Raw genomic sequence first — 171,244 nt, forward strand, 5'->3', positions numbered from 1 at the left:
ATCAAAATAGATTTTAATGGTTCTTTTATTTTTATAATTTAGTAAAATAAATAGTCAACTTTTTCAAGGACTAGACACAATTTTTGCTAAACAAAAGTTAACAATAAAACGTTGCTATATCAATATGTAGCCAATGCTTCTTTTATAGGGCCACGGCCCCATTAGAAATGCATCATTTGATAGAAAACGCAATACGTAAACCGAATTTGGCTAACATATCCGCAGCACTCAGTTTGACCATGGAAAAGTAAATGAATTCTGCGATTTAGATAAGCCAGATTGGGCTGCACCTAAAAAGTTGACTGGCATAGACATAAACAATCTTAGTCCGTTTGCAATTGGGCAGTAATTTCTACAATTATTGCGGGATCGGTAGTCTCACAGTGCTTTTCTGCTTGCTGATCATTTGTCTCATTTACAATGCCTTTTTTACAGCCTGCAATGATTATGAATAATAGCCACATCGTTAAAAAATTTTTCATTGTTGTTTTCATAAGACTGTAGGTTTTTGATTGTTAATATGTTATTTTACTTTAAGTTTTCCTTAGAAAGGTCCTCCAGCACTGAATGATGGCTAAATAATGGCATAAATGGCGGTTACCAGCCTGGGTTTTGAACAAGCAGTTTACTCTTCTCAAGCTCATTATAAGGAATAGGATAAAGATATTGTTTGGTTTCGAAGACACGTCTTTGAACAATTATGCGCTGAAAGAAAGTTGTAGCGTCGCCATCCATGTTCATTCCATAAAAGTCTCCACCCTGTTTATTTTTTCCATCATTACCTTCAGCAATCATCCATCTTCTCACATCAAAATAGCGTTGTCCTTCTGTGCAAAGTTCAATTCTGCTTTCTCTTTGTATGGCTTCTCTTTGTAAAGCCTGGTTACCAGCTATTGCTGCATTTAACAATTCGAGTTTTGGCAATCCTGCACGCTCTCTTACCAAATTTACATATTTCAATACATCTGGGTTATTAGCTTCTACTTCGTTTAAAGCTTCGGCATATAGCAAATAAAATTCTGCTAACCTAAAAACAATCGATGGCCTGAAAACAGATGCTACACCCGGACTGGTTTTATGCACTTTTCTATTGAATCGTTTGTAGAGTAAGTAACCACTTACAGTAGATTGTCCGCTTCTATCATTCGGCGAGCCCTTATAGAAATTAATTTCCCTATTGGTAATGTGCCATTTCCTGCCTGCAAAAAATACAGTATTATAAAACCGGGGCTCTCTATTGATCCACATATTGGAAACATTTACTCCATTATACATACTTTTACCTGCTTCGGTGTATAAGGGTGAAGCAGGCAAAAATTGAGCATTGTTAATTGGCAGCCCATCCTTCATATAAAAATCATCAACTAATTCTTGCAATACGGCCGTACTTCCGAGTCCGTTAGGCTCACTTCTTGGAGTTGATCGCCGATCTAAGGCATCGCCATCCATACCTCCCCATCCATTTTTAGAAGTAGCCCATATAATCTCCTTATTATAAACCTGAAACAAATCATAAATCGATTTTTCGGGATCTAAGACACCATTTGTAAATGCCTTATACAATTCGTAGTTGCCCTGCTCTGCAAAGCTGATCATTTCTTTAGTAGCGGCAAGCGCTTTATTCCATTTGGTTTGATCTTTTGCAGGGAACAATTTTTTCCCGTCTTTGTTAGCCAGGCTCACCGCTGGAGCATATCCTCCATTTAATAGCGGACTAGCTGCATACATCCATAGTTTTGCTTTTACAGCCAAAGCAACACCCTTAGTAGGATTGGCCAGGAAGAGTTCATCGGTAATTGCAGTTTGTGGCAGTAAGGGCATTATGGCAGTAAGTTCTTTATCGATAAAGGCGACCACTTCATCAACAGATTGCCGTGGCAGATCTAAATCGCCTGTTGGCTCTACCACTGTTGTTGCAATAGGTATAGGTCCATATTGTTCAAACAACAGATAATGATAGTATGCCCGCATAAACAGTACATTGGTTTTAAGTTGTTTGAACTCTGCATCATCCAACATATCAGCATCTGTACCGGTAGCGGGTATTGGCTTGGCCTTTTCTAAGAAGATATTGGCCTGTCTGATCAATTGGTAAAGCGATTCCCAGCGGTGAAATCCCATATTGAGCGAGTTTTTTGGCGAAATATTGTAATTAACAACATTTCCGAAACCATTGGCAATTTCATCAGACATACCAGCCCAGGGGTTTCCAAGACCATCGCCATTGATAATATTTGAGTAATCTGCTACTCCAGACATTACATTGGCATACCAGCGGCGTGTATAGGCTGGATTATCGAACACCTGATCAGTTGAAGTAAGGCCTCCCGCCAATTCGTTAGATACATCTAAATAGTTTTTCTTGCAAGACATTAAGCCCGCAAACATGAAAAACATAAGGATTGATAAACTAAATTTCATTGTTATTTATTTTAAGTTCTGTTTAAAATGTTAATTCTAACCCAAAGGTGTAAGTACTGGTAAGCGGATAGGGATTATCATTAACATTAGCACCGGTTTGTTCCGGATCGTAATATTTGATATCGTCCCAAACGGTTAAATTATAGCCCATTCCATATATTCTGGCCGATTGAATCTGAAATTTATTTAACCATCTTTTAGGCAAATTGTAACCTATCTCAACATTCTTTAATCTTAAAAAACCACCATTTCTGAGCCAGTAAGTACTGGCAACGGTATTGTTCGCATTGTTTACATTAGAACTATGTAGTCTGGGCATCAAAACATCTTTCCCCTGATTAGCTTCGGTCCACCTGTTTAATGCAAAAGTTCTATAGCTAGACTGATCTACCCCCCACGAAAAAGGATGCCAGCCTTCTGGGATTACCGAACCAAAAACTACAGATGCATTTGCGGTTCCCTGAAAGAAAGAACTTATATAGAAACCTTTATATTCTACGTTAAAGCCAAATCCATAAACAATTTCAGGATTATTGGGGTTGCCTAAGCCGCCTCTTTGGCGATCCAATGCATCAATTTTACCATCATTGTTTAAATCTTTATATTTAATATCGCCAGGACCTAATCTTCCACCCAAAGATGGTATAGGTAAGCCCGGCTTTAGTGCATAAGATTTTGTTCCATTTGTATTATCTGTTACAATAAAATCCTGATCAGAATAAAATCCATCGGCTACGTACAATGTTTGTTCACCCACGCGCGTACCAGTTATAGCCATCCATGGATGAGGCGTTTTTAATTCGTCGTACTCGGTAATTTTATTTCTTGCAAAGGTAAAAGTACCCCTTGTACTGAGTTTAAAATCGCCAAACTCTTGCCTGGCATCTAAACTCGCATCAAAACCACTGTTTCTTACTTTCCCAAAGTTCTCCCAGGGGGCTGCCCTAAAACCAGCAACTGCAGGTATTGTTCTTCTTTGCAATAAAATGCCCGTTCTTTCTGACTTGAAGTAATCGGCTACGATTTCGATTTTATTATTTAGAAAGCCGATATTTACACCGTAGTTTTGCTTATCTTCTATTTCCCACCCTAAGTAAGGCGCTTCAAAACGAGATTCAGTGATACCTGCTGCATAGGTATTTGCACCACCTGCAGTGGTTATCCCCTGACTAAAACTTGTCCCACCAAAGTTATAAACCGGCCGGTACAAAAACCTGGCGGCGCCGGTGTTATCGTTGCCAGTACGTCCGATTGATGCACGTAATTTTAAGTTAGAAACGATACTTTTTAATGCTTCGGGATAAAAAGCTTCATTAGATAGCTGATATCCTAAGCCTAAAGCAGGGAAAAAGCCAAAACGGTAATTTTTGGCGAATGCTTCACTACCGGTGTAACCAAAATTACCCTCAACAAAATAACGGTTTGCAAATGCATAAGTTAGCCTGCCAACTAAGCCTTGTTTCCTAAAAGCCAGCGCCTCGTTATATAGTTGGGTTTCCTTTTGCATGTAAAGTGCCATAGCACCTATCGTATGTTTTCCAAAAGCCCTGTTGTAATTTAAAGATGTTTCGATATACACTTTTTTAGTAGCATTATTCCCTTCAGCCGGATCACCTAGATCGGGATTGCCTGAAAAAGTTTTGGAGAAAATAAGCTTTCCGTTGGCATCTCTTCCGGTTGCATTGTACCTGCTAGGGTTATAACTTCTGGAAGAGGTGAAAGTACCATCGTAATCGTAGCTAACATTACCTCTAAATAGCAAACCGCTAGTAATAAAATCTAATTTCTGATTTAAACGTACATTTGATTGTATGCCACTTCTCCACTCTTTCGCGTAACCTGAGTTCATGAGTTGGTTATAGGGATTACGCATCTGCGAATCACGCTCTTGCCTGAATGTAGAAATGGTACCATCGCTATAAACAGCTGGAAAGGTATATGGAGGGGTAATAATCATTTGCCTGAAAATCTGGTTCGTACTTATCCCAGGATAATTTGTAAGCAGATACTGACCGCTAATATCAACACTGACCGTAGTAGATTTAGAAACATCCAAATCGATATTACTGCGCAAATTATATCTTTTCAAACCAATATTGGTATCATATTTTTTTCCTGGATCGTCTTTAAAAATACCGCTCTCACCAAAATAAGCTCCGGACACGAAATAACGAGCCTTTTCGGTTCCTCCCCTAACATTTAGCGTGTACCTGTGGTTATCGGTTCTTTTTCTGAGCATGGCATCCATCCAATCGGTATTGGGATAGAGATCGGGATCTACATTATTCCTGTATTTAGAAATGAGATCTTCGCTAAACAAGGGTGCAATTCCATCGTTAGAAAGGGCTTCGTTAAATAGCGACAAATAATCTGCAGACCCAACAAATTCTGGTATACGAGTAGGTTTTGCAATGCTATGTTCGGTTCTAAAAGAAATTACTGCTTTTTGTGTCTTACCCCTTTTAGAAGTAATGAGTATTACACCATTAGCCCCTTCTGCACCATAAACAGCTGTTGCTGCTGCATCTTTTAGTACCGAAAAAGTTTCAATTTCATCAGGTTCGATATCATTAATACTTCTTGGTACCCCATCTACTAAAACAAGTGCTGCACTTCCGCCGGCAAATGTACTAACCCCCCTTATCCAAAATTCAGAATTATCATATCCGGGCTCCCCTGAACGTTGAATCGCAATTAAACCAGAAACCTGACCTGCAATATTATTCGTTAAACTTCTCGTCGGAAACTTCAATTGCTCGCCCTTAACCGTACTAATAGAACTGACTACACTTTCTTTTTTCTGAGCTCCATAAGCCACTACAACTACTTCGTTTAGCTTATTTTCTGCACTCTTCATCACAATGTTAATATCATCGAGACCTTTGACTGCAACACGCTGTGTTTTGTATCCTATATAGGCAAATTCCAAACTATCTCTAAGCTCGGTTTCAATAGTATATTTACCTTTATTTGAAGTTTGCTCAATTATTTCTTTTCCCACTACGCGTACAGTAACACCTGGTATAGGTAGGCCAAGTTCATCTTTTACTGTGCCAGATATTTTAAAAGAAGCAATATTTTTGTTGGCAGCTGCCACTATTTTATCCTTTACGATAATCGTTTTATATTCAATAACGTAAGTTAAAGGCTGATTAAAAAAGCACTTATTTAAAACGTCTTTTATATCTGCATTTTTCGCATCTATTGTAACCAGATTGGCCTTGTCTACACTAGTGGAAACAATTATATAATTAAAGTTCGTTTGATTTTTAATTAGTCGTAACACCTTTTCCAATGAAGCGTTTTTTTCTAAAATAGTAACTTTCTGTTGCGCTTTGCTTTCTGCATTTACTTGTAATAATATACTTAGCAACAGTAAGATGGTTAGTTTCATGGTCAAAATAATTTTGTGTATCGTACCAGGATGCCGATACGAATTAAAATCGTAAATTTTCATAACTTTGAATTGTTTGGTTAAAAAATTAAGCACAAGACGGCCTGCACTTAATGTTCGGTTGAGTGTAACTGTAGTTTAATGTGATAATTGAACCCAAATTATTGGCCCAAAGGTGAAGCAACACCCTTGGGCTTTTTAGCGGGCCGTATTAAGCAGGTATAAGCTATTGCATAACAACGATCCTCCTTCCTTGCAACTTAAATTTGAATTTATCTGTTTGTTCTAAAATTTTCAGTACCTCAATGAGCGGCGTGTTACGAGATACTGAACCCAATATTTTTATATGATTTAAACTTCCGTTGTAAACAAATTCTACATCGTACCACCTGGCAATTTTTTTAAGTACACCTTCGAGATTATCATTCTCAAAAATAAAATAGCCATTTTTCCATGCGATAACATCTTCTACATCTACACTTCTTACTTTAAAGCTATTATTGCCAGATAGCAATTGTTGGCCTGGCTTTAATATTTCACTTCCTGCTACTGTTTTCACATTTATAGATCCTTCCAACAAGGTGGTTTTTGCAAAATGCTCATCCTGGTAATTATTAATATTAAAATGTGTACCCAAAACTTCTATCTCTTCTTTTAAGTTTGATGCTGTTGGAGATATTACTTTAAAAGGTTTATTCTTATCCTTTGCCACTTCAAAATAAGCTTCACCGCTTAGTTCAACTATACGTTGCTTGTGCTTTGCAAAACTTGGAGGAAATTTTAAGGATGATGAAGCATTGAGCCAAACTTTTGAGCCATCTTCCAGGATGATTTGGTATTGTCCACCTCTTGGCGTTTCGAGGGTATTGATGGCCAAATCGATATTGTTGCTTGCAGCAGAACTATCTTTTACAACTTTATAAATCAACTCACCATCTTTAGTTTTTATGATACTTACTCCTACAACGCTGGCCAGTTCTCCTGATTTAGTATTGGTAAGCGATATTTTCTTACCATTAGATAGTGTTAAAATAGCGTTGTTCCCTCCCGGCTTAATAATGTTGACTATTGGCAGTATAGTTTTTTTCTGAAAATGAGTTATATAAAAAAAACCTCCAAATAGGCTAAGAGATAGCAAAATAACCGCAGCATATCTGTAAAACATTTTGATAAAAGTAAATCCGGATACTTTAGCCTCCAATTTAAATTCCTGGCTGTTACAAATTGACAGGAACCGCTTTTTTAGTCTTGCTTTTGTTTCCTCAGCGGCTTCTCCATTTGTATTTTCTTCTAATACCGAAGAAATTAATTTTAAATAGCTTTCCTCATTTTCACTTTTGCTAATTTCCTCTAAAAAACTATCCAGATCCTTTGGCGCGCAATTGTTATGAATGATATTGAAGAATCTTGTCGAGCTATTTTTATCCATTGTCCCAAAAGTTGCTTTTTACTAATACGGTAATGCAACATAAATCGGGGGGGGTCAGTTTTCTTTTATTAGAAAAAACAATAAAACGGTCATTGTTATATCGAGGTTATTTAACAGGTATTCTTTAACAAAATGATTTGCCTTAACAAGATACTCTTTAACAGTATGTGATGATATATTCAATATTTCTGCTGCCTCTTTATAGGTGTGGCCTTCAATTTTACACAATTTATAGACACGCCTTTGTTGTGGCGATAATTTACTCAACGCCAGATCTAAAGCTTGTTCGCTTTGTTTTAAGTACAAAGCCTCCTCTATATGAGAATAATGCTGTGTAGCTACAGCCTTGAAATTATGATATAGTTTTTGATCGGACTGCAGTTTTCTGAAAAAATCGTAAACTAAATTTTGCCCAACCCGATAAAGAAAAGACTTGAAACTTGTATTTGTTAGAATGTGTTCCCGTTTCTGCCAAACTTTAATAAACAGTTCTTGCAAAATCTCCTCTGCCACGTGCTCATCCTTTACCATTTTTAGTATATTGGTATATAACTGAAAACTATAAATACTGTAAAGTTCAGAAAATGCATCCTGATCTCCTTGCTTAAGCTTCTCCAGCAAATCAGTCGTTTCTGTTTTTTTGTCTGCTGCAAAATCATCAATTATTAACATGAAACGTTTATATATTAGGATAACTGCTTTGACTTACTCGCAGAAGTAAGAGATCAAAACACTATTTCACAAAAATTTAATAGGTTCTAGTATCAACAATTATATAGATAAATTTTAATAATCGCTCGGTTAAGAGTGAAAATATTAAGGATTATTTCCAAACTTAAAATTTTATGTTGTTTTTTTTAAGTTTTACGGCTAAGTTTATGCGTGCTTTCGGTAAAGAGCTTCCCAGTTTTATTATAAAGAGTTATGCCATTGGCATTGCTCGGAATGGCACAAGTAAAGGCTTTAAATATTTTACACCTGATCAGTTCAAAACACCGTCCTTAGCCATGACCATATCTGGCTGGTTAAAACTTACGCCTATCGAAGCCCCTTTAATAAAGCTCCTTTCTACTTTACCAGCTAGTTCTGCAGCCTCTGTAATTTTGATACCAAATTTGCTGTCGGCAACAAGGTTAACGGCCCTCTATTAGATTAACCCAACGCCCTATAACGGTCTGCGTACTGTTGGTATGGTGGCCCAACATTACAGAAATGGGATACTGTTAATGCTGTACATGACACTGATTGTTGCAATGTTGCTGTCCGATGTACAAAAATGCTAATATAATCGGTTACAAGACTGCAAAAAGGCGTTTCGCTAATAGAGGTTAGAGACCTAACAATTGCCGTGATAGTTATGCAATGTGGTGGAGATCCGGGTCTATTTTATGATTTGCAATTTTAAACTTTACACCTACAAACAGGTAACTCTTGATTGATGTTGGCTTTATCCTGGAGCGGTTATTCCAGAACCAGATAAAAACTTCCTGTAAAATATCGTTAGCAGCACCACGATCGCTCAAAATAGCGTTAGCATATTTAAACAACTCATTAACATAGCGACCATAAGTTCGGCAAATGCACTATGCTCGCTCGACTGTATCAAGCTGAACAGTTCAGAATCCGATTTTTCATGATATTTTAACATTATGGCAATGGCTAATATAGAATTTAATGGAATAATACGGGTGTGGGTATCGTTTACAGACTAACCGGCACAGCAAATCATCCTAATTTAGAACTATTCAAAAAAAGTTAAAATTTACAGCAATCGTCGTCTATAAATACTAACCAATTATCAAAAAAATGTTGTAATGAGATAATATTCTGCCAATATAAAATTTGGTACATTCTAATTCTTAGCCTATTCCCTATCAACATTAGACTGGCTACTGAGAATTAATCTAAATTATTATTACTTACCCCGGACCGCTGTTTTATAGATTTTTTCTGATGTATGAAAATCCATAGCACCCCATGATTAAAAGGGCTATAAGTCCATAAGTATCCAGATCACAAAAAGCTTGTGGATTGACTGGGTCAAAATTATATTCGGTGCCTGGTTTATAATAATATCCATTGGCATCAGGCGTTGTGTTACAACCGTTATTACATTCATTAACAGCAGTGAGCTGTATAAAACAACCCGCACCTGTAGCTTGTAAACATCTGATGTCACTGAAAAGATATTGGTTTCCAGTTCGACTGTACAGTGCGTCGCCTTGATAAGTGCCAATATTTGAATAAAATATATTATAGCCATCTGCAGCAAAAGATTTGCATCCGGTTTCGGTGCCCGCAATAGAAAGGTTAAAAAAAGGGTAGATTAAAAGCGCGATAACAAGGCTTCTCCGGCCTATCCTAGGTAACTGGCACTTTAGCCAAAAAATATAGTTTGAAATTTGCATAAACCAGAATCAGGGTAGCGAAACAAATAATCAGAGGCTCGTAGAGCTGTCTGATCGGATCATAAAACTCCCTATTGATATGAGAACAAAATTGCTTCGTCTCCGAACTCCCTAATATCAAAAAAGGAATAAAACAGTTTTTGATATTAGTGAAAGTCTAAGCATCCAATGCTTCTGATCTAGGAAGGACAAAGGCCGCATCCGCAGCCTTGTCTATATGTTCACCATCCCGAGTAAACATATGCTATTATGGAATACTAACTAACGTTCGGATTTCAAGAGTCAAATTTAAATCATAACCATCCTATCTAAGATTTTAGGCTTACCCAAAACTTACCCAAATACATGGACAAGGGTATTTTGCTTACAGGTAATTGTTATCGATAAAAGTTTATTTAGGGACAGCTATCATCGGAGCATCATCACGTAACATAACACAAACGATAGATCAAGGTACATTGATGCATTGCAGTGTTGAAGGCTTGAGGAATACCAGAGCAAAAGGTAATTTTTTATGGATACAATCCATTTTATAGTTTGTCCCGTATATATTTTTCGCGCTAATGCTCGTTTTACCCCCATTATTGAACCATTTGCCCCCTGTCCGTATACCGTGTTGAGATTTATCTTTACACCCATAATCACCAGCACTGATGAGCAATCAAAAATTTTGACAGCTGCTAAGCAACGGCGCTTCTTTACCGTCATCCGAATTAAAATGATAACCTTGATAAAAACAATGTTCTTTTTGCTAAACCTATCCACGTATCCTGCTACAGTATGGCTCTTGCCACTACAGGGAATACCAACAGCCAAAAAGTTTATCCTGCCTAATTTCTATTTATAATGGATCCGAAAAAAGTATATAAAGCAATACTATCCAAGCACCTGAAGATCTGTTCGGAGCTAATATCAGCTAAACTGGGAAAGCCTGTTATGTCTAGTTGGGTAAATGCAGATTATATTAAACTCAGTGCATTGTTACTTGAAGAGACCCGAGTCAACATTAGTAAAAATACTCTAAAAAGAATGTTTGGCAAAGTTAAAACCGAAGATTCCTACACTCCCCAAAAGGCCAGCTTAGATGCATTGGCGAGTTTTGTCGGCTATTCAGATTGGGAGGACTTTTTTCTAGACCATAAATCAATAGCTGAAGATTTTGAATCTGTAACAGATCAACCAGTTCAGATATCAAAGGACAAAAAAAGTTGGCCACTCAAATTGAAAAAGTATTTATTGGGTATTGCTGTGGTCTTGTCCATGTATTTTGTTGGCAGTTTATTTTTTGCCAGGGGTATGGAATCCCGATTAAAGCGTGTAAGCCTAACCTGCGTTAATCCGGATGGAGAAGAAGTTCACTCTGCGGTTTTCAAGTTAAAAATCCCGGAGCGCTTAATGGATACCGCATCGTTTACCATCAATTTTGGCGACCAGACAATGGATATATTGAGTACCGATAAAAAACAAATCGTGCACTATTACGGAATTGCGGGAATTTATCACGCAGTGCTTAGCTATAAAGGTAAACCAATAGATACGACAACAGTATATGTAAAAACAAACCACTGGATTGCGAGGTTCACCCAGGCAACCACATCAAAGAATTCTAAAATAAAAGATATTAAAAGTGAGCAGAATCTACTGCACATTGAGGAATCAAAAATTAAAGATATAGGAATTGACACCATTCAACCGTTTTACTTGACTTTTCAGAATATAAAAAGAACAGGTATTAGCGGGGACAACTTTGAACTAAAGGCGAGGGTATTTACATCTAGAATATTTCCTGGTGTGAACTGCTCTGAAATCCTTTTCACTGTATATGGTGATTCGGCAAGACATGATCTGTTAATACTCAAACCTGGGTGCACGGCATGGGCCTATGCCTGTTTTTCTGAAACCAGGAGCGATGGAAGCAAATATGACTTGAGCAGTCTGGGTAGAGATTTGAGATCAGGAGGGGATATACGATTATTGGTCCGGCACAAAAGCGTAAAATTTTTCTTAAACGGTAAACAATTATTTACCACCGACTATAAAAAGACAATTGGAAATGTTTGTGGATTGAATTTTACATTCGGGGGCATTGGAGAATTAAGGGACATCTCATTACGAGATCTGAACACTGGTGAAACTTTTTAATTATGGGTTTTTATCGACAGAAAAATATATCGAATTGCCTGGCCCTTTTAGGGGACGGCCAAACTTTAATAGCGTTCATTCTATAGCAAAGGGAAAAATGAGAAAACTTAAAAAATCAGATTAGCCCATAAAGTAAATTCCCTAAAAAAAAGCACCGGTCTACAACCAGTGCCTCTTGTCCCAAAACAGTATATTGTTTATTTTGCGCTGTTTTTCTTTTCGGTAACCTCAGCCCTGATTTCCTGAGCCAGGTTTTTTAAATCCTGCATCGCCTTACGTACACGAGTACCAGCAGCAGCATTTCCACCATCATAAAATTTCGTCACATCAGCTTCAACTGAAGCGATCACTTCCTTTACCTGTTTGAATTTGTCCATTTTTGATTTTTTTATTGGAATCAAAAGATCCCAGTTAATACTTGTTCTATTTCCCTTATGTTAAGTCGGAGTCTAAAACTGATCATTTCTTTCAGCATATAAAGAAACCTACCTCAATTCTGATGCATCAAAATCATTTGCTACCCCAATGGCATTAGCTTTCCAAAGGATAAAGCCAAGCCTACCGCAGCATTCCGCTACAAAATATTCGATATCTGCAGGCACATCATTGACAATGCGAAAACGTATCTTATACTTAGGGTTATAGCTTATGTAAACCACAAGGTCATCTTCTGAAAAACCCCTGCCTTGCAGTGCCTGGAAATGCACATCCTGTAATTCTTTTGCAGTTCGTTTCAAACGCTCATTCATTACTTTTGCCAGGGCCTTTTCGGGCTTAAAATCTGTCTCTAAGATTGCCAGTACAGTTACGGTCATGGCGCAAAAATATACAGATCAACCATATCCGCAAACCCATAAAGTTAAAAGACTGAAAATGAGGGAAATTATCTTTATGGTCAGATTAAAAGAGTTTAGCTCTTTTAAGTCCAGTCAAATCATAGCAAAAATACCTATGATATATCAATTTTAGTTTCCGATAATTACAAATGACCAAACACCTACATAGCCTCATACAATTCCGCAAAATCATTCTTCCAAAAGACTAGTTATTGAAAGCGAAACAGGAGCGCTCAAAAACTCAGCCCTCATTAATATGCCGGTGAAGGTACTCCTCTACATTCAACAAATCATGATCCACCTGTTCTTTGGCAGTCATAGACTGGTAATGGTTCGAATCCTCATCGAACTGACTGAAAAGCGATAGCCTCAACAGGTCTTCATCTGTATCAGATCCGTTATTCTGGTTTTGGCCAACAACGGTAAATATACCTTCTACCCCATCGTGCACAAAACTGTACTTCACCTTGACCATATCCTCATCTTCAACCGGAATTTCAGCAATTTCTGTATATTCCCTTTCCAATACTGTTTCCAAACCTTGTTTAATCAGCACAATTGCCTTTTGTTTTTTTTCTTCGTTCATAAGTCTATATCTTTCTACGATAACCTAACAGCTATAGCTCAGGTAAGTTTTAAATAGATGGTAAATCCGCATTACTTTAACACTGTGTTTTTTTGCTACTTTGCAAGCCACATGAGCCCATGGCATTTCGCAATCCCCTATACCAAATCTACTTCAGGCCGAACAGAACTGCTCCAATCATTTTCATTGCATTTCTCACAGGGTGTAAACCTTGCGCCCTGCTTCATTAATAGCGTAAAGCCACAATACCGGCAACTATAATAGCCTGTTTTCTCTATCCTATCACCGCAGGTTACCGGGTGCCCATCGGGCCGGTAATCCATCGGCTGAATCCCAAGCCCTGGGACAATCTCAGTTTTTGGAAAACACCATACAGAAACCAGTCCTGAAGTCTCAAAAAAAGCCCGTTTTACCTGCCCAAGCTGCTCGACATCCTTACTTCTCAAAAACCGGAAAAGATCTTCATGGCTCAGGTTGTTCCGGTCAAGCGAACTGGTCACAATCAGTCCGTCCTCTACCAGGCAATCCGCACGGCCTTCCATAAATATTTCAAGACGCTTGTTCCTATTGATTGTCCACTCCGCCACAGTTTGCAGGACTGCTACGGTAGTAATCACCAGAATACCATGAAGGATAGGCACGTCCTTACCCATCATTGGATCTCCTACCGCAGAACCAAAACAGATGATGATGGCCAGCTCAAGGGTTGATAACTGCCCATGCTCCGCTTACCAAGAAAACGCAGCAGCAATATCGTATAGGCATACATTACCGCTGTACGGAAAATGATCTCCAGAAGGAAACCATAAGGTAGATCACCAAAAAAGATCCTGTGAAAATCGAAAGTTTTAAAGTCCTGCATCAATAAATGAATTAATATGAGCTACAAAAGCATATGAGCTGGCAACTACATGAAAAAGAACAAGCCACAATTCCATATGGTTTTGAAAGCGATTAAACTTTCCATACTACCGGGGCACTTAACGATGCCAAGCTATTGGCTGAATCCTTAAAAATCACCTACAACCTTCTCTCTTTTTATTAATTCCCCACCCAGGGACCAGAAAAAATAATACCAGAAAAAATCATTGATTAAATCAGCATTGATCGATAAATTTGTTTTAAAGCGACATGAAGGCCGCATGGAATAATTCAGATACAAATAACACCCCATTGAACTTTTAACTGATTTGCCATGATTATCGGGAGAAGACTTATATATATTTTTAGGAAAGACCAATAATTGAGTAAGAGACCTGATAAAATAATGATCAAAACAAATTAAAAGGACCGGTCAGGTGACACAGAAAAATTACTAAAGGTAAGACCTAGCGTACTATAAATACCTGACCGTTCAATATGGGGCCATAAGCGAACCAGCCTATGAATGCATTGAATAAAACAAAAAAGTATGTCTATTTCATCGGGATTGACATATCAAAAGAAACCCTGGATATTGCCGTCATGGCTCATGGAACTATTTTGTTGCACGATACCATATCTAATGATATACAATCGATCAAAGATCATTTGACGCACCTGAAAACATTATTGAAGTTTACGACCCGAAACGTTGTCGTGGGAATGGAAAATACCGGTATATACACTAACCATCTGATAAAAAAACTGCAGGCACTTAAAATCGACACCGTCGTAGACTCACCTCTTCATATTAAAAATTCCATGGGTACAGTAAGAGGTAAAACGGATAAAAAAGATGCTGAAAGAATTGCCCTCTACCTCTACAAATCCAGGGATGTATTAAGATTAAGGATACCCAGGCGGCCAATCCTCGAGCAACTGGCCGGCTTATCCACTTTGAGAAAGCGGCTACAATCCCTCCACATCGCAATGAGGGTTCCCTTAAAAGAGCATGCAGATTTTGTAAAAAAAGGATTAATTGAAGAGCGTAACAGACTTTGTTACAGGACTATCGATGCGATTAGTCTGGATATCAAAGATGTTGAAGATTCAATTGAAGCGACATGGAAATCAGATGAAGAAACAAACCGCCTGATGACCTTAATGCAATCAGTCCCCTGTGTCGGACCAGTGGTCGCCCTGGAAATCCTGATCTGCACCAATGAATTTAAAAATGTAAGAACCATTAAAGAGTTTGCATCCTATGCCGGAATAGCACCATTCCCCTATAAATCAGGAACCACGGTCAGTAAGAAAACCCGTGTATCAAAGATTGCCAATAAAAAAATGAAAGCGCTTTTACATACCTCCGCAGTTCTTGCCGGAAGGTTTGTCCCGGATATTAAAGCATATTATCACCGTAAAACGGATATAGAAGGAAAACACAAAATGTCGGTGTTGAATGCCATCCGCTTCAAAATGGCATCAAGGGTATATGCCTGCGTAAAAAACAATCGGTTATACGAGAAAAACCATGAATACAGGCCTTCTGGGGATTAACATTATGAGCTTGCATGTTAAACCAGATTTTCCTCTCCACTATTAATAGAACCGATGTTTTAGAAGCTTGATTGATTAATCCATCGTTAAAATCATGCAGGCATAAATGAATTTTAAGTCCCGACAATTTTTCTAAAAGTCAGATTGACCCTTGGTCTCATTACCTTAGTTGATTTTGCGATCCTATGGTCCCACTTAGTCTGGAGATCCCCCTTCATCAGCAGCAGCGAACCATGCTCCAATCGCACGGTATATTTTTCGCTGTGGTCAGTTTTTCTCCGGATATCAAAAGCCCTCACCTGCCCAAAAGAAACCGATGCAATAACAGGATGCGACCCCATTACCGTCTCGTTATCACTATGCCAGGCCACAGAATCCTGCCCATCCCGGTAATAATTCAGGAGCACACTGTTAAAATTAATCCCTGAAGCGCTTTCCACCAACAATTTTAGTTTCAGAAGTTCAGCTGTCCATGGCAGTGGAACTGATTTCCCCAGGGCATTATAATCTGTACCATCGGGATCACCATACCAGGCAGAAAGCCTTGGGATAATCACTTCCTTATCATACATCTTCACTTTTTTCTGTATCCATGGCGTGTCTGAAATAAAGCCTGAAAGCAAAAGGTTTGCCTCAGTTATATCAATAAATCCGGGAATATACTCCAGTACCTCCTTTGGCAGCCCTGGGGTCTGCCCCGATTCCCTGAAAAAACTCAACTGTTCCATATCCAATACAAATGTGCAAAATAATTTCAAAATACTAATATTTTTAGCATTATATTTGTCCATGTAAACACAAAAAAGGAGGTTGATCATGGAACAGGCAGCAAAAAAACAGCTCATTAAGGACTTAAGGGAACAAATCCTTTCCATGCAGGGCTTTAAATCCGCATCCGGTAACCAGCAAAACATTAGCGGTTTCGAGCTTTTTGCACCGGCTTTCCCCGGCCACATCTTTCCCTTGCAAGGCATCCATGAATTCGTCTGCGAAAGCCTTGAGCAGACAGCTGCCAGTAATGGCTTTATTAGTGGCATACTTTCCCCGCTGATGCAAGACGGCAGCCCCTGTATCTGGATCAGTGCCTCCAGGAAATTCTTTCCACCCGCAGTAAAAAGATTTTCGCTAAACGCTGCCTCCATTATCTTCATTGACCTCCAGAACGAAAAGGAACTGTTGTGGGTGACCGAAGAAGCCTTAAAATGTGAAGGACTGGCAGCCGTGGTTTCCGAAATCCCGGACTTAAATTTTGCGACATCAAGAAGATTCCAGCTGGTGATTGAAAAAAGCAAGGTAACCGCCCTATTCTTAAGGGAAAACCCCAGAACACTTTCCAATACCACCTGTCTTGCCCGCTGGAAAATCAGCCCATTGCCCAGCATATTACCCCAGGGTATGCCCGGTGTCGGCCAGCCCAGCTGGAGGGCAGAATTGCTCAAAGTGCGTAACGGGCAGGGCGGCACTTTTGAGATCTGCTGGTCAGGCAGCACATTTAAAAATCTACAAAACGAAAACACCCGGGTTTTACCACTCCATGGACTACAGGCAGTATAAAGATGGCAAAGCGGTTTTTAAGTATATGGTTTCCGTTTTTGCTAACGGATTGGATGGCTATCCGCCGCCCCGAATGGAAAACGCGGCCAATGGTCTGCGCAGGTGCCAGCCATGGCCGTATGATGGTTGTCGCCGCAAACCAGCATGCAAATACCCAGGGCATTTATAAAGGAATTCCCCTAGCCGATGCGCGGGCCATTGTGCATGAACTCGAAGTCTTTGATGAAAAGCCAGCAAGGCAGCAGAAACTGCTCGAAGGCCTGGCCAGATGGGCCATCCGCTATACCCCGCTATCCTCTACCGATACAGAGGGTATCCTGCTTGATATCACCGGATGCTGCCATTTATGGGGCGGAGAAGAAGCCTACCTAAAACACATCACCGGCAGACTCCAGTCAGCAGGTTACAATGTAAAAGCTGCGATCGCAGATACCATTGGTGCGGCCTGGGCACTGTCCCGTTATGGAAATGGCGCTGAAATCGTAGATCAATACCAGCAGCATTTTGCTTTACTACCCCTTCCTCCGGCAGCACTCAGGATCGCTGGTGAAACCACCGAAAAGCTACATAAACTGGGACTTGGTAAGATTGAGCGATTCATTAAAATGCAACGCAGCGTGCTTCGCCGCAGGTTTGGAGAGAACCTGCTACTGCGAATCTCGCAAGCCATGGGCGATGAGCCCGAGGCCTTCAGTCCGATTACTGTGATCCGGGAATATGAAGAGCGGCTGGCTTGCCTTGAACCCATCCGCACCGCCAAAGCCATCGAAATTGCCATCGAAAAACTACTGGAAAAACTTTGCCTAAGACTTAAAAATGAAGGACTGGGACTTAGAAAAGCAGAACTAAAAGGTTACCGGATAGATGGAAAAACAATTTCTACAGCTATAGGCACCAGCAGGCCCAGTGATGATCCCATCCACCTGATGAAACTTTTTGCACTAAACATTTCCGGCATTGCGCCCGGCATGGGTATCGAACTTTTCTCCCTTAGCGCCGAAAAAACCGAAAAGATGGAACGCCAGCAGGAAAAGATCTGGGCCGGACAGGCAGGTCTTGACAGCCAGCCACTGGCCGAGTTACTAGACCGCGTGGCTGGGAAAGTGGGCAACAATGCCATCCGCCGATACCTGCCAAGGGCAGACTTCTGGCCGGAAAGAGCGGCTAAACAGGCTAAAGATTTAACTGAGATGAATGAAATTAGTTTCCACAATCCATTGAACCGTCCCATACAGCTACTTTCCAGGCCTGAGCGGATCGAGGTTACTGCACCCATACCCGATTACCCCCCAATGTTATTCATCTACAATGGTGAGCGCCACAGCATTAAAAAAGCAGATGGTCCTGAAAGACTGGAACGCGCCTGGTGGCTGGAAGAAGGGGAACACCGCGATTATTATACTGTAGAAGATGAAAAAGGGAACCGCTACTGGCTCTTCCGTTCTGGCCACTATGCAGCCGAAAACTCGGCCTGGTTTATACATGGATTTTTTGCTTAGAAACTATAAGAACAATGGAATACACCGAACTTCAGGTTACAAGCAATTTCAGCTTCCTTCGCGGCGCCTCCCACCCGGAAGAACTCGTAAAAGAGGCCGCAAAAATGGGTTATAAAAAAATCGCCATCACCGATCATAACACCCTCGCTGGAATCGTGCGTGCACATGCCCAGGCCAGAAAACACAACATAGAAATTATCCCGGCCTGCAGGCTAAACCTGGTGGACGGTGCATCCCTGCTTGCCTACCCCACAGACACTGAAAGCTATGGCAGGCTGTCTGCCTTACTTAGCCTGGGTAACCTGCGCACCGAAAAAGGCAGCTGCCAACTCTATAAAAAAGATGTGTTTGAATATGCCCAAGGCATTATTTTTATTGCCATCCCACCCGAGAATCTCTCAGAAGGCTTTGATTTCCAATTGAACTTTTATGCAGACCTTCAAAGCTATCAAAATGCCTTAAAAGAAAATCTTTACCTGGCCATAAACAGGACTTATCAGGGCGAAGACCAGAAGAGAATGTTCCGCCTGGCAAAACTCTCTCAAAAAACAGGCATTCCACTGGCCGCGACCAATGATGTCTATTACCACAGCCCAAACAGACGCGAACTGCAGGATGTGCTAAGCTGCGTAAGGGAAAAATGCACCATCCATAACGCTGGCTACCTGCTTTTCCAAAACGCCGAGCGGCATTTAAAACCCGAAGCGGAAATGAAAAGGCTTTTCCGTCAATATCCGCAGGCACTTGAAAATACCGTAAAAATCTCACAAAAATGCACCTTCAGCCTGGATAGCTTAAAATACATTTACCCCGAAGAAATTACCTCAGAAGGCAGGACACCACAACAGGAACTCCAGTACCTGACCATGAAAGGCGCATATGAGCTTTTCGGCGACGAACTACCAAAAAAAGTAACTGATAACATCAGCCATGAGATGAAATTTGTGGAGGAAATGAACTACGCGTCTTATTTCCTCACCGTTTATGACATCGTGCGTTTTGCAAGGAGCCAGCACATCTTGTGCCAGGGCCGCGGCTCAGCTGCCAATTCCACCATCTGCTACTGCCTAGGCATTACCTCGGTCGATCCCACCAAATTTGATCTGCTCTTTGAGCGCTTTATTTCCTCTGCCCGTAACGAACCGCCCGATATCGATGTGGATTTCGAGCATGAACGAAGGGAAGAAGTAATTCAGTATATTTATCAGAAATACGGACGCGACCGGGCCGCCATTGTGGCCACAGTCACCCAGCAAAGACAAAAAGGGGCTATCCGTGATGTGGGCAAAGTAATGGGCTTATCGGTAGATACCATTAACCGCCTTTCAAGCTCCATATGGGAGTTTACCGATGAATGGTTTGAAGGCGGAAAACTGACCGAGCAGGGCCTCAACCCCAATGATCCGCTGCTTCGGAAAGTCCTGAGCCTCACCGCCAAGATGATGGGCTTTCCAAGACAATTGGGCCAGCATACCGGCGGCTTTGTGATCACCCGCGGAAAACTAACTGACCTTTGCCCCATCTTGAATGCCAGAATGGAAGACCGGACCAATATTGAGTGGAACAAAGATGATATCGATACACTCGGCTTCCTCAAAATCGATGTACTTGCCTTGGGCATGCTCACCTGCATCAGAAAAGGTTTTGATCTGGCCAAAGCGCATTATAACCTGGAGCTAACCATGGGCAAGATCAACGAAGTGGAAGATCCAAAGGTTTATGAAATGATCAGTCATGCAGACACCCTAGGCGTTTTCCAGATTGAAAGCCGTGCCCAGATGTCCATGCTTCCACGCCTGAGGCCAAAAAAATTTTATGACCTGGTGATCGAAGTGGCCATTGTCCGCCCCGGTCCCATTCAGGGAGACATGGTCCATCCTTACCTAAAAAGACGTAACGGTGAAGAAAAGGTAGATTACCCTTCTGAAGAACTCAAAGAGATCCTGCACCGCACGCTCGGGGTCCCGCTCTTTCAGGAACAGGCCATGAAAATTGCCATTGTTGCCGCAGGCTTTACCCCTGCTGAAGCCGATGAACTCCGCCGAAGCATGGCCACTTTTAAAGCCAAAGGCATGGTCACCAAGTTTGAGCAAAAACTCATCAGCGGAATGACCAGCAAAGGTTATAGCGAGGATTTTGCCAAACGGGTATTCAAACAGCTCGAAGGATTTGGCAGCTACGGTTTTCCCGAAAGCCATGCCGCCAGTTTCGCCCTGCTGGTCTATGTTTCCTGCTGGCTAAAATGTTATTATCCCGATGTATTTGCAACAGCCCTGCTTAACAGCATGCCTATGGGTTTTTACCAACCTGCACAGATCGTCATCGATGCCAAAAAACATGGCGTGGAAATCAGGCCTATTGACATTAATTATTCTGCCTGGGACAACCTGCTGGAAGAAAAATCCGGAAAATACCATGCCATCCGCTTAGGGTTTAGGCAGATCAAAGGCATGAAAGCTGAAGATATCGAATTACTGGACAAAGGCAGAAAAAAAGGATATGGCCACATCCACCAGCTGATGGATGCAGGCGTTAGCCTGTCTGCGCTGGAAAGGCTTGCCGATGCTGATGCTTTCGGTTCCATAGGCCTGGACAGAAGAGCTGCCCTTTGGGAAGTATCTGCCATGGCCGACCGACCCGTGGCACTCTTTGAAAACCAGCCCTCTGAAAGCAGTCTGGAAACACAGGCCACCTTACCACTAATGAGCAAAGGCGAACACGTGATACAGGACTATGCCTCCACTTCACTTTCATTAAAAGCACATCCGGTAAGCTTTGTGCGCGAGCAGCTAAGTCTTCTCCATGTCCTCCCGACTAAATCGTTGGCATCAGCAAAAGACGGCCAGAGCGTCAAAGTAGCAGGTCTGGTGCTGGTTAGGCAGCGTCCCGGAACAGCCAAAGGCGTATGTTTTATTACCATAGAAGATGAAACCGGATTTACCAACCTGGTGGTATTTGAAAACCTGTTTGAAAAGTTCCGTAAAGAAATCATCCAGTCCAGACTACTGATGGTCGAAGGCAAACTGCAGATTGAAGGCGAAGTGATCCACGTGATTGTTAAACGGTGCTTTGACCTCACCAGGCTACTTCGCTCGATCGACAGGGCTGATCAGAATGATTTTCCAGCCGTAGCTTTTTCAAGGTCAGATGAAAGAACTGCCCCTTATCCCACTGGCCAAAAGGATCGCCCGGAAAAGAACACCCAAACAACATCAGCTATTCCAGGAGGCAGGAACTTTAAGTAAGCATGAGCTAACTACAAGCAATTCAGATGATTCACGCCACAACATAGAATCAGGAAGCGAAACCATCACATTAGAAAATCTTATTTTCTCAGGCACCAGGTGGTCATGCTCCTCATGTTCTGCACCACAGTGGTCTTAATGGGCTCATGAAGCGTGCCACCAAGTTTGCGCGTCAATCTGAGTAGCATTTCCTGATTGACCAGAAAACGTTCCGAACCATCCGGCAAAATATACCGCCCGTTGCCCACAAAGTGGAGCGAAGATTCAATCCCGATATCGGAGGCCAGCCTGCAGAAAAAATAACCATCCTTTTTCAGTACCCGCCACATTGAGCTTAACATCGCCTCGAAATGATCCAGGTTTTTGGCAAAGTGCAGAACCGCGCTGCTGATGACCAGATCAAAACTACTCTCACCAAAAGGCAACTCATCCACTTCTGCCACCATAAAATGATCTGCCTGCAAACCCTGCCCAAACCCCGAGGCCAGCTGCTTAAGCGCAGCAATTGCCTGCGGATCTTTATCCACACCAAATACCTCGAAACCCTGCTTCAAGAAAAATTGAACGTTTCTTCCGCTACCGCAACCAGCATCCAAAATTCGCGCACAGCCCTTATAAGTACCTTTTAATAACTGATCAAAAAGATATATATCAATATTCCCGTAAAGTTCCTGTAGATTATCCTGACTGTTTAAACCGCTCATTCCGCAAATTTATCTTTTTTCCAATTCTCCCTTTTATTTCAGGCAAAATTATGCCCGATTTTATTCTACTTTATCAGATCCGGGTTTCTGAGCATAAGGCCAGACCGATCAAAATATCAGCAAAGCAATAAAGCCGAACATTTAAAATGAAAGAAAATTTATGATCAAAAAAAAGGGCTAACCGTTTTAAAACAGATAGCCCCTTAAGCATAATCTAAATCGTCCCGTTGATTTAATCTTACACGATGAATTTACACAAAAATTCAAATCGACCAAAATCTCTGTAAAATTGTGAATCAAATTGTAAACCAGGGATATATCATGCATTCCTAACCTAATTGAGCATAATAGTTCAATTCGAGGAACTTTTGATTGCGTTTGATCCCATCAACAGTAACCTCAACTTGTTTAAACACCCCGGCAACTTTTATTTTTTCTGTGGGTAATGTTGATTTTCCGCGATAATGGGCGATTAAGAACGCTTCAGACTGTTGATCGTCACGGATTTCATAAATATCATATTGGTCCCTGATGGGTATGGGAACAAATGTCACTGCTTTACCGGTTGAAATCGGAACCAATATCAAACCCTGAAATTCTGATTTAGATTCTTTTAGCCTCGCAACGCCTGTTATCATCGCATTCGCGCCTAGCAGGCCCAATTTTTCTGCCTCAGCAGGCATTAGTTCCTGCGCTTTATGCTTTAAGAACGCACTCCTTAGCCGATCATCCAATTTCGAAATGATCTCCACCTGATCTTTCTTGGAAAGTTTTGAAATGGAAAATTCTAAAAACAGGATCAGGCGTTGTCGTTCATTAAAAATCCCGCCAACCTTGGCTAATTCACTGACATTTATTTCTCCATCCTCCGCTTTGGTAAATAGATTGAAAAAATGTCCGCCATTGTCTAAATGATTTATTGCTTCTGAAATGTTCTGATAAGGTTTAAGTTGTTCCATATATGGGCAGCAGTGATCGGGTTATTTTATCATTGAGCACCTTTTATTGCGGTGCGATTTATAGATGATTTTTATTACCTATTGTTACAAACTCAGGAAGCCTTAAATTTCAAATGGTCAAATAAATCTGGCCCTGGATCATCCGAAAAGTTTCTGAGACCTGGTATAATAACTGGTCCTTCCACTAATTTTCTCTGAAAAAACCTCTTCTCCCTTTTTGGTCTCTTTTATCTTCGCTCCGTGCACTTCCATAAAATCCCTGAGCTCACCGCGCAGTTCATCACCATTTTCTTTCGCGATTTTGTTGATTGCCTCCTTCAAGACCGAATGTATACACTCATTTAACCGCTTCACGTCCTGTTCCGGAATTGATCCCGCAACAGAGAAAGGCGAGATCCCGGCATGGTAAAGGATTTCATCGCCATAGGAATTCCCGATACCCCGCACCTTTTTCTGGTTCATCAAAAGCGTTTTGATCAGTGTTTTTTTTCCACTCAGGATTTTCTTTAATGAACTATAATCCAGTTCAAGTGCATCGGGCACATCATTTTCAGCTGGATTGAGTGTCGGGGTTGCTTGTTTCTGCATATCTGTGACAGCGAAACCCTCACCTCCCTTAAAAGTAAAGATCAGTATCGGGAACCTTGGTGGCTTATCTTCGAGTGCCACCAGTTCCCCTCTTAGCATCAGGTGTACGCCAAGTACGCGTCCTGCTCCAAAATGAAACTGCAAAGTTTTGCCCGAGCGTTTTACAGCGCTGAGCTTATGTCCTTCCAGTTGGCCTTTTAATTCCTGAGCAGAAACATTAAGCTTACCGGCCACTTCTACATCGATATTTTTCAGTACCTTTCCAACATACCTGCGGGTAAGGATGCGCGAGAAAACTTCAAGATCAGGGAGTTCAGCCATAAGGATTAGGATTTTATGTATTTTTTAATTTCTGAAAGATCGCTGCCCATGAGTACAATGGCTGCTTTAAGTTCACCTGTACTGATCTGAAACTGTTCTGCCCAGTACGTCAACTGCTTGGGATCTGCGCTATCGATGCTTCCCTCGCTGGATGCAAAATCTACCGCTTCAAGCTCATCTCTGTCTTCTTCTATTTCATGCTGCCCATTCACTTCGCTTTCCTGACCTTGCTGAAAGTAATGCCGCGCCCTTTTAAGACCGGTTGCAATTGCCGCTCTTTCTTCCATTCCCTGCGCTAAAAGTGCATTGGCTATCTCAACAGCTTTCTCCCTTAAAGTTTCAGGTTGGTTTTTATAGGATGGCGGATAATCCCTATTGTACCATGGCATAATCTTTCGTATTTACACTTAAAACATAGCTGATTAACGGAAAGTTTGATGGCCGGAAATAAAAAAGGCGGAGGTCCTTTTGGACTTCCGCCTTGACCTTCTCAGATCATTGTTTTTCATTCTGGTAAATGTGCTATAAAGACAGATTTCCCGCTCAATTGTTTTAGAAAAAATCAAAAAGCGCAGAGAAATATTTTAAACCTTTTTCTTTTTGCTTTTGATAAGGTTTCATTTTTTTTTCGGTCGGACAATCCTCAACAATATTTCATTCTCCGCTAACACTGATCTCTTGTTAAAGAAATTGTTTCCTGACCTGTTGGAAGAGTATCCTGTACTATCGCGATTGTCACCTCTCTAACAGCGAACAGAAAACCGCCATAACATTGGATAATAAGATTATCCAGAAATAATTGCCATTCTACCCATTCAGTGCATCAGCATTAAAATCAAAGTTGCAGGTAAACTAAACACCTTTTTGAATTTTCAGGTGGATCTGCATGATTAGGAATGAATACGGATTACCACAGAATAAATACCTAAACTTATTTCTGTTGTTTTTTTTGCAATAATCCCGCTAACTTAGGATACCAGACCAGAAATGAACATGCCTAAAATCCTGATCATCGAAGATGACCTCAGCAATGCCGACGTTATCCAGCAGATGTTAGAATCGGAAGATTTTGAGGTGGAGAGCATAAACAAACCCGGGGCTGTCGATCAATCAATAAAACGCTTTTCTCCCGACCTGATCGTAATGGACATTTTACTTGCCTCCGGCGACGGAAGGCTATTTTGTAATTCCATCAAAGAAAACCCAGACACAAATCACATTCCCATATTACTCATCACCGCTATGCTTGAATCAGAAATCCCGCGCATTCCATGCTTACCGGACGCCATCATGCTCAAACCCTTCGACTATCTGAAGCTGATTAAAACAGTAAAAACGCTACTACACACTTCAGGATAACATTCTTAAGGAAAGCTGAAAGGGCGTAATGCCCTAGAGCAGCTACAGAAAAACGAAGCTTTCTCGCCAGATTAAACAAAGAAATCATTCTAAAATTAGCATCAGCTAAAACTATTCTAAAAATAAACAGTTATCTATAAACCTATAAAACCAAATATCTATGAAGACCGCAACATTCAGCAACATGGTTACCGCCCATACTGATCAACTCTACGCCCACGCCATGAATTTCACAAGGGACACTGAAGATGCGAACGACCTTGTTCAGGATACATTGATCAAGGCTTTAAGGTTTAAAGAGGGGTTTGAGCAGGGGTCCAATTTTAAAGGATGGCTATTTGTGATCATGCGGAATACCTTCATCAACGATTATCGTAAAAAAGCAAAGAAAAATTCAATCATTACCATTGAAGAAGAGCTCAGTAGCGCACAACTTGCGGGCAACGCGTCACTTAACGGAGCTGAACATAAGTTCGCCATGCAGGATATTAACAATGCACTCCACCGCTTACCCGAAGCACACCGTTTGCCATTTGTGAGATATGTTGAAGGTTATAAATACCATGAAATTGCCGATGAACTGGGAATACCACTGGGAACAGTAAAAACACATATCCACCAGGCGAGGCTTGAACTTAAAAAAACGCTAAAAATTTATCGGTAAGAATCAAGTTCAAACGATGTATTTATCTCTGCATTCAAACCACTGATCCGGTGCCACAGCACCTGCCTTTTTATTAATAAAATAATTTCCATGCCCTAATATGCAATGGACCACTTGCTGTCGTTTAACTGACCAGCAAAATTAACGCTTTAGCCAATAGCTTACCCACTAGCATCATAGCCGGACATGAAGACACAGGATATATTGATCTATCTAAGCAACTGTATCTCCGCAAGGTTTTCGGTCAGCGTGGGCATCATTTGTTCTGCCCAGTCCCTTAACCTGGGGTCTTTAGCGCCTGTTGGGGAAACTGCCCTTACATGAATCGAGATGAGTTGCTGATCCGATTCAATGGTCATCCTCACCAGTTCCTTCTTAAAATTATCCCCTGCCAATTTTCTCAATCTGATCAGTCTTTCCATGTTTTCATCGCCGATCGCCGTGGATGAGTCTTCGGCAAACACCCCGACAACCGAATTCAGCTCGGACATATATTTTTTTGACTTTTCTATCCTTTGTTTTGCTATTTCAGGAAAACGCACATGACTGGTAATTTTGGAAAGCTCCTCATTTAAAAGCTGTTGGTACTTCTGTTCAGAAACCGCCATTGCATAGAAGGCTTCAGAGCTGAGCGCGTATGCCCCAGTATCCTCCTTATGGCAGGATGTACAAAGCAACCAGCAACAGAAAAATGCCTGCATTATGCGCCAGTAGTTAAGCGAAAAAAGGTTGGCTTGAAATGAATATTGAGTATCCATAGTGGTCTGTTTTATCCGCAAAAGCATTTTATCTTCTGACTAAGATGCGTTGCTAAGAAACAGGTAAAGCGGCAGGCAAAGGCGAAGTTTAACTAAGAGGATATAAAATTTAGCCCGGCCTGTTGCCAGGCTAATTCATTAACTTAAGGTTTTAAAACAACCTTAACACAGTCCTCTTCTTTATTATCAAAAATCTTATAGCCGTGTGCAGCATCCTCGAGCGGAAGTGTGTGGGTAATGATGTCATCCAGCACCACTTTCCCCTCGTTCACCAGCCCGATAAGTTTATCAATATAATTGAGTACTGGAGCCTGTCCCTGTTTAATGGTAATGCCCTTATCAAAAATCCTGAAAAGCGGGAAATTGTCATAAGGAGAACCATAAACGCCCATAATAGATACTGTTCCCATCCTGCGCACAGCCTCAAAACACATTTCCAGCACCTTAATAGATCCTTTCTCAAAATGTACCGTCGCTTTCACCTTATCGAAAAAGCTACGTTCCGGTTCAAAGCCAACGGCATCTACGCAGAGGTCAGCTCCCCGGCCACCAGTCATTTCCCTTATAGCCTCTACTACATCGACTTTATGTGGATTGAGGATATCGACATTATTTACTGCCTTAGCTTTTTCCAACCTGTAATCCAGGGGATCAATGGCAATTACCCTGCTGGCACCATTTATCCATGCTGCCTTCTGGGCCATCAGACCGACAGGTCCTGATCCAAAAATGGCAACCACCTCTCCTCCCTTGAGCTGTGCCCAATCAATAGCCGACCAACCGGTAGGAAAAATGTCCGTTAGGAACAATGCCTGCTCATCACTCAGATGCTCCGGAACAATACGCGGACTGATGTCGGCATAAGGAACACGGACATATTGTGCCTGTCCACCTGAATAACCGCCATACAGATCAGTATAACCAAACAATGCGGCACCTTTCTGGCTCATCATATCGCCATTGGGACCGTAGTTTTTAAAATTCGAAGTTTCGCAAGCCGGAGATGCCTCATGGGTACAGAAAAAACACTTACCGCATGAGATAGGAAAAGGAACTACGACGCGGTCTCCACGCTTGAGATTGGTGATCGAAGCACCTACTTCTTCTACTATCCCCATAAATTCATGTCCCATGATCAATGGGTCTTTCTGTGGTACTGCGCCGCTCAGGATATGAAGATCCGACCCGCAGATCGCAGTTGAGGTAACTTTCAAAATTACATCCCGGGGATCCAGAATTTTCGGATCAGGTACATAGTCCACCCGGATATCTCCAGGTTTGTGAAATACTGCTGCTTTCATAGTCTTGATTTTAGATACGATTTATGATTAAGCCTTGATAATCACCTTCGGCCTTAAAGAAGCAACAATAAAAAATCAGCTATAGTTTAGTCAATTTCACATTTTAAAGAAATAGGACTGTTCGCCATAACGGCCTTTAATTTAATTACTGATAGTTGACGAGCTGAAAAGATAATCCGAACCAAAGTCTCAATTATTTGTTTTTGGGTTATATTTCAAAGTATCAACATGGAACAACGACCAACGAATATGACCAAAGAAGCTCTACAGGCGCTAAAGCAAAAGTTCGAAGATGGGATGATAGACTCTGTGTGGAGCGAAAATGGAGAATTAACTTACATCATCAAAGATGGACTGGATCTAAATGAATACGCACTGGCCGCGAAACAGATACTCGAAAGTGAAGGCGATATTGCACACGATTTCACTGGCAAAGTCACCAATGAATCGAAATCCGCGTCTGCGAAATTTGAATATCGCTCGGGCTGGTTTCTGGACGGGCTGGCAGATGGTGAAATAGAGTAGCGATAACCGCTTCAAATCATAACACCTGCTCCATCCCTACTCGTAAATGGAGCAGGTGCTGGTCTTAGAGGAACGGCGCGGAGTTCAAACATCCAACACCGTTCCTGCGATAATATCTAATGAGAAGATTATCAGCGATCACAGCCATGGCCAAGGCCCGACATTGCCGGTATGCCAGCCATAGTTAATCAAAAAGTGTCAGGTCAGGTCCAGATCGGCGGTTGTTATCTTCATCCTTATTTCTTGCATTATTGATTTTGGGATCAACCTGCCAGCCCCTTAAAAGCTCATTACTTACCGGGTGCAACGCCTTTAGACGCTCCGTTACCGGAAGTTCCCGGTCAAGCCAGATTGCGCTTTCCGCTTGTGATAGGATACAGGGCATACGGTCATGGATTTTGGCTATAAATTCATTTGCAGGTTGCATAATCATCGTACAGGATGGAATAACAATGCCTGTCTTAGGATCTTTCCAACTGTCCCAATAGCCCGCCAGCAATAATACCTCACGGTCTTCACGTTCAAAGAAATAAGGCTGTTTAACCTTACTATTGCGGTCCCATTCATAAAAGCCCTCCACCACAAAAACGCAATGCCTCCTGCCAATCAGGGTGCGGTAACTTGGAAGGGCAAACATGGTCTCAATCCTGCAGTAAGTCGTGCTGAATTTAGGTACCTCTTTCGAATCAGCTGGAATAAGTCCCCATTTTACATAATGCAGTTTTCCAGGCCTGGCATCCAGTATCACGGGCATATCTGTCCCAGGGGGGCGATTGGTATCTTTTTCTTTCGATTCACCACCCAAGATTACCCCGGCTTTTGCAGCCATTGTCATGCTCTCGCCAATCAGTGTCCTTCCACACATATCTTTCCTTTCTTTTTATTTTACTTTTATAATGTCAGCCCAGCGTGTAGTATAACCTTTTGAAAGGTACTCATGCTTTAAACGCCACTTTTTCTCATACCCTTCAGTGGCCATGCGTATAGTCCCGCGACCATAGGCAAGGTTCAGCCTGTCAAGCACCGCCGATACCGAATCTTTCTTTCCACCATCATGATCTGAAAACATATTTAGCTGAAGCTCGCTTTCAGGAACCAGGCCAGTAGCAATTACCCCAGCCTTTCTGTATTTATTGCCATATTGAAAGAGTTTTTTTGCTACAGTGACCGCAATTTTGACCAAATCTGAAGTATTATTACTAGCCACCAGCAATTTATGGGTGTGCACCGGAAAATGCTGGGGATGATCTTCCCTATTCTTATTGGTATAGAGAAAAACCTGCAGATATAGACAGCGGAGCTTTTGGGCCCGCAGCTTTTCAGCCAGGCATGAGGCATACAGCGTAACCGCCTCGGCAAGGACATCCGGCTGCTCAATATAGTTCCTGAAAGAGCGGCTGACAGTAATTCCTTTTTTAGCTTCTCTGACCTCCTCTAAAGGAATGGCCGGTTTCCCCCAGAGTTCATTCCACATCCGTTGCCCCATTACAGTCATGTGCTGCTTGAACCACATCTCGGGCATATCCCGCAGCTGGGCTACCGTTTTTATCTCTAGCTCCTCGAATTTCTTATAATACTGCCTGCCTACTCCCCAAAGTTCATGCACCGGAAAATCGGCTACTGCATGATTTATCTTCTCCTCACTGTCCAAAACCATTACACCATTGTTCTTTTTGGCCAGTTTATTGGCTAGTTTGGCCAGTGTTTTAGTTGGCGCCACCCCAATCGATACCGGGATCCCTGTATTGTGGATAACAGATTTCCTGATTTCTGGCGCATATCTTTCCAGGTCAGCCACCCCGCCAAGCCAGCCAAAAGCCTCATCTATACTATAGACATCCAGGCGTGGAAACCACCTGCCCAGATGGTTCATCACCCGCTCACTCATATCGCCGTATAAAACATAATTGCTTGAGAACACCTGGATATCAAACTTTTTGATCAGGTCCCTGACCAAAAACTCCGGATCGCCCATTTTGATGCCACATAGTTTAGCCTCCTCACTCCGGGCAATCACGCATCCATCATTATTGCTTAGCACAACAACCGGTTTACCGTTAAGTTCGGGGCGGAAAAGCCTTTCGGCCGAAGCGTAAAAGTTATTACAATCACAAAGCGCAAACATGATTGTACCTCCCTACCCTTAATGTTTTTGGTAATACATTCCTGCAGATTACCGAAACTACACCCCAGATTTGCAGCAGCCCTATTTCTGTTTCCTTAACTGAATCCAGGCCGTTAATGAGCATCGGAACATTTTCTTCGATCAGGTATAAGCGGCATGAAAAGTTTCCACTAATAAAAGCAACCACCACAGCTCCCTCAAGGGCTTTGAGTGACTTATCGATCACTAATATATCTCCATCATTTATCCCGTAGGCAGACATTGCATCACCCTGCATCTGAAAGTAAAAGGTAGAATGCGGATCAACGACTAACTTTTCTGTAATATCCAACCTGCCTTCCAGATAATCTGACGCCGGAGACTGGAATCCCGAAATTTTCTGTTCTGCTCTTTTCTCAAACGACCTGATCATAAACCCATTGCCTTAATGCATCACAAAATTATACTAAAATTTTTAGCATTTAAAATCAAGGGCTTATTTAAAACACAACCGGCAGGAATATTAAGAAGATTGCCTTTCTTTATTCCTACCACTGTAGATCATTGGTTTGCCTAAGTGTAGCAAGACATATCGAAAAGCGTAGCGGGGGAATCCAAATACTTGCAGCTCATCCATAAATTACTACTTTTGGCGCTGTCTATGTTGTCACCAATAAGTTTTGAAAATGAGCACCTTATTATCCATCCATTCCGGCCCCAGGAAATGGACAGGCTAGCTGAGCTGTCAAATGATGTTTTCGAAATCCTTTCTGATGAGCTCACGCTAAAGTTTATTCCTAAGAAACGGCTTGAAAGTATCCCCCAGGCTGAAGGCTTTTTAAAATCCAGGTTGCTAAGCCACTACAGCGGAAAGAATTTTTTTCATTTCATTACAAGAAAATCTGCACAAAAGGTCATCGGCATCATTGAACTCATCAGCCCGGATTTGGCTATGGAACACTATCAACTTAAAACTTACCCATACTTTATAGAATTTTACCTTTCTTCCTCGGCTACGGGTTGTTATATCATGACTGAGCTATTGCCCGTGGTTATCGAATGTCTTTCTGATCAGGGAATCAGTCATATCGGTGCGGTTGTTCACAGAAAAAACACAGCTGCGACAAAAGTGCTCAAAAATGCAAAATTTACCTATCAAGGCCAATTTGATATCTTTCAGGACTTTTATGAAATAAACCCTTCCGCTATGCAGCTCAATCCGCAAGATAATCAAGCTTAATGGCTGGCTTTGCCAGCGGATATCAATCTCATTTGCACGAGTTAAAATTACTATGGTTTAAATAACTGGATCAGCCTTTTTTGTCCGGGACAGTATAAATGCGGTGACTAATGCCCCTGCTAAATAATACCCGATGGTAAGCAGCTTTACTCTTGTATTCCGCGCTACAGGGCGCTCGTCAAGTCCCATTGGTGCCGGCAAAGCGATCGCCCCCAGTCCTGCAGCAAGTCCGGAAAGAATGGCTTTAGGCCAGACATATTTATTGCCCCCAGTGCCGATCAGGCTATAATATAACGCATTTCCGGCCACATCCCCTGCCAGTGTAGCTTGATAAAGTTTGTCAGGATCTTCAATACCCGAGCCAAGCCAGCCCAATCCTTTATTAAGTGCTTCTTCACCCAGCAAATCAATCCTGGGCATATTATCATCACGACCTTTCAAACCCTCATGCAGGACATTGAGCACTACAGCTCCACCTAGCCCTGCCAATAAACTTTTTAATTTTTCCATCCTTAACTTGTTTTAATCCAAAGCCTATCCTAAATCCTGCCTGTTCCTCTTTATGGTTAATCCAATTAGCCCATTTTGCAATCGAGTAGCGATTAAATAACATTATCTATTAAAGAAAGATTTAAATAAAGTGGATATTTTAAAAAGTGGCTACAAAACTATCCAGCAGCGTTCAAAATTGTCACCGGCTAAAACAAAATAGGTAGAAAGCATCACTAATGATATAACAGTGGATACAAAGCAATAGCCAATTCCCTCCCTGTAGCGCAAGGCAAACCCAGTTTGGATTATCCCCCGCTAACAGAAAACGGCAAACCTTATCCAAACTAAATGGTTGTAATAAAACGACAAATACCAACACTCATGGATAAAGCAAAAAATGCAGATAAACCAGTTAAGCTTGAAAAATGGAAATCCAGTGCAGATAAATCAACTCCTCCACCCCCTGCCCCTATACCTGAAAACCAGCGGATCGGATATGCCGTGGTTGGCCTGGGCCACCTCGCACTTGAAGAAGTGATTCCTGCCTTATCAGGCTGTAAGTTTAGCCGTCTTGCCGCGCTAGTCAGTGGTGATGATAAAAAAATGGAAAAGGTGGCGTTGCAATATGGTGTAAGCCCAGGTTCTTGCTATAGCTATGAGCGTTTCGATGAAATAAAAAACAATACGGATGTTTCGGTAATCTATATCATCCTGCCTAATAGTATGCATATGGAATTTACAGTCCGCGGCGCGCGGGCGGGAAAACATATCCTCTGTGAAAAACCGATGGCTAATTCATCTGCCGAGTGCCGCAAGATGATAGCAGCCTGCAATAAAGCAAAGGTAAAACTGATGATCGCTTACAGAATGCAGTTCCAGCCCCATACCCTAAAATTAAAAGAAATGGTCAGTAATGAACGCTTTGGCCGGGTGAGGTACATTGAAACAGTAAATGGGCAGAGCAGTGCTAATCCAGACCACTGGAGGCATAAAGCCAAACTGGCCGGTGGAGGTGTACTGCCGGATATAGGAATCTACTGTTTAAACACCACACGATTTATCCTTGGAAAGGAACCAATAGAAGTATTTGCCTATCAGTATTCCACACCAAAAGACCCCCTTTTCAAAGACACAGAGGAGCTAATCTCCTGGCAGATGAAATTTGATGAAGGATTGATTGCAAGCTGTATGGCACATTACAAAATAAGGGAGGTAAAAACCATGCGCATACACGCCGAAAGGGGCTGGATGTTCATGGACCGGGCCTTTGCATACAAAGGCCAACAGCTGAAAACCTCAAGGGCCGAAGGCGAAGAGGAAATAGAGGAAACCATTAGTGTGCCTGAGCCAAACCAGTTCGGAGCGGAAATGGACCATTTCTCGGAGTGTATTTTGAGAAAAAAAGATCCCAAAACCCCGGCTGAAGAAGGCCTACGTGATCATGTCATCATGGAAGCGATTTATAAATCCGCTAAAACAGGAAAACCAGTGAAAATAATAAAAACATAAAAAGTCAGGATAGATCAATAGCCGGGTTTTGTTTCCAGCTCGGATTCGCCCAGACGGCAGCCAAACATATAAAATACCGCTTTAAGCGTGCAAATAATGATGAATATATCATCCTCAAACATCTTTCTGCAATCAACTGTTATCATTGGTAGAATATCTTAATCTGATGAGCAGTAAAAGAATCCGGGAAGCGAAATATTTTGAATTGGGCAGACAGGCCGAAAAAGATGGCCAACTAAAAGAGGCTGTTAAGCAATACCTGCTTTTGCTAAAGCGCAACCCCGCCCACATCGAAGCGAACAATCGTCTGATCATGACTTATCGAAAACTGCACGAATATTCAAAAGAAATTTCATTGATTGAAAATGCAAGCAGCGCCCTCCAGCAGGAAATTGAAACCCGGCAACAACATTATATTGACGAAAACCCTGAAAAAGCAAGAGACACAAGGGAACTTGCAGTGAGCCTTGGATTACTCGGCAAAAAAGGACTACCAATCGTTGAAAATGAGATCATCAAAAGATGGCAAAAAAGATTGCCAGTAGTACAAAAAAAGCTTGAGCGGATTAAAAAAACTAAATAAGGTCACTAACAAATCTTCTTAGGGTTTTAAGGTTTCCATAAGCATCCCCCATAGTGTTATTAAAATAAACAAAGACCTCCTTTTTTTCTAATAGCCATTCAACAATATAACTGGCATATTCCGCCAGCACATCTTCAGTATAACTGCCCCTATAATTGCCTCCTGGTCCGTGAAACCTCAGGTAACGGAAGCTACAATCGGAGTCATCCAGTGGACTCGCAGCAGATCTCTTATCGTGAGTGACAATACCAAGGCCGTTTTCCGCCAATAACTCCATCACCTCTTCCACATAAAGTGAAGCGTGTCTGAACTCAAATGCAATCTTCCATTGATTTTCCGGATCACACTCACGGAGACTAAACATTAATCTGGAAAGTTGGGCGAAATCGGCTATCCTTATACTCGGCGGAAACTGGACAAGGACACATCCCTTCTTATCTTGGGTATTGGCAATTACTTGCATGAAGCGGACGATATCCAAAGGATCAAATGCCAATTTTGGAGAATGGGTAATGCCCTTGAAAAGTTTAAAGGTAAATCGGAAATCACCGGGAACCTCTTCACTCCACTTTTTCACGGTGGACGCCATCGGAATTTTATAAAAAGAGCTGTTGATTTCGATGCTGTTCATCAGCGAGCCGTAATAGCATAGTCTTGATCGCTCCCTGAATTCCTCAGGATAGTGCGATTTATTGGGTACCGGTAATAACAGTCCACTGGTACCCGAATAATAACCTTCTGTTTTTTTGTCCATTGTTAATGGAAACATGATAAACCGACAAATTGTTGCGTGATTACTTTTCAGCGATTCATTTTAGTAGTCATAAACTAAAATGTTCTATTTAATTAACCAGTCAGCCTCCACCATCAGTTCCTTCTAATTTGAGTAAAAACTTATTTTTTACTTATTTTCCTAATATTCTATGAATAGCTTTTTCATAAGCATTTGCATATTGCATCATCCCAATATCATTAGGGTGCGTACCATCACCTGTACTCTCATAAGTAAAGCCAATCTCTTTAGCGGCAAGCAGGTGTAAATTAGGAATTACTTTTTTTAATTTCTGATAGGTACCTGATAACACAGCACTTGTTTTATTATACGGTTTGGCTAGGGAGGTATCCAAAGTTATATCTGGCAGAGAACCACTATGTTCTGTTAGTAATATCGGGGTTTTAGGATGTTTTTGATGTAAGGTCTCGACAGCCAAAGTGATTTTTTTCGCTATTTCATTTTCATCATTTTGACTATACACGATTAGATTTGGTTGGCAATCGAGTACAAAAATCTTTGCATCAATGGTATTAATTAAATTGATAATAGGCTTTTCCAACCTGCCATTCCCAGAAAAACCCAAATTTATCATTGGCTGATCAATTCTGCGGCCCAAAATACTAAACCATGTTAACCCATGCCTGGAGGTAGAACCTCCCTGCATGATAGAGGTACCATAAAATACGATTGGTTTTTCTACAGATGCAGCCTCTACTTTAAAATCAGCATTCTTAACAACGCCTATTTCTAACCATTTAGGGAAATTGTGTAAGGGTAAATAAAGCCTGAATCTTTTTACTTTTACTTTAGGATCAATATTGTCACAAGTAAAACTAATCGTATCTTTAAAACTATGGAAGCCATTGATAAAATGCCACTTTCCTGATTCGTCCTGTACATGCATATCTAAACCATTAGTCGAGATTTTGCTCATACCGTCAAAAATCAAGTATGGATTACCACATTGATATCTAACTACAATTTTCCCGGCATTAGTATAGAAATCTATGTATTCGCCTGCTGTTTGTTTGGCCAGATTCCAAACAGCCAGCCTAACACTGTCTTTTGCATAAGATGGCAAGCGGTTATAAAAGTTAATTGTATCTTTACTTTCCCAGTATTTTCCTTTTAGCACCGGATACGGACTGGAAACAGGGTTAAACCATTTCATACCATCCGATTGCTGCGCTTTAGCAATGCTAAAGCTTAAAACGCTTAATAAGAACACTAAAATTTTTTGGTATAACTTCATTATAATTTGAGTTTAGGAAATAACAGAGATACTTTAATTAACTAATTCCTGTATTTTGTCTAGATTAATATGATCTTTTGGTTTAAATTGGGAGCCGGTCATGTATTTTTCAAGACTATATAACAACTGGCGTGCTTCAGGGCGTTTATCCTGATCGCTAAGTAAGTCAATTGATGATACAAGCAGCTTCCCTTTTTCAACGTTACATTCAAAAACCAATCCCAAAGGGCGCGCGGTAAACCAATCATCTACCACCCTAACAATAGGCTTTAAATCTTTTGATACACTATTGAGTTTTATTGCACTCGAATGGGTCATGGCATCCCACCATTGCCAGTTACTGTGGTATTGGGTAGGAAATTCTGCAAGTGCAGGATGCGTAGGATTACACAAAATACCCATTGTTGTTGGTGGCTGGCTATGTGTCCATGCAGTATTCCAAAAAATTGTCGAAAAGCCAATTTTAATATCACCTCCCATTTCAGCCTTAACTGATCCTTTTTTAAGGGTGAGCAATACCTTCCCTCCAGAATTTAAGGTCGCAACCGCATTGTCATCTAATGTTTGTGTTAAAAGTATTTCTTTAGGAGCCTCAGGTAATGTTTTTGGATACACAAATATTTCCCATTCATTGCTGTGGTTTCCTATAGTTGTTTTTAAAATAAGGCGTTGTGGTGTTTTAATCGACGTTAAGCTTTGTTTAATAGTACCTATTTTTATTCCATTACCAATACCGACAGTTTCATTTTTAAAGCTTCCGTTAAACAGTTTTTCACCCTTTTCATTCTCAATAACCCAATTGGTTGCTGCATTTTTAAGCACATTGTCACTGAAATTGGCAATTTCAATTGGCACAGCTAAATCTTCATCATTATTGTAAACCATTTTCGGCAATCTGGCTAAAAGCACTATAGGCGCACAAAACCGGCTATATTCACTTGCAGAAATATAAGGCTTCGACTCCCAAAAAGCATCCAATACACCAACTAATGCAGTTCCCTGTCCAGGAAAATCATTTAAACCCAATAACTGAAATCCGGCGAAGCCAGGCGTACGCAACGCAGCTTCAATATCAGCTTTATAACAAAGCGACTGCAGTTTTCCGCTAGCCATAAAAAAGCTATCGGCCAACATCGAAAGACCATTCTCCTGTAACCTATCTTTGAATATTTCGAAGTTCTTCGCTTTTAAAACCCCGTCGTACTTTTTAATCTCATTAAAATTTGGGTATACACACCATTGACCAATTTCATGACTAACGGTAGGTTGTTTCCATTTAGCGATCGTTTTAGTCCAATCGTAGTCTGATTTTGGGGCTTCACTGTTAATGATACTTTTTAAGCCCTGCCCCCAACCTTGTATCCTCGGTTCTGGCATATTGTTGTAATCACTAGCATCATTTTGTGGCCACCCAGCTGCAGTGGTATACATTCTTCTCGGATCTTTTGCCTTCCAATAATTCACAAAATCTACCAGGTATTTTACCTGGCCTTTTCCACTCGGCTCGTTCCCGTAGGTCATCATTACAAAAGATGGGTGGTTGCCATAAGCCTTTACCATTCTTTCGCTTTCCTGGTAGACATATTTATCCAGAGGCAAGCCATCGCCAATATAAGATCCTTTATAACTGTTTGCCCATGCATCACATTCAACCTGCAGAAAAAGGCCTAAACGGTCGGCTGCAATGAAGGCAGCCTCGGGTGGGCACCAGGAGTGAAACCTCACATGGTTTAATCCATAGGCTTTTATGGTTTTAAAGTTTTTCATCCAGCTATCAACATCAGTTGGTGGAAATCCTGTTTTAGGAAAAGCCGCACAATCCAGCGCACCTCGCAAAAACGTAAGCTCATCATTTATGGCAAACTGGGTTCCCTTGGCTTTAAATTCCCTCATGCCGAAGGTGATTTTTCTGGCATCGATTTCTCCTTGTTTTCCCATGTTTAAATTAACGCGCATTTCATATAAATCCGGATGAAATTCGTTCCATAACTGCGGTGTTGCGCCCATCGGGTAAACCATTTCAATGGTTCTTTCTTTTTCGGCAACTATTACATTTTTACTCAAAGGTTTCAGCTTGGCACCAGTTGATCTGTTCGCTGTAGCTAATAAATTTAATCCTATTGATACAGGTGCGCCAGTAGTGTTTTTAACCTGTATTTTCGCTAATACTTGTTTGTTTTTAACATCAGGATAAAGCTGCACATCGTCAATAAAAACATTCGCACGTGCGATAAGGCTTAATTCACCAACCATGCCGTTCCAGTTAGTTTGGGTATGATCGCTGATGCTGTGGGCATTTTCGCCAACTTTAAAAGATTTCGACGAATTATCAATTTTGACAGTTACACGGTGCGATCCAGGTGTTAATTTATTACCCAGATCAAATAATTGTGCTGTGGCCAGACTGTTGTTTGTACCGACTTCTACCCCGTCAACCCACACCGTTGTTTCCCAATGACTTCGCTCTATCAAAAGTTGAATCCGTTTATTTTTCCAGGCGGCAGGTATATTTACCGTTTTTTGGTACCAGGCGGCACCCACATAAGATTTTGTTGGCTGTAGCCAGAATGGGATTTTGATATTATCTGGCTGCCTATATTTGGCATATTCGTCGCTGGTAAACCAAGATTTGTCAACAATCTGACCTGTCCATTTGGTATTTACGGTGATGTCGTTGCCTTTGCCATTGGTTGTCATTGAACCAGGCAGCTTAATCTTATCATTTAATTCCTTATTAAACCATTTTTCATCTACGCCCTTATCTAAAGAATCGACCTGAAAATTCCAGATACCTGAAAGCTCAATATGAGCATTATTTTTTGACTGTGCTGCAGCTGTATGTATTAAACTTAGCAAGGCTAAGGATAGCATACCTAACCTCAAAATATTGTTTTTCATTTAATCAAGTTTTACACTGTTCATGATAACAAACAGCATAGCCCCTAGTGCAAAATCTTAAAGGGGCTATGTAATCTTTGATATCTGTCGATATCAGGATATTTTAAACTAATAACCTGGATTATTCCCTTTTATCTGCTTGTTTTGGTCTATAACATTTTGCGGGATCGGAAACAAGTAATTTTTAGATGCAAAGAATTTCCTGTCGCCGCCTACTGCTGGTACCACAGTATAGGTTACATTACTCCCGTTTGTAGTAATTTTCATCCCATGCAGAGGTTTATTGAGGTTAACTTCTGCAATTCTCCATCTGATTAAATCCCAATAACGCTTGTCTTCTAAAGCAAGTTCAATTCTTCGTTCTCTTCTTATTGCCGTTCGCATTTCAGCTTGGCTTAAACCGGCCGGTAAATTCGGCAAATTACCTGCTCTGGTTCTGATTCTACCTATAGCATTATAAACCGATGCATCAGGTCCTACTGCTTCATTTTGAGCTTCTGCATAGTTTAGCAATACTTCAGCATAGCGGAATATGTTATAATTTTGATCGCTGGTACCTACATCCCAATTGGCTGCCCCGAGTGTAATTTTATCATTCAAACGTTTACGCATATAGTAGCCTGTTTGGGTAGCATCGTTTTTATCTGCCAAATCGATGGCATTTGCAGCATTATCCCTCATCGAAAGGCTTGTGTTATACCAGTAACATCCATCAAAATTGATAGATTGATAAAATCTTTTTTCCCTACCCACATATGGTTTTTGCGGGTCGTAACCAGAGGAAGGATCAGTAATTACTTTTCCGTTGGCCATTGCATAATCATCAACCAATTCTTGTGTAGGATTAACCCCGCCCCAACTTGTTTCTGCATCATTTCCAGTGAAAGTTGGTCCACATGTACCATCAATTACCCCACCCTTAACAGTAGCGATATACTCTCTGTAAAAAATACTCTCTTTACTGGCATTACCTTTCTTCAAGAAAAAAGCTTCATAATCAGGATCTAGATCATAATTTTTAAGGTCATCAATAATTTTTTTATTACTTGCCGCGGCATCGCTCCATTTATTGGCAAATAGCTCTACCCAGCCCTTTAATACCATTGCTGTGGCTTTTCCGATTCTTCCGGAACCTGGTGCATCCGGAAGGTCTGCATATGCGTCGGCACACTCTTTAGTGATAAACTGCATGGTTTCATCAGCAGTATTGCGTGGTTTAAAAATAGCATCTCCCTGATCTTGTGATAACACATCCGTGATAATCGGCACACCGCCATAGGCCATCCAGAGTAATTGATAATAATAGGCACGTAAAACCTTTACTTCGGCCAGACTTGATTTTTTGAAGGCTTCTGGCAGGCTTGAGGCACTAACATTTTTAATGAAAAGATTACATTTTCTAATGTAGGAATAGTTTCTTGTCCATCCATAGATGTTTCCAATATCCCCCCCTGGAATAGAATTAGGATTAACAATCATCTGCTGAACAACCTGTCTAGAACCCGGCCATGGAAACCCACAGATCGAATTATCAGACCAGTTTTCAACTGGATCATACCAATTATTGCCGTCAGGAAGTCCCTGATAGATGTCGTTTAAAAATAGGTTACTAGCTCCCTGATCAGTCCAAACATTAGCCTCCGTTAACCGGTCTCTTGGAATTACATCAAGCTCACTATCCTTGCAGGCTTGCACCGTAAGCAACACACAACCTGTTGCAATCAATAAATTATATTTTGAAAATAGCTTAGTCATAATTTCGGTCTTTAGATAGTTAAAAAGTTACATTTAGCCCAAAAGTGTATACCTTCTGTTGGGGATAATAGTTGGCATTAGATGCACTGATTTCTGGATCGAAATCTTTAAGGTCCTTGGTCCAGGTAACTAAATTTTGACCTGACAGATATAACCTTATTGATTGTAATTTAATCGCCGAAACAATTCTAGCGGGGACTGTATAACCAATCGTTGCTGATTTCATCCTTAGGTAGTTTCCACTTCTAACCCAAAAATCTGATGTTTGCGTACTGTTTGATGATGGAGAAGGGAGTACTCTTGGATATGATGCGTTTGTATTTTCCGGGGTCCAGTAATCTAAAGTGGCTTTTAAGGCCGAACCGCCATTAAAAAAAGGATAAGCGGCCTGTCCGTTAATATAAGCATCTGCTTTCGCACCACCCTGGAATAAAACATTTACATCAAAGCCCTTATAGCTGAATTCTGGTGAGAAGCCATAAATAATCTGAGGGACATTGGAATTACCAATTACTTTGATATCATTATTATCGATCTTATTATCCCCATTTACATCTTCGTACTTAATGTCCCCGGGTTTAAGTGTACCGAACTGAGCTACCGGATATTCTGAAGAAGAGATTGTACCATCACCATTTTTATCATCACTTTGTTGGAATAAGCCCAGTGCATGATAGCCAAATTTAGTACCCAAAGATTTTCCTGTTATACTTCTGTTAGGATTATTTAAAGTTGAGGCATTCTCAAAAACCTGCACCAATTTGTTTTTGGCATAGGTAAAGTTGCCTGTAACTCCTATTCTCATGCCATTTTTAAAAGCATAATGACTACCAAGAGAAAGGTCGAAACCGCGGTTCTGCATGGCAGCAGCATTGGTTTGAGGCAAGCCAATTCCAAATTCAGCGGGAACGAGTGTCTGGTTCGCAATTAACATATTGCTTCTGTTTTCTCTGAAATAATTAAACTCCAGATCAAACAATCCCTTAAAAATGGAAAGGTCTAAACCGATATTTGTTTTATTCGCTGTCTCCCAGGTAATGTCCGGATTTCCTGGTGCAGTTTCTGATAATCCTTGTGTACTGCCTCCATTAAAAATAAAACTATTTCCATAGAGTGCATAAGCGCTTAGGTATTGAAATGGTGCTAATACACCCCCAATATAGGGTAATGCTCCACTTTCACCATAAGACGCCCTTATTTTTAAATTATCAATCCACTTATAGTTATCCTTGATATAATTTTCCTCCGATAACCTCCAGCCGATTGAGCCTGCAGGGAACAAATGATAACGGCTACCAGGCGCAAATACATAATTTCCATCATACCTGCCTGAAATTTCTGCCAGATACTTACCTGCATAAGCATAAGTCGCCCTAAACACCAAACCATATTGACGTCCCTCCGATGATGATCCATAATTAGATCGATCGGTTAGTTCAGAACTTCCGTTGCTCAATTCAGGAATATTGACGTTGAAATTTGACCTTCCGGCACCAAAAGTTGTCCCTTTTGTATTCCTGTATTCCGAAACAAGGGTAGCTCCAAAATCGTGTTTACCAAAAGTCCTGTTATAGTTTAAAAAACCCTGGTAGGTAAACGCCTGGCTCTGCGCAAAATCTATTGTATAAGATGGTTTTGCCGGACCATCAGACCCCGCCTGTGGGTAAGTGTAAGGCGTAGTAGAGGTATTAACCGAATAATATGGTATTGGAGTTAGCCATGTTTTTACCGTCCTACCATTAGGATCATTGTAATCATAACTAACTACCCCTTTAATGCTTAAACCTTTTACAAACGGCAATTGCTGTTCTATACTGATTTGTGTAGTTAATATCTGACGCAAATCATTGGAGTAACCGCTGTTGTAGATGTTACCATAAGCTGATCTTCCAATATATGAACCCGGCAGGCCATTACTAAAGGTAACTGGCGCGATTGGTGGCGTACGGTACAATTGATCAAATATAGAAGATGCACTTTTACCTGGGTATCGTTTATCTTCTACCCTGCCACTCAGGCTTAATGAAAATTTTGTCGTGTTGGTTACCTGCGCATCAACATTGCTTGTTAGGTTATATCTTTTAAAGCTAGTGGGTCCCCACATGCCGTTTTGGCTTAAGTAACCTAAGGAACCAAAGTATTTAACTTTCTCTGTTCCGCCAGTCACTGACAGGTTGTGTGACATCATTGGGGCATCTTTATTAATAAGTTCCCCTAACACATCATGATTAGGAAAAACATCCGGATCTGAACCTGTTCTGAATTTTTCTATATCTGAAGCACTGTAAGGTAAGGCAGTACCAGCGTTCTTAGCGGCAGCATTACGCATAGTTACATATTCAAATGCATCTACCATTTCTGGCAGGTGAGTTGGATTCTGAATACCGTAACTGCCATTATAAATAAGCTGTGGCTTTCCGGTATTTCCTCTTTTTGTGGTAACCAGAATAACGCCGTTTGCTCCAGCCACCCCGTACGGAGCCACAGCGGCAGCATCCTTTAAAAACGTAATATTTTCTACACTCTGTGGATCCAACTGCCCCAAAGTTCTCGGAACCCCGTCAACAATAACCAATGGTGCGGTCCCACCTGTGGTACCAATACCACGTATTAACAAAGAAGCGCCATCCTGTCCGGGCTCTCCGCTACCCTGCGTTACAATTAGTCCAGGTGCACGGCCACCGAAAGTATTACTTAAATTGGCCACCGGCAAATTTGCTACCTTATCGCCTTTAATAGTGGATACTGCTGCAGTTAAAGAGGTTTTCTTTTGCGTACCGTAACCCACTACCACAACCTGTTCTAACTCATTAGAAGCGGATTCCAATTTTACTAGAATTGTTGTTTTTTCTCCAACTGTAATTTCCTGCGTTTTATAGTTCACAAAAGAAAACACTAAAACCGCCGTTTTGTCCGGTACACCGATACTATAGTTCCCATTATTATCAGAAACCGCGGTGGTTGTTGTTCCTTTAACTTTAACTGTTGCGCTAGGCATGCCTATGCCTGTTTCGTCTGTTATTTTTCCTTTAACCGTTATTGTATTCTGGGCAAACGATTCCAGGGTGACAAAAACAAAAACTAAGGATAGAAAGAAATTCTGCAAGTAGACTAACTTACAGGCTTTCTGGTAAGGTTTGTGAGTTTTATTCATAACATATAGGTTTAGACTTGGTCAAACCAAACCTATTGATTAATGAAACTCAATAAAATAGACATTGTATTGTAAATCATGGATTTTCTTCTGAAAAAGGAGATCGCACCTCTTCGTCTTTAGATTTGCTATTCAGATGGCGGATCAAACAGATAATTATTCCACGAGCTGCAAGTGCCAAGGCAACAGTTAAAAAAATCAGGTCAACAAAGATCACGGTGACACTAGCAAACGTGGTTCTATTTGATCAGAAGAAAATTAATTACTGTTTAGGTCTATTTTAATTTTTTGGCGATTTCCCACCGCTAATACTGCAACATGATTAAACTTACTACTGTGCAAATATCCTAGCAAGCTATATTTAATGTGCCTTCCCACTGGTTAATTGCAATATTATGCTCGATATTCATTGTATTAAGAGCAATTGCCATCGCCAACCCTTGTTTCAATTATACTGGTCATATTTCTGTTTTTAAAAAAATTCTCAATATTTCGCAGCACAACCGAAGGCGCTGAGTGAACATAGTTATGCTCCACCTTTGCGTTTTTTTTTGTAAAAACCTCCTCATTGCCAGTCTGTGTGGTTAGCGGTCGGGAAGTTTTCAAAAGCAAATTATTTCGGATTTATCACCTGCGCCGTAGCGCCTTGTTGATTTAGGAAGTGACCAGGACTTCAAAAAACCTGTACAAATTTGCCTTAAATAGCATTAATTATTTGTTTAGCTGGGTTAAACACGGGCTAAACTCAAAGAAAACACTGCCATCACCATAATACATGATAATTATAGTAATAATAATAATAAGACCTCAGAAGAGAGCTTGCTACACCAGCGATTCCAGAAGACAGGAATTATAAATAACGATTAATATATGATGATCGAAATACTTTTTCTTCAACTTAGCGACAGGTTACTGATCGAACATGAGTGAGGCCACGGCAGCAAATAGTATTAGAACAGGTTAAAGCGTATTAGTCCGCACATCTAAAACCTGCCCATAATGCATTAAGCGCTGACCATATAGCCCCAGTGAACGGCTTGGGGGACAATTGGTAGAAAATAATGATCTTGGTACTACCCGGACATTTTTTAACATGAACCTTCACATGTAGTACCATGGGTTTCTGTGCCATATAATCGAGTATGTGAATGATCCCAGCGTAGGTTTGCAGATCACCACTTTCAGTTTTAGTGATGCCTAGTTTTGTCTGCGTTTTGAAAATGATTTCTTTTGGAATCATTCGTTTGACGACGTTTCTACCTACAAGGCCATCATAATAGGCATTAAGGTTTTTCTGAATGACCGCTACATTTTGGACAGGACAGTTGTCCAACAGCCATAAAAAAGCATAAGACCAGTAGTCAGGACTATTCTCATCACTCCAACCCTTTGTAAAACGAATATCCTCGACACCAGTATACTTGATTGATGGGGCAAAGTCTATAGGGATAAGAAAACGTTCGACTCCCCATCCATCCAATTCAAGCTTATAAGGCGGTTTCCAGGAGAGGCCATCAAATACAGTCTTATTTTGAGCAGAGGTTCCCAAGGAAAGACAGCAGAAGAACAATGCATAGAAATAGTTATCGATTTTATTCATATTTATGGTTTTACTGTCATTTGACAGAGTAAATTAGAGTATCTCCCGTTAAAAGGCCTGGACAAGGAATATTATTGCTCCACTAATGAAAAAAATAACTGGTCATATCCCGCTGATGCAAGCCCTTCTTTAATTCGTTCTGAAGTGAAATTGCTACGTGTCTTGAAAAGTCAGCTTTGTAATATAAATAGATTGTCCTATTACTAAGGTTCGTAGCCATAGAATAATTGGTTATAATATCATTCGGCTTTTTCTGCGTGGTTTTTTCCAATAGCGTTGCCACAGCTTTTAAGCGATAACTCCTATTTCCAGAAAGATATTCTATTGCAGTATCTCTTCGCCAGCATGGCTCATAATGGTTATTGTTCACCGTGTAATTGGTTAGTGCAAAATAGCTTGTCGTCCGCCGTACTATATAACTACCGTGCACTATGACATAGTCTCCACTGGGATCCCCTATAAATAACTGGGCTCTGGTTAGCCGGAGCAGATTAAATTGAGAAATATAAGTTATAGCTTCCTCCACCCTTTTGCATCTCCTCAATACGTCTGTAACCACTTCTTCACTTCTATCCTGCCTATTCGGATCTCTTGTAGCCGGAATTTCATCTATCGCGGTATAATCCATAAATAGCCCATATTCATTCATTCCACCTTGTGGATTCAGATACATCATATGATTTATGTTTTCTTTCTCAGATAACTCTGTCCACAACATGTAACCGTAATTTTCAGGGCTTGTAGGATAATACCAAAACCTATAGGTCATCGCCGGTGATTCATCTTCATTGTTTCCCACCCAAACGTGTTTTCCGTCATTTGCCATAAATATTGTACAGGTGTTTCCATCAATTGCACATCCAAAAAATGTGATCAGCAAAAAAACGAGATAAAATAGTTGTTTCATATCTTCCTTTCTAGTTATAGCTGCAAATTTACGCTCGGATATATTTTATTCTGTTCGCTTTTATCCATCGGAACATAATTTACTCCAACTTTAACTGTTTTATATAGCCGGATGGCGAGCAGCCTGCATATTTCTTGAAGGCCATATTAAAGGCTGTTTTAGAATTGAACCCTGAACCAAAAGCAATACCATTCATATTCAATTTATCCATCTTGCCCGTGCGAAGAAGTCTTTTGGCTTCCTCAACTCTCCATTGGTTGATGAAGGCATAAAAATTCTCGCCTTTTAGTGTGTTTACCAAAAATGACGTATCATGGACGCTTGCCCCAATCCGGTCTGCCAGCATAGTAAGGTTAAGCTTATTATCGAGATAAAGCTTTTCCTCTATCATCAGGTGATCAAGTTTTTGAGCATATGCATTCAGTTGTTCCATACTTAGCCTTGAAACTTTGGGTGCCTGTTGTTTAATCGGGGTTTCCATTATTTGAGAAACAGCTTCCAGATCCTTTTTTTCAAAAACAAAAACAGTTCCTTGCCTGATGGCGTAATAGCTTAAAAAAAACACCGATGCAGTATAGATTATCGGCATAGCGGTCAATAACGTAGGTTCGCCGAATATGCCATCATTAATCCAGAAAACCACCAGCACTGCAAGAATAACGAGAAAGTGTCGCAGCCAATCCAGTGTAATCCCTTTATCTGACGCGATTATCCATTTCAGGTTGATTTTATGCCTGATGAGTAAAAAATAAGAAACTATAATATAGCCTATAAACTGGAACGGTAAAAGGTCTCTAATGAAAAAAACAAAGTTACCGGCTTCGAAAAGCGTTACGGTCATCAAATCTCTTTTTGCGCTAAGTACAAATGCCTGAAGAGAGACAAATGCAATGAATGGTATAAAATGTAATATGTCTCGCTTACTAAAAACCTTTACTGGTTCAACAAAAAATAGAATACTTAAAAAAAGAAATGGTGAAAGCAGAAACTGCAGGCTGTTCATCCATCCGATAAAAACCCTTAAATGATAGATTTCAATACGATTAGAAAGCGAGATACCTAGAAACGCAGTACCCATAATAAAGATAAAACAAGCAAGCCACCGATTGGCAGCTTGGTTTTGCCTTAAAGGATGCGAGAAGAGTATAAAACTGAGCAAAAAACATTCGCCGCAGGAAATGCACATTAAAAAAAAGTTCATATTAAATTTCTTAATAGGACGCGAACACTTCCTTAAAAACAGCTATTTCTAACCAAAAGGTAAACAGTGTTATTATAAATAATCTTTCTATCTCTAAATTATTGATTTTTTCTATCTCTGGTTACAGCAATGAAAAAATATCTCCTTTAAAAAATTAGCCTGGAAACATCTAATCGCATTAATCTGATAAGCCGAGAATAGATGGCCCCTCATCCACTATTTCAGGATTTAAGGATAATGAGCATATTCAGACCAATGCAGATTTTTATCTCTTATTTAATCTCGCATTAATGACAATGTTCATATAAATATTAGACAAGCATTTTTTTTCACGAACATAAATAAATTCTAAAATTATGCTATTTTGCGCCACAAAAACCAAACTTGACAACCTATAGGAGTTATACAGACCACGAGCTGCTTGCATTACTGAAGACTAATGATGAGTCTGCTTATAAAGAAATTTACAATAGATTTTGGTTTGTACTATATGGCCATGCCAAAAGGATGCTTACAGATGACGAAGATGCCGAAGATGTTGTACAGGATGTATTTCTTACCCTTTGGACTAAATCTGAAATTATTGATCTTAAAACTTCTTTATCCAGCTATCTCTATACAGTAGTTCGGAATAAAATTTTTGATCGTTTTGACCATGCTAAGGTGAAGAGTAAATACATAGCTTCACTTGAAAAGTTTATAGAGAGGGGAAACTACGAAGCAGACTTTCTCATCCGAGAGAAACAACTTCATGAACTTATACAACAGGAGATTAATTGCCTTCCCGAAAAAATGCGTGAAATTTTTAAACTCTCTAGACATTCGAACCTATCTTACCAGGAAATTGCTGAACAATTAGGTGTAAGTGAAGGCGTAGTCCGAAATCAAGTCAGTAGGGCATTAAAGATTCTAAGGTCCAAATTTGGAATAGCAATACTGATTTATTATTACCTTAATTAGCTTGAAATCATCTTATTACTGATTTTTTAACATTTAATTAACATTTATTGAGATTCAGCGATACACTTCCCCGTCTTTATTTATATCAACCTAAAAGATATAAATCTAATGAGAAGTGATAAGGCTGAGATATTATTTAATAAATACATAAATGGCAATGCAGATGACCGTGAAAGGGCAATTGTGGAAAGTTGGTATTTACATGAGGGTGCTAAATCAACTTCAGTTAGTGCTGATATGGATTATCAAACCCTTCAAAATAAAATATGGAATAAAATTATAGCGCAACGCGATCTGCCAAAACAGAGAAAAATAAATTGGTTGCCATATGCAGCAGCGATTTTAGTGATATTCTGCATTGGTATTGCCTATTATTTGCGCAGCAAACCAGCTGAAAAGATTTACGCGGCCAATATTGTTCCTGGAAAGGTAGGTGCAACGCTTACGCTTGCCAATGGTGAAAAAATTAAGCTGGTAAGTGCAGCAAAAGGAGAGCTAGCCAACCAAGCAGGCATAAGCATCGTAAAAACCGCAGAAGGCAAAATAGTATATCAGATTAACGAGACTCAAGGCAATTTAGATCTAGTAAATACGCTTGCTACAGCCAGAGGAGAAACATACATGGTTATTTTGCCGGATAAGTCTAAAGTATGGATGAATGCTGCATCGAGTTTAACCTACACCACAAACCTGCTAAAAAATGGCATCAGATCTGTTAAATTGAATGGTGAGGCTTATTTTGAAGTTGCTAAAGATAAACTGCATCCTTTTGTAGTAGAAACCAAAAATCAACAGGTAAAAGTTCTAGGCACCCATTTCAATATCAACGCCTACGATGATGAACATGTCGTTAAAACGACTTTATTAGAAGGCTCTGTAGAAATAAATAAAAGTGTAATCCTCAAGCCCAACCAGCAGGCTATACTGCTTAATCATGAAATAAAGGTTATTCCGGTAATAGCCGATTCCTTTATTGACTGGCAGCAAGGTGTATTCATTTTCGAAAATGATGATATGCATGCTATTATGCGAAAAATTGCGCGTTGGTACGATGTACAAATTGCATATCACATAGCAGAAGACAATAAGCAAACCTTTTCTGGATACATGTCCAGATCATCTGATATACAAAAGGTTCTTCAAAACCTCTCCGAAATAAGTAACCTTAAATTCAAGATAAAAGACCGGACGATCACCGTATCGCAATAACTAATTACGATTGAAAACACACAACGCAGATAAGTTAAAATAACTAACCAAACAACTAAAATGAAAGAAAGACTACTCAAACCGAACGACCGAGACTAGGATCCTGGAGCTAAAAGACCAGAAGTGCGGCAAACACCTCTGGCATTGTTTAGGTCATCCTGCCAACAAATTCTTGAAAATCAATTACAATCTAACCCAAACTAAACAAATGTATGAAAATTTGTATTAACACCGCATGCGTGCATAGCTCGCGCATGAGAGAATTCTTGTATGCTATGAAAATTACCACATTCTTAATGTTTATCACGATTATGCACGTAAGTGCAAACAGTCTGGCTCAAAAGATTAATCTTTCCAGGCAAAATATGACATTAAAAGAATTTTTTTATCAGATAAAAAAACAAACTGGTTATAACATTTCTTACGCTAACCAAGTAATTAATGATGAAACAAAAATCGATGCAAACTTTAAAGATGTATCGCTGGAAACCGTTCTAACTCAGGTTTTGAATAGTCATGGCGTTACTTTTCGCATTAGTGAAAATAATATTACCCTAAAGCCCTTACCTCAGCACTTGATAGTAAATGATAAAGTTAAAGATGATCTTTTTTTAATCAAAGGGTTTGTTTTCAGCACTTCAGAACCTCCAGTTCCGCTCCAATCGGTTACAGTAACAGTTAAAGGCACCCAGCGCAGAACAGTAACAGAAGCTGATGGAAGTTTCCAGATTAAGGTTGCCAAAGATGAGGTATTGGTTTTTACGATAACCGGCTATAATACCAGGGAAATTCCTGTACCAGCAAACCGGAATTCGATTAACGTTTCGCTAACTGAAAATGTTAACGCACTGGAGCAGGTAGTTGTAACAGGTGTAGGTACTCAACAGGTCAAAAATATAGCCAGTTCGGTTTCGGTAGTAAACATGTCGAATATCAACAATAAACCGATTACCCAATTATCTCAGGCATTGCAGGGAGGTACCACTGGCATTAGCGTAACACAGTCGTCGGGTTTGCCTGGAGGAGATGCCGCCTCAATTAAGATTAGAGGAATTGCCTCTAGCCTAGGTTCTGCACCATTAATTCTGGTTGATGGTATACCATATGGAATTGATAAATTAGATCCGAACACCATTGAAAGTGTATCTATCTTAAAAGATGCTGCCGCAGCTGCAATTTATGGAGCAAGGGCCGGTAATGGTGTAATTGTAATTACGACCAAAAGAGGCAGGCCGGATATTATTGAGTTAGGCTACAACTCTTTCTTTGGCTTTCAACAGCCTACAATGGGGCACCCAAAATTTGTTGATGCACCTACTTACATGGAAATAGTTAATACTGCACAAAAAAATATTGGCGCTACACCTCCTTACAAACAGGGCGCAATAGACTCGACCCGTTTTGGACTCAACCCAATGTTGTACCCAAACACAAATTGGTATAAAACAGTGGTAAAAGAATGGACACCGATGCAGCAACATTCATTAAATGTATCCGGTGGTAATAGCACTGCACGTTTTGCCATAACCGCGACATACTTAAATCAGCCAAACATGCTTTCAGTAGGCGGTTTCGATAGGGCTACCATAAGAGGAAACACCAGTGTAAATCTCTCTAAAAACGTGGTGACATTTTTAGATTTTGTGGCATCAAGAGAAAATATTGAAGAAACTTACGTAAGCGGTTTTGGTATGGGTGCTATAATGAGCTATATCTACAGTGTGCCTCCAACTATCCTGCCTAAATATCCTGAGCGGGCAGATAGACCAAACTATAGCTTTTACGGGGTCTTTGGTGAAAACTTTAATCCTATAGCTCAATTAGAGAAAGGCGGTACGGTTAATACACTAAAAGATGATATTTTGCTTAACCTGCGTCCAAAATGGACCATCATTCCCGGTCTTAGTCTCAAAGGACAATTTAGCTATCGTATAATGTCGGGTTCGGTAAAAAGTTCAAGGGATCAGTATCTGTTCTTTGATTATTTTACTAATGCAAAAATAGGCCGTGATTTTGAAACGGTACGCAATGCAGGCTCAGCAGAAAGAAGAAGCTACTATTATATTGGAGGAAACTTAGATTATAATAAAACCTTTGGGAAGCACAATATAAACGCGATATTACTTTATTCACAAGAGTATGATAATACCTCGGTTTGGGATGTCAAAACTTTACTTTCTTATCTGGGTAAAGCCTACTATAGCTACAATGGCAAGTATTTGTTAGAGCTGGGCTTACGTCGTGATGGATCGTCATTATTTGCCCCAGGCAAAAGGTGGGGATACTTCCCATCGGTAGCCACTGGATGGAACATCAGCAGCGAGAATTTCCTGAAAGACCTAAAATTTTTAAGTTCTATGAAATTGAGGGCCTCTTACGGATCTTTAGGAAACAACAATATCAATCCTTATTCTTATCAAACCACCATAAACAGCAGTGGAAGTGAGGCGGTATTTGGTAATCCGGATATTACCTGGGAGAAAATGAAAATTTTCAATGTGGGTACGGATATTAGCCTTTTTAGCAATAAATTAGACTTCACTTTCGAGTGGTATAACAAAGCAACCACCGATTTGATTTTAATTCCCCCGCCAACCTTATCATCGGGACGAGGCACCACTCCAACAAATATTGGCGAACTAAACAACAGAGGGATAGAATTTAAAATTGCTTATAATACAGTAGTTAATAATAATTTAAAGTTTAGCACCACTGTAGGATATTCTTACAATAAAACAAAAATTATAAAATTAGCTACCAACCTTCCTATTATTCAAGGTAACACTCGCAAAATGGCTGGTGGTCCTTTTACCGAATTTTGGGGATATAAAACAGGTGGTTTGTTAACCGCCCAGGATATGGCGAACAAGGTACCCATCATGAGTGGACAATTAGAAGGCGATATCAAATATATCGACATAAATGGCGATGGAGTAATTAACACAAGCGATTGGACAGGCCTTGGGACTGCAGAACCTTTAAGTAATTACTTCGCGAATATTTCGGTTACCTTTAAAAATTTCGATTTCGAGGTGCAGGTAAATGGCGTGGGTAAAAACCTTAAATTTTACGGTGGCCGATATGCTTACCCGCTTGATGTGGGAGGAGTTAGTGGCCCACCGCTTGTTGAACAAACTGATTACTGGGCCCCAACAAACTTAAACGCCAAATATCCAAGGTTGCGCCCATCCGCAGGTAACAATGGTCAATTTTCTGATTATTGGGCTGTAAATGCGGCATTCACCAGAATTAGATATTTGCAATTGGGTTACACCCTCCCATCAACCATAACCAAAAAATGGGCAAAGAATCTAAGGGTATATGTAAATGCCCAAAATCCACTTACATTTTCGGATATGAAACTGCTTGATCCTGAAAGTGGCGGTAACCAATCTACCTATTCGATAATGAAAGTTTACTCGGTTGGTGTTAATGTAAACCTATAGGCATAAATCATTAATTTAAAAAAACATGAAAAATAATATATATATTATCCTGATAGCTTTTTTTTGCTTAAGCAGCGTAACTGGATGTAAAAAATACCTTGAAAGAGACAATCCTGTAGCAACTACTGATGATAAATTCTGGAAACTGGAAAGTGATCTAAGGATAAATCTTGATGGGACTTATAGTGGCTTGCCAGTTGGTGCGCTTAACTATAATTGGCATGCAGGTAGTTGGATGCCTTTGGAAGGCTTTTCTGATAACATGATTCTAAAAACAGGCTACTTAACTGATGTAACTCTTGCACCATTAGGCTTAACCACAAGTTCAAGTAGTATTTACGACTCCTATTACAGTGTTTCGTATTCTTACATCAGAAGAACATGCAGGTTTTTAGAAAATTATAGTACTGCCTACGTACAAGATCCTAAAATAAAAGAACGGTATGCAGCAGAGGCAAGATCTTTAAGAGCATTTTATCACCTAATTTTATGGCTTTATTATGGCCCTGTACCTATTGTAAACCATTCATTGAGCGCACAAGACGCCAATCAACCAAGGGCTACGCAAGAAAATATGGTCAAGTTTATTAGCGATGACCTGCTAGCTGCGATACCCAATTTGCCCGATAACTATACCGAAAATGATAACTATAGATTTAGCAAAGGTACTTGCTATTCTTTATTGTCTATTCTTTATCTAAATGCGAAAGATTATCCTAAAGCTGCACAGTATTCAAAGATGGTAATTGATAATAAAGCCGCCTTTGGGTATGATTTACATACAGCAACCAGTCCTACGGTAAACAGCTATGCAGATCTATTTTCTTACAACGGCATCACTTCTAAAGAACGAATCATTTTTAGAAAAGGTGCAAATCCTGAAGCATTCTTAAGGCAAACATCAAGAAGCATGGGTGGCCATGCGGTGACATCGCCTACTGCATCTTTTGTAAATTGTTTCGAAACTAAACAAGGCAAAACCTTAGAAGAGCTTGGCCCGGATAGTGTTGCAGTTTACACACGTGAGCCTACTTATCATAATAACAGAGATCCTCGCCTGGGTATAAGCGTTTTAATGCCTAATGAGGTTTTTCTGGGTAAACTATTTAACCCATTTGATCAGTCGGTAGCCAATGTAGATCGGATCGGTCAGGCATATGCCACCCAAACTGGCTATTTTTCAAAAAAATATGTTGATCCAAGTGATATTAGCAGGCCTTATAGTGGAGGATTAGGCTTTTATATCATCAGGTATGCTGAAATTTTGTTAAACTATGCTGAAGCTTTAATAGAAAGTGGTGATTATCAAAACCCTGATGTTTTAACATATATCAACCAGGTTCGTACACGAGCTGGCATGCCAGAAGCCACCTCTGCCCAATATAATACACAAGAAAAAATCCGCGAATTGTTAAGGCGCGAAAGACGTGTTGAGTTTGGTTTGGAAGGTAAAAGGTTATTTGATATTCGCCGCTGGAGAATTGGCGAGCAGGTATTGGATGGTCCTGTTTATGGCGCCTTCGATCCAAATATAAATAAACCATACTTATCAGAAACCAGGGTGTTTTCGGCCAAAAGAGATTATCTATGGCCAATTCCTTTAGCCGAAGTAAACGCCAACACAAACATCGTACAGAATAGCGGATGGTAATTGATTGATTTGAATGCTTAGTACTATTAATAGCCTTCTTTAGATTTAATTGGTACAGAAAATTTCAATGTAAAAATGGGGTAATTCATAAAACATGAATTGCCCCATTTTCTTTAAAATTAACTTGAATTTTAGATTTTAATCTCATCATCCCATAGCTATCGGATGCGAATTGAAGGATTTCATGCATGACTGAAGCGATCTACAGATAACTTCCAATCGGCTGATAAGAAATTGAGATACCGCTAAAAACGATGATTTTTGAATTGTTTGATTGCAGGATTTGTCAGGGTTGTGACACCCACCTATAAACTTTAATCCAACATGATCAATTGTGAGAGCGTTAAGATCTTCACGCTCTGGTCCCCGGGTAGTATGATACTGCAACCAGGTCACCTACAAACTGCCTGATTGCAATATTTTAAGATATTTAATATGATGTATTGGAAATTATTTGATTTTATCCACACTAATCCCCCAATCATCGGTTCTAAAAGGGGCTACAGGTAAGCCAGCTTTACTAAAGAGATTGCCTATACCTGCATTGCTAAATTGATAGCGCACCGCCGCAGGGATTTTTACCTTTGCATTTGAAACAAAAATCTTATTTCCTTTTACTTTAACCTTTGCCGGATAAAATAACTTATCTGCACCAGCGATAAAAATTTCCTTTGGCGTATCTCCTTTAATCGTCAATCCACTTTCTGCATTATTGAATTCGATTACGATATCGCTTTTTTCTACTGTAAAGGATTTAAAAAGTGGATTTTTATAGCCTGCTTTTTTCTGTCCATAGGTTTCGGCCAATGCTAAATTTGCCAGACGTAAGCCTACATCTTTTTTATTGGTAGGGTGAATATTCAAAGTATCGGTAACCAGATCAGAAATAACAACCATACCCGTTTTTGATGTTGACAGGTTCCTGGTTTGCGCCTCCCGCACCAATGCCCCAACATTGTATTTATCGTATTTAAAAGGGGCGATCTGCACGTAATAAAAAGGGAAATCATTGTTCCAGGCCTTGCGCCAGGCACCTAACATCGTGTTAATTAATTCGGTATAACTTGCAGGCGTATCTCTGTTACTTTCGCCCTGGTACCAAATGGTTCCTGCAATGCTGTAATTAACCATAGGGGCAATCATGGCATTGTAAGTATAACCAGGTGCTACCGGCCACCAAGCAGTAGGTGCATTTTTCGTTGCTGCGTCTTTCAATACCGCATTATTTTCAACCAGTTGCTCAGGCGTCCAGGTTTCGGCAGGAGTACCACCCCAATTGCTGTTAATCAGGCCTATGGGTATATTCAGGTCCTGGTTGAGGTGTTTACCAAAATAGTAGCCTACTGCACTAAAAGTTTTTAAGGTATTGCTGTCGCAAACGGTCCACGTGCTATTGATATCATCTTGCGGTGTTTTTGAAGTGGTTTTAGGCACATTGAATAGTTTGATATTCAGTTTGCTCAGGTGTTCGAACTCTTCTTTGATGCTTTTAATTCCGGTACTGTAATTCCATTCCATATTCGATTGCCCGCTACATACCCATACCTCTCCTATCCACACATTTTCGAGTACAATTTTGTTTCCAGCCTGAAAAGTGATGTTGTACGGACCGCCAGCCTGTGGGGTTTTCAGTTCAACCTGCCAGGCTGCATTTCCATCGGCGCTAACTTCGGTTACCTGATTATCCCAGGAGGTGGTAATTTTTATTTTCTCTGCAGGCGAAGCCCAACCCCATAGTTTGGTCGTCGATTTTTGCTGCAATACCATATTGCTGCTTAAGATACCCGGTAGGCGGATATTGGCATGAAGTGATAACGCTAAAAAGCTGATGATAATGGAAAATATTGTTTTTTTCACTTATTTCTATTGTTAAAATGATCAAAAATCAAATTATTTGTCAATGGCGTCCAAAAGCTTAATCTTTCAGAGCACTCCTGTTAATTTATAAACCTGTGTGTAAGGGAGCTTAGTTTTAGCTGGTATTTGCAAAACCAGCTGATCACTTGTTTGTGTAAATTTTATTGCTGAGGCATCGCCAAAAAGACGGATATTTTTTATTTTCCTGATCGCATTTGTACCCAAACTCGGGATTGTAATATCGCCACCAACAGGGTTAAGTACAAAAACATATAAATCGTTTCCTTTAGTAGTAAAACGGACTTCATTATGGGGATAAGCAGGGCTTGTAATGGTTCGCTCGTTAAAATCTTCACTCTCGTGCTTTTTATTGGCCTCGAGATCAGCTTCGCTGATATTTTTCTGTTGTTTACCTCCATTTAGGTTATCACCATATATTTTCCAGGGTTTACTCGCGTAAATAGCCTCACTATTGGTATTAACCCACATTCCTAATGTATCCAGAATCACCTTGTGATCTGGAGGAATGGTTCCATCAGGTTTTAATTCTACGTTAAGCAGCAGGTTACCATTTTTGCTATTCATATCAACCAGGGTTTCGATAACAGTCCGCGCATTTTGTCTGATTGGTCTATCTGTTTTGTAAAACCAACTTTCAAAAGTCATCGTTCCCTGCCAGGGATATGGTAATATTTCTGTGGCACCACCACGCTCGATGTCTTTTACTGTTGAAGGTTCATTCGAAAACTTTCCAGCCACTACAGCGGTCACTTTGCCATGTTTTTGCAAACTTTGATTAAAAAAATAGGTACACACCTCTTTTCCATACTCCTTATAAGGGAAACCATAGCCATCAAACCAAAGCAAATCAACATTATACTTACTTACCAGCTCTTCCGTACGCTTTACATAGGTTTCTTTAACACTTTTAATCCATTCTGGTGTCCGTTTTTCGGGAGGCAATCCATACAAATCAGCCGGATCCAATCCTTCCCACCATTTGCCCTTGCCATCGGCTTTGGTCATCCAACCATCGTATTTCACACCTTTTTTCGCTCCGGAAGTATCAGCACCGAAGGCGGTTTTCCACCAGTCTAAAAAGCGGTCATCGTGCGAGCTTACACCGAAAGGCATACCGTATTTCACTGCTGATTTTTGAAACATCCCAATAAGATCCTTTTTAGGGCCAACATTTACCGAATTCCATGGCTGATAAGTAGAAGCAAAATTGTCGAAATGGTCGTGGTGGTTAGCCAGGGCCACAAAATACCTGGCACCTATACTCTTAAAGTATTTCAGCAATTCATCGGTATTCAGTTTGTCGGCTTTCCATTCGTGTATGACATCTTTAAATCCTTTTTCTGATGGATGTCCATAAGTTTTTAAATGGTAGGGATAGGCATTTGCACCCCATGTTTCTCTACCTACATTCTGTTGGTACATGTGACGGGCATACCAACCTCCACCTTCTGCTGGCTGCGATTGCGCCCCCCAATGTACCCAAATACCTAAACGGGCTTCGGTATACCACTTCGGGAACTGGTAATCTTTGCGAAGTTCTTCCCAATTTTTCTGCTGGGCAAATACAGCTGCCTGAATTAACAACAGGCATAACGTTAAGTAAAATTTAATTTTTTGTTTCATTTGTTGTTTGGTTTGTCGTTAATAACTTAAAAAATAACCCTCTGGCTGATGAAACAGACATGATTCAAACATATGAGAGTGGCAATCATTCTTTCATCTTGAAGACTAAAAGCTTTCATAATTTATGCTAAACAGATCAGTATAATTTTCACAGTACCATAAAATTCCGAAAATCAAATTACAAATAAAGGGCAATAATTTCTTGCCCATTATTTGTAACTGTATTACTATTCCTTGCAACTTAATAGCCTTGGTTTTGCGGCGCAAGTGCAGGATTTTTTTCTACCTCTACGGCTGGTACAGGTAAATATTCATATTGTGCCTGATAAGAATCTGCTCGCACCTTTGATTGTATTGCTTGTGCTGCCTTTGCAGTTTTTAACCATAATCCCCATCTCACAAGGTCCAACTTCCGATGCCCTTCACCACATAATTCGATACCACGTTCTTTCATGATTGCAGCACGCAAAAGCTCTTGAGTTAAACCATTTAGTGCTGATAAACCTGCACGTGCGCGGACTTTATTTATAGCAGTAAATGCCGTCGCCTGGTCGCCAGCTTCGTTTGCCGCTTCGGCTTCCATTAACAATACATCAGCATACCTGAAAATAATTATATTAAGCCCTGAATTACGTTCACCGGCATCTAAACGCCACCATTTTGGCCCAAACCATACGCTCACGCCATTTTCGGGATCAGGTATAAAGTTTTTTCCCATGTATCCAGTTGCAATCTCTAGGTCTTTACGTTTGTCACCTGCTTCGAAGCCATCAACAAAAGAATTTAATGGCACATAACCGCCATACCATGGTTTTTCGGAAAAGGGGGAAACGCCCACTTTTTTCTGAGGTGAATAAAAGGCATGCTGATAGCTATTTAAGTTATCCTTTTGAAAATCAATTTCAAAAATTGACTCATTATTAAATTCATTTGCTTCGGTAAACACATCTTTGTACTCTGGCAACAAAACACGTCCTGTTACAGCCTGCGCAGTCGTTAACGCAGCCGTCCAATTCTTTTTCCATAAAAACACTTTGGTTAATAGCGTTTGTGCAGCAGCTTTTGTTGCTCTTCCTTTATTAGCAGCTTCATACGAATCGGGCAAAACTTTAATAGCAGCTTCCAAATCTTTAATCATAAAATCTCTGATCTTATCTGCAGGTGTGCGCGGAAGTTTGGCAGCTGTACCATTATCAAGATAATTAACTTCATCGACCAAAGGTCCATCTCTAAAAACGCCGGTAACGTAATAATAATAAAGCGCACGTAAGAAACGGGCTTCGGCTACAGCACGATCTTTTATAGGGCTGCTTCCTGATTTACTTACCCGATCAATTACCTGCGAGGAAGTTTGTATACCCCGGTACAATCCGTTCCAGATGGTGGATGCATAGCCTCCATTTATAGGAGTTAGATTTAAGGCTCCTTTATTGCCCCAGGTAAAAATTGCATCGCAATCTTCGTCAAGGTAAGACCAAAGTTCTTGTTGAAAAAGACGTTGAGGGTGAGTGCCAACCAGCCAAAAATAAGCGCCATTAACGGCCATCACAGCATCTGCATCTGTTTTGAAAAAATTTTCAGGACTAACAAATGCCTTAGGATCTTCTGTTAATTCTTTTTTGCATGATGTCCCAAACATCAATGCGATTGTCATAAAGACAGCAAATATTTTATTGGTATTCATCAGTTATAGTGTTAAATTCAAGCCTAAAATAAAGGTTCTGTTTTGAGGATAATCAGTGTAATCGAAACCACGTAACGTAGAATTTGTTCCATAGCTATTTACTTCCGGATCGTAATAAGGATACTTGGTCCATAACCAAAGATTGGTTCCTGTTACGTAAACATTCAGCTTTTGGATCCATTTCACATGCATATCACTACCTGTTAAATTAAAACCAATTGTTGCAGTGCGCAAACGCAAAAAAGAACCATCATAAACACTTCTCGAAGAATAGATATAATCTAAAGTTTTTGGCAAACGCGGAATATCGGAAGATTGGTTATTCACTGTCCACCTATCTGCAACACTAGCATACTGGTTAAAACCCGGACTGGAGCTATTATTAAAGTTATCACTGATATTCATCACCTGATTTCCATAAGAGCCCTGAAAAAAAACATTCAGACTAAACTTCTTATAGGTAAAAGTATTGCCCAGGCCTCCATAAAACTTCGGATTCGAGTTTCCAATCACATGATAATCGGCAACATCTATCTTACCATCGCCATTTAAATCCTGGTACAGCGCATCTCCAATCCGGTTGTTCCCTGGTGAAGTTGCCGTTCCTGTAGGCGGGGTATCGGTTTTCTTGGTACCCACATAAGTGGTTCCCCAAAAAGTTCCAACAGGCTGTCCAACAATTAACCTGCTTATTGTAGAGTAAGTGCCATAACCAGTACTTGCATTATCAAAGGCCTGCACTCCTCCTAAATCGAGCACCTTATTCCTGTTTGCAGCAATATTTAAAGTCGTAGACCAGCTAAATCCATCCCGTACAATATTATCTGTATTAATAGCCAGCTCTAGCCCGTGGTTATTGATCGAACCAATATTGGTAACTTTTGAAGAATAACCAGATTGGGTAGCCAATTGTTGGTTGAGCAGTAGATTACTGGTTACTTTGTTATAATAGTCTAATTCTACGTTAACCCTTTTTTTCAAAATACTAAATTCGATTCCGGCATCGAACTGTTTGGTAGTTTCCCAAGTAAGATCGGGGTTAGGTAACCTGTCTGAGGTAAAGCCAACAATATTCGTCCCCCCAATCAGATAACCTATTACCGGTCTGAGTGAAGCTAAAGATTGATAAGTATCAATCCCCTGGCTTCCGTTTGAACCATAACTTGCCCTGATTTTTAGGTTATCAAAAACATTTAAATTTTTAATAAAATCTTCATTTGAGGCGTTCCATGCAATGGCAGCCGCCGGAAAAAAGGCACGTTTATGATTTGCTGCGAAACGAGATGAGGCGTCAGAACGTCCTGTTAGCGTTAAAAGGTATTTGTTTTTATAGGTATAATTGAAGCGGGCCAGGTATGAGAAAATGGCATATTTTGTTTCGCCCGATCCAATTTTGAATGTTGCCTGGCTCCCTGCCCCCAAATTATTATACAATAAAGGATCTGCATAATATTTTTGCCCTTCGGCATTGAATCTCTCTAATGATTCTGTTTGATAAGAGGTACCAATTACTGCGTTAAAATTATGGTCAGTACCAAAATCTTTATTGTAATTTAATGTATTTTCATTTAATACCATAATGGTATTGGCGGCATCAACATTTGCCATACCTGCATTCCCTGAATTTACCCTTGATGGCAATGAACTCGGTAAGTACCTGTTGACTTTATTAAAAGTCATCTGAGAGCCAAAGGTAGATTTGAATGTTAAACCTTTAATCAGCTCCCAGTCTAAAGTTAGATTCCCTGTGAAGTAGCTGTTAATAGTACGGTTATAAGGCACAGTCCCCTGTGCTACCGGGTTATCATAATAAAGTGGATCGTTAGGCTTTTGGCTTGTAAAAGATCCATCAGGGTTATAAACAGCTGCTATTGGAGAGTAGGCTGTAGCCGAACTTTGACTTGGTCCACCGAGGCTTACGGTATTGTTTCGGGTAACTGTTCGGCCAACATTAATCATTGCGCCTACTGTGACATTATCCCGGAGTTGTTTTGATAAATTGGTGCGAAACTGGTAGCGACTGAAACCGGAATTGAGAATAATCCCTTCCTGGTTATTGTAATTACCTGAAAGGAAATAGTTAAATCCTTTACTTCCGCCAGATGCACCAAGTGTATAATTACTCATTGGTGCTGTTCTTGTAATTTCCCTCTGCCAGTTTGTACCAACGCCTAACGATTGAGGGTTGGGATATAAAATAGGCGTGCCATTTAATACTGCAGCCTCATTAGCCAGTTCGGCATATTGGGTTGCATTTAACATGGCAATCTCTTTTGGCAATTGTTGTACTCCGGTGTAGGCCTCAAAATTGATATTATCAGATCCTGCTGCGCCCTTCTTAGTTGTAATAATGACTACACCATTTGAACCTCTGGCACCATATATTGCGGTTGAAGAGGCATCTTTCAATATACTCATCGAGGCGATATCTTGAGGGTTAACTGCATTGATATCTGCCCCGATTAATCCATCAATAACATACAGTGGCTCGTTTGTACCATTTATCGAATTTCCGCCACGAATACGGATAGATGCTCCAGAGCCTGGTGCACCATTGGTAGAGGTAACCTGTACACCGGCAGCTTTACCTTGCAACATCTGATCTACACGGTTGATCGGTAGATTTTCTATCGCCTTTTTATCTATAGTAGAAACTGCGCCAGTTAAGTCCTTCTTCTTAGTTATACCATATCCTACTACCACCACATCGTTTAAGTTATCAGATTTAGGCAAGAGTTTAATAGCCATATCAGCTTTCTGGTCGGCCTTTATTTCTTGGGTAGCATACCCAATGTAAGATATAACGAGTATGGCATCTTCTGGAACATTTTTAAGTATAAATTCTCCATCGCTGCCTGAGGTGGTGCCAATGGAACCATTTTTAACCTTTATGGTCACACCAGGCAAGGTATTGCCTTTTTCGTCGAGAATCTTTCCTTTAACGTCTCCCGGGGGAACAAGCAATTCTGTTTTTAACAAAATAGGCTTTCTTCTTATAATAACAGACTTATTTTTTACCGTGAATGTTAAGGGTTGATCATCAAAAACATGATGCAAAACCTTTTCGAGTGGTTCATTTGTACAATTAATGTTGACCGTCTTCGATTCACTGAGCATTTCTTCTGTACATAAAAAAGTATAGCCCGTTTGCTTTTGAATTTCTTTAAAAAAGATACTGAGCGCCATATCAGACGCTTTGATGGTTAGTTTTTGAGCTTTTACCGAAGCACTGACCTGCATTAAAACGGTAAATAGAAAAATAACTGTGAGTTTCATAACCAGTAATATTTTCTTTTTAGGACCATGGTGGCGCCATAACATTTTAGAATGATATTTCATACATTTGGTTGTTTTGGTTTAATTAGAATCTTTGATATGGAAATAATATTTAAGAGGTAAGCCATAACATTTATCGGGGGTGCCGCAAACACTCCCGATTCTTATCAGACAAACCTTAAATGGCTTTAAGGCATCACGATAATCCTCCTTCCTTCAACTTTAAAATGAACCAGATCTGTTAGCTCGAGCATATCGAGAACTTTATTGATGTCCTCATCGCGTGAAATGGTCCCCATAAATCTTTCTTTCGAAGTTCTACCAGTATAAACCACATCTACGTTATACCAGCGGCTAATCCTTTTCATTATTGTTTCAATCCTTTCGTTATCGAATACAAACAATCCTTTTTTCCAGCCAATGGCAGCTTCGGCATCTACAGTTTTTACTTCAATGGCTGATCCCTTCACTGCGGCCTGCTGGCCCGGCTTAAGAAATAAAGAGTGATAATCCAGTGCAATCACTTTAACACTTCCTTCCAACAGGGTTGTTTTTGTTTTATTATCTTCAGGGTAGGCACTTATATTAAAGTGTGTTCCAAAAACATTGATCTCTAATTTATTTGCAGACACTTTAAACATCCTCTTCTTGTCTTTTGCAACTTCAAAATAGCCCTCACCCACCAGTTCTACCTTTCGTTCACGATCCCCAAATCTGACAGGAAACTTTAAAGAAGATGCCGCATTAAGCCAAACTTTGGAACCATCAGGCAGTTGAAGCTGATATTGCCCTCCTGGCGGAGTCTGAATGGTATTAAATGAGGCTTCACCTATTGCCGGGTTATCATTTATAACATGAGTAAATTCATAAATCAATTCGCCCTTGGCGGTTTTGGTAACCTTGATGCCCGACTGCATGGCAATTTGTCCTGTACCCACATCTGCTAATATTATTTTTTTACCATCAGCAAGTGTAAGCACTGCTGTATTAGTACCTGGCCTTATTTCATGCATTGCACTTCCACCGTTGGCATGTTTTGGATATTTTTTTGGTGTAAGGAAATAAAAATAACTACCAAAACAAACCACAATCAGAATTGCTGCAACACGGCCAAGCCAGAATTTGTCCTTCCAGTGCGTTTTTCTGTTTGCAGATAAGTTGTTCCATACCTTTTTCCTTGCAGCCTCTATTTGCTTCGCCGAAGGCATATCTTTTTCATCTGCTAAATGCAGATACCAGCTTTCTACAATGGCGCATTCTTCCTGACTGGCTTTCCCTTCAAGATATTTCTCCAAAAGTGCTTCTACCTCTGATTTCATAATAAATAGATTTATCACCTATATCATAAGACTCCCGATAGGAGGCTATAGGGTACTGTAAGAAAAAATAAATCTTAACGGTGAATGAGAAGGAGCAGATAGGCAACAATCCCAATCCGCGATCGGAGGATCCTTAATGACTTTTTCACTTGCGTGCGTACGGTATGCTCAGAAGTACCGAGTTGATCTGCAATTTCCTTGTGGCTCATTCCATCAGTCCTGCTCATTACAAATACCTTCTTCATTTGAGGAGGAAGAGCATCAATTTCTCTTTCAATTAACGCAGCTAGCTCGCGTTCCCTCACCTGGGCATCGGTAACAAATTCTCCTTTATTAATAAAATCTTTTAAAGATTCTAGGTAAATATTTTTGCGGTCTGAACGTACTTTTAAGGTAAATATTCTATTCCTGATGGCTGCAAAGAGATAGGCAGAGAGATTCGAAATTTCCAGCTCGTTTCTTTTCGTCCATAAAAATTCAAAAAGATCGTGCACAATATCAATGGCATCTTCATCCGTTCCTATTTTTTTATAGGCATGAACATAAAGTGGCCTGAAAAAGCGGCTATAAATTTGGGCAAAAGCATTCTGATCCCCATTTTTAAGGAGTATTATCAATTCGTTATCAAGAAGCGAATCATTAGCTTTCATTGTTTTACAGTCGATCTTACTCAACACCTATCTTTCTTATAACAATAATTTGCAATTCATAATTTTGTTCACTCTTTGAAATCTAAATGTAGCCTATCAACATCTTAGAACATTAAAACGTCAAATATCAAATATATCGTAATTTGTTTAGGTAAAAAATAATGTCCCTTTATAGTTATATCTAATTTATCGGGACCGTTTAAATCGTATCACACAGTTACACCGCCATCTTAGTGAGTAAAGCTTTTTAGTAAATAATACTAGATTTGGTGTCAAAGTTAGATGCTCCATGAAATTTTCACCCTTATATGCAATTATCTTATCTTAATTATGTTTAGCATATCCGCTAAAATTGGCTTCAATGCCTTTGCCCAGGCCTTGTAGCCGTCTGCCTGTAAATGAATACCATCGCTTCCATATTTCGTGGGATCTAAATCGCCATTTGGCAATAAAAACGGAGAGGCGATTGATTGGTAAGTATAATTTTTATGGGGTAATTTGGCCAGTAATAAATGAACCTTTTCATACTTCGCTCTCCTTTCATCATCTTTTTTTATCCCAACAGGCAAAGGCCCTAATAAAAGCACCTTGGTTGATGGCATATTTTTGCTGGTCCAATCGGTTACTTTGCTAATGGCTGCTACAATTTCTTCCGGGCTATCGCCTGCACTAATGTTGTTCACACCAATCATCACCACCATTACCTTTGGTTTAGCTTTTGCATAATTACCGTTTTGCAAACGCCATAATATATTTTGGCTTCTATCGCCAGAAATACCTGCGCTTTCCCATTTTAAGTTTACAAAAACACTGTCAAAAGCTTTAAAGCCGGGTTTATAGGTTACCGAAGTTCTATGTCCACCGGTGCCCTGTGTAATCGAATTGCCTAAAAAAAGAATATCGAGGTTTTTCTCTGCCAGCAACAAACTATCTATATTTTCATGCTGTGCCCACCAGTCTTTGCCAGGGGTCCAGCCTGCACCCGATCTGTATTCTGAACCTGGAGCCGCAATCGCTGCGAAATTTACCTTCTGGCCAGTGGCCCTTAAAATAAAATCGGTAATAGGTGTAGGATTTGGCAAACTATGCGGATGATGGTTAACATTTGCTTTATGGATTACGGTAATATTGCCCCCGTTTTCACGTACTATTTTTTCAAAAGGTGTGGTATTTTCGGCAATAGGTACCACATCATCCACATCTCCTACCACATGTAACATCGGGAAACCCAGTCTGGCAATTTTTGCAGCGTGATCTAAGGGGCTGTTTTTAAAATTATCGGCCTGTGTTTCTGTAAGGTTATAGTCTTTTTTAAAATCTTCCCAGGGCTCTCTTGCTCCGGCATTTCTTTTTTTGCCCGGCCAGCTTTTTAAATCGAGTACAGGCGCATCTGCATAAATACAAGCTACTTTTTCGGGATTGGCCAGGGCCCAATTATATACGTAAACCCCACCACGACTCATACCTTCTAAAGCTACTTTTTTCGAAAGACCGCATGTTTGCATCAGGTTATAAAACTTATTCCACAAGCCAACGGCTTCGGCATTGCCAAAAAGCTCTGCTACATCGCAGTAAACAATATGAAAACCACGTTCCAGTAAAGAAACATCTGTTTGTGGCTCATGTCCCCAGAAACGGGCACGCCATACCCATAGATGGCCTTTCGCTACCACTTTTGGCTTAACCACCTTACAATCACGCCCGTTAAATTTAAAGCTGGCACATTCAAAGCCATTAAATTCAGTGATATTTTTGTCTTCCTTTATTTTAGAAAAAATGTCGGAATTTTCAGTCCTGTTTTGAGTGATGGTTTCATATAACCTCGATGCAATAATGGAAGCACCAATTGATGCAGGGTGGATTTTATCCGGAAACATACTTTCCTTATCAACAAACAGCGGATGGAGATTAATGATTTCCAGTTTTTCACGATACGCTACATGCTGTATCATTGGGATAATCCGGTTCACCAGAACAGGATCTGAAATGTAAGTGGTATCGGTAGAAAATGCAGCGACAGGCGCAACTAAAATAATGCGTGGTTTAGTTGATAGTTGCCTAAAGCTGTTAATCAGTTCCTTGTACGTATTTTCAAATTCATCATATCTGTTTCTATTTTGCCCTTTACTATCGTTGGTACCTAATTTGATCAGTACGATATTAGGTTCGCTCTTTAAGGCATCGGCGTATGCTTTTGTTTTCCAATAAGGATTGACGGTATTTTTTAACATCGTAGCGCCGCTATGACCGAAGTTCATGACCTCGTATCCACTGCCCAACATATTTTGCAACTGTGCCGGGTAACTGTTTTTTTCGCGGTTGGCAATGCCCATGCCATAGGTGATACTATTGCCTACGCAGGCTATTCGGATTTTTTTCTGGGCAATTGCAGTAAAGCAAATGGTCCACATCAGGATGGTAAAAAAGATGTACTGTTTTTTCATTTTAGTTCATTTGTGGTTTATGGTTAGTGTAATGTTCAGCTTCTCCTTATAGATTAATATTTTTAGTTAAATACTTTTTTAAAAAATTGATATGCATGTTCCATAACTGTCATATTCATATAAAAAACATGACCTTTGCCTTCTTGTATTTCCAATTCTGTTAATATTCCGTTTTCCTGATAGCGTTTGTACATATCTTTTGCCTCATCAACTGAAACTAAGCTATCATCGCTTCCATGAATAAATAAAAACGGGGCATCATCGGGTGTAATGTGTTTATATGGCGAAATCTTTTCAAACCAATCGGGCAAACTTTCTGCTTGTCCCCTTGGCCAGGTTTTCCTTCCGGTCAATGTTGGGGTTGCAAAGCCCGCTGCAGCCTGTATTTTGCTCGAAAACTTTCGGTTATCGCCATCCCCTTCCAGTACAGGATCATTACCCGTGGTGGCTAAAATCCCGGCTAAATGTGCACCTGCCGAGGCACCGCAAGCACCAATTTTATTGGTATCAATATTAAATTTTAGTGCGTTTGCTTTTACCCACCTCACCGCAGCCTTTGCATCGTAAACAGATTGTAAGGGTGTAACTGCATCAATCATCCGGTAGTCGATATTAACAGCCACGTATCCTTTAGCAGCCAGATACCTGGCCTGCGCTTCAAACCAGGCCCGTTTATGCACTGCCCAACCGCCATCATGCACAAAAATTACACATGGGATTGGTTTACTGGCAGCGTTTTTTGGTAAAAACAGATCGAGTTTTTGGCTATAACCATTAGGCGTAGTATAAGCAATATTTCGAATGGCTGTTGAGGCTGGGATTGTTTCGTCCATATTCACCGGACTCTGGTCGGTAATCAGTTCAAAGCCTAGTGTACGGGCTGCCTTTGCAAATTGCCCTGAAAAATCATTTAGAAGATTTTGCGTTTTACAATAATCCAGAAATACCTTTAGCGCTTTATCAGGGCTTTGCACATGAGGGTTCTCAAAATATACATTCTCAATATAAGCCAAACGTGCCCGATAGTAAAGCGGATTTGATTTAACAACGGTCTGCTTTTCGGCTTGTAAAAAATGAGCATAAGGCTCTATTTCTTTTATTTTTTTAAGCAGCGTTTTATGGAGATAGCCAGCATCAGGAACCAATAATACATTGATGATGGGTTTATTTTCTAACTGTACCGTTTGGCTTTGGTATCCTTTAGCGGTAATTTGAAGTATGGCGTTTGAACCAACCTCTAGTTCGTACCTCCCATCGGCATCTGTAATTACTTTTTTGCCTGATTGTTTATCTTTAACCTGCACCCATTGTAATACCTCCCGATTGTCTCTTATGGTGCCTACTAACTTAATAGATTGTGCAAAAGCTGTTAAATGAACAGCAAATAGCCCGCAAGCTATTGTCGCTATAAAACAAAATCTATTCTTCAAATAGTTCTTCATTATTTAAAAATTAGGGTTGAATGCTTGTAGGCCACGCAACAGGTTGCTGATTGGATTTGTAGATTGGCATCGGGGCGTTCCAGTTTTTTAAGCGGGCGCCTAGCAACTGCACAAGCTCTTTTGCTTTTTGTGGCTGAGTGTTCGACAAATCATTGGTTTCACCGATATCATTTTTAAGGTTATATAGTTCGTATTTACTATTGCGAAGGTTATACACCAATTTCCAGTCGCCTTTGCGTATGGCGCTGAAATAATTGATACCCTCCTCTTTTAAGTTTTGCCATTTATTAGGGAAATGCCACACTAGGCTACGCTCATTATCTACGGAGGAAGGATTTTTTAACAGAGGCACGAAACTTTTTCCGTCAATTTTTTGTACGGTTTTATAATCTTTGACTCCTGCCAGTTGCAGGATAGTGGGAAAAAAATCTTCAATAATTACATACTGATTGGTAACCGTTGACGGTTTTACCAGGACTGGATATTTAACAATCATCGGCTCTCTAATGCCTCCTTCATAAACCGAACCTTTGCCTGCTTTTAAGGGCAGATTTTGGGTGTAGGCTGCACCTCCCCGTTCGCCAGCCAGGCTTAATCCACCATTATCGCTTATGAAAATGATAACCGTGTTCTTTTCTATGCCTTTTTTCTTTACGAAATCCAAAACATCACCAAGGCTTTTGTCCATACCTTCTACCAAACTGGCATAGGCAGCTTCGGTGCTGTCTAGTCCGAGTTCTATGTATTTTTGAAAATATCTTTTATCACTTTGTATGGGTGTATGTACTGCATAATGTGCAAAATTTAAATAAAATGGCTGCTTATTGCAGATGGGCGCATCCAGCGTTTTTATCGCCTCTTTGGTTAGCGCTTCGGTTAAGAAGGTTTCAGTACCATAATATTCTTCCATATCGGGTACTGCTCTCAATCCGGCTTTTCCCAACATATTGCCATAATTTTCTTGCGGAAGATAGCTCTGTGGGTTTCCGGCTGCATGGCCGGCTATATTAACCATAAAACCCATATTGTATGGGTTTGCTCCCGGTGTGCCAGTCGAGGCCCAATGTGCTTTGCCTACATGAATAGTAAAATATCCTGCGTTTTTAAGCAGTTGAGGAAAAGGTGTTGCGTATACTGTTTTTACTATACCATCAACAGGACTTAAACCGTTGTAATTCCATTTTGCAGGTTCAAATTGGTCGTCTTTTGCATCAGTATTTTGATCTTTTTGAGGGTTTGTCCAACTAGTGATGCCACTATGTGCAGGATTTAGACCTGTTAACATGGCCGTACGACTTGGTGTACAAACTGGTGCTGCGTAGGCATTGGTAAACTTCATCCCCTCCTTTGCCATACGTTCCATATTTGGCGTATGGTAACGCTGATTGAGTGGGGTTTTTTCCTTCCAAAATGGAAGTGAAGTATCTTGCCAACCCATGTCATCGACCAAAAAAATGATAATATTGGGGCGTTGATTTTGAGCAACGACGTTACCCAAATTTATTACCAGTAACGCCACGAAGGTTAATATTGATTTCATTATTCAAATTGTCGAAAGTATTTTCCAAATAAATAGTTTACAAAAAGGCAAATAAAGTTTAATATTAATAAACAAATATCGTATTTAAAAAACTCTTACTTGGGTTTATATCATTTTTATTAAAGATGGATATCGCTTTGAGTGATTGTTAAGCCAGTTATCGCTTATATCAATGGTTAAATTGACCATGGTTCATTGTTAATAATCCCTTTCCCTTGCACTCGTTAAGTTAAATCGGATTTTATAAATTATTTTCAGCTCTGTATTCCATTTTAAGATTAAACTTATCCTTACTCTGCTATTCTAATTTTCGTAGCTACAACTCCTGCTGGCTTACCACATAACCATTTGGCCTTACCACAGTTATGACCGCTTTACCTTCATAATCTTTTTCGAGTTTCATTTTAATTTCCTGGCCGGGAGTTAAAGTGGGTAGATCCTATGCTTTCTGGCTGACCCAATTGTCTGTACGGCTTGAGACGTAGATTTTATAACCCTTCACGGTATGCTGTGGCAAGCCCATGCTCCCAAAAATGGTTACCGTAAAAGGTTCTTTTTTTTCTGGAGTCAACACATTAGCCACTTGCACCTCAACCGGAGAAGATAGCTCTCTCAACACCTTCATTGAAGGTTTAGGTTTGCCATACATATCGTAAACGCCATGTACTCTTCTTTTAAATTTAGTAGTATCACTTGTACCCGGATAGTGGGTGCGGTAATCGGTTAAATCGAAGTAAATCGCACCCTGTACAAAAGGCTTGTTTTCGAAAGTGGCCATATGGTAAACCATATCCTGTATCCGGCGTTCGTCGCCACCTTTAAAATTGGGTTCGCACAAGCCGAACTCTGAAATAATTAATGTTTTATCTGGATAACTTACATGGATACTATCCAGATAATTACCTATTTTAGCTACTGGCAATTGCCACCAACTGCCTCCATATTCGTTCATCATTAAATAATCGCCCTGGCTGGCACCATCGGGTACAAAGTTTTTGTGATTGCTGAAACTGCTGGTAAGCGTGTTGCTTACATAGGCTTTCATTCTGGTTTTATCCAGTTCCCCTGTGTGTATCATTAGATCATCAATCATTTGCTTAATATCAGCATCACGTCCACGCAACTCATTACCTACTGCCCATGAGAATATACTGGTGTGGTTATAAAAGTTGCTAATCATATGCCCGAGTTGCTGTATCGCAATGGTACTCACATCCTTGCTGGCCGGGGTCTCTGGTCCCCAAAGCGGAATTTCCTGCTGAACCAGGATGCCGTTTCTGTCGCAGAAATCGTAAAACAATTCATCCTGCTGAAAGTGCATACGCGTGAATATGGTATTTACGGCCTTTAACATGCGGCAGTGTTTTATGATGATAGAATCGGGTTCTGCAAAACCATAATGAGGATCTGAACCAGCTGTCCATTCTGTACCCATTAGTTTTACGGCTTCGCCATTTAAAAAGATCTGGCCATTTTTCATCTGCAGATTTTTAAAGCCTACGCTAGTAGCAATTTCATCAATCACTCTATTGCCCAGCATTACCTTTACCTGTACCTTGTAAAGGTTCGGAAAATCAAAATGCCAGGGATTCACTTTTGCCAGATTGAGTTCGGTTATGCCCTCATTACCTTGCCAGATTGGTGTTAAAGTTTTGGCAAATACGGTGTTGTGACTGCTTTGGTTATCCTCAGTTATTTTTATTGCGTATTGCAGGTTACGATTGGGTTTGTCGAAACCCAGTTTTATCTTAAGATGTCCGTTATTGTTAGTCAAATCCAGTTTTGGCTCGGCATGGATGTAACTGGCAGCAGGTTTTCCACTTACAATCAGGGCTACTTTTCTGATAATACCACCATCGTTTGCCCAATCGAAAGAATTGCTAAAAGGTACTTTCTTTTCATTGTACGCATTATTTACTGCAACTGTTATGATATTTTCTTTTCCATAACTGATTTTATCATTGAGATTGACTTTAATCTGATTAAACCCGTCGCCAATGCTTTCTAAAACTTCCTTTCCGTTAATATAAATCTTTGAGGTGTGGTTAATGGCCCCAAACTGTATAACCACGTTTTTATTTTTCCATTCTGTCGGTACTTTTAAAGTGTAACGATACCAGCCCCAGCCATAGTGATTTTGGGTCGCCTCTTCTACATTCCAGGTGTGCGGAAGGTTTACTGATTTTAAATGGGCTAGATCTTTTATATTCCAGCTCTGTGCAATACCTTCGCCTTTTAAATCGATGGCGAATTTCCAATTAGCATTGATGGGAATGGTATCGCGTTGCGCGAAAAGTTTAAGGCTAAAACAAATAGCTGTAAATAATAAAATAAATTTAATTTTCATTTGTGTTGTCTGGTTTACATTTTTGAATAGAGCAAAATGATATAAAAATTCACTATCGGCTGCACATAATTGTTACAATAAAATTGTTTCTTTGATGCTAGCGTTCCTTCAATTCCGATCTCTGAACCTTATCTCTCATTTCAGTAATATGAAATTATAACATTACCACCTCTGGCTATATGAATTTCCATTTGGCCCGCCTCTAAATCTCCAAGTGCTGGATTTCATTCTTTGAATTGACAGCGATGTTAGTCGGGCTCTTATGCGACAAACCTCTAGTTGTCAATTTCCACCAGCCCGACGATCTGTACAACATTTTATTGTAAGAAATATAAAATCCCATTTTAACTCGTCTGGCAAGTAAAAGTTAACTGCCGTTTCAACTTTAGTCATTTTCTTAACATACTAGGGGTAGATTTTTCATAAAGATCTGTATACTGTACAATCACGATATTTTAATAACAGTAGCATCGCCAGTACTCTCATTATAAAAACAATATTACTCTCCGCGTGCATAAATAAAATCTGACGGCAGCACTGGAAAAAGGCTACCAAATGGTATTTGCTAAAGAAAATATGGAGATTAGACCTTCGTTAATAACCAGTATGATATTTGGTTGAACAATAACTTTTAATCCCGCTACATTCTACAGTTTTGTTTTTCTGGTACAAACTGAATGCTAAGAATGGCGTGTACTGCCTGGTTGTTCCATCAGTCGTTTTAGTTCCTCAAAATGCGTTTGGTACACACCCCGTGGTGTTATTTTATATCTAATGCAAACTGCTGCTGCTTTACCTACAATTTCACCCATCATGCCGCAGGTACGCATTACGCGGACAGGACCTAGGCCATCATTGCTTACGCTGATATCCCTTCCGGCCATGAATAGATTGTTGATATTCCGGCTATAGAGAATCCTATAAGGCGCCCAATACACCCCATCATACACGTAGCCCTCACCAGAAGAGGCATGCGAGATAAATTCTTGTCCTTTTAAATCTTTATCAAAATTTTCATCTGCCTTATGGATATCGATATGCCATGAACACGGAAAAACGGCATCGGCAAACGCTTTGCGTTTTAAGAAGTCATCACCGGTAAGTACCACGTCACCCATTAACCTACGCGATTCTCGTTTACCCGCTATAAATGCACACCAGCCCAAACGGTGATTGGGATATAATTTATCAACATTTTTAAGCGCATCCCATGCACCGTACATAGCCCTCAAGTTTAAGTCTCTTATTTTTTCGATATCGGTAATGGGATTTTTATCAAAACCACTCTCCCAAAACCAACCGCCAAGGTTACCCAATGGATCTTCACTACCCCACTGGCCTTTATAATTTTTACGTCCGGGAAAAGGTTTATCGCTTAAATCTATGGCCCATGGGCACCGTGGAAATGGCTGTTCGCGGTTACCGGTTTCCCAGGACAAGGTAAGTGCAGTTTTGTCTTTGCATTCGCAGTCTAACACCTGCTTTTCATCCGAAGCATCCATAACATTCCATAGGTTAGAAGACCCCATCATATTTGAGCTGGCGATCTCGTAGTCGGCGCCGGCTAAAAAACCAATGGTTGCATCGCCTGTACAATCGGCAAAAAAAGTAGCTTTAATCTTCTTTTGTAAGGCTGTCTTTGTACTTTGAATAACTATTGCTGATAACTTGCTTTTAGTATGTTCTACACTAATTGCCCTATAATTGGTAAATAGGGTAATCCGGGATTCATCGGCAACGATTTTCAGCTTACGCTCATCTCCAAAATACTGTCCTTTTATAGCATTCCGTGATCCATATACGGGTTCTGGCATACCAGGAAGCATAATTTCTTCCACAATATCGCCAATATAAACAAATGGCTTTTGCCGGGTTTTTCCTTCAGGCCATACCCTAACTTCAGAACTACCATTTCCACCTAAAACCGGTCTATCCTGGATTAATGCAACCTTTAAACCATTTCGGGCAGCTGATAAAGCCGCACATGTACCAGCTAAACCCCCACCCACAACAGCTAAATCAAAGCTTCCTCCATCTGCAGGCTGATCAGGCAGGCCAAGTAGTTTTCTTCTGAATTTTGTAAGCGCCTGAACATCATTTGTGGGCCTAAAATTTTCATCTCTGCAAAAAAGCAGCGAATCACAGCGCCCTTCAAAACCGGTTAAATCGTGTAATGCAACATGGGTCTCGGTACCCACGGTAACCATACCCCCATCGTGCCAATGCCAATCTTCTTCTTTGGTTCCAAAAATTTCTTTTACTGGTTTACCATCAATAATTACCTGAAACTTTCCTGGTGCACCCGGTACCTTCCATGGCGCTACCCAATCGCGGGTGCGTACCCATATTCGGTATTGCCCTGCCGAAGGAAATTTTACGGTAGTTTTTGCGTCTTTAACCGGAATACCTAAACCATGTGCCAGTAAATAGGGCGAGCCCATTTGGTCCATAGATTGTTGATCTAAGTCCCAACCACCTAAATCTGCAAATTGCTCTGCTTCTAAAAAAAGAAATTCACTGTTAATGGCTTGTTTTTCTATACTGGCAAATAAGTTTGCGCCGGCCAGCAAAAGTAAACTGGTACTTCCTGCCTTACCGATAAACTGTCGACGATTCATTTTCTACGCTTAAAAGTTGGATTCTCCTGGTTTAAATACTTTAAATTATCATTTTTTTAATGATATAGCAATGTTGACCGTAAATAAATTTTATGGTTAAAAATATTGGGCGGGTAGACCAAACACCCCCCAATATTTTACTATTAAAAAATTATCTCCATATAAACCATTTCTGATTATAACCACCGTCCGCACTAGACTGTACAACCTGTGCACCATCTGCCGAAGATGCATTTAAAATCTGTATCGGTTTATTACTATGCACTGCGGTGATGGTGTAAAGGCCTGAAGCATCTGGCTCTAATTTAAATTGTTGATTAGCGGCCTGGTTCGACCAAGGCCATTGTATCAATGGAGCATTATTTGCTATTGAAGCTCCGTTAACATTCATAGCTTTATTAGTATAATTATTAATGATGCCATAATTTATACCGCTAACATAATTAAATCGCCAGAGGTAACTACCCTGGCTATCCCCCATGCCTTGTACTACTGCAGCACCATCCGCATTACTTGCAGCGGCGATTTGTATAGGCTTACCACTACTGATATTGCTGAGCCGATACGTACCCGGATAAAAACAGGAAGGATTTGTCTCACAATAGTTGATAAATTTGATGATGCTCGTGGCATCATCCTTAGTATCAGACAAAACATGCCAGATCATAATACCACCAATACCTTGTTGCAGGGCAAAGGGTATTTTCTGCCTGATCACGGGATGGCCATCATAAAAAACCTTGCGTGTAGCCGTAAGTGATACCGTATTTACGCAGTGACCACTAGGCTTTGCCTGTATTACGTTACTATAACCAATTTGAGTAGTAGGCGCGTTATTATCATAAACCCATGCATAAGTCGGTACACCCATGTTTATTTTTGATGGGGAAATTTTTAATTTACAAGTATTAAAATCTGTTACAAAATCGGAAAAAGAAGAGTGTGGCTTTGCACCGGGTTGATTTGTTCCATGATCATAACTCATTACATTCAGAAAATCAAGCTTGCTGTAAGCAGCAGTTGAAAGGACACTTGCCTGATATGCGGCAAGCGCAACGGACAGTAATTTAGAATGTAAATGAAGAGAATCAGACAATTGAACCACAAAAGGACTGAAATTACTGGTTAAACCAGCTCCCTCAAAATCAAGGTCTACCCCATCGAAATTATTGATGGTAGTAAATTTACGGATTTTAGAAATAAAGTCCGCCCTGTTATTATTGATCAAATTATTTGCATTGCCATTAGCTTCGACTGTACCAGTGCCAAAATAAATACGGAGGCCCGCGTTATGTGCTTTTGTAATTGCCTGGGTGACATTTGTGGTAATGGTAAAATTACCGGAGGCATCTGGATTAAGAAATGCAATAATAATATCAGTGTATTGAGATGTAACAAAGCTATCGATATAAGTATCGAAATCCGAACCTCCAACACTATGCAGGGTAAGGTAGCCCACTTTTCGAAGGCTACCCCCTGCGGAGAGCGTCTGGCTGTTTGCCATACGTTTATTTGTTGAGAATCCTGTCGTGTCTTCATTAGGCACAGTAGCCTTTTTACACGAGGTGAACAAGATCAAGAATGCCACTATACAGCAGTAGCTTCTATTCAGGCAGAATACATTTGTTTTCATAATTTTTGGTTAGGTTTTTGGTTAAAAATATTTGTACGTGTATTTAAAATCTGTACGGATTTTATTGCACTGAGACAATGACAAAAAATATCTGGCAATCAAACATCTAATTACAATTCCACTTTTTATTCATTTCCCAATTATTCTACGGATAGCTCTTTATAAGGATTTGAATACTGCATCGTCTCAATATTATTATGACGGCTAGCATCGCTGATACTCTCATGATAAAACCAAATATTTTTCCCACGTTGAATAAATCAGCGATTCCTGATTTGTGATAACCAGCTGACCCTATTATTGTGGTTGTTTTGATTAGTCGAAGTACTTCCGCTGCCATTCTGCGATATCCAGAGCTGTACGGATTTTCAGATTAGCCGGCTCAAAAGAAAAGGGCCTACGAAATAAAATTCATAAGCCCTTTTCCAATGGGTAGTTTTTCAGCCTCAGTGTACCTTAGGGCTATTGCTTATATTGTTATTTTTCAATAATCCATTGTTGATTAAGCCCGCCACCGGAGCTCCATACATCAATATTTATTCCATCGGCAGTAGATAAACCATATGTTTCAAGCACATTGCCGCTGTTAACATTGGTGACGGTGTAATAACCCAAATAATTAGCGACAAGTTTAAATTTTTGGTTATTTCCTCCGCCCCATGACCATTGATCGATATTTACACCATTTGCAGTAGAAAGCCCAAAGGTTTCTAATACCAAGCCGCTGTTTGCATTGGTAAATTTAAACTGGCCAGCTCCCAAATGAGTGGGTATCCACTTTTGTGAATTAGAAACACTGTTATAGCTTTCTTGCTGGACATTGGCTCCATTGTTTAAAGCAGCCCCTGCTACATCCATATATTTACCACTGTTTAGATTTTTAAAACGATAAGCTACTGTCGGATCAAAACCTAGGTTGTTGGGATTATTTAAACAGTAATTAATAAATTTGATTAGTGATTTATCATCTTTCGAATCGGCCAAAACATGCCATATCATTATGCCACCCACCCCTTGTTGCTGGCAGTAAGGAACTTTCTGACGAATCATGGGAAAACCATCGTAGAACCATTTTTTAGTTGGATTAGGTGAAAAGTAATTAACGGCATGAGCCGTTGGATTTTGTTGGACAATACCTCTATACCCTATCTGATTATTGAATGTTCCGTTTATGTATTCATAAGCATAAGCAGGTATACCCATATTTATTTTTGAAGCATTGTTGTTCATCTTCGTCTTAAACGTTGTAAAATCGAGCGTAAAATTTTCATAAGAAGAATGAGGGCCTGGCGTATTAGTACCCGAACCATGATCGTAACTCATCACATTTAGATAATCAACACTGTTATAGGCTGCAGCGCTAATAGCATTAGCCTGCCAGCGGGCAATTGCTACAGACAATTTTAGCGAGTGAGCATGCAAGTCATCTGCCAATTGGGTTACAAAAGAATTAAAATTGGGGATAATGCCATTACCTTCGAAATCCAAATCCACTCCTTGCAGATTGTTTGCTATAGCAAAGTTTCTAATATTAGTGATAAAATTAGCGCGATTGTTATTTACCTGGTTACTCACATCACTATTTGGCGTATTGCTAGAAATGCCAATAAATACACGTGATACACCAGCATTATGGGCTTTGGTGATAGCTGCTGTAAGGCTGGGTGTAATGGTAAAATTACCGCTGGCATCGGGGTTAATAAACGCGAATATGAGATCCGAGTATTGCTCAACATTAGTATTATCAATCCATGTACTCCAATCCTCCGTACCAGTATTCCAAATAGTAAAATAACCTACTGTTCTTGTGCTACCACCGGGTAAAAGCCCTTGAGGGCTTGTCATACTTTTTTTAGCTGAAAATGTTGTGGTCTCTCCGTCTTGCACAACTGCTTTTTTACAGGATGCAAGTAATATGGCTAGGACTAGAATAGCCAAATAAGCTTTGATTGACTGAAATGCTTGTGTTTTCATAATATTTTAGTCAGGGTTAAAAAAATTTATCAGTGTGTTAATAAAAAATGTGCGAAGCGACAAGAACACCTATCTTATTTATTAAATTAATGTATCTTATGTAGATCAATGTTTTCTAATGATGAATTTTTGGTTATCACCATTAGCATCAGGCCACTGCACTATTTTTGCACCCACTGCTGTTGAGGCTCCATTAACTGAGGCTAATCGGTTACTGGCAACATTTACAACTTTATAGTAACCCAAAATATCGGGTACTAATTTATATCTTTGGTTACCTCCGGTATGCCAGGTATTCTGTATAAATTGTAAACCCTGACCGCTAGCAGTTTCATCCACCTCATCTAACACCTTCCCGCTGTTTTTATTGGTAATTTTGAACTCATTATTAGTGGCTGCAAGCAACCATTTTTGGTTATTTGCATTTGCAAAGGTGTTTTGTTGCACACCAGCCCCGTTGTTTAAAGAGGCACCTGTCACCTCTATGGCTAAGTTGCTGTTCTTTGCGGTAAAAGAATAGTCAGTTACAGGATTGAAGCCCGCCATTGCCGGATTTCCTGCACAATAATTCATTAATTTTAATAAAGATGATTCATCATCTTTTGGATCGTGCATCATTTGCCAGATCATCATCCCCCCAACATGTTCTTGCAGGCAGTAAGCTACTTTTTGTCTGAGTACAGGATGGCCATCATACCACCATGATTTGGTAGGGGTAGCATATTGATAATTAAGCGCGTAAGCTTTAGGAAACTGCTGTAGAATATTTTTAATTGAAACCTGTGTTACAACATTATTTCCTTCATATTCATAAGCATAACCGGGCACACCCAGATTGATCTTAGCCGAAGGCACTTTAGTTTTAAAAATACCATAGTCGTATTGGAATTGTGCCAAAGAAGAGTGCGATGCGGCATAACCTGGCCGGTAATCATAAATCATGGCGTTTAGATAATCCAGTTTGGCATAAGCAGCAGTTGTTACCTGATTAGCCTGATAACGGGCAATAGCAATAGATACCAGCTTGCCACTATTGTGGATTGCGTCGGCCAGCTGGATCACAAACGCATTATAATTGGCGGGATTGTTGCTGATTCGTGCTCCTTCAAGATCCACATCAATACCATCAAAATTATAATTATTTAAAACAGCAATCATATTCGTTATTACCTGTGTACGGTTTGCAGGCGCAACCAGGTTATCCCAATAGGCTGGACCGCCACCGCCACCGATAGAATAGTGTACTCTCACTCCTTGCAAGTGTGCCTTTGGAACTGCATCAATAATATCTTGGCTTACAGTAAAATTTCCATTTACATCAGGATTAATGAATGAGATACAAAGATCGGTTAGCTGATCAAGGTTAATGTTATCCAATTCCTGTGCATAAGAAGTTCCCCAGGTTTGCAAATAACCATACATCCTGAGGTTGGTTTGTAATCCCGCCGGATGACCAACAAAACTTTTATAAGCATTTGATTTAAAGGTAGATGTAGGATCAGCAGATTGATCAAGATCTGGCGTTTTTTTACAAGAAAGAGCGGTAATTGCCAGTAAAATAAATACAAGCAATTTGAAGTTTTTTTTGTTTTTCATACTTTTTGGTTTTAAAGGTTAGTTAATTAGTTCAGTCAATTGGTAAACTGGCTGTAATTCCTTTGGCTGAATAAGTATTAAATGAAGTGCCGCATTTGATGCTGAATAATTTGGGTAGATTGCTATTTCAAAGCATTATTGTAAGATTTTTTGAGACATAAAGCTTAAAACAGGCGGCGCTACTAAGTCCGCCTATTTCAAACCAAGCGCATAATTTAGGTTATTAGCCTACTAATAGATTTTAAAATTGTCTTAAACTTCATGTCTTGAAATGGTTATCCTACACGAATACAGCCTTATTATTTATTAAATTAAAAATTAGGCCCGCCTTTATCCCACCATACACGTGTACTTCCGTTATCAGGTCCCCCAAGCAGCGCTAAACCAGTTTTAACTCCCTCAGGGTTGCCTAACAACTCTGATTGTGCATAAGGCAATCTTCTAATTTGGGTCTCGGTATCGATAGTACCATTGCTGAAATTACGGGCAACAGGAAAAAGCTTTGGATAACCTGTACGGCGATAATCAGCCCAGGCCTCATACCCATCAGGAAAAATAGCCAGCCATTTTTGAACAATAATTCTTTCCAGTTTTTGCTCCTGGCTTGCCGCATCATCCCATTTTATGGTAATTGATGATCGTGCCGAAGTGTTGTTAACCGGATTAATAGGATCAACATAATCTTCTTGCTTAGCTGTAGCGTCACTTAAGTATCCACCGATAGATACCCCCCATTGATCCATAGAAGTTTGTATTCCCTTTTCGTAGTTGGCTTTGGCATCTCCAGCACCAGTCCAGCCTCTTAATGCAGCTTCAGCTTTTAGGAACCACATTTCGGCTGCATTCATTTCCATGTGCGGTGCAAACTGCGTATAAGTATCAGTATAATTAAAGGCCGTAAATGTTCTGTAATCACCCTTGGTTACATCGGCTCCTAAACGTATACCTGAATATTTGCCTGCAATACCAGCCTGTGTAGCAGGTAACGCCATTTTTGTTGCTCTTGGATCGTTATAACCATTTAAATAAGTTCCAAATGAGGCATTAAGCATATTATCGCGGTTATAGGCAAAAGTAACTAACCAATAATCATTCTGTTTTCCACTGGTTAAAACGGCATTATCGGTATTGGCAGCCAAAACACCTTCTGGTGCGCTTAAGGCAAGTTCGCCTTGTGTTTTTGCAGTAGCTGGATCTATTTTAGCCAAACGCATGGCCAAGCGTAACCGTAAAGAATTACCAAACTTTATCCATTTTGCCAGATCTCCTCTGTAGATAAAATCGTTATTACCAATTCTGTTTTTAACGGGTGGATTACTTGCCAAATAAGTCCGCATGTTGTTCACAGCAGTATCAATCTGTTTAAAAAATGTAGCATATATTGTTTTTTGATCATCGTATGGAATAACCCGAAAAGAAGTACCTGTTTTGGTATAAGGAATAGGGCCAAATTTATCAGTTACCCTATGCATAGCCTGTACCTGTATTAATAGTGCGACTCCCCAAACATCGGGTAGCGTAGTACGTGCGCCTGCTTCGGCTATTTTTTTTATGGGCGCCATTACCATATTATATTGATGTGTAAAAGGACCGTCGTTCCAACGGCTCACCAACGAATAGTTTAAATTATTGAAGCCTCCTTCGAAATTAGTTGGCGACATCATGTAACCGGCATAAGCGTCTGCACTTAAATTCTGACTAATCTGAAAGCCTGTAAGTAAACCCATTTCAATAGGCCCTATTGCACTAGGCACCAGGCGTAATGATTGTTCGTCACTTAAAGCTAGTGGAGGGGTATTAAAATCTTCGAATTTTTTGGTACAGCTAAACAAGGTGCTAAGCACCACAATAGTAGTTAAGATGTATCTTGTTGAATTATTTTTCATCTTGGTATCCTTAAAAAGTTACATTTAAATTAAAACCGATGTCGCGCGTAGCCGGCATATTAAAAGCATCAACACCCGATAGGCCATTACCTGTAGACATGGTTAACTCTGGGTCATATGGTGCCTTTTTATAGAAATAGAGCAGATTTCTACCGGTTAGCGATAACCTAACATTTTTAAAAGCACTGTTTTTAATAGGGAGGTTGTAACCTAAGGCGGCCTCGCGCATGCGTACTACTGTAGCACTATACATATAAGCGCCTGCCATTGCACCTCTGGCACCAATAGTAGAATAGTAGGTTTTTGGGTCTAAAGTAGTAATGGATTGTCCGGCAGTATTTACTGCATTTACGGTAACACCTCCATTATCCCTTGCCATTCCACTTTCTTTTGATACGCCCATCAAATCCATATAAGCCTGAGTAATGGACATTACTTTGCCCCCAAATTTGCCATCAACTAACAGGCTTAAGCTAAAATTTTTGTAGTTAAATGTATTGCTCCAGCCCGCCTGAAATTTAGGATTAGGATTACCCACATACACCGTTTCCGTTGATTTTAATGGGCGATAAGGTTCGGTAGTGCCGTTTCCAGACAATTTCATCCTTCCTTGGTCATCGTAAACAAAAGTTTGCGCATAAATATCACCATATGAACCTCCTTTTCTTACTATAGAGCTATAACCATAAGTATCGCCAGTTAAAGCAAACTTGGTATTATCTTCCGGATCCCTTACCTCTAAAATTTTGTTTTTGTTAGATGCCCCGTTAATGGAAGTAGTCCAGCTAAAATCATTTCCCGCCAATGCGTTATAGCCTATTATAAACTGATAACCAGCATTTTGGATCTTACCTGCATTATAATATGCTACGCCTACCAGTGATGGTGCTGGTGGTGCATAAGCAAAGTATTGATTAATAGTATTGGTTTTATAATAAGTAAAACTTAAACTTAACTTATCTTTAAAAAACCTGAATTCTGCACCTGTTTCGAAGGTTTTAGTGCGCTCAGGCTTTAAAGTAAATTCTGCACTGTTGGTATTAAAGACTAATGCTCCCTGAGCATTTTGACTATTTAAAAACCGCGTAAGATATGATGGCAATGTATTCCCTACTTCGGTATATGAGCCTCTTATTTTTGCAAAAGATATAAATTCGGGCATCTTGGTCATTTGTGATGGCACAAGTGATAAGCCGACAGAAGGATAATTGTAATATTTATTTGCTGTAAATGCGAGTGTAGAAGACCAATCCTGCCTAAAGGTTGCGGTTAAAAACGCCCAATCTTTGTAAGCTAAATCTAAGTTGGCAAAGGCAGCCTGTAGCTGTGTATGGCTGCGTGAGGCACTACCCGGATTAAGTACAGGAAGTGTGCTCGTGGCACCCGGCGCAATAGTTTGGGCTGCTTGTGCTACGATATTGCTGGCTACGAAATAATCGGGAGTTAATAAATTTCCACCCATAGACATTCCTGTAGCTGAATTATCGGTAATACTGGTACCGATTAAACCTCCGATTTTAAAATCCTGTAAGTTTAACGGTATTTTAAAATTTGCAATCGCATCTGCATACTTTTGGATCTGGGTACTGCTACCAATTGCATAACTTCCATTACCTAGTCCATTCAGGTTAAAATCGGTACCTTGAAACCTTTTGGTTTCCGAATCATCAGTGGTGCGGTCTAAATTCCCCCTAACCTGTAGATTTAACCAATCGGCAAAAGTGTACTTTACGCTACCTGTAATTAAATAACGGTTACGTTTAGTTACGTTGGGCTCGTTATTGAGAATCCACCACGGGTTTTCCTGGTGAAAATCTCCGTTTTTTGTTAACCAAAACTGACGGTTGTAACCCTGTAGTTGCGTATTATGGTAATTTTCTTTGTATGGAGTAATATCTACATTTCGTGGAAAGAGATAAAGAGATAATAAAGGACTTGGATAAACTCCAATTGGAGGTTTGTTATTAACAATCTGGTTGATGTAATTTAAACCTGCATCAACCGATAATTTCCCTTTCAAAAAATTCGCCGTTTCCCTCAGGTTTAAATTATGACGGCTTAGTTTGTTTGTCGGTGTAATACCACTGGCACTAGTATTGGCATACGAAATATATGTTTGTGCTAAATCATTACCGGCAGAAAAATTAAGTGCATTGTTGAAGTTATTTCCATTTTGGAAATATTGATCCAAATGATCGTGACTGGTAGTTGCAGCTGGTCCCCAACTTGTAATGTCGCCTGTGGTTTGTGTAGTTACCGCTCCATAATTATCTTGGAATTTTGGCCTGTAAGCGGTTTGACTTGATTGATAAGACGAGTTAAAGTTAATTTCGGCTTTACCGATTTTTCCTTTTTTAGTGGTAATTAAAATCACGCCATTTTGTGCCTGGCTACCATAAAGTGCTGAAGCAGATGCCCCTTCTAAAATAGAGATACTGGCTATATCTTCTGGATTAAGGTTAGAAATGCCATCACCGCCATCACTTACACCACTGCCATAAATATCAGTTGGCTGACTGCCCCGGGCATTTAACATCGGCACACCATCTATTACGTATAAAGGCTGGTTATTGCCATTTACAGAGCGATTGCCACGCAAGGTCACTTTAGCAGAACCACCCACACCAGAGGTGCTTGAAGAAATGGTCACCCCTGCAGCTTTACCACTTAAGGAATTGATAAAATTATTTTGTTTAACCGTAGTTAAATCTTCTGACTTTAAGGTCTGAACATTATAAGATAGTGATTTTGAAGCGCGCTCTACCCCTAAGGCAGTAACCACAACATCATCTAACTTCTGCTCAGCAGGAATTAGAGTAATTGCAGCCGACCCAATGCCTCCAGCAGTTAATTCTTTAGTCTGATAACCGATATAGCTTATGACTAAAACCGCAGCATCATCTTTTACATTAATGACAAATTCGCCGGTTCCGGTAGTAGAAGTTACATTCTTTGTGCCCTTTTCAGCTACGGTCACCCCAGGTATGGGCTGCCCCTTTTCATCTACTATTTTTCCTTTTATTGGAATTTCGATTATTTTGACTAGCTGATTTGCAGTTATAATTTCTTTCACTTTTAAAAAAACAGCATGGTCTTCAACCTTGTAGGCTATAGGTTGATTAGAAAAACAGAGTGCCAGAACTTCTTCTATGCTTGCATTTTTAACATTAATGGTTACGGGATTTGCATTTTTTAAAATTTTATTATTATATAAAAAATCGTAGCCACTTTGAGCTCTGATGGCATACATAATCTGGCGTAAGGAAGCCTGGTTTTTATTGAGTGTAATTTTTTGTGCAAATGTTGATGCGCTTACCTGCATAATTACCGTCGTGAGCAAAAAAGCAATTAATTTCATAACCCGCAAGATTTTTTGTTGGGTAGGGCGGTTGCATCCATCCCTAGATTGTAAGTATAAATTCATAAATTTGAATTGTTGGGTTTAGTTGAAAATGGTTCAAGTCATTTTTTATTCCGGATTTCCGGAAAGGGTAATCCCAGCGTAAGGTTGAAGGTGTTAGCGCACTTTCAACCATTTTTTGGCACTACCGTGTCAAGTATTAATTCGTCACGATAACCCTCCTTCCTTCTATCTTAAAGTGCACATCGCCATTATATTCAAGCATTTTTAAAATCGCAGAAATATTTCTGGATCTCGAAATTCTGCCAGAGAAAGTAAGATCACTGGATGGTTTTACCTGGTACACCACTTCAACATTATACCATCTGGCAATCTTGCTCATAATGGTTTCAAGATTTTCATTGAACTGAAAGTCGCCATTCTTCCAGGCTATGGCTTCTTCTACATCTACATAATCTGATAGGCTGATTCCATTAGAACTAGCCACAGCCTGTTGCCCGGGCTTTAATAATTGAGATTGCCTGTTATTAAAAATCTTAACAGAACCCTCCAGCAGTGTGGTTTTGATTATTTCTTCATCAGCATAGGCCATAATGTTAAAATGAGTTCCTAAAACCTCAACCACCTGCCCTCTGCTTTCTACCTTAAAAGGCATTTTTTTATTGTGTGCAACTTCAAAATAAGCCTCACCTGATATTTTTACCTTTCTCTGGTTTCCGTTAAATTTAGTTGGATAGGTAATACTCGACTGCGCATTTAGCCAAACTTTGGTTTGATCGGGCAAGATGACCTGCCATTGCCCACCTATGGGTACAGATAAGGTATTAAACGAGGAAGGGCTACCGTTGCTTGTTGTCTTCGAAAAATCGTAAACCAACTGTCCATCTGCTGTTTTGGTAATTTTAATTCCACCCTCAGCAGCTACTAGCCCATTATTTGCTTTGGTTAAACTAATTTTTTTGCCATTTGCCAAGGTTAGGGTAGCTTGATTACGACCAGGGCCAATATCTTTTGTGTAAGTACTTTTAACTTGAGTATTGCTTTGTTTGATCCAATAAAAGCCTATACCCATCGCTACAGCAAGAATCGCGGCTGTGCCGACTTTTAGCCATACAGATAATAATTTCCGTCGTTTTGGCTCATTGGCATTTTGTTGCGAAAGTTGATTGTTTAATTTTTCAAATTGTGCTTCAGCTTCTATGTTACCAATGTGATCGCGGAGAAGCAACACTGTTTTTTTTAACTCAACGATTTCATTTTTGTCGTTTGGATGATCGGAAACCCATTTCTCCCAATATTCTGTATCTGCCAAATTAGTATTCAGGCAATAGTTGATAAAGCGTTGATCTTGGATCAGATTCTGGAGATCTTGTTGCTGCATTTTCTATTTGGTTTCCACAATAGAGCAACAACCATTAATTTTTCACTACTGTTTTATAAAAAAAATGAAAAATAGTATAGAAATGGCCATTAGCGCTAAATAAATTTCATTTAAATGTTCTTTACCTATTGCTATTTTAAGCTTATCCAATGCTTTATACATGGTATTGTAAGCTGTATTTATAGAAATTTGGTTGGCAGCGGCAATTTCTTCATAACTCAGGCCCAAATAGAACTTTTGGTAGATCAGAGATTTTTGCTTGGTTGGGAGCTGGCCTATAAATTTATGTAAGATATCGCTTAAATGTTGCTGGTTACTTTTTATGATGTATTCTTCTTCAACAGAAGGCAATGATTTTAAATCAGAGAACTCGTCATAGGATAAGCATTCTGCCAGAGGAATTTCTTTTTTATAGAGTTTCCTTAAGAAAACCGTAATCAAATAATTATGATGGTTATCGATATGGCCTAATTTTTTCCGATTTTCCCAAACAGATAAAAAAAGTTCGTTTAAAACATCTTTGGTTCTGCTTGTAGAAAACCCTTTTTTTAATGCAATATAAGTTAGATAATGATAATAATGGAGATATATTTTTTTGAAAGCCGTTGTATCGCATTCGGCAATAAAAACTGTCCAATGAGGTTTTAACGCGCTCCCATGCAATGTATTTCTGTTTTGATTCATTTGGTCGATCTAATATATTGAAAAATTTCGCCAATAGACTTCCAAAAGTTAAAACCTTTTTCAATTTATGTCGTTCGCTCCTAAAAACAGGATCAATTTAAATAATGAAGCGCTAGGGCAGTAAGGTATAGCCATGATCTGAAAGCGCCTTTGTCAAACAAGATCGGGCATTGGAGCCAAAGTTTCGGATTTTTCTCAAATCCTGTAACCGGTACTTTGTTACAAAAAATGAAACGGTTATTTTATCAGAAGTTCCAAATGGTATCTTTCCGTACTTGATCTCTGCATCTAAAAATAAACTCAGGACATTAAACAGCCTGATGGAATTAACGTTTTGCAGCACATCCAGCAGCAGGGTTTCAGCCTGATCGAGAATATCAGTATCAATCGGCGTTTCAGAATCGGAAAAGTCACTTTGCAACTGTTTGCTAAAACGTAATACAATATCCAATGCATCCAGGTACTCCCTGTACTTTATTTTATCACCGGGCTTGTTCATTCGATCCATCTATATTTTTTTAAAGAACTCAGAAAATTTTAGACTGTTAGCTAGAAGCATATGCAGATCAGATAGTGTTTCGGCAAACAAATTTTTTCATGTTCTTTAGTGGTTTTCTAGTTAAGTTTTGGTTTAAAAATATTTATTAATGTGTTTAAAATCTATATGGCTTTATTGCAATGCGTGAACGGTTTAAAGACCTTGTGATCATTTTGCAATTAATCTGCTCGTTTTAAACGTGATTCGATAGCGAAGTTGCAGCGTATGAATTTATTATTTCAACCAATACGAAATGCGCTACAATTCAGCTATAAATCCAACTCAACATAAATTTCACTTCATTTCTTTCCTTAATGTTCTACAGACAACTTTTTTTTAAGCACCTATGCCCTCCATTATTCCAATATCATTATGACGGTTATGCTAACTGGTACTCTCATCATAAAATTAATATCTTTCGTAATGAACTCTTTCCCATTAGATTAAAACTTAAAGCCAAGATCAAACTTCACCCGCCCCACCATTTGACGAACACATCAATTAGGATGCTTTCGATGAGCTTGTCATTGATCTGAATTTTCCCTCAACTGCAAATGGCCTCAATAAATTGAGTAACTAAAAGCTCAAAAAATGCTCAAGATATTCGGATTTCATTCTAAAAATCAAAAGCCCTAGATAGTTCCTCTAGGGGCTTTTGACACAATTAGCGTCCATCTTTCTCTTGATGGCAGTTTAAGAAGGATAATTTATTACCGAATCATTCTTCCACGACATAACTTTATCGTTGGTGCTCTTAAAACTTCATACCTAAAAACAACTCAAATTCTCCGTTGGTATAACTAGATAATGGGGCATTGATCTGGGCATTGTGATAAAAGTTAAAAGTGTAGTTTTTCATAAAATCAGCACCCACGCCAAAACCCAGCGTTCCTGAGCTTCGATATACACCCATCAGTTTAACCTGCTTTTGTACGAAGCTGTATTGCAGGGCGGCATCCCATATATCGCTGGAATTTTTTAATCCTCTGAAGACAAATTTTGGTTCAATTTGACTTCCAGCGACCTGAAATTTGTAACTAGTAGTAATATAAAACGTATTTACACTTTCAACAGCCTTTTGCCGCTGCCAAAAGGTATTGCGCAAATTGGGAAATGCGGCTTCGAATTCGAAGTTCTTAATGGTAATTCCTGTTCCAAAATCGCTATCAAAATAGGCAGCCCTTTGATTATACATGGCAATCAGTGGGTCGCTGGCATCTCCTCTAACATCACCAGCTGATAGACGTTGAGCGACTAAACCGCTGGAAAGACCAAAATGAAGCTCGATTCCATTTCCGTTTAAAGGGATATGATAAGAATAGGTTGCCATTGCTTTAAAATTTCTCTGCAAGCCTGCCCTATCCGATATTAAATTTAAGCCAATACCTGTTTTATTACCCCGCCACTCGCCGGTAATTTGCTGTACAGTAGGCGCTCCATCAACTGATGTCCATTGAGAGCGGTGACTGAGCCCCAACATCCACCCGTTTGTTATACCCGCCATCGCCGGATTTGCCAGGTATCTATCAGTATAATATTGTGCATTAAATGTACCCGTTTGAGCCTTAAGAGTTACTGTGGCAAATAATATAACCACTATTATAGCTACAAAGTGCTTTATATATTTTAATTTTTGCTTATTCATCATTTTTAATTTTACTGTTTGTTATTTGCCAGGATGATTTCGAACAAGAGTCATGAAACCTTTTTGTTTCAGCTTTCCTTTTCCAAAGTCGATTACATAATAGTAGGTTGCTTCGGCCAGCAAATTGCCATTCGAAGTGCCAGCCCAACTGTTATCGTAATTCCTTTTTGTATATACTATTCTACCAGCACGATCGAATATGGTAACCTGATTATCCGGATAAGCGTCTATATTTTCCACTTTCCATACATCATTGTGCCCATCACCATTTGGCGTAATCAGATTTGTAGCAGACAGCGTGGCATAATCATCCACCACCTCGACAGTAAGTGATACCGATTTTGCGCAGCCAAGTGCATTAACTGCCATGACTGTGTAGGTGGTTGTTTTTAATGGCCTAACTTCAAGCATCTGTGTAGTACTCGTACTAGTGAAACCATCCGTGCCCGACCAGTTATATTTTTCTCCTCCCTTTGCTGTTAGTATTATCGATTCGCCCTTACTTATCTTTAGTTTAGATGCGTTAAGGGTAACATTGGGCAATGGATTTATTTTCAGCTCACCAGGTAGGTAAATAAAACTGTAATTATCGGCCTCAGCGTCTTTAGGTGTTAAAACATAAGTACCTGCAGGCGATGAACTGTTTGCTAGAGTTGACACGCTTGCCTTAGTTTTTATAACGTCCTGTTTATCATTCAACTTGAATCCTGAATAGCTCACCGTAAAAGCTGGCAAATGTGTATTTTCGCAAATTTGGATATTGTCTGAAGTTGCGGTTAACATCGCTTTTTCAATGCTGAGTGGGGCTGATCGATAAATGATATTATAATTTTCGCCCGCGGTTAAGTTGCCCGCTTCAATAGCATAATTACCTGTATTTTCTCCCAATGTTCTAACTAAAGTACCTGAGATAGCGTCACTACCTAACAATCCTATGCTTGAATAATTAAATTGAGGATCGGCCTCTCCATAAGTTTTGACCTTTGCATTTGCAGTTATGGTAAGGTTTGCTTTTGATATGATCAGTTTACCTGCCCGATAAGTAATTGCATAATTATTGGCTGAGTAACCCGTAGCCTCTATAAGATAGCTTCCAGCATCTTTCGCTCCCATCGCACTACCGCCATAAGTTAAGGTGCCTTGCAGGTTGTGACTATTTTCGCCGTTCACAAAACCATCATAGCTTATGCCATTACCATCCGTATAGGCTATGCCGTCATAGGTTTTATTAAAATCGTTTGCAGTTACCGTTAATGCTTTTTGATCTACCCGAACCTGAAATGAAACAGGTGCAGCGGCAGCATAATTGGCATTTCCTACGTCACCAGCAGTAATGGTAGCTGTACCTGTACCTATCAAGCTTACCTGCCCATTAACATCAACAGTGGCTACATTTGTATTGCTGCTTTGGTAAGTGGCATTTAAACCTGAACTAGATTTGGCAGATGCATCGATACGAGCATCACCATAAGTTTTAATGACTAAACCACCAGCCGTTTGTGTGTTAAAAGCCAACGTATTTGTCGTAGTTTGACTGATCAGCAATTTCCCATCAACATAGCTAATGTTGTAATTGGCCGATGAAAGCCCGCCGGGCGTAATGGCATAATTCCCTACATCGCTTGCGCCTTGCGAATTGCCTCCGTAGCTAAGCATCCCCCTTAGCACATTGGCATCTTCACCATTTGCAAAGCCATTGTAGCTTACACCATTACCACCCGTATAGGCTATGCCGTCATAAATTTTATTAAAATCGTTCGCACTTACCGTTAATGCTTTTTGATCAACCTGAACCTGAAAAGAAACAGGCGCGGCGGCAGCATAATTGGCATTCCCTGCTTCATCAGCAGTAATGGTAGCTGTACCTGCACCTATCAGGCTTACCTGTCCATTAACATCAACAGTTGCTACAGCAGTATTGCTGCTTTGATAATTGGCCTTTAAACCTGAGCTAGATTTGGCAGAAGCATCAATACCAGCATCGCCATAAGTTTTTGTAACTACACTTCCCGCTGATTGCGTATTAAAAGCTAATGTATTTGCAGTATTCTGGCTGATCAGTAATTTACCATCAACATAGTTGATATTGTAATTGGCCGACGAAAGCCCGCCAGGTGTAATGGCATAATTCCCTACATCGCTTGCCCCCTGTGAAGTACCTTCATAACTAACTATCCCTTTTAGTACTTGGGCATCTTCTCCATTTGCAAAGCCATTGTAGCTTACGCCATTACCACCCGTATAGGCTATGCCGTCATAAATTTTATTAAAATCGTTCGCACTTATCGTTAATGCTTTTTGATCAACCTGAACCTGAAAAGAAACAGGAGCCGCAGCAGCATAATTGGCATTCCCTGCTTCGTTGGCCGTAATGGTTGCTGTACCTGCACCTATCAGGCTTACCTGTCCATTAACATCAACAGTTGCCACAGCGGTATTGCTGCTTTGGTAAGTGGCGTTTAAACCAGAGCTAGATTTTGCAGAAGCATCAATACCAGCATCGCCATAAGTTTTTGTAACTACACTTCCAGCTGATTGCGTATTAAAAGCCAATGTATTTGCAGTATTCTGGCTGATCAGTAATTTACCATCAACATAGTTGATATTGTAATTGGCCGACGAAAGCCCGCCAGGTGTAATGGCATAATTCCCTACATCGCTTGCCCCCTGTGAAGTACCTTCATAACTAACTATCCCTTTTAGTACTTGGGCATCTTCTCCATTTGCAAAGCCATTGTAGCTTACGCCATTACCACCCGTATAGGCTATGCCGTCATAGGTTTTATTAAAATCGTTTGCACTCACCGTTAATGCTTTTTGATCTACCTGAACCTGAAAAGAAACAGGAGCAGCAGCAGCATAATTGGCATTTCCTGCTTCATTGGCCGTAATGATGGCTGTACCTGCACTAAGCAAGCTTACCTGCCCGTTAACATCAACAATTGCCACAGCGGTATTGCTGCTTTGGTAAGTGGCGTTTAAACCTGAAGTCGCTTTTACCGATGCGTCCAAACCTGCATCACCATAAGTTTTTGCAACTACACCGCCTGCCGTTTGTGTGTTAAAAGCCAACGTATTTGTCGTATTTTGACTGATCAGCAATTTCCCATCAACATAGTTGATATTGTAATTGGCCGACGAAAGCCCGCCGGGCGTAATGGCATAATTCCCTACAACGCTTGCGCCTTGCGAATTGCCTCCGTAGCTAAGCATCCCCCTTAGCACATTGGCATCTTCCCCATTTGCAAAGCCATTGTAGCTTACACCATTACCACCCGTATAGGCTATGCCATCATAGGTTTTATTAAAATCGTTAGCACTTACCGTTAACGCTTTTTGATCAACCTGAACCTGAAAAGAAACAGGAGCCGCAGCAGCATAATTGGCATTCCCTGCTTCGTTGGCCGTAATGGTTGCTGTACCTGCACCTATCAGGCTTACCTGTCCATTAACATCAACAGTTGCCACAGCGGTATTGCTGCTTTGGTAAGTGGCGTTTAAACCAGAGCTAGATTTTGCAGAAGCATCAATACCAGCATCGCCATAAGTTTTTGTAACTACACTTCCAGCTGATTGCGTATTAAAAGCCAATGTATTTGCAGTATTCTGGCTGATCAGTAATTTACCATCAACATAGTTGATATTGTAATTGACCGACGAAAGCCCGCCAGGTGTAATGGCATAATTCCCTACATCGCTTGCCCCCTGTGAAGTACCTTCATAACTAACTATCCCTTTTAGTACTTGGGCATCTTCTCCATTTGCAAAGCCATTGTAGCTTACGCCATTACCACCCGTATAGGCTATGCCGTCATAGGTTTTATTGAAATCGTTTGCACTTACCGTTAATGCTTTTTGATCTACCTGAACCTGAAAAGAAACAGGAGCCGCAGCAGCATAATTGGCATTCCCTGCTTCGTTGGCCGTAATGGTTGCTGTACCTGCACCTATCAGGCTTACCTGCCCGTTAACATTAACAGTTGCCACAGCAGTATTGCTGCTTTGATAAGTGGCATTCAAACCTGAACTAGATTTGGCAGAAGCATCTATACCGGCATCTCCATAAGTTTTTGTGACTACACTTCCCGCTGATTGCGTATTAAAAGCTAATGTATTTGCAGTATTCTGGCTAATCAGCAATTTACCATCAATATAGCTAATGTTATAATTGGCTGATGAAAGCCCGCCGGGCGTAATGGCATAATTCCCTACATCGCTTGCCCCCTGTGAAGTACCTCCATAACTAATTATCCCACTTAGTACTTGGGCATCTTCTCCATTAGCAAAGCCATTGTAGCTTACGCCATTACCACCCGTATAGGCTATGCCATCATAGGTTTTATTAAAATCGTTTGCACTTACCGTTAACGCTTTTTGAGCTACCTGGACCTCAAAAGAAACAGGAGCAGCAGCAGCATAATTGGCATTTCCTGCTTCATTGGCCGTAATGATGGCTGTACCTGCACCAAGCAAGCTTACCTGCCCGTTAACATCAACAGTTGCCACAGCGGTATTGCTGCTTTGGTAAGTGGCGTTTAAACCTGAAGTCGCTTTTACTGATGCGTCCAAACCTGCATCACCGTAAGTTTTTGCAACTACACCGCCTGCTGATTGCGTGTAAAAGGATAATGTATTTGTAGTGCTTTGGCTGATCAGCAATTTCCCATCAACATAGTTGATGTTGTAATTGGCTGATGAAAGTCCGCCAGGCGTAATGGCATAATTCCCTACATTGTTTGCACCTTGCGAGGTACCTCCATAAGTAAGTGTACCGGTAAGTACAGTAGCATCATCACCAATTGCAAAACCATTATAGCTTGCCCCGTTTCCTCCAGTGAAAGCCATGCCATCGTAGGCTTTACTAAAATCATTTGCGCTAATGGTTAGAGCAGCCTTTTTAATAATAGCACGTGAACTGATAAGATCGCTATTATTTGCAATCTTGTAATTGTTGGCATGTGCGCCAGCAAGCTGTATATTCGAAATAGACAATGTAGCCGTTTTATCCGTACCCACATCTTTACTATCATATTCAATTTCATTACTGCTTAATGCTAATTGAACATCGTCACTGTTAATCAGATCCCCATTTGCGAGTGTTAAATCTGTATTTTGAATGCTGCCTTTTGTATTTCCATCGTAAATTTTTGTTAAAACAGCATCAGGCTTCAAATCAACATTTACGGACTTTTTGTTAATGCTAAGTTTGAAAATAACATCAGTTGCGAGTAAGTATGCAGCGTTTCCTGACTGACTGGCTGTAACATTGACAATCCCTGCCTTTTTAATTTCTATTTTCCATTTATTGCCATCTGCAACATCCTGAAATGCTTCTGCAATGGTATTATCTGACGAAGCATAACTGATTGCTAAGCCAGAACTTGCGCTTGCGATTGGTATAAATGGTGCCTCACCATAGGTTTTGTCCTGATCGTTGGCGGTAATGCTTTGTGTCTGCTTTTTGAATTCATAAGCACCTAAATCAATTGTTGTTTCTTCTATACGGGCATTTTCATTCAGGTCTTTGGAATCGGAATTAGAATTTTGATACAAAGTGTTATCCCCTGCATTTACAGCCAAACTGCCGGGTTGTAATGTCAAATCATCATCTTCTGTTCCTGCTGTATTATCTACACCGTCTGCATCGGTAAACGTAGGGTCTTGGTTTTGCAAGTTTGTGCTAACATCATCTAAAGTAGCATTGGCAGCTAGTGGAGCCGTATATTGGAGAATAGCGTTTTTAAAACTTACTCTTTGTTTAGGGCTTAAGTCAAATAAATTATTACCATTATTGAACGCAATAGAGTTGACAACATTAATCTGATAGTCGAACTCAAATAAGCCACCAAAACTACTTGATCCGGCTAAAAAAGAACCAGTTGATGCTTGATTGTTGGTAAAGCTGCAATTAATGAAGTTAGAAAGACGTTCTCCGTTTACAAATACGCCTGACAAATAGGCTACTCCACCTTTACCGGCTGATGAATTACCAGAAAAAATACTATTAGTAACGCTTACTTTCGTGGATATTATCGCTCCGCCTACATCTGCAGCATTATTACCTATAAATTTACAATTGTTAATGGTTTGATCACCTACCCTGGCAAGAATTGCGCCTCCTGAGCTATTTTTTGCACTATTACCAATAAAATTACATCTTGTGAAAAGTATATCTCCCGTTTCGTTTAAGTATGCCCCACCACCAGAAGCCAGGTTATTTTTAAATAACACATTATACATTTCTGTATTGCTCCCAAAGTTATAAATAGCACCACCAAGTTCTGCCTGGTTGGCTTGAAAATTCATATTTCTTATTTTGGGTGCTCCCTTTAAAAGATACAGCCCGCTACCATAGCTCAGGTTTACCTCTTTAGCGTTGATAGCTATTTTAGTGTTTAGATTAGCATTTCCACCAGTAACTGTAAAACCATCTATAATACCAGTACCAGCATCATCTACTGAAATGATTACATTGTAGGCGTTTTCACCATTATTGGCAATACTGAGGTTTTTCCCTGTGCCACTCAACACGTCATCGTCACTAAAGTCGCCTGTTAATGTACTTTTATTGGCTAAAATGCTTAAATTACGCTCGGCGAGTGTAGCTTCAGTTCCGGCAAAGCCTCCGTACAACTTTACATCCTTAACCAGCAAAAAACTGTTATTTCTACCTGATGGAATACCGGCAGTATTATCTGTAGGACCATAAAGAGGTTTGTACAGCCCTCCCGCTACCCAAATTTCTTTTATGGTACCAGGCGCAACAGCATTTTGGTATTTTGCAGCATATAACGCGTCGGCCACCTCGGGAGTAGCATTTGCCCAACTGCTACCATTCATATTACCTGTGCCATTTTGCTTCACATATGCAATTCCATTGGCATCAGGAATGATTAATTTTGGTTGTTTTTGCGTTTCATAGGCACCCAAATCAATACTGCTTTCCATGATACGGTTCTTTCCTGCAAGATCCGTAGATGGCCAGTTGGCATTCTGATACAAAGCAGTGTTACCTGCATTAGAAGCTGGGCTAAGGGGTTTTAATGATAAATCATCATCTTCAGTTCCTGCAACATTGTCTGCTCCATCAGCGTCTGTAAAGGCTGGGTCCTGATTGAGCATGGCCGTAGTTGCTGCATCAAAAGTAAAATTAGATGGTTTTGCACCAGGCTGTCGCAGCATGCAAAACTGGAAATTACCAAGTCGCTGTATGCCCAGATTAACATCATCGCGAATAATGCTATTGATAAAATCTACCTTATATCTATAACTGCGAACTAAGCTTTGACTCCAGCTAACTGCGGCACCTAATGGTGATTCATTATTGTTAAAGCCGCAATTTATAAATGTAGAGGTAATGTCCTTTTGTTCAAATCTCATAGACAAATACACTGCCCCACCTTCTACTGTGCCGGTATTCCCCGTAAAAATACTACCTATGGCATATGCTGTTTCAACACCGAGTGCTCCTCCGTAGTTTGCGGAGTTACCTGCAAATGTGCAGTTTTGCATATATTGCGTACCAACTAAAGAACCAATTGCGCCACCGTTACCACCTAAAGCATTATTACCTATAAATTTACAATTGGTAAATATATTTACAGTTGCTTTATTATAAAATGCCCCACCACTTGCTGCCAGATTGTTTTTAAATAATATTTTATCACTTGTTAAACGACCTACACAATGTATTGCTCCACCAGTCGATGAGGCACTATTACCATAGAACACAATATTACTAAGTGCTATACCATTAGCACCTGAACTATAATAGAGCCCCCCACCAAGATTTTGAAAAAGTTGAATCCTCGTTACGTAGATTTGGGCACTTCCGTTGGCATTTCCACCCGTAACATGAAAACCATCCATGACCGCAGTGCTTGCAGCGTTTAGATAGGTAAGTACGTGGTAGGCATTTTCTCCACTATTGGTTATACTTAGATTATCACCAGATCCACTTACCACATCATCACCATTAATATCTCCCGATAAAATGGTTTTATGAGCCATATTGCTCAAATCTCTTTGGGCAAGTGCTGATTCTGTACCCGCAAAGCTTCCGAATAGTTTTACATCTTTTAGCAGAAAAAAACTGTTATTTCTACCATCGGGGTTACCAAAATTATTATCTGCAGGGCTATACAAGGGCTTATAAGTTCCGCCAGCCACCCAAACTTCCTTAACCGTGCCAGGCGCAACAAGATTAAGATTTCTTGCTGCCACCAATGCATCCGCAAGTTCCTTCGCGGCATTAGGCCAACTGCTCCCACTGAAATCGCCGGCTGCATTTTGGTTTACATAGATGATGCCAGATGCATCTGGCGTAATTACAATGGCTTTAGCCTTAATGGCAGGCTTTACAAAAACCTGTTTCTTTTTATTTTGGGAATTAATTGCCGGTACGCTTCCGGGAAATATGCTGGCACTCAATATTGCAGGCATTATGAGCAGCAATATCCAGCCTAATTTCCTCCAGTGCCAGCCAAAATGTTTACTGGGTAACTTTTTTTTCATGTGCAGTTAATTTAAATATTTGCGAAAGTGTTATCATTCCCCTAGGCACTAAGCACCACCGCTAAAAGCGATGGCGCAGCGAATAAAACGGAACGAGATCGTATTTTTAGATCGCTGCAAATTTTATAACTCGGCTTAAGCTGCACAAGCTTTCCGGTAGGACAAAACTCGGACATCCATATATTGGTTGCCGATATAGCTTCTCAAAGCGGTGGACAAATAGCGGACAACCTGAATTCTTCAGGTTTTTTGATTAAATAAGGTTAAGTTTTTCTCAACAATCTGCAAAAAGGTGATGAAGAGGAACAAAGGAATTTAAGATGAGAACTAAAGACACATCATTATTTCGGACGAAGTATAACCTAATACCGATTTTCCATCGATTACGAAGTTTTAGATTTGGTTAAGAGAACAGATATAGTTTTCGAATGCGATTCCTTCTGGGATAGTGATCCGGTTCTTTAATCTCCTTTTGCTGCGTAGTACACTGTCTTTACTATTACCCAACATATCAGCTATCTGCTGGTTGCTAAGTTGAAGGCAAATTAAACTCGCTAAGCGTTCTTCTGCAGGGGTAATTTTGGGAATAACTTCTTTCAATCGGTAGTAAAATAGCGGATAGGCTTTGGTAAAGTCCTCTTTAAATTTAATCCATTCTTTGTCTGTGATCAATACGTAGTTACACAAACTCATTCCTAAGTCCGGAACACCGTTTTCATTAATTGCCTTTTGCATGTCCCTAATCAATTGTTCTTTTTCATGCATACTAACTGCGAAGGCGCTTATTTTGTCTTTTGCTTCTTTAATCTCCAGTTCCTTCACTATTCTATCGCGGTTCAAAAGCTCTTTTTCATATTTATTCTTAAGCCTTTGCCTGTTATAAAGCAGTCCGCTAATTACAGTTACCATGAGAATAGCAGCCAGAGTAAAATTCAATATGGTTTTCTTATGTTGCAGTTTCATCCCTGTATCTTCGAGGTTATCCTGTATATTGTCGAATTCAATTTTGGCCTTGAGCAGGCATAGTGTTTTTGCATTGACATCTGTAAGCCGCTCGTTGTTTATTTTGTGATAAAGTTCATTGTATTTATAAGCACTGTCTAACTCATTGAGCTTCTGGAAGCTTTTTTGAATGCCCTGTAGGGCCAATAGCTTCTGGTCTGTTAAATAAAAGCCATCTTTGCACGACCAGTAGTAAACGTTCTTCCACTTTTCGAGTGCTATTTTATAACTCCTGTGCTTAAAATATATCCCAGCCAAGATATTTTCGGCCATCGCCATATTATTGTAGGCCTTAAATTGTTTACTCACATTTAACTGAAACTCCACCATCGGGATGCCCTGTTGCTCCGACCCCTGCAGAATAAGGCAATGGCCGATGTTCCCTTTGGCTATGCCCATCCACAACATTTTATCGGGGTAGTGCCTAGAAACTTTCTGAATTAGGGTATCTATAATAAGTTGGTAATAATATTTTGCACTGTCATAACGCCCAAGCTTAAGGTAAGCTGCGCCAACAATATCAAGTTGAAAAACGTAGGTTCGTGGGTTCCATAGTTTTTTCTTCAACCTGGTAAAGGCCAGGCATTGCAAGCCATAGTTGATACTTTGTTTATAGCTATTACTTCTGTATAGGCCTATGCTTGCTCCAAAAAAGATATTATGTACATAATTGAAATGAGTAATACCTACTTTGCGCATCATTTCAATAGCCTTAATATTGTATAGTACATAATCTGGTGTACCTTTACCTGCGCTTGCATACAGGCCGTAAAGTTCAGCCATTAATTGATCGTCTTTAAGTTTATGTGCAATACCGATGCAGTTAAAAAGCCTTATGGAATCCTGCCCCGTAATTTTCACGCCATATTCTAGCTTGGCCAGAAAATCGTACATAAAAGCCCTGATTTCTAAACGGTTATCAGGATGCCGTTTAAGATATTGGTTTAAAGTATGCATCAACTCCTGGTGTTCGGGGAGAAATTCCGGCGATCTATGGGTTTTGAGCCAATCATAGCTGTCTTCTGCCCTGTGTGTCTGGCTGGTATCGTTTGTTTTCCAGGCATCGATATAGGTATTCACTATTGATTGGCCACGAACAGCATCGCACAAGACCATGATAAAGAGTGTTATTAAAAATAATAACCGTTGTAGTAGAGATGTTAACATTAGACGATGTCAGAACAAAAATGTTGACCAATTTATTCCGTAACAACAAAAATCTTCATCAATTTAATCCTTGACTTATTTTACATTCCTGGCTAGCAATGATTGGCCGCAATTAAACAATGCGAACCTGACTACAATTATTGCTACGTCCAGATCATAAACCAGAATCCATTTTAGTATTTTTACAAATACTAAACTTAAATTCTAATATTTGGTTACAGACAAATACGGTTCTATTTTAGAAAAACTTTAATTATCCTTTTTTTTACACAAAATAAGAATGAAATTTCAACTATTCAAATTATTTAGAGCGGACAAATAGCGGACAAACAAGTAACCTATATCTTAAAACCTAGTTATAAAAGAAAAAATAAAATTCCATAAAAGTCTATTAATGAATAACTAAGGTTTACAACCAAAAGAAAACAGCTCACTCATCATTAACTTTTCAAATTCAAAACACAATTCACATCTCAAATAATTAATGACAGTTAATAATCTAATACAAACTCTATATTTTGATCAAGAAAAAGTTTAGCTTAACTAAACAAAAAAAAAAAAAAAAAAAAAACGACATAAACGGTCCTTAGTATTATCTAGGGTTTAAAAGCTTACCTAATTAGATGCTGTATACACAAGATTTTAATTATTTGCCAAAAAAAACACTAATCATAAATTGAATCGATCGAAATCACTGATGCTTTCATCACCTCAATGGAATCATACCAAATGTCTTTATGGGTAAAATGACAGATACCACCAGTGATTTCAGTTATTACTGCCCCTAACAGTGTCGCGTGATACTTTTCAAAGACATCTCCATGATGATACTTTATAGAAAAAACTTTATGGCAATGTTGAAGCTGAACTTCCACTGCTGAACTAAGCTCTAAAAGTTTCGTGAATTTCTTTTTTTTCTTTCCGAACATTCCCCTTATCCGTAAAGAGTAGCTATTATTAACAATTTTATCTTTCAATATCTTCTGCTTAAATTCCTTTAGTTCAAACGATTTTATTGATATTTTAAACGTCCGGTTCAGCGTTACCCCATTGAATATGGATAAGCCCTCTTTGTCCCATACAAAAGTAATTGACAAGGTAGTAGCGGATGGCCTTAATGAAAAAACAGGCTCAATTGTTAGTTTTTTTTCATGCTCATTCAAACGCTTTAAAATTTCAGGAATAAGATCGTCTGTAATAGAATCTGCATAAACATTTATATAAGCACTCATATTTAAATTATTACAGGTTATCCAAGATAGATTCCAATAGTTGCATTTGTATCTTATAAAGACTCAATACATCAACAAGATGTGACTAAGATGATGGCTTGAAGCAACGGCATCCAATCTTCGAAAACTGTTAATATTTGTTTTTTATCGGGATAACATCATCCACGTCTGCGCAAATTTTGAAAGGATCCAAGGCTTAAGCAAGCTTTCGAGGCGGACAAAAAACGGACATTAAAAACAAAGCTGTCTACGAATGGACAAAGCAGTGCTAACCTCAGTCACTGGAGCCAGATGGCCAAATGCGCATGCCTAAAAACACTGCCAGATATAAGAGTATACCGTCTAACCACCATGTGCTTTACTTAATGAAAGAAGTCAACAGGATGTATTGCTATAAGTATTTACCCGAAGGATTCCTTTAAAGGCTGTAGGAGAGGTTATTATTAAGGGGTAATAGCTATGATTTTTTTAAGAGTGTTAATGATAAGATTTAAAAACATGATTTATATTTCCAAATTTTCTTAACTTTAACCTAAGAATTTGCAATCAAAAAATAGAGGTGAGTTTTAGCTGATTCAAAGCAGTCAAAAAAACACAAAATACTGATTAAAAGACATTTATAGCTATAGGTTCGACTCCCTTCGGCTCCACTGAAATCAGTATCAAAAATCACTGAAAAACATTAAAAGCCTGCAAATCGACCATTTGCAGGCTTTTGTTTTTTAGGCAATAGTGGCTTTTAAGACCAAATAACGCATGTAAGGCAGCTCATCAATTTACATGGTAATCGCTGTCTGCACTACGACTGCAAAACAAGGGAATTTATCCGTTTTTGACCCTTATCTCTTTCCTCCTTCCATCGGATGTTCTTTCAATAATTGTTCTGTTGTATAGAAATCTTTTTTCCCCTGGGTGGCTTTCCTCACGGCTTTAACTTTTTCCGGAGAAATAGCTGCCCCGTTATTTCCGAATGAGTTTCGAAGATAGGTTAGTACCGCCGCTACTTCTTGGTCTTTCAATAACTCGCCAAACGGCGTCATAGGAACCTGGCCGGTGTATTTTTTGCCATTTACTTCTATCGGTCCCATAAGGCCTTTCAGCACCAGTTTGATTAGCCTTTCGTCACTCCCGTTTACCCATTTACTGGCTGCAAGCGGTGGAAAACCGGAAGCTGTGAGCCCTTTACCGTCAGCCTGATGGCAGGTTTTACAATATCCTTCTTTATTGTAAATAATCCTCCCCTGGTTAAACAAGGCCAGTGTAGGGCCTTTAAGTTCTGTTTTTTCCTTTTTCTCATTTTCTTCTGCCAGATTTTTTCCATTTAAATGTGCCACAGCAGTTTTATAGGCAGGTACCATCCAACTATCCATAGGCAGTTTATTGGCCTCTGCTAAAACAGGAAGACCCTTTTCCTTACCGATCCATGAAGCCGCTACGATAGCCATCAATCTTACCCGGCTATTTTTATCCCTGGAGGCTTCCATCAATAAGTTGGCCTGGTCTGGCAGCTGGTGTCCGGTATACCGTACTACCTGCACTGCGGCAGCTCTTGCACGATAATCTTTCGCTTTTAATAGCTGTTTTAAAAGTCGCTGATCTACTTTGTTCATTCCCCAGCTCACCCAAAGGCCTTCAAGTAAATGATGTTCATAACGGATGTCGCTGGTATCCAGTTTCGCTATCCAGGTGGTGAGTTTAGCCAGTACCTGAGCAGCATTACGTCCCCTCAGTTCTCGGCGGGTACGGTAACGGGTTCGGTACTCGGGCAGTTTGAGGTTATCCAGGAGTTGTTCTATACTGGCACCAGCTATTTTAGCCGGTTTTACTAAAGGCCTTGAAGGATAAGTAATCCGGTAAATTCTTCCATGCGAATGATCGCGCAGGGGATCCCTAGCATTGTGCTGCATATGCCCAATAAGAATATTATGCCAATCGATCACGAATAATGAACCATCAGGTGCAAACTCCAAATCTACAGGACGGAAATTAGGATCATTGCTCACCAGCAAATCCTGACGGAAACGGCTTTTATAACCTGTGCCGTCATCTTCCAGGGTGTGTTCTTTCGTCCCCAGGAAACCAATGGTATTGTTGATCAGGAAGTCTCCCTGGATTTGATCAGGAAAATGGCGGCTGGATACAATTTCAATACCTGATGTTGGCCGTACCAGATGCGCCTGTTCGATCAGTTGTTTTGATTTGTGTGTGGCCTGCCCATATCTTGGTAATATTGTTCCGGGGAGCATCCAGCGAAAATCAGGGCTGGATGTTTCTGCAAAAAAAGGCTGTCCCCAATCATCGAATGTAATACCCCATGGATTTGGAATGGCCATTTGCGCCGTGCGCTCGAGTTTCCGGCGTATAGGATCGTATCTGTAAAAGCCGCCGTTGGTTGCATAAACAGGTCCATAAGAAGTTTCTACATTGGTACGGAGGAACACACCTTCGCCCGAATAAATGGCCCCTGAAGGATCTGTTGTGAAGGCATGACTGCTGTGGTGCGAGTCGTGGTCATCAAAACCGCTTAACAAAATTTCTTTCTTATCGGCTTTATCATCGCCATCGGTATCGGTCAATAAGATTAGATTAGGCCCCTGTGCTACATATACGCCTTCTGCGGCAATCTCAAAACCGAGCGGTAAATGGAGCCCGTCTGCGAAAACAATTTGTTTATCTGCCTTTCCATCCTGGTTGGTATCTTCAAGAATAATGATCTTGTCGTTGGGCTTAGCATCTCCTACTTTATATTGCGGATAGCTGGGCATAACCGCAACCCACAGCCGTCCTTTATTATCGAAGGATAACTGTACAGGTTTGGCCAGGAAATTAAACTCCGTTTCTGAAGCAAATAATTCCACCTTGTATCCCGGTGGTACCTTCAGGCTGTTAACAGCCTCTTGCCCGATGAGATATTTAAGGTTACCGTTTTTTTTGCTGGGTGTATAGTTGGTTTTAACCTCAGGCAAAATGCTGGTGTGTTTATCAGCCGCTTCCAGGTCCATTTTCTCCCCTTTAGCCGCCAGCCAGATCGCCGTGTCCCTAACTGCTGTCATCTCCCGGATTTTCTTTATTTCAGCAGGAAAATTGTCTGGTCCATAGGGTTTATACCTGCGGCCATAAACGTGTACTCCATTTGGAATTTTGAAATCGTTCAGCCACATCCAGTTCTTTTCCATCACGGCATCGTGCACCAGCTTTCTGTTGTTTTCTGCAGAGGAAGAACTTTCTCCAAAAATCTGGTCGGCCAACAATTTCCCAAGTTTTTTATAACCTTCTTCATTAAGCTGGGAACCATCGATGGTTAAAGGCGCCGCAGTATCCTGATACCATTTTAATGAAGGGTTGAATACATCTACAAAGCGTACCTGATTTTGCGAAGCAATCTCTTTCATTGCAATCGCATACAGCTGGATATTTTCATTTTCCTTTCGACCATCCGGCAGATCGTAGCTGCTTTTGCGGCTAAGGTCTTCAAAAGCGATAGGCGAAACAATCACAAGCTGTGGCGCTGAAGTACCATTGTATTTTTGCTTCAGGGTCCATTTAATAAAAGCATCAAGTTCTGCTTTATAGTTATCAAGTCCGGCTTTTCCAGCGAAAGATTCATTAAAGCCAAAAAAGGAAATAATCACATCTGTTTTGAGCCTGCTGAGCCATTGATCGGGTGTCTCAAAAAAACCTTCACCCGGGTCCTCCATCTCTAATGTTCCTCCGGCATCTTTGCTTTTTACCAGGTTTGCCCTTTCGATCTGAAACTTTTCTGCACCCGGGAAAGCCCATGGAGAATTCCTGCCGGCATGCGGCCGGAAACCAGGCGTTTCACCTTCGTCGCACATGTTGCGGATGAATAATTCATGCGCTGGAAAACGAAGCTGCAGTTCTGTTTCAAAATTATCATAATTGATCATCCTCGCCCCCAAATTGTTGCCGATGATTGCAATACGTGTGCCCTTAGCAATGGACAGTGGCGTATCTTTATATTTAAAGGCATTCATAATTACCGCTGCAGGTACAATTACGAACAGGCATAATATGCTAATCTTTATTAGTCTCATGATCGCTGACAGGTTTATTTAGCTACACGGTAAGGTACCTGGATATCCATCTTACCCTTCCATTTCTTTGGTACTTTCAGGCCCAGTTCGTCGTGAATGGCATTGATCACAAGCCGCTGAAAAGATTCTATCCTGAAATCCTCAGGATGGCCAAGTGTGGTCATAAAAATCTTTCCACCGAAAGAATTGGTACCCGTCCAGGCAACAGGATTGTCAACCGCTGTTCCCTGCGGATTTACGGCTTTGCCCATTAGCAATGAAGTAGAGCCTTTTAGCGGATAGTCTGGCACAACATGGTACAACCAGGAACGAACATGAAAATCTTTTGCAACGCCAGTGAGTATAGGATTACCAGACGCTGTAGGAATGATGCTCACATCGGTGCTGCTATTGTGCCCATAGTGGGTATGTTTGGCTTTTCCGCCCCAACCCGGAGGAGCGTTCAATGCAAATTCTCCGAAGGCATTCCATTTTTCGCTAACATGCCCTTTGGGAAAATTGAACGCATGTGTAGTCGTGCGGAAGCCCATCACTGGTTTTCCTGACTTCAGATAGGATTCAATATGGGCAAGCTGTTCAGCAGGGAGTCTTCGCCAACGCAAATAGAACACAACCAGGTCTGCATCTTTTAATACTTCCAGCCCTGGAATATTTTCTTCACTGTTGTGGTCTGGAGATGATTTGAGTACAATAGTCCTCATGCCATAGTTTTTTTCCAGTTCTGCTGCAATAATGGGAAGGGTTTCTTCACCGCTATATTCATGGTCTCCACACACAAAAACAACAAGCGGCTTTTTAGTCTTTTGAGAAGATGGTGTAGAGAATAATATGGTACTCAGGGTTAACAATAAACCCACACAAAAAGTATTCATCTTTATAAGAATTTAGTGATTATCATATAAATGCGTTTCGATTATATATACTATTTAATTCTGGTTGCTGACCTGCAAGTACTGACAATACATTCCTTACGGTAAGCAGGCACATCTGCTTGTATGTAGATGCAGTAAGACTGGCAGCGTGTGGCGTAACAAGTGCATTTGGGTGTTGTACAACGGCCAGGCTCTGCAAGGGTGGTTCATCTGGCAATACATCTGCAGCAAAACCAGCAATAGTCCCGGCGTTCAAAGCGTCAAGAAGTGCTGCATGATCTATCAGTGCCCCCCTTGCCGTATTGATCAGAAATGCCTTTGGTTTCATTAATGCCAGTTGGGATGCGCCGATGATCTCATTGGTTTCATTGCTTAAAGGCAGGTGAAGGCTTACTACATCCGATTGCTGTAATACTTCGTCCAAAGGCAGGTCCTGTACCGACCTACTCCAGCACAACACTTTCATGCCAAAGGCATCTCCCAGTTTGGCTACCCGTTTTCCGATATTCCCCAATCCCAGTATGCCAAGGGTTTTGCCATTCAGCTCATCACCAGCATATTGATTGCGCCAGTTCCAGTTATTCTGTTTAACATGATTTACTGACCTGTGCATATCGCGCATTAACATCAACATTAAAGCGAGCGTATGCTCTGCAATGGTGGCCGCATTACTACCCGGGGCATTGATCACCCTGATCTTTCTGGCGCTTGCTTCGTCCACATCCACATTGTCCAGGCCAACACCACATCTGGCTGCTACTTCTAAATGCGGACAGGCGTCCATCAAGGTCTTATCTATGTGTTTTTTTCCCCTCGTAATAATCGCATGTACTTCCACATTGTTCAGCGTATCTTTTAATCCGGCTTCATCATATCCTGTGAATACATTCACATTTTCCTGCAAGAGGGCTAATGCTTCTTCTGCGATAGTTTCCAATAGCAATACGTTTTTCCTCATGGCTTGTTATGGTATAAGGTCGCGTCGTCAGATTTGAATCCTCTGAAATCATTCCTTTTTGAAATATACAAGCCTTCTTCATACAGTTCATCTTTAAAGATACGGTCATCCACATCGGCTCCTGGTATAGAAGAAATTTCTACCAGGTTACCAGCAGGATCACGCACAAACATCTGCATGGCACCATCGGGTAACTTTCTTACTTTTCCCCAGGGATTTATATCAATAGCGTTCAGTTCTTTCATGCGAAAAAAGATGCTGCTGAAATCGTCTACCTGTACACAGATATGCCCGCGAAATGAAGTTCGGTCTTCCCATTCCGAAATATGCAACTGCTGTTCATCGTTAAATTTGAAAAACATCACCGGATAATCGAACCGAAAAGCGGCGAGTGGTTCAAGACCGAGTTCCTTTGTGTAAAATTCGCCTGCTTTTTCCAGGTTATCTACTATGAGTGTAACATGGTTAATTTTTAATGCTTTTGCCATACGTAATGATCTAAACCGATTGCTTAAACTGTTTCACAAAATCCCAATTAGGGGTCAGGCCTAATCCAGGGGCGGTGGGTGCGCTGATCTCACCATTTACAACAGCGATCTGTTCGTTCACCAGATCGTACATCATAGGGTTTCCACCCAGGGAGAACTCAATAATGGTTGCGGAAGCCGAAGCAAATGCAACGGTTAGCCCTGCCATAAAAGAAAAGGCAGAACCCCAGCAATGGGGCGCCAGCTCCACCTGATGCACGCTGGCCAGATGGCTTACGCGCATGGCCTCCGAAATGCCCCCAATAATGGCTGCATCTGGTTGTACCACATCTATCGCCCTTATCTGTAAGAGATCATGGATATCAAAACTGGTAAACTCACTTTCACCTGCAGCGATGGGTATATCGGTAGCAGCTCTTACCTCTGCTGTCCCTTTCCGGTTATCAGGACTGATGGGCTCTTCAAACCAATACACATTACAGTCTTCCACACCTCTGCAAAATTGCTTTGCTTCAGGCACACTGAAGGTTCCATGTGCATCTACCATCAATTTGATATCCGGCCCTAGTGCAGCCCTTGCAGCCTTTACCCTGTTTATACTTTTCTGCACGGTATCATCCATCACCCCAACACGCATCTTCACCCCTTTAAATCCCTTATTCACGTAGCCCATCAGCTGTTCGCCTATATTTTGCTCATCCGCCCAGCCTCCACTCGCATAAGCGGGCATTTTCGTTCTGCAGGCGCCACCCAGGAGATCGGCTACAGGGACATTCAGCATTTTCCCCTTCAGGTCCCATAATGCGGTATCAATGCCGCTCATTGCGGATATGGTAAGTCCCCTCCTGCCAAGGATTGGAAATTTTCTTCCCCTTGATAAGGCGTAATGGTCTCTTGTCCCGTTGTACATTTCTTCCCAAAGGCGGGTGATATTTTTCACAGATTTGCCAAGCAACATGGGCTTCAGCTCATTTTCAATACAATTTACAATGGAAGCGCATATTCCGCATGAGCCTACTGCGGCTTTAGCTTCACCAAATCCCTGTAATCCTGAATCTGTGGTGATGACTACAAGGGTCATGTCAAAGCTGGTGAGCAATCCATAGTCTGAAACATGTTGTTTTGCTTCAGGAATTGGACAACGCAACCAAAATGCTTCTACATTCGTTATTTTCATTAGGATATCTTTTATCGGTTATTAATCTCTCGTAGGCCTATTTTTCACTCGTATTTATTTGATCCTTGTGTTTAGATAAGCTTTGATAAAGTATGATAGGATGCTTTGGTAAGCATGGTATAAAATGCATCTGTAACAGAAGAACTGCCATGATCTATCAGGAACTTTTCCTGTTCAGGGCTAAGATTTTCAGGTTTTTCATCAATTGAGCCAGGGTAAGGATTTGCGGGTGTACGATCTAACGGCGAACAGAACTCTACAGAAAGTGCACCCTTATAATTTACTTCATGCAAGGTGTCAACAATCTTTTGCCAGTCGAGATTTCCCATGCCGGGGGCCATTCTGTTATTATCGGCTACATGAAAACCTACCAATCTATCTTTTGCCATTTTAATCGCTTCAAACATATCCCTTTCTTCGATATTCATATGAAAGGTATCAAGGCAAACGCCACAATTTGGGCCAACTTCTGCCGCCAGGGCCAGTGCCTGCTCTGCACGGTTAATGAAATAGGTTTCAAATCTGTTAATAGGCTCTATGCCCAAGGAGATGCCAGCAGATTCGCTGTACTCATATATTTCCTTCATCGAATTCACTGCCCAGGCCCATTCTTCTTCAGGCCGTCCATCTGGCACAATCTTTCCTACTGTACCCGGAACCACTGAAACCATATAGCCGTCAAGCTCTTTCACCATATTCACTACATCTTTTACATACTGCACAGAAGCTGCACGTTGCGCCTCATTACGTGCCAGCAGGTTACGCTCCCCTAACATCAACGTTACTGAACCCCAACAGGATAGCCCATGTTCTTTCATTAATTTTTGCAGGTCTTTGGTGTTGTACTGATCCGGGGTCCCCGCGATTTCAAGTCGGGTATATCCGATAGCAGAAACTCTTCTTACTGTTGTTTCTATAGTTTCAGCACGCATCCAATTGTGTATCGCGAGTTCCATAACGAGTGATATAAAATTTGGTCAGGTTTATTACAGGCCATGCTTAGTAAAGCCTACATAACAAACATATCCAGATTTGGGTTGAAATAAAAATACTTCATTTGCTAATTTGTGATACTATATTTACCTTAATTCAAAATTTCCGCTCTCAAAACTAATTAATGGTACTAAAATACAGCATATGAAAGCTTCTTACCGACACATATCTACACCTGAGGATGCCAGTTTTGCCATTAAGGAATACCGTCAGCCACGCTTCACCAATACTTTTCATTTTCATCACGGATATGAAATTATTCTGATTGTGAAAAGTTCAGGGCATGTGTATGTGGGTAACAAAGTGATGAACTATAACGAAGGAGAGATTTTTATGTTCGGACAGGGACTGGTGCATTGTTTTTCCAATGATAAATTACCTAAGGATACACCTGAAGAAGTGCATGCCATAATCGTGCAATTTACTGCAGATTTTATGGGAAAGGATTTCTTTGAACGACTGGAGCTAAGAAAGATAAAAGAGTTGTTAGAACAATCGGCTTATGGTATCAAATTCAGTAACGGGGCACCTTCTCTTAACGCACTGTTCTTCCAATTCCAACCCGACCAGCAAATGCGGAACCTGATTCTGTTGCTTCAGGTACTGGAAGAATTATGTCTGCGCAGTAGCGAAGAAGCTTTATTGCTCACTGACGATGTCAGAAAAATAAGGTACAAGGAAAGTGATTCGAACAAACTCGCTTCCATTTTCAACTATGTATTTGAGCACCATCACCATCATATTGATATCAGTTCGGCGGCTTCCATGGCCTGTATGAGCAAAGCAGCTTTTTGCCGTTACTTTAAAAGAAGCACCCACAAAACCTTCTCGCAGTTTGTAAATGAGATCAGAATCAGCCATGCCGCCAAGTTATTGATGGGGAAAGAATATAACATAACAGATATATGTTACGCCTGTGGCTTTGATAATGTTTCTTATTTTAACAGGCAATTTAAAATTCATCAGGGTATATCGCCCAGCGCATACCGGAAAGTATTTATGGAAAGAAACGCCAACAATCCTTTTTTACGACTTACCCATTGAATTGCGATTACTATTTACTTGAACCAGATGTTTATTATAATATGAGGGAACATCTTGCTTATTACATTCCCCGCATTTGCAATTAAAACAAACCGATAATGTTATTTGTTGATTTCATAAAAGACTGAAGGATAAGCGATTGGTTAATATTAAAAATAACCAATTTGCCAACGGAAGGTTAAAAATGATGGTGATATGGTCATAAGAAAGGCTTCGGTAAAAGATCAGGTCCATGTTTCAGGAGTATTGACGCTGGCATTCAGCACCGACCCGATGGCCAGGTGGTCGCTCCCTGATTCTGCAAAATATTTGGAAGTTTTCGCTTCAATCACGATGGCTTTCGGAGGAAAGGCATTGAGCAGGGAACGGCTTATGTAGCCGATGGTTTCACAGGCGCCGCGCTATGGTTGCCACCGGGTGTTGAATCCGATCAAGAAACCTTATCCAGGTTGTTCGATGAGCACACTGACGACAGGATAAAAGAAGATATGTCCAGCATTATTGAACAAATGGAAAAATTTCACCCGACTGAACCGCACTGGTACTTACCAATGATAGGTGTCGATCCCGCACATCAGGGTGCAGGTACAGGCGCTGCATTGATGACTGAAGCACTCAGGAATGTCGACAGTAGTGGATTAATTGCCTATCTTGAATCTTCCAATCCCAGAAATATTCCACTATACCAGCGTCATGGTTTCGAAGTTATCGGAGAAATTCAATCTGGCAGTTCCCCTGTTTTACGGCCCATGTTGAGAAAAGCGAGATGAGTCAATGCCAGTAATTTGTCTCATACGGCCAGTGAAAAGGGTCGGTGAATAGTTATTTATTCTTATTATCAACGCTGGATAGTTACCTGTACTTTTTCCGTCATTTTGATGCTGATCACCAGGTCTATTTGCCTCACCCCTGATCATGCATCCCATGATATATTTCTTTGTAAGCGCTGCAGTTGTTACATAAAATACTTTTCAGTGGGTTATTTTCTATCAGTCATAAAGCATATATCCGATAAGTCACCATCAATTACAGGTAGCAACAGGTAAAAATACGGCGTTTGCGAAATGTACTTACTACACCATAATCCGATGCAAAGGCAGAATTCATGTGGTATAGCTTTTGTAATTTATAGTTACACGCTAAAACAAAGACTTATGACACAGAAAGAATTCAGCGAGACCATCAGCTTTCATGCATCTTCCCTCAGATCGCATGCGCTTAATTTCACCAGGGATCCCGAAGATGCGAACGACCTGCTACAGGAAACCCTGCTCAAGGCGACACGTTTTGTCTCTAAGTTTGAAGACGGTACGAACATCAAAGGATGGCTTTTCGTGATTATGAAGAACACCTTCATCAACAATTACAAAAAAAGCCTAAAAAACCGCGACCGCACCGTTCAGGAAGAAGAGATTACTTCGGCCAATCTTTATTATAGCGCGACCACAAATGGTTCGGTTGGCAGTTTTGCCATGCAGGATATCAATCTGGCCTTATCCATGCTGCCCGAAAAATATGCTGCGCCATTTATCCGCTACTTTGAAGGTTACAAGTACCATGAAATTGCAGATGAGATGCAACTGCCATTGGGAACTGTTAAAACCTATATCCATGAGGCCCGGATACTGCTTAAAAAATACCTCAAACAATACCAGTCATAAACCAAAAAACTGGAAAGTAGCCGATACAACTTCTTTCCAGTTTTTTATACACCTGGTCAAAATAACAAGTTCCAATTACCTTGAGCCAGTGCGGAAAATACGCGTTTTATAAATAATAATACCTAAATATAATCCATTAGATCTTTTCAATAAAATATCTAATCTCTTCGGCCTGGTGAACAGCAATACATCAGTTAAGGATACCCTTGCTATAGGCAAACCGCATGAGTACAGCTGTATTTTTAGCACCAGTTTTATCGATCAGACTCTGACGGTGCCCCTCCACAGTCCTTCGGGAAATAAAAAGTTTATCTGCCATTTCCGAATTGGTCAGCCCCTGCCCGATCAGTTGAAGAATTTCAATTTCCCTTGAAGAAAATTCTGATCCTTGTATGTCAAGAGATGCCGGAAGTGATTTTTCGATCATCTTATCGAGCAAATTAATCGAAAGGCATGAGCAGATATAGCGCTCACCTGTAAAAATCTTCCAGATTGCAAAAAACAGTTCTTTTGAAGTGACGGATTTTGTAAGGAAGCCCATTGCACCTGCACCCATTGCCTGGTAAAGATGTGATTCATCATCAAGCATGGAAATAATTAAAACAGGAATGTTCAAACCCTTATCCTTAAGAACCTTAACCATGGTTATACCATCCATTACAGGCATTCCGATGTCGGAGACAATCACATCTGCCTGGCAGCCCTGATCAAGGGCATCAATTACCTCCTGACCATTTCCTGCGGTAAAAACAATCTGGTATTCGTTGGTTGATTCCAGAAGCATTTTAAGTCCGTCCCTGATGACTTTGTGATCTTCGGCTAAAATTATTTTTTTCATTATGAATTGACGCAATCGGGACAAAGCTGCGCTGGATTGTCGGAATAGTCATATGCTAAACAACACGCTACATTCCATAAAGTTTTAGATCGCGCCATTCAATTTCCAGAAATTTATAAGTCTTTACGATTTGAGCTCCCCATTAAGCGAATAAAATAGTTAAGCAGTGGATAACTTAAGACAATATTCCTGAAACCAGGAGATGCCATTGGGTAAAGGACAGGCCAATGGCGCTTCCACCATTTACCACCAGATTCCTGGCCTGATCGAGCAGTCCCAAACCTTCCGTGTTGGGTACCTCATTACGCCCATGTACCTCGGCGCTCAGCACATTGCCACTGCGGAAAACAATAAAGGTAGAAGTTGCCCGGTCAGAAAAAAAGTGGGCAGTTTTATTTTCTTCAAGACCAGGAACCCTGCTGGGCCTTGCCACGAAAAGCGTAAAATCAATATCCAGATTGGCATCGGTATACTGTTCCATGTGTTCGATACAAACCCAGTCATAACCAATGCCTACCGATGTTCCCAAACCGGGGATATCGATACGGATGTAATCTTTTTCCCGGGCCGCTCTATCGAGTTCATTTCCGAAACTGTCGATCAGTTTAAAACGGCTCGCTTCAATAGTGGAGATATGGTGCCATTCGTTGATATCAAGGAGGCGGTCAACAGCTTTCTGGTAGGCCGCAATAGCCTCCATTGGAGAAGGAAATATCTTTTCTTCTTCAGCGTCACTCTGCTGACCAATCTGCTGGGTGGGTATAAGGTCATCCTTCTTCATGGGTACTGTTTTAGTAAAAATACCATTAACAGCACAATTGTTTTCCGTTTTGATGAATAAGGTAAAAACAGGTAACTAACATCTTATGTAATAAATACCTGTTAACAAAAGGCCAACTACCTGTTTACGCGATTCTTCAAACTATTCTATTGTCCCTCAGGTTGATACCTATATAAAAGATAACTTAACATTAGCAAATATGGCAACTTCAACAAAAGCAGCAAGCCCTCAAACTGGCGGCAAAACTGCAACAAAAAAAACCACTGGCAATACCACAGGTAAAATTGAACCTGGTGAATTCCACGAATTCTTTATTGACGAGTTAAAGGATATTTATTGGGCTGAAAAACACCTGGTAAAAGCGTTACCTAAAATGAAAAAGGCTGCCACCAGCCCAGAATTGGCTGCAGCCTTTGAAAAACATACCCAGGAAACCCAAACCCACATTGACACATTGGAACAGGTATTCGGATTACTGGATGAGAAACCGGCAGCAAAAAAATGTGATGCCATGGCAGGCTTACTTGAAGAAGCAAACGGCATCATCGAGGATACTGATGCGGGCACAATGATCCGTGACGCAGGCCTGATCCTTGCCGCACAGAAAGTAGAACACTATGAAATTGCTACCTACGGAACCTTAAAAGTATTCGCTGAAAACATGGATCGTTCAGATGTAGCTGAACTTTTAGGACAAACCTTAGAGAATGAGAAAGCAACAGACGTAGCGCTCACCGAAATTGCGGTAAGTGCAGTAAACGCTGAGGCAGCGGCTGAGTAAAAATTTAAGATCAAGGCTCAAAGGAGCCTTGATCATATCTGTATTTTAACTAGGCAATATTCTCCAAATATTTCACAACTTCTTCCTTTTTCCTACTCGAAACCAATACCTGCTCATTATTTTGCATCAGCAGGTAACCCTCCCGGTAAAACTTTTTAACGTATTTGAAATTTACCATATAAGATTGATGACATCTTAAAAACCCGAATGGCGTAAGTAAATTTTCGTATTCCTTTAAGCCTTTAGAAACAAGAATCTCTTTCCCATCAATTAAATGGAAAGTGGTATATCCTTTATCACTCTTACAAACCACTATATCGTCTATCGCAATAATTTCGATGTATTCAAAAGTTTTTAGCGCAATGCGTCTGGTTGCACCTAATCCTTGCGCAAGGTAATGGGCTTTAGCGATGGCCAATTGCTGTTGACTAAACCGTTCCTGTTCCTGATGATGATAACATTTATTAATAACTGCGCTTAAAGAAATTTCATCTATTGGTTTCAACAGGTAACCAAAAGCACCTAAATTCAAGGCCTGAATGGCATACTGATCATAAGCCGTTAGAAAAACAACCTGAAAGTCCTTCATTCCAATTTCATCGAAAAGCTGAAAGCTGTCGCCATCTTTCAGCCGGATATCTGCAAGAATAATATCGGGTACCAGGCTGGGGATTTCCACCAAAGCCGTCGATACCCTATCGGTGAAACCTACAATTTCAAGATAACTGATTTTCTTTACAATCTGCAAAATATGCTGCATAATTCGCACTTCATCTTCAAGGATATATAACTTCATCTTATCGTGTTCTATTCTTCAATTAAAGGTATCGTGATTTCGGCAATTACGCCCTGCCCTTCTATTTTATCATTAACCGTAAATTCAGCACGTTCACCACGTGATGAAAAAAGCAATGCCAAACGCTCTCTCAGGATAATCTGGGCCAGGGATTGCTTATTTTGTTTTTCTGTATGATGATTCACAATTCCGCTGCCGTTGTCATCTACCTTAATCAATAACATCCTGTTAACCTTACTAAATGAGATCTTTAACATGCCTTTATGGCTGATCAGTCTTAAACCGTGTTCTATGGCGTTTTCGACAAAAGGTTGTATCAGCATTGGCGGGATAAGTACCCGTTGAGGGTTTAAATCTTCATCTACAATTATCTGGTAATCAAATTCACCTTCATACCGCATTTGCTGAAGCCGGATATAGTTGGTCAAGGTATTTAATTCTTCACCAAGCTCAATAAAATCCTTTCGGTTTTGTTCTAAAACGCCACGCAGTAAACTCGAAAATGAATTGAGATAACAAACCGGTTCATCCACATGACCTGAGGTGATTAAACTCTGCAGGTTGGCAATTGCATTGAATATAAAATGTGGATTTAACTGGGTTTGCAATAACTTTTGTTCGATGTTTAACCTTTGGTTCTCAGATTGCAGCAATCTGTTTTTCTCTTTTAAACGTTGTTGACGGTAAATAAAATAAAAGAATAGAAAAATAGCCAGAAAAACCAAGGTAAGTAAAACAAGTGTCCAACGCTGCTGCTTTATAGCGGCCTCATTTGACTTGTTAAGCTCATTCAGTTTCTGAATGCTTTGATCCTTTTTCTCTGTTTCGTATTTCTCCTGCAGATCAGCAATTTTAACTGCTTCAATCGCCTGATAATTCCTGAGTTCTATAGTATAAGCAGAATCTGCGGCCTCCATAGCACGTACAAAATCTCCCTTGTGTTGATAAGCCTCTTTAAGCCCCTGGTAATATCGTCCGTTTTGTTTCTTAAACTGATTCTTCTTTTCGCGTTCAATACCTTCCAGATAATATTTGATAGCCGAATCGGCCTGCTTATTCCGGATAAAAGCCGTCGCCAAATTGTTGTAAGCGATGTCGTTCAGGTTGTTGTGTTTTTTGAGGTAATTGAAATATAACCTACTAAATTCCACCGCTTTTTCATTCTGATGCTGTCTGGCATAAATCTGAGATTCGTTATTGTAAGAACGGGCTATAGCAAGACTGTCGCCAACTTTAACAGCCAGTTCGTGAGCCTTACCATTATAAAATTTCATCTTTTGATCGTCATTTAGTCTGGCTGCCAGCAGAAAACAAATATCATAATACCGTTGTTGAACAACCGCATGCGTTTTGTATGGATGATTTTCATAATAGAGCACCGAGTATTTGAGCGATTCTTTCTCATTGTTATTTTGAAAATATGCCTTGGCCAGCAAATCGTAAAAACGGTAAGTGACAGGGCTGTGAACCCGTTCCGCAATCTTCATGGCAGAAATTATTTTCTCCATTACGCTTGATTCGACGAGTAATCCATCTCCGAAACTCAGACTTAGGATGCTATAAGTTTTCAAAAGTTCTACCGCATCATCAGGCGTTTTGCCTTTCATCTGCTTAAATTCAAGCAGGGCACTGTCTGGTCTCCTTTCCAGCAGATATTTTCTTGCTTTAAAATAGTGAAGATAGGAACTAACAGGATCGTGTTTAGCTTTAATGAGATTGTTCTCCTGATAAACTGCGCTTTTGAAGGCCTCGTTAGATAAGGTATCCAAGGCCAAGATCGCAGCCAAAGAATCCTTCGCTACACTTGCCCCCTGGCTGCTCTGATGCTGTAATTTAGCCCTTCCCTCTTTATTTTTGCACGCACTGCATACCAGGATCCCACAAAACAGAAGATGAACATATATGGTTAATCTACTCCTCATTAATCAAATTATTTTATTTACTATCCGCTAATTCTAATCGATCTGATACCTTAAAAGTTTTCTGAACTGATAAAACACCCTTTCAATCAACCTTAAATCATGTGTTACGATTTCTGCTTTACCTTTTAGCTCCTTGTCAAAAATCAAACTTTCATGATGGGAAGTTTTCAATCCTTTAGGGAGCATAACATCTACATAATAATTTCCTTCGGCATCAGGGGTCAAAGATATGTTTTGCACCCTTCCTTCTACAATACCATATTCCTGAAAAGGATAATTTTCTAATTTGATCAGCACTTTGGCTCCTGGATGGATCTTCCCTGAATTAGTGGCTGAAACCAACATCTTCCCGATCAGCTTTTTGTTATTGTCGGGCAAAATAGATAAAATCGCATCCCCCTTTTTCACAAACTGATTTTCTCCCCAAAACTGCTGAAAACTGGCCATGCCGTCTGTTGAAGAAACAAGGAGATAATCCTGTTCCCATTGTTTTAATGACTTTCTTAATTGTTCAAACAGTTGCAGCGTTTGAGAAGCAAAACCGATTTTGTCTTTTTCGGTGTTTATGATAGCACTACTCTTTGTTTTATTAAAATTTGAGATACCTTCTTCTGCCTGAGATATGGAAATATTGATATTTTCCAAACCTTGTTGCGCCTGTAAAAATTTAATTCTTTCGTTCTCGAATTCTATGGCCGAAATAACCTTCAGACCGAAGAGTTTTTGTGCGCGCTGATAATTTTTTGTCGTGAGCTCGAGCCTTGCCCGTTCCAAATCTTTTTGTTGCTTTAACGATATAATTCTTCCTCTGTATTCGACTATATTTTGGTCAGCAGCGATATGCTCGGGCGTGTACGGGCGGAGTTTTGTAAACAATTTTTCATCCTGAAATGCTTTTGCAAAAGCATTGTAGTCGCCTTGTAATTCTCCTAAATTAAAACCTGAGGTTTTTTGAAGCGGAAATGAAAATAGTCGGGCTGATGATGTAGCATCCACAATTTTCTTTAATTCAAGCATGTTTTTATAATCGGCTGTAGATTGTAAAACCATTAATACCTCATTTTTGCGCACCTTCTGGTGATCTTTGATGAATATTTTTTCAACTTTAGAATCCGTTCTTGCCTGAAGCCGCTCTGGTGGATGGTGTGAGGTTACAATAATGGTAGCGGGTACAAATTCAGGATATCTGATCACATAACTCATCATCAAGATCATCAAAATTGCGCAAAATACGATCACATTTCCCCAACGGACCATCCAGTGAGGAGGTTCAGCCAATACGTCCTGAACACTTTCTGAGCGCAGTTCTATATCGTCTAGCAGGTCTTTTTTAGTTTCCAAGTTCCAGTTGATTTTTGATTAATCGGTAATACTCCCCCCTTTTAGAGACCAGTTCGTTATGATTGCCTTCTTCCACGACCATTCCTTTATCCAATACGATAATTTTATCGGCATGTTTTACGGTAGATAATCTGTGCGCAATAACAATTGCGGTCTTTCCTTTGAAAAACTGCTCCAGGTTTTCGATGATGATTTTCTCGTTATTGGCATCTAATGCACTTGTAGCCTCATCAAAAAAGATGTAGTCTGGTGATTTATAAACTGCCCTTGCAATAAAAAGCCGTTGTTTTTGACCTCCGCTTACACCTAAACCTTCATTACCAATTTTGGTATTGTAGCTCAAGGGTAAACTTTCTATAAACTCCTTAATATTCGCAATATTAATGGCCCTGCGTAGTTTTTCTTTATCGATAACATCCTCACCAATACCAATGTTATTGGCAATGGTATCATCAAACACATAACTTTCCTGCATCACAACACCACAATGGTGACGCCAAAACCTGGGCGAAATGTTTTTCATGCTGGTATTTCCTATTTTAATCTCACCTGAACTTGGTTCATAAAACTTGGTCAATAATTTTAGCAGCGTCGTTTTTCCACTCCCACTAGCACCAACAATTGCGGTTGTTTTTTGGAATGGAATAGTGAGGTTTAGATTTTGGAATACAAAGGATTCTGAACCGGTATACCTGAAAGAGAGGTTACTTAACTCAATATTTTGTTCGGGTATTTCTGTAGCATATTGCTCAGTGGTATGCTCCTCATCTTCCTTGTCATGAATCTCTCCCAAGCGTTCCAACGATATTCTGGCATCCTGGGCCTGCCTGATGAAATCAATCAATTGCAGCAATGGCGCATTGAGCTGACCAATAATATATTGTACAGAAAGCATCATCCCCAGGGTCAGGTTTCCACTTAATACCAGTTTTGCAGCCAGAAAGCTGACCAAAATATCTTTGATCTGGTTGATAAAACCACCGCCAACAGATTGCCATTGTTCTAAAGAAAGCGATTTTATCTGCACTTTGAATAATTTGACCTGTAGAAATTCCCAATCCCATCTTTTTTGCTTCTCTGCATTGTGCAGTTTTATTTCCTGCATACCATTGATGAGTTCGATGACCTTACTTTGTTCGCGTGCAGTTTGAGAGAACTTTTTATAGTCTAATTCCTTTCTCTTTTTAAGGAAAAAGCTGATCCAGCCGACATATAAAATTGCACCAATTAAGTACACGATAAACAAGCGGTAATCGTAAATCAACAGAACAACACTGAAAATGACAAGGTTGACCATCGAGAACAGGGTGTTGAGCGATGAATTGGTTAGCAATTGCTCTATCCTGTGGTGATCGTTAATTCTTTGCATAATATCACCTGTCATCCGGGTATCGAAAAAGCTGATGGGTAACTTCATGAGCTTAATGAAAAAATCTGAGATGATGGAGATATTGATGCGTGCAGAGAGATGTAACATGATCCAGCTCCTGATAATTTCTATACCCATTTTACCCAGAAAAAGCATAAGCTGGGCAAGTAAGACCAGGTATATAAAATTAATATCCTGATTCTGGATGCCTACATCAACAATACTTTGGGTTAAAAAAGGAAAAATCAGCGACAATATACTTCCTGCCAATAAACCAATAATGAGCTGGAGAATCAGTGACTTATACTTGAGCAGATATTTGGATAAAAAAGAAAAACTTGCTTTCTTTTCTTCGGCATCAAATTCACTTTTATAAAATGCTGGGGTAGTCTCCAAAATAAGCGCAATGCCTTCCTCGGTACGTTCATCCGCATTTTCACCGATCCAGCTTTTTATAAATTCGGCCCTGCTATATTTAATTAAGCCGTAACTGGGATCTGATACATAAACGTTTTGTGCGCTGTCGATTTTGTAAACCACTACATAGTGGTTTTTATTCCAGTGCACCATGCAGGGCAAAGGCGCTTCTGCAAGCAGCGTATTAAAATCTATTTTAACACCCAGGGTCCTAAAGCCCAAATTTTCGGCAGCATTACTGAGACCAAACAAACCACTTCCTTCTCTGGTTGTCTCCGAAAGCGTTCTAATCTGCTGTAAAGGGATGCTTTTCTTATAGAATTTAGCAATAATCCGCAGGCAAGTAGGACCGCAATCTTTACTGTCGGGTTGTTTATAAAATGGGAACGACTTCATATTAAATAGACCAGGCATTTTCAAATTCCTGAGTTAATTTCTCTTGATCAATGGCCATTCCGGCGGCAGAAACGGCCACTCCGGCATCGCTTAAAGTTCGGTAGCCTGTTTCATCATCCCACCTGGATAAATATGGATTATACCTGCATTCGGTGGCATGGTACCATTTTTCATCGCCCTTAAGCGGAACCCGACTATCCACGCACATGTATCTAAACTCACAGTCTTTGCACACCAGCATATCATTTTTATTGATATGCCCCAGTTCCCGAAATTCGGGCGAGGATATGATTGCTAAAAATTGTGCTTTGCTAAGGGAGGCTATATGTCCGTAACTTATTGTATTGTTTAAACCATTTTTAATATGGCCAGCAGCATCGATGTAGATCTTTCCAAAATAATAAGAATGGTAATTGTAAGCCTCAAAAAAATGCTCACTATTTATATCGAGTTTATCAAAGGTTAGCCTGCTGCTATAATCAGCAAAGCTTTCCTCAAAAAAATTGTAATATATATTGTCGATCAACTTGGTTTTCTCCCCTAGCTCTGTGTTGAAAAAGTTGACTGAAAAAATCAGCGGATAAAACCTGAAAGCTTCGCAATATTCCTCGAAAACCTCAGCGTTAAAATTTTCGATGTAAAGGTAAATGCCGTCAATTTCGAGTGTGGCAATTTTTTTAAACAGCCTGAACAGATCTGCGCTTAATTCAGTTGCGATGATGGAAATATTCATTAAATATTCTCCGCCCAAAAAATCCAGGAAACTTTCATCGATATTGGCATGAATAATCAGGTTGCTGAACTGATTGGGTGTATATAGATTCCTGTCGAGGGGAATAAACCTTTTCCGCTGATGAGGGTCAGAAAGTTCAAATATAATTTCCTCCTGCATTAAAAAACTGATCAGCTCCTGTCTTTCTCCGGCATCCTTAATTTTAGAAAACTGAATAAAGTTGTTGGTATCCAAAATGGCATGATACTCGTTTGGGATAAAAAAATAATCTTTTCTGAGCAGATCGTAAATTATCGCCCTATTGTAACCACTAACAGGAATACACAATTGGTTTCTTAAAAATAATTTGTTCATAGCGGCGATTTGTAGAAAAGATCCAATTGTAAGTTGGTGGTATTGAATAATTTTGAGCACCTGGTTTTAATCAGGTATTTAGGTTTCTCCTTTTTCAGTAGAGATTTCAGGTGTACAGGTGCATTACCGTTCTGAATTTCAAATTTTATCTTTTCCATGTTATAGCGTTGAGGCAATCTCCTTTTCCAGATGATAATTGCAGGGATTAGAAACCATTCCAAACTGACCTATAGGGTTGAGATCTAAAAAATAGTATTGCTGATCTTCCATGGCATAAACCACATCAAAGGAAGCACAGTTGAGTCCGATCGCGTCCAATAATTTTTGTATTTTACGCTCATAAGATCGGGGAAACTGATAGGGAGTCAACCGGTTCGGTTTCCCGTAATCATAGTTTCTAAAATCTACATTGGTATTTTTATTGTTCTGGGAAAAAATAGCCATCGCGTAAAAATCACCATTTAGATAGAAAGCCCTGATCTCGTAAGTTTTAATAATATTTTTCTGGAAAAATGTAGGGACAAATTGCTCAGGCAGATCGTTGATGTCTGCTAAAGTGATTTCTGCGGTATAGGATAAATGAGCAAAATCATCCGAATCAACCATGCTGAATGGCGCAGTTAAGGGTTTAGAGATCAGTTGTTTTTCCTGATGATAGAAATTTAATAACGTATTTTTACAACTGGTAACCAGAAAAGCTGGTGCTGCAATAGCATATTTTTTGCATAGATCCATCAAATGAAGTTTGTTGATGTCCCGGGTCCTGAAATTGTTTATAGCCGGTTTTTTATCCAGCACATAATAAAAGTACTGCACCAGGCTGGCAATTTCACTTGACAGATATTCTTTGATCAGTGCACTGCTGAAGTCTTTGCTCAGGTAAAGCCCACCCCTACGGTACCATATTTTTGTTATTTGCGCACTATGCACCCTTTTACCGTCAATTTTAAGGGTAAAATCATCTGTGGTAAGCGAAATAATTTCTACATCAGAATTTTCATTCAGCCGGATGAATGCCTTTTTCATGTGTATTAACCAGTTGATTACCCTACTGGTTGAATAATCATCGTTGACCGAGAAAATTAATATCATAATTGAGGTAGATTATTAGCGGCTGTTTGCAATTGACGATACCAAATGGAGGACAGAAGTCCCCCATTCTGGTTGAGTGAGATTTACCAGGTACTTGTGGTTTGGCTCAATACTTTACCTTCATCGTTGGTCATCGTGGTGACACTGTCACTACAACAATTGCTTGAAGTGTAAGTAGAACATGAGCTAAAAGTTCTGGCCAGTTTGCCACCATTGATTTGAGCGTCTTTTAAATCAATTCTTTTTGCGAATAGTGCTTTGTTGTTTTTCATAAGTCTTTTCTTAATTTATAGCTAAGTTTATACGGTTTATTTACAAACGTAATCTGTGCAGGCGCTGATTGGTTCTCCACAGTCGTTTTTAGTCACATACTGGGTGTCGGTACAGCCACCACCGCTAGTCGCTGTCGAGGTTACTGTGCTGGATTCAGCAAGTCTTCCTCCATTAATCTGGCAATTTTTTAGCTCAATCCGTTTTTCGAATAATCGGTTACTTTTCATAATTGTTTTAAATAAATATTGATAGATAATCCGCCAACTTACCCTGGCGTATGGGTTGTTGACAGCAAATTCGGGATACATCGTGACTAGCGCAAGGAACAATTTATATCCGAGCACTTTAAAGCGATATCCGCAGGCAATTGATAAATATTCGTTTTATTAAAACTGACCATTTACAATCTACAGCCAATGGTTATTTGAAAGGATCTTTCAGCGTAACAGGTGAATAAGTGGATTGTCTCAGCTGATTGGTAGCTTCAAAAATTGCTGAAATAAATAGAAGAGCTGGTAAAAAAATGATGAACCAAGAGCAAAATGGTCAGATGAACCACCTTACAACTTTTACGACTATCTTTATTAGAAACTGCAAAAATGCAGTAAATTGCGCTCGTCGTTATTCTTATTAATGCTTTCAACTGTTATATAAAATTTAACTAAAAGCATTAAAAAGAAATCATGAACAGTTTAAAGTTCAAAATAAGCCTGTTATTTTTAACTATAATGACTTTGTTGTCATTAACAGCCCAGGCTCAAACCTATACAGGCTGTGTAATATATGAAGCTTCAGGAGATCCACGTGTTAGTGATGGCATTTATACAGCGTCGTTAGGAACCACTTCCAGTTGCAATGGTTATACTGTTCAAGATTATTCTTCAACACCAACAACATCAGCACTATCCGGCTATTGTTATACCCCAAGTTTAGATAATGCTACTCCTGCACTCTTCAGAAATTGTGTAACCGCGGGCAGATGCGGAATTATCAAAACAATTACAATAGTCAACTGCCCGATAGACGATTACACCCTATATCTTACACTGGCATTAGCTGTAGTGGCAGTAAGTGTTTTGAGAAAGCAGGTTTATGCGACGCAGTAGCTATTTAAACCGCATCAATGGATTGGTGTTGGTGTATCTCCGGAATAAGCATCGAATAGCACATTAGAAACCTATTCTACTGATTGATAGCCTCCTGTAAGCTGTCAACATTTATCACGGTCACTCCCTTTTAAAATTTATTAAAATCAATGTATATTCGTACATGGATCATGCTAAAACCGTGCTTATCTTCGATGATGACCCCGACCTTTTGAATATTTTCAACTTCCTTTTTGAGGAAGACGGCTGGCAGGTACACAGTTTCCAGAACTGCGACCATGTAGTTGAGATGGCAGTAAAGCATCGGCCGCTGCTGATCCTGATGGACAATTGGATCCCATCTATTGGCGGGATTAAGGCCACTCAGCTCTTAAAGTCTAACGAAGAATTGAAAAACATCCCTGTGATCTACGTCTCGGCCAACAACGATGTGAAGGCGCTTTCGGAAAAAGCTGGAGCAGATGGATTTATTGCAAAGCCCTTTGATCTTGACGAGCTTTTGAAACTTGCCAGCGCGCTGGTAAACAAAAGTTAAAAGTCCTTGTTTTATCAGTCAGACCAACCAGGATTTACCCAGCAGACCACCACTTCCCCAGCTTATGGAACATGAAAACCAGACCAGAAACGAACAACAGATCATAGCGCTCATTGAAAGCGCACCATTCCCGATTGCGGTATACGAGGGGCATGAAATGCGCATCACACGAGCCAACCAGGCCGTAATTGATGTATGGGGTAAGGGAAATGATGTTATTGGGAAAATCTATGCAGAGCTGCTTCCAGAGCTCAAAGACTCTGGCATCTACCAAAAACTTGAGGAGGTTTACTCAACAGGTGTTCCCTATCACACCCGTAACAGCCGGGTCAATCTGCTCATCAAAGGAGAATTGAAGGAATTTTATTTCAATTATTCCTTCACCCCATTGTATGACCAGAGCGGGAAAGTATACGGGGTAATGAACACCGCTGCCGACGTGACCGATCTTAACCTTGCCAAACAACACGCAGAATTCGGCGAGCAGAACTTCCGCAACATGATCCTTCAGGCACCCGTAGCGATGTGCCTGCTGCGTGGACCAGCGTTTATTATTGAGATCGCGAATGAAGCAATGCTCGATATCTGGGGGAAACCGAGGGCCACGGTAATGAACAGACCAGTCTTCGAGGCGCTTCCCGATGCAAAGGAACAAGGTCTGGAGCAGGTAATGGAAGAAGTTTACCGCAGCGGAGAACCCTTTTCTGCTAATGAAACACCCGTGCAACTCTTGAGACATGGAAAACAGGACACCGTTTATCAGAACTTTGTATACCAGGCCTATCGCGATCCTTTCGGCGCAATTCTTGGTGTACTCGCCATTTCTGTTAATGTAACCGAACAGGTAAAATCTCGGCTGGAGTTGCAAAAAGCATACGAACAGATCCAACTTTCAAAAACCGCAGCACAACTTGGCACCTTTGACATGGACCTGGAAAAGGGAATCATGGAATGGGACTGGCGCTGCCGTGAGCTTTTTGGTGTGCCCCATCAAAATGCAGTAACCTATGAGAATGACTTTGTAAAGGGGCTTCATCCGGACGACAGGGAAAGAATCACCAGCATCATCGAAGCGCTGCTCTCGGGAAGTAGCCCTAACGGCGAATATGACGTGGAGTATCGGACAATCGGCCAGGCTGATCACCGCTTGCGCTGGGTACGGGCCAAGGGAAAAGTCTACTACGAAAACAAAAAAGCAAAAAGGTTCATCGGCTCTGTACTGGATGTGACTTCGGAAAAGCAGAACGAATTGCGCCTGGCCGACCTGGCTGAAAAACAGGCACGCCTTGCGGCAGTGGTGAATTCAAGCGACGACATTATTATATCAAAAACCCTGGAGGGAATAATTACCAGCTGGAACCCGGCAGCAGAGCGGGCCTTCGGTTATACTGATGCCGAGGCTATCGGTTGCCACATTTCCATTATTATTCCACCCGAACGTATACAGGAAGAGGACTACATTATCTCGCAGATACGCAGTGGAAACAACGTAGATCACTTTGAAACAATAAGACAGGATAAAAATGGCAAGCAGTTGCACTTGTCGATCACAGTCTCCCCTATTATTGGCCCTAAAGGAAATGTTACCGGCGCCTCAAAGATCGCACGCGACATTTCTGAGCAGCTGCAGGTCCAGGACACGGCCAGGAAATATACGGAGCGCCTGGAAATCATGAATATGTTGATGGGCTCTATATCCGAAGAGCTGGAGCTGAACAAAATACTGCAAAAGGTGACTGATGCCACCACTGAACTCACCGGCGCAGCGTTCGGCGCCTTTTTTTACAACAAGACCGATGAACAGGGAGAATCCTACATGCTCTTTACCCTTTCCGGTGCACCCAGAGCAGCTTTCGAAAAGTTCGGCATGCCCCGAAATACGGCGGTATTCCATCCTACCTTTTCAGGAGAAGGCGTAGTTAGGGTCGATGACATCACAAAGGATGAAAGATATGGAAAAAATGCTCCCCACCATGGCATGCCAAAGGGGCATCTGCCTGTGGTTAGCTACCTGGCTGTGCCGGTAGTATCAAGAAACGGGAACGTGATTGGCGGACTGTTCTTTGGGCATCCTGAACCAGCAAAGTTCACCCAGGAGCATGAGACAGTCGTTAGTTCCATCTCCGCCCAGGCAGCCATTAGCCTCGACAACGCAAAACTCTTTGAAGAAGTAAAGGCACTTAATGACAAAAAGGATGAATTCATCGGACTGGCCAGCCATGAACTCAAAACACCATTGGCCAGCATCAGCGGTTATCTTCAGATCCTGAACCGGTTGACATTCGATGCCAAACAGCAAACATTCCTGGCAAAAGCATCCAACCAGGTGCAAAGGCTTACCGCTCTTGTTAACGACCTGCTGGACATATCCAAGATTGAAGCCGGAAAGCTACAGCTTTCCATTAAATCATTTGACCTGGAGGCCGTGATCAGGGAATCGATTGAACTTATTCAACACTCAGCTCCTAAACATAGCATTAGTTTTCATAGCAATACCAAGCCCTGCATGGCCAGCGGCGATGCCCAGCGTATCGAACAGGTCATCATCAATCTGCTTACTAATGCCGTAAAGTATGCCCCGTTAGCCGACCAGGTTAAAGTTAACCTTGACTGCTCTCCTGAGCGGATTACCGTAAGCGTAAGGGATTTCGGACCTGGTATCCCACATGACAAACTAAAAAACATATTTACAAGGTTCTACCGCATTGATGAATCCTCGCCTAATATTTCAGGACTTGGTATCGGGCTGTACCTATCCCATGAGATCATCACGCGTCACAAGGGAGACATCTGGGCAGAAAGCGAACCCGGCTTGGGTAGTACTTTTCTTTTCACGCTTCCGGTTGGTGATAGATAAAAGAAAAATTTCTAAAGATTGCAGCTTTACATTTAAATACCATAAAGGTGAATTTTTGGTTCTCAATGCTAAAATTAATTCATCACAAAAAAAAGATAATTAAATCTATCGGCTCTACTCAGCTATTAAATTCATGATTACAAGCATCTTATCACAACAATGAATTAAACCTTCTTTCATCGGAAAGTATCCAAATGAAGCTAAAATCACATCACACAACGTTCATCGAAGATTACCGAAGGTATTAAAGAAAACGATCTGAGACCGACTACCTTAAGGCCCGTTGCGGAAAGCACGATTTCAAACCAGACATCGCAGTTGATGTACAATTCAAAAGGTGAATCTGCAATCCATAAATCTATTTCCTGATCGTTCACATCGGTGATAGTTGCCAGACCCGAATAGCGGTTTATGGCCGATATTTTACCAAGGCGCATCATAAGTATAAAACCCACCCTATATGGATGGTCTCCGCGCCAACGCCATGACCGGTACTTCCGGCATGGTGCAGCATTTTTTTTGAATACATATATTAGGATAGACTTTCCATTTTAATATTTCCATCAGGCTTCCGGCTTTAATACCCGGAGGTATCAGCAACAGCCGGCCAGTCGTTCAGGAAATAAATTTCTGAAGCAAACATGCCGAATATTGGGCCGGTGCTTTCAGAGACATAAATTTACAAATCCCCTCCATGCGTATCTGTGCCAGTTAACAGTTGGTAATCTTTAGCCCAATAAACAGCAATGCTGGTTAACCGTTGGAAATTCCAGGAACTGAGACTTCGTGGAATCTGACTCCGTGGTGCTATATTTGATCACTTAATTCCGAATCTGACGAAAATCCAATATTTTAGCATAAAATGTCTCTACGCCCTATCCCGTACTTCGCCGGCCTTATGCTACTGGCTATTCTGTCAGTTTGCGCACAATCCGTTCTCCTTGAGAAACGCCGGCTCACTTCTGCAGATGGATTACCGCAGTCCTTTGTGAGCGGTATTGTTCAGGACCGGGCAGGCTTTATCTGGACAGCTACCCGCGAAGGACTTGCCAGGTATGATGGCCGCAGGTTCAAGGTTTTCCGCCATAGCGTGAATAACCCAAAGAGCCTGGCCTCTAACATCATAGCTACCCTTTACCTCGATAATCAGGATCAGTTATGGATCCAGTATGAAAACGGTGCGCTGGACGTGCTCAATGCCCGCACAGAACACCTGTACCATTTTTCTGATGATCCTGTGTTCAGGCCTACTTTTTCGAATATCAAAAACATCAATGCCATCGTATCCCCTAAAAAAAATATTTATTGGATGATCTGTGATACCGGCGGCATCTTTGTTGCCGATCTGCAAATCAAGAAACTTCATTTTTATTCACCTTCCAGGCTGGGCTTGGGCAAAAAACACATTACCGGAATAGCCACATCTGCAGGCAGGATTGTGCTCAGCACCGACTCGGCAATCGTCACACTCAATACCGCAGGAAAAATACTGAGCACCATTCCGTTCACTTTTAAGAATCCAAACCTATTCGACCCCAGCAGGCCCTGGAAGGATACCTCGCCAATAATCAGAAAAAACGGAGATGTGGTTATCCTTGATAAGGGAAGGGTAATCATCTATAAAAAAGCCAGCCGAAGCTTTAGCATACTGCACCTGGCCGAGTCAAAATCTTATGTGCAGCCTTCTCTGGCCATAGATAAACAAGGAAACATTTGGTTTGGCAGCAATCAGACTGTATTTATGCTGACTACTGATAGCAGACTGATCCCCAAGCCCATCTACAGCGCTCCGGACGAGGTGGCAAGGAATATGCTGATTGACCGTTCGGAGGTACTCTGGATCGGAACAAATGGCTACAACCTCCGACAGTTCGACCTCCGGCTTCCCCGCATGCCGGCTAAAACCTATACCACAAACTTTTTCCTCGATATGCTTCACCGTGAACTGAATGTCCCGTTAAAGGAGATACAAAACAGTCCGCTGGCTACTGCAAGAACGCCTTACCTATTCCGTTCGGTCAGGGATAAGCAGGGAAAAATATGGATGTCAATTGCAGGCGCCGATGAGCTTCCAGCCCCCAACCTCTGTTATTATCAACAAGGCCACCTGATCAGTGACAAATGGCGTTATGCCGATACGATCAGCACTAATCACCGCAACCTGAGCGCAATGGCAGTAAGTAGCAAAGGTCAGCTTTGGGCAGTGGATGATAAACTCCACCTGATCCGCCTGGACACCGTGAAGCGCCTGGCCACCACGGTATCGCAGATCCCCCTTTCGGGCATGAAAGAGATATATGAGATTTATAGCCTGCTCATGGAGGGAGAAGATATTTTCTACATTACGACTTCGAACGGCTTTTTCCGGTTTGACCTTCGCACAAAAGTCAATATATCCTATGGAAAGATGCTGCCCGGAGCAGAATTTACCATGCTGATCAGGGATCCTATAAAACCAGGCATACTATGGGTGGGTACTAAGGGCGACGGGTTGATTAGAATGGATCTCGCGCGTAAAAAATTCAGGCTCTATAGCACAGACGACAGCCTGCCTAACAATACTATTTATGCCATCCAGGCAAAAAAAGGCAGACTGTGGTGTAGTACCAACAAGGGGATATTTTCATTTGGTCTTAAGGACGCCAGGATCCAAAGCTATACCATGACCGATGGACTTCCGGTAGATGAATTTAACAGGTTCCACTATTTCGAAATGCCCGATGGCAGGCTGGCATTTGGCGGGACTGAGGGCTATACCCTATTTCTGCCCGAGGCAATCACCCATGATAACTTCGCGCCTCCAACTGTACTTACCGGCATTCGGGTAAACAATAAACCCGCCGATTACGGCGAACCTGGCTCCCCCTTTAATCGGGCAATCAATGCCCTTGATACCCTGGATTTGTCTTATCGTCAAAATTTTCTGGAACTCGATTTCGCCGCACTGGAATATAATATTACCGGAAAGCTTAACTACCGGTATATGATGCTTGGGCTAGAAAACAGGTGGATTGATGCTGGAACAAATAACCGGGCAACTTATACCAATTTATCCCCGGGAACTTATCAGTTCAGGGTCAATGCCACAAATTCTGCCGGACAATGGAGCAGGGAATATAAACAACTGACCATCATTATCCATCCACCATTTTATCAAACCTGGTGGTTTATAACTGCGCTGGGTATACTTTTTACGGCAACAGCCTATTTGCTTGTCAAGCAAAGGATTGCCCGCATCCGTCAGCGGGATCAAAAAAAACATGAACTGGAGATCGAAATGATTGAACTGGAGGCGCAGGCCCTGCGTGCCCAGATGAATCCTCACTTCATCTTCAACTGCCTCAGCTCCATTAAATCACTGATCCAGGAAAATGCAAATCAACAGGCCATTAGTTACCTCTCCACCTTTTCAAGGTTAATTAGGGGGCAGCTCGGCAACGAACTACAGGAAATACCCTTAGAAGAGGAAATCAACACCTGCCGTTTATACCTGGATATGGAGAAGCTCAGGTTCGGAGACAAGATCAGTTATCGCTTTTTAACCGAACCTGGTATTGAGCCCAAACGAATAATGGTACCGCCACTTTTCCTGCAACCCCTGATCGAGAACGCCATATGGCATGGCATCCTGGCTATGGAACAGGGCGGTGAGATTGTGATCCGCATTTATAGCGACCAGCAAAATATCATCTGCCGCGTGGAAGATAATGGCATCGGGCTGACCGCTTCCCATGCCCGGAAGTCAAAAACCAGTAATCTCTATGAATCAAAAGGAATTATACTCATCGAAAACAGGCTTAGGGTATTTAATGTCAGGAATGAGACCCAGAGCAGCATTACAATCTATCCTCGCCCCGGAGGGAACAGAGGCACCATTGTCGAAGTTAAATTTTTAAAACCTGAAAGAAATGATCAACGCCATTATCATTGATGATGAAGCGCATTGCGCTAATGTCCTTAACAACGATTTAAAGCTATACTGCCCGGAGATTAAGGTGCTCGACATTGCCCATTCTGGCCTGGATGGAATCAGAAAAATCCGTGAACATTCGCCACAAGTGATATTTCTGGATATTGAGATGCAGGATATGACCGGATTTGAAATGCTCGAAATCATGGGACCATCGCTTCAGTGCAAGGTTATTTTTACCACGGCATATGCCCAGTTCGCCATTCGGGCCTTAAGGATCAATGCACTGGATTACCTGTTAAAACCGATCGACGTACAGGAACTTATACAGGCAGTAGAACGTATAGGAAGATCCATTGAAACAGATGGAAATAATATTCAGCAGGTACAGCATGCAATAGCCAATCTTAAGCTTCCGCCGGAAGAGCAGAAACTGGCATTACCTAACCGGAACGGATATGATTTTATCGCTCCTGCAGAGATCCTTTACTGCAAAGCAGACGGAGCCTATACAGAGGTGTACTTAACAAATGGCAAGACCATTTTGCTTTCTAAATCGCTGGGTGAAATTGAAACCGTGCTCCCCCCTTCGCTATTCGTCCGCATCCATCACTCCTGTACCATCAACATCAATCATATCAGCCAGTTCAGGAAATCTGAGGGGGCGAGCCTGGTCATGTCTAACGGGCACCAACTGGGGATTGCGCGCTCAAAAAAAGATCATTTGCTCCGACGGATCGGCTTATTGACGAAATAAAGCCGGGGTTAAGGAACGAAAATTTGTGCAACACTAATGAAGATTATAATGTAATGACCGGATATTTTGGCAAAACAAAATGCCGTTTGCAAGGGTTTTGAGATCATGACAGCATTTAACATTGAAATCGAACATGATGATCAAACGATCAGTCTGACCATTATCCCAAAAGATGATTATTTTAAGATTGTTTATTTCGGCGGGATTTTAGGCGCAATAAGAAAACAGGGATCTGACTGGACCTTACTGAAAGCAGAAGAAATCGAGCCTGGCGAACTGGCGCCATTTGATTACAAACTGACAGAAGACGGTCATCATATTTCGCTGGGTGTGGCCGAGATTAACCAGATCTCTGGGGCAATCGAAAATCACCTTAGCTAATGCATCTAACATTAAGACAAATTGTAAAACATCTTGCTAAATCTTCAATAGGCCTCCGGTATTCAAAATTATCTTTAAATGGAATTTTCATCAAATTAAAAGGCAGGGAATCAACTTCTATCCGGTGTAAGCATTTTTACAAATTCCTGTACCGATTCATCAGTAGGAGCAGCGAAATCTTTAATCCCGTCAATTGTCTCCTGGCTAATGCTGGCTGATCGCTCAAACATGATGTTTTCGTACGCTGAAATGGCATCATTTATATCCTTATATTCAAAACTTGTCAAACATTCGCAAAGATCTAAAGCATCGAGCATAGCTAAATTAACGCCCTCACCATTAGGGGGCATCAAGTGTGCTGCATCACCAATAAGTGTAAGGTTACTTTTTGTCTCCCACCGCTGTTCTAAAGGAAAGTAATTCAGTGGCCTTGAAACAAAATGATTACAAGCCTCAAATAGCGTAAAAAAAACAGGGTTCCAGTCTGCAAAATGAGTAATTAGATAGGCGCGCACCACTTCAGGCTTATTAAAATCAATACCGCTGGTGCTCACCCAATTTTCCGGATACATTGATGCTGCGTAAAAGGTTAATCCGCCATCACCGCGTGGCTGGGCAATAATTGTTGCTCCTGCTCCCATAATCATCAAATTAGCCTGATCAACTAATTCGTAAATTTCCGGGCATTCTTTTTCGGGTTGTTCTATTTCGCCCTGAATAATCATCGCTCCGGAGTAGCATGCTTTTACATCAGTTAGATAAGGACGGATCTGTGATCGGTAACCATCCGAGCCTATAATCATGTCTGCGGTGGCGGAGCTTCCGTTCCTGAAATGTAGTTCCCATTTATCTTTAACCTGATGCATATTTAAAAAATGACTATCCCAAACAACTGTTCCCGGTAGCAGCGCCCCTATTAGAATATCCCTAAGTGCACCACGGCCAATCTCTGGCCTGAAGTTTTCGTCGCCAAAATTTGCCGCTGAACTTTCCTCATCCAAAAGTATATTTCCTTTTGGATCAAGCACTCTGAATTTATCAGCGCCCGGTATATAATTTGATTTAAATTCCTCCATTAATCCAGCTGCTTCCATCACCTTTAGGCCGGATTCAAAATGAAGGTCAACAATTGCCCCTTGTATACGTGCCGACTGACTATGATCTCGTTCATATACTTTAACATCCGCACCTTTAAGCTGTAAAAGCCTTGCGAGCGTTAAGCCCCCAGGCCCACCACCAACAATGGCAATTTTTTTATTTTGTAATAATTTATGTTCTTTTAAAGTTTCCATTAGATGTTCTCTTTTTGATCGCACAAAGAAACATGGAATGTTCAGGCAGAACAATGGCTGAAACAGGTAAGTATAGGACTATTCGCGGTTTCTTTCACGAAATACTGTAGGTGTGCAACCTGCTAACTTGACAAACAGCCTTATGAAATATGAATAATCATCATATCCCAATTCCACAGCAATCTCCTTTATAGAAAGAAGAGAATGAAAAAGTAAGCGTTTAGCTTCCAGTACAATACGTTGCTGAATATGAGCAGAAACAGATTTCCCTGTTGTGGCTTTAACACACTCATTCAGATAAGAAGTAGATATATTCAGGCGTTTTGCATACTCCGATGGCGTTTTAATCTTTTTATAATAATCTCCCAATGCCACTTTAAATGACTTATTAATAACTTCGTAACGGTTAAGATGGTCTGTTTCTTCAGACCTTGCCAGATAGAGAGAGGTAACCAATGCAACCAATGTATTACAACTTTCCTGCAAAATAGCGTTGTACAGTTTATACGCTTTTTTTTCTGCAAGTCCCAGGCACAAAACAGCAGTTTGCGAAAGAATAACTAATGTTGCAAGATCAACTGTTAAAGGTTTAACTGGATAAAAATTTTGTAGCAAGCTTAAATATTGCGGATGGAGATTTTCTTCAGTAATAATCATGGTGCTGACCAAAGCATGTTCAAATGTGATGAGCCGGTGTACCTGGTCTGGTTGAATATAAATGATGGAAGGCGCCTGGATATTGTAGGTTTGAAAGTCAATTTCTATTACTGTGCAACCTTCTTCCTGAATAATAAAAGTATAACCACCGTCACGGTGCGACCGTTCCACATCCTCAAAGTTGGGCGGGCCGTCGAAGAATTCTCGCATGATCATTATTCCACCGAAGGTTCCATGAGGAAGTGCATTGACAGGTATTTGTAGGCTTTTTTTATTCACTTCTTAAAATTACCAAGATATTTGACATTTTAACAGCAGGCGTTAAAAAACACACCCAATACAATTTCTTTTTTCCAAAATCCAGTAAAAGGCTAATTTTTGAGATAATCAATTACATTAAATTTTAAAAGTCAGGAAAATAGAAAGGATTTTTATAAGAATCAATTCCCAATCCGTTAAATAAATTACTTTAAAAAACTATCCAAATAACCGAATATTGTTTGCGTTTGCTGCATCAGGCTTACATGCCCCTGCGAAGGGACTATGGCCAATTGTGATTTGGGCATTGCTCCGAAATCAGCAAATATAGCACCCCCGAGTAATTGATATGTTTTAATCAACTCCATTTTATCCAGTCCGTCATTATCACCTGCAATTATTAATACGGGAGAAGTAATCTTCGAGATATTGTTGTCACCCATGTTGTATGGTTCGCCTGCTAAAGCAATCATCTGCTCCAGGAACTTTGTCCATTTTGTTTTGTCGGGAGCTACCGCATCGTATGCAACGTGCATCGGACTGTTCATAAAAAGTTCAGGTTTCATGCTTTTAAACGCATTATTCACTTCAGGCATCCAACCAGCACTTTTATAAGTAGAAGAAATGATCACCAATTTCCCTAACCTTTTAGGGCTTTGTATGGCAAACTGGTAAGCTACGCTACCTCCGAAACTATAACCAATTACATCAGCACTGTCTATTTTAAGGTAATCCATTACCCCTGCCACATCGCTGGCTAAGGTAACATGCGATAATTTCCTATCCGAAAACGGGCTGTGTCCATGCCCTTGCAATTCGATAGCAATTACTTTTCTTGTTTTTGACAATTGAGGAATTAATTGGCCCCAATTTGCTTCAATCGTCATAAAAGCGCCATGCAGTAAAATAACAGGCTTACCCTGGCCATAGGTTTCGTAATAAACTTTGATACCATTCACCGGCACAAAACCACTGCCATTGGGTTTACCTTGTTGTGCATTTGATTGAGCTACTATCACCATCATAATTGCAATGAGTAGTATTGTTTTAAGAAGATATTGTGTTTTGAATAAATTTTTCATAACAGTTTAAATTAGTTTGAAAATCATGAACAATACAAAGATAGCGCTCATTTCAGGATTTGACCGCGGGCAAAAGCGACGACATAGCGGGTGGATTGTGACAAAACATCATCATTGTACTGACAAAGAACTGATTAGATTTTAAGTCTTAAAACTTTTATATCTGGCAATGGTTGTATAGGCATGGAGAACATAAACGAGCTGATTATTCCGGCAGCCAGACAAGGCGAAGTTGAAGTATTAAGAGAACTTATCCGCAGGGGTGTGGATTTAAACCATCGCGATGAGAAAGGATATACCCCATTAATCATTGCCTGTTATAATAAACAACTGGAGGCTGCAAAGTTATTGATAGATGCAGGAGCTGACCTGAATGCTGCTGATACTGGCGGAAACACGGCACTGATGGGTGTAGCCTTTAAAGGTTACATTGATATTGCCAGTTTACTTATTGAGAGCGGCGCGCTGCTTAACCTCCAGCATGGGAATGGAGGCACCGCACTGATGTTTGCTGCCATGTTCGGCAGAAATGATGTACTTCAATTACTGTTGAACCATGGTGCTGATCGTTATATGCTTGATGTACGGGGTCAGAGTGCCCTTGATTTTGCTGCCTTGCAAGGCAATGAAATGGGCATACAGTTATTAGAATCTCAAAATGGGGCAACGCATCTCTCAAAAGCGCCTTAGTAAGTTTTTTTGCTGATAGTATCTTCTTCTATTACGTTATCGAACTACTAAAAGTAAATAGGAAGAGTTATCCCATCTCTATCTTATCCATATCAAATGAAGTGGAGGCTGTTACGCCTCCACTGGTGTATGTTGTACTGATCTTATGCAGGTATTTTCCTTGGCTTTTCGCGCTCCCAGAAACGGTGTAGCGCAATAATCTCTACAAAGGTTTTGCTGAGTTGATCAAGATCTGCAGAAACGATGATACCCTCCCGCAAAACGGTTTCCCTGGAATATTCTGCCGGGAGCTTTTTAAGGAAATAGGTAGATTGCAATACCTGAAGTGCTTCTTCGTCTGCTGCAATTGCTTTGCAATGTTTAAAAGCCTCATTCAAAAAGTGGATGGCATTGGCCTCGGCCTCCAGTGCTGCTACAGCATTTTTTCCACCTGGAACATAAACCGCATCATATAATACAGATGCTGCTGTCAGGAAACTCTCGTCTACTTTAATCTTTTTATCTCCTTTTGAAGTGATCTCCCCAAGTTTTGGCGCAATAATGTGCACCACCGCACCATTGGCAATGAGTAAATCCTTAACTCCAGACAGGGATTTTTCATCCACACCATCTGCAGCAAGTATGGCAATCTTTCTGGTGCTAATGGTATCCTTAATCGTTTCTGCCATACTCAAAGGAGCCGATTTGGAAAGGCTTCCTTTAGGATTTAAAGAGGCATAGTCCGCAGGATCGCCATCAGCTGGTATACTATTGTTCAGTTCGTCCAGCGGGATCTTTGGAATATCCAGACCAAGCGCATAAGCAACAGCTGTAGCCAGTCCTTTATCAATTTGAACGAGTACCGCAAGCATACGCTCACGAATCTCGGTGGTTTTTACCTTTCCAAGCTCAAAACTCAGCGCATCAATAATGTGGTTCTTTTCCGGTTCGCTCTGCGAGTTGAAGAACAAGCGTGCCTGCGAAAAGTGATCAAAAAAACTTCTGCTCCTTGCCCTGATCTTTTTAGCATCAATACGTTCGTTATGGCTTACAAATCCCCCTTCAGCAGCTTTTACCTGTTGGGGATCGTTGGCTGCAATAGCGTTAGGTCCATAACTGGTTTTACCTCTATTGATCGTCTGGCGCATATAACCATCGCGCTGGTTATTGTTTACCGGCACTACTGGTCTGTTAATGGGAATTTCGTGAAAATTCGGGCCGCCCAAACGGATCAGCTGGGTATCGGTATAAGAAAAGAGTCTTCCCTGCAATAGCGGATCATTGGTAAAATCAATCCCCGGAACCACATGGCCAACGTGAAAAGCCACCTGTTCGGTTTCGGCAAAAAAGTTATCAGGATTTCTGTTCAATGTCATCTTACCAATACGCTGTACGGGTACAAGTTCCTCGGGAATCAGTTTGGTAGGATCCAAAAGATCGAAATCAAATTTAAACTCATCTTCTTCTGCTACGATCTGTACGCCCAGCTCCCACTCCGGAAAAGCACCAGCCTCAATGGCATCCCAAAGATCCCGGCGATGAAAATCAGGATCCTTACCGGAGATATTCTGGGCCTCGTCCCAAGCAACGGAATGTACGCCCAAAAGCGGTTTCCAGTGAAACTTCACAAAATTAGATACGCCACTGGCATTAACAAACCTGAAAGTATGAACCCCAAAGCCTTCCATCATCCGGTAACTCCTCGGAAGTGCCCGGTCGCTCATCGCCCACATGATCATGTGCGAAGATTCAGGCATTTGAGAAATAAAGTCCCAAAAAGTATCGTGTGCTGAGGCGGCCTGGGGCATTTCATTATCGGGCTCGGGTTTTACCGCATGTACCAGATCAGGAAACTTGATTGCGTCCTGGATAAAAAACACAGGCATGTTATTTCCTACAAGATCGAAATTTCCCTCCTGTGTATAAAATTTCACTGCAAAACCACGAACATCACGCGCCAGGTCAGTTGAGCCGCGCGAACCGGCAACGGTTGAAAACCTAACAAAGACCGGTGTTTCAACTTCAGGATCAAGCAGAAATGCAGCTTTGGTTAGTTCCGACATATCTTTATACACCTTGAATACACCATGGGCTGCCGATCCCCTTGCATGCACAATACGTTCCGGAATGCGCTCATGATCAAAGTGAGTGATTTTTTCACGCAGGATAAAATCCTCCAATAAAGTTGCTCCTCTTTCTCCTGCTTTTAATGAATTCTGGTCATCATTGATCCGAAGACCATGATTGGTGGTCAGCAATTCGCCAGTGGAATCCGCAACAAAAGATTCCAATTTAACGGTTTTATCATTTTCCTGACGAGCAGGTGCATTTTTCTTTTCAGATGTTTTCTTAGCCATAATACCTTACATTATGCCTATACAACCCAATATGCTGAACAATAGTTTTGTTTATCTGATACTAAAAAAAGGAAAACACAAAAAGCGGCACTAATTAAAAAACACCCGCTAAAATTAAGTTTCACCACGTTAACGGTTCGTCTTACCACGCCAACACAAAAAAGTGAAAATAAAAACCCTAGAATTAAGCAATTGGCTACTAAGCAATGGTATATGAACTTGTAAACTTCAGGGAAATAATTTTAGATGCCCTTAGGGCAGGAACAGTATATCAGCGTCCGCACAAGGAACTGCAAGACGAAATCGTAAAGGAAAGTAAACGAATATTCAATGCCATTCAGCACCACATCACACAAATAGCCCCTGACAGATCAAAGGCATATCTAACACAACATCAAAAAGGCTTGATTCAGTTAATGGAGGAGCTGGAAACCATGATGCATGATTCGCCTGATGCCAGTCATGAAAACAAAACGGAAGAAATTAATAGCCTAATCAATCTGCTCAACCAGATGGTTTTGGATCTTCAGCATTATTTCCCATATTATTTTGATTATCACAGTCCTGTTCCACTTATTTACCAAAAGCAAGTATTATTAAATATTGCAGAAAATTCTACCCAGATCTTTACAAACCTTGAAGAGCTGCATGCCGATTTGGAAGCCATCGAAGTTTTTACGCATATCTTTGAGCACTTAAATAGTGCTGCAGGCCGTTTCACTTTCGAACAGGCCGGATATCTGCGTGATTTTTTCGAATCACTTCAAATCGCATTAAAGAAATTTGTGCCCCCTTTAGAAATGCCGGGAATTATCCTACTGCTCAGCGCCTTAAATTTCAATCATCCATCTTTTTATCATTCCTGCTGCAGCCATTTTAATCATGAACTTCAAAAGTGCGAAAACATTAGCGAGCAATATAGATTACTCCATTTCTTTAAAAAGCTAATCGGGCAGGTTTTTAAAACCATAAGCCTACCATACAGCAGGAATTTGCCCGATATTGATGAATCACTGCTGAGGTATATTGAAAGCGAGATCAGCTACCTCAAATCAATTGATACCATCGCCGAAGACCTGAGTGCTGGTGGTATTTTAGACAGCAGTTTTAAAGTAAGCTTTACCGTAAGACAACTCGCGATCTTTATTCACTTACAAGTGGAGGCCGGCATTATCACAACTCAAAGCCCCAAGGCATTACATCAATACATTACGAAAAATTACACAATTCATTAAGTGTTAACCCGGCCTATGCAGGCTATAAGGAAGAATTCTTTGCTCAGCTTGCATTACGTACACAGTGGACAGGATTAAGTGGCGCCCCCCAAACGGGGCAAATTTCTTTGGATGGCGTTACAGAAAGTTTTAAAAAGAACATTGGTGTGGGTTTACAGGTTACGGCAGATAAGTTGGGCGCGCAGAGGGCAAACTCAATTTACCTCAATTATGCCTACAGGATACGTTTAGATAGAGACGATACCCAACGTTTGAGTTTCGGTTTAGCTGCAGGTGTTACCAATTATGTTATTGATGGCGCCTCCTTGCATCCTGTTGAGCAAGACGATGTTACAATACCTACCGGAACCGTAAGCAGTTATGTGCCCGATGCGCGCTTTGGCGTTTATTACAGTTCGCCAAACTATTATATCGGGGCGTCGATCATGGATATGTTTTCCGGCGACCAGTCAAATGATATTTTCAAATGGGATACCGCTACACAACAAAACATCAAGCGCAAACGCCATTATTATTTTATTACCGGCACCCTTTTCGAATTATCACGGGATGTAAAGTTAAGGCCAAGTTTACTTTGGAAAGAAGATTTTAAAGGGCCAAGCAGCCTGGATCTTAATGCCATGTTCGTATTCGGAGATAAACTTTGGGTGGGTGCAGGATACCGCACAGGCATAAACATATGGGATAAAACGTACAGAAACGGGCAAAATTTAAGCGATGCCAATTCCATTTCGGGCATTGCCCAGTTTTATGTTACAGACCGGCTGAGGTTAGGTTATTCTTATGATTATACCATTAATGGCCTCAGCAATGTGCAGAGCGGTTCTCACGAAATATCGATCGGGCTTACCTTCCCACACCGGTCTGAGCGCTTACTGAGTCCACGTTTTTTCTAATTCAATTACCATCTAGATTAATCCATTATGAATATTAAATATTTGCTGTACCTTTTAATAACCATCAGCTTTTATAACATCAGTTATGGTCAGGAACAGTTATCCTTTAGAGATCGGGCTAAACAAAAATATGAAAACTATGATTACGCCCAGGCTATCCCCATGTACCTTAAACTTGTAGATGTAAAAGATCCCCAGATAGGTGATGTAGAAAAGTTAGCTTACAGTTATTACAAGATAAACGATTACGAGGCTGCAGAAAACTGGTTTTCGCGCCTCATCGCCTATCCGGAAAGCAAAGCCGAACATCTGTTAACATATGGTTCGGTACTGAAATCAAACCTCCGTTATATCGAGGCTAAAAAAGTTTTCGAAACCTATGCCTCCAAAACCGGCGACACCAAAAAAGTAGCTAACGACTTATTGGGCTGCGATTCTGCACAGCTTTGGCTGGCTAAACCTACGGCTCATTTAATGCATAACGAATCTGCGGTCAATACATCGCTTTCCGAATTTGGTGTATTTCCATTTGCCTATACCGTATTTTATACCGGAGAGCCGGATGCAGGCGTTTTTAAAAGTGTATATGGCCGGACTGGAAATCCTTTTTTACGGATTTATACTGCAGATAGAACAGCCAGTGGCACTTTAAGTTTCCCCCTTGTCGACAAATCGGTTTACAATGATGCCGATTACCATGTAGGCCCCGTAATCAGTAATAAAGCAGGCAATATGCTTTTTGTTTCCCGAACATACGTTGGAAAAAAGGATGCAGAAATAGAATTAAAGGGGAAAACAAAGTTTAGAACAAATAATATCGAACTCTATATCTACACGGCAAATAACGGCAATTGGACAGCACAACCGTTCCTTTATAATAATGTAAAACAATATTCATTGGGCCATGCCTGTTTAAGCAAAGATGAGCAGACACTTTATTTCACTTCCGATATGCCGGGAAGTGTTGGGGGAACGGATATCTGGTTTAGTACCCTGCTAAGTGATAACACCTGGAGTAAACCACAAAATGCCGGCAGGGCAATCAATTCCGAAGGAAACGAAATGTTTCCTGAAATGGGAGCAGATAGTACACTTTATTTCTCGAGCGATGGTTTACCAGGCATGGGTGGCTTGGATGTTTTCGGCGCAAAAGGAAGTAGGGACAACTGGACAAAACCATTTAATCTACGTTATCCGATCAATTCGGCAGCTGATGATTTTGCCTTTGTAAACATGAGCCTGCCAACTGCTGATCTGGGAATCGGATATTTATCCTCGAATAGAAAAGGCGGAAAAGGTGGCGACGATATTTACAGCTTCCTGATTGAAAAACCAAAGATTATACTGGCCTTGAAAGGCAAAACTTTCGACAAGAGCACAGGCGCCTTGCTCCCGCTCACCAATATCACACTGATGGCGGGCGACCGCAGGGTAGTTGGTAAACAGCTAACCGCTGATTCTGCCAAATACTTTTTTGAACTCAGCAAGAATACAGATTATATGGTACTCGGTCAAAAAGTTAAATACTATAGTGATTCTGCAAGGCTAAGCACTGTCGGTCTTACCAAATCTGATACCCTGGAAGTTAATTTATACCTGAAACCACTCTTTGTAGTGGGCACAAAAATAGAAATCAAGAATATCCATTATAATTTTGATAAATACAATATCAGGCCTGATGCCGCCAAAATACTCGACGAAACCGTCCGCATCATGAGGGATAATCCCACGCTCGAAATTGAAATGGGATCGCATACAGATAGCAGAGGTTCTGACAGTTACAACATAGTCCTTTCACAGCGCAGGGCACAATCAGCCGTTAATTACCTGGTGAGCCGCGGCATTGCCCGTAGCCGGATGAAAGCGAAAGGTTATGGCGAAACGCAGTTACTTAACCGCTGTAAAAACGGCGTGGCCTGCTCAATTGCCGAACACCAGGCCAACAGGAGAACTGAGTTTAAGATTGTGAAATATTAATCACTAAACCATTATGGACTGAAAGTCCACAGATTTAATAACGAATGAAATTTATTATTAAAAAAGCCACAGATTCGCAGATTGCATCTAATCTGTGGCAAAAAATAAAAATTTGCAGCAAAGAAATCTTGCACTAAACTGCATCGTTTCAACTAAAGGATGAGACCATTAAATCCGCGCTGGGCTGGCCAAAAACCAGCCCATTTTTTGTGATAAAAACTTACAGATTTCTTAATCAAACTTGCTGCTGTAAGGATATGCCTTATTATAAAGTTTGGTGACCTATTCGCCCTTGAAAATAACAACTTTATTTCCTGATGTTAAAGGTGGACTGCGCTAAAATTTAAACTGCCCTGGCCCGATAGGGGCCTGAAAAAGCTGGCGGTACGCTTTCTAAAATAACAGAGTCATCTTTTGCCCATCCACATTCCATTTAGCCTGCAATCGCGACCAACAGTAACCAAAATCGTACTGAAGATGGGATCCTTTTGTAAAAATCATCCAATCTCCACTACTGCAAACGCCTACGATCAAACGTTTGCGCAGTCTTTTTTCTTTTACATCAATGTAATAATGAATACATTGTATTGAGGTTTTACACAGACTTTCATCCAGCTGTGTTAGGATTTAAACTGGCTAACTAAATATTACAAAACGAATGATCACCATAATCCATTGCTGGAATATGGCTCACTATAACCAAATATTTACCAAAACCTAAAAAATGAAAAAGAAACTATTACTCTTAACCGTTTCGGCTATTGTAGGGCTCACAGCCTGTAAAAAAGCAGCCGTATTACAAGATGAAGTTGTAAACACTAAAAAAACCATGAGTGGTGTCAGTGTACAATCCCTCACGCAAACCAATGTTTTTAATGTTACCGAAAAAATTAATGCATCAATTGAAAGAGATCGTTTAAAAAATGGATACTATTTAACCGATTTTACAGCAACCGGCTTATACATGGCTCCAGGTGCTACTTTAGATATCACTGTAGAGCAAACCGCAGGAACCCGTTTGCCTAAATTATTAATTGGCACCTACTCGCGGTATGGCACCTGGAATACCCAGCCCACCGTTGTACAGTTAACCGCAGGCACCAATACCATTAGTAATGCTGTTGGCGGCTTATTGTGGATCAGGTACACCAACTCGACCACCGGATCAACCGCTAAGTTAACTTTCAATAGCGGCTATACCTATGCGCCCTATTACAAACTTGGTGTGACTACAAATTCAGACTGGATTAACCAATTACAAACCTACACCACGCCCGATGTTGTTTTAGAAGGCACCAATTGTTTTATCGTCGTATCACGAACTAAAGCCATACAGTACCAGGCAGAAGATCAGAGCGCTATATTGAATAAAATTACACAGGTTATTGCGCTGGAAGATGATTTGAATGGCTTAGACAACTCATTACCTGCCCATGCTAAAAATGTGCATACTTATCTTTTAACACAGCATGAAGATCCGGCCTATTATTTTTTCGCTTACGATTACCGCACGGCTTATATTACTTCAGATGTGAATGCCATTTTAACTTTAAGCGCAGTAGGTACCAATGGCTGGGGCTTATGGCACGAACTGGGTCACCAGCACCAAATGATGTGGCGTTGGGGCGCTTTGGGTGAGGTTACGGTAAATCTTTACAGTTTATATGTGCAACGCACACTTACACCATCTATCAACAGGCTCGTAAATGATGGGGTGTGGCCAAAAGCTTTTACCTATTTAGGAAAACCTGCCGGAACCAAAGATTATAACGGATCAGCAAGTTATGCCAATCCTTTAACCGATCTGTTCATCAGGCTTTGCATGTTCCAGCAATTAACCCTGGCTTATGGCGATAACTTTTACAGAACCCTCGCCAAAAACATGCGTGTTGAAAATCCAACCCTAGCTAATGACGATGCCAGGTTGCGTTATTTCATGCTAAAAGCTTGCAGTATATCGGGCAAAAACTTAAGTAACTTCTTCCAGAAATGGGGATTGAATTTATCGACTCCGGCAGCTACTACCCAAATATATGCTGATATGGCCGCTTTGGGTTTACCTGCACCAAGCACCGATCCTTCTACCCTGCAAGACAACGTTGCACCTTTAACCGAATTAAGTAAAACCGGGTGGAGCATCAATTCTTTCAGCTCTGAAGAAACCAGTGGCGAGGGTGCTATTAATGGCAGGGCTGCCACTTTAATTGATGGAAGTTACAGTACATTCTGGCACTCACGCTGGACTACTTCTCCAACAAGTTATCCGCATCAGGTGGTTATCGATCTGGGTTCTTCAAAATCGGCAAACGGATTAAGTTTAGTGCAAAGAAGCGGCTTGAGCCGGGCGATTAAAAACTTTCAGGTGTTAACCAGTACCGATAATATCACTTTCACATCGGTAAATAATTATGTAGCTCAAAATGTTGCCGGCGCACAATATTTTGCATTTGGCAGTACCAAAACCTTAAGGTACCTTAAAGTAATTGCCACCTCTGCGCAAGACGGATTGCAGTTTGCATCGCTGGCAGAGTTAGGTTTATACAACTAAGCACTTAACAGGCTGTATCATAATATAGCATGTCATCCTGAGCCTGTCGAAGGAATTGTTTAAATGCCGCTCAAAGCATTTCAACTAATGACATTAATTTATGATACAGCCTCTTTTTATTTTACCACTTTACCCATTGCCTTTTTGATTTATATTCGCAGTATTAAAAACATCTGATACCATTATTTACCTATTGAATATCATTAATGAAAACAACAATTAACTCATTTAAAAAACTCACTTTATTTAGCCTTGTTTTAATAACGGCGGCCTGTTCTAAAAAGGAGCTTGAACCCTTAGAAACAGGTCCAACCATACCTGACTACTCTTTTACAGGCGCTTCTGCTGCAGAACTGATGTTCGAAGATGGCGAAGAAATGTCTACCATGACCAGCGAAAGTCGGAGATTTAATGTAAATAATGTATTGCGTATCGTGGCCCTAAACAATACCACGATCGAAGTAGCTAATTTTGCACCTGTTGATATCACTGATGCCACAATTCTGGTGTCGATTAAAGGTCAGCCACAAAAAATTCAGTTATTCCATATCGGAACCATTAAAGGGCATAGAATTAAACAAATGGAATATCCCTTTATCTCCGGTCAAACTGAATATCTCGACGTTAACAATAATACCGTAGATCTATCCGCCTATAAAACCATTGGCATTAATCCAGCTGATATTAGTTTTGAATTTACAGGCACTACCCCATTGATTACGAAGCTCAAAAAATTGAATATAATTAAATGGCAGCCTAAAATGCATGATTTTGATCCTCAAAATGAAGACAACAACTGGCTGGACGAACCAACAGCGAAACAGTTCAGGATGTTTACCGGTTTTATGATCAATTTTGCTTACATGTATACCGATGATACCATGCGAAGCAGTATCGTGAATGAACTCGTTATCGGCAATGATGGGACAACCCCGCTTACGACTGCTGAAAAGGAAGCTGATTGGATTAAAGCACAAACACGTACAAAAATCAATTGCGGTTTAACTGATACCCGTAAAGTATCGGGACTTGGTGGCGGAAGTACATTTGGTATGCCAGACTGGCTTACCTTAAATTATATGACCAAAAGTTACAGCACACCATTTCACGAAATGGGACATGTTCTGGGTTATAGCCACAGTTCATCGATGACTTACCCTCAAAACAACAGAGGCAATGTACCTGTATTTATGGCCAGACAGGATGTGATGAATGCAGCAGGCGATTTTCCGATAAGAACAAACAATTATTATAAACCTGATGATATTCCAGCAGCTAAACCAGCAACAAGTGCACGAAAAGCAATTGATAGCGGTTTAGAGTGTATTCATTAACTTCATATCAGGCAATTACGAAAGGTCGTTTAATAAATAAGCCTGCCCGGTTATGCCTTTTAGAAGATTTACTGTAATGAAAAGGGTAACAAAAATTGTTACCCTTTTTTATTTTAATAAACAGTGGAAAGCACGCTGGCTCAGTATTATTTTTTCATTTTTGGGCCGACAACGATTTTCCTTTTGCTTATTTTAGGTGCAATCTCCTGGCCAGGCCTTAATTTTGCGTCGTCTACATAATTTAGCGCTTCAGGCGATTGACCTACCCAATTGCTTTTTCGGCCTTCGATATGCATCGTGCCTGATGAAGGATCGATTGTTAAAGAAGTAAACAAAGCATCCTCGTAAGGACAGGTACTGGATATCCACGGATGGCTTTTATGAATTTCTTCTGAATAACTGTTGTGTTTGTATTTACCTCCAACCCAAAAATAAGAGGCCGAATTAATGTGGACATAGTTGATGTTTTTGATAAAAAGCTGGCAATCTATGTGCGTATGGCCATTTATGGCCAGCAATATTTTATCCGAAGCTGCACTTAATATTTCCTGTATTTCTGCCGCATTATCTACCGCCATGGCTCCCGCTAGTGGCTGGTGGCTGACTATAATAATAGGTTTATCGATTTGTTTTAGTTGCTGTTGCAGCCAGAGTTTTTGCTCATCATTAATGTAGGCTGGATAGCCGCCTTTGCGTGTTGGCGAGCCCTTATCATTTCCATCTAAAATAATAAAACACACCCCATTTATTTCTTTGGTATAATATCTTGATGGCATTTTCCAATAGCTCAAACATTGTTCTTTGGTGTGCCCATTGTCTGTATCATGATTACCAATAACATGTAATGCTGTTTGGTGTGCGTTATTAAACCGATCAATCAGTTCTTTATTTTTTTCATTAGGATAAGCGAAATCGCCCATTTGTAGGATCAGATCGGGATTGATTTTTTTAGTGTGCGCTAAAAAGGCATCTAATCTTTCGCTCCCATTGTGAATCACATCCTGATGAAGATCGGTGATGATCCCTACTTTTACTGGTTTTGCTTTATTCGCAAACATAGCAAGCGCCGTATCGGGGATCTGTAAAACGATACCCGTAGCAAATATGCCATTGATAAACGCCCTTCTATTTAATGTTTTCATTGTTTTAGCGTATTGTTTTTAATAATCGGTTCGACCAGACCTGAATTCTTGACAAGTTTAGCCTCACTGTATTCAAACTGTTTTATTTAAAGGTGAAAATGCCAGGCAGAAATTTTTCCGGCCTGGCATTTGGTTTCAGTAGCTTAAGGTGCAACTGATATCAAAATGGTCCAATCGCGTATAGTCCCATCTGCAGAATGCAGCCTATAGGTAAACTGGCCTTTAGAAAAATCGGCAATGATACCTGCCACCGGTGCGCCGTTCATTGGCTCTATTGTTTTTGCAAAGTGCGTAAACCTGATACCTACTTTAGTAAGGTCGGTTCCTTTTACGGCAACAATTCTTACGGTAGCCTGGCCCTTATCTACCACATTAGAGGTTGTCGTAATACCTGTTGTTTGATAACCAGTTACTACTTCTCCATAACCTAACTGATTCTTAACCTCGTCGTATTTGAATAATTGTGCCGTGGTAATATTGGCATTATCGCCCCACTGAGTATCATCTAATTCTACCCTTGGTTTCATACAAGCCGATAACATGAATAAACTCATTAACATCAGGCTATACAATATATTTTTATGTTTCATTTTTAATAATTTAATTAATACCAACAATGAATTAATTCCAACCCGGATTTTGACTGAGCGTTGCATTATTTGCCTGATAAAGTTTTATCTGCTGAAGCGGAATAGCACTTAGGTAATCTCTTCCCGGATTAATGTAGAGCCCTCTTCCCCCTGCCTTAAAATCGGCCACTTTAAAATAAGGGTTCATTCTTCCATTGGCAAATCTGTCTACATTGCTACCCACAACCAGACTAAATTCGTTAAGCGTATAACCATCTTTCCTGATTTGGCTATATAATGCTGGGTCTGATCCGTTATCCAAAGTAACCTGGGCTGGCGTACGATTGAAATAATCAAGAAACTCCTGTAATAAGGCCCCTTTTGGCTGATAGCCGTTAATTACCTTTTCGTATACGGCCCATCTTTTTAAATCATCCAGTCTAAAACCTTCAAGAGCAAACTCTACACTTCTCTCTCTTCTGATTTCATTTAAAACAGGCGTTGCAGTAGGATCGAATCCGAGATCCTCGCGGTATGTTCCCGGCGTAATGGTATTGATATTTAAGGGTGTCATGCCTACCCGGCTTCTAATCAGGTTTACTGTTTTGTCTATATCGGTTTGATTAATTGTTCCTAATATAGCTTTGGCTTCGGCTAAAGCCAATAAACCTTCTTCGTAGCGCATCAGGATATCATCTGTTTCACCTTTTGTGGCCTCTTGTGCCAATACCGCACCTTTAAAATTCCGGTATCCGGTTGAAGTAAATCCGATGGAAGTATATGGTGCCTGCGAAGCAATTACCGGGTACCTGAACGGTACGCCGTCTCCTCCTCTGCCTGCCAATTGATTAAGGGGACCACGATCTGGCGTCCACACCGTTTGTTTAAACCTGGGATCTAAAGTATTACCGAGCTGATTCAGCGTATTGGTATAATTTGCTGGAAAAACCTGTGGTGTTCCATCCTTGTTTAAATAAATATCAACCAGGTGGTCGGTAATAGAAGGACCAGAATCTAAAATCTTGAAAAAGAAATTGTGACTCAATGCAAGCAAAGCGGCATCATAAGCCTTAAAAAGAAAAACACCATCAATATTTGCTGCATTTTTTTGTGCAAAAAGCTGATTGTATGCAATTGTTTTATCGCCCGCACCAGTAAATATCTTTGTGCCATTCCTGTTGATCAGCTGTAAAACTGTGGGCTCGATCATTTCTAAAAACTCGACACCATTTTTACCAGCCATCGCATAAGCAGTCGTTTTTTTACCATGGTAATATTCCCAGGTGCCTTCGTATAATGCAACCCTAGCTTTTAATATCAACGCGGCTTCTTTATTTACTCTTCCTGCAATTGCGGCCTGACCTTCTCCTTTCCAGTTTAGTTTAGCGATAGCTAAATCCAAATCTGCGATAATCTGTTTCGCAACATCATATCTCGAAGCCCTTGGCTGGTATAACTTGTCGAGGTCATTGTCATTTAAGGCTTCTGTAACAATGGGCACACCGCCAAAATTTCTAAGTAAGCTGAAATAATCCCATGCCCTGAAAAAGTATCCCTCACCAATGTAATGGTTGGCCGCATCTGTTTTTTCTGCATTAAGATTGGCATATTTGAGGAAATAGTTATCTGATCTGATATTTGCATAACCTCCAGACCAGCTGCTATTGGCATCGGGCGCGACCGAAACCGCATCCCATCTGTATAAACTACTGGTAGCTGTTGTTTGTACAATCATCATATCTGAATTGGCATCCAGCGCCAGGTTACTGTTGCCACCGGTTGGGGTACCCGTACCGCCCTGGGTATTATATTGTGGTGCTAAGCGGCCATAAAATCCGTTAACAAAAATTTGCAGGTGGGTTGCAGTCTTAAAAAAATCATTTGGATTTACAGCATCCAGCGGAGTTGTATCTAAAAAATTTTTCTTACAGGCCACAAAACACATCATTACAAAGAGCGCAAGTGCGATTTTGCTTGATTTACTAATGTAAGCTTTCATCTCGATTATATTTATGTATGAAGTGATCGATTAGTTATAGGTTGATGTTTAATCCCATTGAATAGTAGCGTAGTGGCGGATAACCATTTACACCATTTCTTAAAAGCTCGGGATCATATTTGATAAAGGATTTATTGTAAATGAATCCCAGATTTTCGCCACTAAAATAAACGTTAACCTTTTTCAGTTTAACTTTGTTCACCCATTTCTGAGGGAGATCGTAAGCAAGCGTAACGTTTCTTACCCTTAAATTGGCCAGGTTTAACGAATATTTATCGGTTGCTGATCCTCTTCCAGTATTAAATGCAGGGAAAAAAGCATCTGTATTACCTGGACTCCAATAGCCTAAATCGGTACTTTCTTTAAATGCAGGGGTATAGAAATAAGCTAAATCGGCACCTGCTTTAGTCCCCCACACCCATTCGGTATCGTTATAAACACGCCATTGCATTACCCCTTCTAACACTGCTGAGACAGTAAAATTATTCCAGGAAACAGTTGGTAGTATGGAATAACTCTTGCGTGGATAATTAAACCCGTCTTTAATGACATCGCCCCTGCTATACCAAAAACCACCGTTGCCAGAATTGATGTAACCATCACCATTAACATCGTTGTACATGATGTATCCAGGGTAGTTATAGGTTCCGCTTAAGGTTCCTGTTCTCAAATCACCCGCGTTTTGCGCAATACCTTTTACACCATACACGTAGTTTTGTCCAAATTGTTCACCGGGTGTCCAAACACCACTTACAATACCTGTTTTATTTGCATTGTACTCGGTAACGTAACCGATATAATCGCTCATGTTAAATTTAAGCGAATAGTTTAAAGGTTTGCCTGCGGCCTGAAACTGATCATTCCATCCTACCGAGAGTTCCCAGCCACGGGTTTCGGAAACGGCATTGTTTTTTCTTGGGGCATCAGTTCCCAATACCTGTGGAAGTGGGTCAACAGGGCCAATTTGATCAATTACAGTGCGCTGGTACCATTCGTAGGTTACATTAAGCCTGTTTTTTAGCGCAGTGATATCCACACCAATATTTAAAACGGTTGGTTTTGCCCAGGTTAATTCTGAGGTCACTAAATCAGGAGTTGATGCGACATTAGCATATGTCCCGCCTAAAAGAAGATTTTTATTAACGGTGGTGGGTACAGTTGGCAAATAAGTGTAATATTCAGGGGTAACACCATCTTTTTTAAAGGCATTTAAATCTCCAGAAGTTGACCAGGAAACACGAGGCTTAAATTCTGAAATGATGTTTTTTAAAGGCCAGAAATTTTCCTTTGCTGCATTCCATGCTCCTGATAATGAAGGGAAATAGCCCCAGCGAGATTTACTCGCAAATCGCGAACTGGCATCACTTCTGCCGGCAAGCTTTACAAAATATTTTTCAAGATAATCGTAAGTAATTACGCCATAAAAACCTAGGGTGCTCCATTGATACATACTATCGCTTGCAGTAGGATTATTGGCTGCAGTACTAAGTGATTCTGAAACATCCTGCGCAAATAAATCCGTTTTGCTACCCGATAAAGATTTAAAGCCAGTTTCTTCGGTTTGAACACCGAACTGTGCTAAAAAATTATGTTTTTGTGCAAACGAATTACTATACTGGGCACTTAATTTAGCCATCTGATAGCCCAGCACGCCATTTGTTTTACTAATACTGCTCAAATTTGCCGAGCGGTTGTTTTGGATTTTGGTACCATCAGGCAGTTCGGTATAAACAACCTTTGTTACTTTAGAGTATTCGGTAAAGCTCTGTCTTCTTGAGTAATCTGCATTAATTTCGAAATGTTTGAAAGGCTTTACTGTTGCTCCACCGCTAAGCACAATATCATTTCTGGTATTGTTGATAAGTCCGCCATCACCTAAAATGCTTGCAGCGCCCAGGATCCACGAATATGCATTTCCAGATGGAACTCTTAACGGTGTAGCAAAATACTGCATCATGCTGGAGAAAATAGCGTCATAATTGGCTATGTCACCGCCGTTTCCGGTATAGTTGGGACCTTGGTTGGCCTGCCTCGCATAATTGATATCTGTTCTCAGGTCCAGCCAGTCTGCAGCTTTATATTTAAGCTTGGTTTGAAAGCTATATCGGGTATTGAAATTTAAATCACCTTTTAGTAGACCTTTGGTATTATTATAACCAAAGCTTGAAAAATAGTTAACCCGATCAGTTCCTCCACTAAAATTTAAATTATGTTGCTGACTGAAATCATGGTTATTGAAATAGGTATCGTAAAGCTTTGTAGTTGCAAAAGACTGCTCTCTGGTCCAGCCTTTAAAACCGGCATCGCCACTTGGAAACTGCCCATTTTCAATATACTGTTGTGCTTTATCACCAAATTGAGTTCTTAATGCATTAAACGACGGATCATTCCAGTCTTGTCTTAGCCAGGCTTCCATCCGTGCAATGGTAACCGCATCAACGCCATCTGTACCCGTTCCATTAGGCTGCCCGTTACGCTGCGCAATGTTAATGTACCTTGCCCAATCAGGCGAATTGGGCTGCGTTGGGGCAAGCACCATTTGACCGATTTTAGAATTAGTAGTATAGTTCACTGATACTTTTCCTTCTTTACCGCTTTTTGTGGTAATCAATAATACACCATAAGGCGCTCTCGATCCGTAGATAACTGTTGATGCCCCATCCTTTAAAAAGGAAACGCTTTCTACATCATTAGGATTAACGTCCTGAATGGGTCTTTCAACCCCGTCAATTAAAATTAATGGTGCACCGGTACTGTTAATTGATGTAAAACCTCTGATATTTATGGAAGGATTAGCTTCAGGCGCACCACTTGGCATCCTGATGTTCAGTCCGGGAGCTAAACCAATCAAACCATCGGTTACTGTACGGATAGGTCTATTTTCAAGGGCCTTTCCATCTATGGTTTGAACAGCATCGGTAAGGCTACTCTTTTTAACTTTACCATAGGCAGTTACCACCACATCGTTTAAAACTTCCTGGCTCGGGCTAAGTGAAATTGAGCCATTTACTGCACCCGCTACAACTTCTTTGGTTTGGTAACCAATAAAAGATATCACCAATACAGCCGCTTTATCTTTTACTTCGATGATGAAGTTACCGTTTCCATTTGTTTGCGTTACATTCTTCGAGCCTTTTTCGGTTATACTCGCCCCAGGTATGGGATTACCGTTTTCATCGACTACTTTTCCTGTAATTTTTTCGGCAGGCAATTGAATGGGGTTAAAAAAATTAAACTTTATTTCTTTTCCTTTGATCAGCACGGTTTTATCGGTGATCTCAAAGGCTAATGCCTGATCTTTAAAACAGATTTTTAATACCTCATCAAGGGAAGCATCCTTAACATTAATGCTCACCAGTTTGGCTTGTTTTACGATCTTCTTATTGTAAAAAAAATCATAATTACTCTGATTTCGGATTTCATCGATAATTGATGATAGGGACGCATTGGTTCTATTAAGGGTTATTTTTTGGGCGAAAGTGCTCGCACTAACCTGCATAATGGTTATTATCAATAAAAATGTTATCATTTTCATCACCAGCAGAATTTTGTAAAGGGCATGGCAGTTACCTCCATACCTATTATGTAAGTTTAAATTCATAAATTTGGATTTGTTGGGTTTCGGATTGATTCTTCGTTAAATTTTATTCCGACTTGTCGGAATGGGTAACTCAACATCCGGTCAGAGGTGCGCTAACACCTTTGGCCATTTTTTGGTTTACCACAGTTGTCGCCATTATTTCGTCACAATTACCCTCCTTCCCTCTATTTTAAAATGTACGTCGCCGTTAAACTCTATGATTTTCAATAAGGAAGATATATTCTTAGCACGCGAAACTTTGCCTGCGTAAACATTATTCGGATCGGGTTTAGTTTGATAAACGACATCAACATCATACCATTTAGCTACTTTTGTCATAATGGTTTCGAGGTTATCATCAAATTTGAAATAACCATTTTTCCATGCCACTACATCTTCCATATCGATATCATTGGTTACGGTAATTTTTCCCGCATTTACCTGGGCCTGTTCTCCCGGAACAAGTAACTTGCTTACTTTTCCCTCCGAAATTTTTACTGAACCTTCTAAAAGCGTTGTTTTAATGACTTTGTCTTCTGCATAGGCCATCACATTAAAATGTGTACCTAATACTTCAACTACCTGACTACCCGCATGCACTTTAAAAGGCATCTTCGCGTTATGCGCAACCTCGAAATAGGCTTCACCAGAAATTTTCACCTCCCTTTCATTACCGATAAAGTGTATTGGATAGGTTATACTCGATAGGGCGTTTAACCAAACTTTAGAATGGTCCGGAAGAATGACCTGCCACTGTCCGCCCACGGGCACTTCAATCGTATTAAACTCTGGTTTTAGCCCTTTTGATGCGGTAGTTGCAGTTGCTTCATAAACCAGCTGACCGTTGGCTGTTTTAGAAATCCGAATTCCAGTTTGACTGGCGATCTGGCCGTTGGTTAAACCGGCTAAACTGATCTTTTTACCGTTTGCAAGCGTTAAAATTGCCTTATTACTCCCCGGAGCCACATCGTTAGCCTTGGCTACAACGAGGTTGTTTTGATCTGTTTTTTGTACCCCTGATTTAAAATAAAATAAAGCACCAATGACCAGCAGCATGGCCGCAGCTATTGCAAATGTTTTTAACCATTGATTTGGATAAAGCTTTATGGCTGGAGTTGACTCTGATTTGATGCTGTCGCTAATCCGCAATAACATCTTCCGTTCGGTTTCCGAACGTTCATCAGCCGACATGTGATCGGTATAACCTTCATTCGAAGACTGGTTTTCGTACCAAAGTTCAATTTCCTGGATTTCGGCGGGTGTAGCCTTTCCATTTTTGAACCTGGTCATAATTTCCAGCAAATGCTCATCGAACGTGTTTTGATTCTTGCTCATATAACAGTATTCGGAGCAAAAGCAAAAAGGTTCTACAGGAAATTAAAATAAATTCAAAATAAAATACAATAAACTGATTTACAACACAATAAATTTAATTAAAACTGAATCACTAAGGAGTCAGCGTCCATAAATTTATGTAACGAATAAATTTGCTATTAAAAAGATGGCATATCATAAAGCCGATTTCAGCCCATATGCTATCATGTTGTCCAAAGGACTGTCCAAACACCTTAAAGCATATTTAAACAGATCATTCGCCAAGCTATCAATGACATTATTTTATAAACAATTATTAATCAGTACTTTAACTACTTCGTATTTCCATCCAGCCAGGCCATAGCACGGTATCCCCGTTCTACTTAAATCCGGCCTAACAAATTTTTCGGGCTACATTGTTCTGGCCACACAGCTGGCTTCAAAAGAAAAATTTTCAGCCGGCATTTTTTGTTTCTTTTTGATGCCAAAAAAAAAGAGCCATTCGGCGGCGGCGAGCCGAGGCAAGACCGTGGTGTATGGCAAAAGAAATCAATTATATATCACTACTAATATTGATTTTTATAAATAAATTATTTCTCAGGATGACAAGTCTACATTTATGATACAACCTCAAAAAATAAATTGCATAAACTAAAACCATTGCCCTGAGAGTACATGGTTTCCACTAACGGAAAGACCAATCAATTTATTTAGATAAAAAAAGCAAACAGGCAATCATCAGATAGGTTCTGCTGCCTTTAAACTCCTCTCTAAGGAAAAGCATGGCTTTATGAAGATGTTTTTTTACCGTGCTTACCGAAATCTCCGCACGCCGGGCAATCTCCTGATGCGACAGTTCTTCAAATCTAAACATCATAAATACTTCCCTGCATTTTTCGGGTAATTTACTGCAGGCAGAAAGTATAAGTGTTTTAAACTCCTTGCTTTCCAACTGATGATCAGGCAATACCGGTGAAAGGTTTGTTTCTGCAATCAGGTTGTCGATATGTTTATAGTGTAGCTGTTGCAAACGATAGGTATCGATTACTTTAAACTTAAGCGCTGTTTTAAGATAAGCCTCCAGCGTAGATTTTGGATCTATTTCATTGCGGCGAAAATAGAGATTAACAAATATTTCCTGCACCACCTCTTCCGCATCTTCTTTCGAACGTAAGCGCTGGTATGCTGTGTTGAGCAGAACTTCCCAATATCTGCGATAAATTTCAGTAAATGCGTTTTCATCACCTAACCTCAGTTGGGCAATTAAATCAGCGTCAGAAAATTTCTCATTAGTTTTCATCATGTTAAAAGCTAGCCACTTAAAAAATTATTTTTAATCCACTTTAATTTTATGAGGGGCGTTAAAGCAATTGTTTATTACACATGTTTTTGCATATAAAAAATTTTATTTGGTAGAAGTGATTAAAATTAGAACTTTTTATTTGTTTAGCAAAACTAAACTATGTTTATTATGATATAAATAAATTCCTGTTAATTTTTAGTTACCAAATTTTAATACCGGTTCTGATAAAAACTGGAAAGTATTTGAGAAAAAGAAAGGTAAGTAACGACTAATCAAAGAAATAACAAAACCACATAAAGCTTTACCAGCTCTTGCACAAAGTAATGACCGATACCAGATCATCGGATCGGAACCGTGAGGTAAACCGTAAAATTGAATATTAAAAAAGGTCTGTCAGGCTTATAGATTATTTACTTCAAAGCCACGATAGCTAAGCATTTCGGCATTATGCGAAACAATCAGACGGAGTTTTAATCTTTCTATGATTGCTCTGGCTTGCGCAATATTTCTTTGCATATCGTTTATTCCCCTGATTTCTATTCCACCCGACATGAGTTTAAATTTGCTGGGCTCAAACTGGTCAATAAACTGCTGTAGATCCGGACTCACTTTTACCTGATTATTTTGCATCATTAATTCTTTTGCCACAAAGCAAGATAAAGCGTTTTAACTTATCAGCGCATTCATATTAACTTATTAAGAAATTAGTATTTTACGCTAAAAGAAATTACGGTCATTGAATATCATGTATTTAATTGCACTTGAACTGAAAATGCAATAAATTAGCTAAGCAATCAAAGCCGGCCCGATTGGCCGGTAGCGAACCTCTTCCTAAAAAACAGATGATGCCCAATAACAAAGTATATCCGCTAAGCCTGCTGTTTCTGGCACTTTTATTCAGCTCCGTATCTGCAATAGCGCAAATTGTACTCAAGGATAAAAAATATCGTGTAGACACTAAAATATTCGCGCAAACTGATTCAGCTACACTAAAGTTAGATATTTATTACAGTGGTAAAATAACGGAAACTAAGCCAACAGTTCTTTTTGTATTTGGGGGAGGTTTTGTAATGGGCCGCAGAGATAGCAAGTTATTTGATCAATATTTTAACACTTTATTGGCGAAAGGATTTAAAGTGGTTTCTGTTGACTATAGACTTGGCCTTAAAGGAAAGAAATTTCCGAGTCCATTTAATACTTCTAATTTAAAAGCCGCTATTGATACCGCTACAACAGATGTTTTCGATGCAACAGCATACCTCATCAGAAATGCAAAAGAGCTCGGCATTGATACTGCGATGATTATCCTATCGGGATCAAGTGCGGGCGCAATTACGGCACTGCATGCCGACTATAACAAGCGGAATGCCACAGCCTTGTCGGTTAAACTTCCACCGCATTTTCAATACAAAGGTGTAATTTCTTTTGCAGGAGCCATACTAAGTTATCATGGTGCACCCAAATATGTTATACCCCCAGCACCTACCATGTTTTTTCATGGCACAACCGATAAACTTGTTCCCTATAATAAAGTGAGGTTGCTGAACCGGGGCTTTTTTGGCTCTAAGTATCTTGCACATACCTTCAGCAAAAACGGATATCCGTATTACTTTCAGTATGTACAAGGTATGGGGCACGAAATAGCAGGTACCCCAATGGTGGAAAACCTGCCTGATATTTTGTGGTTTATTGAAAATTACATCCTTAAACAAAAGCGCTATTTTATGGAAGTAAATTTTAAAGATGCAGACAAAAAACCCAGCTTTAGCATACCTCCTGCTTTGAAAAAGAGGTAGCGTAAATGGAGTGGTTCGCTATTTTTTCAGTTCGAGCACTGCAACGATAGGCAAATGATCTGAGGCGTATCGTTCAGGAATAACCTCGTGCGAAACCACTTGAAAAGGATTTCCGGTTTTAAAAGCAATATGATCAATTGTTTTGCGTGGGTTAATCACAGGAATGGTAAAACCACAATCGCTACAGGTTCTGGTAAAATTCGAATCGAATATCTTGATGCTTTCTGAACCTGGATCGGCATTCAAATCACCTGCAACAATTAGTGGTAAGGTTTCCTGTGCGGTTAAGCGATTGATCTCTTTAGCCTGAAGGATGCGGTTATCTTCCGGACGTTGGGCATCAAGATGGGTAGAAGCAAAACGGATAAAAACGCCTTTGGCAATTTCGGCAGTTGCAATGGCTAAAACCCTTTGTTCTGCTTTGGCATCGTTATTTTTAGGCAACATAAAAGTTTGTTGTGCAGATAAAGGAAAACGTGATAAAATGGCTACGCCATAGTCGCCCCCATCATGGTCAATTGCTTTACCAAAATAAAAATTCATCTTTAATTTAGTAGCCAAAACCACGGCCTGGTTAATACTTCCTGATCTTTTGGTATTCACATCCACTTCCTGTAAGGCCACCAGATCTGGTTTTTGCTGTGCTATCGCTTTGGCAATGGCATCAACATCAATAAGGCCTTCTTTCTCTTTTGATGGCGGATTGCAATGGTGAAGGTTATAAGACATTACACGCAGTACATTACTGTGCTTTGATTCAGCTTGTTTGCTGATCCTGGGTGAACATGCGCCCAAAAGGCAAATGCTTAATATTAAAAAAGAGTATAATTTCATATCGGTTAAATTAATAAATAAAAAGAGGCCGTATCATAAAATTTTAATGACACAGCCTCTTATATTAGCTACCAGCCTGGGTTTTGCCCCAGTACCGGATTACGTTGTAGTTGGGTAATTGGAATTGGCCAGAGATAATTTTTAGGCGCAACAAATTTTCTACCGGTGTTTACCACAAAATACCCATTGGCATCTGTCGCAATGGTGGCTACATATTGCTGATTAAAGCTTTCAACCAAACTTTTCTTCATGCCCTTTACATCCTGGGCCAATAAATCGCCTTGTTTCCAGCGGAGGATGTCATAATAACGCTGTCCTTCAAGTGCCAGTTCAACCCTTCTTTCGCGTCTGATTTCGGTTCTTAAATCCAATCCGGCCGCTGCAAGTTCGGTAATTACCATTCTCTTCATCCCCACACGATCGCGCAATTTATTAATGGTATTATCAATATCAGTTTGGGTAAGTGTACCTTGCTCCAACCTGGCCTCTGCAAAAGTAAGCAGCACTTCAGCATAACGGATATGATGGATATCGTTCGAATCCTGGCTTACTGTACCTACAGCAGCAACTTCTACGTATTTGCTAAAGTAAAATCCGGTTCCGGTTATACAACCCTTTTTATCGGCATTCCATTTAGGCGTGTTAAATATCGGATTTGTAGTGGCATCGGCATCACCATCATCTTGTCCACCCCAGGCTCCACCAGGTGTTAATATCGTTTGGTTCATGCGTGGATCCCTATTTTTAAAGATATCGGCATAAGTGCTTTCGCTATACAATGGTGATTTATCTATCGGAAGTCCATCGATACATAAATAAGCATCAACCAAGGATTTGGTTGGCGAGTAGCGACTCGTTTGATCGGGCACCTGGATTTCGCGACTGGTGTTGTGCACACTTACCCCGGCAACATTCGGTCTGGCTAAAATGGTTTCTTTGTTGGCTCCTCCGGCTAATTTTCCTTTGTAGGTAAAAAGGTCGTTATAACATTTGGCTGTACCACCGGCTGTATATAGCTGATAAACATTTAAGTCCATTACTGATTTAGCGGCAGCTTCGGCAATGCTCCATTTCTCAAAAAAGAGTGCTACCCTGGCTTTCCAGGCAAATGCGGCTCCTTTGGTAATACGGCCAAGGTCTGCTGCAGTATAAGCCGTTGGAAGGCCTGCCGCAGCTGCATCTAAATCGGCAAAAACAAATTCGAGCACTTCTGCCCTTTTATTACGCGGACCAAATACTTCTTCATCACCAATATCGAGTGTTTTGGAGAGTAACGGCACATCGCCGAAAAGGAAGATCAGATAAGTATACATAAAAGCCCTCAAAAACCTTACTTCGCCTGCATACTGCGCCAAAGCAGTGGCACTGATATTGGTGGCTTTGGTATAATTTTCGAGAAAATGGTTACAACGCCTGATGGCCGCATATAAATTTACCCATTCGGAGTTTAAGGTACCAGAGGTAAAATCGTAATTACCTGCAGAAATGGCCTGATATTCTGAATTTGGCGGGTAAATGGTATTGTCGCCCATGTTTTCCATGGCGATGGTATTATTGTTTCTTAAATTGCTGTAACAGGCATTCGCAGCCAGTTTTAGCTGTTCTTCCGTTTTCCAGAAGCTGATATCGGTTACCGAATCCAGCGGTTCGCGGTCAAGAAATCCTTTTTTACAACTGGCTAAGAAAAAGGATGGAATCAGTGCAGCGCCGCCCAACAGACCCGTTGCTTTTAAAAATGATCTGCGGCTGTTGATATATTGATTTTGATTTTTCATGGTTGGTTTATTTTAACTTAATCGAAAGACCGAAAATGAATGTTTTAACCTGAGGATATAATCCGCCACTGGTTGCCTGCGATTCGGGATCGTAAGCATAAAAGAAGTTGGTGTCGGTAAACAAGTTATCAGCCGAAGCGTAAACCCTTAGCCTATCTATATGAATTTTCTGCAAGAAATTTCCAGGGATAGTATAACCCAGCTGTAGATTTTTTACCCTTAAATAAGCTGCGTCCTGTAACCAATAGTCGGCCAATCTTCCGGTGTTTCGGGTATCTTTATATACGAAACGTGGGTATGAACCTCCTGTATTTTGTGGGGTCCACCTATCCATGTGTACTTCCTGAGGAAATGCAGCATCGGCATTATAAGCGTGTAAACCCACTCCGGTAATATAACCATTTGCCATGCCTACCCCTTGTAAAAACACACTCAGATCAAAATTATGATAGGCCGCATCTAACCTGAAAGAATAATTATACCGGGGATAAGCATCACCAATTACCTCGCGGTCTAAATCGGCACTAATCAAACCATCGCCATTTAAATCACGGTATTTAAGGTCGCCAGGGGCTACTTTACCCGCATCTGCAGCAAAGATTGGAAACTTTGGTACGTATTTGCCCGCAGCATCTTTGGTAAAATCAGCCTCCTGAGCTAAACCATCTGTGCGGTAACCATAAAAAGCATCAAGCGGTTGCCCTACCTGACGGATCCTGTCGCCAATGGTTGGTGGAACACCGCCCAAATCGGTAACGGTATTTTTGATATCAAAAAATTGCCCGGTAATGCCATATTTAAAGTTTCCGATCTTATCGTTCCAACCCAAACTCAATTCATATCCTTTGTTTGATATGGCTCCTGCATTCTGATCAGGAACGGTAAGGCCAATTACGTCAGGTTGTGGCACTTTAAGTTGTATATCTACCGTTTTTTTGTTAAAGATATCTCCGGTAAAAGTAAGTCGGTTGTTAAAAAAAGCCAGGTCCAAACCAACATTAAGCATCGTGGCTTTTTCCCATCTTAACAATGGATTAGAGAGTATCGTTTGTGCAAAACCAGTAGTCAGGATATTACCTATTGGCATGGTCCCCACACTGGTTAACACTTTAATATATGGATACCACTCAGAATAAGCTGGTCCGTCTGCTCCGTATTGATTACCTAATGAACCATAGGAAGCGCGGATTTTACCATCGCTAAACCAGTCGCGGCTATTGTCTTTTATAAAACTTTCTTCACTAAACCGCCAACCCGCAGAAACTGAAGGGAACACGCCCCATTTTTTTCCAGGTGCATATCGCGAAGACCCATCGTAGCGCATATTAAATTCTACCAGGTATTTTCCGGCATAATCGTAATTAACCCTCGAAAAAAGTGACTGTAAGGCATATTGATAAGCATCTCCGGTTGCCGTTGGATTTAATGATCCAATATTCAACACCGGTACATCATCACTAACCAGGTTGGTTTTAGCAGCCGTAAAAGCATCAAAACGGTAAGTTTCTTGCTGATAACCACCAAGCAGTTTAATGTGGTGTTCGCCTAAATTAAGGGTATAATCCGCCTGCATGGAGAAATTTTGCAAGGTCGTAGTCGTGGCAACTTCCCTCAGCGAATTGTTCGGACTGGTGGTGTAAATAATGGCATTGGTGGCTGGATTGAAATAATCGATCCTTCGGTTAAATGTCCTTCTTTTTTGAGAACTGGCAATTAAACCATACTGCGATTTGATATCCAAACCTTTTAGTACATGCAGGGTTCCGGTAATGTTGGAGGTAAATTCTTTAGAGAAAAAATTATTGAAACCACCATCGGTAGCAATAGCCAAAGGATTACTGGATCCACCGCCGTAACCCCAGGTCCCCGTAGTAAAGCGAACAGGTGTTAATGGCGAGCTGGTAAATGCTGTATAAATAGCACCTCCGCCGCCTTCCGTATCGGCAGCAGGCTGGTTTTGGTTACGGTCTAAATAGCCCAGATTCACATCAACATCCAGCAGGGAAAGGAGCTTTAATGCTGACAGCTTTACCCTGGCATTGTTTTTTGCAAACTTATATTGATCGCCGGCAATCAGGCCATCCTGGTTTTCTCTTCCGTAAGAAAAATAATAATTAAAATCGCTGCTTCCTCCCTGTACGTTAATGCTGTGGTTCTGTTGTGGAGCATAATCTTTAATCAGTGCATCTGTCCAGTTGGTGTTGGCAAAATAATTAGGATCAGAACCATTCCGCGCGACCTCAATCTGTGCATCTGTGTACGATTTTGGAAGGCCTGCATTGATCTGTGCTTCGCCAAGCAGTGTCATGTAATCAACCGAACCTAACATTTTAGGCAAACGGGTAGGTGTTTGAAAACCATAATAACCGTTATATGAAATAATGGCCTTCTGATTAAACTTACCTTTTTTTGTGGTCACTAAAATTACACCGTTTGCTGCTCTGGAGCCATATATTGATGAAGATGCTGCATCTTTAAGCACGGTTACGCTTTCAATATCATCAGGATTAATCCAGTTCATATCACCTGGTACACCATCAATCAGCACAAAAGGATTTGGATTATTGGTGGTTCCTGTTCCTCTTATCCTTAATGCCGAATGTGTAGCGCCTGGTTGTCCGCTACCGCCAATAGTGGTCAATCCGGTAATGGTACCTTGCAAGCCTGTAGAAACTGCCGTAATAGGCCGGTCTGCCAGTACCTTGGCGTCAACCTGCGATATGGCTCCCGTTACATTTGCTTTGCGCTGCGTTCCATAACCTACTATAACCACATCATTCAGCCCAACAGTTGAGGGTTTTAAACTGATGCTATAAGTGGTTTGATTTCCAATGGTGAAGTTATAGTCCTCATAACCTACCATCCGCACTTTTATTTTATCGCCAGGAAAAGCTACAATGCTAAATCGGCCCGTATCATCAGATGACACTGCTTTTTTAGAACTTTCGTTTACGATACTTGCACCAGGTATTCCCGTTCCGGTTTCATCAGTAACGGTTCCCTTAATATCAAGCTTTTGCGGCAGGGCTTTTTTGGTAATGACTATGGTGTGCTGTTCTATGGCATAACTAAGCGGCAAATTTTCAAGACTCTTGTCCATTACCTGCTGTATGGTCATATCTTTTACAGTAACATTGAAAGTTCCGGCCTCACCGATCATTTCGTTGTTGTATAAAAAATCATATCCGCTCTGCTTTTTAATTTCCTGAAAAATTTCTTTCAATGAAGCTCCTTTTAGCGAGAAGTTTATCTTCTGCGCATAAAGGGATGCTCTTACCTGGACGCAGAAGATTAATAGTACGGCTATCGTTAGTCGCATCACCTTAAGTGGCTGAAACATGGAACTTAGCCTGGTTCTTTTTAAATAAAAAAAATTCATTTTGTATGGTTTGTTTAGTGGGTGGTTAATCCGTTTTGTTGTTTAGGGCAAAAATTTAGTTGATAACAGTTACCCTCCTTTCTGCAATATTGAATTTTACCGTTCCTGTAAGACTGAGCACTTTTAGTACTTCAGAAATATCTTTAAACTTCGAAACCGAACCTGTATATGATAACTTGTTATTATGGGTATTGTATACAATATCGATGTCGTACCATCTCGAAATTTTGCGCATCACTGATGATAAATTTTCTTCATTAAACACAAAATAGCCGTTCTTCCAGGCCATGGTCTGCTCTATATCTGCTTTATTCACCGTAAACTTGTTTTCAAATAAAACCCCTTCTTCGCCAGGTTTAAGATAGGTAACTGCTGAAGCTGATGTAAGCATCACTTTTCCTTCCAATAGCGTTGTTTTGATAAAAGCTTCGTCTTTATAGGCCATCATATTAAAATGTGTACCGAGTACCTTTAGCTTCATATCCTGTGTTTTTACATAAAAAGGCATTTGTTTATTCCTGGCTACTTCAAAATAGGCCTCGCCATCAAGCTCTACCTCACGACTGTTACCGGTAAACCGAGTTGGAAAGCGAATGGAACTGGCGGCATTTAACCAAACTTTAGATCCGTCAGGAAGCACCAAAGCATATTGCCCCCCTCTTGGAATGGATACTGTATTCAGTACCACTTCTTCTGATGCATCGGAAATAACATCATAAGCCAATGTTCCATCAGCGGTTTTATTGATGGCAGTACCACTTTCGGAAGCTATTTGTCCCTGAGCCGCATTATTGAGTACAATCTGTTGTCCGTTACCAAGTGTGAGTATGGCTTTATCTGAACCAGGTTTGATTGTTTTTGCATGGTTTAATACCACCGCATGCTGCTTACTTTTAGGGTTAGTATTGAAATAAAAAACTGCCGAGACAATAAAAATCAATATTGCAGCTGCTGCAGCGATCTTCGTAAACAGTGTAAATGGTTTAACATGCTTGCGTTCACCAGCCCTTTCCATGACCTGTAAGAACAGGCGTTCGGCTTGCTCGCCACCCGGCTTTGTACTTTCAATCAGTTCGAAATCATCTTCATAAGCATTTAAGCTTTCTATTTCTTCTGGTGTACACTTTCCCTGAAGTGATTTTTGATAGAGAATAATATATTCCTGTTTTGTCATGCGAAGCGCTTTTCATCATAGAGCCACAACTCTGCTTAAACACACTTAATTTTTTAAAAAAATATTTAACCAGCCTAACCTGGTAAAGAATTAAGGTATCGTTCAAAATATTTATATTAGCTTAACAAATTCTTTATCTTGATCAATGAACTTTGCATAAATGAAACCTATCCATCCAGCGGCAGACGAGTGCGAATTATGGGAGGCCATTAAATTCGGGAATCAAAAAGCATTTAAAATATTATTTGACCGTTACTTCCCTACTTTGATGGCTACTGCCTCGCACTATTTGCAGGATGAGCAGGCATGCGAAAACATTGTGCAGGATATTTTTCTCAATATATGGCTCAAAAGAGATGTGCTCGAGATCAGGGATTTTAAAAGTTACCTTAAAGCCGCAGCAAGGTATCATGTGTATAAGGTCATCAGAAGTAAAAAGTTAGCCGGAAGTGTAATTTTTACAGATGAAAATCTGGAAAACGAATCGGCTTATGCCATTAATAACGCTGAGGAATGGCTCAATGTATCGGCACTAAAAACACAGGTTAGCGGATATTTACGGATGTTACCTAAACGCTGCAGGGAAATTTTCTTAATGAGCAGGGAAGAAAATTTAACAAATGGTGAAATTGCAGAGAAACTTAATATTTCTAAACGGAGCGTCGAGAATCAGATCACCGCTGCGCTTCATCACCTGAGGGTTAATCTCAAAAACTATCTTTTTATTAGTGGATTGGTTTATTTTTATGCCGCACAAAATCCTTCAGCAGAAAAAAATATTCATTTCCTTGTTGAATCGCTGTTGTTGTACCCGCTCATTTAGCTTAATGGATTAATTTTCGTGCTCACCATCCTCCGCAGTCAGTATTCTTTCCATTTCGATCATCATCTGCTCGGCCAGGCGTTGTTTAGCCTGCAATTTAGATAAGTAAGCATCAGCAAATGTGACTTCAAGCTCATCCATAATAAAGGCATATTTTGCTTTAAGTTCTATGAGATCAATCTGAAGCTTCCTGGAAAGATTTTGCATAATACAAAGCTAAAAAAAGGGCGGCTATAATTGCAGGTAATGGTCTTATTTTTCTTTCTAAAAAAAAAAATACACCAAACAGACAAACCGGTTAAAACAATCTCCTAATTCTTTCGTTTATAAATTGATTCCGGCGTGGTTTCCGGAATAGATTTGTTTGGTTAGTTGATTAGGGATCACTCCCAAAGTGAATCCCTTTTCTTTTTTACAAAGCTTTCGATCAGCCGGGCATGGTTTCCAGACAATATTTTCTAAATTCAGCCTTTCAAATCGATAATACAATGGAAGAAATCAGATGGGGCATTATTGGCTGTGGTGATGTGACTGAAGTAAAAAGCGGACCTGCTTTTAATAAGGTAAACCATGCTAAACTGGTTGCTGTAATGCGCCGTGATGGTGAGAAGGCTGCTGATTATGCCAGGCGACATCAGGTGCCTAAGTGGTATGATGATGCTACTCAATTGATTAACGATCCGGAGGTTAATGCCATTTACATTGCTACCCCACCCCTGCAGCATGAGGCTTACACCATTGAAGCCTTAAAAGCCGGCAAGCCGGTATATGTAGAAAAACCCATGACTTTAGATGCGGATGCGGCCCAACGCATGACTGATGCGGCTAACCAGTTAAAGGTGAAACTTTCCGTAGCCCATTACCGCCGTGCCCAACCCATGTTCTTAAAAGTTAAAGAACTATTGGCTGCACACAGCATTGGCGATATCCGTTTAGTCCGGTTAAAAATGCTCCAGTCGCCCAACCCTGCGTTGATTGCCAAAACAGCCGATAACTGGCGGATTAACCCAGCGATTTCTGGTGGCGGTTTATTTCATGACCTGGCTCCGCATCAGTTAGATCTGATGACCTATTATTTCGGTGCCGTTAAAAATGCGATAGGTATTGCTACCAGGCAACAGGAAAACACCGAGGTTGATGACCTGGTTGCGGGAAATATCCTTTTCGAAAATGGCATTGTTTTCAGCGGTACCTGGTGTTTCTCAGTCGCCCCACAAGATCAAGCCGATATTTGCGTGATTTATGGTTCAAAAGGCCACATCAGTTTCCCCATGTTTGGCAATAAAATTACGGTTACTACCGATCAGACAGCAGAATTTGTATTTGAACCTTTGCAGCATGTGCAGCAACCCATGATTGAAAAAGTTGTTGATTACTTTTTAGGCAAAGGACAAAATCCGTGTAGTGGCGAAGATGCCTTAATTACAATGAAGTTAATGGACGATTTTACGCGGAAGTAAGCGCTATGATGCTATGGAAAAGGAAATAAATGGCTGAACTAACACTTCATTTTTGGAATTTGCAAGACACAAAAAGGTATTAACCACATAAGAAAGGTAAGAAAATATAAGACCTCTGAGCTTATATGATCCTTCTACCTCTTATATGGTTTAATTAATAATTCTTCGATTTGCTCAGGACTAAGCACACCATCATCCATCTTATATTTTCCATCATACGAGATCCTTTGAATCCGCTCAGGATGACAATCGCTAAATATAAAGTTCATTACCATATAAGAAATGTAAGCCCCTTGAGCTTATATGATCCTTCTATGTCTTATATGGTTTAATTAATAATTCTTCGGTTTGCTCAGGACTAAGCACACCATCATCCATCATCCATCTTACATTTTCCATCATACCAGATCCTTCGACTCCGTTCAGGTTGACAATCGCTAAATATAAAATTCATTACCATATAAGAAATGTAAGAAAATATAAGACCCCTGAACTTATATCCTTCTACTTCTTATATGGTTTAATTAATAATTCTTCGGTTCCAAATAAAAATAACCTTTTGATGATCTAAATTCTTTTTAAAATTTCACTTCGTAACTTTTACCTGCCAGGGTTTTAAT

At 40.5% G+C, this 171,244-nt stretch carries 125 protein-coding genes; 37 read left to right on the forward strand and 88 right to left on the reverse strand.

All coding sequences use genetic code 11. The annotated features are described in order from the left end of the window. Nucleotides 1-323 precede the first annotated feature (323 nt). The 5 genes from AC07YT_RS13555 to AC07YT_RS13575 form a co-directional block, all read right to left on the reverse strand. Nucleotides 324-494, reverse strand: a complete 171-nt coding sequence (locus AC07YT_RS13555) for a hypothetical protein (protein ID WP_494945353.1) — start codon at nt 492-494, stop codon at nt 324-326. 103 nt (nt 495-597) lie between these two features. Continuing rightward, complete coding sequence (locus AC07YT_RS13560; protein ID WP_086546870.1) at nt 598-2,421, reverse strand: RagB/SusD family nutrient uptake outer membrane protein; 1,824 nt, start codon at nt 2,419-2,421, stop codon at nt 598-600. 22 nt (nt 2,422-2,443) lie between these two features. Next, a complete protein-coding gene (locus AC07YT_RS13565; RefSeq protein ID WP_494945354.1) occupies nt 2,444-5,815 on the reverse strand; it encodes a TonB-dependent receptor in 3,372 nt (1,123 codons plus the stop codon). Nucleotides 5,816-6,041: 226 nt separating this feature from the next. Continuing rightward, nucleotides 6,042-7,244 (reverse strand): FecR family protein, encoded by a 1,203-nt coding sequence (locus tag AC07YT_RS13570; RefSeq protein ID WP_086546872.1) that lies wholly within the window; start codon nt 7,242-7,244, stop codon nt 6,042-6,044. A 54-nt stretch (nt 7,245-7,298) separates the two neighbouring features. Next, a complete protein-coding gene (locus tag AC07YT_RS13575) occupies nt 7,299-7,916 on the reverse strand; it encodes an RNA polymerase sigma factor (protein WP_494945355.1) in 618 nt (205 codons plus the stop codon). Nucleotides 7,917-8,089: 173 nt separating this feature from the next. Here AC07YT_RS13575 and AC07YT_RS13580 point away from each other — a divergent pair, with 173 nt between their 5' ends. Next, entirely contained in the window at nt 8,090-8,395 is a 306-nt protein-coding gene (locus tag AC07YT_RS13580; RefSeq protein ID WP_086546874.1) for a hypothetical protein, read from the forward strand. Nucleotides 8,396-8,599: 204 nt separating this feature from the next. Here AC07YT_RS13580 and AC07YT_RS13585 read toward each other — a convergent pair whose 3' ends face one another. Both AC07YT_RS13585 and AC07YT_RS13590 read right to left on the reverse strand, forming a co-directional pair. Next, entirely contained in the window at nt 8,600-8,791 is a 192-nt protein-coding gene (locus AC07YT_RS13585) for a hypothetical protein (RefSeq protein WP_494945356.1), read from the reverse strand. 390 nt (nt 8,792-9,181) lie between these two features. Continuing rightward, nucleotides 9,182-9,652, reverse strand: coding sequence for a hypothetical protein (locus AC07YT_RS13590; RefSeq protein WP_086546876.1), 471 nt, complete (start codon nt 9,650-9,652; stop codon nt 9,182-9,184). A gap of 514 nt (nt 9,653-10,166) precedes the next feature. Between AC07YT_RS13590 and AC07YT_RS13595 the strand changes: the two genes are divergently transcribed. Together AC07YT_RS13595 and AC07YT_RS13600 are read left to right on the forward strand one after the other, a co-directional pair. After that, nucleotides 10,167-10,499: a hypothetical protein gene (locus tag AC07YT_RS13595; RefSeq protein ID WP_494945357.1), complete on the forward strand. Its 333-nt coding sequence runs from the start codon at nt 10,167-10,169 to the stop codon at nt 10,497-10,499. Continuing rightward, on the forward strand, nt 10,499-11,794 hold the full coding sequence (locus AC07YT_RS13600) for a hypothetical protein (protein ID WP_086546877.1): 1,296 nt from the start codon (nt 10,499-10,501) through the stop codon (nt 11,792-11,794). Before AC07YT_RS13595 ends, AC07YT_RS13600 begins: the two co-directional genes overlap by 1 nt. 197 nt (nt 11,795-11,991) lie before the next feature. On the opposite strand, the gene AC07YT_RS13605 is transcribed toward AC07YT_RS13600, so the two are convergent. The 5 genes from AC07YT_RS13605 to AC07YT_RS13625 form a co-directional block, all read right to left on the reverse strand. Further along, nucleotides 11,992-12,171: a BF3379 family histone-like protein gene (locus AC07YT_RS13605; protein WP_086546878.1), complete on the reverse strand. Its 180-nt coding sequence runs from the start codon at nt 12,169-12,171 to the stop codon at nt 11,992-11,994. Nucleotides 12,172-12,279: 108 nt separating this feature from the next. Continuing rightward, entirely contained in the window at nt 12,280-12,609 is a 330-nt protein-coding gene (locus AC07YT_RS13610; protein ID WP_086546879.1) for a hypothetical protein, read from the reverse strand. Between the two features lie 262 nt (nt 12,610-12,871). After that, entirely contained in the window at nt 12,872-13,216 is a 345-nt protein-coding gene (locus tag AC07YT_RS13615; protein WP_086546880.1) for a hypothetical protein, read from the reverse strand. A 137-nt stretch (nt 13,217-13,353) separates the two neighbouring features. Further along, nucleotides 13,354-13,872, reverse strand: coding sequence for a DUF421 domain-containing protein (locus AC07YT_RS13620; RefSeq protein ID WP_086546881.1), 519 nt, complete (start codon nt 13,870-13,872; stop codon nt 13,354-13,356). Between the two features lie 8 nt (nt 13,873-13,880). Continuing rightward, nucleotides 13,881-14,078: a hypothetical protein gene (locus tag AC07YT_RS13625; protein WP_086546882.1), complete on the reverse strand. Its 198-nt coding sequence runs from the start codon at nt 14,076-14,078 to the stop codon at nt 13,881-13,883. Nucleotides 14,079-14,599: 521 nt separating this feature from the next. Between AC07YT_RS13625 and AC07YT_RS13630 the strand changes: the two genes are divergently transcribed. After that, nucleotides 14,600-15,637, forward strand: coding sequence for an IS110 family RNA-guided transposase (locus AC07YT_RS13630; RefSeq protein ID WP_086546883.1), 1,038 nt, complete (start codon nt 14,600-14,602; stop codon nt 15,635-15,637). Between the two features lie 113 nt (nt 15,638-15,750). Here AC07YT_RS13630 and AC07YT_RS13635 read toward each other — a convergent pair whose 3' ends face one another. After that, nucleotides 15,751-16,395 carry an alpha-ketoglutarate-dependent dioxygenase AlkB family protein gene (locus AC07YT_RS13635; protein WP_494945358.1) on the reverse strand — a complete coding sequence of 215 codons (645 nt, stop codon included), beginning with the start codon at nt 16,393-16,395 and terminating at the stop codon, nt 15,751-15,753. Between the two features lie 58 nt (nt 16,396-16,453). On the opposite strand from AC07YT_RS13635, the gene AC07YT_RS13640 reads away from it, so the two are divergent. Genes AC07YT_RS13640 through AC07YT_RS13650 form a run of 3 tightly spaced genes read left to right on the forward strand, consistent with a single transcriptional unit; the run spans nt 16,454 to nt 21,935 of the window. Next, entirely contained in the window at nt 16,454-17,191 is a 738-nt protein-coding gene (locus tag AC07YT_RS13640) for an ImuA family protein (protein ID WP_086546884.1), read from the forward strand. Nucleotides 17,192-17,193: 2 nt separating this feature from the next. Next, nucleotides 17,194-18,690 carry a Y-family DNA polymerase gene (locus tag AC07YT_RS13645; RefSeq protein ID WP_086546885.1) on the forward strand — a complete coding sequence of 499 codons (1,497 nt, stop codon included), beginning with the start codon at nt 17,194-17,196 and terminating at the stop codon, nt 18,688-18,690. Between the two features lie 14 nt (nt 18,691-18,704). After that, nucleotides 18,705-21,935 (forward strand): error-prone DNA polymerase, encoded by a 3,231-nt coding sequence (locus tag AC07YT_RS13650; RefSeq protein WP_086546886.1) that lies wholly within the window; start codon nt 18,705-18,707, stop codon nt 21,933-21,935. 80 nt (nt 21,936-22,015) lie between these two features. Here AC07YT_RS13650 and AC07YT_RS13655 read toward each other — a convergent pair whose 3' ends face one another. The 4 genes from AC07YT_RS13655 to AC07YT_RS13670 form a co-directional block, all read right to left on the reverse strand. Beyond that, nucleotides 22,016-22,639 carry a class I SAM-dependent methyltransferase gene (locus AC07YT_RS13655; protein WP_086546887.1) on the reverse strand — a complete coding sequence of 208 codons (624 nt, stop codon included), beginning with the start codon at nt 22,637-22,639 and terminating at the stop codon, nt 22,016-22,018. A gap of 329 nt (nt 22,640-22,968) precedes the next feature. Then, nucleotides 22,969-23,598, reverse strand: a complete 630-nt coding sequence (locus tag AC07YT_RS13660; protein WP_494945359.1) for a hypothetical protein — start codon at nt 23,596-23,598, stop codon at nt 22,969-22,971. A 138-nt stretch (nt 23,599-23,736) separates the two neighbouring features. Beyond that, entirely contained in the window at nt 23,737-24,507 is a 771-nt protein-coding gene (locus AC07YT_RS13665; protein ID WP_086546888.1) for a DNA-formamidopyrimidine glycosylase family protein, read from the reverse strand. Nucleotides 24,508-24,512: 5 nt separating this feature from the next. After that, nucleotides 24,513-24,896, reverse strand: a complete 384-nt coding sequence (locus AC07YT_RS13670; protein ID WP_086546889.1) for a DUF3606 domain-containing protein — start codon at nt 24,894-24,896, stop codon at nt 24,513-24,515. Between the two features lie 604 nt (nt 24,897-25,500). Between AC07YT_RS13670 and AC07YT_RS13675 the strand changes: the two genes are divergently transcribed. Next, nucleotides 25,501-25,866, forward strand: coding sequence for a response regulator transcription factor (locus AC07YT_RS13675; RefSeq protein ID WP_494945360.1), 366 nt, complete (start codon nt 25,501-25,503; stop codon nt 25,864-25,866). Nucleotides 25,867-26,026: 160 nt separating this feature from the next. Further along, the gene (locus tag AC07YT_RS13680) at nt 26,027-26,530 is read left to right on the forward strand and encodes an RNA polymerase sigma factor (RefSeq protein ID WP_086546891.1); all 504 of its coding nucleotides are present in this window, start codon (nt 26,027-26,029) and stop codon (nt 26,528-26,530) included. A 209-nt stretch (nt 26,531-26,739) separates the two neighbouring features. Here AC07YT_RS13680 and AC07YT_RS13685 read toward each other — a convergent pair whose 3' ends face one another. Together AC07YT_RS13685 and AC07YT_RS13690 are read right to left on the reverse strand one after the other, a co-directional pair. Further along, nucleotides 26,740-27,288: a DUF4142 domain-containing protein gene (locus tag AC07YT_RS13685; protein WP_494945361.1), complete on the reverse strand. Its 549-nt coding sequence runs from the start codon at nt 27,286-27,288 to the stop codon at nt 26,740-26,742. A 143-nt stretch (nt 27,289-27,431) separates the two neighbouring features. Further along, the gene (locus AC07YT_RS13690; protein WP_086546893.1) at nt 27,432-28,589 is read right to left on the reverse strand and encodes a zinc-dependent alcohol dehydrogenase; all 1,158 of its coding nucleotides are present in this window, start codon (nt 28,587-28,589) and stop codon (nt 27,432-27,434) included. A gap of 249 nt (nt 28,590-28,838) precedes the next feature. On the opposite strand from AC07YT_RS13690, the gene AC07YT_RS13695 reads away from it, so the two are divergent. After that, nucleotides 28,839-29,114 carry a hypothetical protein gene (locus AC07YT_RS13695; RefSeq protein ID WP_494945362.1) on the forward strand — a complete coding sequence of 92 codons (276 nt, stop codon included), beginning with the start codon at nt 28,839-28,841 and terminating at the stop codon, nt 29,112-29,114. A gap of 184 nt (nt 29,115-29,298) precedes the next feature. Here AC07YT_RS13695 and AC07YT_RS13700 read toward each other — a convergent pair whose 3' ends face one another. The 3 genes from AC07YT_RS13700 to AC07YT_RS13710 are packed head-to-tail and all read right to left on the reverse strand — an operon-like array spanning nt 29,299 to nt 31,651. Then, nucleotides 29,299-29,979, reverse strand: coding sequence for an SOS response-associated peptidase (locus tag AC07YT_RS13700; protein ID WP_086546895.1), 681 nt, complete (start codon nt 29,977-29,979; stop codon nt 29,299-29,301). A 15-nt stretch (nt 29,980-29,994) separates the two neighbouring features. After that, complete coding sequence (locus AC07YT_RS13705; RefSeq protein WP_086546896.1) at nt 29,995-31,239, reverse strand: Y-family DNA polymerase; 1,245 nt, start codon at nt 31,237-31,239, stop codon at nt 29,995-29,997. Beyond that, nucleotides 31,223-31,651 (reverse strand): S24 family peptidase, encoded by a 429-nt coding sequence (locus AC07YT_RS13710; RefSeq protein WP_086546897.1) that lies wholly within the window; start codon nt 31,649-31,651, stop codon nt 31,223-31,225. The genes AC07YT_RS13705 and AC07YT_RS13710 overlap by 17 nt, the downstream gene beginning before the upstream one ends. A 189-nt stretch (nt 31,652-31,840) precedes the next feature. On the opposite strand from AC07YT_RS13710, the gene AC07YT_RS13715 reads away from it, so the two are divergent. After that, a complete protein-coding gene (locus tag AC07YT_RS13715; RefSeq protein WP_145954255.1) occupies nt 31,841-32,458 on the forward strand; it encodes a GNAT family N-acetyltransferase in 618 nt (205 codons plus the stop codon). A gap of 57 nt (nt 32,459-32,515) precedes the next feature. Here the strand turns inward: AC07YT_RS13715 and AC07YT_RS13720 are convergent, their stop codons facing one another. Next, a complete protein-coding gene (locus tag AC07YT_RS13720; RefSeq protein WP_086546899.1) occupies nt 32,516-32,968 on the reverse strand; it encodes a hypothetical protein in 453 nt (150 codons plus the stop codon). 363 nt (nt 32,969-33,331) lie between these two features. On the opposite strand from AC07YT_RS13720, the gene AC07YT_RS13725 reads away from it, so the two are divergent. Both AC07YT_RS13725 and AC07YT_RS13730 read left to right on the forward strand, forming a co-directional pair. Next, the gene (locus AC07YT_RS13725; protein ID WP_494945363.1) at nt 33,332-34,459 is read left to right on the forward strand and encodes a Gfo/Idh/MocA family protein; all 1,128 of its coding nucleotides are present in this window, start codon (nt 33,332-33,334) and stop codon (nt 34,457-34,459) included. Nucleotides 34,460-34,625: 166 nt separating this feature from the next. Beyond that, nucleotides 34,626-35,042 (forward strand): hypothetical protein, encoded by a 417-nt coding sequence (locus tag AC07YT_RS13730; protein ID WP_086546901.1) that lies wholly within the window; start codon nt 34,626-34,628, stop codon nt 35,040-35,042. Here AC07YT_RS13730 and AC07YT_RS13735 read toward each other — a convergent pair. The 8 genes from AC07YT_RS13735 to AC07YT_RS13770 form a co-directional block, all read right to left on the reverse strand. After that, complete coding sequence (locus tag AC07YT_RS13735) at nt 35,035-35,796, reverse strand: DUF72 domain-containing protein (protein ID WP_086546902.1); 762 nt, start codon at nt 35,794-35,796, stop codon at nt 35,035-35,037. The two genes, AC07YT_RS13730 and AC07YT_RS13735, sit on opposite strands and share 8 nt — an antisense overlap. 151 nt (nt 35,797-35,947) lie before the next feature. Further along, the gene (locus tag AC07YT_RS13740; protein WP_086546903.1) at nt 35,948-37,069 is read right to left on the reverse strand and encodes an SGNH/GDSL hydrolase family protein; all 1,122 of its coding nucleotides are present in this window, start codon (nt 37,067-37,069) and stop codon (nt 35,948-35,950) included. 33 nt (nt 37,070-37,102) lie between these two features. Continuing rightward, nucleotides 37,103-39,967: a DUF8487 domain-containing protein gene (locus AC07YT_RS13745; protein WP_086546904.1), complete on the reverse strand. Its 2,865-nt coding sequence runs from the start codon at nt 39,965-39,967 to the stop codon at nt 37,103-37,105. A gap of 108 nt (nt 39,968-40,075) precedes the next feature. Further along, on the reverse strand, nt 40,076-41,722 hold the full coding sequence (locus AC07YT_RS13750) for a RagB/SusD family nutrient uptake outer membrane protein (protein ID WP_086546905.1): 1,647 nt from the start codon (nt 41,720-41,722) through the stop codon (nt 40,076-40,078). Nucleotides 41,723-41,741: 19 nt separating this feature from the next. Next, complete coding sequence (locus tag AC07YT_RS13755) at nt 41,742-44,876, reverse strand: SusC/RagA family TonB-linked outer membrane protein (protein ID WP_086546906.1); 3,135 nt, start codon at nt 44,874-44,876, stop codon at nt 41,742-41,744. Nucleotides 44,877-45,846: 970 nt separating this feature from the next. Continuing rightward, nucleotides 45,847-46,476 (reverse strand): hypothetical protein, encoded by a 630-nt coding sequence (locus tag AC07YT_RS13760; RefSeq protein WP_086546908.1) that lies wholly within the window; start codon nt 46,474-46,476, stop codon nt 45,847-45,849. A gap of 82 nt (nt 46,477-46,558) precedes the next feature. Then, nucleotides 46,559-47,383 carry a carcinine hydrolase/isopenicillin-N N-acyltransferase family protein gene (locus AC07YT_RS13765; protein ID WP_086546909.1) on the reverse strand — a complete coding sequence of 275 codons (825 nt, stop codon included), beginning with the start codon at nt 47,381-47,383 and terminating at the stop codon, nt 46,559-46,561. A gap of 79 nt (nt 47,384-47,462) precedes the next feature. Then, complete coding sequence (locus AC07YT_RS13770) at nt 47,463-48,584, reverse strand: helix-turn-helix domain-containing protein (protein WP_086546910.1); 1,122 nt, start codon at nt 48,582-48,584, stop codon at nt 47,463-47,465. A gap of 384 nt (nt 48,585-48,968) precedes the next feature. On the opposite strand from AC07YT_RS13770, the gene AC07YT_RS13775 reads away from it, so the two are divergent. The 4 genes from AC07YT_RS13775 to AC07YT_RS13790 all read left to right on the forward strand — a co-directional run bounded on the left by AC07YT_RS13775 (nt 48,969) and on the right by AC07YT_RS13790 (nt 55,850). Continuing rightward, on the forward strand, nt 48,969-49,544 hold the full coding sequence (locus AC07YT_RS13775) for an RNA polymerase sigma factor (RefSeq protein WP_086546911.1): 576 nt from the start codon (nt 48,969-48,971) through the stop codon (nt 49,542-49,544). A gap of 108 nt (nt 49,545-49,652) precedes the next feature. Next, complete coding sequence (locus tag AC07YT_RS13780) at nt 49,653-50,753, forward strand: FecR family protein (RefSeq protein ID WP_086546912.1); 1,101 nt, start codon at nt 49,653-49,655, stop codon at nt 50,751-50,753. Between the two features lie 212 nt (nt 50,754-50,965). Beyond that, nucleotides 50,966-54,199: a TonB-dependent receptor gene (locus AC07YT_RS13785; RefSeq protein WP_086546913.1), complete on the forward strand. Its 3,234-nt coding sequence runs from the start codon at nt 50,966-50,968 to the stop codon at nt 54,197-54,199. 25 nt (nt 54,200-54,224) lie between these two features. Continuing rightward, nucleotides 54,225-55,850 carry a RagB/SusD family nutrient uptake outer membrane protein gene (locus AC07YT_RS13790; protein WP_086546914.1) on the forward strand — a complete coding sequence of 542 codons (1,626 nt, stop codon included), beginning with the start codon at nt 54,225-54,227 and terminating at the stop codon, nt 55,848-55,850. A 450-nt stretch (nt 55,851-56,300) separates the two neighbouring features. Here the strand turns inward: AC07YT_RS13790 and AC07YT_RS13795 are convergent, their stop codons facing one another. The 29 genes from AC07YT_RS13795 to AC07YT_RS13935 all read right to left on the reverse strand — a co-directional run bounded on the left by AC07YT_RS13795 (nt 56,301) and on the right by AC07YT_RS13935 (nt 111,790). Beyond that, entirely contained in the window at nt 56,301-57,707 is a 1,407-nt protein-coding gene (locus AC07YT_RS13795; protein WP_494945364.1) for a sialate O-acetylesterase, read from the reverse strand. A 66-nt stretch (nt 57,708-57,773) separates the two neighbouring features. Then, the gene (locus tag AC07YT_RS13800) at nt 57,774-59,351 is read right to left on the reverse strand and encodes an alpha-L-fucosidase (RefSeq protein WP_086546915.1); all 1,578 of its coding nucleotides are present in this window, start codon (nt 59,349-59,351) and stop codon (nt 57,774-57,776) included. 241 nt (nt 59,352-59,592) lie between these two features. Then, the gene (locus AC07YT_RS13805) at nt 59,593-61,035 is read right to left on the reverse strand and encodes a RagB/SusD family nutrient uptake outer membrane protein (RefSeq protein ID WP_086546916.1); all 1,443 of its coding nucleotides are present in this window, start codon (nt 61,033-61,035) and stop codon (nt 59,593-59,595) included. A gap of 3 nt (nt 61,036-61,038) precedes the next feature. After that, nucleotides 61,039-64,311: a SusC/RagA family TonB-linked outer membrane protein gene (locus tag AC07YT_RS13810; RefSeq protein ID WP_494945365.1), complete on the reverse strand. Its 3,273-nt coding sequence runs from the start codon at nt 64,309-64,311 to the stop codon at nt 61,039-61,041. 188 nt (nt 64,312-64,499) lie between these two features. After that, complete coding sequence (locus tag AC07YT_RS13815; RefSeq protein ID WP_086546918.1) at nt 64,500-65,630, reverse strand: FecR family protein; 1,131 nt, start codon at nt 65,628-65,630, stop codon at nt 64,500-64,502. A gap of 74 nt (nt 65,631-65,704) precedes the next feature. Further along, a complete protein-coding gene (locus tag AC07YT_RS13820; RefSeq protein ID WP_086546919.1) occupies nt 65,705-66,280 on the reverse strand; it encodes an RNA polymerase sigma factor in 576 nt (191 codons plus the stop codon). Between the two features lie 314 nt (nt 66,281-66,594). Then, nucleotides 66,595-68,724, reverse strand: a complete 2,130-nt coding sequence (locus AC07YT_RS13825; RefSeq protein WP_086546920.1) for a GDSL-type esterase/lipase family protein — start codon at nt 68,722-68,724, stop codon at nt 66,595-66,597. Between the two features lie 62 nt (nt 68,725-68,786). Further along, nucleotides 68,787-70,166 carry an alpha/beta hydrolase gene (locus tag AC07YT_RS13830; protein ID WP_086546921.1) on the reverse strand — a complete coding sequence of 460 codons (1,380 nt, stop codon included), beginning with the start codon at nt 70,164-70,166 and terminating at the stop codon, nt 68,787-68,789. A gap of 10 nt (nt 70,167-70,176) precedes the next feature. Then, the gene (locus AC07YT_RS13835) at nt 70,177-71,706 is read right to left on the reverse strand and encodes a sulfatase (RefSeq protein WP_086546922.1); all 1,530 of its coding nucleotides are present in this window, start codon (nt 71,704-71,706) and stop codon (nt 70,177-70,179) included. A gap of 439 nt (nt 71,707-72,145) precedes the next feature. Further along, complete coding sequence (locus AC07YT_RS13840; RefSeq protein WP_494945366.1) at nt 72,146-74,053, reverse strand: glycoside hydrolase family 2 protein; 1,908 nt, start codon at nt 74,051-74,053, stop codon at nt 72,146-72,148. A gap of 680 nt (nt 74,054-74,733) precedes the next feature. Next, nucleotides 74,734-76,671 carry an FAD-dependent oxidoreductase gene (locus AC07YT_RS13845; protein ID WP_086546923.1) on the reverse strand — a complete coding sequence of 646 codons (1,938 nt, stop codon included), beginning with the start codon at nt 76,669-76,671 and terminating at the stop codon, nt 74,734-74,736. 151 nt (nt 76,672-76,822) lie between these two features. Continuing rightward, nucleotides 76,823-78,304: a glycosyl hydrolase family 18 protein gene (locus AC07YT_RS13850; RefSeq protein WP_086546924.1), complete on the reverse strand. Its 1,482-nt coding sequence runs from the start codon at nt 78,302-78,304 to the stop codon at nt 76,823-76,825. Nucleotides 78,305-78,781: 477 nt separating this feature from the next. After that, nucleotides 78,782-80,278 (reverse strand): RICIN domain-containing protein, encoded by a 1,497-nt coding sequence (locus AC07YT_RS13855; protein ID WP_086546925.1) that lies wholly within the window; start codon nt 80,276-80,278, stop codon nt 78,782-78,784. A gap of 105 nt (nt 80,279-80,383) precedes the next feature. Then, the gene (locus tag AC07YT_RS13860) at nt 80,384-81,874 is read right to left on the reverse strand and encodes a glycosyl hydrolase family 18 protein (RefSeq protein WP_086546926.1); all 1,491 of its coding nucleotides are present in this window, start codon (nt 81,872-81,874) and stop codon (nt 80,384-80,386) included. Nucleotides 81,875-82,185: 311 nt separating this feature from the next. After that, nucleotides 82,186-83,760 (reverse strand): SusD/RagB family nutrient-binding outer membrane lipoprotein, encoded by a 1,575-nt coding sequence (locus tag AC07YT_RS13865; protein WP_086546927.1) that lies wholly within the window; start codon nt 83,758-83,760, stop codon nt 82,186-82,188. Between the two features lie 10 nt (nt 83,761-83,770). Beyond that, nucleotides 83,771-87,118: a SusC/RagA family TonB-linked outer membrane protein gene (locus tag AC07YT_RS13870; RefSeq protein ID WP_494945367.1), complete on the reverse strand. Its 3,348-nt coding sequence runs from the start codon at nt 87,116-87,118 to the stop codon at nt 83,771-83,773. A 202-nt stretch (nt 87,119-87,320) separates the two neighbouring features. Further along, nucleotides 87,321-88,502: a FecR family protein gene (locus tag AC07YT_RS13875; RefSeq protein WP_086546929.1), complete on the reverse strand. Its 1,182-nt coding sequence runs from the start codon at nt 88,500-88,502 to the stop codon at nt 87,321-87,323. A 45-nt stretch (nt 88,503-88,547) separates the two neighbouring features. Then, entirely contained in the window at nt 88,548-89,186 is a 639-nt protein-coding gene (locus AC07YT_RS13880) for an RNA polymerase sigma factor (RefSeq protein WP_086546930.1), read from the reverse strand. A 112-nt stretch (nt 89,187-89,298) separates the two neighbouring features. Further along, nucleotides 89,299-89,685: a hypothetical protein gene (locus AC07YT_RS13885; protein WP_086546931.1), complete on the reverse strand. Its 387-nt coding sequence runs from the start codon at nt 89,683-89,685 to the stop codon at nt 89,299-89,301. A gap of 793 nt (nt 89,686-90,478) precedes the next feature. Continuing rightward, a complete protein-coding gene (locus AC07YT_RS13890; RefSeq protein WP_086546932.1) occupies nt 90,479-91,372 on the reverse strand; it encodes a PorP/SprF family type IX secretion system membrane protein in 894 nt (297 codons plus the stop codon). Nucleotides 91,373-91,390: 18 nt separating this feature from the next. After that, on the reverse strand, nt 91,391-99,883 hold the full coding sequence (locus AC07YT_RS13895; protein WP_086546933.1) for an MBG domain-containing protein: 8,493 nt from the start codon (nt 99,881-99,883) through the stop codon (nt 91,391-91,393). Nucleotides 99,884-100,276: 393 nt separating this feature from the next. Beyond that, the gene (locus AC07YT_RS13900) at nt 100,277-102,001 is read right to left on the reverse strand and encodes a helix-turn-helix transcriptional regulator (protein WP_494945368.1); all 1,725 of its coding nucleotides are present in this window, start codon (nt 101,999-102,001) and stop codon (nt 100,277-100,279) included. 716 nt (nt 102,002-102,717) lie between these two features. Next, nucleotides 102,718-103,284 (reverse strand): hypothetical protein, encoded by a 567-nt coding sequence (locus AC07YT_RS13905; RefSeq protein WP_086546934.1) that lies wholly within the window; start codon nt 103,282-103,284, stop codon nt 102,718-102,720. 839 nt (nt 103,285-104,123) lie between these two features. Next, entirely contained in the window at nt 104,124-107,339 is a 3,216-nt protein-coding gene (locus AC07YT_RS13910) for a PVC-type heme-binding CxxCH protein (RefSeq protein WP_086546935.1), read from the reverse strand. 14 nt (nt 107,340-107,353) lie between these two features. Next, a complete protein-coding gene (locus AC07YT_RS13915; protein ID WP_086546936.1) occupies nt 107,354-108,211 on the reverse strand; it encodes a ThuA domain-containing protein in 858 nt (285 codons plus the stop codon). A gap of 22 nt (nt 108,212-108,233) precedes the next feature. Then, nucleotides 108,234-109,169 (reverse strand): 2-hydroxyacid dehydrogenase, encoded by a 936-nt coding sequence (locus AC07YT_RS13920; protein ID WP_086546937.1) that lies wholly within the window; start codon nt 109,167-109,169, stop codon nt 108,234-108,236. Then, nucleotides 109,166-109,657: a VOC family protein gene (locus AC07YT_RS13925; RefSeq protein WP_086546938.1), complete on the reverse strand. Its 492-nt coding sequence runs from the start codon at nt 109,655-109,657 to the stop codon at nt 109,166-109,168. Before AC07YT_RS13925 ends, AC07YT_RS13920 begins: the two co-directional genes overlap by 4 nt. Before the next feature lie 10 nt (nt 109,658-109,667). After that, nucleotides 109,668-110,834: a mandelate racemase/muconate lactonizing enzyme family protein gene (locus AC07YT_RS13930; protein ID WP_086546939.1), complete on the reverse strand. Its 1,167-nt coding sequence runs from the start codon at nt 110,832-110,834 to the stop codon at nt 109,668-109,670. Nucleotides 110,835-110,905: 71 nt separating this feature from the next. Then, on the reverse strand, nt 110,906-111,790 hold the full coding sequence (locus AC07YT_RS13935) for a sugar phosphate isomerase/epimerase family protein (protein ID WP_086546940.1): 885 nt from the start codon (nt 111,788-111,790) through the stop codon (nt 110,906-110,908). A gap of 181 nt (nt 111,791-111,971) precedes the next feature. Between AC07YT_RS13935 and AC07YT_RS13940 the strand changes: the two genes are divergently transcribed. The 4 genes from AC07YT_RS13940 (at nt 111,972) to AC07YT_RS13955 (ending at nt 114,532) form a co-directional block, all read left to right on the forward strand. Beyond that, a complete protein-coding gene (locus AC07YT_RS13940; RefSeq protein WP_086546941.1) occupies nt 111,972-112,871 on the forward strand; it encodes an AraC family transcriptional regulator in 900 nt (299 codons plus the stop codon). 195 nt (nt 112,872-113,066) lie between these two features. After that, on the forward strand, nt 113,067-113,249 hold the full coding sequence (locus tag AC07YT_RS13945; RefSeq protein WP_494945369.1) for a hypothetical protein: 183 nt from the start codon (nt 113,067-113,069) through the stop codon (nt 113,247-113,249). A gap of 173 nt (nt 113,250-113,422) precedes the next feature. After that, nucleotides 113,423-113,641, forward strand: coding sequence for a GNAT family N-acetyltransferase (locus AC07YT_RS13950; protein ID WP_494945370.1), 219 nt, complete (start codon nt 113,423-113,425; stop codon nt 113,639-113,641). A 384-nt stretch (nt 113,642-114,025) separates the two neighbouring features. Next, nucleotides 114,026-114,532 carry an RNA polymerase sigma factor gene (locus AC07YT_RS13955; RefSeq protein ID WP_086546942.1) on the forward strand — a complete coding sequence of 169 codons (507 nt, stop codon included), beginning with the start codon at nt 114,026-114,028 and terminating at the stop codon, nt 114,530-114,532. 190 nt (nt 114,533-114,722) lie between these two features. On the opposite strand, the gene AC07YT_RS13960 is transcribed toward AC07YT_RS13955, so the two are convergent. Together AC07YT_RS13960 and AC07YT_RS13965 are read right to left on the reverse strand one after the other, a co-directional pair. Then, on the reverse strand, nt 114,723-115,370 hold the full coding sequence (locus AC07YT_RS13960) for a response regulator transcription factor (protein WP_086546943.1): 648 nt from the start codon (nt 115,368-115,370) through the stop codon (nt 114,723-114,725). A 175-nt stretch (nt 115,371-115,545) separates the two neighbouring features. Next, the gene (locus AC07YT_RS13965) at nt 115,546-116,151 is read right to left on the reverse strand and encodes a hypothetical protein (RefSeq protein WP_086546944.1); all 606 of its coding nucleotides are present in this window, start codon (nt 116,149-116,151) and stop codon (nt 115,546-115,548) included. 199 nt (nt 116,152-116,350) lie between these two features. Between AC07YT_RS13965 and AC07YT_RS13970 the strand changes: the two genes are divergently transcribed. Beyond that, the gene (locus AC07YT_RS13970) at nt 116,351-116,932 is read left to right on the forward strand and encodes a YciE/YciF ferroxidase family protein (RefSeq protein ID WP_086546945.1); all 582 of its coding nucleotides are present in this window, start codon (nt 116,351-116,353) and stop codon (nt 116,930-116,932) included. Nucleotides 116,933-116,981: 49 nt separating this feature from the next. Here the strand turns inward: AC07YT_RS13970 and AC07YT_RS13975 are convergent, their stop codons facing one another. The 9 genes from AC07YT_RS13975 to AC07YT_RS14015 form a co-directional block, all read right to left on the reverse strand. Further along, nucleotides 116,982-117,728, reverse strand: coding sequence for a LytR/AlgR family response regulator transcription factor (locus tag AC07YT_RS13975; protein WP_086546946.1), 747 nt, complete (start codon nt 117,726-117,728; stop codon nt 116,982-116,984). Between the two features lie 11 nt (nt 117,729-117,739). Next, the gene (locus tag AC07YT_RS13980) at nt 117,740-119,650 is read right to left on the reverse strand and encodes a tetratricopeptide repeat-containing sensor histidine kinase (RefSeq protein ID WP_086546947.1); all 1,911 of its coding nucleotides are present in this window, start codon (nt 119,648-119,650) and stop codon (nt 117,740-117,742) included. Nucleotides 119,651-119,683: 33 nt separating this feature from the next. Then, the gene (locus AC07YT_RS13985; protein ID WP_086546948.1) at nt 119,684-120,991 is read right to left on the reverse strand and encodes an HlyD family secretion protein; all 1,308 of its coding nucleotides are present in this window, start codon (nt 120,989-120,991) and stop codon (nt 119,684-119,686) included. Then, nucleotides 120,981-123,173 carry a peptidase domain-containing ABC transporter gene (locus AC07YT_RS13990; protein ID WP_086546949.1) on the reverse strand — a complete coding sequence of 731 codons (2,193 nt, stop codon included), beginning with the start codon at nt 123,171-123,173 and terminating at the stop codon, nt 120,981-120,983. Before AC07YT_RS13990 ends, AC07YT_RS13985 begins: the two co-directional genes overlap by 11 nt. Before the next feature lies 1 nt (nt 123,174). Beyond that, the gene (locus tag AC07YT_RS13995) at nt 123,175-124,260 is read right to left on the reverse strand and encodes a hypothetical protein (protein WP_086546950.1); all 1,086 of its coding nucleotides are present in this window, start codon (nt 124,258-124,260) and stop codon (nt 123,175-123,177) included. Next, nucleotides 124,257-124,418 carry a hypothetical protein gene (locus tag AC07YT_RS14000; RefSeq protein ID WP_494945371.1) on the reverse strand — a complete coding sequence of 54 codons (162 nt, stop codon included), beginning with the start codon at nt 124,416-124,418 and terminating at the stop codon, nt 124,257-124,259. The genes AC07YT_RS13995 and AC07YT_RS14000 overlap by 4 nt, the downstream gene beginning before the upstream one ends. Before the next feature lies 1 nt (nt 124,419). Then, complete coding sequence (gene gwsG, locus AC07YT_RS14005) at nt 124,420-125,352, reverse strand: grasp-with-spasm system ATP-grasp peptide maturase (RefSeq protein WP_086546951.1); 933 nt, start codon at nt 125,350-125,352, stop codon at nt 124,420-124,422. 83 nt (nt 125,353-125,435) lie between these two features. Next, the gene (locus tag AC07YT_RS14010; RefSeq protein WP_145954256.1) at nt 125,436-125,624 is read right to left on the reverse strand and encodes a hypothetical protein; all 189 of its coding nucleotides are present in this window, start codon (nt 125,622-125,624) and stop codon (nt 125,436-125,438) included. A gap of 36 nt (nt 125,625-125,660) precedes the next feature. Then, nucleotides 125,661-125,852 (reverse strand): hypothetical protein, encoded by a 192-nt coding sequence (locus tag AC07YT_RS14015; RefSeq protein ID WP_145954257.1) that lies wholly within the window; start codon nt 125,850-125,852, stop codon nt 125,661-125,663. Nucleotides 125,853-126,308: 456 nt separating this feature from the next. Here AC07YT_RS14015 and AC07YT_RS14020 point away from each other — a divergent pair, with 456 nt between their 5' ends. The 3 genes from AC07YT_RS14020 to AC07YT_RS14030 all read left to right on the forward strand — a co-directional run bounded on the left by AC07YT_RS14020 (nt 126,309) and on the right by AC07YT_RS14030 (nt 130,123). Further along, the gene (locus AC07YT_RS14020) at nt 126,309-126,731 is read left to right on the forward strand and encodes a hypothetical protein (protein WP_086546953.1); all 423 of its coding nucleotides are present in this window, start codon (nt 126,309-126,311) and stop codon (nt 126,729-126,731) included. A gap of 163 nt (nt 126,732-126,894) precedes the next feature. Further along, the gene (locus tag AC07YT_RS14025; RefSeq protein WP_086546954.1) at nt 126,895-127,266 is read left to right on the forward strand and encodes a response regulator; all 372 of its coding nucleotides are present in this window, start codon (nt 126,895-126,897) and stop codon (nt 127,264-127,266) included. 64 nt (nt 127,267-127,330) lie between these two features. Then, nucleotides 127,331-130,123 carry a PAS domain S-box protein gene (locus AC07YT_RS14030; RefSeq protein ID WP_086546955.1) on the forward strand — a complete coding sequence of 931 codons (2,793 nt, stop codon included), beginning with the start codon at nt 127,331-127,333 and terminating at the stop codon, nt 130,121-130,123. Nucleotides 130,124-130,329: 206 nt separating this feature from the next. Here AC07YT_RS14030 and AC07YT_RS14035 read toward each other — a convergent pair whose 3' ends face one another. After that, nucleotides 130,330-130,563 carry a hypothetical protein gene (locus AC07YT_RS14035; protein WP_086546956.1) on the reverse strand — a complete coding sequence of 78 codons (234 nt, stop codon included), beginning with the start codon at nt 130,561-130,563 and terminating at the stop codon, nt 130,330-130,332. Between the two features lie 422 nt (nt 130,564-130,985). Here AC07YT_RS14035 and AC07YT_RS14040 point away from each other — a divergent pair, with 422 nt between their 5' ends. The 3 genes from AC07YT_RS14040 to AC07YT_RS14050 all read left to right on the forward strand — a co-directional run bounded on the left by AC07YT_RS14040 (nt 130,986) and on the right by AC07YT_RS14050 (nt 135,171). Beyond that, on the forward strand, nt 130,986-134,054 hold the full coding sequence (locus AC07YT_RS14040) for a ligand-binding sensor domain-containing protein (RefSeq protein WP_086546957.1): 3,069 nt from the start codon (nt 130,986-130,988) through the stop codon (nt 134,052-134,054). Continuing rightward, nucleotides 134,032-134,790, forward strand: a complete 759-nt coding sequence (locus tag AC07YT_RS14045; protein WP_086546958.1) for a LytR/AlgR family response regulator transcription factor — start codon at nt 134,032-134,034, stop codon at nt 134,788-134,790. Before AC07YT_RS14040 ends, AC07YT_RS14045 begins: the two co-directional genes overlap by 23 nt. Before the next feature lie 105 nt (nt 134,791-134,895). Further along, nucleotides 134,896-135,171: a hypothetical protein gene (locus AC07YT_RS14050; RefSeq protein WP_086546959.1), complete on the forward strand. Its 276-nt coding sequence runs from the start codon at nt 134,896-134,898 to the stop codon at nt 135,169-135,171. A gap of 110 nt (nt 135,172-135,281) precedes the next feature. On the opposite strand, the gene AC07YT_RS14055 is transcribed toward AC07YT_RS14050, so the two are convergent. From AC07YT_RS14055 to AC07YT_RS14065, 3 genes are all read right to left on the reverse strand, one after another. Next, nucleotides 135,282-136,463, reverse strand: coding sequence for an FAD-dependent oxidoreductase (locus AC07YT_RS14055; RefSeq protein ID WP_086546960.1), 1,182 nt, complete (start codon nt 136,461-136,463; stop codon nt 135,282-135,284). Nucleotides 136,464-136,541: 78 nt separating this feature from the next. Next, on the reverse strand, nt 136,542-137,399 hold the full coding sequence (locus AC07YT_RS14060) for an AraC family transcriptional regulator (protein ID WP_086546961.1): 858 nt from the start codon (nt 137,397-137,399) through the stop codon (nt 136,542-136,544). A gap of 185 nt (nt 137,400-137,584) precedes the next feature. Then, nucleotides 137,585-138,460, reverse strand: a complete 876-nt coding sequence (locus AC07YT_RS14065; RefSeq protein WP_086546962.1) for an alpha/beta fold hydrolase — start codon at nt 138,458-138,460, stop codon at nt 137,585-137,587. 183 nt (nt 138,461-138,643) lie between these two features. Here AC07YT_RS14065 and AC07YT_RS14070 point away from each other — a divergent pair, with 183 nt between their 5' ends. After that, complete coding sequence (locus tag AC07YT_RS14070) at nt 138,644-139,150, forward strand: ankyrin repeat domain-containing protein (protein WP_086546963.1); 507 nt, start codon at nt 138,644-138,646, stop codon at nt 139,148-139,150. A gap of 143 nt (nt 139,151-139,293) precedes the next feature. On the opposite strand, the gene AC07YT_RS14075 is transcribed toward AC07YT_RS14070, so the two are convergent. Beyond that, on the reverse strand, nt 139,294-141,486 hold the full coding sequence (locus AC07YT_RS14075) for a catalase (protein WP_086546964.1): 2,193 nt from the start codon (nt 141,484-141,486) through the stop codon (nt 139,294-139,296). A 206-nt stretch (nt 141,487-141,692) separates the two neighbouring features. Between AC07YT_RS14075 and AC07YT_RS14080 the strand changes: the two genes are divergently transcribed. The 5 genes from AC07YT_RS14080 to AC07YT_RS14100 all read left to right on the forward strand — a co-directional run bounded on the left by AC07YT_RS14080 (nt 141,693) and on the right by AC07YT_RS14100 (nt 149,476). Then, nucleotides 141,693-142,721, forward strand: a complete 1,029-nt coding sequence (locus AC07YT_RS14080; protein ID WP_086546965.1) for a hypothetical protein — start codon at nt 141,693-141,695, stop codon at nt 142,719-142,721. After that, entirely contained in the window at nt 142,691-143,617 is a 927-nt protein-coding gene (locus AC07YT_RS14085) for a PorP/SprF family type IX secretion system membrane protein (RefSeq protein WP_494945374.1), read from the forward strand. Before AC07YT_RS14080 ends, AC07YT_RS14085 begins: the two co-directional genes overlap by 31 nt. Nucleotides 143,618-143,644: 27 nt before the next feature. Next, nucleotides 143,645-145,594 (forward strand): OmpA family protein, encoded by a 1,950-nt coding sequence (locus AC07YT_RS14090; RefSeq protein WP_086546967.1) that lies wholly within the window; start codon nt 143,645-143,647, stop codon nt 145,592-145,594. A gap of 724 nt (nt 145,595-146,318) precedes the next feature. After that, on the forward strand, nt 146,319-148,142 hold the full coding sequence (locus AC07YT_RS14095) for a M60 family metallopeptidase (RefSeq protein WP_086546968.1): 1,824 nt from the start codon (nt 146,319-146,321) through the stop codon (nt 148,140-148,142). 206 nt (nt 148,143-148,348) lie between these two features. Further along, the gene (locus AC07YT_RS14100; protein WP_086546969.1) at nt 148,349-149,476 is read left to right on the forward strand and encodes a hypothetical protein; all 1,128 of its coding nucleotides are present in this window, start codon (nt 148,349-148,351) and stop codon (nt 149,474-149,476) included. 146 nt (nt 149,477-149,622) lie between these two features. Here AC07YT_RS14100 and AC07YT_RS14105 read toward each other — a convergent pair whose 3' ends face one another. The 7 genes from AC07YT_RS14105 to AC07YT_RS14135 all read right to left on the reverse strand — a co-directional run bounded on the left by AC07YT_RS14105 (nt 149,623) and on the right by AC07YT_RS14135 (nt 160,031). Beyond that, complete coding sequence (locus AC07YT_RS14105) at nt 149,623-150,618, reverse strand: metallophosphoesterase family protein (protein ID WP_086546970.1); 996 nt, start codon at nt 150,616-150,618, stop codon at nt 149,623-149,625. 143 nt (nt 150,619-150,761) lie between these two features. Continuing rightward, nucleotides 150,762-151,208, reverse strand: a complete 447-nt coding sequence (locus AC07YT_RS14110) for a DUF5018-related domain-containing protein (RefSeq protein WP_145954258.1) — start codon at nt 151,206-151,208, stop codon at nt 150,762-150,764. A gap of 31 nt (nt 151,209-151,239) precedes the next feature. Then, nucleotides 151,240-153,186: a RagB/SusD family nutrient uptake outer membrane protein gene (locus AC07YT_RS14115; RefSeq protein ID WP_086546972.1), complete on the reverse strand. Its 1,947-nt coding sequence runs from the start codon at nt 153,184-153,186 to the stop codon at nt 151,240-151,242. A gap of 34 nt (nt 153,187-153,220) precedes the next feature. Next, a complete protein-coding gene (locus AC07YT_RS14120) occupies nt 153,221-156,787 on the reverse strand; it encodes a SusC/RagA family TonB-linked outer membrane protein (protein ID WP_086546973.1) in 3,567 nt (1,188 codons plus the stop codon). Nucleotides 156,788-156,922: 135 nt separating this feature from the next. Next, nucleotides 156,923-158,101 (reverse strand): FecR family protein, encoded by a 1,179-nt coding sequence (locus AC07YT_RS14125; RefSeq protein WP_086546974.1) that lies wholly within the window; start codon nt 158,099-158,101, stop codon nt 156,923-156,925. Between the two features lie 685 nt (nt 158,102-158,786). Next, nucleotides 158,787-159,383, reverse strand: a complete 597-nt coding sequence (locus tag AC07YT_RS14130; RefSeq protein WP_086546975.1) for an RNA polymerase sigma factor — start codon at nt 159,381-159,383, stop codon at nt 158,787-158,789. Between the two features lie 399 nt (nt 159,384-159,782). Continuing rightward, nucleotides 159,783-160,031, reverse strand: a complete 249-nt coding sequence (locus tag AC07YT_RS14135; protein ID WP_494945372.1) for a hypothetical protein — start codon at nt 160,029-160,031, stop codon at nt 159,783-159,785. A 194-nt stretch (nt 160,032-160,225) separates the two neighbouring features. Between AC07YT_RS14135 and AC07YT_RS14140 the strand changes: the two genes are divergently transcribed. Further along, entirely contained in the window at nt 160,226-161,179 is a 954-nt protein-coding gene (locus AC07YT_RS14140; RefSeq protein WP_145954259.1) for an alpha/beta hydrolase, read from the forward strand. Between the two features lie 18 nt (nt 161,180-161,197). On the opposite strand, the gene AC07YT_RS14145 is transcribed toward AC07YT_RS14140, so the two are convergent. The 4 genes from AC07YT_RS14145 to AC07YT_RS14160 form a co-directional block, all read right to left on the reverse strand. Beyond that, entirely contained in the window at nt 161,198-162,013 is an 816-nt protein-coding gene (locus AC07YT_RS14145; RefSeq protein WP_494945373.1) for an endonuclease/exonuclease/phosphatase family protein, read from the reverse strand. Nucleotides 162,014-162,081: 68 nt separating this feature from the next. Beyond that, nucleotides 162,082-163,788: a RagB/SusD family nutrient uptake outer membrane protein gene (locus AC07YT_RS14150; protein ID WP_086546977.1), complete on the reverse strand. Its 1,707-nt coding sequence runs from the start codon at nt 163,786-163,788 to the stop codon at nt 162,082-162,084. A gap of 7 nt (nt 163,789-163,795) precedes the next feature. After that, complete coding sequence (locus AC07YT_RS14155) at nt 163,796-167,167, reverse strand: TonB-dependent receptor (RefSeq protein WP_086546978.1); 3,372 nt, start codon at nt 167,165-167,167, stop codon at nt 163,796-163,798. Between the two features lie 55 nt (nt 167,168-167,222). Next, nucleotides 167,223-168,341 (reverse strand): FecR family protein, encoded by a 1,119-nt coding sequence (locus AC07YT_RS14160; RefSeq protein WP_086546979.1) that lies wholly within the window; start codon nt 168,339-168,341, stop codon nt 167,223-167,225. A 160-nt stretch (nt 168,342-168,501) separates the two neighbouring features. Here AC07YT_RS14160 and AC07YT_RS14165 point away from each other — a divergent pair, with 160 nt between their 5' ends. Then, on the forward strand, nt 168,502-169,164 hold the full coding sequence (locus tag AC07YT_RS14165; protein WP_086546980.1) for an RNA polymerase sigma-70 factor: 663 nt from the start codon (nt 168,502-168,504) through the stop codon (nt 169,162-169,164). 9 nt (nt 169,165-169,173) lie between these two features. Here AC07YT_RS14165 and AC07YT_RS14170 read toward each other — a convergent pair whose 3' ends face one another. Further along, nucleotides 169,174-169,371: a hypothetical protein gene (locus AC07YT_RS14170; RefSeq protein ID WP_086546981.1), complete on the reverse strand. Its 198-nt coding sequence runs from the start codon at nt 169,369-169,371 to the stop codon at nt 169,174-169,176. Nucleotides 169,372-169,652: 281 nt separating this feature from the next. On the opposite strand from AC07YT_RS14170, the gene AC07YT_RS14175 reads away from it, so the two are divergent. Continuing rightward, on the forward strand, nt 169,653-170,624 hold the full coding sequence (locus tag AC07YT_RS14175) for a Gfo/Idh/MocA family protein (RefSeq protein ID WP_086549359.1): 972 nt from the start codon (nt 169,653-169,655) through the stop codon (nt 170,622-170,624). The last annotated feature ends 620 nt before the right edge of the window (nt 170,625-171,244 follow it).

Source organism: Pedobacter sp. GW460-11-11-14-TSB4, from assembly GCF_059423705.1.

What these genes read in the sequence shown, in the direction of transcription:
- AC07YT_RS13555 (WP_494945353.1), bottom strand. Translation starts at nt 494, where the DNA reads ATGAAAACAACAATGAAAAATTTTTTAACGATGTGGCTATTATTCATA.
- AC07YT_RS13560 (WP_086546870.1), bottom strand. Translation starts at nt 2,421, where the DNA reads ATGAAATTTAGTTTATCAATCCTTATGTTTTTCATGTTTGCGGGCTTA.
- AC07YT_RS13565 (WP_494945354.1), bottom strand. Translation starts at nt 5,815, where the DNA reads ATGAAACTAACCATCTTACTGTTGCTAAGTATATTATTACAAGTAAAT.
- AC07YT_RS13570 (WP_086546872.1), bottom strand. Translation starts at nt 7,244, where the DNA reads ATGGATAAAAATAGCTCGACAAGATTCTTCAATATCATTCATAACAAT.
- AC07YT_RS13575 (WP_494945355.1), bottom strand. Translation starts at nt 7,916, where the DNA reads ATGTTAATAATTGATGATTTTGCAGCAGACAAAAAAACAGAAACGACT.
- AC07YT_RS13580 (WP_086546874.1), top strand. Translation starts at nt 8,090, where the DNA reads ATGTTGTTTTTTTTAAGTTTTACGGCTAAGTTTATGCGTGCTTTCGGT.
- AC07YT_RS13590 (WP_086546876.1), bottom strand. Translation starts at nt 9,652, where the DNA reads ATGCAAATTTCAAACTATATTTTTTGGCTAAAGTGCCAGTTACCTAGG.
- AC07YT_RS13595 (WP_494945357.1), top strand. Translation starts at nt 10,167, where the DNA reads ATGGATACAATCCATTTTATAGTTTGTCCCGTATATATTTTTCGCGCT.
- AC07YT_RS13600 (WP_086546877.1), top strand. Translation starts at nt 10,499, where the DNA reads ATGGATCCGAAAAAAGTATATAAAGCAATACTATCCAAGCACCTGAAG.
- AC07YT_RS13605 (WP_086546878.1), bottom strand. Translation starts at nt 12,171, where the DNA reads ATGGACAAATTCAAACAGGTAAAGGAAGTGATCGCTTCAGTTGAAGCT.
- AC07YT_RS13610 (WP_086546879.1), bottom strand. Translation starts at nt 12,609, where the DNA reads ATGACCGTAACTGTACTGGCAATCTTAGAGACAGATTTTAAGCCCGAA.
- AC07YT_RS13615 (WP_086546880.1), bottom strand. Translation starts at nt 13,216, where the DNA reads ATGAACGAAGAAAAAAAACAAAAGGCAATTGTGCTGATTAAACAAGGT.
- AC07YT_RS13620 (WP_086546881.1), bottom strand. Translation starts at nt 13,872, where the DNA reads ATGATGGGTAAGGACGTGCCTATCCTTCATGGTATTCTGGTGATTACT.
- AC07YT_RS13625 (WP_086546882.1), bottom strand. Translation starts at nt 14,078, where the DNA reads ATGCAGGACTTTAAAACTTTCGATTTTCACAGGATCTTTTTTGGTGAT.
- AC07YT_RS13630 (WP_086546883.1), top strand. Translation starts at nt 14,600, where the DNA reads ATGAATGCATTGAATAAAACAAAAAAGTATGTCTATTTCATCGGGATT.
- AC07YT_RS13640 (WP_086546884.1), top strand. Translation starts at nt 16,454, where the DNA reads ATGGAACAGGCAGCAAAAAAACAGCTCATTAAGGACTTAAGGGAACAA.
- AC07YT_RS13645 (WP_086546885.1), top strand. Translation starts at nt 17,194, where the DNA reads ATGGCAAAGCGGTTTTTAAGTATATGGTTTCCGTTTTTGCTAACGGAT.
- AC07YT_RS13650 (WP_086546886.1), top strand. Translation starts at nt 18,705, where the DNA reads ATGGAATACACCGAACTTCAGGTTACAAGCAATTTCAGCTTCCTTCGC.
- AC07YT_RS13655 (WP_086546887.1), bottom strand. Translation starts at nt 22,639, where the DNA reads ATGAGCGGTTTAAACAGTCAGGATAATCTACAGGAACTTTACGGGAAT.
- AC07YT_RS13660 (WP_494945359.1), bottom strand. Translation starts at nt 23,598, where the DNA reads ATGGAACAACTTAAACCTTATCAGAACATTTCAGAAGCAATAAATCAT.
- AC07YT_RS13665 (WP_086546888.1), bottom strand. Translation starts at nt 24,507, where the DNA reads ATGGCTGAACTCCCTGATCTTGAAGTTTTCTCGCGCATCCTTACCCGC.
- AC07YT_RS13670 (WP_086546889.1), bottom strand. Translation starts at nt 24,896, where the DNA reads ATGCCATGGTACAATAGGGATTATCCGCCATCCTATAAAAACCAACCT.
- AC07YT_RS13675 (WP_494945360.1), top strand. Translation starts at nt 25,501, where the DNA reads ATGCCTAAAATCCTGATCATCGAAGATGACCTCAGCAATGCCGACGTT.
- AC07YT_RS13680 (WP_086546891.1), top strand. Translation starts at nt 26,027, where the DNA reads ATGAAGACCGCAACATTCAGCAACATGGTTACCGCCCATACTGATCAA.
- AC07YT_RS13685 (WP_494945361.1), bottom strand. Translation starts at nt 27,288, where the DNA reads ATGGATACTCAATATTCATTTCAAGCCAACCTTTTTTCGCTTAACTAC.
- AC07YT_RS13690 (WP_086546893.1), bottom strand. Translation starts at nt 28,589, where the DNA reads ATGAAAGCAGCAGTATTTCACAAACCTGGAGATATCCGGGTGGACTAT.
- AC07YT_RS13695 (WP_494945362.1), top strand. Translation starts at nt 28,839, where the DNA reads ATGACCAAAGAAGCTCTACAGGCGCTAAAGCAAAAGTTCGAAGATGGG.
- AC07YT_RS13700 (WP_086546895.1), bottom strand. Translation starts at nt 29,979, where the DNA reads ATGTGTGGAAGGACACTGATTGGCGAGAGCATGACAATGGCTGCAAAA.
- AC07YT_RS13705 (WP_086546896.1), bottom strand. Translation starts at nt 31,239, where the DNA reads ATGTTTGCGCTTTGTGATTGTAATAACTTTTACGCTTCGGCCGAAAGG.
- AC07YT_RS13710 (WP_086546897.1), bottom strand. Translation starts at nt 31,651, where the DNA reads ATGATCAGGTCGTTTGAGAAAAGAGCAGAACAGAAAATTTCGGGATTC.
- AC07YT_RS13720 (WP_086546899.1), bottom strand. Translation starts at nt 32,968, where the DNA reads ATGGAAAAATTAAAAAGTTTATTGGCAGGGCTAGGTGGAGCTGTAGTG.
- AC07YT_RS13725 (WP_494945363.1), top strand. Translation starts at nt 33,332, where the DNA reads ATGGATAAAGCAAAAAATGCAGATAAACCAGTTAAGCTTGAAAAATGG.
- AC07YT_RS13730 (WP_086546901.1), top strand. Translation starts at nt 34,626, where the DNA reads ATGAGCAGTAAAAGAATCCGGGAAGCGAAATATTTTGAATTGGGCAGA.
- AC07YT_RS13735 (WP_086546902.1), bottom strand. Translation starts at nt 35,796, where the DNA reads ATGGACAAAAAAACAGAAGGTTATTATTCGGGTACCAGTGGACTGTTA.
- AC07YT_RS13740 (WP_086546903.1), bottom strand. Translation starts at nt 37,069, where the DNA reads ATGAAGTTATACCAAAAAATTTTAGTGTTCTTATTAAGCGTTTTAAGC.
- AC07YT_RS13745 (WP_086546904.1), bottom strand. Translation starts at nt 39,967, where the DNA reads ATGAAAAACAATATTTTGAGGTTAGGTATGCTATCCTTAGCCTTGCTA.
- AC07YT_RS13750 (WP_086546905.1), bottom strand. Translation starts at nt 41,722, where the DNA reads ATGACTAAGCTATTTTCAAAATATAATTTATTGATTGCAACAGGTTGT.
- AC07YT_RS13755 (WP_086546906.1), bottom strand. Translation starts at nt 44,876, where the DNA reads ATGAATAAAACTCACAAACCTTACCAGAAAGCCTGTAAGTTAGTCTAC.
- AC07YT_RS13760 (WP_086546908.1), bottom strand. Translation starts at nt 46,476, where the DNA reads ATGAATAAAATCGATAACTATTTCTATGCATTGTTCTTCTGCTGTCTT.
- AC07YT_RS13765 (WP_086546909.1), bottom strand. Translation starts at nt 47,383, where the DNA reads ATGAAACAACTATTTTATCTCGTTTTTTTGCTGATCACATTTTTTGGA.
- AC07YT_RS13770 (WP_086546910.1), bottom strand. Translation starts at nt 48,584, where the DNA reads ATGAACTTTTTTTTAATGTGCATTTCCTGCGGCGAATGTTTTTTGCTC.
- AC07YT_RS13780 (WP_086546912.1), top strand. Translation starts at nt 49,653, where the DNA reads ATGAGAAGTGATAAGGCTGAGATATTATTTAATAAATACATAAATGGC.
- AC07YT_RS13785 (WP_086546913.1), top strand. Translation starts at nt 50,966, where the DNA reads ATGAAAATTTGTATTAACACCGCATGCGTGCATAGCTCGCGCATGAGA.
- AC07YT_RS13790 (WP_086546914.1), top strand. Translation starts at nt 54,225, where the DNA reads ATGAAAAATAATATATATATTATCCTGATAGCTTTTTTTTGCTTAAGC.
- AC07YT_RS13800 (WP_086546915.1), bottom strand. Translation starts at nt 59,351, where the DNA reads ATGAAACAAAAAATTAAATTTTACTTAACGTTATGCCTGTTGTTAATT.
- AC07YT_RS13805 (WP_086546916.1), bottom strand. Translation starts at nt 61,035, where the DNA reads ATGAATACCAATAAAATATTTGCTGTCTTTATGACAATCGCATTGATG.
- AC07YT_RS13810 (WP_494945365.1), bottom strand. Translation starts at nt 64,311, where the DNA reads ATGAAACTCACAGTTATTTTTCTATTTACCGTTTTAATGCAGGTCAGT.
- AC07YT_RS13815 (WP_086546918.1), bottom strand. Translation starts at nt 65,630, where the DNA reads ATGAAATCAGAGGTAGAAGCACTTTTGGAGAAATATCTTGAAGGGAAA.
- AC07YT_RS13820 (WP_086546919.1), bottom strand. Translation starts at nt 66,280, where the DNA reads ATGAAAGCTAATGATTCGCTTCTTGATAACGAATTGATAATACTCCTT.
- AC07YT_RS13825 (WP_086546920.1), bottom strand. Translation starts at nt 68,724, where the DNA reads ATGAAAAAACAGTACATCTTTTTTACCATCCTGATGTGGACCATTTGC.
- AC07YT_RS13830 (WP_086546921.1), bottom strand. Translation starts at nt 70,166, where the DNA reads ATGAAGAACTATTTGAAGAATAGATTTTGTTTTATAGCGACAATAGCT.
- AC07YT_RS13835 (WP_086546922.1), bottom strand. Translation starts at nt 71,706, where the DNA reads ATGAAATCAATATTAACCTTCGTGGCGTTACTGGTAATAAATTTGGGT.
- AC07YT_RS13840 (WP_494945366.1), bottom strand. Translation starts at nt 74,053, where the DNA reads ATGAAAATTAAATTTATTTTATTATTTACAGCTATTTGTTTTAGCCTT.
- AC07YT_RS13845 (WP_086546923.1), bottom strand. Translation starts at nt 76,671, where the DNA reads ATGAATCGTCGACAGTTTATCGGTAAGGCAGGAAGTACCAGTTTACTT.
- AC07YT_RS13850 (WP_086546924.1), bottom strand. Translation starts at nt 78,304, where the DNA reads ATGAAAACAAATGTATTCTGCCTGAATAGAAGCTACTGCTGTATAGTG.
- AC07YT_RS13855 (WP_086546925.1), bottom strand. Translation starts at nt 80,278, where the DNA reads ATGAAAACACAAGCATTTCAGTCAATCAAAGCTTATTTGGCTATTCTA.
- AC07YT_RS13860 (WP_086546926.1), bottom strand. Translation starts at nt 81,874, where the DNA reads ATGAAAAACAAAAAAAACTTCAAATTGCTTGTATTTATTTTACTGGCA.
- AC07YT_RS13865 (WP_086546927.1), bottom strand. Translation starts at nt 83,760, where the DNA reads ATGAAAAATAATTCAACAAGATACATCTTAACTACTATTGTGGTGCTT.
- AC07YT_RS13870 (WP_494945367.1), bottom strand. Translation starts at nt 87,118, where the DNA reads ATGAAATTAATTGCTTTTTTGCTCACGACGGTAATTATGCAGGTAAGC.
- AC07YT_RS13875 (WP_086546929.1), bottom strand. Translation starts at nt 88,502, where the DNA reads ATGCAGCAACAAGATCTCCAGAATCTGATCCAAGATCAACGCTTTATC.
- AC07YT_RS13880 (WP_086546930.1), bottom strand. Translation starts at nt 89,186, where the DNA reads ATGAATCAAAACAGAAATACATTGCATGGGAGCGCGTTAAAACCTCAT.
- AC07YT_RS13885 (WP_086546931.1), bottom strand. Translation starts at nt 89,685, where the DNA reads ATGAACAAGCCCGGTGATAAAATAAAGTACAGGGAGTACCTGGATGCA.
- AC07YT_RS13890 (WP_086546932.1), bottom strand. Translation starts at nt 91,372, where the DNA reads ATGATGAATAAGCAAAAATTAAAATATATAAAGCACTTTGTAGCTATA.
- AC07YT_RS13895 (WP_086546933.1), bottom strand. Translation starts at nt 99,883, where the DNA reads ATGAAAAAAAAGTTACCCAGTAAACATTTTGGCTGGCACTGGAGGAAA.
- AC07YT_RS13900 (WP_494945368.1), bottom strand. Translation starts at nt 102,001, where the DNA reads ATGGTCTTGTGCGATGCTGTTCGTGGCCAATCAATAGTGAATACCTAT.
- AC07YT_RS13905 (WP_086546934.1), bottom strand. Translation starts at nt 103,284, where the DNA reads ATGAGTGCTTATATAAATGTTTATGCAGATTCTATTACAGACGATCTT.
- AC07YT_RS13910 (WP_086546935.1), bottom strand. Translation starts at nt 107,339, where the DNA reads ATGAGACTAATAAAGATTAGCATATTATGCCTGTTCGTAATTGTACCT.
- AC07YT_RS13915 (WP_086546936.1), bottom strand. Translation starts at nt 108,211, where the DNA reads ATGAATACTTTTTGTGTGGGTTTATTGTTAACCCTGAGTACCATATTA.
- AC07YT_RS13920 (WP_086546937.1), bottom strand. Translation starts at nt 109,169, where the DNA reads ATGAGGAAAAACGTATTGCTATTGGAAACTATCGCAGAAGAAGCATTA.
- AC07YT_RS13925 (WP_086546938.1), bottom strand. Translation starts at nt 109,657, where the DNA reads ATGGCAAAAGCATTAAAAATTAACCATGTTACACTCATAGTAGATAAC.
- AC07YT_RS13930 (WP_086546939.1), bottom strand. Translation starts at nt 110,834, where the DNA reads ATGAAAATAACGAATGTAGAAGCATTTTGGTTGCGTTGTCCAATTCCT.
- AC07YT_RS13935 (WP_086546940.1), bottom strand. Translation starts at nt 111,790, where the DNA reads ATGGAACTCGCGATACACAATTGGATGCGTGCTGAAACTATAGAAACA.
- AC07YT_RS13940 (WP_086546941.1), top strand. Translation starts at nt 111,972, where the DNA reads ATGAAAGCTTCTTACCGACACATATCTACACCTGAGGATGCCAGTTTT.
- AC07YT_RS13945 (WP_494945369.1), top strand. Translation starts at nt 113,067, where the DNA reads ATGGTCATAAGAAAGGCTTCGGTAAAAGATCAGGTCCATGTTTCAGGA.
- AC07YT_RS13950 (WP_494945370.1), top strand. Translation starts at nt 113,423, where the DNA reads ATGATAGGTGTCGATCCCGCACATCAGGGTGCAGGTACAGGCGCTGCA.
- AC07YT_RS13955 (WP_086546942.1), top strand. Translation starts at nt 114,026, where the DNA reads ATGACACAGAAAGAATTCAGCGAGACCATCAGCTTTCATGCATCTTCC.
- AC07YT_RS13960 (WP_086546943.1), bottom strand. Translation starts at nt 115,370, where the DNA reads ATGAAAAAAATAATTTTAGCCGAAGATCACAAAGTCATCAGGGACGGA.
- AC07YT_RS13965 (WP_086546944.1), bottom strand. Translation starts at nt 116,151, where the DNA reads ATGAAGAAGGATGACCTTATACCCACCCAGCAGATTGGTCAGCAGAGT.
- AC07YT_RS13970 (WP_086546945.1), top strand. Translation starts at nt 116,351, where the DNA reads ATGGCAACTTCAACAAAAGCAGCAAGCCCTCAAACTGGCGGCAAAACT.
- AC07YT_RS13975 (WP_086546946.1), bottom strand. Translation starts at nt 117,728, where the DNA reads ATGAAGTTATATATCCTTGAAGATGAAGTGCGAATTATGCAGCATATT.
- AC07YT_RS13980 (WP_086546947.1), bottom strand. Translation starts at nt 119,650, where the DNA reads ATGAGGAGTAGATTAACCATATATGTTCATCTTCTGTTTTGTGGGATC.
- AC07YT_RS13990 (WP_086546949.1), bottom strand. Translation starts at nt 123,173, where the DNA reads ATGAAGTCGTTCCCATTTTATAAACAACCCGACAGTAAAGATTGCGGT.
- AC07YT_RS13995 (WP_086546950.1), bottom strand. Translation starts at nt 124,260, where the DNA reads ATGAACAAATTATTTTTAAGAAACCAATTGTGTATTCCTGTTAGTGGT.
- AC07YT_RS14000 (WP_494945371.1), bottom strand. Translation starts at nt 124,418, where the DNA reads ATGGAAAAGATAAAATTTGAAATTCAGAACGGTAATGCACCTGTACAC.
- gwsG (WP_086546951.1), bottom strand. Translation starts at nt 125,352, where the DNA reads ATGATATTAATTTTCTCGGTCAACGATGATTATTCAACCAGTAGGGTA.
- AC07YT_RS14010 (WP_145954256.1), bottom strand. Translation starts at nt 125,624, where the DNA reads ATGAAAAACAACAAAGCACTATTCGCAAAAAGAATTGATTTAAAAGAC.
- AC07YT_RS14015 (WP_145954257.1), bottom strand. Translation starts at nt 125,852, where the DNA reads ATGAAAAGTAACCGATTATTCGAAAAACGGATTGAGCTAAAAAATTGC.
- AC07YT_RS14020 (WP_086546953.1), top strand. Translation starts at nt 126,309, where the DNA reads ATGAACAGTTTAAAGTTCAAAATAAGCCTGTTATTTTTAACTATAATG.
- AC07YT_RS14025 (WP_086546954.1), top strand. Translation starts at nt 126,895, where the DNA reads ATGGATCATGCTAAAACCGTGCTTATCTTCGATGATGACCCCGACCTT.
- AC07YT_RS14030 (WP_086546955.1), top strand. Translation starts at nt 127,331, where the DNA reads ATGGAACATGAAAACCAGACCAGAAACGAACAACAGATCATAGCGCTC.
- AC07YT_RS14035 (WP_086546956.1), bottom strand. Translation starts at nt 130,563, where the DNA reads ATGATGCGCCTTGGTAAAATATCGGCCATAAACCGCTATTCGGGTCTG.
- AC07YT_RS14040 (WP_086546957.1), top strand. Translation starts at nt 130,986, where the DNA reads ATGTCTCTACGCCCTATCCCGTACTTCGCCGGCCTTATGCTACTGGCT.
- AC07YT_RS14045 (WP_086546958.1), top strand. Translation starts at nt 134,032, where the DNA reads ATGATCAACGCCATTATCATTGATGATGAAGCGCATTGCGCTAATGTC.
- AC07YT_RS14050 (WP_086546959.1), top strand. Translation starts at nt 134,896, where the DNA reads ATGACAGCATTTAACATTGAAATCGAACATGATGATCAAACGATCAGT.
- AC07YT_RS14055 (WP_086546960.1), bottom strand. Translation starts at nt 136,463, where the DNA reads ATGGAAACTTTAAAAGAACATAAATTATTACAAAATAAAAAAATTGCC.
- AC07YT_RS14065 (WP_086546962.1), bottom strand. Translation starts at nt 138,460, where the DNA reads ATGAAAAATTTATTCAAAACACAATATCTTCTTAAAACAATACTACTC.
- AC07YT_RS14070 (WP_086546963.1), top strand. Translation starts at nt 138,644, where the DNA reads ATGGAGAACATAAACGAGCTGATTATTCCGGCAGCCAGACAAGGCGAA.
- AC07YT_RS14075 (WP_086546964.1), bottom strand. Translation starts at nt 141,486, where the DNA reads ATGGCTAAGAAAACATCTGAAAAGAAAAATGCACCTGCTCGTCAGGAA.
- AC07YT_RS14080 (WP_086546965.1), top strand. Translation starts at nt 141,693, where the DNA reads ATGGTATATGAACTTGTAAACTTCAGGGAAATAATTTTAGATGCCCTT.
- AC07YT_RS14090 (WP_086546967.1), top strand. Translation starts at nt 143,645, where the DNA reads ATGAATATTAAATATTTGCTGTACCTTTTAATAACCATCAGCTTTTAT.
- AC07YT_RS14095 (WP_086546968.1), top strand. Translation starts at nt 146,319, where the DNA reads ATGAAAAAGAAACTATTACTCTTAACCGTTTCGGCTATTGTAGGGCTC.
- AC07YT_RS14100 (WP_086546969.1), top strand. Translation starts at nt 148,349, where the DNA reads ATGAAAACAACAATTAACTCATTTAAAAAACTCACTTTATTTAGCCTT.
- AC07YT_RS14105 (WP_086546970.1), bottom strand. Translation starts at nt 150,618, where the DNA reads ATGAAAACATTAAATAGAAGGGCGTTTATCAATGGCATATTTGCTACG.
- AC07YT_RS14110 (WP_145954258.1), bottom strand. Translation starts at nt 151,208, where the DNA reads ATGAAACATAAAAATATATTGTATAGCCTGATGTTAATGAGTTTATTC.
- AC07YT_RS14115 (WP_086546972.1), bottom strand. Translation starts at nt 153,186, where the DNA reads ATGAAAGCTTACATTAGTAAATCAAGCAAAATCGCACTTGCGCTCTTT.
- AC07YT_RS14120 (WP_086546973.1), bottom strand. Translation starts at nt 156,787, where the DNA reads ATGAATTTAAACTTACATAATAGGTATGGAGGTAACTGCCATGCCCTT.
- AC07YT_RS14125 (WP_086546974.1), bottom strand. Translation starts at nt 158,101, where the DNA reads ATGAGCAAGAATCAAAACACGTTCGATGAGCATTTGCTGGAAATTATG.
- AC07YT_RS14130 (WP_086546975.1), bottom strand. Translation starts at nt 159,383, where the DNA reads ATGATGAAAACTAATGAGAAATTTTCTGACGCTGATTTAATTGCCCAA.
- AC07YT_RS14140 (WP_145954259.1), top strand. Translation starts at nt 160,226, where the DNA reads ATGATGCCCAATAACAAAGTATATCCGCTAAGCCTGCTGTTTCTGGCA.
- AC07YT_RS14145 (WP_494945373.1), bottom strand. Translation starts at nt 162,013, where the DNA reads ATGAAATTATACTCTTTTTTAATATTAAGCATTTGCCTTTTGGGCGCA.
- AC07YT_RS14150 (WP_086546977.1), bottom strand. Translation starts at nt 163,788, where the DNA reads ATGAAAAATCAAAATCAATATATCAACAGCCGCAGATCATTTTTAAAA.
- AC07YT_RS14155 (WP_086546978.1), bottom strand. Translation starts at nt 167,167, where the DNA reads ATGAATTTTTTTTATTTAAAAAGAACCAGGCTAAGTTCCATGTTTCAG.
- AC07YT_RS14160 (WP_086546979.1), bottom strand. Translation starts at nt 168,341, where the DNA reads ATGACAAAACAGGAATATATTATTCTCTATCAAAAATCACTTCAGGGA.
- AC07YT_RS14165 (WP_086546980.1), top strand. Translation starts at nt 168,502, where the DNA reads ATGAAACCTATCCATCCAGCGGCAGACGAGTGCGAATTATGGGAGGCC.
- AC07YT_RS14170 (WP_086546981.1), bottom strand. Translation starts at nt 169,371, where the DNA reads ATGCAAAATCTTTCCAGGAAGCTTCAGATTGATCTCATAGAACTTAAA.
- AC07YT_RS14175 (WP_086549359.1), top strand. Translation starts at nt 169,653, where the DNA reads ATGGAAGAAATCAGATGGGGCATTATTGGCTGTGGTGATGTGACTGAA.